General features: G+C 46.5%; 186 protein-coding genes and 1 tRNA gene (2 of these 187 running past the window's edge). 46 read left to right on the forward strand and 141 right to left on the reverse strand.

The window, feature by feature from the left end:
• From ZMTM_RS09155 to ZMTM_RS09250, 20 genes are all read right to left on the reverse strand, one after another.
• Nucleotides 1-179 carry the 5' portion of a DUF2818 family protein gene (locus ZMTM_RS09155; protein WP_221763588.1) on the reverse strand. 160 nt of this gene lie to the left of the window's left edge, so 179 of the gene's 339 nt are visible here — the first part of the coding sequence; its start codon is at nt 177-179; the stop codon falls past the left edge of the window.
• 30 nt (nt 180-209) lie between these two features.
• Nucleotides 210-1658, reverse strand: a complete 1449-nt coding sequence (gene nuoN / locus ZMTM_RS09160) for an NADH-quinone oxidoreductase subunit NuoN (protein WP_221763589.1) — start codon at nt 1656-1658, stop codon at nt 210-212.
• A 51-nt stretch (nt 1659-1709) separates the two neighbouring features.
• A complete protein-coding gene (locus ZMTM_RS09165) occupies nt 1710-3191 on the reverse strand; it encodes an NADH-quinone oxidoreductase subunit M (RefSeq protein WP_221763590.1) in 1482 nt (493 codons plus the stop codon).
• Nucleotides 3192-5303, reverse strand: a complete 2112-nt coding sequence (nuoL, locus tag ZMTM_RS09170; protein WP_221763591.1) for an NADH-quinone oxidoreductase subunit L — start codon at nt 5301-5303, stop codon at nt 3192-3194.
• A gap of 59 nt (nt 5304-5362) precedes the next feature.
• A complete protein-coding gene (gene nuoK, locus ZMTM_RS09175; RefSeq protein WP_221763592.1) occupies nt 5363-5668 on the reverse strand; it encodes an NADH-quinone oxidoreductase subunit NuoK in 306 nt (101 codons plus the stop codon).
• A complete protein-coding gene (locus ZMTM_RS09180) occupies nt 5668-6315 on the reverse strand; it encodes an NADH-quinone oxidoreductase subunit J (RefSeq protein WP_221763593.1) in 648 nt (215 codons plus the stop codon). Before ZMTM_RS09180 ends, nuoK begins: the two co-directional genes overlap by 1 nt.
• Before the next feature lie 115 nt (nt 6316-6430).
• Nucleotides 6431-6922: an NADH-quinone oxidoreductase subunit NuoI gene (gene nuoI, locus ZMTM_RS09185; protein ID WP_221763594.1), complete on the reverse strand. Its 492-nt coding sequence runs from the start codon at nt 6920-6922 to the stop codon at nt 6431-6433.
• Between the two features lie 29 nt (nt 6923-6951).
• On the reverse strand, nt 6952-7998 hold the full coding sequence (gene nuoH / locus ZMTM_RS09190) for an NADH-quinone oxidoreductase subunit NuoH (RefSeq protein WP_221763595.1): 1047 nt from the start codon (nt 7996-7998) through the stop codon (nt 6952-6954).
• Nucleotides 7998-10418, reverse strand: a complete 2421-nt coding sequence (nuoG, locus tag ZMTM_RS09195) for an NADH-quinone oxidoreductase subunit NuoG (RefSeq protein ID WP_221763596.1) — start codon at nt 10416-10418, stop codon at nt 7998-8000. Before nuoG ends, nuoH begins: the two co-directional genes overlap by 1 nt.
• On the reverse strand, nt 10411-11775 hold the full coding sequence (gene nuoF / locus ZMTM_RS09200) for an NADH-quinone oxidoreductase subunit NuoF (protein WP_221765665.1): 1365 nt from the start codon (nt 11773-11775) through the stop codon (nt 10411-10413). Before nuoF ends, nuoG begins: the two co-directional genes overlap by 8 nt.
• Nucleotides 11775-12248, reverse strand: coding sequence for an NADH-quinone oxidoreductase subunit NuoE (gene nuoE, locus ZMTM_RS09205; protein ID WP_221763597.1), 474 nt, complete (start codon nt 12246-12248; stop codon nt 11775-11777). The genes nuoF and nuoE overlap by 1 nt, the downstream gene beginning before the upstream one ends.
• Nucleotides 12248-13501, reverse strand: a complete 1254-nt coding sequence (locus ZMTM_RS09210) for an NADH-quinone oxidoreductase subunit D (RefSeq protein ID WP_221763598.1) — start codon at nt 13499-13501, stop codon at nt 12248-12250. The genes nuoE and ZMTM_RS09210 overlap by 1 nt, the downstream gene beginning before the upstream one ends.
• Nucleotides 13494-14090 (reverse strand): NADH-quinone oxidoreductase subunit C, encoded by a 597-nt coding sequence (locus ZMTM_RS09215; RefSeq protein ID WP_221763599.1) that lies wholly within the window; start codon nt 14088-14090, stop codon nt 13494-13496. Before ZMTM_RS09215 ends, ZMTM_RS09210 begins: the two co-directional genes overlap by 8 nt.
• Nucleotides 14091-14567: a NuoB/complex I 20 kDa subunit family protein gene (locus ZMTM_RS09220; RefSeq protein WP_221763600.1), complete on the reverse strand. Its 477-nt coding sequence runs from the start codon at nt 14565-14567 to the stop codon at nt 14091-14093. It abuts the gene before it with no gap.
• A 21-nt stretch (nt 14568-14588) separates the two neighbouring features.
• Nucleotides 14589-14945, reverse strand: a complete 357-nt coding sequence (locus ZMTM_RS09225; protein ID WP_221763601.1) for an NADH-quinone oxidoreductase subunit A — start codon at nt 14943-14945, stop codon at nt 14589-14591.
• A 48-nt stretch (nt 14946-14993) separates the two neighbouring features.
• A tRNA-Leu gene (locus ZMTM_RS09230) sits at nt 14994-15078 on the reverse strand.
• A gap of 66 nt (nt 15079-15144) precedes the next feature.
• Nucleotides 15145-15510: a preprotein translocase subunit SecG gene (gene secG, locus ZMTM_RS09235; RefSeq protein WP_221763602.1), complete on the reverse strand. Its 366-nt coding sequence runs from the start codon at nt 15508-15510 to the stop codon at nt 15145-15147.
• Nucleotides 15511-15625: 115 nt separating this feature from the next.
• Nucleotides 15626-16381, reverse strand: coding sequence for a triose-phosphate isomerase (gene tpiA / locus ZMTM_RS09240; protein WP_221763603.1), 756 nt, complete (start codon nt 16379-16381; stop codon nt 15626-15628).
• A 67-nt stretch (nt 16382-16448) separates the two neighbouring features.
• Nucleotides 16449-18143: a single-stranded-DNA-specific exonuclease RecJ gene (recJ, locus tag ZMTM_RS09245; RefSeq protein WP_221763604.1), complete on the reverse strand. Its 1695-nt coding sequence runs from the start codon at nt 18141-18143 to the stop codon at nt 16449-16451.
• Complete coding sequence (locus ZMTM_RS09250; protein WP_221763605.1) at nt 18143-19120, reverse strand: hypothetical protein; 978 nt, start codon at nt 19118-19120, stop codon at nt 18143-18145. The genes recJ and ZMTM_RS09250 overlap by 1 nt, the downstream gene beginning before the upstream one ends.
• Before the next feature lie 87 nt (nt 19121-19207).
• Between ZMTM_RS09250 and sixA the strand changes: the two genes are divergently transcribed.
• Nucleotides 19208-19660: a phosphohistidine phosphatase SixA gene (gene sixA / locus ZMTM_RS09255; RefSeq protein WP_221763606.1), complete on the forward strand. Its 453-nt coding sequence runs from the start codon at nt 19208-19210 to the stop codon at nt 19658-19660.
• A 70-nt stretch (nt 19661-19730) separates the two neighbouring features.
• On the opposite strand, the gene ZMTM_RS09260 is transcribed toward sixA, so the two are convergent.
• Nucleotides 19731-20924 carry a glycosyltransferase gene (locus tag ZMTM_RS09260; RefSeq protein WP_221763607.1) on the reverse strand — a complete coding sequence of 398 codons (1194 nt, stop codon included), beginning with the start codon at nt 20922-20924 and terminating at the stop codon, nt 19731-19733.
• Nucleotides 20925-21068: 144 nt separating this feature from the next.
• Complete coding sequence (locus ZMTM_RS09265) at nt 21069-21455, reverse strand: diacylglycerol kinase (RefSeq protein ID WP_221763608.1); 387 nt, start codon at nt 21453-21455, stop codon at nt 21069-21071.
• A gap of 100 nt (nt 21456-21555) precedes the next feature.
• Here ZMTM_RS09265 and ZMTM_RS09270 point away from each other — a divergent pair, with 100 nt between their 5' ends.
• Both ZMTM_RS09270 and ZMTM_RS09275 read left to right on the forward strand, forming a co-directional pair.
• On the forward strand, nt 21556-22440 hold the full coding sequence (locus ZMTM_RS09270) for a zinc dependent phospholipase C family protein (protein WP_225907000.1): 885 nt from the start codon (nt 21556-21558) through the stop codon (nt 22438-22440).
• 121 nt (nt 22441-22561) lie between these two features.
• Nucleotides 22562-23044 (forward strand): hypothetical protein, encoded by a 483-nt coding sequence (locus tag ZMTM_RS09275; protein WP_221763609.1) that lies wholly within the window; start codon nt 22562-22564, stop codon nt 23042-23044.
• A 36-nt stretch (nt 23045-23080) separates the two neighbouring features.
• On the opposite strand, the gene ZMTM_RS09280 is transcribed toward ZMTM_RS09275, so the two are convergent.
• The 5 genes from ZMTM_RS09280 to ZMTM_RS09300 all read right to left on the reverse strand — a co-directional run bounded on the left by ZMTM_RS09280 (nt 23081) and on the right by ZMTM_RS09300 (nt 28663).
• Nucleotides 23081-23617, reverse strand: a complete 537-nt coding sequence (locus ZMTM_RS09280; protein WP_225907001.1) for a phosphatase PAP2 family protein — start codon at nt 23615-23617, stop codon at nt 23081-23083.
• A 151-nt stretch (nt 23618-23768) separates the two neighbouring features.
• Complete coding sequence (gene glmM, locus ZMTM_RS09285) at nt 23769-25139, reverse strand: phosphoglucosamine mutase (protein WP_221763610.1); 1371 nt, start codon at nt 25137-25139, stop codon at nt 23769-23771.
• Between the two features lie 9 nt (nt 25140-25148).
• Nucleotides 25149-25973, reverse strand: coding sequence for a dihydropteroate synthase (folP, locus tag ZMTM_RS09290; RefSeq protein ID WP_221765668.1), 825 nt, complete (start codon nt 25971-25973; stop codon nt 25149-25151).
• Between the two features lie 80 nt (nt 25974-26053).
• Nucleotides 26054-27937, reverse strand: a complete 1884-nt coding sequence (gene ftsH, locus ZMTM_RS09295; RefSeq protein WP_221763611.1) for an ATP-dependent zinc metalloprotease FtsH — start codon at nt 27935-27937, stop codon at nt 26054-26056.
• 108 nt (nt 27938-28045) lie between these two features.
• Entirely contained in the window at nt 28046-28663 is a 618-nt protein-coding gene (locus ZMTM_RS09300; protein WP_221763612.1) for an RlmE family RNA methyltransferase, read from the reverse strand.
• A 138-nt stretch (nt 28664-28801) separates the two neighbouring features.
• On the opposite strand from ZMTM_RS09300, the gene yhbY reads away from it, so the two are divergent.
• Entirely contained in the window at nt 28802-29116 is a 315-nt protein-coding gene (gene yhbY, locus ZMTM_RS09305; RefSeq protein WP_221763613.1) for a ribosome assembly RNA-binding protein YhbY, read from the forward strand.
• Between the two features lie 29 nt (nt 29117-29145).
• Here the strand turns inward: yhbY and ZMTM_RS09310 are convergent, their stop codons facing one another.
• The 6 genes from ZMTM_RS09310 to bamE all read right to left on the reverse strand — a co-directional run bounded on the left by ZMTM_RS09310 (nt 29146) and on the right by bamE (nt 36472).
• The gene (locus ZMTM_RS09310; RefSeq protein WP_221763614.1) at nt 29146-29598 is read right to left on the reverse strand and encodes a DUF4149 domain-containing protein; all 453 of its coding nucleotides are present in this window, start codon (nt 29596-29598) and stop codon (nt 29146-29148) included.
• A complete protein-coding gene (greA, locus tag ZMTM_RS09315; RefSeq protein ID WP_221763615.1) occupies nt 29598-30074 on the reverse strand; it encodes a transcription elongation factor GreA in 477 nt (158 codons plus the stop codon). The genes ZMTM_RS09310 and greA overlap by 1 nt, the downstream gene beginning before the upstream one ends.
• Before the next feature lie 93 nt (nt 30075-30167).
• Nucleotides 30168-33374 carry a carbamoyl-phosphate synthase large subunit gene (carB, locus tag ZMTM_RS09320; RefSeq protein ID WP_221763616.1) on the reverse strand — a complete coding sequence of 1069 codons (3207 nt, stop codon included), beginning with the start codon at nt 33372-33374 and terminating at the stop codon, nt 30168-30170.
• 19 nt (nt 33375-33393) lie between these two features.
• Nucleotides 33394-34506, reverse strand: a complete 1113-nt coding sequence (carA, locus tag ZMTM_RS09325) for a glutamine-hydrolyzing carbamoyl-phosphate synthase small subunit (protein WP_404804708.1) — start codon at nt 34504-34506, stop codon at nt 33394-33396.
• 214 nt (nt 34507-34720) lie between these two features.
• Nucleotides 34721-35521: a 4-hydroxy-tetrahydrodipicolinate reductase gene (gene dapB, locus ZMTM_RS09330; RefSeq protein ID WP_221763618.1), complete on the reverse strand. Its 801-nt coding sequence runs from the start codon at nt 35519-35521 to the stop codon at nt 34721-34723.
• Nucleotides 35522-35632: 111 nt separating this feature from the next.
• Complete coding sequence (bamE, locus tag ZMTM_RS09335; RefSeq protein WP_225907002.1) at nt 35633-36472, reverse strand: outer membrane protein assembly factor BamE; 840 nt, start codon at nt 36470-36472, stop codon at nt 35633-35635.
• A gap of 134 nt (nt 36473-36606) precedes the next feature.
• Here bamE and fur point away from each other — a divergent pair, with 134 nt between their 5' ends.
• Nucleotides 36607-37032 (forward strand): ferric iron uptake transcriptional regulator, encoded by a 426-nt coding sequence (gene fur / locus ZMTM_RS09340; RefSeq protein ID WP_221765669.1) that lies wholly within the window; start codon nt 36607-36609, stop codon nt 37030-37032.
• A 22-nt stretch (nt 37033-37054) separates the two neighbouring features.
• Here fur and recN read toward each other — a convergent pair whose 3' ends face one another.
• A complete protein-coding gene (gene recN, locus ZMTM_RS09345; protein ID WP_221763620.1) occupies nt 37055-38722 on the reverse strand; it encodes a DNA repair protein RecN in 1668 nt (555 codons plus the stop codon).
• Nucleotides 38723-38795: 73 nt separating this feature from the next.
• Complete coding sequence (locus tag ZMTM_RS09350; RefSeq protein WP_318840492.1) at nt 38796-39659, reverse strand: NAD kinase; 864 nt, start codon at nt 39657-39659, stop codon at nt 38796-38798.
• 213 nt (nt 39660-39872) lie between these two features.
• Between ZMTM_RS09350 and hrcA the strand changes: the two genes are divergently transcribed.
• Genes hrcA through waaF form a run of 7 tightly spaced genes read left to right on the forward strand, consistent with a single transcriptional unit; the run spans nt 39873 to nt 47117 of the window.
• Nucleotides 39873-40892 carry a heat-inducible transcriptional repressor HrcA gene (gene hrcA, locus ZMTM_RS09355; RefSeq protein ID WP_221763622.1) on the forward strand — a complete coding sequence of 340 codons (1020 nt, stop codon included), beginning with the start codon at nt 39873-39875 and terminating at the stop codon, nt 40890-40892.
• A gap of 11 nt (nt 40893-40903) precedes the next feature.
• Nucleotides 40904-41851 (forward strand): flagellar brake protein, encoded by a 948-nt coding sequence (locus ZMTM_RS09360; RefSeq protein WP_221763623.1) that lies wholly within the window; start codon nt 40904-40906, stop codon nt 41849-41851.
• A 56-nt stretch (nt 41852-41907) separates the two neighbouring features.
• On the forward strand, nt 41908-43005 hold the full coding sequence (hemH, locus tag ZMTM_RS09365) for a ferrochelatase (RefSeq protein WP_221763624.1): 1098 nt from the start codon (nt 41908-41910) through the stop codon (nt 43003-43005).
• A 45-nt stretch (nt 43006-43050) separates the two neighbouring features.
• Nucleotides 43051-44031 (forward strand): ADP-glyceromanno-heptose 6-epimerase, encoded by a 981-nt coding sequence (gene rfaD / locus ZMTM_RS09370; RefSeq protein WP_221763625.1) that lies wholly within the window; start codon nt 43051-43053, stop codon nt 44029-44031.
• 30 nt (nt 44032-44061) lie between these two features.
• Nucleotides 44062-44625, forward strand: a complete 564-nt coding sequence (locus ZMTM_RS09375; protein WP_221763626.1) for a D-sedoheptulose 7-phosphate isomerase — start codon at nt 44062-44064, stop codon at nt 44623-44625.
• 2 nt (nt 44626-44627) lie between these two features.
• Entirely contained in the window at nt 44628-46094 is a 1467-nt protein-coding gene (rfaE1, locus tag ZMTM_RS09380; protein ID WP_221763627.1) for a D-glycero-beta-D-manno-heptose-7-phosphate kinase, read from the forward strand.
• A gap of 15 nt (nt 46095-46109) precedes the next feature.
• A complete protein-coding gene (waaF, locus tag ZMTM_RS09385; RefSeq protein ID WP_221763628.1) occupies nt 46110-47117 on the forward strand; it encodes a lipopolysaccharide heptosyltransferase II in 1008 nt (335 codons plus the stop codon).
• 158 nt (nt 47118-47275) lie between these two features.
• Here waaF and ZMTM_RS09390 read toward each other — a convergent pair whose 3' ends face one another.
• Nucleotides 47276-47599: a hypothetical protein gene (locus ZMTM_RS09390; RefSeq protein ID WP_221763629.1), complete on the reverse strand. Its 324-nt coding sequence runs from the start codon at nt 47597-47599 to the stop codon at nt 47276-47278.
• A 98-nt stretch (nt 47600-47697) separates the two neighbouring features.
• Here ZMTM_RS09390 and ZMTM_RS09395 point away from each other — a divergent pair, with 98 nt between their 5' ends.
• The 3 genes from ZMTM_RS09395 to feoB all read left to right on the forward strand — a co-directional run bounded on the left by ZMTM_RS09395 (nt 47698) and on the right by feoB (nt 50708).
• Nucleotides 47698-48507: a hypothetical protein gene (locus ZMTM_RS09395; protein ID WP_221763630.1), complete on the forward strand. Its 810-nt coding sequence runs from the start codon at nt 47698-47700 to the stop codon at nt 48505-48507.
• A 186-nt stretch (nt 48508-48693) separates the two neighbouring features.
• Entirely contained in the window at nt 48694-48918 is a 225-nt protein-coding gene (locus ZMTM_RS09400; protein ID WP_221763631.1) for a FeoA family protein, read from the forward strand.
• Nucleotides 48918-50708, forward strand: coding sequence for a ferrous iron transport protein B (gene feoB / locus ZMTM_RS09405; RefSeq protein WP_221763632.1), 1791 nt, complete (start codon nt 48918-48920; stop codon nt 50706-50708). The genes ZMTM_RS09400 and feoB overlap by 1 nt, the downstream gene beginning before the upstream one ends.
• A gap of 31 nt (nt 50709-50739) precedes the next feature.
• On the opposite strand, the gene ZMTM_RS09410 is transcribed toward feoB, so the two are convergent.
• The 6 genes from ZMTM_RS09410 to sucC are packed head-to-tail and all read right to left on the reverse strand — an operon-like array spanning nt 50740 to nt 56161.
• Nucleotides 50740-51084 (reverse strand): DMT family protein, encoded by a 345-nt coding sequence (locus tag ZMTM_RS09410; RefSeq protein WP_221763633.1) that lies wholly within the window; start codon nt 51082-51084, stop codon nt 50740-50742.
• Between the two features lie 18 nt (nt 51085-51102).
• Nucleotides 51103-51441 carry a P-II family nitrogen regulator gene (locus tag ZMTM_RS09415; protein ID WP_221763634.1) on the reverse strand — a complete coding sequence of 113 codons (339 nt, stop codon included), beginning with the start codon at nt 51439-51441 and terminating at the stop codon, nt 51103-51105.
• Nucleotides 51442-51471: 30 nt separating this feature from the next.
• A complete protein-coding gene (locus tag ZMTM_RS09420) occupies nt 51472-53091 on the reverse strand; it encodes an NAD+ synthase (protein WP_221765670.1) in 1620 nt (539 codons plus the stop codon).
• A gap of 38 nt (nt 53092-53129) precedes the next feature.
• Nucleotides 53130-54074 carry an ankyrin repeat domain-containing protein gene (locus ZMTM_RS09425; RefSeq protein WP_221763635.1) on the reverse strand — a complete coding sequence of 315 codons (945 nt, stop codon included), beginning with the start codon at nt 54072-54074 and terminating at the stop codon, nt 53130-53132.
• Nucleotides 54075-54090: 16 nt separating this feature from the next.
• Nucleotides 54091-54981 carry a succinate--CoA ligase subunit alpha gene (sucD, locus tag ZMTM_RS09430; protein ID WP_221763636.1) on the reverse strand — a complete coding sequence of 297 codons (891 nt, stop codon included), beginning with the start codon at nt 54979-54981 and terminating at the stop codon, nt 54091-54093.
• A 1-nt stretch (nt 54982) separates the two neighbouring features.
• A complete protein-coding gene (sucC, locus tag ZMTM_RS09435) occupies nt 54983-56161 on the reverse strand; it encodes an ADP-forming succinate--CoA ligase subunit beta (RefSeq protein ID WP_221763637.1) in 1179 nt (392 codons plus the stop codon).
• 125 nt (nt 56162-56286) lie between these two features.
• Between sucC and serB the strand changes: the two genes are divergently transcribed.
• Entirely contained in the window at nt 56287-57150 is an 864-nt protein-coding gene (gene serB, locus ZMTM_RS09440) for a phosphoserine phosphatase SerB (RefSeq protein ID WP_221763638.1), read from the forward strand.
• A 9-nt stretch (nt 57151-57159) separates the two neighbouring features.
• Nucleotides 57160-57750, forward strand: a complete 591-nt coding sequence (locus ZMTM_RS09445; protein ID WP_221763639.1) for a peptidylprolyl isomerase — start codon at nt 57160-57162, stop codon at nt 57748-57750.
• Nucleotides 57751-57759: 9 nt separating this feature from the next.
• Here ZMTM_RS09445 and ZMTM_RS09450 read toward each other — a convergent pair whose 3' ends face one another.
• From ZMTM_RS09450 to ZMTM_RS09535, 18 genes are all read right to left on the reverse strand, one after another.
• Entirely contained in the window at nt 57760-58575 is an 816-nt protein-coding gene (locus ZMTM_RS09450) for a ferritin-like domain-containing protein (RefSeq protein WP_221763640.1), read from the reverse strand.
• A 19-nt stretch (nt 58576-58594) separates the two neighbouring features.
• On the reverse strand, nt 58595-59194 hold the full coding sequence (locus ZMTM_RS09455; protein ID WP_225907003.1) for a hypothetical protein: 600 nt from the start codon (nt 59192-59194) through the stop codon (nt 58595-58597).
• Nucleotides 59195-59210: 16 nt separating this feature from the next.
• Nucleotides 59211-60413, reverse strand: a complete 1203-nt coding sequence (locus ZMTM_RS09460; protein WP_221765672.1) for a PQQ-dependent sugar dehydrogenase — start codon at nt 60411-60413, stop codon at nt 59211-59213.
• Nucleotides 60414-60442: 29 nt separating this feature from the next.
• Entirely contained in the window at nt 60443-61726 is a 1284-nt protein-coding gene (locus ZMTM_RS09465; protein WP_221763641.1) for an NAD(P)/FAD-dependent oxidoreductase, read from the reverse strand.
• Complete coding sequence (locus tag ZMTM_RS09470; protein WP_225907004.1) at nt 61716-62330, reverse strand: c-type cytochrome; 615 nt, start codon at nt 62328-62330, stop codon at nt 61716-61718. The genes ZMTM_RS09465 and ZMTM_RS09470 overlap by 11 nt, the downstream gene beginning before the upstream one ends.
• Nucleotides 62302-62820, reverse strand: coding sequence for an ankyrin repeat domain-containing protein (locus ZMTM_RS09475; RefSeq protein WP_221763642.1), 519 nt, complete (start codon nt 62818-62820; stop codon nt 62302-62304). The genes ZMTM_RS09470 and ZMTM_RS09475 overlap by 29 nt, the downstream gene beginning before the upstream one ends.
• 98 nt (nt 62821-62918) lie before the next feature.
• Entirely contained in the window at nt 62919-66875 is a 3957-nt protein-coding gene (gene purL / locus ZMTM_RS09480; protein ID WP_221763643.1) for a phosphoribosylformylglycinamidine synthase, read from the reverse strand.
• A gap of 107 nt (nt 66876-66982) precedes the next feature.
• Nucleotides 66983-67663, reverse strand: a complete 681-nt coding sequence (locus ZMTM_RS09485) for a DUF4197 domain-containing protein (protein ID WP_221763644.1) — start codon at nt 67661-67663, stop codon at nt 66983-66985.
• Nucleotides 67664-67823: 160 nt separating this feature from the next.
• Nucleotides 67824-70310: a glycogen/starch/alpha-glucan phosphorylase gene (locus ZMTM_RS09490; RefSeq protein ID WP_221763645.1), complete on the reverse strand. Its 2487-nt coding sequence runs from the start codon at nt 70308-70310 to the stop codon at nt 67824-67826.
• A gap of 261 nt (nt 70311-70571) precedes the next feature.
• The gene (locus ZMTM_RS09495; protein WP_221763646.1) at nt 70572-71009 is read right to left on the reverse strand and encodes an ExbD/TolR family protein; all 438 of its coding nucleotides are present in this window, start codon (nt 71007-71009) and stop codon (nt 70572-70574) included.
• Nucleotides 71006-71758 carry a MotA/TolQ/ExbB proton channel family protein gene (locus tag ZMTM_RS09500; protein WP_221763647.1) on the reverse strand — a complete coding sequence of 251 codons (753 nt, stop codon included), beginning with the start codon at nt 71756-71758 and terminating at the stop codon, nt 71006-71008. Before ZMTM_RS09500 ends, ZMTM_RS09495 begins: the two co-directional genes overlap by 4 nt.
• A gap of 49 nt (nt 71759-71807) precedes the next feature.
• Nucleotides 71808-72566, reverse strand: coding sequence for an energy transducer TonB (locus ZMTM_RS09505; RefSeq protein ID WP_225907005.1), 759 nt, complete (start codon nt 72564-72566; stop codon nt 71808-71810).
• Between the two features lie 38 nt (nt 72567-72604).
• Entirely contained in the window at nt 72605-72883 is a 279-nt protein-coding gene (hemP, locus tag ZMTM_RS09510) for a hemin uptake protein HemP (RefSeq protein WP_225907006.1), read from the reverse strand.
• Nucleotides 72884-72939: 56 nt separating this feature from the next.
• The gene (locus ZMTM_RS09515; RefSeq protein WP_221763649.1) at nt 72940-74463 is read right to left on the reverse strand and encodes a sulfite reductase subunit alpha; all 1524 of its coding nucleotides are present in this window, start codon (nt 74461-74463) and stop codon (nt 72940-72942) included.
• Nucleotides 74460-75476, reverse strand: a complete 1017-nt coding sequence (locus ZMTM_RS09520) for an FAD:protein FMN transferase (RefSeq protein WP_221763650.1) — start codon at nt 75474-75476, stop codon at nt 74460-74462. Before ZMTM_RS09520 ends, ZMTM_RS09515 begins: the two co-directional genes overlap by 4 nt.
• A gap of 5 nt (nt 75477-75481) precedes the next feature.
• Nucleotides 75482-76294 carry a DUF4198 domain-containing protein gene (locus ZMTM_RS09525; protein ID WP_225907007.1) on the reverse strand — a complete coding sequence of 271 codons (813 nt, stop codon included), beginning with the start codon at nt 76292-76294 and terminating at the stop codon, nt 75482-75484.
• Nucleotides 76295-76322: 28 nt separating this feature from the next.
• Nucleotides 76323-76847, reverse strand: coding sequence for a DUF2271 domain-containing protein (locus ZMTM_RS09530; RefSeq protein ID WP_221763651.1), 525 nt, complete (start codon nt 76845-76847; stop codon nt 76323-76325).
• Between the two features lie 46 nt (nt 76848-76893).
• Nucleotides 76894-77520: a PepSY-associated TM helix domain-containing protein gene (locus ZMTM_RS09535; protein WP_221763652.1), complete on the reverse strand. Its 627-nt coding sequence runs from the start codon at nt 77518-77520 to the stop codon at nt 76894-76896.
• Between the two features lie 94 nt (nt 77521-77614).
• On the opposite strand from ZMTM_RS09535, the gene ZMTM_RS09540 reads away from it, so the two are divergent.
• Complete coding sequence (locus ZMTM_RS09540; RefSeq protein WP_221763653.1) at nt 77615-78520, forward strand: tetratricopeptide repeat protein; 906 nt, start codon at nt 77615-77617, stop codon at nt 78518-78520.
• A gap of 32 nt (nt 78521-78552) precedes the next feature.
• Here ZMTM_RS09540 and ZMTM_RS09545 read toward each other — a convergent pair whose 3' ends face one another.
• From ZMTM_RS09545 to ZMTM_RS09730, 15 genes are all read right to left on the reverse strand, one after another.
• Nucleotides 78553-79236 (reverse strand): Fe2+-dependent dioxygenase, encoded by a 684-nt coding sequence (locus ZMTM_RS09545; RefSeq protein WP_221763654.1) that lies wholly within the window; start codon nt 79234-79236, stop codon nt 78553-78555.
• A gap of 125 nt (nt 79237-79361) precedes the next feature.
• Nucleotides 79362-81722: a TonB-dependent receptor gene (locus ZMTM_RS09550; protein ID WP_221763655.1), complete on the reverse strand. Its 2361-nt coding sequence runs from the start codon at nt 81720-81722 to the stop codon at nt 79362-79364.
• Nucleotides 81723-82024: 302 nt separating this feature from the next.
• On the reverse strand, nt 82025-83212 hold the full coding sequence (locus tag ZMTM_RS09555) for a DUF6607 family protein (RefSeq protein WP_221763656.1): 1188 nt from the start codon (nt 83210-83212) through the stop codon (nt 82025-82027).
• A 12-nt stretch (nt 83213-83224) separates the two neighbouring features.
• Entirely contained in the window at nt 83225-85585 is a 2361-nt protein-coding gene (locus ZMTM_RS09560) for a TonB-dependent hemoglobin/transferrin/lactoferrin family receptor (protein WP_221763657.1), read from the reverse strand.
• 133 nt (nt 85586-85718) lie between these two features.
• Nucleotides 85719-85916, reverse strand: a complete 198-nt coding sequence (hemP, locus tag ZMTM_RS09565; protein WP_221763658.1) for a hemin uptake protein HemP — start codon at nt 85914-85916, stop codon at nt 85719-85721.
• Nucleotides 85917-85962: 46 nt separating this feature from the next.
• Nucleotides 85963-86205 (reverse strand): hypothetical protein, encoded by a 243-nt coding sequence (locus ZMTM_RS09570; protein WP_221763659.1) that lies wholly within the window; start codon nt 86203-86205, stop codon nt 85963-85965.
• A 192-nt stretch (nt 86206-86397) separates the two neighbouring features.
• Nucleotides 86398-87807, reverse strand: coding sequence for an HlyD family type I secretion periplasmic adaptor subunit (locus ZMTM_RS09575; protein WP_221763660.1), 1410 nt, complete (start codon nt 87805-87807; stop codon nt 86398-86400).
• 2 nt (nt 87808-87809) lie between these two features.
• Nucleotides 87810-89990: a type I secretion system permease/ATPase gene (locus tag ZMTM_RS09580; RefSeq protein WP_221763661.1), complete on the reverse strand. Its 2181-nt coding sequence runs from the start codon at nt 89988-89990 to the stop codon at nt 87810-87812.
• A gap of 98 nt (nt 89991-90088) precedes the next feature.
• The gene (locus tag ZMTM_RS13520; protein ID WP_318840493.1) at nt 90089-104998 is read right to left on the reverse strand and encodes a calcium-binding protein; all 14910 of its coding nucleotides are present in this window, start codon (nt 104996-104998) and stop codon (nt 90089-90091) included.
• 30 nt (nt 104999-105028) lie between these two features.
• Nucleotides 105029-105616, reverse strand: coding sequence for a hypothetical protein (locus tag ZMTM_RS09705; RefSeq protein WP_221763662.1), 588 nt, complete (start codon nt 105614-105616; stop codon nt 105029-105031).
• Between the two features lie 106 nt (nt 105617-105722).
• Entirely contained in the window at nt 105723-108122 is a 2400-nt protein-coding gene (locus ZMTM_RS09710; RefSeq protein WP_221763663.1) for a hypothetical protein, read from the reverse strand.
• A 21-nt stretch (nt 108123-108143) separates the two neighbouring features.
• Nucleotides 108144-108635 carry a hypothetical protein gene (locus ZMTM_RS09715; RefSeq protein ID WP_221763664.1) on the reverse strand — a complete coding sequence of 164 codons (492 nt, stop codon included), beginning with the start codon at nt 108633-108635 and terminating at the stop codon, nt 108144-108146.
• 29 nt (nt 108636-108664) lie between these two features.
• Nucleotides 108665-109066: a hypothetical protein gene (locus tag ZMTM_RS09720; protein WP_221763665.1), complete on the reverse strand. Its 402-nt coding sequence runs from the start codon at nt 109064-109066 to the stop codon at nt 108665-108667.
• Nucleotides 109067-109483: 417 nt separating this feature from the next.
• Nucleotides 109484-110803 carry a TolC family outer membrane protein gene (locus ZMTM_RS09725; protein ID WP_225907008.1) on the reverse strand — a complete coding sequence of 440 codons (1320 nt, stop codon included), beginning with the start codon at nt 110801-110803 and terminating at the stop codon, nt 109484-109486.
• A gap of 151 nt (nt 110804-110954) precedes the next feature.
• Nucleotides 110955-118199: a calcium-binding protein gene (locus tag ZMTM_RS09730; RefSeq protein WP_221763666.1), complete on the reverse strand. Its 7245-nt coding sequence runs from the start codon at nt 118197-118199 to the stop codon at nt 110955-110957.
• 883 nt (nt 118200-119082) lie between these two features.
• Here ZMTM_RS09730 and ZMTM_RS09735 point away from each other — a divergent pair.
• Nucleotides 119083-119418 carry a hypothetical protein gene (locus ZMTM_RS09735; protein WP_221763667.1) on the forward strand — a complete coding sequence of 112 codons (336 nt, stop codon included), beginning with the start codon at nt 119083-119085 and terminating at the stop codon, nt 119416-119418.
• A gap of 60 nt (nt 119419-119478) precedes the next feature.
• Nucleotides 119479-119721, forward strand: coding sequence for an AbrB/MazE/SpoVT family DNA-binding domain-containing protein (locus tag ZMTM_RS09740; RefSeq protein ID WP_221763668.1), 243 nt, complete (start codon nt 119479-119481; stop codon nt 119719-119721).
• Nucleotides 119722-119858: 137 nt separating this feature from the next.
• On the opposite strand, the gene ZMTM_RS09745 is transcribed toward ZMTM_RS09740, so the two are convergent.
• From ZMTM_RS09745 to rpoE, 25 genes are all read right to left on the reverse strand, one after another.
• Entirely contained in the window at nt 119859-121190 is a 1332-nt protein-coding gene (locus ZMTM_RS09745) for a TolC family outer membrane protein (RefSeq protein ID WP_225907145.1), read from the reverse strand.
• Nucleotides 121191-121192: 2 nt separating this feature from the next.
• Nucleotides 121193-122569, reverse strand: a complete 1377-nt coding sequence (locus ZMTM_RS09750) for an HlyD family type I secretion periplasmic adaptor subunit (protein WP_221763670.1) — start codon at nt 122567-122569, stop codon at nt 121193-121195.
• 54 nt (nt 122570-122623) lie between these two features.
• Nucleotides 122624-136372 (reverse strand): beta strand repeat-containing protein, encoded by a 13749-nt coding sequence (locus ZMTM_RS09755; RefSeq protein WP_221763671.1) that lies wholly within the window; start codon nt 136370-136372, stop codon nt 122624-122626.
• A gap of 66 nt (nt 136373-136438) precedes the next feature.
• Nucleotides 136439-137602, reverse strand: a complete 1164-nt coding sequence (locus tag ZMTM_RS09760) for an NHL domain-containing protein (protein WP_221763672.1) — start codon at nt 137600-137602, stop codon at nt 136439-136441.
• Between the two features lie 99 nt (nt 137603-137701).
• Nucleotides 137702-139930, reverse strand: coding sequence for a peptidase domain-containing ABC transporter (locus ZMTM_RS09765; RefSeq protein WP_221763673.1), 2229 nt, complete (start codon nt 139928-139930; stop codon nt 137702-137704).
• A gap of 524 nt (nt 139931-140454) precedes the next feature.
• Complete coding sequence (gene rpsD, locus ZMTM_RS09770; protein WP_221763674.1) at nt 140455-141072, reverse strand: 30S ribosomal protein S4; 618 nt, start codon at nt 141070-141072, stop codon at nt 140455-140457.
• Nucleotides 141073-141357: 285 nt separating this feature from the next.
• Nucleotides 141358-143244 (reverse strand): molecular chaperone HtpG, encoded by a 1887-nt coding sequence (gene htpG / locus ZMTM_RS09775; protein WP_221763675.1) that lies wholly within the window; start codon nt 143242-143244, stop codon nt 141358-141360.
• Nucleotides 143245-143347: 103 nt separating this feature from the next.
• On the reverse strand, nt 143348-144004 hold the full coding sequence (locus tag ZMTM_RS09780; RefSeq protein WP_221763676.1) for a DNA-3-methyladenine glycosylase family protein: 657 nt from the start codon (nt 144002-144004) through the stop codon (nt 143348-143350).
• A gap of 19 nt (nt 144005-144023) precedes the next feature.
• Complete coding sequence (alkB, locus tag ZMTM_RS09785; protein ID WP_221763677.1) at nt 144024-144686, reverse strand: DNA oxidative demethylase AlkB; 663 nt, start codon at nt 144684-144686, stop codon at nt 144024-144026.
• A gap of 9 nt (nt 144687-144695) precedes the next feature.
• The gene (locus ZMTM_RS09790; RefSeq protein WP_221763678.1) at nt 144696-146252 is read right to left on the reverse strand and encodes a cryptochrome/photolyase family protein; all 1557 of its coding nucleotides are present in this window, start codon (nt 146250-146252) and stop codon (nt 144696-144698) included.
• 2 nt (nt 146253-146254) lie between these two features.
• A complete protein-coding gene (locus ZMTM_RS13580; protein ID WP_221763679.1) occupies nt 146255-146428 on the reverse strand; it encodes a DUF2256 domain-containing protein in 174 nt (57 codons plus the stop codon).
• A gap of 28 nt (nt 146429-146456) precedes the next feature.
• Complete coding sequence (locus tag ZMTM_RS09800) at nt 146457-147251, reverse strand: tRNA threonylcarbamoyladenosine dehydratase (RefSeq protein WP_225907009.1); 795 nt, start codon at nt 147249-147251, stop codon at nt 146457-146459.
• Nucleotides 147242-148345: a hypothetical protein gene (locus tag ZMTM_RS09805; RefSeq protein WP_221763680.1), complete on the reverse strand. Its 1104-nt coding sequence runs from the start codon at nt 148343-148345 to the stop codon at nt 147242-147244. The genes ZMTM_RS09800 and ZMTM_RS09805 overlap by 10 nt, the downstream gene beginning before the upstream one ends.
• A 26-nt stretch (nt 148346-148371) precedes the next feature.
• Nucleotides 148372-148752, reverse strand: a complete 381-nt coding sequence (acpS, locus tag ZMTM_RS09810) for a holo-ACP synthase (protein ID WP_221763681.1) — start codon at nt 148750-148752, stop codon at nt 148372-148374.
• Between the two features lie 21 nt (nt 148753-148773).
• Complete coding sequence (gene pdxJ, locus ZMTM_RS09815; protein ID WP_221763682.1) at nt 148774-149514, reverse strand: pyridoxine 5'-phosphate synthase; 741 nt, start codon at nt 149512-149514, stop codon at nt 148774-148776.
• A complete protein-coding gene (gene recO, locus ZMTM_RS09820) occupies nt 149511-150257 on the reverse strand; it encodes a DNA repair protein RecO (RefSeq protein WP_221763683.1) in 747 nt (248 codons plus the stop codon). The genes pdxJ and recO overlap by 4 nt, the downstream gene beginning before the upstream one ends.
• Nucleotides 150258-150399: 142 nt before the next feature.
• On the reverse strand, nt 150400-151290 hold the full coding sequence (era, locus tag ZMTM_RS09825; RefSeq protein ID WP_221763684.1) for a GTPase Era: 891 nt from the start codon (nt 151288-151290) through the stop codon (nt 150400-150402).
• Between the two features lie 16 nt (nt 151291-151306).
• Nucleotides 151307-152008 carry a ribonuclease III gene (rnc, locus tag ZMTM_RS09830; RefSeq protein ID WP_221763685.1) on the reverse strand — a complete coding sequence of 234 codons (702 nt, stop codon included), beginning with the start codon at nt 152006-152008 and terminating at the stop codon, nt 151307-151309.
• Nucleotides 152009-152013: 5 nt separating this feature from the next.
• On the reverse strand, nt 152014-152406 hold the full coding sequence (locus ZMTM_RS09835) for a DUF4845 domain-containing protein (RefSeq protein ID WP_221763686.1): 393 nt from the start codon (nt 152404-152406) through the stop codon (nt 152014-152016).
• A 45-nt stretch (nt 152407-152451) separates the two neighbouring features.
• Nucleotides 152452-153201 (reverse strand): signal peptidase I, encoded by a 750-nt coding sequence (lepB, locus tag ZMTM_RS09840; RefSeq protein WP_221763687.1) that lies wholly within the window; start codon nt 153199-153201, stop codon nt 152452-152454.
• On the reverse strand, nt 153198-154991 hold the full coding sequence (gene lepA / locus ZMTM_RS09845) for a translation elongation factor 4 (protein ID WP_221763688.1): 1794 nt from the start codon (nt 154989-154991) through the stop codon (nt 153198-153200). The genes lepB and lepA overlap by 4 nt, the downstream gene beginning before the upstream one ends.
• A 259-nt stretch (nt 154992-155250) precedes the next feature.
• Nucleotides 155251-156684, reverse strand: coding sequence for a DegQ family serine endoprotease (locus tag ZMTM_RS09850; RefSeq protein ID WP_221763689.1), 1434 nt, complete (start codon nt 156682-156684; stop codon nt 155251-155253).
• 139 nt (nt 156685-156823) lie between these two features.
• Nucleotides 156824-157831, reverse strand: a complete 1008-nt coding sequence (locus tag ZMTM_RS09855; RefSeq protein ID WP_221763690.1) for a MucB/RseB C-terminal domain-containing protein — start codon at nt 157829-157831, stop codon at nt 156824-156826.
• On the reverse strand, nt 157831-158301 hold the full coding sequence (locus ZMTM_RS09860; protein ID WP_318840496.1) for a sigma-E factor negative regulatory protein: 471 nt from the start codon (nt 158299-158301) through the stop codon (nt 157831-157833). The genes ZMTM_RS09855 and ZMTM_RS09860 overlap by 1 nt, the downstream gene beginning before the upstream one ends.
• A gap of 90 nt (nt 158302-158391) precedes the next feature.
• The gene (rpoE, locus tag ZMTM_RS09865; protein WP_221765679.1) at nt 158392-158994 is read right to left on the reverse strand and encodes an RNA polymerase sigma factor RpoE; all 603 of its coding nucleotides are present in this window, start codon (nt 158992-158994) and stop codon (nt 158392-158394) included.
• Between the two features lie 315 nt (nt 158995-159309).
• On the opposite strand from rpoE, the gene nadB reads away from it, so the two are divergent.
• The gene (nadB, locus tag ZMTM_RS09870; protein WP_221763691.1) at nt 159310-160983 is read left to right on the forward strand and encodes an L-aspartate oxidase; all 1674 of its coding nucleotides are present in this window, start codon (nt 159310-159312) and stop codon (nt 160981-160983) included.
• A gap of 3 nt (nt 160984-160986) precedes the next feature.
• On the opposite strand, the gene ZMTM_RS09875 is transcribed toward nadB, so the two are convergent.
• The 8 genes from ZMTM_RS09875 to rsxB form a co-directional block, all read right to left on the reverse strand.
• Entirely contained in the window at nt 160987-161973 is a 987-nt protein-coding gene (locus ZMTM_RS09875; protein ID WP_264081910.1) for a type II secretion system F family protein, read from the reverse strand.
• Nucleotides 161974-162028: 55 nt separating this feature from the next.
• Nucleotides 162029-162775 (reverse strand): TfpX/TfpZ family type IV pilin accessory protein, encoded by a 747-nt coding sequence (gene tfpZ / locus ZMTM_RS09880; RefSeq protein WP_221763693.1) that lies wholly within the window; start codon nt 162773-162775, stop codon nt 162029-162031.
• A 69-nt stretch (nt 162776-162844) separates the two neighbouring features.
• Entirely contained in the window at nt 162845-163090 is a 246-nt protein-coding gene (locus ZMTM_RS09885) for a zf-HC2 domain-containing protein (RefSeq protein ID WP_221763694.1), read from the reverse strand.
• Nucleotides 163091-163137: 47 nt separating this feature from the next.
• Nucleotides 163138-163692 (reverse strand): sigma-70 family RNA polymerase sigma factor, encoded by a 555-nt coding sequence (locus ZMTM_RS09890; RefSeq protein ID WP_221763695.1) that lies wholly within the window; start codon nt 163690-163692, stop codon nt 163138-163140.
• A gap of 37 nt (nt 163693-163729) precedes the next feature.
• Nucleotides 163730-164164, reverse strand: a complete 435-nt coding sequence (locus ZMTM_RS09895) for a DUF1841 family protein (RefSeq protein ID WP_221763696.1) — start codon at nt 164162-164164, stop codon at nt 163730-163732.
• Nucleotides 164165-164180: 16 nt separating this feature from the next.
• Entirely contained in the window at nt 164181-165278 is a 1098-nt protein-coding gene (locus ZMTM_RS09900) for an FIST C-terminal domain-containing protein (protein ID WP_221763697.1), read from the reverse strand.
• A complete protein-coding gene (gene nth / locus ZMTM_RS09905; protein WP_221763698.1) occupies nt 165275-165910 on the reverse strand; it encodes an endonuclease III in 636 nt (211 codons plus the stop codon). Before nth ends, ZMTM_RS09900 begins: the two co-directional genes overlap by 4 nt.
• A complete protein-coding gene (gene rsxB, locus ZMTM_RS09910; protein ID WP_221763699.1) occupies nt 165903-166532 on the reverse strand; it encodes an electron transport complex subunit RsxB in 630 nt (209 codons plus the stop codon). The genes nth and rsxB overlap by 8 nt, the downstream gene beginning before the upstream one ends.
• Before the next feature lie 169 nt (nt 166533-166701).
• Between rsxB and dapA the strand changes: the two genes are divergently transcribed.
• The 3 genes from dapA (at nt 166702) to ZMTM_RS09925 (ending at nt 169816) form a co-directional block, all read left to right on the forward strand.
• On the forward strand, nt 166702-167574 hold the full coding sequence (gene dapA, locus ZMTM_RS09915) for a 4-hydroxy-tetrahydrodipicolinate synthase (protein ID WP_221763700.1): 873 nt from the start codon (nt 166702-166704) through the stop codon (nt 167572-167574).
• Nucleotides 167575-167756: 182 nt separating this feature from the next.
• Nucleotides 167757-169043 (forward strand): outer membrane protein assembly factor BamC, encoded by a 1287-nt coding sequence (gene bamC / locus ZMTM_RS09920; protein WP_221765680.1) that lies wholly within the window; start codon nt 167757-167759, stop codon nt 169041-169043.
• Nucleotides 169043-169816, forward strand: a complete 774-nt coding sequence (locus tag ZMTM_RS09925; RefSeq protein ID WP_221763701.1) for an MBL fold metallo-hydrolase — start codon at nt 169043-169045, stop codon at nt 169814-169816. Before bamC ends, ZMTM_RS09925 begins: the two co-directional genes overlap by 1 nt.
• 110 nt (nt 169817-169926) lie before the next feature.
• Here the strand turns inward: ZMTM_RS09925 and ZMTM_RS09930 are convergent, their stop codons facing one another.
• The 4 genes from ZMTM_RS09930 to ZMTM_RS09945 form a co-directional block, all read right to left on the reverse strand.
• Nucleotides 169927-170145 (reverse strand): hypothetical protein, encoded by a 219-nt coding sequence (locus ZMTM_RS09930; RefSeq protein WP_221763702.1) that lies wholly within the window; start codon nt 170143-170145, stop codon nt 169927-169929.
• A gap of 215 nt (nt 170146-170360) precedes the next feature.
• On the reverse strand, nt 170361-171182 hold the full coding sequence (locus ZMTM_RS09935) for a secretin N-terminal domain-containing protein (RefSeq protein WP_404804662.1): 822 nt from the start codon (nt 171180-171182) through the stop codon (nt 170361-170363).
• Nucleotides 171183-171191: 9 nt separating this feature from the next.
• Nucleotides 171192-171692: a DUF7931 domain-containing protein gene (locus ZMTM_RS09940; RefSeq protein WP_221763703.1), complete on the reverse strand. Its 501-nt coding sequence runs from the start codon at nt 171690-171692 to the stop codon at nt 171192-171194.
• Nucleotides 171693-171700: 8 nt separating this feature from the next.
• Nucleotides 171701-172867: a cupin domain-containing protein gene (locus ZMTM_RS09945; protein WP_221763704.1), complete on the reverse strand. Its 1167-nt coding sequence runs from the start codon at nt 172865-172867 to the stop codon at nt 171701-171703.
• Between the two features lie 77 nt (nt 172868-172944).
• Here ZMTM_RS09945 and ZMTM_RS09950 point away from each other — a divergent pair, with 77 nt between their 5' ends.
• Nucleotides 172945-173406, forward strand: a complete 462-nt coding sequence (locus ZMTM_RS09950; RefSeq protein WP_221763705.1) for a peroxiredoxin — start codon at nt 172945-172947, stop codon at nt 173404-173406.
• Between the two features lie 18 nt (nt 173407-173424).
• The gene (locus tag ZMTM_RS09955; RefSeq protein WP_221763706.1) at nt 173425-173904 is read left to right on the forward strand and encodes an FKBP-type peptidyl-prolyl cis-trans isomerase; all 480 of its coding nucleotides are present in this window, start codon (nt 173425-173427) and stop codon (nt 173902-173904) included.
• 87 nt (nt 173905-173991) lie between these two features.
• Here the strand turns inward: ZMTM_RS09955 and ZMTM_RS09960 are convergent, their stop codons facing one another.
• The 19 genes from ZMTM_RS09960 to ZMTM_RS10050 form a co-directional block, all read right to left on the reverse strand.
• Nucleotides 173992-174477: a GNAT family N-acetyltransferase gene (locus ZMTM_RS09960; protein WP_221763707.1), complete on the reverse strand. Its 486-nt coding sequence runs from the start codon at nt 174475-174477 to the stop codon at nt 173992-173994.
• A 251-nt stretch (nt 174478-174728) separates the two neighbouring features.
• A complete protein-coding gene (mutS, locus tag ZMTM_RS09965; RefSeq protein WP_221765682.1) occupies nt 174729-177254 on the reverse strand; it encodes a DNA mismatch repair protein MutS in 2526 nt (841 codons plus the stop codon).
• A gap of 342 nt (nt 177255-177596) precedes the next feature.
• A complete protein-coding gene (locus ZMTM_RS09970) occupies nt 177597-178097 on the reverse strand; it encodes a type II secretion system protein (RefSeq protein WP_221763708.1) in 501 nt (166 codons plus the stop codon).
• The gene (locus ZMTM_RS09975; RefSeq protein ID WP_221763709.1) at nt 178084-178482 is read right to left on the reverse strand and encodes a type II secretion system protein; all 399 of its coding nucleotides are present in this window, start codon (nt 178480-178482) and stop codon (nt 178084-178086) included. Before ZMTM_RS09975 ends, ZMTM_RS09970 begins: the two co-directional genes overlap by 14 nt.
• The gene (locus ZMTM_RS09980; RefSeq protein ID WP_221763710.1) at nt 178482-178967 is read right to left on the reverse strand and encodes a type II secretion system protein; all 486 of its coding nucleotides are present in this window, start codon (nt 178965-178967) and stop codon (nt 178482-178484) included. The genes ZMTM_RS09975 and ZMTM_RS09980 overlap by 1 nt, the downstream gene beginning before the upstream one ends.
• 1 nt (nt 178968) lies before the next feature.
• The gene (locus ZMTM_RS09985; RefSeq protein ID WP_225907010.1) at nt 178969-180939 is read right to left on the reverse strand and encodes a secretin N-terminal domain-containing protein; all 1971 of its coding nucleotides are present in this window, start codon (nt 180937-180939) and stop codon (nt 178969-178971) included.
• The gene (locus ZMTM_RS09990; protein ID WP_221763711.1) at nt 180936-181463 is read right to left on the reverse strand and encodes a hypothetical protein; all 528 of its coding nucleotides are present in this window, start codon (nt 181461-181463) and stop codon (nt 180936-180938) included. The genes ZMTM_RS09985 and ZMTM_RS09990 overlap by 4 nt, the downstream gene beginning before the upstream one ends.
• 6 nt (nt 181464-181469) lie before the next feature.
• A complete protein-coding gene (gene pilO / locus ZMTM_RS09995) occupies nt 181470-182042 on the reverse strand; it encodes a type 4a pilus biogenesis protein PilO (protein ID WP_221763712.1) in 573 nt (190 codons plus the stop codon).
• A complete protein-coding gene (locus tag ZMTM_RS10000) occupies nt 182030-182569 on the reverse strand; it encodes a hypothetical protein (RefSeq protein ID WP_221763713.1) in 540 nt (179 codons plus the stop codon). The genes pilO and ZMTM_RS10000 overlap by 13 nt, the downstream gene beginning before the upstream one ends.
• A 7-nt stretch (nt 182570-182576) precedes the next feature.
• Complete coding sequence (locus ZMTM_RS10005; protein WP_221763714.1) at nt 182577-183428, reverse strand: hypothetical protein; 852 nt, start codon at nt 183426-183428, stop codon at nt 182577-182579.
• Between the two features lie 7 nt (nt 183429-183435).
• A complete protein-coding gene (locus ZMTM_RS10010) occupies nt 183436-185130 on the reverse strand; it encodes a GspE/PulE family protein (protein WP_221765684.1) in 1695 nt (564 codons plus the stop codon).
• Nucleotides 185131-185153: 23 nt separating this feature from the next.
• Complete coding sequence (locus ZMTM_RS10015) at nt 185154-186341, reverse strand: type II secretion system F family protein (protein WP_221763715.1); 1188 nt, start codon at nt 186339-186341, stop codon at nt 185154-185156.
• 84 nt (nt 186342-186425) lie between these two features.
• Nucleotides 186426-186851, reverse strand: a complete 426-nt coding sequence (gene gspG / locus ZMTM_RS10020; protein WP_221763716.1) for a type II secretion system major pseudopilin GspG — start codon at nt 186849-186851, stop codon at nt 186426-186428.
• On the reverse strand, nt 186838-189030 hold the full coding sequence (locus ZMTM_RS10025; protein ID WP_221763717.1) for a tetratricopeptide repeat protein: 2193 nt from the start codon (nt 189028-189030) through the stop codon (nt 186838-186840). The genes gspG and ZMTM_RS10025 overlap by 14 nt, the downstream gene beginning before the upstream one ends.
• Before the next feature lie 94 nt (nt 189031-189124).
• On the reverse strand, nt 189125-190159 hold the full coding sequence (locus tag ZMTM_RS10030) for a hypothetical protein (protein WP_221763718.1): 1035 nt from the start codon (nt 190157-190159) through the stop codon (nt 189125-189127).
• Between the two features lie 158 nt (nt 190160-190317).
• Nucleotides 190318-193830 carry a TonB-dependent receptor domain-containing protein gene (locus ZMTM_RS10035; RefSeq protein ID WP_221763719.1) on the reverse strand — a complete coding sequence of 1171 codons (3513 nt, stop codon included), beginning with the start codon at nt 193828-193830 and terminating at the stop codon, nt 190318-190320.
• 122 nt (nt 193831-193952) lie between these two features.
• Entirely contained in the window at nt 193953-194723 is a 771-nt protein-coding gene (locus ZMTM_RS10040; protein WP_221763720.1) for an energy transducer TonB, read from the reverse strand.
• A 169-nt stretch (nt 194724-194892) separates the two neighbouring features.
• Nucleotides 194893-195921 (reverse strand): FecR family protein, encoded by a 1029-nt coding sequence (locus tag ZMTM_RS10045; RefSeq protein WP_221763721.1) that lies wholly within the window; start codon nt 195919-195921, stop codon nt 194893-194895.
• 10 nt (nt 195922-195931) lie between these two features.
• Entirely contained in the window at nt 195932-196507 is a 576-nt protein-coding gene (locus tag ZMTM_RS10050; RefSeq protein ID WP_225907011.1) for an RNA polymerase sigma factor, read from the reverse strand.
• 549 nt (nt 196508-197056) lie between these two features.
• On the opposite strand from ZMTM_RS10050, the gene ZMTM_RS10055 reads away from it, so the two are divergent.
• A complete protein-coding gene (locus ZMTM_RS10055; RefSeq protein ID WP_221763722.1) occupies nt 197057-198124 on the forward strand; it encodes a beta-propeller fold lactonase family protein in 1068 nt (355 codons plus the stop codon).
• Between the two features lie 15 nt (nt 198125-198139).
• On the opposite strand, the gene ZMTM_RS10060 is transcribed toward ZMTM_RS10055, so the two are convergent.
• The 3 genes from ZMTM_RS10060 to ZMTM_RS10070 form a co-directional block, all read right to left on the reverse strand.
• Complete coding sequence (locus ZMTM_RS10060; RefSeq protein WP_221763723.1) at nt 198140-198781, reverse strand: response regulator; 642 nt, start codon at nt 198779-198781, stop codon at nt 198140-198142.
• On the reverse strand, nt 198781-200148 hold the full coding sequence (locus ZMTM_RS10065; protein ID WP_221763724.1) for a histidine kinase: 1368 nt from the start codon (nt 200146-200148) through the stop codon (nt 198781-198783). The genes ZMTM_RS10060 and ZMTM_RS10065 overlap by 1 nt, the downstream gene beginning before the upstream one ends.
• Nucleotides 200149-200594: 446 nt before the next feature.
• Nucleotides 200595-201428 carry an inositol monophosphatase family protein gene (locus ZMTM_RS10070; protein WP_221763725.1) on the reverse strand — a complete coding sequence of 278 codons (834 nt, stop codon included), beginning with the start codon at nt 201426-201428 and terminating at the stop codon, nt 200595-200597.
• Between the two features lie 147 nt (nt 201429-201575).
• On the opposite strand from ZMTM_RS10070, the gene ZMTM_RS10075 reads away from it, so the two are divergent.
• The 10 genes from ZMTM_RS10075 to fdx all read left to right on the forward strand — a co-directional run bounded on the left by ZMTM_RS10075 (nt 201576) and on the right by fdx (nt 210015).
• Nucleotides 201576-202361, forward strand: coding sequence for an RNA methyltransferase (locus tag ZMTM_RS10075; RefSeq protein ID WP_221763726.1), 786 nt, complete (start codon nt 201576-201578; stop codon nt 202359-202361).
• A 3-nt stretch (nt 202362-202364) separates the two neighbouring features.
• Nucleotides 202365-203111, forward strand: a complete 747-nt coding sequence (gene cysE / locus ZMTM_RS10080) for a serine O-acetyltransferase (RefSeq protein WP_221763727.1) — start codon at nt 202365-202367, stop codon at nt 203109-203111.
• Nucleotides 203112-203389: 278 nt separating this feature from the next.
• Nucleotides 203390-203881: a Fe-S cluster assembly transcriptional regulator IscR gene (gene iscR / locus ZMTM_RS10085; protein WP_221763728.1), complete on the forward strand. Its 492-nt coding sequence runs from the start codon at nt 203390-203392 to the stop codon at nt 203879-203881.
• Between the two features lie 10 nt (nt 203882-203891).
• Nucleotides 203892-205055, forward strand: coding sequence for a cysteine desulfurase family protein (locus tag ZMTM_RS10090; RefSeq protein WP_221763729.1), 1164 nt, complete (start codon nt 203892-203894; stop codon nt 205053-205055).
• Nucleotides 205056-205065: 10 nt separating this feature from the next.
• Complete coding sequence (locus ZMTM_RS10095; RefSeq protein WP_221763730.1) at nt 205066-206280, forward strand: IscS subfamily cysteine desulfurase; 1215 nt, start codon at nt 205066-205068, stop codon at nt 206278-206280.
• A gap of 166 nt (nt 206281-206446) precedes the next feature.
• Nucleotides 206447-206848: a Fe-S cluster assembly scaffold IscU gene (gene iscU / locus ZMTM_RS10100; RefSeq protein ID WP_221763731.1), complete on the forward strand. Its 402-nt coding sequence runs from the start codon at nt 206447-206449 to the stop codon at nt 206846-206848.
• 18 nt (nt 206849-206866) lie between these two features.
• Entirely contained in the window at nt 206867-207190 is a 324-nt protein-coding gene (iscA, locus tag ZMTM_RS10105) for an iron-sulfur cluster assembly protein IscA (protein WP_221763732.1), read from the forward strand.
• A gap of 41 nt (nt 207191-207231) precedes the next feature.
• On the forward strand, nt 207232-207774 hold the full coding sequence (hscB, locus tag ZMTM_RS10110) for a Fe-S protein assembly co-chaperone HscB (RefSeq protein WP_221763733.1): 543 nt from the start codon (nt 207232-207234) through the stop codon (nt 207772-207774).
• A gap of 2 nt (nt 207775-207776) precedes the next feature.
• The gene (gene hscA, locus ZMTM_RS10115) at nt 207777-209642 is read left to right on the forward strand and encodes a Fe-S protein assembly chaperone HscA (RefSeq protein ID WP_221763734.1); all 1866 of its coding nucleotides are present in this window, start codon (nt 207777-207779) and stop codon (nt 209640-209642) included.
• Between the two features lie 31 nt (nt 209643-209673).
• Nucleotides 209674-210015, forward strand: coding sequence for an ISC system 2Fe-2S type ferredoxin (gene fdx, locus ZMTM_RS10120; protein ID WP_221763735.1), 342 nt, complete (start codon nt 209674-209676; stop codon nt 210013-210015).
• A gap of 2 nt (nt 210016-210017) precedes the next feature.
• Here fdx and ZMTM_RS10125 read toward each other — a convergent pair whose 3' ends face one another.
• From ZMTM_RS10125 to prfB, 4 genes are all read right to left on the reverse strand, one after another.
• Nucleotides 210018-213479, reverse strand: a complete 3462-nt coding sequence (locus tag ZMTM_RS10125; protein ID WP_221763736.1) for a bifunctional diguanylate cyclase/phosphodiesterase — start codon at nt 213477-213479, stop codon at nt 210018-210020.
• Nucleotides 213480-213591: 112 nt separating this feature from the next.
• Complete coding sequence (locus ZMTM_RS10130; protein WP_221763737.1) at nt 213592-215058, reverse strand: putative porin; 1467 nt, start codon at nt 215056-215058, stop codon at nt 213592-213594.
• A 315-nt stretch (nt 215059-215373) separates the two neighbouring features.
• The gene (gene lysS, locus ZMTM_RS10135; protein ID WP_221765686.1) at nt 215374-216876 is read right to left on the reverse strand and encodes a lysine--tRNA ligase; all 1503 of its coding nucleotides are present in this window, start codon (nt 216874-216876) and stop codon (nt 215374-215376) included.
• 33 nt (nt 216877-216909) lie between these two features.
• Nucleotides 216910-218014 (reverse strand): peptide chain release factor 2 gene (prfB, locus tag ZMTM_RS10140; RefSeq protein ID WP_221763738.1). Its coding sequence is split into 2 segments (ribosomal slippage): nt 216910-217932 and nt 217934-218014, totalling 1104 coding nucleotides; the frame shifts between segments, so codons are not numbered across the junction.
• A 265-nt stretch (nt 218015-218279) separates the two neighbouring features.
• Between prfB and pstS the strand changes: the two genes are divergently transcribed.
• From pstS to ZMTM_RS10180, 8 genes are all read left to right on the forward strand, one after another.
• Nucleotides 218280-219329, forward strand: a complete 1050-nt coding sequence (pstS, locus tag ZMTM_RS10145) for a phosphate ABC transporter substrate-binding protein PstS (protein ID WP_221763739.1) — start codon at nt 218280-218282, stop codon at nt 219327-219329.
• A 118-nt stretch (nt 219330-219447) separates the two neighbouring features.
• On the forward strand, nt 219448-220404 hold the full coding sequence (pstC, locus tag ZMTM_RS10150; RefSeq protein WP_221763740.1) for a phosphate ABC transporter permease subunit PstC: 957 nt from the start codon (nt 219448-219450) through the stop codon (nt 220402-220404).
• Nucleotides 220401-221258, forward strand: a complete 858-nt coding sequence (pstA, locus tag ZMTM_RS10155) for a phosphate ABC transporter permease PstA (RefSeq protein WP_221763741.1) — start codon at nt 220401-220403, stop codon at nt 221256-221258. The genes pstC and pstA overlap by 4 nt, the downstream gene beginning before the upstream one ends.
• A 13-nt stretch (nt 221259-221271) precedes the next feature.
• Nucleotides 221272-222042: a phosphate ABC transporter ATP-binding protein PstB gene (gene pstB / locus ZMTM_RS10160; protein WP_221763742.1), complete on the forward strand. Its 771-nt coding sequence runs from the start codon at nt 221272-221274 to the stop codon at nt 222040-222042.
• Nucleotides 222043-222231: 189 nt separating this feature from the next.
• On the forward strand, nt 222232-222816 hold the full coding sequence (locus ZMTM_RS10165) for a YceI family protein (protein WP_221763743.1): 585 nt from the start codon (nt 222232-222234) through the stop codon (nt 222814-222816).
• Between the two features lie 25 nt (nt 222817-222841).
• On the forward strand, nt 222842-223477 hold the full coding sequence (locus ZMTM_RS10170) for a ParA family protein (RefSeq protein ID WP_221763744.1): 636 nt from the start codon (nt 222842-222844) through the stop codon (nt 223475-223477).
• Nucleotides 223467-224438 carry a CYTH domain-containing protein gene (locus tag ZMTM_RS10175; protein ID WP_221763745.1) on the forward strand — a complete coding sequence of 324 codons (972 nt, stop codon included), beginning with the start codon at nt 223467-223469 and terminating at the stop codon, nt 224436-224438. The genes ZMTM_RS10170 and ZMTM_RS10175 overlap by 11 nt, the downstream gene beginning before the upstream one ends.
• Nucleotides 224439-224578: 140 nt before the next feature.
• Nucleotides 224579-225694: a pentapeptide repeat-containing protein gene (locus ZMTM_RS10180; protein ID WP_221763746.1), complete on the forward strand. Its 1116-nt coding sequence runs from the start codon at nt 224579-224581 to the stop codon at nt 225692-225694.
• On the opposite strand, the gene ZMTM_RS10185 is transcribed toward ZMTM_RS10180, so the two are convergent.
• From ZMTM_RS10185 to ZMTM_RS10195, 3 genes are all read right to left on the reverse strand, one after another.
• The gene (locus ZMTM_RS10185) at nt 225644-226327 is read right to left on the reverse strand and encodes a Crp/Fnr family transcriptional regulator (protein ID WP_221763747.1); all 684 of its coding nucleotides are present in this window, start codon (nt 226325-226327) and stop codon (nt 225644-225646) included. The genes ZMTM_RS10180 and ZMTM_RS10185 overlap by 51 nt on opposite strands.
• A 65-nt stretch (nt 226328-226392) precedes the next feature.
• Complete coding sequence (gene arfB, locus ZMTM_RS10190; protein WP_221763748.1) at nt 226393-226788, reverse strand: alternative ribosome rescue aminoacyl-tRNA hydrolase ArfB; 396 nt, start codon at nt 226786-226788, stop codon at nt 226393-226395.
• Between the two features lie 7 nt (nt 226789-226795).
• Nucleotides 226796-228256 (reverse strand): M17 family metallopeptidase, encoded by a 1461-nt coding sequence (locus ZMTM_RS10195; protein WP_221763749.1) that lies wholly within the window; start codon nt 228254-228256, stop codon nt 226796-226798.
• A 273-nt stretch (nt 228257-228529) separates the two neighbouring features.
• On the opposite strand from ZMTM_RS10195, the gene aceE reads away from it, so the two are divergent.
• Nucleotides 228530-230686, forward strand: partial view of a pyruvate dehydrogenase (acetyl-transferring), homodimeric type gene (gene aceE / locus ZMTM_RS10200; protein ID WP_221763750.1) — the 5' portion only. 498 nt of this gene lie beyond the right edge of the window; the window shows 2157 of its 2655 coding nt (coding positions 1-2157); the start codon lies at nt 228530-228532; the stop codon falls past the right edge of the window.

A 230686-nucleotide genomic window follows, 5' to 3' on the forward strand; every position in this document is an offset into this window, starting at 1 on the left:
ATTTTTTCTGCATACATCGCAATTGCCCCAAAGACAAAATACAGGACAATTATTTCGAGTAAGCACCAGAATATATTTTTAGGCTGCGACTTAATCGGCACTACATAGAACAGGCGCTCAGAGAACCAGGGAGCGTTTGCAAATAGCAATGCCAATAACAATAAAACGAGGTTGGTCATGTGGGATTCTTAAAAATATCTGCTTAGATGTTACTGCAAGCTCAATAAAATTGCTTTTGAGCATAAATCCATTAATGTCTGCGGCATCAAGCCAAAGTAGAGCAGAGCCAGCCCGTTTAGACTCAGGATGACCTTCATATCAAATGAAGCGACGATAGGTGAATGATCTTGTGGCTCGTCAAAATAAACCAGTTTGACGATACGGAGATAATAATAAGCACCGACCGTAGCCATTAATACACCGAAGACTACGACCCATAAATAACCAGCCTGTAATGCGGCCTGCAATACCGCAAATTTCGCATAGAAGCCCAGTGTTGGTGGTATGCCTGCCATTGAGAACATCATGATCAACATTAAGAATGCATACCATGGGTTACGCTGGTTCAGGCCTTTCAAATCATCCAAGTTCTCTGCCTCGAAACCTTTGCGCGATAGCAGTAAAATCATCCCGAAACCACCGAGTGACATAAGGGCATAAGCGGCAATATATAGCATTGCAGAAGCATAGCCATTAATGCTGGCGCTCATGAGGCCGTAAAGCAGGTAGCCAATATGGGCGATAGTGGAATATGCAAACATACGCTTGAGATTGGTTTGGGCAATGGCAGTCACACTACCAATTGAAATAGAAAGTACGGCCATAATCACGAGCATGCCTTGCCAATCGTGCGCCAATACATAGAGGCCTTGTACCAGAAGTCGAATCACAAAGGCAAAAGCTGCAATCTTGGTAGCTGAGCCTATCAATATAGTCACCGCAGTTGGCGCGCCCTGATAAACATCAGGTAACCACATCTGGAATGGCACGGCACCGAGCTTGAATGCCAAGCCAGCAACAATGAATACCAAGCCCAACACTAATATCGCATGATAATGGGCGCCACCGAGTAATGCATTGCTGACTTCAGCCAGATTGAGACTACCTGTTGCGCCGTAAATCATGGACATGCCGTAGAGCAACATACCTGATGCCAAGGCACCTAATACAAAATATTTGATAGCCGCTTCTGTTGCAGTCGGGTTGTCACGGTCCAGCGCAACGAGCGCATACAGGCTTAGTGAAAGTAGCTCAAGGCCCATATAAAGCGTCAGGAAGTGTTGGCCTGACACCAATATCATCATACCCAGCAGGCTGAATAATACGAGCGCGTAGAACTCACCACGGAACATGCCGCGCAAGGCAATGTAGCTGCGGGTGTAAACCAGCGTGGCTGATATGCTGATGTAGATCATGAGCTTCGTCAGGTCCGAGAACGTATCGCTAACGAACATGCCATTGAATGAATAGCCGACACCTGGCGTGTGATTAAAGTAGGTAATGGCAGCAGCGCCTAATAGCGTGGCTTGCGAAAAGATATAGATTAGGTTGCGGTTGGCTGGCTTGAGAAATAAGTCCAGCAGCAGAATAAGCATAGCCATCGAGAGTACGAATATCTCGGGGAGCGCAGCACCTAAATCGTAATAAATGGCATCCATGCTATTTCTCTGTATTTTCTTTTTGTGTTGCTTGTATAGACATTTGCATCATCATGGCAGCTTACTTTGTGCGAGATGGCCAAGCAGGTTTTCAACGGTAGCGTGCGTCATCTCGGTAATCGGGTATGGGTATAAGCCAAAGCCCAAAATCAAGAGCGCGAGCACACCCAATATCAACATTTCACGTTGATTAATGTCTTTCAAGACTGCGACATGATGGTTGGCAATCTCGCCGTAAAACACGCGTTTCACCATCCACAAGGTATAAGCAGCACCAAAAATCAGTGTGGTTGAAGCTAAAAATGCATACCAGAAGTTGGTCTGCAGTGCTGCCAGTATCACCATAAACTCACCTACAAAACCGGATGTGCCCGGCAAACCACTGTTAGCCATAGCAAACAGCACAGCAAAAGCTGCAAAGGTTGGCATAGTGTTCGCTACGCCACCGTAATCGGCAATCTGGCGTGAATGCATGCGGTCATACAGCACACCTACACTCAAGAACATGGCGGAAGAAATAAAGCCATGCGAAATCATCTGCACAATCGCGCCATCCATACCTAATGGATTAAATATAAAAAAGCCGAGTGTGACAAAACCCATGTGTGAAATGGATGAGTAGGCAATCAGCTTTTTCATATCTTGCTGCACTAAGGCGACCAAGGCGATATAGACCACAGCAATCAGTGAAAGCGTGATCATGAAGCCGGAAAGATAATTTGCTGCATCTGGCGCTATCGGCATGGCGAACCGCAAGAAGCTATAGCCACCCAGTTTCAATGCAATAGCCGCCAAGACTACCGAGCCTCCAGTTGGCGCTTCAACGTGGGCATCAGGCAACCAAGTGTGCAATGGCCACATTGGGATCTTCACTGCAAACGCCATAAAGAACGCAAGGAAGATCAATATCTGCGCATTCATCGGCAATGGCATGGTGTAGTAATCAACCAGTTCAAAACTATTGGTTTGATGGTAAAGGTAGATGAACACCACAAGCATCAATAATGAGCCCAGCAATGTATAGAGGAAGAATTTGATCGTGGCATACACACGATTAGGTCCGCCCCATATACCGATGACTAGGAACATCGGGATAAGCATAGCTTCCCAAAACACGTAGTAGAGAATTGCATCTAACGCGCTGAATACACCAATCATGATGCCTGACATGATGAGGAACGCCGCCATGTATTGGGCAACGCGCTTCTGGATCACTTCCCACGCCGCAATCACCACAAGAATAGTAGTGAAACTAGTCAGCAATATCAGAGGAACAGCAATACCATCTACACCCAAATGGTAATTAATATTGAAAGCGGGAATCCAGCGTAGACCTTCTTGAAACTGAAAACCACCATCATTGAAATCAAAACCCGTATACAGGGGCAACGTAACGGCAAAACCAATAATACTGCCTACTAATGCTACCCAACGGGCAGTAGGTGCATTTTGGTCGCCGCCTGTAAATAGAACGAGAATACCCGCAATAATTGGTACCCAGATCGCAAGACTAAGAATAGGTAAATCTGCCATTTAGATCTTCGTAAAAAAAGTGAGTAGCAAGAATACGCCAATAATCATGGCGAACGCATAGTGGTAGATCAAACCTGATTGTAGCTTGCGGATAATGCCTGCCAAGCGACCTATCAGTTTAGCTGTACCATTGACCATCACCCCATCAATCAACTGGATATCGCCGATTTTCCAAAGCTTGCTGCCAATAAGCCGTGCGCCGCCTGCAAAGAGGATTTCGTTAAAACGGTCGAAACCATATTTGTTATCAAGAATCCGATAAACAAGAGAAAAACGCTGCTGAATAGCAGCAGGAATATCAGGGCGCTTCATGTAGAAATACCATGACAGCAACACGCCTGATAGTGCCAATAGAAACGGTGCAGAAGTCAGCGCATGCAAGGCCATAGCCCATGGCCCATGGAAGTCTTCAGCCAGTTCATGCATAACGGGGTGTGCTTCATTATCAACAAAAATCACACCTGAGAAGAAATCACCATAAAGCATAGGCTCAATCGCAATGTAGCCAATGACTACTGAAGGTATAGCCAATGCGATCAATGGCAATGTCACCACCCAAGGCAATGGGTGTGGATTATCATCTGGTCCTAAGCCATGGTGTTCTTCATGATGATCATGCTCATCATGCGCAGCGTGTTCGTCGTGAGATGCATCATGGCTAACATGGTCATCACTATGTGACGCCATAGCTGGGGCATGGGCTTGGCGTACTTGAGCATGAGCGTGCTCTTCAACTTTCTGTTCACGCCACCGCTCTTTGCCATGAAACACAAGGAAATAAAGCCGGAATGAATAGAATGCTGTCACAAATACACCTGTAAGCACGGCGAAGTAGGCAAATCCACTACCTGGAATATGTGAGAACTTGACGGCTTCGATAATCGAATCTTTCGAGTAAAAACCAGAAAATAAAGGTGTGCCAATTAATGCAAGTGAACCAATCAAAGAAGTAATCCACACGATAGGCATATGTTTACGCAAGCCCCCCATGTTACGAATGTCCTGATCATGATGCATGGCCATGATCACTGCGCCAGCCGCAAGGAATAGCAGCGCTTTGAAGAATGCATGTGTCATCAAGTGAAATATCGCAACGGAGTAGGCTGAGGCACCAAGGGCAACTGTCATATAACCCAGCTGTGAAAGCGTTGAGTAGGCAATCACGCGTTTAATGTCATTTTGGATAATGCCCAGAAAACCCATGAACAGCGCAGTAATTGAACCAATCACCATTACGGTTGAAAGCGCCGTAGTAGAAAGCTCAAACAGCGGTGACATACGTGCCACCATAAAAATACCGGCTGTCACCATGGTTGCTGCATGAATCAATGCAGAAATCGGAGTTGGCCCTTCCATAGAATCAGGTAGCCATACGTGTAATGGCACTTGTGCAGACTTACCCATTGCACCTATAAAAAGAAGAATGCAGGTGAGCGTCATCAGTGACCACTCGTGACCTGGAATAATACTGACTGTGGTGTCAGCAAACTTCGGGGCGACTGAAAACACTGCGAGATAATCCAGTGTGCCGAAGAAATACAACACCATACCTATACCTAGTAAAAAGCCAAAATCGCCTACACGATTCACCAAGAACGCCTTGAGATTGGCATAGATTGCTGTTGGACGCTTGTACCAGAAACCAATTAAGAGGTATGAGACCAGGCCCACTGCCTCCCAGCCAAAGAACAACTGCATGAAGTTGTTGGCCATTACCAGCATCAGCATGGCGAAAGTGAACAATGAAATGTAGCTGAAGAAACGGCTATAGCCAGGGTCATCCTTCATGTAACCGATGGTATAGATATGCACCATCAGCGAAACAAAGGTGACGACGACCATCATGGTGGCGGTCAGCCTGTCAATCATAAAGCCGACTTCAAAGCTGGTGTTGCCACTGACCAGCCAGGTATAAACGGTGCCGTAGTAGGTATTACCAATCAGCGCATCATTAAACACATAAAGTGACAAAGCACAGGATGCGCCCACGCCAGCAATCGTCAGGATATGTGCGGCGGCCCTTGGCAACTGGCGGCCAAACAATCCAATCACCACGGCAGCGAATAAAGGCAGCAGAGGGATCAGCAGGTAGATTTTTTGCATTGCAATCATGTTTATTTTTCTTGCAGCTTTCTTTTCATTAGCTTCTTAGTGGCGATTAGTGTTCACATTTAGCCTTTGAGGCTATCGATATCGTCTACATTAATCGTCTTCAGGTTTCTGAATAACACAACCAAAATTGCCAAGCCAATTGCAGACTCTGCCGCCGCCACAGTCAATATAAAGAATACAAAAACCTGGCCAGCAATGTCGTTGAGGTAATGGGAGAAAGCAATAAAATTGAGATTAACAGCAAGCAACATCAACTCAATGGCCATCAAAAGAATAATGACGTTTTTTCGATTGAGGAAGATGCCGATGATGCTAATGGCGAACAAGATAGCGCCCAAAACAAGGTAATGCGAGAGACTGACCATTACGCTTTACCTTTCTTGGTATCAGGTTCAACTGCAGGCTCTTTAATTTCAACATCTGCAGCCATGCTGACCATACGAATACGATCCGCACGTTTTACTTTGACTTGGGCAGCAGGATCCATAAACTTGGAATCCTTACGATCACGCAATGTGAGGGCAATGGCAGCAATAATGGCAACCAGCAACACCACCGAGGCCAATTCAAACGGCAACAGGTAGTCGGTATATAGCTGGCGGCCAAGCTCTGCTGTATTGCTGTAGCCGTTGAGATGGGTAATTGGTGGGGTAATTTTGTCGACGCCAAAATGTTTTACGCCGAGAATCATGCTCATTTCAACAGCCATTAGAATGCCCACTGGTAGCGCAATTGGTAGGGCTGACCAAAAGCCTTCTCGCAAGCGGTCGAGATTGATGTCGAGCATCATCACCACAAACAGGAATAACACCATGACTGCACCTACATAGACCAGCACCAGTACAATCGCGAGAAATTCGGCTTCTAGCAACAGCCAGATACCTGCCGCAGTAAAGAATGCGAGGACGAGATACAAAGCAGCATGCACTGGATTACGGGCCGTAATGACACGTAAGCCCGCAATCAGCAAGATCGCCGCAAGTACATAAAAAACGTAGTCTTGGAATGTCATATTATCTTGGGAAAAAGAAAGAAAAAGAGAAAGACTGAGTCCTGAATAAAGACTTATCTTTTAATTCTCATATTTGCTTTGCTCTCCCCTTCACTCTTTTCTTATCGAAACTTCGTTACCTAAATTTTGCATCTGTGGCACGATCTGCCGCAATTTGTTCTTCATATTTATCACCAATCGCCAGCAACATTGGTTTGGTGTATAGAAGATCACCACGTTTTTCACCGTGATAATCAAAAATACGGGTCTCAACTATCGAATCAACTGGGCAGGACTCTTCACAAAAACCGCAGAAAATGCACTTGGTTAAATCAATATCGTAACGTGTGGTACGGCGCGTATTATCTTCGCGCTGCTCAGATTCAATGGTGATTGCCATAGCCGGGCAAACTGCTTCACACAGTTTGCAGGCGATACAACGCTCTTCACCATTTGGATAACGACGCAATGCATGCAAGCCCCTGAAACGTGGGCTCATAGGTGTGCGTTCTTCAGGGAACTGTACGGTAATCTTGCGCGCAAAGAAGTAGCGGCCAGTTAAAGCCATGCCTTTCAGCAACTCCACCAGCATGAGGCTGGAAAGTACAGTTTTGATTTTATCGATCATATTTACTAGCCATGTCTAAATATACTGGATCAATGAAATAAGTAGGCCAAAGGCGTCTGCATAAAAGCGCCCACTACTACTATCCATACCAAGGTAATAGGAATGAAAACTTTCCAACCCAGACGCATAATCTGGTCATAGCGATAACGTGGAAATGTCGCCCTGAACCATAAGAATATGAAGAGTAAAGCAGCCACTTTGGCTAATAACCATAAAAAACTATCTGGCAAAAATGGCACTGGTGAGAGCCAACCGCCAAGGAACATGAGCGCAGCCAGCATACAGACCAATATCATATTGGCATATTCGGCCAAGAAGAAAATAGCGAACGCCATACCTGAATATTCAACGTGGAAACCTGCGACGATTTCAGATTCACCTTCTGCCACATCAAACGGTGCGCGATTTGTTTCAGCAACGGCACTAATAAAATAAACAATAAATAACGGGAATAATGGCAACCAGTACCATTGCCAGAATCCACCCGATTGAGCTAATACAATCTTGCCGAGATTCAGGCTACCTGCCGCCATCAGCACACCAACCAGTGAAAATCCCATGGCGATTTCGTATGAAACAATTTGAGCCGCTGAGCGCAAGCTGCCTAGGAACGCATATTTGGAATTGGATGCCCAGCCCGCAATGATGACGCCATATACAGCAACTGATGTCATGGCGAGTATATACAGCAGGCCAGCATCAATATCGGCCAGCATCATGTTTAAATCAAAAGGTACCACCGCCCACGCTGCAAAAGCAGGCGCAATGGCTAACACGGGACCTAATAAGAACAAGGTTTTGTTTGATTCTGCTGGGAGGATAATCTCCTTCATCAGCAATTTAAGGCCATCAGCCACTGGCTGTAGCAGGCCAAAATAGCCAACGCGATTTGGCCCAATCCGCACTTGCATGAAGCCAATGACCTTACGTTCAGCCAATGTGAGATAAGCTACAGCGCCCATCAATGGCAGCACGATGGCTACTATTTTGATTAACGTCCAACCTGTAATCTGCACAGCTGGCCACCAGCCACCAAACAGGTGTTGCAAGGGTTGGAGTATAAAGTCAGCTGACATTATGCAGTCGCTTCCATTGCAGGCGCAGTGACCTGTATTTTTTCAACCGTGATTTCACCCATTAAATCACCCAAGCCCAAGGTGGCCTGACTTGCGCCCGCAATTCTGACGCAAGCCGAATGCACTCTACTATCAGCTTTCGCCTTCAATATCGCTTCGCCATGCGCTTGTTTCACTAAAACGGTATCGCCATCTTCAATACCCAATTTAGCCAATAACTTGGGATGCATAGCAGCGACTGGCTTGGCTAGATACTTGGTTTTTTGTAATGGTGGTGACCGACGCACAATGGCATCTGACTGATATTGTGGAATCTCACCTATGCGCTGCAACTCACCTTCCAGCTTGACTTTGACTACCACATCAATCAATTCACGGAGGTTGTTGTTCAAAGTACGCCATACGACTGACGATGGTTTCTCACCGCCAAAAATCTCATCTTTCACTTCTTCGCTGCTATCAAACTCAAAACCTTGTAGTCCCAGTGTATTACCTAAAACGCGCAACACTTTCCATGCAGGACGGCACTCGCCCAATGGCTTGGTCACAGCCTTGAAGCTCTGCACACGGCCTTCCATACTCATGAAAGTGCCTGAAGTTTCAGTGAATGGTGCAATCGGCAGCAACACATGTGCATTTCGCAGTGCATCTGACTTATAGGCAGTCAATGCGACAACACAATCAGCTTGTGCAATCGCCTGATTGGCAAGCGCTGGGTTATGACAATCGAGCTCTGGCTCAACATTCACAAGCACATAGGCTTTGCGAGGTGACTCCAGCATAGCCTTGGCATTCAAGCCCTTTACCTGTGGCATAGCGCCAACAAGATTAGCGCCAACACTATTGGCACCAGCAGAAAGCACACCAAATGTCGCACCACAGAGTGATGCGATGGCTTCAGCCAAGCTGTAAATTTCAGTATAGCGAGGATGGTGTTGCGAAATATTGCCAAGAAATACGGCTGAACGTGGGCTGACTAAATCAACCAGATCGCCATGCCCAGCTAGGCTGTTCGCCATAGCCTTACTGTTATCCCAGACCTTTATATTTTCCAACAGCTCATTCAGAGACTTAGGTAGACATAAGGAAAGTCTTTCCAAACCTGAAATGGCTTTGAGAATTTGTGCTAACACATTAACCATGTCATTCGGCGAGCAGATGGCTTTGTGCATCACTGGGATGAGCGGATCATCATCTAAGGGGTTAACCAATGATAATTCAGCGCCATTCGCAACAGCTTTACGTATGCGCTGAGCGAGCAAAGGATGTTCATTACGTAAGTTACTGCCAATGACCAGAATACGATCCATCTGTTCCACATCAGGGATGTTGCAACCCATCCACACAACGCCCAGACGTTTGCCATCATGGCGGAAATCGGTATGGCGCAAGCGGTAATCCACATTATCTGAGCCCAGGCCATGCGCCAATTTCTTGGCGAGATGTGCTTCTTCCATGGTGCTGTTAGGGGAAACCAAGACACCAATCTGGTCGCCACCTCTTGTATCCGCAATCTCTTTCAAATGCCCTGCAGCAAACTCGAGTGCGGTCTTCCAGTCAGTTTCATGCCATTCACCATGATGCTTAATCATTGGAATCGTTAATCGATCTGAACTATTCAGGCCTTCGTATGAAAAGCGGTCGCGGTCTGACAACCAGCATTCGTTGATGCTTTCTTTTTCGCGCGGCAATACGCGCATGACTTTGCCGTCTTTAATCTGCACTTCAATCTGAGACCCTAGGCCATCATGTGGGGCAATTGATGGTCTGCGTGTCAGCTCCCAAGTGCGGGCAGAGTAACGGAACGGCTTGCTGGTCAGTGCGCCAACTGGGCACAAATCAATGATATTGCCAGACAGCTCGGAATCTACGCTCTTATCAACATAAGCCGTAATCTCAGCATGTTCGCCACGATTAATCAGGCCTAACTCCATCATGCCGCCAACTTCTTTTAGAAAGCGTACGCAGCGTGTACATTGGATACAACGCGTCATATCGGTAGATACCAATGGGCCAATGTTCTTGTTCAGTACTACACGCTTTTCTTCGGTATAGCGTGAACCACTTGCGCCATAAGCCACAGCAATATCTTGCAAATCACACTCGCCGCCTTGGTCACAGATTGGACAATCTAGCGGGTGATTAATTAGCAAAAACTCCATCACGCTCTTTTGTGCCTCAACTGCGGCTTTAGAACGGGTAAAAATCTTCATGCCATCAGCCACTGGTGTTGCACATGCTGGCAGTGGCTTATTAAATTTTTCAACTTGCACCAAGCACATGCGGCAATTGGCAGCTACTGAAAGTTTTTTGTGATAACAGAATCGTGGGATTGCTATCCCCAGCTTATCGGCTGCATCAATAATAGTAGTACCGTGATCGACTTCAACTGGCTTGCCATCAATCTCAATATTAAGCATGTGCCACCTCTAAATTCGCCTGCTTATATTTACCAGGGTTTTGCTGAGCATCCACCATGCTATGGCCGTTCTGGATGTAATACTCGAATTCAGGCCTGAAATGCTTGATGAAACTTAATACAGGGGTAGCTGCAGCGTCGCCCAACGCACAGATCGTGCGTCCTGAAATATTGCTGCTCACATCGGTCAGCAAATCGAGATCTTCCATCTTGCCTTGGCCATTGACGATGCGACTGATCACGCGATAGAGCCAGCCCGTGCCTTCACGACAAGGAGTGCATTGGCCGCAGGATTCTTCAAAAAAGAAATAAGACAAACGCTTGAGGGTTTTGACCATGCAAGTGGTTTCATCCATCACAATCATAGAACCAGCACCAAGGCTGGAACCCGCTTTGGATAAGCCATCGTAGTCCATAGTAGCACCCAGAATAGCTGCTGCAGGCATAACGGCAGTTGATGGTCCCCCAGGAATGACGGCTTTTAATTGCCGGCCTTTCCATACCCCGCCGGCAATCTCAAGCAATTCAGCAAATGGCATGCCCATTTTCACTTCGTAATTGCCGGGCCGCTCAACATGGCCGGAGACTGAAAATAACTTGGTACCGCCAGAGTTAGGCACGCCTAAATCCTGAAATGCCTGACCACCATGCTGCAATATCCATGGGATAGAAGCATAGGACTCAGTGTTGTTCACATTGGTCGGCTTGCCAAACACGCCATAACTGGCAGGGAAAGGCGGCTTGAAGCGAGGCTGGCCTTTTTTACCTTCGATCGACTCAATCAAGGCAGTTTCTTCACCGCAGATATAAGCGCCGTAGCCATGCACAGCATATAAATCAAAACTAAAATTTGTACCGAATAGATTTTCGCCGATAAAACCAGCAGCGCGTGCTTCCGCCAGTGCGTTCTCAAAGATTTCGTAGTCTTCCCAGATCTCACCGTGGATATAGTTATAACCTACGCGCGCACCTAACGTGTAGGCGGCTATCGCCATGCCTTCTATTAGTTGGTGCGGGTTGTAGCGAATAATGTCGCGGTCTTTGAATGTACCTGGCTCGCCTTCATCCGTATTACAAACGAGATATTTAGTGCCGTCATAATAGCGCGGCATGAAGCTCCATTTAAGGCCTGTTGGGAAGCCCGCACCACCGCGACCACGTAGACCTGATAATTTCACCTGCGTAATAATTTCAGTAGCTTTTACTTTTTCAGAAACAATACGTTTCAGCTGGGCATAGCCGCCAGTTTTCAAATAAGTGTCAAGTGAGTTGGGGTGATCAGACAGCATGGTGCGCAGACACACCAGCGTCTCTTTATCTGACCGATACTGCGTAGGGGTTGTGTCCAGATAACTCATCATTCCAGCCCTTCAAGAATCTCGTCAACTTTTTCTGGCGTTAAAAACTCATGCATCTTGTGATTATTGATGTGAAATAAAGGAGCGCCAGCACAAGTACCCATGCATTCGCCCTCTTTCAGCGTAAATTTACCATCGGCAGTCGTTTCATTAAAACCAATAGCCAGCTTGTGATTAAGATGCTGCACAATCCCATCAGCATCACGCAACATACAAGAAATATTGGTGCAGACCGTGATTTTATATTTACCAACAGGCTCAAGCTCGTACATATTGTAGAAGCTTGCAACTTCAAGTGCGGCGATGGCTGGGATTCGCAGGTAGTCGGCGACAAAGGTGATGGTTTCTTTTGACAACCAGCCTTTTTCCGTTTGTGCGATACGCAAAGCGGACATCACTGCCGCCTGACGATTCTCAGGTGGATATTTCTTAAGTTCGTATTCGATTTTATCAATGGACTCTTGAGATAACATCAGCGGTCAATCTCCCCAAATACAATATCTTGCGTGCCTATAATCGCAACCAGATCAGCAATCATATGACCACGCGTCATTTCATCTAGCGCTGCCAAGTGTGGGAAACCAGGCGCGCGAATCTTGAGGCGATATGGTTTATTTGCGCCATCTGAAATCAGATAGATACCAAACTCACCTTTAGGATGCTCAACCGCAGCATAAGCTTCGCCAGCTGGTACATGGAAGCCTTCGGTGAATAATTTAAAGTGGTGGATAAGGTCTTCCATATCCATCTTCATACCTTCACGGGCTGGCGGCGCAACCTTGTTATTGCTGGTAATGACAGGGCCAGGGTTTTTACGCAACCAATCTATACATTGCTTAACGATGCGATTGGACTGACGGAATTCCTCGATACGCACCAAGTAACGATCATAACAATCGCCATTAACGCCGACAGGAATATCGAAATCCATCTTATCGTAGACTTCATAAGGCTGTTTCTTGCGCAAATCCCAGGCAATACCTGAGCCGCGCAGCATAGGGCCTGTCATCCCTAATGACAGCGCACGTTCCGGCGTAACTACGCCGATACCTACGGTACGCTGTTTCCAGATACGGTTATCAGTCAGCAAGGTTTCGTATTCATCTACATAGGTAGGAAAGCGATTGGTAAAGTCTTCAATGAAATCGAGCAAGGAGCCTTGCCGATTGTCGTTCATGCGATTGATGGCTTTTTGATTATGGATTTTGGATGCTTCATATTGCGGCATGCGGTTAGGCAAATCGCGATAAACGCCGCCTGGGCGGTAATAAGCCGCGTGCATGCGAGCACCAGAAACCGCTTCGTAGCAATCAAACAAATCTTCACGCTCTCGGAAAGCGTACAAGAATACAGTCATCGCACCAACATCCAGCGCATGAGCGCCCAGCCATAACAGGTGATTCAAGATGCGGGTAATCTCATCGAACATGACACGAATGTATTGCGCGCGAATCGGCACTTCAATGCCCATCAACTTTTCAATCGCCATCACGTAGGCATGCTCGTTGGACATCATGGATACATAATCCAGACGATCCATATAAGGCACAGACTGCAGATAAGTACGGTTCTCGGCAAGTTTTTCAGTGGCCCTATGCAACAAACCAATATGCGGGTCAGCGCGCTGGATCACTTCGCCATCCAACTCTAGCACCAAGCGCAAAACGCCATGCGCTGCTGGGTGCTGCGGGCCAAAGTTCATGGTGTAATTACGAATCTCAGCCATTGTGGAAACCTTCGTCACGTATCATCCGTGGCACTACATTGCGAAGTTCGATAGAAACAGGTTGGTAAATCACACGCTGCTGCTCAGGATCGTAGCGCATTTCTACATTGCCTATCATCGGGAAATCTTTACGGAATGGATGACCGATAAACCCATAGTCCGTCAGCAAACGGCGTAAGTCTGGATGGCCTTCAAACATCAAGCCATACAAATCAAAAGCTTCACGCTCAAACCAGTTGGCGGCAGACCAAATATCAACCAGCGTTGGGATAACGGGGAAATCATCATCTTTAGCAAACACCTTTAATCGCAGGCGGTGATTCAGGCTAATAGACAAAAAGTGGTAAACCACAGCAAAGCGCTGGCCTTCCCATGTGCCTTCGCCGTGATCGATATAGTCAACACCACACAGATCAATCAGTTGCTCAAACTTTAATGCGGTATCATCACGCAATACTGTACAGACATCGAGCAAATCAGCGGGCTTACATTCAACCGTAATCTCACCAACATGCGTGGTAGTGCGAGTCAACTTAGTGCCAAGTACCGCTTGAAGATTTTCAGTTAGTTTTTCTAAACGCGTTGTCATCTATCTGGCAATCGTATTCGTGCGTTTAATTTTGGTTTGAAGCTGGATGATGCCGTAGAGCAAAGCTTCAGCAGTAGGTGGGCAACCTGGCACATACACATCAACAGGCACAATACGGTCACAACCTCGCACAACGGCATAAGAGTAATGATAGTAACCACCACCATTAGCGCAGGAACCCATGGAAATCACCCAGCGCGGTTCAGCCATCTGGTCATACACTTTACGCAATGCAGGTGCCATTTTGTTGACTAATGTACCAGCGACGATCATCACGTCAGACTGGCGTGGGCTTGGGCGAAACACGATACCGAATCTATCCAGATCATAACGTGCCGCACCTGCATGCATCATCTCAACCGCACAGCAGGCCAAACCAAATGTCATCGGCCACAATGAACCTGTACGGGTGTAATTAATCACCGTATCAAGCGTTGTGGTGACAAAGCCTTTTTCCAAGACGCCTTCAATGCTCATTGACAGCCCTCAGTTGAATATTCACTCCCATTCCAATGCACCCTTCATCCACTCGTAGACGAATCCAACAACTAATATGCCCAGAAAGACCATCATAGCCAAAAAGCCAAACAAACCTATTTCCTTAAGTACGACAGCCCAAGGGAAAAGAAATGCGATTTCGAGATCAAAAAGAATAAACAGAATGGCAACCAAATAGTAGCGCACATCGAACTTCATGCGCGCATCTTCAAAGGCTTCAAAGCCACATTCATAAGGAGAGTTTTTTTCAGCATCAGGACGATGCGGAGATACCAGCTTACCTAGCACAAGGGGGCCGACACCAACGGCTAAGCCGACGATGATGAACAGCAATATAGGAAAGTAATTTTCCAACATGTCCAGCCCCTGTTACTCCATTTTATGGAGTGATTACGAGTATTGATATGGTGCCGACGGTGAGACTCGAACTCACACGACTTTCGTCACTACCCCCTCAAGATAGCGTGTCTACCAATTCCACCACGACGGCATTTTTATTTTAGGTCTATTAACCTTAATTACTATTCACCAACCAACACGACTAACATTTTGAAACTTAGTTAGGGACGTCTTTGGCTGGTGTATCTTTAACTGAGGTTTCACTTGATTTACTTGGTACATCGGCATCGCCCGCTTTAGCAGGAGTAACCGAAGTAGTATCTTGTAATTTGATGACACTGGTGTGTTCAGGTCTGTGGCTTGATAGATAAGCCAAAGTCAAACTGGTCGCAAAAAATACAGCCACAGAAACTGAAGTGGCACGGCTCATGAAGTTGGATGAGCCACTTACGCCGAACAAACTGCCAGATGCGCCACTACCGAATGCAGCGCCCATATCAGCGCCTTTTCCGTGTTGCAAAAGTACCAAGCCAATCACGCTCGAAGCTGCACATACGTGCACAATCATTACTATAGTTTCCATATTTTCTCTAATTTACTATCTTGGTTGTCTGAAGCAAAAATTAACTTCTTCAGGCATTATCTTCAGTGTGAAATCGAGTAGATTGCGCAACTCGACTTAATATCTAAATGCATATTCAATTGTTTGCAGCGCGGCAAATTCCTTCAAAATCATTGGCATTCAATGAACCCCTGCCAATTAAACCGCCATCAATATCTTGCATAGCAAATAATTGTGACGCATTTGAGGGTTTTACGCTACCCCCATATAGAATTCTTACCTTATCTGCAGCCTCAGAATGCAAGGCACCAATACGTGCGCGAATGAACTCGTGAGCGCTTTGCGCTTGATCCGGGGTAGCCGAAAAACCTGTTCCAATTGCCCAAACTGGCTCATAAGCAACAACAGCCTTGGTAAACACTTCCGCACCCACACTATTCAATATCGCATCCAGTTGCGCAGCCAACACACGCTCTCTTAAACCTGACTCACGCTCCTGCAGAGTTTCGCCCACGCAAAGCACGGGTGTAATACCAACCCGCTGGGCTGAAACAAACTTGGCAGCGATATTCGCATCGCTCTCACAGTAGGCAGTGCTACGCTCAGAGTGGCCAACAATCACGTAACTAGCGCCGAACTCCTTGAGCATATCGGCACTTACTTCACCGGTATAAGCCCCTATTTCGTGCTTGGCAAGATTTTGTGCGCCCCAACTGATATTGGTTCCCTGCAAAAGGCTTTGAGCTTGAAAAAGATAAGGATAAGGAACACAGACGGCATAATCTGCCTGTTTGAGTACTGCCAAATTGGGGATGAGTGCTTCCAGCAAGGCTTTGTTTTGTGCAAGCGAGCCATGCATCTTCCAATTTCCAACCACTAGCTTGCGACGCATATTGATACCTAGAATTTTGTTGAATTTTACCCTGTCTAGCCAGGCAGGGTCAACGCGAGAATCAGCCTTAGATAGCTGGCTGCCAATGTTTTAGCGCCAACTGAACTGATTGTTTTCCATTGTATTGATTAGTTTGCAACTGATATACAGCGCTAATGTTCTCAGGCAAAAAATCTTGCTGCTGAAAAAAAATAGCATCAAACCGCTGGCGATTTTTGCCCAAAGTTAGCTTTAAATGCTTTTCACCAACAATACGCTGTTCAAGCACCTTGAATTCATCTTGAAACATCGGCTGTGGAAAGCCTTGCCCCCAGACTTGGCGCTCTATAGCAGCGGCCATATCCCAACCCATATCAATGGCATCCAGTGCGCCGTCCACCTCTACCACAGACTCTAAATCAGCAGGGGTTAACAGGCCTGCAACTACGGCCTCAAAACTTGAGTTGAATACATTGAAATCAGCCTCACGTATGCTCAAACCAGCCGCCATCGCATGCCCACCAAAACGGAGTAGCAGGTCAGGCTGTTTTTTAGAGAGCAAATCCAGCGCATCGCGCAAATGCAGGCCCGCAATAGAACGGGCCGAGCCTTTCAATATGCCATCACCTGCATTGGCAAAAGCAACGACTGGGCGATGATGCAGCTCTTTGATGCGCGAGGCTAGAATGCCAATCACCCCTTGATGCCAGTTGGTATCGTAAAGCGAAATAGTAAAACGCTCGCTTGCATCAATATCATCCAGCGCAATCATGGCGGCATCTTGCATGTCAGACTGAATATCGCGGCGCGTGGCGTTCATCTCGTGTAGTTTTTGCGCCATTTGTTGCGCTTCGTCTTCATTATCTGTGAGCAGACAATGGATACCTATCGACATATCATCCAACCTGCCAGCCGCATTCAGCCTTGGACCTACGCTAAAGCCCAGGTCTTGTGCAGTTACCAATGCTGGATTTCGTCCCGCAACTTTTAGCAATGCACGTATGGCTGGGCAGCCTTTAGCAGCGCGTATTCTGCGCAAACCCTGATCGACCAGAATACGGTTATTTTCATCCAGCTTGACCAAGTCAGCCACTGTGCCAAGAGCAACAATATCCAGCAGTTCTGTAAGATTAGGTTCGGGCTTATCAACATATGCGCCTCTGGTACGGAGCTCTGCGCGCAAAGCTAGCATTACGTAGAAAATAACGCCGACACCTGCTAAATTTTTACTTGGGAAATCACAACCATGCTGGTTAGGGTTCACAATGCAGGCGGCATCTGGCTTGGTATCTGCGGGTAAATGGTGGTCCGTCACCAGCACGGCAATGCCTAGTTTGTTGGCTGCGTCTACACCTTCAACACTGGCAATACCGTTATCCACAGTAATAATGATGTCAGGCTTGCGAGTCGCTGCGAGCGCGACAATTTCTGGCGTTAAACCATAGCCATATTCAAAGCGGTTGGGCACTAAAAAATCAACCTTAGCGCCCATGCTGCGCAGGCCACGCATCGCTACTGCAGTCGCGGTTGCGCCATCGGCATCGTAATCGCCAATCACTAGTAGTGATTTATTTTGGGCAATTGCATCGGCCAGTAACTTGGCCACCTCTACTGCATTTGTCAGCTTTTCAGGTGCAATCAGACCTGTAAGCGAAGATTCAAGCTGGGAAGCCTGCGCAATGCCGCGTGCCGCCAATACGCGGGCTAATGCAGGGTGTATACCGCTGGCGACAAGATTGGCTTGAAACTCAGGCTCGTAGCTCCGTTCAACAACTTTTACCATCAGAACTCTGATTCCTTGAAATAGCTATTAATAGGCTTGATTTTGCGCCAAAACTTTAAGGTATCGATTCGTTTAATGTTCGCTTGCAACACTTGCCCCTGATGTTCGATATATAGATTAATTTTCTTCAAATTGCCCAGCCTGAGTGCTTTCATCAGACTATTAAAATCAAAGTTCTGTATATCCAAGGCCTCATTAATTTCCAGCAAAATATCAGCTTCTTTGCTCAACAATTGACCAGCGCTCTCTGGTATAGCCATCGCTTCCAAGCCATTCATTAAGGCCAATCCACGCAATAACGCGCTTTTTGCAAAAATGGTTTTTTTGATTGATTGTTCTGGCGCTTGGTAAAAGCCACCGCCTGATAACCAAATGCTATTGATAGGCACCAAGCTATTTTGTTCACGTAATTGATTGATTGCATGGTCATGCAACAACATCTGTATTTCGTTAAGAATTCCATGCCACTTTGCCATGCCCTTACCTTGCGGCATATGCTGGCGAATATCACGCCCTGCCGCTAACTCGGGTAATGTTGTACTAATCTCGGGGTTTTCAGATAGCTTTAAATAAAACCCATTAATGCCATCTTTAGCAGAACTACTAGTAATGAACTGCAAGCCATCACGAATAAAGTGCTGGTTCAAAAGTGCAATCAACGCCTGCAGCTCAGCCTCGGAAACCACGGTTAACGCCAGAGGATAAAGCGAAAAATAATCGCGCTGCAATACCAAATGCACTGGGTGCGCCATCAACCAATAATCTTGATCTGGCACTTGAGAACCTAGTGTTTGAGATTGACCAATCAACGAAACCGCCGCAATCGGCCAATCGGCCTGCTTGGCAACACCCATTAACTTGCACATCAGGGCATCCACTGATGCAGTCACCAGCTCATTGCTAGAGACCGCCAATAGACGCTCTAAATGGATGTTATTAAGCAACGCCCCTTCTCTGATGACAATATCAATTAACATGTTTGGGCATTCATGGAGATGTCATTTTGTAATCGGTGGCGTGGCGCATAAAATACAGGTGTCTTTAATGAATAATACCACCATCCTATGGAACTGATTTTATGGCGTCACGCCGAAGCGGAAGATAGTTTTCCTGATATGAGCCGCGTATTAACGGCCAAAGGTGAACAACAGGCGAAAAAGATGGCGACTTGGCTAAAACGTCATTTACCGCCAGATACAAAAATTCTGGTAAGCCCCGCAAGGCGCACTCAGCAGACCGCAAGTACTCTGGGTATGGAATTCACTACACTGGATTCACTTGCGCCCGGTACTCCACCAACCGCTATTCTCGAGGCAGCAGACTGGCCGCGTGGCAACGGCACGGTGCTGGTAGTTGGGCATCAACCAACTTTGGGAATGGCTGCCGCCTATGCTCTAAGTGGAAAACCGCAATACTGGAGTGTAAAGAAAGGGGCGATTTGGTGGATTTCTAGCCGAGTACGCGTGCACGAAGATCAAGCAGTATTGCGGGTCACCATATCGCCTGATTTTTTATAGATAGAGGCAATTGCTGATTTCTCAGTTTCGTCATTCCCGTGCAAACGGGAATGACGAATAAATAAGTTTGTCAGGCAATTTTCAGTTTGGTATTGGTTTCAGTCTCCCCAGTTTGGCTTAACAACTGCTCATAAAACTGAGCCATGCGCTCAGCCTGCGCACGTGATGTCCAGCGCTTTTCAGCGTATTTTTTCGCCGCTACGCTCAACTGCTGACGCTTGCTATCGTCATTAATCAAACTGAATACTCTGTCAGCAAATACGGTTGCATCTTCAGGTGCAATCAAAGCACCCTCGCCTTCAATCAATATCGATTTGGTGCCCAGCTCCGCAATTGCGACCACAGGTACGGCTTGCGCCATTGCCTCTAGCAATACCAGGCCTTGCGTTTCAGATTTTGAAGAGAATACGAATACATCCGCCGCTTTGTAGCAGGCATTCAGCTCGGTATTACGGTCAAGATAGCCAATGAATTTGATGTTATTTTGCAACTGTAACTCTTGCGCTTTTTTGTGCAGGCTTGCCTCGGCAGGGCCTTCGCCGGCGATCATTAACAATACGCCTGGCTTCTGCTTACGTAACTCAACCACCATATCAAGCAAAAAGCTGATGTTCTTTTCAAACGCAACACGGCCTACATACAGCAGCACATGGCGCTTAAGTGCAATGCCGTGTTTAGTACGAAACGCATCACCATCGGCTGGCGCAAAACTATGCGCTTGTAGGCCCGTGGGGATAACTTCGGCTTTGACTTTAACGCCGTATTCTCGCAGCACATCCAGCATAGGCTGGGATGGCGCAACGATCGCATTGACGGCGTTACATTGACGGCGTGAGATACCCCTAGCCATACTGCGTGCCAAGCCTGTAGGTATCCAAGGCAGGTAGTGATGCAGATAATCTTCAAAAAAGGTGTGGTAGGTTTCAACGCATGGCACGTTGAGAAGGTGTCCTAGCTTAAGGCCGAGGTAATGCGCCACAAATGGGGTATGGATATGAATGAGGTCATATCCCTCTTTGCGTAGCTCACTCAACCTATCGAGCGCCACGCCATACTTCATCAGTTTGTCTTCAGGGTCGAAATAGATACCACGCGCTGGTATACGTTTGATCCAGGCTTCATCTTCAGTCTTTACGCCATACTCAGGTGCAATCAAATGGACGGTATGTCCCATTTCCTGCAGCTGGCCGACAAAGGTACGGATAGACGTTGAGACACCATTCACACGTGGGAAATAGACATCAGAGATAAACAGGATTTTCACGGGCGCGCCCCTTTGAGTTGGGTTAAGTGAGATTGTTTAAGCTGCGCCGCAATTGCAGTCGCCAGCTTTGAATGCCTCAAATGCTAGCGACTGATTGTGATGGTTTAATGTGAAATTTGTGTCAGGGAGATGACGGTATGAAGATTAGCCGAAAATCAGGAAGCCCCAGACCACTGCTAGGTTGATTAAACTCAGCAATACAGCAGCACTACCAATATCCTTGGCCTGCTTGGCCAATTGGTGGTTTTCCAGAGAAATGCGGTCAACCGTGGCTTCAATTGATGAATTTAGCAACTCAACAATAATCACCAACAATACACTGGCAATCATGATGGCACGCTCCATACCCGTATGCCCAAGATAGATGGCTAGGGGAATCAACACAATTGCCAGCCGAACCTCCTGACGGAACGCGTCCTCATTCTTGTGCGCGGCTTTAAGTCCAGCCATAGAGTAGCCGAATGCATTAACCAACCGGGTTAATCCGGTTTTACCTTTAAACGGGCTAGTCTCGTGTGTTGTATTTTCCATAATTATTCCGTGATGTATTTGATTAGTCTTATATTCGGGAAGGAGTATATCAAACAAGCACTTGCTTCTATGTTTGTCACAATAAAATCATGATTCTGTCATGTTACATTCACGCTGCGAACTCACATTACGCAACATGAAAGTAAAGGCTCATTTATCAAAGCTCGTGTGGTTATTACCATTCGCTTTGTATTCAGCAGAGGCCAACGCATGGGGCTTGGTTACCCACCTTTATTTCGCTCAATCTTTATTGTGGGCCATGCCACTGCTTGACCCACGCCTGCAAAAAGCCATCAAGCAATTCCCCGAACTGGTGATGGCAGGTGCCTGTTTGCCAGACCTGGCAATAGTCTCCAACGCGTTTCGCCATACACATCACTGGGAAAATGCACACCATCTACTTGCCAGTGCAGATACTGATGAAGAACTGGCCATTGCCATCGGCTATGCCAGCCATTTATATGTGGATGTCATCGCGCATAACCACTTTGTCCCCGCCCACGAAGCCATGTGGCTACAAAACAGCATGATCACGCATATTGCCTCAGAGTGGGCGATGGATGCGCATTTATCGCCATTGATGGATACGTCCCCAGGCAAAGTATTGAACAAACACCGCAAGACCTTAATCAAGTTTATTGCACCAAGATTCAGGTGCTCCGAGACCCGCGCCAATATTGGCCTGCAGCGGCTGGCTTTTTGGGATAATGTGCTGCGCTTTGTACGTTTACCACATGTTATTTATGGCTGCGTACGATTAGCAGATAGCCGCACATTTAAACATTTCACCTACTACATCGCCAAAACTCAAACCGCCATTAGCAACATAGGCTTGGTGTTGAATGGCTACCGTCCTGATTTTGAACCAGAACTTAAACATCTGAGTATTGATGAAATGATTGAATGGCGTAAAGAATGCCTATCACACCTGAAGCTGCAACACCCATCACCTATTAAATACTTTAATGAGCTATTACGTTCTTAATTAGTCTTTTCCACTCGCTAAATATCTCAGGCCTATAAACAAATCACACTGACTGTCTTTGCTTGAACGGTGCCAAATACAATACAATTATTCAAATTGATAGTATTTAGAGAAGCCAACATTGAGTAGTAACGATAAAAAAATTGTTGGGGTTATATTTTTAATACTGTTTTTATGTATTGCATACGATTCTATTGCTATTTATCAAGGCGAAATTCCTTACCCAGAAGAATGTCATGCTGGTAAAGGCTCAATTATTTGCCACTTTAAAAATCTGGTGTTTGAAGAAGGCGGATACTATGGTGTAGCAATGCTTAACGTTGCATTTAGCCTGATATTCTTGGTGCTTGCATTCCTTATGTTCTTTGATGAATCGTACAATCAAAAGAACAATGTTATAGGCAAATCAAGGGCAGATGAACAAGAGTTTAGTATCTTAAATAATGAGAAGAAACCACAGACATTTGAAGATATCTTGCATGGGGAAGAACCTACTGAGGAGTTCTTGGAAGACTTCATAGAACGCAGTAACGCGCCTAAAATAAGTGACGATGAGCTGGAACGACAAGCTTTAGAATTCAAACCTGATGCGGAACAAAAGTAATAACACGAAAACTTCCTGATACTAATAATTACTTCTCTAGATCAGGAAAGACAATCCAGCAATCAGGCCACCGATAGCAGCACCAGCCAGCACATCACTCGGGTAATGCAAGCCCAATATCACACGTGACATACCAACCATCAATGTAAACGGCAGGAGCAGCCAATCCAACATCGGGTAGTAAGCCAAAGCTACCGTACAGAAAGCCACAGCATGCAAGGTATGGCCTGATGGAAAGCTGAATCGATCAAGTGGGCGGCCTGTTAGCCAGATATCTGTATGCACTTCATAAGGACGTGGACGAAGTGTTTTACCTTTTAACCATTTGTAAACCAGTGTGCCTGTTAATCCAGCCAGCGCCATGTGGATGGTAGGAGTCAGGCCAGCTGAACCTTGTGTCAGCATGATGCCTGCCATAATGGTGTACCAGAAAATACCGTCACCCAGCCGACTGATAAGCCTGAACCACATACGTACCAGCTTGTTGTGGCTAGTGCGGTTTACACGGACGCACAGCGCGCTGTCGTAAGCCATGATGCGATTCACATATAAAGCCATTTTATGCGTTGTCATACACACCTCCACACAAGCTGTTGGACTTCTAAGTTACATGCCTGAATTGATTGGTTTTTCATGCATGCAGAATTGCATGCGTGTGTGACAAAAACATGAAGCTATGAGGAATATATGATGACGGGCGGTTTAGCTACCGCCCGTCGAGAATTTAAGCGGCTGACTTTCGGACGACTTCGGCAATGCTTTCGGCGAGTGCTTGAACCTGTGCATGATCTTGCCCTTCTACCATCACACGAATTTTAGGCTCGGTGCCTGACGGACGCAGCAATACGCGACCATGACCATTCAGCGCTTGCTCAGCAGACTTCACTGAATCCTGAATAGCTTGGTTGCTATCCAGCTCAATACGCTCCGCAACTTTAACGTTGATGAGTATTTGTGGGTATAGCACCAAACCTGAACCAAGTTCGGCAAGGCTGGTATTACTAGTTCGCATTGCATGTAGCACTTGTAGGGCAGCGATAATGCCGTCGCCACTACTATGTTTATCCATACACAAGATATGCCCTGAGTTTTCACCACCGAGCTGCCAGTCTTGCTGATTTAGTAGCTCTAGCACGTAGCGATCACCTACTTTGGCGCGCAAGAATGGAATGTCAGCTTTTGCCAAGGCATGCTCTAAAGCAAGATTAGTCATCAAAGTACCGACCACACCACCAGAGAGCTGGTCTTGCTGCTGGCGATGCATGGCAATGATATAAAGCAACTGGTCGCCATCAAGCAAGGTGCCATGCTGATCCACCATCACCAAACGGTCGCCATCACCATCAAACGCAATGCCCAGATCAGCGCCGTGTTCAACCACTGCTTTCATCAAGGCTTGTGGGTGGGTAGAGCCCGCTTCATGGTTGATGTTCAAGCCATTTGGCTGGTTACCGATATTGATGATTTCGGCGCCAAGCTCATGAAATACAGGCGGAGCTACGTGATAGGTTGCGCCATGCGCGCAATCGAGCACGATTTTTAAGCCGCGTAAATCCAGGTCGGTAGGAAATGTGCTTTTGCAAAACTCGATATAACGCCCACCTGCATCAGTAATACGCCGTACCTTGCCTAGCTTGTCCGATGGCTTGATCTGCATTGGGCGTTCCAGTTCTGCCTCAATTGCAAACTCAATGTCATCATCCAGCTTAGTGCCTAAAGATGAAAAAAACTTGATGCCGTTATCTTCAAACGGATTATGCGAAGCAGAGATTACGATGCCAGCCTGCGCGCGCAATGCTCGGGTGAGGTAAGCAATCGCCGGCGTAGGCATAGGGCCAGTTAGTAGAACGTCGACGCCAGCAGCAGATAGGCCTGCCTGCAAAGCGGGCTCAAGCATGTAGCCAGATATACGGGTATCTTTACCAATCAACACCGTTGGGCGTGCACCTGCAGCCAAATGTGAATCCAAACCGGTGAGCACTAAACCAGCGGCATAGCCAAGACGCATCACGAAGTCTGGAGTGATGGGGTATTCACCGACGCGACCACGAATGCCATCAGTACCAAAGTATTTTTTTGTAAGTTTTTTTGTCATAAATTCAATTTAATTAAGTAGCGCTGCCACAACTTTCAGGGCATCTACTGTGGCTTTTACATCGTGAACCCTGACTATTCTAGCGCCTTTCATCACAGATATCACGGATGCAGCCAAGCTGGCATGCAGCCGCTGATCAACATCTGCGCCAACTAGCTGGCCAAGTATGGATTTACGCGATAACCCAACCAGCAGCGGGCGGCCTAATTCCAGTATCTGCGGCAATGCCTGTAGCAGGGCAATATTGTGCGTTGTACGCTTACCAAAGCCAAAACCAGGGTCAAGCAATATGCGCTCTGAGGCTATACCCGCTTCATTGGCTGCAGTTAATCGCTGCTTCAGAAATTCAATCACTTCAGTAACAACATCTTGGTATTGCGGATCCTGTTGCATCGTTTGTGGCGTGCCTTGCATGTGCATTAAGCATACGCCAGCTTTGCTGTTAGCAACGATTTCCAGAGCACCAGGCGCTTGCAATGCGGATATGTCATTGATGATGTCAGCACCTGCGGCAATCGCATGGCGCATTACCTCAGGCTTGTAGGTATCAATTGAAATAGGCACGCCGACTTTGTTCACGAGTTCTTCAATCACTGGGATTACCCGACTCAATTCTTCACCAAGCTCAACAGGGGTGGCACCAGGACGTGTGGACTCGCCACCGATATCCAGAATATCAGCACCCTCTTCTATCAGTTTGAGCGCATGTTCTACGGCTTTTTGTGTGGATGCGAATTTGCCACCATCCGAGAATGAATCAGGCGTGACATTCACAATGCCCATCACATGCGGGCGGGATAAATCGAGTTGATATTGATTACAGATGAACTTCATTTGAGATGACATAAGAATTAAGCCATATTCATTACAGGATGTTATCCAAAATGAATATGGCTTTTATAGACAAAAACTAATTACGATTTAGCAGCAGGCTGTGGTGTAGGCGTTGCAGCTGGACCTGAACTACCTGAATCACGCGGTGGAAGCGTCACTTGCGGTGGCTTAGGCACACGTGGCGGCAAGCCAGCCATGATGTCATTGATTTGCTCGGCATCAATGGTTTCCCACTCAAGCAAGGCCACGACCATCGCTTCAACCTTGTCACGATTACCTTCAAGCAACTTACGCGCTACGGCATATTGCTCATCCAGAATACGGCGGATTTCAGCATCCACTTTCTGTTGCGTAGCTTCAGATACGGTTTTGGCAGACATGCTACCCATAAACGAATCCTGCTCGCTACCTGCGTAGACCATAGTACCAAGGCTGTCAGACATACCGTATTTGGTCACCATATCACGCGCCAACTTAGTCGCACGTTCAAAGTCATTCGATGCGCCAGTCGACATCTGGTTCATAAAAATCTCTTCGGCAATACGGCCGCCAAACAATATCGAGATTTCTTCAAGCATCTTGTCGCGATAGTTACTGATGCGATCAAACTCAGGCAATTGCCATGTCAAACCCAATGCCCAGCCACGCGGCATGATGGTGACTTTATGCACTGGGTCAGCCTTAGGCAACAACTTGGCAACCACTGCATGACCCGACTCATGATATGCAGTATTGCGGCGTTCGTCTTCACGCATCACCATGGATTTACGCTCTGGGCCCATATAAATCTTGTCTTTGGCATCTTCAAAGTCAGCCATATCCACGGTGCGCTTGTTACGGCGTGCAGCAAACAACGCAGCTTCGTTCACCAAATTAGCGAGGTCAGCACCAGAGAAACCAGGCGTACCACGAGCGATGATGTCAGCTTTAACATCTGTATCAATCGGCACCTTACGCATATGCACTAGCAGAATCTGCTCGCGACCACGGATGTCAGGCAAGCCAACCATCACTTGACGGTCAAAACGGCCTGGACGAAGCAAAGCTTTATCCAATACGTCAGCACGATTAGTTGCAGCAATTACAATGACGCCAGAGTTGGCTTCAAAGCCATCCATCTCAACCAGCATCTGGTTCAAAGTCTGCTCACGTTCGTCATTGCCGCCGCCAGTTCCTGCACCACGATGACGGCCAACGGCATCGATTTCATCAATAAAGATAATGCAAGGTGCGGCTTTTTTTGCTTGCTCGAACATGTCACGAACGCGCGCTGCACCGACACCTACAAACATCTCTACGAAGTCTGAACCAGAAATAGTGAAAAATGGTACTTTGGCTTCGCCAGCAATCGCTTTGGCTAACAAAGTTTTACCAGTACCTGGAGGGCCAACCATCAAGACACCACTAGGGATACGTCCACCAAGTTTCTGGAATTTGGTTGGGTCGCGCAAAAATTCAACTAGCTCAGCCACTTCTTCTTTCGCTTCATCGCAACCGGCAACGTCAGCAAAAGTGGTGTGGTTAGAGCTTTCATCAAGCTGACGTGCCTTGCTCTTGCCAAATGAGAATGCGCCGCCCTTGCCGCCACCTTGCATCTGGCGCATGACATAAATCCATACGGCCAACAACAACAACATAGGGCCGAATGAATAGAGAAGATTAGACAATACTGAAGGCTGGTCTTCTGGTTTAGCTTCAACCGTGACGTTGTTCTTCAACAAGTCAGACACCATCCATGGGTCAGATGGTGCATAACTATTGAGCTTCTTGTGGTCAATAGTTTCAAAACGCAACACACGTCCATCAATCTGTACGCGGGAAACTTGGCCATCTTTCACCATATCCAGAAATTGTGAATAGACCACAGGGCTATCAGTATCTGACTTGGAGAATTGGTTAAAAACGGTCATCAGCACCAAGGCAACGATGATCCAGATGGCTATATTTTTTACGATGTTATTCAAAATCACATCCTTATTTAACAAGGAAAATTATCAGGTTTAATTCTAAACCCATTTTTGATGCAGTTGCGGGTTTGTACAAAATCTATGTAGTGACTAATGCTTTCGCCGCTATTTGCGATGCGACCCTAATAGAAAAACTTCACTACTACGATCACGCGAGGCTTTGGGTTTGCGCGTTGCGACTTTTTCAAAGCCAGTACGCATGTTTTGCACGATTTCTTCAAAACCAGACCCAATGAAAACTTTGACCAGTAAGTTGCCGCCCGGTTTCAGCCATTTCAAACTAAAATCCAATGCTAGCTCAGTCAGGTAGGCTGCATTCGCCTGATCAACCGAACTAATACCGCTTATATTGGGCGCCATATCTGCAATTACAAGGTCTATTGGCTTGTTATTTAATTTTTCTTCAAGCTGTTTCAGTACTGACTCTTCACGAAAATCACCCTGAATAAAATCAACACCTGGAATAGGTGACATTTCTAATATATCCAGCGCGATGATGCGCCCATGCTCTTTTAAACGCTGCCGCGCAACTTGGGACCAACTGCCTGGCGTAGCGCCCAGATCAACAATCGTCATGCCTGGCTTGATCAGATGATCCTTATCATCAATCTCCATCAGTTTATAGGCAGCACGTGCGCGATAGCCATCACGATGTGCACGTTTTACGTACTCATCATTCAAATGTTCTTGCATCCAGCCTTTGCTGGTTCGGGTTCTTTTCATTTGCCAGTTTTGCGCTATCTAATGACTGCTCTATCTATTTAATAGACGTATGTGATAGACTGCGAGCCCTTTTTGAATCAATGAGATAAGATAGTTATTCATTTTAATTAACAGAATAAATAACGACCATTAAACGCCATGTCAGATACTAAACCAACACCAGCATACAGCACCAAACAAATCAGCCATCTACGTGGATTAGCCCAAAGTCTTAGTCCAGTGGTCATGGTGGGCAACAATGGCTTGACCGAAAAGGTGTTGAACGAGATTGAAGTGAGCCTGAAAGCGCATGAATTGATCAAGATCAAAATATTTGGTGATGACCGCACTGCACGCATTCAAATGCTGGAAGAAATTTGTGAGAAAACTAATGCAACCGCAGTTCACCATATCGGCAAGCAGCTAGTCATTTACCGCGCCACCGAAAAATCTAAAATCGTATTGCCAAAATAAAACGGTTACTTAATGCGGCCGTTAAAGACTTAGCGGTTAGCCTTAAGTATCAGGACTACACCCAACAAGCTTTGTACCAAATAAGCAATACTAGCAACGCCATGCCAAGTTTTAAACCTGCTGGCAAACACACTATTCATAACGTCCGCTGGCAAAGCCTGTGCTTTTAGCTGGGCAATAATGGGCTGAATACCAAAATGGCCTATCAACGCTAGTACCAACATCAAGAACACCGCCCAAAAGAATGACTGCTTAAGCGCGGAAGTGCCCGCCCGTGCCAAGCGCTGTATCAGCAAATAAAAGCCACTGCCGATTCCCACATACGCCACCAGAGTGAACATCTTGCCGGCCAACATACCTGCTAGCTGTTTATCATCCAGCGCATAAAATAATACAGGCGCAGCCAAATAACCTATCGCCCACAGCGCGCCCACCCACAGCGTGATGATTAACAGCGAAAGCTTGTCTGACCAGTGCTGCATTAGATGTACTTCACATCCAGAATTTCATATTCACGCAAACCTGCTGGGGCCATCACTTCAGCCACATCACCTACAGACTTTCCTATCAAGCCACGGGCAATCGGTGAACTGATTGAGATTTTTCCGCTTTTAATATCGGCTTCATCATCGCCCACGATCTGGTAGGTAGAAACATCGCCGCTATCCAAATCCTCAACTTCAATCGTTGCGCCAAATACGCAACGACCCTCAGCATTCAAAGTGCGAGGGTCAATAATATGGGCATTAGAAAGCTTGGCTTCAATCTCAGAAATACGGCCCTCGATAAAGCTTTGGCGCTCTTTTGCAGCATCATATTCTGCATTTTCTGACAAATCGCCTTGCGCACGAGCTTCGGCAATCGCCTGGATAATATAAGGCCTGTCTGTGCTGCGCAGACGTTGTAGTTCAGCCTTTAAAAGTTCGGCGCCTATTACTGTTACTGGAATCTGGTTCATATTCTTTCGACCTTAAAGCAAAAACATATAAAACAAAAACCACACCCTCAGTGCCGTTTGGCTTAAAGGCGTGGTTTTGATGAACGTATCTTATTACTGGGGGAGCTGTTTATGCAAGCTTTGCAGCGATTGGACCTCTAGCTCCTGCATATGCGCCATGCCGATACAAGCTGCTTTTGAGCCAGCTAGCGTAGTGTAATAGGTCACTTTTTGCTGCAATGCACTACGGCGAATCGCATAGGAATCATGCACTGCACGCTTGTCATCCACCACATTGACAATAAAACTGATCTCACCATTCTTGATCATATCAACAATATGCGGACGACCTTCTGTCACTTTATTCACCGGGCTGACTTTCAGGCCAGCAGCAGCGAGTGCACCAGCCGTACCGCGAGTAGCGGATAACTGAAACCCTAAATCGACCAATGCCTGTGCAATCTCAACCACGCGCTCACGATCTTCACGGCGCACACTGATGAACGCCTTGCCGCCTTTAGGTAATTTATCGCCCGAACCTAATTGGGCCTTAACAAAGGCCTCGGCGAAGGTACGGCCTACACCCATCACTTCACCCGTGGACTTCATCTCAGGGCCTAAGATGGTATCCACGCCAGGGAATTTAATGAACGGGAACACCGCTTCTTTCACAGAATAAAACGGCGGGATAATCTCTTTAGTCACGCCTTGATCTCTAAGCTTGACGCCCGTCATGCAACGCGCGGCAATCTTGGCCAACTGTAATCCGCAAGCTTTTGATACAAAAGGCACTGTACGAGATGCTCTAGGATTCACTTCAAGCACGAATACCGTGTCGCCCTGAATCGCGAACTGCACGTTCATCAGGCCTACTACACCCAAGGCTTTAGCCATTTGCACGGTCTGTACGCGCAACTCATCCTGAATTTCTTTAGAAAGACTATAAGGTGGCAATGAGCAAGCAGAGTCGCCAGAGTGAACACCAGCCTGCTCAATATGTTCCATGATACCGCCGATGATGACTTCTTCACCGTCGCACAAGGCGTCGACATCGACTTCTAGCGCGTCATTGAGGAATCGATCCAGCAACACTGGCGACTCATTTGAGACTTTTACCGCCTCACGCATATAGCGCTCGAGTTGTGCCTGTTCATGGACGATTTCCATAGCACGGCCGCCCAACACATAGGATGGACGTACAACCAGCGGATAGCCGATCTCCAATGCTAAGCGTATTGCCTCTTCTGGCGTCCTTGCTGTGCGGTTTGGTGGCTGTTTAAGACCAAGCTCCTGCAACATTTGCTGGAAACGCTCACGGTCTTCAGCGCGGTCAATCGCGTCTGGTGAAGTACCAATAATAGGCACCCCAGCTTTTTCCAGGTCACGCGCGAGCTTCAATGGGGTTTGACCACCATATTGCACAATCACGCCAACTGGCTTTTCAATCGCAACGATTTCCAGCACATCTTCAAGCGTTACTGGCTCAAAATACAGGCGGTCTGAAGTGTCGTAATCGGTAGAAACCGTCTCAGGGTTACAGTTGACCATGATGGTTTCATAACCATCTTCGCGCATGGCAAAGGCAGCATGCACGCAGCAATAATCGAACTCAATCCCTTGACCGATTCTGTTTGGGCCACCGCCAAGTACCATGATTTTTTTACGGTTACTAGGCAGTGATTCGCACTCTTCTTCGTAGGTGGAATACATGTAAGCGGTATTCGTTGCGAATTCAGCCGCGCAAGTATCAACACGTTTATACACAGGTCGTACATTCAACGCTTGGCGATAAGCACGCACTGCATGCTGGTCTGTAGCTAACAATTTAGCTAGTCGCCTATCCGAAAAACCACGGCGTTTAAGCTGATAGACCGCGTGCTTATCCAAATCAGCCAATTGGCGACCTTTAAGGGCTTGTTCACGCTGAATAATATCGGAGATCTGCACCAAGAACCATTTATCGATCTTGGAGTGATCATGTACCTGATCAACCGTCAAACCATTACGGAAAGCATCACCCACGTACCAGATGCGCTCCGGGCCAGGCTCGCCAAGTTCTTTCTGGATTAAATCAATATCAGTCGTTTTTTCATCAAGACCATCTACGCCAACCTCAAGGCCGCGCAGAGCTTTCTGGAAAGATTCCTGGAAAGTACGACCAATGGCCATGACTTCGCCCACTGACTTCATCTGCGTAGTCAGGCGTGAGTCTGCTTGCGGGAATTTTTCAAAGGCAAAACGTGGAATCTTGGTCACTACATAATCGATTGATGGCTCAAACGAAACTGGAGTTGCGCCACCAGTAATTTCATTCCTGAGTTCATCTAATGTAAAGCCCACAGCTAGCTTGGCTGCCACTTTAGCAATAGGGAAACCAGTGGCTTTTGAAGCCAAGGCTGATGAACGAGATACACGCGGATTCATCTCAATCACAATCATGCGACCATCATCAGGATTGATGGCAAACTGCACGTTAGAACCACCAGTATCCACGCCGATCTCACGCAATACCGCCAGCGAGGCATTACGCATGACCTGGTATTCTTTATCAGTCAGCGTCTGTGCAGGGGCGACGGTAATCGAGTCGCCAGTATGCACGCCCATCGGGTCCAGATTCTCAATAGAGCAGATGATGATGCAGTTATCTTTGCTATCACGCACTACCTCCATCTCGTATTCTTTCCAGCCGAGTAGAGACTCTTCAATCAGCAACTCATGAGTAGGCGAAGCCTCAAGACCACGTTCACAAATGGCAAGAAACTCTTCACGGTTGTAGGCAATACCGCCGCCGCTACCGCCCATGGTGAATGAAGGACGAATAATCGCTGGGTAGCCGATAGAGGCTTGCACCTGCAAGGCCTCTTCAAGGCTATGCGCCACAGAAGAACGTGCTGAACCCAGACCAATCTTGGTCATCGCGTGCTTGAATTTTTCACGATCTTCGGCTTTGTCGATAGCCTCTTTACTAGCGCCAATCAGCTCTACATTGTATTTTTCCAGCACGCCGTGCTTGGCCAAATCCAGTGCGCAGTTTAGCGCAGTCTGCCCGCCCATGGTTGGCAACAAAGCATCTGGCTTTTCAATCGCGATGATTTTTTCAACCATTTGCCAGGTTACTGGCTCAATGTAGGTTGCGTCTGCCATTTCCGGGTCGGTCATGATAGTCGCTGGATTAGAGTTAACCAGAATCACACGGTACCCTTCTTCACGCAAGGCTTTACAGGCCTGCGCGCCTGAATAGTCGAACTCGCAAGCTTGCCCGATGACAATAGGCCCTGCGCCGATAATCAGAATACTTTTAATGTCTGTGCGTTTAGCCATGGTGTTTAATTCAAAGCCTTTATTGCTTATGCTGTTTCATTAAATCGATGAATCGATCAAACAGGTAACTCATTTCGGTAGGGCCAGGACTGGCCTCAGGGTGCCCCTGAAAGCTGAATGCGGGCTTATCAGTACGTGCAATGCCCTGCAAGCTGCCATCGAATAGAGAGACATGCGTGGTTTTGACATTCGCTGGCAAGGTCGCTGGATCAACCGCAAAGCCGTGGTTCTGGCTAGTGATGAATACGCGTTTGTCTTCAGTATCTTGTACTGGATGGTTTGCACCGTGATGGCCGAATTTCATCTTGATTGTTTTAGCGCCACTGGCAAGACCCAATAGTTGGTGGCCAAGGCAAATACCAAAAGTAGGAATCCCTGTATCCACCAACGTTGCAATTGCCTTGATTGCATAATCACATGGCTCAGGATCGCCAGGGCCATTGCTTAAAAAGATGCCATCAGGATTAAGCGCCAAAGCCTCTTCAGCAGTGGCTTGCGCTGGCAACACGGTCACCTTGCAACCGCGTGTGACCAACATGCGCAAAATGTTACGTTTAACACCGTAATCAAAAGCAACGACATGGTGCTGACGGCTTGTAGATTGGGTATAACCCTTACCAAGAACCCATTCACCTTGCTCAAACTCGTATGATATTTCACAGCTAACGACTTTAGCCAAATCCATTCCCGCCAAACCTGGGAAGCCACGAGCTAACTCTAGCGCCTTCTGCTCATTATCTTCACCAGCGAGAATACAGCCAGCCTGCGCGCCTTTTTCACGAAGAATACGCGTCAGTTTGCGTGTATCAATGTCGGAAATAGCGACAATATTATTGGCGACGAGATAATCGGAAAGGGTTTGCTGACTGCGCCAGTTGCTTTCGGTTAAAGGTAGGTTACGAATAATCAGGCCACTGGCATACACGCTGCCAGACTCTACATCTTCATCATTGACACCGGTATTACCGATATGGGGATAAGTTAAGGTAACAATCTGTTTGGTGTAGGAGGGATCAGTGAGAATTTCTTGATAGCCGGTCATTGAGGTGTTGAATACCACCTCACCAACTGTACTGCCTTGGGCACCAATAGAAATACCACGAAACACAGTTCCATCAGCAAGAACTAACATGGCTGGCGTGTGTTGCGGCACGTTCTAACCCCTTGTTTTCAGTTATATTTTAAGTACGAGACCCGTGCGATGACGGGTTAGTAGCAGATACGCAAAGCGGGGCTGGCTCATCACCTGTACCCCGCTTTAATATATTGCCATTATAGCCCAAAAGAGGCCGCTCATCAAACGTGAATAGCAGCTTTTGACTTGAAATCTGACGCCAGCGAATTGTTTATTTGAGAGCCAGCACGTCTCGCATATCGTAGAGACCAGTATTTTTACTCTGTAAAAACTTGGCTGCACGTAAAGCGCCTAGAGCAAAAGTAGCACGGCTGGAAGCTTTGTGCGTGAGCTCCACACGTTCGCCGATGCCTGCAAACAATACTGTGTGATCACCCACCACATCACCACCACGCACCGTGGCAAAGCCGATGGTATTGGCATCACGCTCACCTGTAACGCCTTCACGGCCATAAACAGCACATTCAGCCAAATCACGACCCAAGGCAGAAGCAGCAGCTTCACCGAGCCTGAGCGCTGTACCTGACGGCGCATCAACTTTATGCCGGTGATGCGCTTCAATGATTTCAATATCGTAACCATCAGCCAGCACCTTGGCTGCGGCCTGAACAAGATTAATTAGGAGGGTGACTCCCACACTCATATTTGGTGCAAACACAATCGCAATATCTTGCGCGGCTGATTCAATCACCTGCTTTTGTTCAGCGGAAAACCCAGTGGTACCAATTACCAGCTTGACCTTGGCTTCCCGACATGCCGCAATATACTCAAGGCTGGCGTCTGGCCGGGTGAAGTCCACCATAACATCTGCGCCTTGCAGCGCAGCATGAACGTCATGACTGATTTTAACGCCAGTAGTTTTTCCAAACTGCTCGCCTGCATCATGGCCGATTTGCACGCTATCGGCACGATCCAGTGCGCCGTGCAGAGTGAGACCCTCATCGGCGAACACGCCTTCGAGCAGGGCATGGCCCATACGGCCAGAACATCCAGCGATAACGACTTTTAACATATGAATAGAACTTAATTTAAGATGATTAAGCCTGTTTATACAGGCCATGAGAAACGGGTTTCTTAGTGACAGCTAACTTTAAAAACCACAAAAACTAGCTGCCACTGAAAATTAAAAACCGATCTTTTCCAGCATGCGCTCAAAGTAGCCTGGCTCACCTTCTGGTGGCAAATCCTGCTCAGGTTTAGCTGGGGCAGCGGCTGGTTTGCTTTGCGTTGCAACTGGCTTAGATTCAGCCTCAACTGCCGCAGCAGGCTTAGGCTCAACCGCAGGCAGAGATTTACTTTCTACTGGCGCAACAATAGGGGCTGCTGATTTAGCAGATGGCGCAACTGGCTTCGGCACTTCAACAGGCGCGGCAAGTGGTGCTGTACTAACTGCAGCAGAACCAGACTCCACTGGAGGCACTACAACTGGCGCAACCTCAGCTTTAGGCTGTTGCGCTTTAGCTGTTGCAGCTGCTGGAGGATTCACCAGGTCAGGGTTCACCAACTCTTTAGGCGCAGCTTGTGGCGCAGTCTCTGGTTGCTGATTTTTTTCCCAGAACTTGAGTTTATCAAGGCCTTTTTTCTCTTCCACTTTTGCTGGCGCTTCTGGTGTTGGGGTTGCAGCGACCGCTTCTCCTCTATCGGCAGGCACAACATCACCACGCACACGTTTCAGGGCATCACCATCAAACTCTAGAATAACGCGACGCTGCTCAACGATTCTTCCATCTTTCCGCAATTGATAGAAATAATCCCAGCGGTCTTTGTGGAAACTGTCTTGAATTAGCGGCGTGCCCATTACGAATTTCACTTGCGACTTGTTCATACCTGGGCGCAATTGCAGCATCATTTTGGAGGTGACAACATTGCCCTGCTGAATCTCCATGCGGTAAGGCCTGATAGACGGCAGTGATGAACTGCAAGCAGTGCAAATGAGTGCGAGTAGAATAATTGTATGACGCATTACCATGACTTTAGCGATAAATGGCGTTAATATAACACGACAGCAATCAACCCAACACCAGTCCCCATAAATAGTGGCAGTAAATGATGTTGAAAAGAATAGCCACTCAAGAATTGAATGATGCGAGATAAATGATGCGTGATCCCGACGAATTAAAGAATGCTGGCCTCAAAGCCACCCTGCCTCGACTCAAAGTATTGAGCCTGTTTGAAAACAGTAAAGACCGCCACCTGTCGGCAGAAGATGTTTATAAAATACTACTGACGACAGGCGAAGATGTTGGGCTTGCAACCGTCTATCGTGTACTAACCCAGTTTGAACAGGCCGGCTTACTAGTGCGCCATCACTTTGAAAGCGGCAAAGCTGTTTTTGAATTGAATCAAGGCGGTCATCACGACCATATCGTATGTATCAAGTGTGGTAGGGTAGAAGAATTCTGCGATGAAGAAATTGAAAAACGCCAAAAGCTAGCCGCCAGCGAGCGTGGATTCACTATTCAGGAGCACTCACTCTATATCTACGGCATTTGCACCAAACAACCCTGCCCACATAAGGCTTAAATTCTTACTTGCGGATATCGAGTTAGCGCTTGAGATGCAACATCTCTTGCGCATGTTGGCGTGTAGTTTCAGTGATTTCCACACCACCCAGCATCCGCGCGATTTCTTCGATACGTTCCGAATCATCCAAGGGCGCAATACTGCTCAAAGTAGCACCATCTTTTAGCGCCTTACTCACTCTCAAATGCTGCAAGCCTTGTGCTGCGACTTGCGGCAAATGGGTAATCACTAATATCTGACGTTTCTGGCCCAGCTGATTAAGTAGCTGCCCCACAATTTCTGCCACACCGCCGCCAATACCAACGTCGACTTCATCAAAAATCATGGTAGGAATATCGCCTTGCTGAGCCGTGACCACGCGAATCGCTAGGCTGATACGCGAAAGCTCGCCGCCAGAAGCCACTTTTGATAGCGGCCTTGGCGCTACGCCTGCGTGGCCAGCAACTAGAAACTCTACTTCTTCCAAGCCAGTTGCAGTAGCTGGCTGCGGTACGAGGTTCACGGAAAAAATACCGCCAGCTAATGCAAGGCGTTGCATTTCTACAGTGATTTTCTGGCTGAGACTCTCTGCAGCTGATTTGCGCGCTTCACTCAGCTTTTTTGCCAAACTCAAGAACTCAGCGTTTGCAGCAGCTTCTTTTTTGGCAAGCTCGCCATCCATCACGCTTTCTTCCAGTTCAGCCATGCGCGCCTGCTTTTCAGCAAACAAAACAGACAACTCTTCAGGGCGAATCCGGTATTTACGGGCAGCATCGTATATCGTATGAATACGTGTTTCCACCTCGGAAAGCCGCTCTGGGTCTAGCTCAGTGCGTTGCAGATAACGATTTAAAAAACGGTCTGTTTCTTCAAGTTGGATAATCGCAGAATCTAGTGTGTCGAGGGCTTCTCGCAAGCTGGCATCATGCTCGACCATATTCTGCAATTTATGTTGTGCCGTATTCAGTTGATGTAGCGCTGAAACCTCTGATTCATTCAATAAATCACGCACTAACTCGGCGCCTGCCAGCAAGCTTGCGCCATTTGATAAGCGGCTATGCTCTTGTTGCAAAGCGTCCCATTCATCCGCGACAAAATTGAGATTTGCGAGCTCACGCACTTGGTCGCGCAGTTCCGCCAACTCATCAGCATAGGCCGCAGCGTTTTTTTCCATTTCTGTGCGTCGTTGATGCAAGATAAACCAGGCGCGATAAAGCGCTGAAACTTGGTTAGCCGTTTCAGTCAAGCCAGCAAACTGATCCAGCGTCTGTCGTTGATAACTGGTTTTGAGCAAAGAGTGATGAGCGTGCTGGCTGTATATATCAACGAGGAATTCGCCTGCTTCACGTAATTGTTGGATAGTTGCAGCAGAACCGTTGATGAATGCACGTGAGCGGCCATCGGCGTAGATAATGCGCCTTGCCATCAATTGGTTAGACTGACCATCCTCGCCGTGCAATTCATTTTCGCGTAGCCATGCTTGCAGTTCTGGCAGCGATTGAATATCAAACTCCGCCGTGATTTCGGCGCGCTCACAACCTGCACGCGTAATCCCGCCTTCGCCACGGCTACCCAAGGCCAGTGACAAGGCATCAATCAGGATGGATTTTCCCGCACCAGTCTCGCCAGTAAGTACAGTGAAGCCTGAACTAAAGTCCAGGTTCAACTGATCAACGATGACAAAATCACGAATAGAAAGCGTTTGCAGCATTGCTTAAATTTTACTCAAAATGATAATTCAGGAATATTAAACACAACCAATAGCACTTGAAACACCAGAAAAACTAGCCCCAGTGCAATTTCTCACGCAGCATATCGTAGTGACTATGGCCTAGCGGGTGTAACAGTGAGACGGTTTTCTCTGCGCGCTGCACCAGCACTCTATCACCCTGCTTGAGCGCTTTATGTAACTGGCCATCGAAATGCACAGCCGCATCTTCTGTATGCACCAAGACGATATCTATCTTACTTGATGCATTGATGGCGATTGGGCGATTGCTCAGGGTATGGGGGCAAATAGGCACTATCGCGATTGCATCTAGTGCCGGGTGGAGTATCGGACCACCTGCAGAAAGTGAATAGGCTGTGGTACCTGTAGGCGTTGAAATAATCAAGCCATCCGAGCGCTGTCTATGTACGAACTGCTCATCGATATTGACCTCCAGCTCGATCAGGCGCGACATGCCCATCTTGTTGACCACCACGTCATTTAGCGCATAGCCGTGGCTAACAATCTCGTTGTCACATTGAATACTCGCGCTTAACAGCATGCGCTGCTCAATGTTGTATTCGCCCGCCAATATTTTAGCCATGCCTTCCAGCATGGATTCAGAGCTTAAATCTGTGAGAAAACCAAAGCGACCACGATTGACGCCTACCAGCGGAATATCATGGTCAAGTAGCGCACGGGCGGCGGTGAGCATGGTGCCATCACCACCCAGCACTATCGCCAAATCAGCACAGGCACCAATCGCATCAATATGGACAATCTCGTGCCCCAAAATATCAGATTGCGCCGCCGTGCTTTCTTCAATCACCACTTTGATATTTTGCTTAAGTAGAAAACCTGCAAGCGCGAGTATTTGCTCACGCATTTCAGGGTTCATATATTTGCCGACGAGCGCGACTTTTTGAAAAGCACTTTTCATGGCTGGCATTAAATCATAGTTAATTGGGTCGGGATAGAGAGACTGACGATATTGGCCTGATAGACTAAGGTTTCAGGCTAAAGTTGTCGTAATATCTATTACCACAAGCCTATGGACATGTGATAATTGTTTGCAGTCAGTTTTTACAATCATTTTATGATGTAACATATTAAATCATCAGGGAATTTCAATTTAATATCCCACATAAAGCCTATGTTAGATAAACGCGCACAAATCTTACTTAAAACACTCGTTGAACATTACATCAGTGATGGTCAACCCGTTGGCTCGCGCACGCTTTCGCAATCATCTGGCCTGGATTTAAGCCCAGCTACCATCCGCAATGTGATGTCGGACCTCGAAGATCAAGGGTTCATTGTGAGCCCACACACCTCTGCAGGCCGCATACCTACTCAGCGCGGCTACCGCTTCTTTGTTGACACACTGCTCACGGTAAAGCCGCTGCAATTGCAGGAAATAAAACGCTTGGAACATGAGTTATCTTCGCCCGATCCACAAGAATTGATTTCTTCTGCGGCAGGGTTACTTTCAAGCCTGACGCAGTTTGCTGGCGTGGTGATGATTCCCAAACGCAAGAGCATTGCGTTTCGCCACCTAGAGTTTTTACCGCTTTCTGAAAAACGCATTCTGGTGATTATCGTCACCTCAGATGGCAGTGTGCAGAACCGCATCATCATCACCGAAAAATCCTACTCAGCCAGTGAGCTGACACAAGCCACTAATTTCTTTAACCAGCACTATTCTGGTAGCACCTTCGAGCAAGTGCAGAAAAAACTGCACGAAGAACTCAAGGAGATGCAATCCGACATCACACGCTTGATGGCTGCTGCGTTAGAAGCGAGTGGCAAGGTGCTAGAAGACGACAAAGATAATGTCGTGATCTCAGGTGAACGCAATTTATTGCAAGTGGATGATTTATCCACCAATGTCACTTCCCTGCGTAAATTGTTTGAGATTTTTGAGCGGCGCACCTCGCTCATGCAATTGCTCGACAATAGCCAGCGCGCCGAGGGCATACAGATTTTCATAGGTGGCGAGTCTGGCTATCTGCCATTGGATGAGTGCAGCATGGTTACAGCGCCCTATGAAGTGGATGGCTCAGTAGTTGGCACAGTGGGCGTGATTGGCCCAACACGTATGGCGTACGAGCGAGTGATTCCAATTGTGGATATCACGGCAAAATTGTTATCCAGCGCGTTGTCTTCTCATTAGTCATTATCAATATGTCTAAACCCATCGAAATGAGCCCTTTACCCAAAGACAGCATACGTCTCGGCGTGCCTGTGGCCCATGCGATTTATGATGTTCAAGGCAATTTATTGGTACAAGCTGGCGTCACCCTGAAAAACCAAAGCCAAGTAGATAAGCTGCAAGCAATCATATTATTTCAAGATAAAAGGTATGTGCAGGGTTCAGTCAAGGCTGGCTCTGCACCGACAGCTAAAACGGACGTCACGGCGGAGTCAGAAAAAACGGCTGCAAAAGAAGTAGCGACACAACTGGCATACCGCGACCTCAAATTAGGCGAAACCCTGCAATTAAAGCCGCTAGCCGATGAATCTGGCTCAGTACAGTATTTTGTGAAATATATCGGCGGCATAGAAAAAGGTAGTCTGATTTGCACCTTGCCTATGATTGATGAAAAAGTGATGTTCATCAAAGAAAATACAGGCTTCTCAGTAAGACTTTTCAGCGGAAAAAATGTTTACACATTTAACAGCTTGGTAGAGGTTGTTTATAGCCGCCCCTACCCTCATATGCATTTGAAATATCCACGAGAAGCTTACACCAACAAAATACGAAATAATCAACGGGTCACTTGCAGCATTATTGCAATGGTTTCAAATATGTCTGCTGAGCAAACTGATAGCGGTAAAACTTCTGGCCGCATTTTAGATATGAGCATGGGTGGCATGATGTTTGAGGCTACTAAAGTCGCTGGTGATGCCAACAGCAAAACTGAAACGTCTTTCAAGGTAAGCATGGAAGGCGGCGAAGCACTTTTTGCAATCCCAGGTGTCTTGCGTAATGTGGTTGAAAAAACACAGGAAGATGGCAAAACCATTTATCAACACGGCATTCAATTTGGCGAAATCCCGTTTCAACAAAGAGTCATGTTACAAAACTATATTTTTCAGACATTAACAGGCGAGAAACTGGATAACTTCTGATCCGCTTATATTTCAACGCTGCTATTCGCCTCACCAACAATCAATAAGTTAACCGAATGAAAAAAACTGTTACGTTTGACCACCATCACCAACCTAAAGTCGGCATTTTGCTGGCTAATCTTGGTACGCCTGATGCGCCTACTGGGCCCGCCTTGCGCCGCTATCTGAAACAGTTCTTGAGTGACAGGCGTGTGGTTGAGATTCCACGTGCCATTTGGTGGCTAATCTTAAATGGCATCATTTTAAATCTGCGCCCGAAAAAATCCGCCGAAAAGTACGCCCAAGTTTGGACGAAAGAAGGCTCGCCATTACTCGTTCACGCACAAAAACAAGCTAAATTGCTGCAAGGCTTTTTAAGCCAGCGCGTTGCTTCACCTTATGCAGTTGAGCTTGGCATGAGCTATGGCAACCCATCGATGGAATCCGCGATTGAAAAACTGGCAGCACAACAATGCAATCGTATTCTGGTGTTCCCGCTCTATCCGCAATATGCTGCGAGTAGCACCGCCTCTGCATTTGATGCTGTCTGGCGTGTGCTGCTCAAAACACGCAACATGCCCGCAGTGCGTACTATTCGTAATTATCACGACCACCCCGCCTACATTGCGGCACTTGCTAAAAGCGTACATGACTATTGGTTTGTGAATGGACGCCCAGAAAAACTGATCATGAGTTTTCACGGTGTGCCCCGTTACACGCTAGATAAAGGCGACCCCTATCATTGCGAGTGCCACAAAACTGGACGCTTGCTGGCGGAGGCTTTAGGCCTGACCAAAGACCAATACATGGTATGCTTTCAATCCCGCTTTGGTAAAGCTGAATGGCTCAAACCTTACCTCGCACCTACGTTGGACGAATTAGGCAAACAGAAAGTGAAACGTATCGATGTGATTTGCCCCGGTTTTTCCAGCGACTGCCTTGAAACACTAGAAGAAATCGCCATGGAAGGCAAAGCCAGCTTTCTGCAAAACGGTGGTGGTGAGTTCCATTACATCCCGGCCTTGAATGAGCGTGAAGACTGGATCCATGCCATGTGTGATATAGCGCTGGAAAACCTGCAAGGATGGATAAGCAAGGATTGGGATGCAAATGCTGCAAAACTGACAGCGGAACAGACTAAAGCACGCGCAATCTCTCTAGGCGCGAAAAGCTAGGCAGTTTGTTATACTAGACGGCTCAATTATCAAGCATAAAAACACATGATTGTTATCACTGGCGGCGCAGGCATGATAGGTAGCATCATCGCCTGGCACCTCAATACTATCCTTGGACGTGAAGACATTGTGATTGTCGATCGCTTCACCCATACCGAACAATGGCAGAACCTGTGCCACCGTCGTTACGCCAACTATCTGGATAAAGACGAATTGCTGCCTTGGCTTGCCACCGCCAAAGATGTAGAAGCGGTCATTCATATGGGCGCTATCAGCGCGACTACTGAACGCGACTTTAATAAATTGGTGCAGGAAAATATCCGCTACAGCCAGCATTTATGGGCTTGGTGCGCAGAAAACAAGGTGCCCTTTATTTACGCCAGTTCAGCCGCTACCTATGGCGGCGGCGAACATGGCTATGAAGATGACGAAACCAAAACCTATACCCTGCGTCCATTGAATGGCTACGGCTATTCCAAGCAGTTTTTTGATCAATGGGCACTGACCCAGGTCAAAGCTGGCTTCGCATCGCCACCGCAATGGCAAGGCTTCAAGTTCTTCAATGTCTACGGCCCTAACGAATACCACAAAGAACGCATGGCCAGTGTGGCCTTGCATAGTTTTAAGCAGTTTACGGAACATGGGACGGTCAAACTGTTCAAGAGCAACCGTGCAGACTACGCTGACGGCATGCAACTACGCGACTTTGTCTATGTGAAAGATGCCGCGGCGATTGTCGTGCATTTCCTCATCAACAAAGCCGCTTCTGGCATCTACAACATTGGCACAGGCAAGGCACGCGCTTTCAAGGATCTAGCCACAGCCGTGATGTCCAGCATGAGCAAAACACCATCCATCACCTATATCGACATGCCGCAAGATCTGGATGGCAAATACCAATACTTCACCGAAGCCAGCATGCAAAAACTACGCGCAGCTGGTTATACCCAGCCCTTCCACAGCTTGGAAGACGGCGTGTGTGATTATGTGCAAAATTACCTGATGCAAGCCGACCCTTATTGCTAATCGGCCAGACAACACAAAGGCACTATTACTATGACTAATATCGAAAACCTATCCTCTGCCCTGGCAGAACATCAAAACGTGATGAGCAAGCTCACTGCCCTGCTGCCGCAAATCGCAGCCGTGGCTAATGAAATGCGTGCCTGCCTCAAACGTGGCGGCAAGATTCTGCTGATGGGTAATGGCGGCAGCGCAGCCGATTCACAGCATATCGCCGCCGAGATTGTAGGCCGCTACAAGAAAGAACGCCGTGGCCTGCCTTCTATTGCGTTAACCACAGATACTTCTATCATTACCTCAGTTGGTAATGATTTTGGGTTTGAGTTTATTTTCTCGCGCCAGGTTGAAGCACTTTGCACGCCATTAGACTTAGTCATAGGCCTCACCACTTCAGGCAATAGCCCCAACGTGGTTCGTGCGATTGAGACTGCTAAAGAAATTGGCGCTACAACCGTCGGCATGACTGGTGGCACAGGTGGCAAGCTAGCAGTTTTATGTGATTTCTGTCTGATCATGCCATCCAGTGATACCCCCCGGATTCAAGAAGCGCATATCTTCGTCGGCCATAGCTTGTGTGAATTACTGGAGGCAGATTAAGCATGACGCAGTCGCTACTGGAAGTCGTTCGTAACGAATTCCCAAGAAAAGACAAATGGGCGTTGGTGATCGGCGACCTCATGCTAGACCGCTACCTGATAGGCGAAGTTGAGCGTATTTCGCCCGAAGCGCCAGTGCCTATCGTGCTGCTGAATAACCAGAATGAACGTGCTGGCGGCGCTGCAAATGTCGCGGCCAATCTGTCCAAACTTGGCATCCCTACCCGCATTGCAGGCTGTGTTGGGCAGGATAATGACGGCAAAACTCTGAACAGTATGCTGGCCGATATTGGGATTGCGACTACCGGGGTGTTAAGTTCTGTCTATCGCCCTACCATCACCAAAACCCGTATTCTCGGCGGTCATCAGCAAATGATGCGGCTAGACCAGGAAAGCCGTAGTGCTTTTAGTGCTGAAGAATCCCAAGCGCTGTCCAAACTCATTACCGCGCAAATCAATGACCGACCTGCCATGGTGATTCTGTCTGACTATGCAAAAGGCGTATTAAGTGTATCCATTTGCCAAGCCGCAATTGAGCTATGCAAATCACTGAATATCCCCGTCTTGGTTGATCCCAAAGGTCGCGACTTCAGCAAATATAAAGGCGCAACCGCGCTCACACCAAACAAGAAAGAGACCGCTGAAGCATGCGGTGTCAGCGCTAAAGACAACACAGCACTACTGGCAGAAGCGGCAAAACTGCGCATTGAACTAGGGCTGGAGTTTTTAGCTGTCACGCGCGGTGAAGAAGGTATCAGCCTGATAGATGCTGAACAAATACGCCATGTTGCTGCGACAGCGCGGCAGGTATTTGATGTCTCTGGTGCTGGCGATACAGTCATCTCCACCTTGGCAGCAGGTCTCATACATGGCTTGAGCCACCATGAGGCTTTGGAGTTAGCGAACATCGCAGCTGGCATTGTGGTTGGCAAAGTTGGCACCGTACCGATTACCCGTGAAGAATTGCTTAACGAACTTGTCATTCAAAGCTCTGCGGTGCAAGCAGACAAGGTATGTGACCTTGAGAACCTGAAAATACGCGTGAATGTCTGGCGGGCCAATGGTCAAACGATTGCATTCACCAACGGCTGTTTTGATTTGCTGCACGCAGGCCACGTAACTTATCTTGAAGCTGCCCGTAAAACTGCTGATCGCCTTGTGCTGGGCTTGAACACCGATCGCTCAGTGAGCGCGCTCAAAGGACCTACACGCCCAGTGGTACAGGAGAAAGACCGAGCTCGTGTACTGGCAGCGCTTGAGGCGGTTGATGCCGTGGTACTGTTTGATGAAGATACGCCATTAGACCTGATCAAGGCCATCCACCCTGATGTGATTATCAAAGGTAGTGATTACACTGAAGAACAAGTGGTCGGCGGCGCAGAAGTGAAATCATGGGGCGGAAAAGTTGCTTTGATCCCTATCGTGCCAGGACGCAGCACCAGTAGCATCATCGAAAAACTAGCGTCCTAGTCCGTTTAATCTCATATGTCCGCGCCAAAAATCCTGATCTTCGGCCCAGCATGGGTAGGCGACATGGTGCTGGCGCAAAGCCTGTTCAAGGTTTTGAAAGCCAAACACCCTGACTGCATTATTGATGTAGCAGCCCCTGCTTGGACGATGCCCTTACTCGAGCGCATGCCAGAGGTTAATCAAGGTATCGTACTATCCTTTAAGCATGGCGAATTGGCATTGTGGCAACGCATACAGTTTGGTCGTACCCTGAAAAATCAGGGTTATAGCCAAGCCATCCTTCTTACCAATTCATTCAAATCTGGCATCATCCCTTTTGCGGCTGGCATCCCTCGGCGCACCAGCTTCCTCGGTGAAATGCGCTATGGGCTAATCAATGACATACGCCCTTTGGATAAAACCAGGCTGGTACGCACGGTTGACCGCTTTGTGGCTCTGGGACTGGATAAAGGTGTAACAATCGCTGAGATTCCCAACCCAACGCTGATTGCCGATAAAACCAAAGCACTACAGGCACTGGAAAAGCTGAATGCGCCTGCGCAAGGTAAAATTCTTGGTCTGTGTCCGGGTGCTGAATATGGCGAAGCCAAACGCTGGCCAGCCGAATATTATGCCGAAGTAGCGAACGAAGCCCTCAACAAGGGCTGGCAAGTCTGGCTATTCGGCTCTGAAAAAGACATGCCAGTCACTGCGCAAATCAATCAACTAACTCAAAATAAGTGTCTCGATCTTGGCGGCAAAACAAAGCTAGGCGAGGCCATAGACCTGATGTCTTTATGCCATACTGTCATCAGCAATGACTCTGGCCTGATGCACATTGCCGCCGCACTTAATAAGCCTTTAGTAGCCATCTATGGCTCATCTGACCCCCACCATACCCCACCGATGAGTGCGAAAACCACTGTGTTTTATCTTGGTCTGAAATGCAGTCCGTGCTTTGAGAGAGTTTGCCCGCTAGGTCATCTAAACTGCTTGCGAGAAATAAAGCCCGAGCAGTTAAGCAATGTACTGTCCCGCAATTAAGTCTTTCCAGAACAAAATGTGTGGGCGCAGTCATAAGCTGCAAGTGTCAAGATATGAGAATCAACAACTTACAAATCCTCGCTCCGCTATAACTTGCAAGTAGAGCATGGAATCTACGCATATGTTGCAAGCAGCTGAAAGCCGCGTCCAGACTAGCTCTAATCGATTGATATATTAGTAGATAGAGCAGAATGTGAATAGTCTATGCACTGAAGGATATTCGTGGATAGATTTTTAGTAGCAGGTAACCAACGAGCGACATCTCTCGTAAGAGCAAATTTTCCACGGCGATTCTCAATTGCAAAAACTTTCACTGGCAATAACCCACGTGAATTTGCCTGACGAAAAGCTTGACCATTGGTAAACCCCATCACTTTAAATAAATCTCCCCCACCTATTAAGCTGCCATATCGACGTTCTAAATCTTGGAAAAGAGACTCCTCTAAATCTTTCAATTCTGAATTTTGTAGATTTACGGTCATTCCTAATTGCTCCTAGTCAACTCTAGTCACAATATGAAATATTTCCTTTATTGGCAATATGGCGTAATAATTGGATTATTTCGACCCATCTGACTGCTATGGAAAATATAAATCGTGGGAGGCCAAAACGCACAGATTTGGATAGGTTTCAAGTTCTTGCTTGGTATAAAGCAATAGATATAAGAAGTGGTGGACTGAAACCGCCAACTTTGGAGCGCATGTTTCTAAGTGAAAGGGTAAAGATCAATCAGGGAATTATCACAAGGCCTAATCTATTCGATTGCTATAGGGCAGGAACCATGAATCCGAGAAACAGTGATAAACGAAAAAATAGTTTCAATTTAATTAAAAGAGTGGAATCTAAATTCAACGGAACAGAAATTTGGCTTTTTCACCCCATATGGCGTTTTATGGATTCAAAACCTATTTCTTTACAATCTATCCATGAAATATTGGTAGACCATCAAATTAACAGTTTTGATAAGTTCTTTATCAATACAGATGCCGAAAACGCACAATACAAACGAATTGCTTGGACATCGGTAGAAGACATTAAGGAAATCTCGACAGAAAACTCTATTGACGCATTTATATTTCTTCTTGGATTAATGCGAGAGGCAGAAATTAGGTTACAAATGATAGAACATAGCCACGCTTGCCATGGACTCAGAAAATTGGCACCTGTAATTGCTATATGCCCAGAACTAAAAGATATTGCTGGAGAAATACTAGATTACCTTGAGTTAAATCATTTTTCAGTCACCTACACTACTTTTCTTGGTTCTGAGTTATTTCTATCTAAAACTTGGAGAGATATCCATCCGCTATTATCAAATTTGTACACCAAATCGAACAACCTTTCTTTTAAAAGAAAACCTTTACTAGACAGCCATAAATCCAATATCTAGCCTTAATAGTAAGTGACTTGCAACTTATGAGGTGCTAACTTGCAGCTTATGGGGGCAAACTTGAAGCTTATGGTCTCCGCAACAAAATGCCAGAAAACAGACTCATGTTTCAGACTCAATAAATGATTCCTTTTTATGCAGTTTATGTATAATTAAGAACTATTATCATTTACATACGTAACCCATATGATTCATCTCTCAAGTTTACGACCTGGCGAATTTGCCACTATCCAAGCCATAGATGCTGAAGATACTTTGTCGCAGCGTTTAGCTGCACTTGGCTTTCGTATCGGCAAAAAAATTGAGTTGATTCGCCGTGCGAGCTTTAACGGTCCCATGCATGTACGTATCGGCACTACAGACGTTATCCTGCGCAGTTCTGAAGCCGCACTGATCCACATTTCCCAGTAATGAAACGCATCGCACTTCTGGGTATGCCCAATACGGGCAAATCCACCTTGTTCAATCGCCTCAGCGGCGCCTCTGCTCGCGTTGGCAATTGGCCTGGCATCACTGTAGACCTAATGAGCGTGAAGATTTTGCTCGGCGGCCACATAGTAGAGCTGGTTGATTTACCCGGCATCTATGACCTTGCGGGTTACTCTGAAGATGAAGAAGTCGTCCGCCAGTTCCTCACCACCACGCACGTTGATTTGGTGATGATCGTACTGAATAGTTCACAGATCGACCGTCAGCTATCACTTGCCCTGCAACTTGCCGAACTCGGGCTACCATCTTTGTTACTACTCAACATGAGTGATGAATCGAAACGTGCTGGTATCACGATCAACACCGAAAAAATGGCCGAAAAACTGCTGATGCCTGTCATGCAGATTAGTGCGAAATATGGCAACAGCTGCAACGAAGCCCTGCAAACTGCAGCAAAGCTAATCGCAAAAACAGAACAACATGACTTGCCAAAAATGTCTGCACTCCAACTGAAAACAGACGAAAAACTGGCTGAAGAGATGGACAGTATCGTTAAGTCTTGTGTTGAAATGCCTTTGCAACTGACTAATCAAGTCACGAACAGGATAGACAAGGTACTGCTACATCACTGGTTTGGCTTGCCACTGTTCTTCGTCGCGATGTTTTTACTATTTCAGGTGATTTTCACGGTAGGCACACCTTTGCAAGAAGCTGTTGCTTGGGTACTTGATTTAGTACGCGCCGATATACTGGAGCCCATATTAGCCCATGCACCAGTATGGCTACATGGACTATTGCTAGATGGCGTGTATAGCGGCGTCAGCACGGTTGCTGCCTTCATCCCGATTATCATCCTGTTCTTTCTCATCATGACCATGGTAGAAGACAGTGGCTATCTCTCCCGCGCTGCATTCCTGATGGATGCACTCATGGCAAAAATCGGCCTTGATGGCCGTGGTTTTGTGATGATGCTGATGGGGTTTGGCTGTAACGTACCAGCGCTGATGGGCACACGCGTCATGCGTTCACGCGGCATGCGCCTGCTTACCATGCTGGTGATCCCCTTATCTCTCTGCTCTGCCCGCCTGCAAGTCTTTTTATTCATGACAGCTACCCTGTTCACCGCCAAACAAGCGCCTGTTGTATTGTTCGCGCTGTATATGGTGAGCTTTGCCACAATATTCCTCACTGCCATCATCTACAAAGGTCACTATAAAACCTCTGAGCCCTTTGTACTGGAGTTGCCGCCATATCGCTTTCCTACCCCCAACCAGATATTGTTGCGTGGTTGGAATGAAGCGCGCCACTTTTTAAACCGTGCCAGCAAATTCATCATCATCGGCGTGGTCTTGGTCTGGGCGCTGACTAACTTCCCAAGCGGAGTGCCTACTGCTAGTGATGCCACTTATGCAGGTATGATCGGCCAGTTCTTTGCACCTGTATTAAACCCTATAGGTATTGATACCCAACTCGCTATCGCGCTGATTTTTGGTTTTGTCGCCAAAGAGATTGTAGTAGGGTCGCTAGCTGTGATTTATGGACTACAGGGCGATGCCTTGATGCACATGATGGCACAGCATCTTGACTGGGTGCAGGGCATGAGTTTCATGCTATTCACCCTGATTTATACACCCTGTCTGTCAACTATTGCTACCCTACGTACTGAGTCAAAAAGCACGGGGTTCATGTTTCTATCGATTGCTTGGTCGTTAGTGCTTGCTTGGGTGGTGAGTTTTATTTTCTACCAGAGTGCGCGGGCGCTTGGGTTTTAATACCAGCGTTTTAATATATTAGTAGGTTAAATCAAACGCCTCTAAACATAAAATAAACCGCACCCATCAGGCATAAGCCAGCCCAGAGAAAATCAAGCTTAAGTGGCTGATGCATGTAGAAAACAGCGAATGGAAGAAATACCGAGAGCGTGATCACTTCTTGCAATATCTTCAATTGCGCCAGCGATAAAACGGTAAATCCCATACGGTTTGCAGGCACCTGAAACATATACTCTGCCAAGGCAATCACCCAACTCAACAGCGCTGCAATATACCAAGGTTTGTCGTTAAGATTTCTTAAATGCGCATACCAGGCGAATGTCATAAAGACATTAGAGATTGCCAGCAGAATGACGGTTTTGAGGACGACTGGCATGCGATTATTTACCTCGATTTAAACTGCTTCTTCGCCCGTTTCACCAGTACGAATACGTACGACTTGCTCGACAGGGAATACAAAAATCTTACCATCGCCAATCTTGCCTGTACGCGCTGAACGGATTATTGCGTCCATCGCGGTTTCAAGCAGGCTATCGGCCACAATCAGTTCAATCTTGATCTTTGGCAAGAAATCAACGATGTATTCTGAACCACGGTAAAGTTCTGTATGGCCTTTTTGGCGACCAAAACCTTTTACTTCAGTGACGGTTAAACCATTCACACCAATTTCGGACAATGCTTCGCGCACTTCATCCAGCTTAAATGGTTTGATGATTGTTTCAATTTTTTTCATGGTGCACTCTTCCTCAAATTTTTTAATTATTTAGTATTTAAACGCAAACTTTGACGTAATCGGGTGACGTCTATCCTTACCAAAACCGCGCTGTGTAATTCTAACCCCAACTGGCGCTTGCCGCCGCTTGTATTCATTGCGATCTATCAATGTCGTTACCCTGATGACATCTTGCAAGCGATAACCCAGCGCGACAATATCCGCATGGCTACTATCATGCTCAACATACGCCTCCATAATAGCATCGAGCACTTCATACGGCGGTAGACTATCCTGATCGGTTTGCCCGTGACGCAATTCGGCAGTAGGTGCCCGCAAGATAATACGTTCAGGAATCACAGCCGAAATATTATTACGATATTTCGCCAAACGATAGACCAGTGTTTTCGGTACATCTTTCAGCAATGAAAAACCGCCAGCCATGTCACCATAAAGTGTAGAGTAACCCACTGCCATTTCGCTTTTATTACCAGTAGTCAGCACTATGCTTCCAAATTTGTTGGATAGTGCCATGAGCAACATGCCACGTATGCGTGCCTGCAGGTTTTCTTCCGCGGTATCAAATGGCAGGCCTGCAAACTCATCTGCCAAGGTAGCCCTGAAACCATCAAATAATGGCTTGATCGGCAGTTCAGTATATTCAACGCCCAAGCCATGCGCCATTTGGGCGGCATCGGTAATACTAATATCCGCAGTAAATTCAGATGGCATCATTACTGCACGTACTTTATCTGCGCCCAGCGCATCGACCGCAATCGCCATGGTCAGTGCTGAATCTATGCCGCCAGATAATCCCAGTACGACACTGGGGAAGCCATTTTTATGGATGTAGTCTCGCAGGCCTACACTCAGGGCTTGATAAACCGAGGCATCGATGGAGAGTTCTGGAACTATATTAGCTGGCTGAGGATTGACCCGATTCTTTTGGCTGGTATCAATCTCAACCAAGGCAAACGCTTCATCAAATGCGGGCAGTTGCTGTACCAACACACCATCTCTATCCAGCACAAATGAGCCACCATCGAATACGAGTTCATCTTGCCCGCCCACCAGATTGGCATAGACAATAGGCAATCCTGTTTCAGCTACACGGCTGGCAGCCACCTCGTGGCGCGAAGCCTGTTTATCCATGTGATAAGGCGAGGCATTGAGCACCAGAAGTGCTTCAGCACCAGCTTGCTTGGAGAGTTTGGCAGGGGCAGCCTCCCAAACATCGGCACAAATCAACACACCAAATTTCACACCTTGATGCTCAATCACTAAGGCATCGTTACCCGTCGCAAAATAACGCACTTCATCAAATACGCTGTGATTGGGCAAAATATGTTTGTGGTAAGTCGCCACCACTTTTCCGGCTTGCAATACCGAAGCAGCGTTGTAGCAGTTACCGTGTTCTTTATGTGGATGCCCAACCAGAACGGTAATATCAGGCAATGCGGCAGCGAGTCTCTGTAGCTCGATTTCACATACTTGCAAGAAATCGTCGCGTAGCAGTAAGTCTTCAGGAGGGTAGCCACACAGGCTGAGTTCGGGAGTGATTAGCAGGCTAGCATTTGATTTTGCAGCCTGCATGGCACTGGCCAGTATTTTTGCGCTGTTGCCAGACATATCACCAACTGTGCAGTTGATTTGGGCAATTGCCAGTCGAATCGACTCACTCATAATATTCGTAAGCCCTGTGCCATTATTTAATAGCTACCACCAGCATCTTTAATCAATTTAACGATGTCGGCATTGCCCGCTTTTAAGGCATAGACCAAAGCGGTTAGGCCATACTGATCTTTTGCTTTCACATTAGCACCGTGGTCGAGCAGATACTTCACCAAATCGCTATCTGTATTGCTCACAGCCAGTTGAAGGATGGGCGTACCTTCAGAATCTTTGTGATTCACATCAGCGCCTTTTTCAATCAGGGCTTTAGTTGCCTTACTCGCAGATTTTTTAACTGCCCAAGTCAAAGCAGTCCATTCAGATTTATCTTGGTCTTCTAGCTTAGCGCCTCTGTCCAGCAAAGCATAGATGGCAGGGACTTGATCAGACCTTGCGGCATACATTAACGCTGTAAGGCCAAATCGGTCACGGGTTGATATGTCTGCGCCATTGGATATCAAGGTATTAATAGTGGAGACATCTCCATTTTTAGCCGCATACATCAGCACGCTTTTGCCATCATCACTTTTCACGTTGGCATCTATACCGTGTTTAAGTAGCAAGTCCACGACCTCTGAATAGCCAGAAGTAGAAGCCATGCCTAATGCGCTCCATCCTGATTCATCGCGAACTTTAGGGTCTGCACCTTTATCCAGTAGCACCCTCACCGTGGCGATGTAATTCTTCTTGGCGGCAAACATCAATGCAGTCCAGCCACCGCTGTCTTTGGCATTGATATCAGCACCTTTGTTGATGAGCGCCAATGCAACATCGGCTTTATCTTTGCGCGCTGCATACATGAGGGCAGTAATGCCGTCGGCATCCTTTGTATTCGGATTAGTACCACTGTTCAATAAGGCGTTGACTGTAGATAGATCACCTTTTGCTGCCGCTGTCAGCAGGTAAGGAATATCGGCGGCCTGTGCGACAGGCAACATAGTCGCCAACATTAACAAACTTACTAGATAAAATTTACGCAACATGTTGTTCCTGTCTTGATTATTTGTGGCTAACAATAGCCGCTTTTATTGCTGCCTGCACTGCTTCACCCAAGCCAGCTGGGGAACTTGCAACGATCACGCCTGCATTTTCCAGCGCACGGATTTTGTCTTCTGCCTTGCCGCTACCACCAGAGATGATAGCACCCGCATGGCCCATGCGCTTGCCTGCTGGCGCAGTCTGGCCTGCAATATAACCAGCCACAGGCTTAGTGACATGATGGCGGATGTAATCAGCGGCCGCTTCTTCATCGCTACCGCCAATTTCGCCCACCATGATAATGGCTTCCGTTTCGCTATCAGCCTCAAACATCTGCAGACATTCAATAAAGTTAAGACCTTTGATTGGGTCGCCACCAATGCCCACACAGGTGGACTGACCCAGCCCCAGCGCCGTTGTCTGGTGCACTGCCTCATAGGTGAGGGTGCCCGAGCGAGAAACAATACCAATCTTCCCGCGCAGATGAATATTGCCAGGCATGATGCCAATTTTGCATTCATCTGGGGTAATCACACCAGGGCAATTGGGACCAACCATATTGACGCCATTCACTTTTAAAGCCGCTTTCACATTGAGCATATCCAGTACGGGGATGCCTTCGGTGATGCAGACAATCAAGGCAATCCCTGCATCGCATGCTTCGAGTATCGAATCCGCTGCAAATGCGGGTGGTACATAAATCACAGTAGCATTAGCAGCAGTTTCTCGCACTGCCTCACGTACAGTATTAAAAACGGGCAGATCCAGATGCCGTTGACCGCCTTTGCCCGGTGTTACACCACCCACCATTTTGGTGCCGTAAGCAATCGCCTGCTCGGAGTGAAATGTGCCCTGCTTGCCGGTAAATCCCTGGCAAATCACTTTTGTATTCTTATCAACCAATATACTCATACTAAACTTTCACTGCCGTATTCTTCACTGAGTTAACAGCCTGCTTTGCTGCATCGGTCAGGCCATCTGCCGAGATGATTGATAACCCGCTTTCGCTGAGCATTTTTCTACCAAGCTCAACATTGGTGCCCTCAAGACGTACGATAACGGGGATCTTGATTCCGACTTCTTTCACAGCTGTGATGATGCCTTCGGCAATAATGTCGCAGCGCATGATGCCGCCAAAGATATTGACCAGAATAGCTTTAACGTTATTGTCAGCCAGAATAATCTTGAAAGCTTTAGCCACTGTTTCTGCTGTTGCGCCACCACCCACATCAAGAAAGTTTGCAGGCATGCCGCCGTGCAGCTTGATCAGGTCCATGGTCGCCATCGCCAAGCCTGCGCCATTGACCATACAGCCGATGTTACCGTTCAATGCAATATAGTTAAGCCCTGCAGCATGTGCCACGGCCTCTTTTGCGTCGTCCTGACTCCAGTCACGCTGCTCGGCAAGGGCTTTCTGGCGATAGAGTGCGTTGTCGTCCACACTCATCTTGCAATCCAACGCAACCAAAGTGCCAGTGGTTGTAACAACCAAAGGATTGATTTCAAGCAGCGCAAGGTCATTCTCTTTAAACAGGCGGTATAGCCCTTTAGCCAACTTGGTAAAGGCACCTATCTGCTCGCCCGCAAGACCTAATGCAAAGGCAATATTGCGTGCCTGGAAATCCACCAAACCATTTAATGGATCACAGATTTCTCTCAGGATTTTCTCAGGGCTAACCTGGGCAATTTCTTCAATATCCATGCCGCCAGCAGCAGAAGCAACAAACACAACGCGCTCTAGGCTGCGATCAACCAGTAATGAAATATATAGCTCGCGCGCAATCGGTAAAGTCTCTTCCACCAATACCTGATTCACCATCTGGCCATCTGGCGCATTTTGGTAAGTGACGAGTGGTTTACCCAGTAAATTCTCTGCAATTGTTTTTGCATCAATCGCAGACTTAACGACCTTAACGCCGCCTGCCTTGCCACGACCACCCGCATGGATTTGCGCCTTGACCACCCAGGCATCGCCACCAATCAAACTGGTAGCATCGCTGGCTAACTCTGGCGTATTGGCGACTTGGCCTTTAGGGACGACCAAACCATAGTGTTGCAGCAATTGTTTGGCTTGAAACTCGTGCAAATTCATTGGTGTGCTTTAATCAGTAGCTAATCGCTCATTTTCGCTGAAATAGCCTAATTACGCCAGCTTTGGTGACATTTGGCCCTGCTATCAGCGTGTATAATGCTCGTTTTGTGCTTAACTCATCCACTATGCGTCTTGTCATCCAAGAGTCGTCACTTTCAGCGCCATCATTTTCAGGCACAGCACTCAGCGAAATACAGCAATTGAGCCAAAGTAGCGCCTCATTTGTTAAGTTGGCTGGTCATGCTTATTATTTGCCGCTGCAAAGCCAACCAGATACAACGCAGATCAGCCAGTATTGCCAAAGCCATGCGCTTGATTACGCGGTGGTTGCAGACAATCACACGCTGCAGAACATAGGATTGGCAGTGATGGACATGGATTCCACACTGATCAATATTGAATGCATTGATGAGATCGCCGACATGATGGGCATCAAGCCGCAAGTCGCTGAGATCACCGAAAGCGCCATGCGTGGTGAGATTCAATTTGAAGAAAGCCTGCGCCGCCGAGTTAGTTTACTAAAAGGCCTGAATGCATCTGCTTTACAGCGTGTGATTGATGAGCGCCTGCAACTCAACCCAGGTGCAGAAGCATGGATTACCTCCTGCAAACAACACAACATCAAAACTATGCTGGTCTCTGGCGGCTTTGATTTTTTCGCGGATTACCTTAAAAACCTGCTCGGGCTGGATTACGCTCACTCAAATTCGCTAGAAATCATTGATGGCAAGCTCACAGGGCAAGTTTTAGGTAAAGTGGTGGATGCGCAAGCGAAAGCGGATTTTTTAATCCAGGCTAGAAACCAACTAGGCTTGAATCAGTCGCAAGTGATAGCTATTGGTGATGGCGCAAATGACCTAAAAATGATGGCAGAAGCCGCTGCGGGTATCGCCTACCACGCCAAGCCAGTAGTGCAACAACAGGCCACTTATGCGCTCAACCATAGCGGCCTAGATGGTATTATTCACTTATTTAGCATCCACAGTTAAAGGAAAACCATGTCTCTGAATTCGATTAAACACCTCTTACTATCAGCAGTTGCGGCGTTAAGCCTCTCACTCAGCATCAGCGCCATGTCTGCGCCACTGCCAGTGGTGGAAATCAAAACGAATATGGGCACTATCCTTGTTGAGCTCAACAGCCAGCGCGCACCAGTCACCGTCGCAAATTTCTTGCAGTATGTTAAAGACAAGCAATACGACAACACGATTTTTCACCGTGTGATTTCAGGGTTCATGATTCAGGGTGGTGGTTTTACCAAAGACTTGGTCGAAAAACCAACACGCTCCCCAATCAAAAATGAAGCTGACAATGGCCTGACCAACTCAATCGGTGCTATCGCAATGGCTCGCACGGGTGACCCGCAATCAGCCACGGCACAGTTTTACATCAACGTTGCCAACAATGTTTCATTGGATTACACAGAAGCTTCTGACCGTGGTTGGGGTTATGCAGTGTTTGGCAAGGTAGTACAGGGCATGGATGTAGTGCTGAAGATTTCTAAATTACCTACCGACCCAAGCGACACGCCATTGCAAACAGTCGTCATTCAGTCGATTACCTTGAAAGACACGCCAGAAAAGAAATAGCTTGAAACGCTAAACCAGAGCTGCAAGTTCAGGTTCACTAAAGCCCGCTGCACGCCGCGCTTCAAGATTAAAAGGGCCGCGCAGTTTCGGCGCTTCATATTGAACGGTCAAACTGGCATAAGTGCTCACTGGTTCAAGCCCACGCTGCTCACACAGCCAGTTATACCAATGATTACCGATTGCTACATGGCCGATTTCATCGCGCAAAATAATATCCAGAATACTGGCTGCGGCCATGTCGCCAGCTTGTGCCAGTTTGGCGCGTAAAGGCGGTGAGGCATCCAGTCCTCGCGCTTCCATAGTTCTAGGAACAAGTGCCATACGCGCCAGTACGTCATCTTCGGTTTTTTGCACCATTTCCCATAGGCTGTTGTGGCCAGGGAAATCACCATATTCATATCCCTGGCTTTGCAAGTGCTGGTTGAGCAATGTGAAGTGTAGTGCCTCTTCTTGCGCAACTTTTAGCCAGTCAACGTAATACTGTGCTGGCATCTCGGTGAAGCGCCATATTGCATCCAGCGCAAGGTTGATCGCATTGAATTCAATATGTGCGAGAGCGTGAATCAAAATAGCGCGGCCAGCAGGCGTATTCATGGCGCGGCGCTTTACTGATAATGGTGGCACAAGCTCTGGCTTATCAGGTCGGCCTGGAACTGAACCATACATACTTGCCTGTAATTGGGCGTGAGACTCAAGCTGGAATTCACCTGTTGCCCAAGCATTGGCCAAGGCTGCAACAGCTTCTGCTTTTTCAGTCGCAGGCTGCATACTCAGGCAAAAAAGGGCAGCCTGTCGGAGCTCCATTACATCATCAGGCAAACTCATATGAACCCAAGAGATTCTTTTATTTTGTTGATGGCAACATAGTCACCATGGTACATGGCGATCTTGTTTCAGTATCAGGGATACCCTGTTTTACCAACTGCTGAAAAGCCGGGTTTGCATTCATTTTAGCTGCCAAGTCTTGCATAGCGAGTTTGTAAGTGGCTTTAATCTGGTCGTTGGTTGCGACATCCAGAAATCCATTCTTCTGTGATTCACCCACAAAAGTGCCTAGCGGTTTGCCACTGCCTGAGTACACACTGGCTGTGACCGTGCCGTAGTAAGTAGTCATATGTGGGTTATAAAACATACTTGGCTTGAGCCAGACTAAAGTATTGCCCGCCTCATTACTAGTACACATAGCGACATGGCCGTATTCACTGCCAAATACATCTTCTGCCACCACTTCGGCTACAGGCCCTTGCTCAAACCAATAGCTATAGTAAAAATGCCAGAGTTTGATTGGATGTTCGTATTGCGCTGGCGCAATATACACCACCATATTTGCTGGGGCAGAGGCTTGTTCAACTGCAGCAACCGCGGGCGATGCAAGTGTACCCAACATCAGTGTAGGTAATGCCACTGATTTAAATAAAGTTTTAATGACAGTTTGTATATTCATGGTCTAGTCCTCTTTTTTACTTAATATTCTTCTGCACTTGATCTGCAGTATAGGTAATACGATAAATCAGTCCAGCGCGGTCATCCGACACATAGAATGCGCCATCTGGCCCAACAATCACATCCACTGGGCGCCCCCAGGCACTATTGTTGTTGAGCCAACCTGTTGCGAAATCGACAACTTCTGTTGGTTTATCTGGGTTTGAAGCATCATCAAATTTAACACGTACCAACTTATAGCCAGATAAAGCTTTACGATTCCATGAGCCATGCAAAGCCACTATCGCATCATTTTTATATTCCGTGGGGAATTTGGCCTGATCCAGAAACGTAATACCAATCGGTGTGGAATGTGCTGCAAACGTAATATCTGGCGCTTGGGTAGTCGCACAATAGCCCTCATCAGAAATAAAATTGGGATCTGGCACATGATTGCCCCAACAATACGGCCAACTGTAATTTTTGCCAGGCTCAATGCGGTTAAGGTGCTCAGGCGGGACTTCATCATTGGCCGCCCCACCTTTGCTATCGGAACGGTTATCAGCGCCATTGTTCGTGGCAAACATCGCCCCAGTTTTATGATGCCATGCAAACCCCTGCGAATTGCGTAATCCACTTGCCCACACAGCAGTCGGCGCGTGCCAGCCTAAGGTGGTCAATGCGCCAGCAGGTTTGCCATCTAGCGTATAACGTAAAATCGTGGCGCGTTGCGGATCAGTCTCCGCACAAACGTTACAGCTTGAGCCTATATTGATATACAGATAGCCATCGGGCCCAATTTTAATAGTTTTAAGCGTGTGTCCGCCTGTCGCCAGGCCGCTGATAATTGGCGTAACTTTACCAGCTGGCCATTGCCCATTTTGCTTTTGTAGCCTGACAACTCCATCTTGATTCGCCACTAACAAGTTGCCATTGCTAAAAGCCAAGCCATTGGGTGAGTTCAGATTATCCGCAACTATAGCAATTCCATCAGCTAAGCCATCGTGGTTCGCGTCTGACAACATGATGACTTTGTTATCACGCCCAAGCGACACGTAAAGATTGCCTTCATTATCAAAAGCCATCATGCGCGGACCACGGAAATAATCCGTGCTCCCTGAATCAAGTTTGGCAAATACCTGGGCTTTGAATCCAGTTGGTAGTTTTATCAAGCTAGCAGGATCACCTTCTGCATTGACTGGGCTTGTGACTAAAAACATCAGCAAGAAAACCCCGCGCATGGCAATCAATATCCTTGATAGAGCGCTACTCACGTCAGCACATCTGCCCAGATATTTTCAGCCCAATATTCAGCGTAGTGCCCTTCAAGTTCTGAAGGCGCATCCGAAACCCCACCACCATCGGCTGGCAACATGACTTTTTTGACAGGGTCATAACGATAGACATTTGCCACATGCATCGCCAACTTATCACTCACATAGCTGTAGCAAGTGTTGGCAAACACAGGCGCTGCATCTGGCGCTTGGTCACTAAGCAAAGCAACGATTGCACTAGCGCATACTCTTGCCTGCGAAGTCGCCATATGCGCTGATTTGGGTAAGGCCGCAGAAACTGAATCACCAATGACATATATATTAGGCACAACTTTTGACTCATAGCTAAGAAAATCTACTTCGCACCAGCGTTTATCGATGTTATTCAAGCTGGCCATTTGGGCTGGTTTGCCCGCACGTTGTGGCGGAATGATATTGAGCACATCTGCTTGTACGGTTTCAAATTCGGTTTTGACTGTGCGCTGTTTAACATCAACATCCACCACACTGCTATTGGGTCGATAGTCGATCATTCCCGCATATAGATCTGCCCACGCTTTGGTGAATAGGCCTTTCTTGGAGACTATATCGGGGTTAGCATCCAACACAATAATCTTAGCCGACGGCTTGCGATTCTTTAAATAAAACGCCACCTGGCTTACCCGCTCATAAGGGCCTGGCGGGCATCTGTATGGCGCTTTAGGGATGCTGATGACAAACACGCCATCGCTGCGCATAGATTCAAGCTGTTTACGCAAGTTGACTGTTTGCCAACCTGCTTTCCAGGCATGCGGGATTTGTGTTTGCGCGTCTTTGCTTTGCAGCATGGGTAACTGGTCGTAATTAAAATCTACGCCCGGCGCCACAATCAATTTATCGTAGTGGAGTTCACCACGTGCCATGTTGATTTTGTTATTGGCGACATCAATATCCAGCACTTCATCTTGCACCCACTGTATGCCGTGGTGTGCTCTCAGGGCATCGTAGCCAAAGGTCAGTTGATTGATGTTTCGGCTACCACCGAGCACCAGATTGCTCAGCGGACATGAAACAAACTGGCTACTGCGCTCAATGACAATGACTTCAATACCGCCTTGGCTTAGCATACGCAAGTATTTGGCCGCAGTGGCGCCAGCATACCCAGCCCCAATAATCACTACCCGACCTCTGGCGTTTGAATTCGGCAAAATCACGCCTGTATCGGCCATTGAGATACCAGCGGGTATTGTTGCCGCCATAGCTGCCGCAAGCTTGATGAAATGACGACGATCAATCGTCATGGCGAGTATCCAGTTTCTGGTTTGCAGGTGCAGCAACCTGCACGCGTTTTTGCGCAGCGAAATATCTTGAAAGCTGCTCGATTTCTTCGGGCGTGAGGCCCTTGGCGTGATGATGCATCACTGAAGATGCACGCTCACCAGACCGAAAAGCCTGAATTTGCACGACAAATCGCGTTGGGTCTAGCCCGGCTAATACGGGCATACCGCCAACGCTATTGCCATTAGTGCCATGACAAGCAGCACAAGAGGCCGCAAGTGTTCTGATATGGGATGAAAAAACGGGAGAATTTTCAGCAATGTTCACTGTATTCGGAATTATCGAAATCTCATTATCGGCGCTTGCCAACTTGATTTCAGCAGCTGTTGCAGGTGAACCCGAAAACAAAAAGCCAACAACACTCGCTGATACAAGCAGTGTTGTTGGCTTTAATAACAAAAGATAATGCTTGAAAGGCTGACAGAAGAGCGCAACTATCTCAAGCATCATCACACGTCCTGAATCACATACCCATTTAACAAAACCTGGTTTAACAAAGTCAGACCTGGTTGATAATTCATCAGACGCACTTAGCAGATTAGAGGCAATCTTCCTGACAGCCATCATCTTTGGCGCCTGCTGCTTCTAGCAATTCAACCATTTTCGGGTCACCTTGATCACGAACTGCGCGCACGATAGAAACACCGCCACGCATTTTAATATTAACGTCAGCGCCACGAGAAATCAGGTATTTCACTAACGCGGTATCGTGGTTCAACGCAGCTAACTGTAGCGCAGTCATTTTGGTCGCTGGGTGTTGATAGTTGATATCAGCACCTTTATCCAGCAATAGCTTGGCGATTGCCAGATGTGGCTTCTCAGGCACTGGGGCATCTTTTTGTGCATTCGCACAGATTTGCAATGCAGACCAGGCAAAAAACTTCTCGTTAACATCCAAGCCTTTATCGAGATATTTCTTCACTACTTTTACTTTGCCGCTTTGCAAGGCTTCGCTGTATTCAACCTGCGAATCACCATCTAGCGCGTATGCGTGTAATGAGAGCCCCATCCATAAACCCAATGTTGCTGTCATTAAAAGTACCTTAATTGCTTTCATGCTTATCTCCCCGCCAAATGGCGATTAATTACTTTTTTCTAGTTAAATAAATATTAGTTAAAACAAATTTCAATCAATAAAATTAATACACTTTAAAACTAGCCAACAAACTTTCTTGCATTACGGAACATACGTATCCACGGTGAATCTTCACCCCAACCTTCAGGGTGCCAAGAGTGCTGCACTGTCCTGAAAACACGCTCAGGATGCGGCATCATAATGCTAAAACGCCCATCAGCAGTGGTTAATCCAGTAATCCCTTGTGGCGAACCGTTCGGGTTAAAAGGATAAGACTCTGTTGGCTCACCTCGGTTATCTACAAAACGCACACTCACGAGTTTCGCTGACAGCGCTTCTGTGACAGCCGATTGTGAAGAAAATTCCGCAAAACCTTCACCATGCGCAACGGCAATAGGCATGCGGCTCCCAGCCATATGGCTAAAAAAGAGGGATGGTGACTCCATGACTTCAACCATGGCAAAACGCGCTTCAAACTGTTCAGATTTATTACGGATAAAGTGTGGCCAGTATTCCGCACCTGGAATAATGCTGCGCAAGTTGCTCATCATCTGGCAACCATTACACACGCCTAATGCAAATGAATCCTGACGCTCAAAGAATGCTGAGAACTCTTCCCGAGCACGTGAATTGAACAGGATTGATTTTGCCCAGCCTTCGCCAGCACCAAGCACATCACCGTATGAGAACCCCCCGCAGGCTACCAGCCCTGCAAAGTCGGTCAGCTTGGTACGGCCACTGATGATGTCACTCATATGTACGTCATGCGATTGAAAACCAGCGCGGTCAAATGCTGCCGCCATTTCAACCTGGCCATTCACGCCCTGCTCACGCAAAATCGCCATTTTTGGACGAGCGCCAGTAGCGACATAAGGCGCTTCAATATGATTAGCCAAATCGAAAGTCAGATATTGATGCAAGCCTGGGTCATTCACATCCAAGATGCGGTCGTATTCTTGCTGAGCACACTCAGGGTTGTCGCGCAACTTTTGCATCTGGTAAGTCGTTTCAGACCATAAGCGGTGTAGATCGCTACGCAGCTCTGCATAAGCAATATCGCCAAATCTGCGCACGATGAAACCATGGTTGTTCGCCACCGGCATGCCGATAAGATGCACACAGCCTTGCAGCGTGAGATTAAGTTGCTCAATAATTTCATCGGCCTCTGAGGCAAGTACCTGTATGACAGCACCCAACTCTTCGTTAAATAATATGCTGGCAATATCACCCGTGAGATTAGTGATATCTATATCCAGGCCACAATGGCCTGCAAACCCCATTTCAGCCAGCGTGACGAACAAACCACCGTCAGAACGATCATGGTAAGCAAGCAACTTATCTTCAGAATTCAGCGTTTGAATCGCCTCGAAGAACGCTTTCAGGCGGCTGGCATCTTCAATATCTGGCGCAGTGTCATCGGTAGCACCATACACCTGAGCCAGTGCAGATGCGCCCATGCGGTTTTTGCCTGCGCCTAGATCCAGTAGAATCAGTACAGTATCGCCCAATTCTTCACGCATCTGTATTTGTGGCGTGAGGGTTTTTCGGGCATCCCAGGTTGGCGCAAAAGCCGTCACGACCAAGGAGATTGGCGCGGTAACAGCTTTTTTCTCGCCCTTTTCTTCCCAGACCGTTTTCATGCTCATCGAGTCTTTGCCAACGGGGATGCTGATGCCTAGTTGCGGGCAGAACTCCATGCCAACGGCCGCTACAGTATCAAACAATGCTGCATCTTCGCCCGCATGGCCTGCAGGTGCCATCCAGTTGGCGGACAGCTTGAGGTCACTTAATCTTTCAATAGAACTGGCTGCGATATTGGTAATGGCCTCGCCTATCGCCATGCGGCCAGAAGCTGGGCCATCAATCAGCGCGATGGGCGCTCTTTCGCCAATGGCAAAGGCTTCACCGCGATAGGTTTCATAGCCAGCCAGCGTCACTGCGACGTCTGCCACGGGGATTTGCCAAGGACCCACCATCTGGTCACGCGCTACCAGGCCCGTCACCGTACGGTCGCCAATCGTGATGAGGAAAGTTTTATCAGCCACGCCTGGCAAGCGCAATACGCGCTCGGCAGCTTCTTTCAGGTTAATCTTGTTGGTATCAAACGCCTTGAGCTCGCGATAAACGTGCGTCACATCGCGCGTCATTTTTGGCGGCTTGCCTAACAACACCGACAAATCCATATCCACTGGTTTGTTATGGAAATGGCTATCTTCAACTGTGAGATGGCGTTCTTCGGTGGCTTCACCGACCACTGCAAACGGGCAGCGCTCACGCTCGCAAATCGCAGCAAATCGGGCTAGGTCTTTTCTGGCAATTGCCATTACATAACGCTCTTGCGCTTCATTGCTCCAAAGCTCGCGTGGCGACATGCCCGGCTCTTCGTTATGTACGGAACGCAGGCTGAATAGAGCACCTACGCCAGCATCGTTCACCAGTTCAGGAAAAGCATTAGAGATACCGCCAGCGCCTACGTCATGAATACTCAAGATAGGATTCTGGTCACCCAATTGCCAGCAACGATCGATCACTTCCTGCGCACGGCGTTCCAACTCTGGGTTACCACGCTGTACGGAATCAAAATCAAGGTTCTCGGTGTTGGTGCCTGTATCCATACTGGATGCTGCACCTCCGCCCAAACCAATCAGCATGGCTGATCCACCAAGTTGAATCAGGTAAGCACCAGGCGGAATCGGGTTCTTTTTTGAATGTTGTGCGGAAATATTACCGACACCACCCGCCAGCATGATTGGCTTATGGTAGCCGCGCATCTCACCCGCAGCTTCGATTTCCAGCGTACGGAAATAACCCGCGATATTCGGGCGACCAAACTCATTGTTATATGCTGCGCCACCTAATGGGCCATCAACCATGATCTGCAAGGCAGACGCGATACGTGATGGCTTGCCGTAAGAAAGCTCCATGGTAGACGGATTAGGTGTATAGAACTCCCACGGTTGCTTGAAGCCTGGAATATTCAGATTGGATACTGAAAACCCTGTCAAACCTGCTTTTGGTTTAGACCCTGAACCAGTTGCACCTTCGTCGCGAATCTCGCCGCCAGCACCAGTAGCCGCACCTGCAAAAGGTGAGATGGCGGTTGGATGGTTATGCGTTTCGACTTTCATCAGAAAATGCATCTCTTCTTCCACAAAGCCATAGCTGCCATCAGCTTGCGGATAAAAACGTCTGGTAGTTTCGCCCGCCACAATCGAGGCATTGTCTGAATAAGCCACTACCGTATTGCCCGGATTCAACTTGTGCGTGTTGCGGATCATACCGAACAGTGAATGTGCCTGTGGCACGCCATCGACTACCCAGTCTGCATTGAATATCTTGTGGCGACAGTGTTCAGAGTTCGCCTGTGCAAACATCATTAACTCAACATCGGTCGGGTTGCGACCTATGCGTACAAAATTCTCTACCAAATAATCTACTTCGTCTGGTGATAGCGCCAAACCCATATCTGAATTGGCCTGATTAAGTGCCGCTTTGCCCCCAGCCAGCACATCAACACTAGCCATGGGCGCAGGGTCTGCATGGTGATAAAGTTTTGCGGCATCGCCCAGCGTATTGAATACCATCTCGGTCATACGATCATGGATCAACGCCTTGAGCGCGAGCTTTTCAGCATCGGTCAGCGGCATGCCATCTTTGGTCTCCGCATAATAGGCAATGCCGCGCTCAACGCGCTGTACAGATTGCAAACCACAGTGTTTCACGATATCGGTAGCACGCGATGCCCAGGGAGAAATCGTCCCTATACGCGGAATAACGAGAAACAGCTCGCCTTGTGCCACATTTATCAACTGTGCGGATTTCGAGCCGTAAGTCAAAATCTGCTTCAAGGTATCTTGCTGCCAAGGGCCTAACTCACCATCAGTCCAAACAAAATGCCAGAACTCAGCTGTGAGCTTGTTCACATTTGGCGCTGTGCCCTTTAACGAATACAGTATTTTTTCAATGCGAAACGCTGAAAGCGCGGCACTACCACGCAAACTCAACAGGACTGGGAGGGATGTTTGTTGACTAGACATGAATGGATTCAGGCTGCAAGCAATGGGTGAGCCTGAATTTTACCAGAAAGTTGGGGTATTACCTTGTGTCGATAATCCCCAAATAGATTGGGTATGCTATGCAGCCCTTACTTAACAGCACCAAATACTTTTTTTAGTAAACCACTGGCCTGCCCCATTGGGTCTTGGCGTATGGCTTTTTCTTCTTCTGCCATCATCAGGTATACGCCATCCAGAGTTTTCTGCGTGACGTATTGCTCAAGGTTGGTCTGGTCTTTTTTCACTAAACCATACTGGCTGCCCATCTCGGCAAATTTATTGTATTGCTGGGCAAGTGCTACGTTTTCCGTAGCCTTTTTCACAATCGGCAAGAACTTCTCGGCCATGGGGCCTGATGTGGTTTTCTTGAAATATTGCGTAGCGGCATCGTCACCACCAGTGAGGATATCTTTGGCATCTTGTACGCTCATTTTTTTCACAGAATTGACTAGCAAAGTCTTGGCCTCTGGCACTGCAGCTTCAGCAGCGCGATTCATTTTAAGTACCAGCTCATCAGCCTGCTTGCCCATGCCAAACATGCGCATGGCTTTTTCTGCTTTTTTCATGGAGTCAGGTAAAGGAATTTTTACTTGGGGATTGTTGAAGAAACCATCCACAGCCCCAAGTTGACCTACGGCCTTGCCCGCGCTTTGGATCAAGGCAGCTTTTAGCCCACTACTTGCATCTGCATTACTTAAGTCGTTGATATCGAGTGCATTGGCCTGAATTGAAAAGCTGATTAGTGCGAGAGTCGTAAGAAGGCGGCGCATATTAAATCTCCAGTTAGATAAGCATGGCTAAAACTTCAGGCCACAATAACGAAAATCATACCCCGAGATAGTTGAAAGTAGCACAGTCATTAGAAATTAATTGGGCGCTAATACAATCGCGTATTAGCGCCCAATTTTGGTTTACATGAACAGCTAGGATTTACTCTTTGGTCGATTTCACTTTCCAGATGTTTTTTGCATACTCGCCAATGGTACGGTCGCTGGAGAATTTACCCACGCGTGCCACGTTCAAGATAGCGCGGCGAGACCACTCTTCTTGATCTTGATACAGTTTGGATACGGCGTCTTGCGCCGCGATATAGCTCGCATAATCAGCCAGCAGCAGATAATGATCACCCTTGTGTAACAGCGTATCAAAGATGGCCTGGTAACGACCTGGCTCATCTACTGAGAAATATCCGCCTGCGATCATATCCAGCACCTGGCGCAACTCTGGGTTGCCAAAGTAATAATCCCAAGGGTTATAGCCAGCTGCTTTTTTCTGCGCGACTTCGGGGGTAGTGAGGCCGAAAATAAAGATATTTTCATCGCCTACTTCTTCCTTGATCTCCACATTGGCACCGTCCAATGTACCGATGGTGAGCGCGCCGTTGAGCGCCATCTTCATATTGCCCGTGCCAGATGCCTCAGTACCTGCAGTCGAAATCTGCTCAGATAAATCACTGCCGGGGAATAGTAATTCAGCGGCTGAAACTTCATAATTTGGGTAGAACACCACTTTAAGTCTATCGCCTACAGCAGGGTCTTCATTGACAATGACTGCCACATCATTGATCAGGCGAATAATCTGCTTGGCCATCCAGTAACCAGGAGCAGCCTTACCACCAAAAATGACGGTGCGGGGGGCAGCATCATTAGCTTGACCTGACCGAATACGGTTATACAGCGTGATGACATGCAACAGGTTTAGTAACTGGCGTTTGTATTCGTGAATGCGCTTGATTTGCACATCAAACAGGCTATCTGGGTTCAACCTGACACTCGTGAGCTTTTCGATACGCTCGGCCAAACGGACTTTATTGGCGTGCTTGATGTCCCTGAATGCTTTACGGAACACGGCATTTTCTGCCAACGGAGTCAGGGCGCTAAGTTTGGACAAATCACTGTGGAAATCACTGCCTATCTTGCTAGTCATCAATTTAACCAGGCCAGGATTACATTGGTTCAGCCAGCGGCGAGGCGTAATGCCATTAGTAATGTTGATGAACTTGCCTGGATAAATTCGGTTGAAGTCATCAAACAATATGGTTTTCAGTAACTCACTGTGCAACGCTGCAACGCCGTTCACGGTATGACTACCAACAATCGCCAGATGTGCCATGCGCACGCGGCGGCCATGGGTTTCATCAATAATGGAAACGCGTGTGAGTAAATCAGTATCGCCAGGGAATTTATGGTTCACCATCTGCAAGAACTCATAATTGATCTTGTAGATAATATCCAGATGGCGTGGCAATAAACTACCAAACAGCTCTACAGACCAGGTTTCAAGAGCTTCTGGCATCAAGGTATGGTTGGTATATCCAAATATCTTGACGCCCAACTTCCATGCATAATCCCACTCTAGATGGTGAATATCTACCAATTGGTGCATCAGCTCAGCGACCGCGATGGCTGGGTGTGTATCGTTCAGTTGAATCGCGACTTTGTCAGGTAATTTATCCCAGTCGCTATTTTTCAGCAGGAATAAATGAATAATGTCTTGAATGGCCGCAGACACAAAGAAATACTGCTGCTTGAGTCTTAACTCACGGCCTGAGGCTGAAGTATCGTTAGGGTAAAGTACCTTGGAGATGCTTTCCGTATCATTACGCCCTTCAACCGCTTTTTCATAATTGCCATCATTAAACTGGCGCAGATCGAATTCTTTGGTTGCCTTTGCTGACCACAGGCGCAAATTGTTCACGGTTTGCGTGTTATAGCCGGGAATTGGTACATCGTAGGCCATCGCCACCACAGACTCATAATCTACCCAGTGGTACTTAGTTGCACCCTGCTTGTCGTGCACCTCAACCACTTTGCCGAAGAACTTGATGGTATGGGTATGCTCAGGGCGCTGGAACTCCCATATATTGCCGTAGCGCAGCCAGTTATCTGGGTTCTCAACCTGCTGGCCTTTTTCAATTGACTGCCGAAACATGCCGTACTCATAGCGAATGCCATGACCAGTACCTGGGATATTCATTGTCGCCATTGAATCCAGGAAACAGGCGGCCAAACGGCCTAAACCACCGTTACCAAGCGCAGCATCGGTTTCCATTTCAACAACGTTTTCAAGGTTATGCCCAAGGTCGGTCAAACCCTCGCTAACTTTGCCATCAATGCCCAAATTCAGTGCGGCATTTGAGAGCATGCGCCCGATTAAGAACTCCAGTGAGAGATAAAACACACGTTTAGGGTCACGCGCGCGATTCTCGTCACGGGTTTTTACCCAGCGCTCCATCACGTGATCACGCACTGTATGTGCTGCTGCAGAGTACCAGTCACGCCGCGTAGCATTGTCACTGGTTTTACCAGATGAAAATACCAAGTGATTCTGCAAGGCCTGCACAATAGGCGTTTGCTCTGATGTAATTACGGTATTGGCTGATTTTTTGGAAGTAGCTTTTGCTTTTGGAGTGGTCATAAGCCGATTCTTTCGATATCAATTCACAGAACGAAAATGACACCAGACCCGTCATGGCCAGCGCTGTATGGCAGGCTAGGACAAGTTTGTGATCACGCAGAAAATCACTGAAACAGATGCTTTGAATAAAGATAGCTTATTCAGCAGTCGTTGTCAGCTAATCTAGCAAAAAGCAGGCCGTAGAATGGAGAAGTATTGGGGATGTACTGAGTTAAGAACTGAAAGTTAGGCCAGCCAGTAAATCTAGCCTGACCTAACTTGTTATTGCGAATTGCCTGATGCGTTAGGCTGGCTAACAAACCCTAGTTTTTTAATGCCTGCATTTTGTGCATCTGCCATGATTTCGGCCAGCGCCTGATAACGCGTGTCTTTATCTGCACGGATATGCAGCTCTGGTTGAGGCTCTTGCTTAGCGGCCTGTTTTAAGCGCACTGTTAATTCACCTTGCACCAGCGGCGAATCATTCCAGTAAGTCTTGCCATCTTGATCAATCGAGATTGAAACCACGTCTGGCTTTTCAGGCAAAGGCTGGCTACTTGCCTGTGGCAAATCTATCTTTACCGCATGTGTGAGCAAAGGTGCCGTGATAATAAAAATCACTAAAAGCACCAGCATGACATCGACTAATGGCGTGGTATTGATTTCCGCCATTGGCGCTTGCTGTTTGCCCGCGCTAAAACCATTACCTGACCCTATCATGCATTCACCTCTTTAAGATGTGCAGCGCTTTGCTTGCTTGCTTGATTTCCTGAGCTTGTATTAGGCGCAACAGTAAGTGCAGTGCCCATAATAAGTAAGGTGTGTAAATCATGAGCAAAGCTTTCCAGCTGACCCAGCAGCACGCGATTGCTACGCACTAACGCGTTGTAGGCAAGCACTGCCGGAATAGCAACCGCTAAACCCATTGCAGTCATAATCAATGCTTCACCCACTGGACCAGCGACTTTATCAAGTGTTGCCTGACCGCTCAGACTAATACTGGCAAGTGCATGGTAAATACCCCACACAGTACCAAATAAACCAATAAATGGAGACACACTACCAACAGAAGCCAATACTGTAAGGCCTGATTCAAGCGCTGCACTTTCATCCGCAATATTACGGCGCATGGCACGGGCAACAAACTCATCCTGATTGCAAGCATCGGCCAGCCGTTTTGCAGCATGTTTCTGATGATGCTCTGCGGCCTCAATTGATTGAGTGGCAAGCCTTGATACAGGAGTTGTACCTGCTGTCTGGTTTAAAGCAGATGCCAAAGTAGGTGCATCCCAAAATCTCTTGGTGAACGCGTTAGAGTTGTTGCGTAGTGTCACAGCCTGGTAGCTTTTTACAATAATCAAATACCAGCTTGCCACTGACATCGTCACCAATAGCAATGCAACCATCATTGAAACGGGGCCGCCGTCCGTAATAAATGTCAGTGAGTTAAATTGATAGCCGCTTTCCATGAAATTTCCTTGTATAAATGCTGAATAAATATTGCTTGAATATGGTGAATTACTTATCGATTGAGAATCTGACGGGCACCAGCACATAAGCACTCAAGGCCTGATTGTTCTTTTTTGCTGGCACAAAACGCCATTTTTTTACAGCTGTAATCGCTGCTTGATCCAAGCGTTCATATTGGCTACTTTTTTCAAGTTCAACGCTAGTGGCTTCACCTGTAGCGCTAACCAGAACCCGCAACATCACTTGCCCCTGCTCACTCAGACGATGTGATACTGGTGGATAACTGGGTGCAGGGTTATTTAGATAAGCAACCCCAAATTTAGGGGGCTCTACGACCTCTTCTTTTTGGGGCGATTTTTCCGTAGATTCACTTGATTTACTTTCGGCGACCTGCTGATCTTGCGGGGTGCTTGGCTTACTTTCCGTAACGGGGATTTCTTGCTTGATTGGATTAATGTTCTCTTGAGCTAACGGCACTGAGGAAGGCACATTTGTATGCGGAACAATTACCCTTTTCTCGACCACAGGCTTTTGCTTAACTATCTCCACTTTTGGTGTTTGTGCAGGCTGCTCATTCTGCAGTTGTGGGGCATCAAGCAGGCTTACCATCATGGGCGCTGCCGCAGGCATATCAATCTTATCTTTCTGCTGCGCGTGTATGACAAACATCAATATGCTCACATGCAGAACTGCAACTAACACCAAGCTTGACCATGAAAATTTCTGTGGTTGGCTTTCCGATAGAATTGCACTTGGCTTTAGCGCTTTGATATCGAAAGTAGGTAATTCACTTACCAATTTTGGCATGAGATGTAATTGGGGTTGACCCAGCATAATATTCATCATTATTTGGTTAGTATGAGCTTGCCCTGCTTGGTGATTCTTAATAAATACTCATCCTCGCCATGCACGATGGCGACTTCTTTACTGTCCGCGAATAACAATTGGGTACTGAGTTGGCGCTTTTGATTTAAAACAACCCTCTTGGTTCTGTCTAACTCAGATTGTGCTAGAGACGAGTTGACCAATTCTGTATCTAGCTGTTTTGCATCTAGTTGCTTTACTTGTTGAGTTGAAGTTTTTAATGGATTTATCATCTTAATGAAGATGATAATAATTCTCATTTGTAATGTCAACCAAAAAATATAGTGTATGCATATAGCTATATGCCGTTACTTAGCTAATATATATCCCGTCTATATCTGCCAGTATTAGTTAAGTTTGCTAAAATATGATCCCCAACAATATCCAAAAGCACACGGTGCACTTCAGGCGCCATGCCTTTTGCGCTACCGCAGATAAAGATAGCCGCACCATCATCAAGCCATACTCTTAATTCATCCGCTGCCTGTTGTATTAAATCCTGCACATAGATCGGTATCGCCTGATCACGGGAATAAGCAATATCAAGTCTCGTCAGCACACCCTCTTCTTGCAATGCCTGGAGTTCATCGCTGAAATAGGCATCGTAAGCTGCATTGCGCTCCCCGAAAATCAACCAGTGACGACGCTGACCTGCGGCAATACTGGCTTTTAGATGTGCTCGTAGCCCTGCGATACCCGTGCCGTTGCCAATCAGAATCAGCGGTATCGGCTCGGCAGGCGGATGAAACATCGGGCTTGGTCGCACTCTAAGCGCGATTTTATCGCCTATGCTGGCATATTCAGTTAACCACCCTGAACCGTGTCCAAGTTCACCGTTGGTATTACGTACCTGACGCACAACAAGCTCAAGCCCTTCGGCGGGCAAGGAGGCAATAGAATATTCGCGGTGAGATAATAGCTTCAGGCTCGAGGAGAGTTCAGACGTAGGGAGCTGTTTTAAAGCTTCAATTTCAGCAGCGCTGTGCGGTAGAAAACGTTCAGCCAACCATTCGCCCCAGGGCGTTCCAGACTCATTAGCCGGGGCATCGTGTTTTAGGCCCAGGGCATTCAGCAATGCTGCAACTGATCGCTCAGAATTGCGCGGACCAACTTCAACAATATCTCCCGCTTGCCATCCCTCATGAACTTCCAAAGCTTCAAGCTTGAGATGATAAACAGGCCCTCCCACGCTGCCTGGATTAAGAAGATGACGTTCTATCAAACGCCAGGATTGATAGGCAGGAGCACTCCAATCAGCAGCTTCTATCGTGTCCGCAAGCAGGCTGAGCTGCGATTGCCAGTGACGTAATGCCCCTGCATCGCCATTATCCACTTCCACCATATCGAACAGAGGCAAGGCATGACTTTGCTGTAGCCAATGATCAAGCGTATGCCCAAAGCCGCAAAAATAGGTATAGCGCCGATCGCCTAATGCCAGCAAACCATATTCAAGGGACTGTAGATTGGCGTCCCCAGACATCGTCTTTAACACAAAGTCTGTTGCATTATCAGGCGAGTCACCTTCGCCAGTCGTACTGACAATAAAAAGCGCGCGGCGATAATTAGCTAATTCAGATGAAGATACTTGATCCAGCGCCTTAACCTGTAAGCGTAAACCAGCAGCAGCCAAGATTTCAGCGGTTAGCGATGCCAGTTGCTGTGCATTTCCAGTCTGGCTGGCAAAAGCCACCAGCGTATCCGCTGTTTGCAATGTGGCCGAGTTTTCATTGGTTATCTCAGGTGTGCTAGATGCCAGCGCAAGACGGCGGCGGCGAATAAACCATATCGTCAGCACGAAATAGCTAACAACGATTAACAATGCAAGGAGTTGTCGGTTCAAGCTGCCCCCTCTGCCATTGCTAACAAAGCGGGAGAGGCATATTGCACGGGCTTAGCATCCTCAAGTTGCGTGACCTCAAGTTGAGTGAATAGTACGGCAATGCCACGGCGCGCGGCATAATCAAGCCCTGCACTAACACCCATCACCATGAGCGCTGTCGCTATTGCATCGGCGCGCATACAGGAACTGTGCAACACGGTTACCACGCAAGATGCAAGCACAGGCGAGCCAGTGCGCGGGTCTATGGTATGCGAATAGCGAGTACCTTCGTAATCGAAATATCGACGGTAATCACCAGAGGTCGCTATCGCCAAACCATGAAGTGCGGCAATAGTCTGTACACCATCTAGTGACGACATGGGATTTTCCAGTGCAACCCACCAAGGCTGCCCGTCTGGTTTGATACCAAAACCAGACAATTCACCACCCACCTCTACCAGAAAATTATTTACGCCTGCGTCACGCAAGTCAGCCGCAATCAAATCAACGCTATAGCCTTTGGCTATCCCCGAAAAATCCAGGTAGAAGCCACCAGGCTGCTTGATCTTGTTGTCTTTTAATTCAAGTCGGTGCCAGCCACATAAAGCCTTGGCCGCAAAAATAAGCGCCTGTGGAGGCAAGTTAGCTCTAACTGCGTCAGGCCCAAAACCCCAGAGATTGACCAAGGGACCTATCGTTGGGTCGAATGCGCCATCAGTATCTGAAGCTATTTCAAGTGCGCATTCAAGCACGTGGGAGAAATGGGCTGGCAAGTGATGCGAACTGCCAGCCAATCCGCTATTAAAACGGCTGATGCATGAATCAGCCTGCCAAGTGCTCATTTCAGTGACTACAGCCTCAATCGCATGAGCTACCAATGTAGTCACTTTCTGAGGGTTAACGCTGCCTTCATCAACCCATTTCACCGCCCAACTGGTGCCCATGGCATTGCCTGTCACTTCCAGCAGCTTTCCCACTGGCAGACGCGCAGGTAGCCCCGCCAATTGTGGCGGTATAAGAATACGGCGATCCAAGACTACTACTGCGGCATTACTTCAAGCGTCACGCTGTAAGAAAGGCTGCGTTCCTTGGCTTGCTTGAAGCTCACATTTTTATCCTTGAGCTCGGCATCCAGGTAATACATACCAGGTTGTGACCAATTCACTTTAACCTTACCTTGCTTGTCAGACTTGTAACGTGTTTCACCTAATGCATTACGGTAACGGCTTTGTCCACTGACCACTTCAATATCAACATCAGCCGTTGCCTTACCATCAACCAACACCTGAAACTCTGCTGGCTCGCCCATCACAAGATCATTTGGGTGCGTAATTGGCAGTATTTCAAGACCAATACCGCTAGACTTTACCGCTGTCGGCGCACCCATGGTCACAAACGTCATGACATGCATGATTGATTCACCCACTTGCAAATCATCGGCATTCGCGGGCACTTCACGTGCAAATGCCTCCGCATTACCCATGAAGCGCTTAGGCTGCCCGCCAACCTTCCAGTTAGCACGCAGGCCGCTACGCAAGATATCCAACATATAAGTACCGCTTTGTTCCAATTTCAGGTCAAACGTTGTGCGCAGTTCACCTTTCCCCACATTGGCTGGATCTAGATGGCTGCCGTCAGGCGCGGTAATCACCAAGGTATCGACTGCCAAGGGGCGATGGTTAAAGTAAAAAATATCATTGGAAACAGCAGCGTCAAATGTAATGAATTGCGGTGACGAAAGCACAGTGCTTGAAGGCAGCAACCAGACGCTATGCGCCTGTGCAGGTAATGTAATAAGCATGGCCGAAGCCAAACCTATGGATAACAAAGCATGGTTAATACGTGAAATCATGGAAATTCTCCGTAAGTTAAATGGTGGTTCAAGGCTTGATGTCTAAACTAATGGCGCCGAGTTCCTGCTGACCATCAACTTTTTGTGTATCGGCTTTTGTAGCTGGCCAATTGAAAGGAATGCGCACCAGTTCATGGCCGCCTTTTTCGCGCGCAGCCTCCACCACTAGGCGATACTCTCCCTTAGGCAGCGCAGCAAGCGCTTTGCCATCGTTAAAGCTCAGGCTATATTCGCCAACAGGGCGCGTTGCGCCAGAGATACCATCCAAAGGCAATTGTGCATCTCGACCACCTTTACGCCACCATTGGCGCAAGTCTGCCAGCCACTTGGTGCCAGAGCCTTCAGGCCCAGATTTCTGGCTATACCAGAGCGCCAAATTTTGCGCCACACTCTGATCAACACGCTCAATCCATACCGCCACATAAGGGCGATGATATTCAGATGCATTGATCTGTGGAATATTGACTTTAATATTAAGGTCTGCCGCCATGCCCTGATGGGCAAACAACCCAGCAATCAATGATGGTAGTAATACAGGAACCCAATTACGCATAGATCGACTCCATTAAAAAGTAATAATTAATTGCGAGAATTTTAAGTTAGTGAATAAATAATATGGCCAGCACCAGCGGTATCACTACACCCAATCCAACCAGCGGCCATGTTGAAGGCCTGTTAGCAGAATGCATGTAAAGCAGGCATAAACCCGTAAGACTGAATACCAGTGCGGCTACCGAAAACACATCCAGGAACCAACTCCAGGCAGCGCCTGTATTGCGGCCTTTGTGTAAATCATTCAAATAGGAAATCCATCCCCGTTTAGTCAACTCATAATTCAGCTCGCCACTTTGGGTGTCTATGCTCAGCCAGGCATCACCACCTGGGCGCGGCAATGAAAGGTAAATCTCGTCCGCTGACCATTCGGCGGGTTTGCCAGCAACATACACATTCATTTCAGTGGCTATCCAATCACCAACCGATAGCGGCAATGGTGCTTTATTGTTGCTGGCCTCTACTCGCAAATCCGCTAAAAGAGCAGGCGGTAAAATCACGGTCTGCTTACTGACTATTGGCTTGGCTTCAATATGATCTGCATTATTAAGTGTTAATCCAGTCATCGCGAATAACAGCATTCCAACCAGACACATAGCAGAACTTATCCAATGCCATAAATATAGTTGGCGCAGCCAGAATGCGCGCTTTTGCTGAGTAGAAGGATTTTGCATTTGTAATCAGGGCGCGATAATATCTGGATGTTTATGTGATAATGAGAACCAATCTCATTATAGCAAATAGATTTAATAAGAACCAAGAATACTTATGGCTATCACTCACATTTCTCCATATCAGCTCCAGAATACCAGCCCTGAAGAGCTATCCAGACATCTGGCAGGCGACCCCGCAGAGGCTGCGCTATGGATTAAAGCTGCCGCCGAACAAGGCATGCCAGATGCACAAGCGTTGCTAGGCCAAATATTGCTGGACGGCAGAGGAATAAGCTTGGACATGGTATTGGCACGTTACTGGTTTGCCAAAGCCGCAGATCAGGGACACCCCATGGGCCTGAATATGCTGGGGCGGTGTCATGAATTAGGATGGGGCGGTGGCATCGATTTTGCATTGGCCGCACTTCACTTCAAGCAATCAGCCGAGCTCGGCCTAGATTGGGGAATGTACAACTATGCCAATCTACTGCTACACGGCAATGGAGTAGAAAAGGATGAAGCATTAGCACTGGAGTGGTATTGCAAAGCAGCCGCACTAGGTAATGCAAAATCACTGAACGTAGTCGGCAGGTTTTATGAAGAAGGCTGGCTGGTCAGCGCAGACCGCGCTATCGCCGCGGATTATTATCGACAAGCCGCAGAGGGTGATGATTTTCGTGGACAATACAATTACGCATTACTACTGGCCGAACAAGGCTTAATGAAAGATGCCATATATTGGATGGAACACGCACTAGCCGCTGCTCATCTCAAGTTCACACGTGTCATGGCCGAAAACCTGCTTACATTTCCTAACCCCGAGTTTCATCGCATTGGCATGCTGGCCCATGAAAAATGCTGTGAACTGGGCAGTGCCAACGATTACTACAACTATGCATTAGTACTGCAAAAAGATAAAAGAAAAGCAGCCAATACGATTCTTGCTGAGACATGGCTAATGCGAGCTGCTGCGCAAGGCCATGACAAAGCCAAACGGCATCTAAAAGCTAGTCGCAGCTAAAAACTAAAGTCGTCGTTTACACAAGTAACAGGTTAACTATCCGCCCAGCGGCGCAATAAGTTGTGGTAAACCCCAGTCAGACTGATCACTTCAGCATCCTGATGCCCACGATCAATACCTAACTGCTGGATTGAGCGATCAAGCTGATACAGCAACGTTCTTTGTCCATCATCACGAACCATGCTCTGCAACCAAAAAAAAGAACAAACACGTGCGCCACGCGTTACTGGGGTGACATGATGCAAACTGGTAGAAGGGTAAAGCACCATATGGCCTGCTGGGAGCTTAACCTTTTGTTCACCGTAAACATCTTCAATCGTTAGTTCACCACCGTCATAATCATCCGGCTCTGACAAAAACAAGGTAGCCGAAAGGTCACTACGAATACGAAAGTTAGTGCCCCGCAGATGCCGTATCGCATTATCAACGTGCTTACCAAAACCCTGCCCGCCCAGATAACGATTAAATAAAGGTGGAAATACCTTGAGTGGCAAAGCTGCTGAAATAAATAAGAGATTTTGACCCAATGCATCCTGAATCAGGTCACCAATCTGGCGCGCTACTGGTGAGCTTTCTGGCAACTGCATATTATTTTTGGCAAGTGCGGACTGGTGCCCAGAAGTAACATTTCCATCTACCCATTCTGCAACATCCATCAACTGGCGGCATTCCGCTACCTGAGCTTTACTAAGCACATTTGGAATTGAGATCAACATGTACTTATCCCAGATAAAAAAGAAGATTATGCATGAATATTATTTGTGATTGCTTAAGCTAGAGCAGCAAAAAATCCCTACAGGAATTTACCCTGTGGGGATTATAAGCTGACTAAATATAGAAATTAATATTTAAAATTCAAAGTCAGGAAAGCTAAACGGCCTGCTGCTACTTGAGCATAGTGCGATGTGTATGCAGCATTGAAATAACGCTCATCAGTCAGGTTCTGCACATTAAGTTGCAAACTTAGATTCTTATCGATTTTATAATTTGCCATTGCATCGATTCGAACATATGAAGGGATGACCACCGAGTTAGCTGCATTGCCGAATTGCTTATCCACATAATATGCACCACCACCTACTGTTAAGTTGGGCATCACCGCATAGGTATTCCAGAGACTTACACTATTTTTAGGGGTGTTAGGAAACTGGTTACCATTATTAACGCTATTTGGCACATTGTTTGTAAGACCAGCGCTCGGTGCATTGTTAAAGACACCAGAGCCATTATCTACAAGCTTGCCATCCAGATATGTATAACCACCAAACGCCTGCCACTTATCGGTAATCCGTCCTGCGAAACCGAGTTCCAAGCCTTTTAATTCCTGATTCCCAACCAGCGCCGTCGTGCCGTCCGCAAGTGTCGCTCTTGCATTGGTCTTTTCTGTATAGAAAGTCGCAGCGGTTAAAGCAAGACCTTCAAGAACGTCCCACTTGGTACCGATTTCATAATTCTTTGAACGTTCTGGATCCAGATTGGCATTTGTTGCAACCCCTCCAGAAAGGTTATCCGAACCAGTACCAAGCGTAGTACCTGATGGCGTAGATGAAGTGCCAAATGAAGCATACACACTCGCATTAGGCTTCAACTTATAAACTACACCAGCCTGATAGTTGAAGAAAGCGCTGTCATTTTGCAAATAAAGCTCAGGCACCGTTGCACCGATTGCATTAGCCCCAAGGCCATTGCCAGTTGGCACTCTACGTTGATAAGAAGGAACATCTGACTCAGTAGAGTAGCTGTCATAGCGTATGCCTAAGTTAAGTATCCACTTCTTGGATAATTCCATAGAGTCAAAAGCATAAGCTGACCTGGTCGTTGCGGTTGAAGTTGTGTGCACACGACTTGCTTCAATGGTACCGCTCCAAGGATCATTGGGATTGGGGGTATATAGACTTGTACAGTCGTAATTACTTTGTAATGCTGCTCCTACGCCGCCACCCGCGCTACAAGTACGTAGGTTACCCCCCGTAGCGCTGAAGCCCAAACCATTTTGGATGATCTGATAAGGATCATTTTTGGTTTCTTCATGGCTTAATTCCAAGCCTATATTTGCACTATGCTTTACCTTCCAAGCATCAAACTTGATACTTAAATCAGTGACGTTAGCAAGGGTGTCCGTCTTTGAATTTCGGGATTTTGCTGAACGATAAACATTGCCATTAGCTACGTTGCCAGCACTATCGTCAGCCACTGTAACAATATAATCATTTGTTGAAACACCATAACGTGTGGTGTTCTTTAGAACAGTGGTTTCACTAAATGCATGTTTGATAGTAGCTGTACCAATATCAGACTGTGTCTTACGGAAATCACGGTTAGTTAAACCATAAAAATTATCCATATCGACATTCGCTGGCTGGCTAGGAGTGGCTTTACTTCTGCCTACAAACGTGTAGGGAATGCCATAGTCAGGCATGTCATCCGTCTGCAGGTGGTAATAGCTTAAAGTAGCGCTGGTTGGTGAATTCATACCCAAGGTAATGGATGGCGCAAAGCCCCAGCGACTTACATCAACCTCATCACGACCTGGAGTATCGGCAGAATGTGCCATTACATTGACACGAACGGCTACATCATCGCTCAGCATGTAATTAACATCACCAGTGGCACGGCGATATTTGTCGGTACCCAGACCAACACTACCTGACACAAAGTTTTCTGCTTTAGGCAGTTTGCTGACCAAGTTGATACTGCCGCCAGCAGAACCACGACCATCAAAAGCGCCACTTGGACCCTTGAGCACTTCAACACTTTCGATAGCGAAAATTTCACGGCTCTGGCCGCCCACATCACGAATACCATCTACATACATTGAAGCCTGAGAGTCGAAACCACGAATGAATGGTCGGTCACCAATAGAGCCACCACCTTCAGCTGAGCCAAACGTGATACCTGGCACTGTGCGCAGTGCATCTTCCAGAGTTACAGAACCACTATCCTGAATAACGCTTTGTGGAATGACAGTAATGGATTTAGGTGTATCTATCAGCGGCGCAGTGAATTTAGATGAAGACGCTTTTTCAGTCTTATATTCAGTTTCAGGTGCATTCTTAACCTCTGGGGCTGACACTTTGACTTCAGGCAAAGTAGTCGCCTCCTCTGGAGCAGCATATGCAGACCCTGTGCCGGTAAAAACAAGCGCAACTGCGGTTGCTACTGGATTTAATTTTCCGTTGTATTTTTGTTGCGATTTTTTCATTACCATTCCCCTAACTAGCCACCTTAAAAATAACTCCTTTGGCTTGCCTTCATCCGAAGGCTGGCTAATCACGAGTTCACTTAATCAAAATATCGCGATAATGATAACTATTATCATTAAGAATTACAAACACTTTATGACAAATGCTTACTCTTTCTTACAAAAAGCCTTACCTGCTCGAGTAATTTCGCTGCACGCAGATAACTTATGTTTGTATGGTTATCTTGTGTGATGTCGATAGTTAAACTACGCAAAGTACGCGTGTTGAGCTATACACAAAAAACACTACATTTCTACGGATATTAATAGCTAGGCTTTGCAGAAGCCCCACCCTTTTCTGCTAAATAATCTTGCACAGCCTTTTTTGCATAGCCAGATATTTCTTTAGCAGACCTCTGTTTGCCTTCACTCATGCCATCAGCATAGGTCACCACGGGTAAATAAAGCATGCCTTTATCTGGTGCACTGCGTAGCTGGATTGGCTTGCCTTGGCTGGTGAGCTCAGCCCATTGCTTACGTATCTCACTCCAGAACGGTTCAGTATTTTTAACGTAAGCATCAGCCAAGCTGAAATCAAACCCGGTAATCCGCTCATAACGATTAAATCCAAACTCCCTTGCGATGACCGCATTTAAAACTTGTGGCTGTGCATTGCTGTCTAGCACCACCTTATTGTTTTGCTGTTCATGCACCCAACCTGTGGGCAGAATGATCTGGCGATTATTTCCCATCAACAGTTGGTAGTCATCACGCACGGTGTATTCGCGGCGCGGCAATGGACGCCAGGTATCTGGTGAATTCCAGCTTGAGAAATTACTCAAATGTTGCCACACCGCCACGCCACCATAGCGTGGCGAATCATCTACCTGGTAAACAGTTTGCGACCATGCGCCCTTGCGCTCAGACTCAGGAACTGCCCGCGATTGCCAGGCATTGTGCCCACGATAGACCAGCACCTGCTTGGGTTCGTATTGCCAATCTTGCCGCCAGTGCTTGGTCAGCACTGGCTTTTCAACTGTGCCATCAGCGGCGATGCTCTGCGAGAGCAGCACATGTTGCAACACGATATGTTTGCCGCTGTCTTCCAGCACATAGACTTTTTCAGTGGCCCAGTTACGGTAAGGCACGGCTGGTTTGTAGTTGTCGGTAAATCCAGCGACTTCAACAAAATCAAAGCTGACCCTGAATTCCCCCACCATTGCCAGAATCGCACGGCGGTCACGTTCATAGCTGCCGATGCAAAGCTGTTGCAGTTTTAACCATGCATCGCTCGGTTTAGTGTCTAGCGTCACAGGCACGCCTTTACTATCGCCACCACGCGGCTTCATAGCGTCACTATCAGCAAACTGCCAGGCAAAAACATAAGGTTGGCTCTTTGGCTGATTTTCTAATATGTTACTGCTATCAGCGGCATAGGCGCTGGAGCAGACTATTAGCATGGCCGTGAATCCAGCCGCAGCAATTCCATAGATAAGTCGTTTGATATTCATTGTGATGCCTTTTTAAAATTGGTAGCTAAAACTGGCCGAAACGGTACGCCCTGATTGCGAGTAGAAATCGACACCGACTGGATTACGGCTATCGGCCTGACGGATATCGCTCCACAAAAAGTACTTTTTATCAAACAGGTTATTGACTGCGATATTGAACTGACCAGCCTTGATTGGGCGCCACCAAGCTGCCAGATTAGCCACGCTGTAACCTGCGGGGCGGAACCATGTGCCAGCAGTATCATCCGTACGTGTCACCGCTGCGGCTGATCGAACGCGGGCTTCAGCACCCCAGTCAGCGGCCTCACGCACCAAACCTAGAGACAGTCGTGCAGGCTCAACGCTATTCAAAGGCTGATTGGTTGATCTGTTCTCACCACGTGTCCAGGCCAACGCACCATCAACACTCCATCCAGGCGTGAAATCCCAGGTGCTTCGCAGCTCTGCCCCATAAATACGGACACTGGATATATTGCTGTTAATGAAAGTAGTGGCAACGCCAGAGATACAACGCGCATCGCCCGGGCAAACCAATTGCACATTCTCGATAAAGTCTTTGTAGTGGGTATCGTAGAGTGATAATTGACCACGTACTTTTTGCGCATACCACTTAATACCGCCTTCCACTCCCACGCTGGTTTCAGCTTTAAGGTCAGCATTCGGACTGATTGCATAACCTGGAGGTTGACCAGTGTTTCGGAAGGAGCCGTTCACTTCGTTATAATTTGGGGCTCGGAAGCCAGTGACAGCCTGGCCATACAGCGACATGGCCTGGTTAAGTTTCCAGCTTGCCGCCAGCTTGGGTGAAAATGCTGAGTCAGTTTGCTCTACCGCGCTACGGTTATTCGCTGACAGGGCAACTTGTGTTAGAGCATCGACCTCTGGCTTCAGCCTATTCCAGTCATAACGCAGGCCTGGGATGATTGATAGTGGGCCGCCAGCCAGACCACTGATTTCATCCTGTACGAATATGCCAGCCTTGTCATTAATGCCTTTAGGAAAATCTCGCACAGGGAAAGTATCACCCGCAAGAGTTTTGCTCACAGTGCCAGTTGTCAGGTTATATCTGGTGGCATCACGTAACTCTTCGGTTTCAACCCTGGAAATATCGATGCCATAGGTAAAGAAATGGTTCTGATCCCATATCTTGGTATCGCTATCTAATATCAAACCAAGGCCTGTAGACGTCTGGTTCAGGGAAAAACTCTGGTTCAGTAGGCAGTTATTACCAAAATTAGTGGGGGAATTAGCTCCTGAGCATGTCGCGCCAGTATTGGTGCGCGTTTGCACATTCTTATTATTGGTATCAGTCTCTTGGCGATAAAACTTCACTGCCAAGCGGTCATAAAAAGCGGACTGCGGTTTGTATTCCCAATCGATGCTGGCACGTATGCGCTGCGTATTATCTTCGCCCGATGTTGCAGTAACTTTGGGAAGCGTTGCCGATAAGCGCCTGACGTTAACATCGGCATCCTGCTCGCGCCCTTCCAGCATGACTGAAACTGTGTGTCCTTCTGCAGGCCGCAAGACGAATTTGGCAATGGCACCCTGGTCTTCAATGCTTTGTGGGTTAGGCTTAGTACGGCTGACACTCACCGTATCAGCGCTACCTTTATTGCGGAATTCACTGGCGTCAGTGTGTGAATAACCCAGCAATACATCCAGCATGTCGCTATGCCATGCACCCAGCACACTATTGCTAAAACCCTTGTTCTCACCGCTATACCCCATGCGGTAGCGCGCGCCGTAATCATTTCCAGGCGTCAGTACATCCGCTGGATCCAGCGTGATATAGCCGACCACACCACCAATCGCATCTGACCCATACAAACTAGATGCTGGGCCGCGCAATATCTCAACACGCTTGAGAAAATCGCGCGAAACACCCAAAGGCGCATTCATGGTGAAATTGGTTGGGCCGCCACTATCGTAATAGTCAGAGAGGCGCACGCCATCGACCATCTGCATCACACGGTTATCTTCAATGCCGCGAATATTGACGCGGGTAGCGCCAAAGCGACGAATGTCGCGTGCCATGCTGACATCGGGCTCATCACGAAAATAATCTGCTTCATCGGCTGCAATCTTGCGATCCAGCTTTTCACGGTTGATCACAGTAATGGTCGCTGGCACTTCATCAACCGCGGTTTCGCTGCGCGTTGCAGTCGTGGTTACTTCAGGCAATGTATCGAGTGAAGCTACTACATTAGCCAATGGTTTGCTTGCTTCTGCTGCTGGGCTAGATATGGAATAAGCACTGAGGCCTAGACCAAGCAATAAATTAATTAACAATAAGTTAATCGGTAATGATTGGATTGAATTAGCGCGTTGCCCAATAGGTTGGGCGCGCAATTTGCGTACGCATGACTTCATTGTATTACTCCCCTGAATGATAAAAATCACTGGCGGGCTAATAGCAATCAAGTTGCGTTGGCTGGCTGGATAAACTGCCTAGATATAAAAAACCAAATAAAAATTAAATACTGCCAAGAATTAAGTTTGTAGGCTATTTAGTAAGAATCAACTTCCCCTTACTGGTTAAACGTAAATAATATTGCTCCCCTGCATGATGAATCACTAGCTCTCTCAAGCCAGAAAACAACTCCTGGCTATTAAACTGCCTGATATTAACTGGCACTGCGACTGGCTTGGTCAGATATTGATTAATTTGTTCAAGATTGATAATTGATGATGATTTCTTCATTTTATAAAAAATCGCTCAATGCCGATTAATATAAAAGTCAGCGCCATCATGAGATTTTTCTAAGCTGACTGATCAACTGCTCTTGCGTAACCTTTGCCTGTTGCACCATTGATATCTTCTGCAATGACTCGCAAATAAGCTCATGTAAGGATTGGAATGCATTCACTTCGAGCCTCAAACTTAAAGCCCCAATTTCAAGCTCAGCAACATTGCATGATTCGCAATAGAGAACCCGGCAACCTTCGTTCCCCGCAAGTAATATGCGGTCACATGCTTTTTCTGATTTCATTGAGATTCCTTTACAAGAATGAGTAACGTATATAAATGATAATCATTCTCATTTAAGAAGTCAACATTATTACCAAGCTTTCTTAAAAACTGATCTGAAAGAATTAAGTCTGTCGGGATGTAATAAAGTCTGTCGGAATTATGAGAGGATTTGGTACTTGAAAGTACAAGTCTTGATGTAGTAACGCAATTTCTAACGCTCCCTCAAACTCTCATTTGCATACTGAAGCAATGGACTCAGGAAGTACTCAATCACACGCCGTTTCCCAATTTTAACCTCTACAGTCGCAGCCATCCCTGGGCTCAGATTCACCATCTTGTTATCTATGCGCATCTGGGATTTCTCTAGAAGAATACGTACTGGATAAATCAGCCCTTTTTTCTCATCGTTTGCCGCATCATTGGATACAAAGGTGACCTTGCCTGCAACGGTACCGTATTTGGTATAAGGGAAGGTCTCGAGTTTAACGGTAGCATTCTGGCCATCAACTACAAAGCCAATATCTTTGTTTTCAACATTGGCTTCAATTTCTGCCGCATTTTCGCGAGGCACTATTGCTAGCAATGCTTGCGCTGGGGTGACTACTCCGCCAATCGTATGAATGACTAACTGTTGTACCACGCCATCTACGGGAGCGGTCAGTCGCATCAATCTGTTACGTTGGTCATTCTTGCGTTTTTCCTGGGTCAATTGACCAATCTTGACCTGCGCATCACTCAGTGCATCGAAATGTGCTCTTGCTGATTCTGCGACGAACGACGTGCGTTCTCTTTTAGCAGTTTCAATTGCTGAATTGATTTCTTTCAGACGTGATTGTTGGGCAGCCAGGTCACCTTGTTGTTCAAGCATGGCTTGTTCTTTTTCAAGGTAGCCATGCTTGGAGACATAATTGTTATCCAGCAAACTTTGATAATCACCCGCCTGCTGTTTGGCAATCGGCAGTGTTTGCTCTAGTTTAGCTATCAATGCCTGCGTGGTTTGTATCTCAGATTGATGTTGCAAGATTTCGGCATCCAGTTTCGAGAGTTTTGCATGGTACTCAGCAAGGTCACTTTCTAGCCTGAGACGTATTTGCTGTAGGTGTTCTGCATCAGCTCCTACAACAGAAAGACTGGCGGCTTTACGCCTTTGAACTATATCCAGAAATGCTTGGGCACGTGCTGCTTCAAGTCTTGCAGTCAGTAAATCTTCCGTAACGCGGGAAAGATCCGCTGCCGATTGAGTCGCATCTAAATCAATCAATGGGTCTCCAGCCTTGACTGCCTGGCCATCAATAACATAAATGGCCTTAACAGTTGAAGTCTCTAAGGGCTGAATGACTTTGGTATGACCAGTGGCAATGATCTTGCCCTGAGCGACAGCCACAATCTCGATCTGACCAAAGATAGACCAAATTAATGCAATCAGCGCAAACGATATCAATAGGTAGGCAAGGATACGCGGCAACGGTGAGACTGGTGTTTCTTGTAACGCAAGGGCGGCAGGGAGAAATGCCGATTCATGTGTCATCCGCTTAGGACTGTCTAATGAAAAACGTTGTTTCCATACCGCTTTAAACACAGAGACATAACGGCTAAATAAGGCAAACCAGCGATTATTCATAATCAGCCCTGCTGTAACTTGTAAAGACGGGTATAGATACCTGCCTGATGTTGTAATAACTCATCATGAGAACCTGATTCAACAATCTGACCACGCTCAACCACCACGATACGATTGGCATGTCGTACAGCAGATAGACGATGCGCGATGATAAACACAGTGCGACCTTTACAGATTTCGCGCATATTGTTCTGGATGATGCTTTCAGATTCATAATCCAAGGCACTGGTCGCTTCATCGAAGATCAGGATACGTGGATTGGTGATTAAGGCTCTGGCAATGGCAATGCGCTGGCGCTGACCTCCAGAAAGTGAGGCGCCATGTTCCCCGACTGGCGTGTCGTAGCCATTAGGGAGTTCCAGGATGAAATCATGTGCGCCAGCAAGCTTGGCTGCCGCCATTACCCTATCGAGAGAAGTACCAGGATCGCTCAATGCAATATTGTCGCGAACAGAACGATTGAACAGCATATTCTCCTGAAGCACCACACCTACTTGGCGACGCAGCCAAACTGGGTCTGCCAATGCAAGGTCAACACCATCAACCATTACCCTGCCTCTCTCTGGCGAGTACAAACGCTGCATGAGTTTAGTGAGCGTGCTTTTACCAGAGCCTGAGCGGCCAACAATACCGATGATCTGCCCTGGATCAACTATCAGGGAAATATCCCGCAATATCTCCGCCCCGTCTGGGCGGTAACGAAAACTCACGCGCTCAAACTCAACTCGGCCTACAATCGCCGGCAAACTCATGCGACTCGCTTGGCCAGCTTCCATAGGGGTATTGAGAATATCACCCAGACGCTGCATGGAAATACCTACCTGTTGGAAGTCTGTCCAGAGTTGTGCAAGACGCATGATAGGTTGAGCCACTCTGCCGGCGAGCATATTAAATGCAATCAACTGACCTACGCTTAAATCACCTTGTATTACCAGGCGAGCACCCATCCATAAGGTCACTACTGTAACTATTTTACCAATCAGGTTCACCCCTTCGTGCGCTAGGCTGCCTACTACATTCGACTTGAAAGCTGCTGAGACATAGCCAGCTAACTGATTATCCCAATGACGTGTAAATTGGGGTTCAACAGCCATGGCTTTCACTGTATCCATCGCTGTCACAGTCTCAACCAAGAAAGCCTGATTCTCAGCGCCGCGATTGAATTTCTCATGCAATCGCGCTCGTAACAACGGCGTAGCTACAAGTGAAAGAATGAAGTAACAAGGTAGGGAAAGGACCACGACCAAAGTTAACCAACCACTGTAAAACAACATCACGGCAATGAATACCACTGAGAACAGCACATCCAGAATGACAGTAATGACATTGCCCGTTAGGAATGAGCGGATGTTTTCTAACTCTCGTACACGGGCAACTGCATCACCCACTCGACGCGCTCCGAACCATGCAACAGGTAGAGCTAGTAGATGCCGGAATAGCTTGGCACCTAATTCCACGTCGATACGGCTGGCCGTGTGGGAGAAAACATAACTCCGTAATGCTGAGAGCCCAATCTCAAATATCGATACAATCAGCAAGCCAAAACAGATCACATCCAGCGTACTTAGGCCGTGGTGTACCAACACCTTATCCATCACCACCTGAAAGAATAATGGTGTCACCAATGCAAATAGCTGCAAGGCAAACGAGGCTATCAGTACATCACGCAATAAATGACGATATTTGATGACTGCCGGAATAAACCATGTGAAGTCAAAATGCGAAAGTTGTGCAGCAAGAGATGCGCGCGAAGTGATAAGAATAAGTTCGCCAGACCATCTGGCCTGTAATGCATCAAGCGAGATTAACTGTGGCCGCTCTTCAACTGGGTCATGGATCAGTATTTGTTCATCTTGCAACCTTGCAATCACAAAAAACTCTCCATGCTGATCGATAGCAATCGCAGGCATGGGATTGCGCTCTAAGCGTTCTGGACTGATTCTGACTTGCTTGGCGGTCAGTTTATATTTCTTTGCAGCCAGCAGGATTTCTGTAATGCCAAATGGTTTTGCCTCAGATCCGAATTCATGACGAAGATGATCTCCTTCAACTGCCACACCATGATAACGTGCGAGCAATAGCAGGCATGAGAGACCTGTATCAATAGCTACACGTGATTGCGGTTCAGACGATGAAGCTGCAGGACCTTCTAGTCTTGGTTGTGATTGTTCTTGTTCTGACATCGATACAAAGCGAGGCCGACATCATGTGTGAGATGATATCGGCCTGCCATTTCCCCTTTATTAGTAGTGAGTTGCTGCTTGTTACTTTTTATTGCTTACTAAGCCCAATTCGCTGCAAGCACAGGAGCCAGTTGCGTTTGGTACGCTGCTGGTAATGTGGTCTGTCCAGCCGCAGGCGGTGTTAGGCTCGCCATGGCGTTAACCAGGTTCTGCACCTGCGTATCCAGCAATGTATGGCTGCCATCCACGGTCGTGATTTGTTCTACGTGGTTGGCGGTCGCTGTATACCAGTCTTTGATCACAGTCTTATCCGCAGTACCGATGATGCTGATCTCCAGGTTATTACCTGTGTGGACAAACCAGAGTTGATCGTAACTGGTACCTGATGTGAATTTGAGCACGTCTGTATTACCAACGGTGGCATCGTTTTCAACGACAGTATCGATCCCATCTCCTCGGGTGAACTGATAGGTGTCATTGCCTGTGCCGCCAGTCAGGGTATCAGCACCTAGACCGCCAATCAGGGTGTCGTTACCTGCATCACCTGTGAGTTGGTTATTGCCCGTATTACCAGTCAAGATATTGGCTAATGTATTACCGATACCGTTGATATTGCCAGTACCTGTCAGGGTGATGTTTTCCAGGTTGGTACCTAGCGTGTAGGTCACACTGGATAGCACGCTGTCAGTACCTTCTGATGCATTCTCAGTGATGACATCACCTATGTTGTCGATGACGTATGTATCATTGCCTGAGCCACCTAGCAGAGAGTCTGCACCTGCACCGCCATCCAGCGTATCGTTACCTGCGCCGCCAGTGAGTGTGTTGATGGCACTGTTGCCAGTTAATACGTTATCTAGGGTATTACCAGTGCCATTAATTGCTGTTGTACCAGTCAATGTGAGATTCTCTACATTACTGCCTAAGGTGTATGTGATAGCGCTCTTGACTGTGTCAGTTCCAGAGCTGGCTGCTTCTGTCACCACATCGCCAATATCATCCACGATATAGGTGTCGTTGCCTGTACCACCAATCATGGTATCAGCACCAGTTCCGCCATCAAGGATGTTATCTGCTGTATTGCCCGTGAGTTGATTTGCAAGGGTGTTGCCTGTTGCATTGATTGCAGCGGTACCTGTGAGCGTGATGTTCTCAACGTTGGCAGCAATGGTGTAGCTCACGCTGGCCTGTACAAGGTCTGTACCTTCAGCCGCATTTTCTGTGATCAGATCGGTAGCACTGTCCACCACATAAGTATCGTTGCCAGCACCGCCAATCAGGTTGTCGTTCCCTGTACCGCCATCCAGGATGTTGTTACCTGCATTGCCAGTGATGGTGTTATTAAGCGCATTGCCAGTGCCGTTGATATTCGCGGTACCCGTTAGCATCAGGTTTTCTAGGTTAGGGCCCAGGATATAAGTGATGCTAGATTGCACCGTGTCAGTACCTTCAGCGGCATTCTCAGTGACAAGATCGCCTACATTATCGACGACATAAGTGTCATTACCTGCACCACCTGTCAGCGTATCTGCGCCAGTGCCACCATCCAGAATGTTGGCGCCTGTGTTACCTATCAAAGTATTAGCCAGGGTATTACCAGCCGCGTTGATGGCTGCCGTACCTGTGAGCGTTAGATTCTCAATATTCGCTGCCAATGTGTAAGTAACACTAGATTGAACTAGATCGGTACCTGCATTTGCTGCTTCTGTGACGACATCACCTATGTCATCGACGACATAGGTATCGTTGCCCGCTCCGCCAATCATCGTGTCTGCGCCTGTACCACCACTCAGAACGTTATCTGCGCTATTACCGGTCAACACGTTAGCCAGAGTGTTACCTGTGCCATTGATTGCGGTTGTTCCTGTTAAGGTCAGGTTCTCCACATTGGTGGTCAAGGTGTACGTGATACTGGACTGAACTGTGTCAGTACCTTCAGCAGCATTCTCAGTCACAACATCACCGGCATCATCTACAACATAGATATCATCTCCCAATCCGCCTTTGAGAGTGTCTGCACCTGTACCACCGTTCAAGGTGTTATTGGCTGCATTACCGATGAGGGTGTTGGCCAGTGTGTTACCTGTGCCGTTAATGGCATTGGTCCCTGTGAGTGTCAGATTCTCTAGGTTTGCAGCCAGGGTATAGGTCACGCTTGCCTGTACAAGATCTGTACCTTCTGATGCATTCTCGGTAATGAGGTCACTGACGCTATCTACGATGTACGTATCGTTGCCAGCACCACCAATCAGGTTGTCATTGCCTGCGCCACCATCCAAGATGTTATTGCCAGCATTACCTGTAATGGTATTGGCATCAACACTGCCTGTACCATTGATATTGCCTGTTCCCGTCAGGGTGAGTTGTTCAACGTTGGCTGAGAGTGTATAGCTCACGCTGGACTGAACAAGATCGGTACCACCACCAGTCAATTCTGTAATGACATCACCTACGTTATCCACGATATAGGTATCGTTGCCACCACCACCAATCAAGGTGTCGGCGCCAGTGCCGCCATCCAGGATGTTGGCGCCACTGTTGCCAGTGATCGTATTAGCCAGCGTGTTGCCAGTGCCATTAAGGGCTGTGGTGCCAGTGAGGATAAGGTTCTCAACATTGCTGCCTAGTGTGTAGGTGATTGAGCTTTGTACAGTATCGTTGCCTGCACTTGAACCTTCAGTGACGACATCGCCAGTATTATCTACCATGTAGGTATCATCACCTGCACCACCTATCAGGGTGTCTGCGCCTGTACCGCCGTTCAGAACATTGTTGCTAGTATTGCCGGTAATCGTATTGGCGAGTGTATTGCCAGTACCGTTAATGGCATCCGTGCCTGTCAGGGTGAGGTTCTCCAGATTAGCACCCAAGGTATAGGTGACGCTGGCTTTGACCAAGTCAATTTCGGTAGTCACTGTTGAGGTTTCCGTGACAACATCAGCTACGTTATCCACGAGGTACGTATCGTTGCCAGTACCACCAATCAGGGTATCTGCACCGAGGCCACCATCCAGGATGTTATTCCCAGTATTCCCAGTGAGTGTATTGGCATCGGCGTTACCTGTACCGTTGATGTTACCAGTGCCTGTGAGGGTGAGTTTTTCTACATTGGCAGTGAGGGTGTAAGTGATGCTTGATTGGACAAGGTCAGTGCCTTCAGCAGCATACTCAGTGACGATGTCCCCTGCGTTATCGACCGTATAAGTATCGTTACCAGTGCCACCAATCAGGGTATCGGCACCTGTACCACCGTCTAATGAGTTATTACCAGCATTACCAGTAATGACGTTAGCGGCTGTATTCCCTGTACCGTTAATTGCGGCAGTGCCAGTCAAGGTAAGGTTCTCGACATTGGTGGCGAGGGTATAGCTCACGCTGGATTGGACTGTATCTGTGCCAGCGTTCGCTGCTTCGGTCACGGCATCACCTGTATTGTCGACGATGTAGGTGTCATTACCTGCACCACCGACTAATGAGTCAGCGCCTGCGCCGCCATCCAGAATATTGTCGGCAGCATTGCCAGTGATGGTATTTACTGCCGTATTACCCGTTCCGTTGATCGCTGATGTGCCTGTGAGCGTGAGGTTTTCCACATTGGCAGAAAGCGTATAGGTCACGCTAGCCTGGACCAAATCGGTACCGGCACTCGCCGCTTCTGTCACGACATCACCGATATCATCGACGACATAAGTGTCATTGCCAGCACCCCCATTCAGGGCATCGACACCAAGACCACCGTCCAGGATGTTATTACCGCTGTTACCAGTTAGAGTGTTGGCCAGTGCATTACCTGTGCCATTGATGGCTGTGGTACCAGTTAACAGCAAGTTCTCAAGATTGGCGCCAAGCGTATACGTGATGCTGGATTGAACGGTATCTGTTCCCTCATCTGCATTCTCGGTGACGACATCGCCAGCGACATCAACGACATAAGTATCATCGCCAAGCCCACCTGCCATGGTATCTGAACCAGTGCCGCCATTCAGGGTGTTAGCGGCGCCATTACCTGTCAGTACATTGTTCAATGTGTTACCAGTACCGTTAATCGCCGCATTTCCTGTCAGCAATAGGTTCTCGACATATGAAGTTAAGGTATATGTAACGCTTGATTGAACGGTATCGGTCCCTCCGGAAGCACTCTCACTGACAAAATCGCCAGTGCTGTCCACGATATAGGTATCGTTACCAGTTCCACCATAAAGACTGTCATTACCAAGGCCACCATCAAGTATGTTGTTGCCATTTGTACCAAAGATAGTGTTATTGAGAGAATTACCTGTGCCATTGATATCCGAGATGCCAGATAGATAAAGGTTTTCAACGTTTTCTGATAATGCGTATGAAACGCTGCTGTTAACAGAATCAGTACCTTCGTTTAGATTTTCTTCAACAACGTCAAGCGCATCATCTACATAATATGCATCATTACCAGCGCCTCCAAGCATTGTGTCAGTACCCGAGCCTCCATCGATCCAATCGTCTCCATTTCCACCATCGAGTAGATCACTCCCTGAGCCACCAGCTAAAGAGTCAGCACCAGCATCACCATATAACTGATCATTACCTACAGTACCGTTTATCCCGTCATTTCCATCTCCCCCATGTACGGTATCTGACGTATCACCCAGGATGACAGAATCATTACCAGAGGTCAGAGTCAAACTGTAAAGTGCAAATAGCTGCTCAACTGGAATTAATATGTCTGTAAATTGGATCTGGGTAATTCGATAATCAGACCCTATGAAATAATTCATCAAGGTAACTGAGTCACTTGCTCCATAATTCATAACCAGATTATTATCCAGTTTCTGAATGCTAGTTAACCCATTTGAAGCAACATCACTAAACTGGAGAGTGTCGACATGACCGATTGTTGTGTCGTATTGATAAATATTATCAATACCGTCGCCCTGTGAAACTATGAAAGTATCACTACCATCACCTCCGCTCATATAGTCTGAGCCCGTAGAGCCTATTAACGTATCGTTTCCTGCTTGACCAAACAAGGAGTCATCGCCAGCGCCGCCAACCAAACTATCACTGCCATCGCCTCCATCTAAGTAATCACTTCCTTCTTCGCCAAACAATTTGTCATCACCGCCATTACCATATACGTAATCGTCCCCTGCATCGGCGTAAGCAGTGTTTGAAGTATCATCAAGACCAATGGCATCATTCCCGGAACTAAGATGCAGTGGATAAATTGCTAAAAGTTGCGCTACAGTGAGTGTTGTATCAGAGAATTGAAACTGATCAACTCTATAATCCTGTACAGAGTATGGATTATAATAATTTAGCAAGGTCAGGGAATCGCTGGTTCCATACTCGATGACCAAATCATATCCAGAGTAACGCAAAGCTCTGAGTTCTGTGGAAGCAACATCTGTAAACTTGACTGTGTCTACTCGACCAATTGTTGTATCGTGCTGAGCAAGGGCATCTATTCCATCCCCCTTCGAAAACACAAAAATATCACTGCCATCGCCACCATTTATTGTGTCTGAACCAATACCACCGATAAGAATATCATTACCTGCGCCTCCGTCCAGATAGTCATTTCCAGTTCCGCCATACAGGACATCATTGCCGTCATCTCCAGACAAACTATCATCGCCAATCCCTGCATTTAATTGATCATTACCAGCCCCTCCATAAAGAGAATCGTTTCCGTCGCCCCCATCTAGCAGATCATTATCGTCCTCACCCAGCAGGATATCGTTACCAGTATCTCCATTTAAGTAGTCATTGCCAGTTCCACCGTAGAGAACATCATCCCCAGCTTGGCCGTATAGTCTATCGTCCCCGCCATAACCAAAGACAGTATCATTCCCTAGCCCCGCTAATACATTTTCTCCATTGTCAGTGAAGCCTGTTGAGTCGTCTCCATCTGTCAGGCTAATGGCATTAAGGGTTAGTAATTGATCAACTGTTAATGTTGTATCAGTAAATTGTATCTGGCTAATTCGGAAATCTGTAGACAGGAAATGATTTTGTAATACGATTGAATCACTGACTCCGTAATCAAGAATCAGGTCATTACCGCTATATCTAATTGCCCTAAGTTGAGTTGATGCCACATCAAGAAACTGCACTTTGTCAGCATGGCCAGCAGACACATCATAATTATAGATAGTGTCAATGCCATCACCCTGGGAGAAAATGTAGGTATCACTATCATCGCCACCGATTAGGCTATCGTTACCTATTCCACCCTTTAGAGTATCTGAACCTTGCCCACCCGTAAGATAATCGTCATTCGCTGCTCCAGCCAAACTATCATTACCAATACCACCATCCAATGTATCGTTATCGGCACCACCATCCAAGGTGTCGTTACCGGCGCCGCCACTTAGGCTGTCGAACCCAGTTTCTCCATATAATTTATCATCACCACCATTGCCAAGTAATGTGTCATTCCCTGCACCTGCCAGGACAAAATCTGCATTCTCTCCGAAACTCTGATTGTCATCGCCAGAAGTTAGAACTGTTGCATTGGCATTCAGGACTTGGTCCACAGTAAGTGTCACGTCACTAAACTGGATCAAATTAACTCGATAATCGGCACTCACCATGTAATTCTGTAAAATTACAGAATCGGTCGTTCCATAATCAAGTACCAGGTCACTCCCTACGGTACGCACACTTCTGAGCTGATTTGAGGCAACGTTGGTGAAGCGAACGGTGTCAGAGCGTCCTGCTGAAGTATCAAGATTATTGATAACATCTATTCCATCACCCTGAGTAAAGACATAGATGTCATTACCATCACCACCATTTAAGGTATCGTTACCAGTAGAACCCTGAAGAATATTATTGCCGCTATTCCCAGTAAGTTTGTTGCCTAGTGTATTACCTGTAGCATTTATCGCCGACGTACCCGTCAGAATAAGATTTTCAATGTTGCTGATCAACGTATACGTTACGCTTGATTGAACAGTGTCTGTTCCAGCAGATGCAGCTTCAGTGACGACATCAGCGGTATTGTCCACGATATAAGTATCATCACCTGCACCACCTACTAAGACATCGGCACCAGCACCTCCATCTAGAATATTGTTACCACTATTACCGTTAATGGTATTGGCTAATGTATTACCTGTGCCATTTAGCGCAGAGGTTCCAGTCAGTGTCAGATTTTCTACGCTAGCAGATAAGGCATAGTTGACGCTTGATTGAACAGTATCTGTGCCTGCGCTCGCTGCCTCAACAATAGTGTCCCCAGCATTGTCGACGTAATAAGTGTCGTTACCAGCGCCACCAGTTAAGGTATCTGCACCCAGTCCGCCATCAAGAATATTATTGCCGCTATTCCCTGTGATACTGTTGGCTAACTCATTGCCAGTACCGTTGATGGCAGCTGTTCCGGTAAGTGTAAGATTCTCAAGATTTGCACCTAGTGTGTAGGTAATCCCTGATTTAACAGTGTCTGTACCCTCATTGAAGTTCTCAATGATCACATCAGATAGGGTATCGATAACATAGGTGTCATTACCCGTGCCGCCAGTCATGGTGTCTATACCAGCCCCACCATCAAGAGTATTGTTTCCACCGTTTCCAGTTAACTGGTTTGCAAGTGCATTACCCGTGCCGTTAATAGATGCAGATCCGATTAATGTCAGATTCTCTATGTTGGCACCGAGAGTAAAGCTCACACTGGATTGGACTATATCGGTGCCTTCCGAGGCACTCTCTGTCACCGTGTCCCCTGCACCAACAATATAGGTATCATCACCTAGTCCGCCAGCCAAGGCATTAGCTGCTGTGTTCTGTGAACCGTCTAGGAGATTGTTTAGAACGTTACCAGTACCATTAATGGCAGCAGTGCCAGTAAGTACTAGATTCTCAATGTTATTACCAAGGGTGTATGTAACTGAGCTACGGACAGTATCTATCCCCTGATCGGCACTGCTAAAATCGTAAGGACCTATAACTTCAACAACAACATCCCCAATATTGTCTACAACATACGTATCACTGCCATATCCTCCAATCATGGTGTCTGCACCAGCTGCACCATCAAGAATATTATTGCCATAATTCCCAGTGATTACGTTATTTAGGTTATTTCCTGTAGCGTTGTAGCTTTCGTTATAGTTACCTGACGTTAACCCCATGAAAGTTAAATTCTCAATATTTGCGCCTAGGGTATAGCTACCGGTTGTAATAATGACGGTATCTGTTCCTTCATTTGCATTCTCTACAACCACATCATTTGTATCAATCGCATAGGTATCATCACCAGCCATTCCCGTTAATACATTGGAGGCTGAATTGCCAGACCCATCTAGATAATTGTTATTTGCGTTTCCAGTACCGTTAATTGTCGCAGTTCCTGTAAGCGTCAGATTTTCCAGATTCGCACTAAGTACATAGGTTGCAGAAGTAATCACAGTATCGGTACCCTGGTTTGCAGACTCGACAACCGTATCTCCGGCACCTAAGATATAAGTGTCATCTCCTGCACCGCCGGTCAATACGTTAGCGGCACCGTTTTGTGATCCATCAAGTATATTGTTGGCGCTATTCCCTGTGCCGTAGTCAGCAGAAGTTCCGTTTAGTATTAGATTTTCCAGATCGCTGGAAAGCGTATAAGAAACTTTGCTGTATACCGTATCAATACCACCAGTATCAGTAACGACATCTCCGACTTGGTCAACATAAAAAGTATCATTACCTAGGCCGCCATTCATTGTGTCTGCACCAGCGCCACCGTCTAAAGTGTCATTACTAACATCGCCAGTGATTACATTGTTTAGTGCGTTGCCAGTAACGGTAACATCATTCATATAGAATTTTGTCACTGAAAATGGAGGGTAATAATATTGGGTATCAATAACAGCGTTTTCAATGTTATTGCCCATTACATAACTGCGGCTAACGTGGACAGTATCTATACCTTCATTGTCTAGCTCAACTACGTTGTCTATAACATACGTACCAGAAGTGTTCTGGTTTAAACCATCATGCAAATAGTAAACATCATCGCCCTTCCCCCCAACCAACAAATCCAGGTATCCGTCATACTCAGTATCAATATTTGACCCTCCGTAGAGGGTGTCATTACCATCTCCACCATATAAGGTGTCAGTTCCTGAGTTACCCATCAGTAAATCGTTACCTGCAAGGCCGTAAATTATATTGGAGGCTTTATTACCTTTGATGAAATTGTCTAACTCGTTGCCCGTCCCATTGAGGGGGTCACTGATCGAATTATGATTGACTGAATAGGTGTCAGATAACAACTCAAGATTATCGATGTCAGCGGTGAGTGTCCAGTTGATCGAACTCATCACCTTATCAACGCCACCTCCCGATATAGTTTTATCACCAATATTGTCTACATAAAAGATCATGCCGCCAGAACTACGGCTGATCATTGTATCTGCACCAAGCCCACCGTTAATAAAGCGGGAACTGCTAACTAGATCATCGCTCCAACCAAGAATTACATTATCTAAAGCATTGCCAGTAGCTGAAGCAAGAGTCATGTAACTGCCGCTTAATGTCAGATTTTCTATGCCATCCTGTAAAGTATAGTATTGCTTATTAGTTACGATAGTATCTATACCTTCATTAGCCTGCTCAACGACAATGCTTTGCGAATTAGAATCTTGAACATAGGTATCGTTTCCAAGACCACCCATCAGAGTACTTCCTGGACCTCCATCCAAATAGTCATCCCCATCATCCCCATAAGCAATGGCATTTGCCGATGCGTAAATTGTATCGTTACCAACACCTCCATGAATGAGACTGCCGCCATTCAACACGTCATTGCCAGCACCACCATTTAAGGTATCCCCAACGCCTCCATTTAGTGTGTTATTGCTGGCATTACCGACGATATTGTTACTAAGGGCATTGCCTGTAAGTGTTATATTTAAGTAACCTGTAGCAGTGATATTTTCAATATTGCTAGGTAAGGTGTAAGAAACTGATGTGTGAACATTATCAATGCCTTGATTAGCAGCTTCAGTAATTACATCATTAATATTATCAACTATGAAAGTATCGTCACCTGATGTACCGACGAATGAATCCGCACTTCCATAAACGGTATTCGTAGATATATAGGACTTATTCCATACAGTTCCATCGGCGAACTCTATACGATCATTGTGGCTATTCGCTGTCGTGGCGTTGAAATAATTGGCCCAACGCATCTGATTATTACTGGCATCAACCACGACATAAAGATCATCGCCCATTCTGAACAAAGTAACATCTGTGGTTAAAATTCCACTGCCAAAGAGAATTCTATTATTTCCTTTTAAGTCATTTATGTAGTCAAAACCATCACCCCGTTTATAAATATAAGTTTCGTTGCCGACAGGCACATACGACGCATAATCTGAATAATCATCACCTACAAGTTGGTCATCTCCTGAACCACCCTCTAAGGTGTCATCTCCCCTACCTCCAATAAGGACATCTACATCAGACTGACCTGACAGGAAATCATTGCCTCCGCCGCCCCAAATGACATCGTTGTATTGACCACCGTAGATGACATCAGCAGTATCCTGGGCATATATGGTGGAAGCGCCTAATTTGGCAGCCATGAGCGCTTGTTGGCTGATACTTGTGCCGTCTGCGAATGCATAGGTTTTAATGGTTGAGCTGACTCCGTTTTCTATAAAAATAGAGTCTGTAGGACTGTAAGAAAGAATAATATCTTTCGAGCCATTATATGAGTAGAGAGATAGGTGGATGGAATCCAAGGTAATGCCGGCACCAAATACAATTTTATTATTGCCTGTATTAGTATCAATGATTCCTTCATATGCTTGGCCTAAATATCTCGGACTATCACCCAGATTGATTTGATAAGTGTCATCACCATCGCCGCCGTCCATGCGGTCAGTTCCCGCACCGCCTATCATGGTGTCGTTACCTGCCATGCCATACATGGAGTCAGTGCCATCGTCACCATAGATAGTGTCATCGGTGGCATAGCCAATAATAGTGTCATCGCCCGCAGTGGGTGTAATGAGCTTGGTTTTGATAGTGGGAATGTCCCATATGGTGCCATTAGCAAACTGTATCTGGTCTAATGCGTAACCTTCAGTTGCGAGACCATCCTTGTAAAAATATTTCTGGATAGTTACCTGGTCAGTTGTATTTTTAATTTTTACAATCAGGTCATCACCTGTTCTACTCAAGGCAATATCTGTCGGCAAAATATCAGTGCCAAATTTCAGAATATCAAGGGCAGTCCCTGATGGATTGAGTTCATAGTTCTGAATAACGTCAATTCCACTGCCTCGATTAAAGATGTAGGTGTCACCGCCATCACCACCATATAACGTATCGTTACCAGCACCTCCATCCAAGGTGTCATTGCCTGCGTAACTGGTAATGACGTCATTCCCAGCCAGACCATTGAGATTGTCATTACCAACATAGCCAAATATCTTGTCATCGCCTGTGGTGACAACCATCACCATGGCATTCACTGTGGCGGCTGTCCATGTAGTTCCATCCGAAAACTTGATCGATTCAACGGCATAAGGCGATGTACCATCATCAGTGAAATAGCCAGATACAGTAATACTGTCAGAAGTACCATTGACAGTAATAATCAACTCACTATTATCGCGCCTGACACTGATATTCGCAGGGGTAATACTGCTATCGAATACAATGCTATCAACATGACTGCCAAAGGTGTCATTATCGAAATTAACAATCGTGTCCTGCCCAAAACCTACCCCAAACTGGTAGGTGTCTGCGCCATTGCCACCGCTTAAAAAGTCGTTACCTGTACCGCCATTCAATATGTCATCACCATCGGCTCCGATAATGCTGTCGTTCCCATCTCCACCCAACAGAATATCCGCTTGGTCAGCTCCTTGAATGGTGTCATTACCGCCATAGCCGTTAATGTAATTACTACTCCCAAAAATCCCATTGAGTTTGCTAGAGCTATTAATGTCGTTAATAGTGGTACTCAAACTCGCCACCAGTGCCTGTCTAATCGGCGTACCAATCGGGTTAGCTTTACTAGCAAGTTCGTTGAGAATGCCAGTACCGCCATCCACCCCTAGTATGCGCAGGTTACTTATCAGCGCATTGAGACGGCTCAGTGCGCCTGCTGAATCGGTGGCGTAGGCTGATTCGAGTGTGGTAATAAGTGTGTCAACGTTGAAATTGACGGGGTTGCCACTACTGTCATTAGTGAACTGTACCTTGTTGAGTAGATCACCCAGTTGGCCGCGTAAAGTGAGTTCAGCACCAAAGTAGGCTTTTACCTGCTCATAGTTCTTAAGCAAAATGGCAGCAGCAGGCCCATGCGGATTAGGGTCACGCACGCCCCAGCACCATGTACCAAGATAGCTTTCTCCATACAGGGTTTCCAGAAACTCCAGCTTACGGGCATCGCCAATGGCATTGCCGTAGATCATGGAGGCACTTCGGCTGGCAGGGTCTACATCCTGCACACCTGCCCAGTAGTAGAGAATGCTGTTCAGGGTGGCATCACGTGCTGCGGGGTCGGTCTGGATGCCGTATTGGGTGACGAGGGTTTTGAGTTGGCCTGTGGTATCTCGTGCCATGGCTTGTTGCAGGCTGGTGAGGTTGCCCCAGCCATCTAGGTCAGGCATGGCGGCGATCTCGGCACTGACAGCAACGGAGGTGGTGCTGACGGTATTCATGGTGTTTTGTTTGAACCAGATGTCGTTGATGCTGCGGGTCTGGTTGGTAGTGGTGGTGTAGGTACCCAGCTCTCGTTGTTCATTGCCATTGGCGTCTAGCTGGTAGCCGATATTGCTCTGGCCGATGCCAGGGTTGCTAATGGTATAGGCGGTGCTGGTGTAGCCTAGGTTGATGCTTTGGACATTGGCCTGGGTGAGTGTCTTGAGTTCACTAATTTGACTGACGCCATCCTGGTTGGTGTCTTGCCATATCTGGAGGGTGCTGAAGGCAGTGTCTGTGCTGTCTATCTTGCCATCCTGGTTGCTATCTAAGTCGGCGAGTGCGGCAAAGCCGTTGGCGGCATTGGTGCCTGTGCTGAGTGCGGTGTTGTTGCCGAAGAGTTCACTGCCGTTGTCGATGATGCCGTTGCCATCGATATCGCGGACGAGCATGCCGTCATCGGCACTGGCCCAGGCAGTCTTCTGGGCAAAGCTGTTGCCGTCGTGGTCAAAGTAGACGCCATTGTCGAGGGTGGTGGTTTCTACACCGTCGCCATCGAGATCAAGGATGAGGGGGCTGGTAGTGCGCTCGGCCTGAGCGTAGGTTACTTGACCATTTTCGAGTGCTTTTGGAAGAGAGTTTTTAGGCTTATCAAGCGGGTCAGTGTCTTTGAGCGTAATGCCGAGGTCACCGTTCTTGAAGTTGTTGACGGTGATGGTGCCGCCGACCAGATTGGTAATGGTGAGGGTTACTGGGCCTGCATTCGGGTCACTATTGGCGCTATAGGTGAAGGCTTTAGTGTTAGGGTCGTTGTACCAAGTAAGAGCACCGTGACTTTGATTCTTACCTCCCTTGAGCACAATATCCTGTATCTTTACCTGACCTTTAGTGTCTGAATCCAGAATAGTGTCATTACCTTGCCTGTATGAGAACTGGTAGAGGTCTTCACCTGCACCGCCTTGTAACTGGTCATCGCCTTCTCCACCAAAGAGGGTATCGTTACCACTACCGCCATTCAGGGTGTCATTGCCGGCATTACCGATCAATAAATCGGCCTTGTCTCCGCCAGTGAGGTTGTCTCCCGCATCTCCGCCCAGCATGAATGAGGCACGACTCTGGTTACCACTAGCGACCATTCCGCCAGTACCGGCCTGCACATACCAATCCTGCATGTTAGGCAAGTTAGTATTAATTAACTTATTTGCTTGTGCGCCAAATGCCTGCGACTGATGATTTAAATATTGTTTGAAATAAAGGTTATAGCCTTTGGCATCACTGAGACTGCTGGCTACATCAGCTATGTCAAACTTGATACCACCAGTCAATTCGGAGAAAAGCTCTTTCGTTGAATTAGTGGCGTTGGGGTTTTCGTAGTACATCTGCATGGCAAAAGCCATCAACATCTTGCTGACATTAGCCTCTCCGCTTGCCCAAGGGCCATTGGGATCTTTCATGGTCAGGCCGCCGTCTTTGGCGAGTTTGGTCATGTCTGAGGCAAAACGTGTAAGCATGTTGTCTGCGGTGACGCTACCTGCAACACCAAATTCGTGACTCAATAATCGGCGCAATAAATCAGGCTTACTGGTTTCGGGCTTAGCGGCGTATAAGTTTTTATCATCTGCTAGTAGCGACACCAAATCGGGCAGCTTATTTACGGCATTATGAAACGCAGAGGAATACTGTATGGCTGTCATCAATCCCATGGAATGAAGTTCAACTGGCGCAGCGTTGGTGTTTCCGGTAGGAATCACATATTCTGGCCCGACTAATGTATCGCCAGGGAACCTTGGATAGTTAAGAATTTCCCCTTGGAGGTAATAGTGGGTGATGTTCTGTTCTCTGCTCGCAATCAAAGTCTGTGTTGATTGAATGGTTTGGGATTGAAGTACGTAGTTTGAGAAGTTGCTATCGGTATAGCCTTTGCTCTGCATGTAGTTATTAACAAGATTGGTGATTGCGTTATCTTGTGCTGCCATTTGGAATGGCGCTTCGTCAAATACGGTAGCTTGTTTGTTGAAATAGACCGACATGAGTGATGCCAGACCGCCGCCTAAGGAATGCCCAGTAAAAGTAATAGTGGCGTTAGGATGAACAGCTTTTTGAGTAAAATAATAATCGATGGCATCAAAGAGTTGAGTACTGGGTACCGCAATGCCAATAGCCCAGTTCAACATGTCCAGCTTATCGTTGGTGCCAGTATATGAAATCACCATCTCATTGGTTTGGCTGTTATAGAAAGCCCCTGCGGAAAACCCGGAGGCCTTGTCTGGTTGCCAACTGAAACGATCCCATCCCAAAGGGACGCCTATCAGATTCACGTCTGAAGCAGCGTAAACGTTTAATGAAAACTTCATATATTCTAATACTGAGACCATTTTTTAATTCTCCGTTATGTTGTCTTGTACTTATCTATGACTGCAATCAGGATTAGTAGGGCCAACCTGGGCAAAATGTTTGCTCCCACTATCAGAAATGTTTTCGCGTTTTTTATTCAAATTGATATAGCTCAATCCCTCGTTCTGAAAAATATATAAATTAGTTGCATGGGCTTCAAAAGTAGAAGGGAGTTTCTCTTCAATCCAGATACCATTTTGGTAAATATATTTGGTATAAATATTGCAACCTCCAAGTGCAAATACACTAGCAAATACGGTTATTTTATTTGAGGTTATATCCAAAATTAATGGGACTTCTGGCCATCGTTGTGGCGATATTTTCATAGAGTGCCATTCAATTATTTCTCCTGGTTTATCTGGGTTAGTAAACTTGAGACGATCTTCTTTCGGCTTTGAACCGCTACTATTAGACGCCCATTCATCGCCCCCAGATTCAAGCACTAATTCACGTTCTATGACGATTACTCGACCATTACTTAATTTCACTTCCTCTTTCCACTTATCAGTCCCAGGAATACAACTAGAAACAATAAAAATGACGATCGCAAGCAGGCCTATCAACTTGAGTGTTGTTGAAGTTTTTATTTTGTAGGTCATTACTGTCTCCCTGCTTGAATAAAACAACTAGAAGAAAAACCTACTTGCAAATTCCACTGAGAATTAAAGCAATGCCAGTCGGAAGAATTATCTCTCAGGTTGGCAATCATGCAGCCACCCTCTCTAGGAGACTCATATCATTTGGGTCATTCGCAGCAGGCCCATGCGGATTAGGGTCACGCACGCCCCAGCACCATGTACCAAGATAGCTTTCTCCATACAGGGTTTCCAGAAACTCCAGCTTACGGGCATCGCCAATGGCATTGCCGTAGATCATGGAGGCACTTCGGCTGGCAGGGTCTACATCCTGCACACCTGCCCAGTAGTAGAGAATGCTGTTCAGGGTGGCATCACGTGCTGCGGGGTCGGTCTGGATGCCGTATTGGGTGACGAGGGTTTTGAGTTGGCCTGTGGTATCTCGTGCCATGGCTTGTTGCAGGCTGGTGAGGTTGCCCCAGCCATCTAGGTCAGGCATGGCGGCGATCTCGGCACTGACAGCAACGGAGGTGGTGCTGACGGTATTCATGGTGTTTTGTTTGAACCAGATGTCGTTGATGCTGCGGGTCTGGTTGGTAGTGGTGGTGTAGGTACCCAGCTCTCGTTGTTCATTGCCATTGGCGTCTAGCTGGTAGCCGATATTGCTCTGGCCGATGCCAGGGTTGCTAATGGTATAGGCGGTGCTGGTGTAGCCTAGGTTGATGCTTTGGACATTGGCCTGGGTGAGTGTCTTGAGTTCACTAATTTGACTGACGCCATCCTGGTTGGTGTCTTGCCATATCTGGAGGGTGCTGAAGGCAGTGTCTGTGCTGTCTATCTTGCCATCCTGGTTGCTATCTAAGTCGGCGAGTGCGGCAAAGCCGTTGGCGGCATTGGTGCCTGTGCTGAGTGCGGTGTTGTTGCCGAAGAGTTCACTGCCGTTGTCGATGATGCCGTTGCCATCGATATCGCGGACGAGCATGCCGTCATCGGCACTGGCCCAGGCAGTCTTCTGGGCAAAGCTGTTGCCGTCGTGGTCAAAGTAGACGCCATTGTCGAGGGTGGTGGTTTCTACACCGTCGCCATCGAGATCAAGGATGAGGGGGCTGGTAGTGCGCTCGGCCTGAGCGTAGGTACTTTGCCCGTTCTGTAATACTCTCGGGGCGACATTTTTGGGTTTATCGAGGGGGTCGGTATCCTTAAGATTGATACCGAGGTCGCCGTTCTTGAAGTTGTTGACGGTGATGGTGTTACCAAATTTACTAGTAATTGTTAGAGTTACAGGCCCTGCATTAGGGTCACTTCCCGCAGTGTATGTATAAGTATGTGAGTTTGGATCACTGAACCAGGTCAAAGAACCATGACTTTGGTTTTTACCTCCTGTAAGTGGATCCGTGTAAAACGAAATATCACCCTGACTACTTCCAGTACCATTATCTTCATCAGTTATATTATCAACGCCATCACCTGGCTTAAACCAGTAATGATCCTTGCCATGCCCTCCAAACAAACTATCATTACCATGCCCCCCAGTTAGATCATCGTCGCCATCTCCACCATATAAAGTATCGTTTTCACTTCCCCCATATATAGTATCGTTCCCTATACCACCATAAGCTTTATAGGTCTTATGATCCATCATTATCATGTCATTACCCTTACCACCAAAAAACACTATGCCGTTAGTTGATGCATAGCTAGCAAGAGTTGGCATGTCTATTGTTGCTTCATCTAAGGTTTCATTGGCATCACTGCCATAAATAACTGCTCTATTTTCACTATCAAGAAATTTTATAGCCCCAGAGTTCCACAACTCATTGATTAAAGATTCCCTTTGATTAAACAAAGCAGCCACCCCATCTAATGGATGTGCTACTGGAGAGTTTTGGACGGCAGTTAAATAATCTGCATTTGTAAATGGTGAGGAGGAGTTAATGCTTACCGATCCTGCTGTAGTCACTTGAACCTCGCGGCCAATACCTGAAGGGTCGATTCTTGGTTCTAAATATAGATTTCCTAAACCAGATATAGGGTTGCTAGATTTAAAGTCAAAACCTTCGTATCCTAGACCTCCAAAATCAGGCTCTATACCGTAATTGATGATAGATCGAGTGCCATTCTCAGCCACGATAAATCTAGTCGAATCACTTAGCTTAAATGCTGTTGACTCCCATATATATGAACGTGCAAGAAAATCTGCATCTCCTTGACCATAGTCTGATTGAGTGATTTTCAACCCGTAATAATCCATACCATAAAAAGCTGCTAAATCAGCTTTAGTATAGACTCCAGCAGGAAGTACCTGACCTAATAAAGGATTGCTATTTGGATTGAAAAAATTCTGAACGATTTCGAATTTATCAATGGTCGCAAATCTACCAGGGCCAGCCATATATTCATTGATATCAACCGTAAATGGTTTTGTCACACCGCTCGCACGAATAAGACTATCACTTAGTATGTCTTGAGGCTTGGTTGTAGATCCATATAAATAAAGGTTGGTCATTTCAACGATTGTTGGAAGGCTCATAATCTATGTCTCGCTTTTATATTAATCAAATAATGAATAAAGGGTTCCACAGCTACTTATGTAGTATGAGAATTCGCTATATCCTGCTTTAATTTCATCACCAACCTTTATTTTTAATGCAATCTTTCCGGTAACAAAATATGGGGAAAGTCCAGTTAAGCAGCCCCAAGCATTTACAGTAAGCTTACCTTCAGAAACTTTTGCAACTCTAGAAACTTCACAGCAATTTGGATTTTTTTCAAAAACTTCTTCTAAGCTTGAATAGGGAACCTGGTCATAAATTTTCTTATGATCTGAATCGTTAATAATATAAACAGGAGAATTAACAGTTCCTGATATTTCGCTGCCTTCATAAAAATTGAGTAAACGACTGACGGCTATTTCTATTCGCTCGTGGTCAGATAAAAATCTGAGTTTCTGGTAACAAAACCCAAAACAATTTAGGGTTAGAAATAATAAAATCAATAATTTAATTGGATTGTTTTTTATAAAAGTCATTATTTTTCTTCTCATACAACTCTATCCGCTTGGTTAGTTTATTTTTACGGAATGGCAGCGGCTGGCCCATGCGGATTAGGGTCACGCACGCCCCAGCACCAGGTACCAAGGTAGCTTTCTCCATAGAGGGTTTCCAGAAACTCTAGCTTACGGGCATCGCCAATAGCATTGCCGTAGATCATGGAGGCAGTTCGGCTGCCGGGGTCTACATCTTGTACGCCTGCCCAGTAGTAGAGAATGCTGTTGAGGGTGGCATCGCGGGTATCGGGGTCGGTCTGGGTGCCGTATTGGGTGACGAGGGTTTTGAGTTGGCCTGTGGTATCTCGTGCCATGGCTTGTTGCAGGCTGGTGAGATTGCCCCATCCATCGAGATCAGGCATGGCGGCAATCTCGGCACTGACAGCAACGGAGGTGGTGCTGACGGTAAGCAAAGTAATTTTACTCATGAAGCATCCCTGGTTTTATCGTTATTATTTCTTATGTCAGATTTTTATCTGATCATGGCAATTAAGGTCTGCTGACTTAACTTAACCGTTTTTTTATCTAGTTATTATGCTTTTGCTTGGATGGCTAACTGCAATTGTCATGCCATGTTTCAGAATTATCAGACTTTCCAAATCCCCAATCTAATTTGACATTTATTTTGACTCTCTGCTTTTAAACTTAAGTGTATGAAACCACACCAAGTTTCTTTACATTACCTTACATTTATTAACATATCAGATAAGTGTGACAAACCCAATATTTATTTCATCATTTAAATGTTTGTTTACTATAGGTTAATCTTTTTAACCTATATGCAACTTTTGATTTTTGGCTTGCCCAGAATTGAGCATTAGGCGGCTGTTTTAGTGCAGAGGTGGCTATTTTATGAGTAGTTGATTGATGCTGATGAGGTCAGCTTCACTAAGAGTACCGACAGCAGCTTTGAGTTTTAAGCCCTGGATTAAGGTGTCGTATCTGGCTTTGATGAGGTCGCGCTTTGCACTGTACAGTTGACGTTGAGCATTTAGGATATCAATGTTGATATGGATGCCATATTTATAACCTTGCTTGTTACCCTCAACTGCAATAGCACTTGAATCTACAGCGGATTCCAATGCTTCTATCTGGGCTAATCCATTGATGATCCCTGAATAAGCTTGGCGTGCATCGGTGGCGGCTTGGCGTTTGGCTGTCTCCAATTGAGCTTGGGCTTTGTTTTTGTTGGCGATAGCTTCTATGACTTTTGAATTGGTCGCGCCGCCAGCAAATAAAGGGACAGTCACTTGCACCCCTGCACTGCTGGTAGTGGCATTGGTGGAGTAATCGCTGGGGAGTGTGAGGTTGTTAGAGGTGTAGTTCTGACCATAAGATGCAACGATATCTACGGTGGGCAAATACTCGGCACGGTTGCGATTCACTTCTGACTCTGCTGCTTTAACAACAGCTTCTGGTGCAAGCACGGCTGGGTTATTAATTCGGGCCTGCTCTATCCAAGCACCAACATCTTCTGGCTGTGGTTTGGGGATAATCTCGGTTTCTTTGAGTGAGGCTAAAGCCTCGGGAGCTTCGCCTACAATCTTCTCCAGTTCGGCCCGTTTGGCTTCTAAATCATTGAGGGCGGCAAGTTTTTGCGCACGCGCCAGATCAATACGGGCTTTCGCTTCATGCACATCGGTGATGGCATTAGTACCATGCTCAAAACCTGCCTGGGCCTGCCCCATTTGTTCCGTAGCCGCATTCATTTGTGATTCAGCGACTGCTATTGTTTCATTAGCGACCAGTACATCAAAATAGGCTTGAGTCAGCCTTAATATGAGGTCTTGTTCTGCTTGGGTATAAAGAGCATGTGCCTGAGCCACGAGATATTCAGATTGCTGGTAGGCTACATAGTTTTGCAAGCGGAATAGTGGTTGCGTAAGTTGTAGATTCCAAGCCCAAGACTGTGTGGAACGTTTGACCTGAGTGGTGCTTGTAGCAGCACTGTATTCGGTAGATGCATGATTGGCATTGTCGTTACCGTTGAGGTTAATCACTGGTAACAAGCCTGCCCTGGCTTGGGGTATCTTTTGTTCGGCAGCCTGTAAAGCATAGCGTGCTGAGTCAAAGGTGGGGTCATTGGCTTGGGCTGAGTGATAGACCTCCAGAAGATCGGCGGCCTGTAGCGTTGGACTAATCATTGCCACGATAACAATAGACAAACCATACCTTATATTTCTTCTTTTATTCACTTAAATACAAAGCGAGGCCGACATCATGATCAGATGATATCGGCCTGCCGTTTCCCCTTTAGTAATGATTTGTTACTGGTTACTTTTGTATCTTTTATATATTACTTACTAATGTTTCAGTTTACGACCAGTTTGCTGCCAGCACAGGCGCCAATTGAGCCTGATATGCAGGTGGCAATGAGGTCTGGCCCGCTGCTGGCGGAGTTAAGCCAGCCATCGCATTAACCAGGTTCTGTACCTGCGTATCAATCAGGGTGTGATTACCATCTGCTGTAGCAATCTCTTCTACATGATAGGAAGAACCGCTATACCAATCCTGAATGATCGTTTTATCGGTAGTACCAATAACACTGATCTCAAGATTGTTGTCTGACTGGGTAAACCATAGCTGGTCATAACCAATGCCAGCACCAAATTTCAGCGTATCTACATTACTAGGATCAGAATTCTGGTCCCAGTCATATACCGTATCCTGACCATCACCAGCGTTGAAAATATATGTATCATTACCTAGTTGGCCAGCAAGGAAATCATTCCCTGTACCGCCTGCCAAGGTATCGTTTCCATCAAAGGACCATATCGTATCATTGCCAGCAAACCCTCTGAGCAGGGCATCCTGATTATCTGGAGGAGTGAGGTAATCATCGCCAGATAAAGAGGATTTAAGATACTCAGTGTTCAAGTAATCAGCATCCCAGACTGTACCGTTATTAAACTGTACAGTCTCAATGCGATAATCTGAACCATAGCTCCAGTTGAGTAGAGTCACCTGATCACTGGTTCCTGATATTCCAAGAATCAGATCGCTGCCTTGCGTGCTAAAGATAATATCGGATGAAGAGATGTTTTCCCCAAAACTTAGGGTATCAGTATTGCCCGGGGTTGAGTCATACTCTCCGATAGTGTCTTGGCCATCACCGATATTAAATCGGTACAAATCATTACCAACCTGTCCAGCCAGATAGTCGTTGCCCGTACCACCTTCCAAGGTATCGTTACCAGCAAAGCCCCATAGAGTATCATTACCTGCAAAGCCCCTGACCAAAGCATCTTGGTCGTCAGGGGCAGTCAAATAGTCATCACCAGATAACAGGGCCTGGAGATACTGGGTATTCAAATAACCATTATCCCAAACAGTCCCATCAGCAAACTGGACATTCTCAATATAGTGATCCTGACCATAACCCCAGTCTGCGATTTTTACCTGGTCATCTGTTCCGCTGATTCCCAGAACCAGATCCACCCCTTGTAATGTAAAGCTTATATCTGAGGCATTAATCCCTGCACCGAAATGCAAGGTGTCAATATTTCCAGGGGTAGCATCGTAATCACCAATGATGTCTTGGCCATCCCCCAGATTAAACTTGTAGGTATCGTTACCTGTTTGACCCATAAGGAAGTCGTTGCCTGCTCCGCCTTCAAGAGTATCGTTACCGGTATAACCTATGATGGTATCGTCGCCACCCAGGCCTTTCAGGTAGGCAGGATTGTCGTCAATGGCTGTGAAGTAATCACTGTCTTCAGTACCGTTAATGACGTTGCCGTTACCTGCTCCGCCCCCGTCTCCACCATTGCCACCATCTCCAGGGTCACCTCCACCGCCATCACCACCTCCGGCTACAAGACCTTCAATAGCTACCGCGTCCCAGATACTCCCATTTGCAAACTCAATCTGCTGAAGCTTGTAACTCTGGCTAACTGTCCAGTTTTGGATCGTGATCTGATCAGTCGTGTTGGCTATACTTAGAATAAGATCGCTGCCATTGATAGTGAAACTGATATCGCTGGTTGAAATGCCTGCACCAAATTTCAATGTATCAACTGACGTAGTTGCGGTACTTGAATCGTCATAATTGTTGATAGTGTCCTGGCCATCTCCAAGGCCGAACAGATAAGTATCGCTACCACCTTGTCCGCCCAGATAATCATTACCTATTCCACCTTCCAAGGTGTCATTGCCTAGTGAACCGTAGATGGTGTCATTTCCAGTAAAACCTTTGAGCAGCTGATCATCCGTTGTATCTAAAGATAAATAGTCATCACCAGATAATTTGACTCTTAGGTATTGGTCATTCAAATATGCACTGTCCCATGAAGTTCCATCTGCAAATTCGACCTGATCAAGACGATAGTCTTGTCCATAACCCCAGTTCTGGATTGTAATCTGATCAGTTGTGTTAGCTATACTCAAGATCAAATCACTGCCGCTAAGACCAATAGTGATATCACTTTCCGATATACCTGTACCAAACTTCAATGAGTCAGTAGCTGAATCATCATAGTTGTTAATAATGTCCTGGCCATCGCCTAGATTGAATATGTATGTGTCACTACCAGTTTGCCCATTCAGATAATCGTTGCCGATCCCCCCTTCCAGAGTATCGTTACCTAAAGATCCGAAAATGGTGTCATTTCCGGCAAAGCCTTTAAGTATCTGATCATCCGTTGAATATGGAGATAAGTAATCGTCACCAGATAACTTGGCTATCAGATATTCATTACTCAGATATGTGCTGTCCCATGTCGTCCCATCAGCAAACACGACTTGCTGATGACGATATTTTTGGTCAATATTCCAGCTCTGTAATATGACCTGATCGGTTGAAGCTCCTATACTCAATATAAGATCATCACCACTAACGCCGACAGTTACATCACTAGCTGCAATGCCTGTGCCGAATTTTAATGTGTCTATTGATGTAGTAGCTAAGTCATCATAATTACTGATAGTATCCTGACCGTCACCTAGATTGAATAGGTATGTATCGCTGGCGCCGCCACCTGAAAGGTAGTCATTCCCTGCATTCCCTTCCAAGGTATCTTGACCCAGAGACCCGAATATTGTGTCATTACCTGCAAGGCCACTGATTAATTGGGCATCGGTTGTAAAAGCAGAAATATAATCATCGCCTTCAGTACCATTAACCACTGTGGTACTGCCTGAACCACCGCCAGTACCACCATCGCCTCCTCCGGAATCACCAATGTTAGCCACGAAATCTTCAATTGCAGCTGCATCCCAAATACTGCCATTCGCAAACTCTATCTGCTGAATATGATAACTCTGGCTCACAGTCCAGTTCTGGATCGTGATCTGATCGGTCGTGTTGGCTATACTCAGGACAAGGTCAGTGCCATTGATACTGAAACTGATATCGCTGGTTGAAATACCTGCAGCAAACTTCAATGTATCAACTGACGTGGATGCTGTTGCTGAATCGTCATAATTGTTGATAGTGTCCTGGCCATCTCCAAGGCCGAACAGATAAGTATCGCTACCACCTTTGCCGCTCAGATAATCATTACCTATTCCACCTTCTAAGGTGTCGTTGCCGCCCTGTCCGTAAAGAGCATCATCCCCAGCATAACCATTAATATAATCAGAAGGACTGTAAGAACTGGATGTTAAGGTATCATTCCCTGCATGAATCATTGAATTGATGTATTCAGCATTCCAGTTCGTACCGTCATCAAATTGAATTTCTCTGATCTGGAATAAACTGCCTGCCGTCCACCCCATAATGGTGACTTGGTCAGAGGTACCGTCTATTGCAAATGTTAAATCATAATTGCTGACACTCAACGATATCTGGGAAGATAAAATACCTGAACCGAACTTCAGGATGCCACGAGTCGTAGATGCAACATCCCCTGAATTATTGATGCTGTCTTGTCCATCTCCGAGATTGAACACATAGGTATCATCTCCACCGCCGCCCCATAACTCATCGTTTCCAATTCCACCAACTAAAGTATCGTTGAACTTTACTCCATTATAGGATCCACCGCTAAGCGTATCATTACCTCCAAGGCCTCTTATCTCGGCAGCATAATAAGCCCCACCCAAATAGTCATCATTCGATGTTCCCAGTATTGGGCCCGTGTTGGTTCCTCCATCTGTCAGCAGAAATGTAGCTCGCAGATCGCTGAGAGTTGGTGGCTGACTAAAACGCAAAGCCTGATCAGAAAACCAGAAACTCATAATTGAATTATCTGGAGAAGAAAAATATGACTGGATAGTGAGAACGTCGCTATCCCCGTACTTTATGACCAAATCATTACCAATTTGGTCAAGACTTGTCAGTTCGTTAACACCGACATCAAGAAACGAAATTTTATCTGAGGAGTCAGAACTGGAAATCACATCGACACCATCTCCCTTAGAGAAGACGTAGGTGTCGCTACCAGTTCCGCCATCGAGAAAGTCGTCACCAGCACCACCAATCAAGGTGTCATTCCCGCCATTTCCCAAAATAATATTATTAGCGGCATTTCCCTGAATGATATTGCTCAGCGCGTTACCAGTAGCATTTATAGCAGTGCTGCCAGTCAAGGTAAGGTTCTCTACGTAATCACCGAGGGTATAGCTGACACTCGTTTTGATAATATCGATGCCTTCATAGGCATTCTCAATTACGACATCGCCAAGGTCATCTACGATATAAGTGTCGTCACCAGCACCACCAATCAAGGTGTCATTCCCGCCATTTCCCAGAATAATATTATTAGCGGCATTTCCCTGAATGATATTGCTCAGCGCGTTGCCGGTAGCATTATTAGCAGTGCTGCCAGTCAAGGTAAGGTTCTCTACGTAATCACCGAGGGTATAGCTGATACTCGCTTTTATAGTATCGATGCCTTCATTAACATTCTCAATCACCACATCGCCAAGGTCATCTACGATATAAGTGTCGTCACCAGCACCACCAGTCAGAGTATCTGCACCAGCCTGACCATCAAGCAGATTATTGCCAGCATTTCCTGTCAATACATCACTATTGCTGGAACCAATCAGATTCTCTATGCCAACAAGGTAATCGCCCTCGGCATCCCCACCATGACTAGCTCCTGTTAGGAGATTTACCTGAACTCCAGCAGTTGAAGTTAGATAACTTGCCGTGTCTATGCCTATCCCACCGTTTAAAGTATCAGCACCAGCACCTCCGACTAATAGATCGTTGCCATTGCCGCTAGTCAGACTGTCGTTACCATCCCCACCTTCTAACGTATCGTTACCTACACCACTCGAGACAGTATCATTACCCGCCCCAGCCAGAATATGCATGTTGGCGGTGTAGGTGAAATGAGGCTCTACTGCAAAGGTATCGAAACTTACATTATCAGAATCAGAGGTCAAATTGATTGCATATGCGCCGTACAACTGCGGCAATGTAAAATATGCGCCATCACTAAAGATGAATTGATCAAAGCTTGCACCTACATTTGATACGTAAAAGCGGTTCCACAAAGTGATACTGTCACTCGTACCATAATTGATTATTAAGTTATTTCCTGAGCGTGTTAATGAGGTCAAGCTTGCCGAGTCCACATTAGTGAACTGGATGGTATCCTGATGTACGATACTATTAACAGTATTGTCTATATAATCTTGCCCATCGCCGAGACTAAACCGATAGGTATCATTGCCATTACCACCGACTAAATAATCATTACCAACGCCACCAATAAGTGTGTCATCGCCGTCACCTCCATTTAGATTGTCGTTATAACCACCGCCAGAAATAATATCATTACCATCACCACCATCTAAAGAGTCATATCCGTTTCCACCTATGATCGTATCGTTACCTGAGGCACCAGAAATTGTATTGGGCTGATCATTACCCCTAATATAATCATCACCTGTACTTCCATTGCCATCGTTCCATGCGGTATAGCCTCTTAAGAAAAGTCCAGCATTTGAGGCAGCGATACCAATTTCTGAAGTAAGTGTGTGAGTTGTTAAAAAGTCCAATATCATCTGCTGACCCTGCCAACCACTCCCACGCAAATCGGACTTTGTTGCACTGTAAAAATCTATCAAATCAAGGATTCCATCACTAGGATTTAATGCAATGCGAGCATTGAAATCGGCATTTAATTCGCTGAAATCTAATGAAAAACCTGTATCGGAGATTACTAGACCAATTTTATCTAGCATAGGCTTAACTAAAGTGTCATAGACACCCGATATATGGAGGCTATTAAAGACTGAATTCTTTAACTCATCGTAACTCTGATTCAATAAGTATTGTGCGTTATGCCAAAGAGTTAATGTGACATCATCCGTGCCTGTCGGAATTGGTTGGTAAGTTCTACCATTAAAATGTTCCATGATGGTGAGCTTGTCAACCATGGCCTGATAATCTGCACTACCAGTAATAATTCCGGTGTACCAAGTTTGCATATCGACAGTAAGGTTATGTCCAGCATATGCGCCAGTGAAAGTAGTGGCCATGGTGCTGGTATCTGACCAAGCCTTGAGAATAGCATCGATGAGTATATGCTGTTCTGCTCTGGTGGCGCTAGCAAATTGGGTCAATAAGGCTGCAAGGCTAGGTGAGAGGCTTGCGGCTTCTCGTAGATCGCGTACTTGCCCACTGCCTTGCAGGTCGGGCAAGGTTGCTGCCTGTGTTGTGAGAGGGATATGGTCCGTAAATTCCGAATTAAATGTATCTTGCACAAGATTAACGTCAGCCAAGTTGGCAGCGGTGCCTGCGGTACCGCTAGTACCGTCGCTGTAAGTAAAGGTGCCAAGGTCGGCGAGCACGTTGCCATTATTTAGCAGGGTGTTATGTTCCACACTAGTGACATTGATGCTGGCAATACCAAGAGTATTTAGGCTAGTGAGTTCGTTCGCCTGGCTGATGCCGTCCTGATTGAGGTCTCGCCAGACTAGGAGGTTATCCCAGTTATCATCGAGACTGCTGACTATTCCATCTTGGTTGGTATCCTGGTCGGCGATAGCATCAAAGCCGTCCGCAGCAAGTTGACCGTTGCTTTTAAGGGTTGCATCACCAAAAAGTTCACGTCCATTGTCTATGTAACCGTTTCCGTTTCTGTCCATCACTAACAGCCCATCACTAGGTGCGACCCAACCAGTACTAGTTTTTATACCGTCTGCATCTACATCAAAGAGAATCGGATTGGTATTAGAGATGCCTGTCGTTTCTACACCGTTGCCATTGAGATCTAAAGTAAAGGGGTCACTGCGCTGAGGAAAATTGCTAAATTTTTTGAAAGCGGTTGATACACCAGCATTAATTCCATAATTACCAAGCCTTAAATTTCTATTCATTTGCCACTCGGCCCAAAACTCTTCATCTGTCATGGTCCTTGGTGTTGGTAAATGGTCAATAACATACTCCGCCCCATACCCAAGAATAAGGCCAATACCTATTGCGGGAATTAAAGGTGCGCCTGCAAGACCTGCCAATCCCGTAGCGGCGGCACCCATAAAAGCCTTTAATGCGTCAATCGCCTGCTCTTGGCCAGCAGAGTCGGTTACCGTTTTTAGAAAATCATCGAGGCTTTTTGCCTGATCTGCTGCCTCAACAACTTCTTCAGCCAATTTTAGATAGCTCATTTTTAAAGCCTTTCTTAATTGAGATTTTATAAATCCAAACTATATAACAATAGATAATGGAATCTGAGCCTGCAAAATTTTTTTAGTCTATATCGTAATAATCAAATAATCACAACTTTCGACCTAAAGTTCCCTAAATGCCATACTCGGAATTCTCTTATGAATAGCATTGTGTTATTGCATTAAGAAAAAATAATGCCAATGTTCTAACTGATACCACCAGCATGGATATGCCTAACAACGGAATAAAGCAAGATAACCAATTTACTTACAATTTCTTACAAAAGATAATGTACCGTAATAATATGACAAAACCAATTTGCATTTGAATAACTAGGATGGATCAGTTTTGATACTGAAACAATCCGTTTAGCCTTTGGCTATCGCTGTTAAGATAAATCTACAATAAAATGATTGCGCTTAATAATGTAAATAGCGAGAGCTTGAGTTTAGTAGAGATAAAACCTTATTGCTGTTTGTCTATCATTCTAAGATGCCGTATCTATATGTGGCTACACTACTGATTTTCGGCTAGATATTTCCTGAAATATACTAAACCACTAGCAAATCTATTTAAGTCGATTATCTACCGACATACTTTATTCTTTCAAGAAGAAACAGAAAGATGAGCTCGAAGATATTCGACGGACTTTAAAAATTTTCACATATAGACATGATGTAATACAAATTATAGATTTACAGAAAACGTACCCGACAGACTGAATTCTTTCAGATCAAAAGTGATCCAAAAGAATTCAGTCTGTCGAGGGGTAATAAAGTCTGTCGGAGAAAGTTGAAGTGTATGACTAGAGTTCAGGAATACCTCTGATTGGTGTGACTTGATTGCCAGTGTTAATGCATCGTAGGTCAGACTGGCTTTGTAGTGATTCGTCAATACCCAACCTATATTGCTCTTGATATCAAGGATGACAGCCAGATCATTGAAGGTGAACCTGCGAGGTCAGACTTATGGTCACCGATCGACCTTGCCAACCCATTTCAAATGCAACATAAACAGAGTCTTTTGCAAAAGAAATCCGATGAAGAATATTCCCGAAAAATGGAATTGACTTACTCAAAAAGAGAACAAGACCAGATTAAGGCAGTGTCAAAGGAAACAGCACCAAAAACCAAAGTTGTGTCTATCCGCAAAGGCCCCTTAGATGCGAAAAAATTGCATGAAGATGCTAAATGGTTCAATGATAATTTTGACCTGTAATGCATTCTGAATACCAGAAAATTTAATATAATTTTTCGGGGGGGGGTATTGGAGTGAAAGATGAAACTGAAGTTAAAAAAATGGGGTAACTCAGCAGCCGTTCGATTGCCGAAAAAATTTCTTGAAGAGCTGAATTTAAAGATTGGTGACTCAATAGACCTGAAGATAAATGATGCATCTGTTCCTCATCCAGAATCAAAGCCGAAGTATAAACTGGCATATCTACTATCTGAATCCGCCGATGGCTTGCCCGTCATTGAGGAGTGGGAAACCATGCCACCAGTTGGTAAGGAAATCATTTAATACCAGTTGTCAGGCAGTCTCTAACGCTCTCTCAAACTTTCATTCGCATACTGTAGCAATGGGCTCAGGAAATACTCCTAACTGGTTTCAAGACAATTTTGACAAATAATTATGTGTGGATGAGTAGTACTGAGGGTTTATTTAACTAACAATTGATTGATGCCAGCAACATCAGCCTCGGTTAGTGTTCCAACAGAGGCCTTAAGCTTCAATCCCTGAATCAGGGTGTCATATCTGGCTTTGATGAGGTCACGCTTAGCGGTATACAGCTGGCGCTCAGCATTCAGGATGTCGATATTGATGTGAATACCGAATTTGTACCCCTGCTTATTGCCTTCCACAGCACTCTCGCTGGAATCCACTGCAGATTCAAGTGCTTCTATCTGCGCCAGTCCGTTAATGATGCCCGAATAAGCCTGTCTGGCATCGGTTGCAGCCTGACGCTTGGCAATTTCCAGTTGAGCCTGGGCTTTGCTCTTGTTAGCGATGGCTTCCGTGACTTTGGAGTTAGTAGAACCACCCGCGTATAGGGGTACAGTGACTTGAACTCCAGCAACACCAGTCGTTGCCTGCGTTGAATAGTCACTGGGAAGTGTCAGGTTGTTAGAGGTGTAGTTCTGGCCATACGAAGCAACAATGTCCACGGTAGGCAGATATTCAGCCCGATTCCTGTTAATCTCGGATTCAGCTGCCTGCACGATGGCTTGCGGTGCCACTACATTCGGATTATTGATTCTAGCCTGCTCAATCCAGATATTGACGTCTTCTGGTTGCGGCTTGGGGATGATCTCGGCTTCATTGAGCGATGCCAGTATCTCGGGTGCTTGTCCCACGATCTTTTCAAGTTCAGCGCGCTTGGCTTCGAGGTCATTGATAGCGGCCAGTTTCTGCGCCCGTGCTAGGTCGATTCGGGCCTTGGCTTCATGCACATCTGTGATGGCATTCGTCCCATGGTCAAATCCAGCCTGAGCTTGTCCCATTTGCTCAGTTGCAGCACTCATCTGCGATTCAGCCACCTCAATGGTTTCCTTGGCTACCAATACATCGAAATAAGCTTGAGTGAGTCTGAGAATAATATCCTGCTCTGCTTGGCTATATTGAGCCTGCCCCTGCGCCACCAGGTATTCTGATTGCTTGTATGCAAGAATGTTCTGTAACCTGAATAAAGGTTGGGTCAGCTGTAGATTCCACGCCCAGGACTGTACAGAACGTTTTACTTGAGTGCTGTTGGTCGCTGCACTGTATTCAGTAGTTGCATGATTAGCGTTGTCGTTGCCATTGATGTTCACAACTGGTAGCAGGCCTGCACGTGCTTGCGGGACTTTTTCATAAGCGGCTTGCAGGGCATATCTGGCAGCATCAAAGGTCGGATCGTTGGCTTGTGCCAGATGATAGACTTCCAGTAAATCTTCAGCCCGGGCGCTAATAGCAAACGTGAGCAACATCGCTGTTGCCAATGCGAGTCGCACTCTCAACGTTCATGCCCACTTTCATCAAGGGTCTTGGTGACTGGGGATAGCAGGAACTTGATGACACTCCGGCTACCCTGATTGATCTCAGCGATGACCTGCATACCAGGAACCAGCTTGAAGTTCTGTGCATCAGACTTAAGAACTTGGGTATCCAAAGTGATGATGGCTTTATAGATGGAAGCAGGAGGTGGCTGTTTGCCATCCTTCGAAGAGTCTTTGGATTGCTGCTGGGCATCATTATCACTATCCGCCTCAATGCGTGTGACTTCACCGTCCAGCATGCCATATTGCTCGAAGGGGTAAGGCGCTAACTTCACTTTCACATGCTGATGCGGATAGACAAAACCGACATCATCATTCTTGACCATTACTTCTGCAACCAGGGGTTCATCAAGAGGAACAATGGATAGCAATACTGTCCCTGGAGACACTACGGTACCGATAGTGTGAGTGGCCAGATCCTTGACAATACCAGCCTCTGGCGCCCGTAACTCCAGCAGGTCGTTCTTGTGCACCTGCTTGGTCCATTCCTGTTGCAGTTTCTGGTATTGTTCTTCAGCATCGACACGTTCATTCTGCAGATCACTGCGGTATTTTGAGGTGATCTGGTCAATCTGTTTCTGGGACTGACTGACTGCTGCTGCAAGACTAGCCAGTGTGGATTGCTGGGCGCGAAGGTCCTGTGCCTTCTCTAGGTAATCACGTTGCTTGTCACGAACATCGGTCTGTGGGGCATATCCTTTTTTACCCATGTCGGCATAAGCATCCGCCTGCTCTTTGGCCAAGGGGGTCACCTGCTCAAGTTTAGTCAGGACCTCCTGGGCAGAGTCATATTCACGGCGGGATTTTTCCAAGGCTTGTTGAGCTTGTGCCAGGGAGTCGATATAGGATTGCCGACGATCGTGATATTGCGCATCTACTTCGCGGTAACGGTCAATCGCGTCATCTGATTTTTTTACTAACGGCTTGCCATTGAGTTCGGCATCTATACGTCGTAATTGCAGCGCGCGAATAGCGAGATCATTGCCTATGGTCTTTGAATCTGCTTCGGCGACCTTGGTATCCATGCGCATGAGTACCTGGCCAGCCTTGACGCTTTCTCCTTCATTCACCAGTATCTCCTGCACGATACCGGCGTCTGATGGCTGGACGATTTTGACGTAATCCTTTGGAACGAGCTTGCCTTCGGCACTGGCGATGATGTTGAGCTTACCAACAAAGGCCCAGATCAATAGGATGACGAACAGCAGGCTGACACTGTACATAACTGCGCGCGGCAGACGTGCTGGCGGACTCTCCTGTATCGCAAGCAGGCTGGGCGCAAAGTCCAGCGCCTCCGGGGATAGCCCCGAAGGTTTTGTTACCTCGTTGACCATAGCCTACCTAACTCAAAGTAATCAACACAGACTTTTTAATACCCGTGTATCTAATCATCGTATTTGAGCCGTTCCGGTGCTAAGGGTTGCCCATGGGCTGATGGTCTGGGCTGCGCTGGTGAACTGTGCATTGGCAATCTCAGTTTGTGCAGTGACAACATTCATCCCAGTCAGACTACCTCGCGTACCGTAACTGTAAGCGATATCGCCACCAAGAGCTGCGGAGTCGCTACTGTTCAAATGATCGTTCAACAGAGCATTTGTAAGTGCCCAAGTCGTCATACTTGGATTGGCTACAAGAGCCTGGTTAAAGGCCGTTGCCAAAGCCTGGAAATCAAAGTTCTCCACAGCACTGTTGCTAATGACATTGCTTGACCCAGGGGCATAATCAGACATTGCAGCTGCAATGACTTGAAGATCAACGATTTTACTATTGCCTGCATACCAGTTTTGCAAAGTGATGCTATCCGTTGAACTTACATTCAGAATCAGGTTGTTTCCGCTTTTCTGTAAGGTCAGATCACTGTAGGCAAAATTGCCACCTAGAGATAAAGTATTATTAGTTCCAGATGATGCTGTCACTTTATCAAGACCATCACCTTTATTGAAGGCAATGATATTGCTCCCATTACCGGTTGTGATAGTGTCTGCTCCAATCCCGCCAATCATAAAGTTATTGCCAGAGCCTCCTGCCAATACATCGACACCGCCACCACCTATCAATATGCCATTGCCACTAGTCTTGGTGAGATGGTCATTGTTAGTGTTGCCATCCAGGATGTCGTTACCCGTACCGCCCACTAAGTTATCAGCGCCTGTATTGGCATTAATGACGTTATTTAAAGTATTGCCAGTCAGGGTGATAGCACCTGTGCCTGTACCAGTTAGATTTTTAACATTTGCAGCAGCGGTATAACTCACTGAGGTATTGATTGTATTGACATTGTTGCCAGTCGACTGTGCCTGCACCACATCAGCAATGTTGTTTACAACAAAGGTATCGTTACCCATACCACCTACCAACGTCGCAATACCAGAGCCAGCAACCAGCGTATCGTTGCCGCTGTTAGCTGTAATGGTATTCTTAAGGGTGTTGCCAGTCAGTGTCAGGTCACCTGTGCCCGTACCAGTAAGATTCAATACATTGGTAGATCCTGTATAACTGACCGAACTGTTTATGGTATTGACGTTAGTACCAGCCTTGGCTTGAACCACATCGGCTGTATTATTCACCACAAACGTATCATTGCCTGTGCCACCAACCAGCGTCGCAATACCAGAACCAGCAACAAGCGTATCGTTGCCTGTATTGGCGGTGATCGTGTCGGCCAGATCATTACCCGTCAAGGTGATGTCAGCCGTGCCAGTACCGGTCAGTTTCTTCACATTGGCAGCAGCGGTAAAACTGACGGATGTATTAATGGTATTGGTATTCGTCCCAGTAGACTGAGCCTGCAATACATCAGCCACGTTATTCACTACAAAGGTGTCGCTACCTGTACCGCCAACCAAGGTCGCAATACCAGAACCTGCGATCAATGTATCGTTGCCCGTGTTAGCGGTGATCGTATTCGCTAGATCATTACCTGTTAAGGTGATATTGCCTGTACCTGTACCTGTGAGGTTCTGCACGTTCGTAGCTGCGGTATAGTTCACTGAGGTATTGATCGTATTGGTATTAGTACCAGTGGATTGTGCCTGCACTACATCGGCGATGTTGTTCACTACAAAGGTGTCGCTACCTGTACCACCAACCAGCGTCGCAATTCCAGACCCAGCGATTAAAGTATCGTTGCCGCTGTTAGCAGTAATGGTGTTTTTAAGCGTGTTGCCGGTTAGTGTTAGGTCACCAGTGCCTGTACCAATTAAGTTTAGTACATTGGCTGGAGTCACATAATTTACCGAGGTCAGTAAGGTATTAATTCCGCCGACTTTGGCCTGGACTACATCGGCTGTATTGTTCACAACAAAGGTGTCGCTACCTGTACCGCCAACCAGCGTCGCAACTCCAGACCCAGCAATTAAAGTATCGTTGCCTGTGTTAGCAGTGATCGTGTTGGTCAGACCGTTACCCGTTAAGGTGAGGTCAGCCGTACCAGTGCCAGTCAGTTTCTGCACATTTGCAGCAGCTGTATAACTCACTGAAGTGTTGATCGTATTGGTATTAGTCCCAGTGGATTGGGCCTGTACTACATCCGCTACGTTATTTACCACAAAGGTGTCGTTGCCTGTGCCGCCCACCAGTGTCGCAATACCAGAACCGGCAACCAGCGTGTCATTGCCCGTATTGGCTGTAATGGTGTTTGTCAGAGCGTTGCCCGTTAAGGTGATATTGCCGGTACCCGTACCTGTCAGATTCAGCACGTTCGCAGCAGCGGTATAGCTCACTGAGGTATTGATCGCATTGGTATTAGTCCCAGTAGATTGGGCCTGTACTACATCCGCCACGTTATTTACCACAAAGGTGTCATTGCCTGTGCCGCCAACCAACGTCGCAATACCAGAACCAGCTACCAGCGTATCGTTGCCGTTGTTAGCGGTGATCGTATTCTTAAGGGTATTACCAGTCAGCGTCAGGTCACCTGTGCCCGTACCAATTAAGTTTAGTACATTGGCTGGAGCCACATAGTTGGTGGCTGAAAGCACGGTCAATGTGTTACCAGTTCCGTGCAGGGTATATGTGCTATTGCTACCAACAATTGTGATCTGCTCGCTGGTAGCATTAATGACCTCCCCCGTTCCACTGATATTGATCGTGTTACCACTACCACCATTGATCGTATCGTTGTTACCAGTAATAGTAATGGCACCGCTATTGTTAGCAAAATTAATGGTTTCGCCTGTACCAACTACTGTGTTGCCAGTCCCTGATATAGCGTAAGTTTGTCCAATTATCTCGCCAGTAATACTATTGTTATTCCCTGCTATCGAGATGGTGCCACTCACATAGTCTTGTATGGTGTTGCCATTACCTTGAGCAGAAAACCCGCTGCCGACATTGGTACCGTTACCTATGTTCTCGGTGTTATTACTGCCGATGACCGTAGTGCTAGTACCAGCGTCAGTAATAAAGCTATTTGAGGTATTCAGGATATTGTTTGTATCGGGGTACTGCAGACCAATATTACTTCCATCGCCCAAATTATAAGTCGTGCCACTTGTTAAAACTCCAACGACACTACCTACACCGCCATTATATGTACCACCTGAACCAAACAGAATAATGATGCTTTCCGACAATGATGCATAGTTTGAGGTATCCGTTAAAACGCTTCCACTGTGCATGGTCACACCTGTTGCAGAATTACTTGTTTGTGATAGCGTGACTGTGTTTCCAGCTGAAAGATTCATCAAATTATCACCACTGAGCGTGAGCTGATCGTTGATGCCAATATTAACCGTATTAGCTAGCTCGTCATCAGACTGCACGATCGTCGCTACTGCATTATCCCCTAAGTTAATCGTGCCACTGGCAGTAATGATTGTCGCGTCAGTACCCACCAGCGTGACTGTTCCACCCTTGCCCAAAGTGATGTTATCTCCATTACCAGCCACAGTCAGAGTATCGCTATCGCCGCCCGTGATGGTGTTATTTGCGCCAGCAATAGTAGTAATCGAACCGGCAAGTAAATTAATGATGTCGCCAGATGCATTAATTTGGGTGGTCTGTGCCCCCGCAGTTAAGCTAAGGCCACCACTTCCCACATCGTTTAAGGTTTGTACATTTGCAGAGGCGGTATAACTCACTGAAGTGTTAATGGTATTGGTATTCGTCCCTGTGGATTGGGCCTGCACTACATCAGCCACGTTATTCACTACAAAGGTGTCGCTACCTGTGCCGCCAACCAGCGTTGCAATACCAGAACCAGCAACAAGCGTGTCATTGCCAGTATTGGCTGTGATCGTATTGACCAGATCATTACCTGTTAAGGTGATATTGCCAGTGCCTGTACCTGTCAGTTTCTGCACGTTCGCAGCAGCAATATAGTTCACTGAGGTATTGATCGTATTGACGTTGGCACCTGTAGACTGCGCCTGTACTACATCAGCTACGCTGTTCACGACAAAGGTATCGCTACCTGTGCCGCCAACCAGCGTCGCAATCCCAGATCCAGCAACTAGCGTGTCGTTACCGCTGTTAGCTGTGATCGTATTGGCTAAATCATTCCCCGTTAAGGTGATATTGCTAGTGCCAGCGCCAGTCAAATTCTCGATATTGGCGCTAAGCGTATAACTTACAGTGGAGTTAACGGTGTCAACGCCTTCACCTGCGTTCTCAACCACAACATCACCTACATTCTCTACCACGTAAGTGTCGTTCCCTAATCCACCAATCATGGAATTGGCACCTAATCCTCCATCGATGGTGTCATTACCACTGCCACCAGCTAATTGTTCATTGGACGACATGCCAACCAGATTTTTACCAAGCATGGCTAATACTGGTAGTTGGAAGGATGTGCTTACTGATGCACCTGAATTATCAGTGGCTGTCAGATTAAGGCTAAGCAGGTCGCCGATATTAGAACTGTTAGGAGTGCCAGAGAGCGTCTGGGTTTGTGTATTAAAACTTAACCATGTAGGTAGAGGTGTGCCATCTGCAAGGGTAAAGGAATAGTTAAGCACATCACCTTGGTCTTCATCATTGAACAATGTTGTTGGCACGGTAAAGCTATATAAGTCACCATCTCTGGCTTGCTGACTGTCAACTGTACCAACAAGGGTCGGTGCATGATTCAAGCTGGCAATGGCATAGGCTTGCAGCGTTTCTTGATTCCAGAGAGTTCCATCTGCAAACTGAACCTGGTCAATCCGCACTGGCTGCTCTGCATTCCAATCAAGAAGCGTGATTTGATCTGTTGTACCTTTAATACTCAACAAAAGGTCGTTGCCACTAATCTTGAATCGTATGTCACTAGCTGTGATGCCAGCACCAAACATTAAGGTATCAATAGTGCCGGACTGTACGTCTGAACTTGCATTATTAATACTGTCCTGACCGTCACCAGCGTTGAACACATAAGTATCGCTACCTGCACCGCCTTCTAGGTAGTCATTTCCTGTACCACCTTCAAGCGTATCGTTACCATTATTACCGCTAAGGGTGTCATCTCCAGCTAGGCCTTGCAGTATGATACCCGTGCCGTTATAGCTAGCTGTAATCGCATTATCAGCGCTTGTACCAACAATGGTATCTGTGGAAACTGATGTGCCGTTATCGTAGTAATCGGTAGTTTTAGTCTCAACTACACCGTTTCCAAGTTGGATGTTGTCGAAACTATGTGAGTAACCATCCGATACCATTCTGGATGCCCCAGTTACCTCACCGGTCAGCTCATAGGTCGTGCTGCCCGTATAGTCGCCAAGTCCATCATAAGCAAAAGTATCAAGCTGGATTAGTGTGCCGTCAGGTGTATAGCTTGACGAATCAGCATGATTACTCAAACCATCTGCAGTCGTGTAATTACTGAAATCGGTATAACTTAACTCATTCCCACTGGCATCAAAGTAGGTGGTGACATTGAGCCCTGGACCTGGCTGAGTGTAACTGCTATAGCTTCCATCTGGATTATAACTGGTGCCGCTTGTAAATCCGCCTGACTCGTTCGTCACGAAGCCATGTGAGCCATCTACATTGATATAGCTATATCCTGGGCTATTACCATCCAGAGTAAAATTAGTAATAGTGACATTACCTTGGTCATCCAGGACAATGTCGTCGTATCCTAACTCATTACCACTCGCATCGAAGTTGGTCTTGGTATAACTACCAACGCCATTATTTGTAGCAGAGGTATATCCAGTTTCGTTACCAGCAGCATCGAAGTTGGTCGTAATTAGATTACCGTTGCCATCCTCTGCTGCCTGGCTGGAGCCTAAAATATTGCTATTGGCACCGTAATTGATGGTGACCAGAACACCAGACTCATTGGTAGCAGAATTTGAATGGGCGCCATTTGATTGATAACTTGTAGCGCTGAATACCGTGCCATCGGGATTAAAGATGTCAGTACCATGAGAACCGTTAGCATGGGTATAGCTGTCACTGATCTTGACCCCATTAACATCGTAATCAGTCGTACTCTTAGAAGCTCCATTAACAATGATTAAGCTTGAACCTAATAAATTGCCTGATGCGTCGTAATTGCTGACAGTCATACTATAATTGACACTGCCTGGGCTATTGAAGACGCCTGTGCTATATCCAAGCTCGGTTCCATTTGCATCGTAGTTAGTGGTAGTGAAGTTACCTTGCGCATCGGTATCAACCACATTGTAACTACCGTCAGCTAAGTAGTTAGTTGCATTGATAGTGCCATCGCTATTGAATACTTTATTACCATGTGAACCATCAGCATGTGTATAACTTTCGCTGATCTTGGTCCCGTAGATGTCATCAGTAGTCAAGGAGACGTTACCTTGCCCATCATTTGTTCCAGTGGCATAGCTTAGTTCTTGACCTGATGCATCGAAATCGGTCTCTGTCTCGTTGCCTTGACTATCTATTGAGATTTGTTTGCTTGATCCATCAACGTTTACGACATATTGACTGATAGTTCCTTGACTATCTTTTCCATAAGAAGTGTACCCGCCACCTGCATGGAAATCTGTACCAGAATAGGTTCCATCTGTATTGAATGTTTCCCAGCCATTGTTACCATCTGAATATCCATAGCTATACTCAAGCTTCACACCATTAGCATCATAGTCCGTTCTAGTTTGATAACCTTGGCCGTCATCCGTAGCAATGCTATAGCCTAATTCATTTCCGCTGGCATCGAACTTGATTGTAGTGGTAGTCCCATAACCATCACTAGTTGAAGTGGAATACCCAAGTTCATTGCCGCTCGCATCAAAGTTAGTTTGAGTGCTGTCTCCATGACCATCGTTGGTATAAATGATGTAGCTGCCATCAACATTATAATTCGTCTGTGTTGTGTTGCCCTGGCCATCATTAGTGAATGTGGAATAACTACCATCTGCATTATATGAAGTCTCGTCATAGCTACCGTTTACATAGTCATGGACTAGTTCAGTCACATTCCCATTCGCATCATAGTCTGTTCTGGTCTGATTTCCCTGGCTATCCGTAAATGTTGCACTGTGTGCAATCTCATTTCCGTTGCCGTCAAAGGTAGCAGAGGTTGAATTCCCCAATCCATCGTTCGTATATATATACTGATTTTGTTGATTTCCATTTTGGTCAAAATAAGTCGTTGTGCTATTACCTGGGCTGGTCTGAACCGTCGTTGAATAACGCCCATCTGCTTGGTAAGTTTCGTTAGTAAAACTTCCGTCACTGTTGTAGTTCGCTTCACCATGACTACCATCAACGTTGGTGTATACAAACTGAGTCTCAAAATTATTAGTGTCATAACTTGATACAGAGATATCGCTTTGAGCATCGATGCTGGTATGGGAATAACTGCCGTCAGCGTAATAGTTCATTGCATATGAACTACCGTCACTGTTGAAGTTCTGGCTTCCATGCGTACCATCAACATTGGTATAAGTCGAACTTAGTTCAAAACCGTAAGCATCAAAATTAGTAGTAACAACATTACCTGCCACATCAGTAGCAATCGTCGTATAACTGCCATCCTCATTGTATTGATAAGCAGCCGTAGTTGAGCTCAGCTCGTTACCACTTGCATCGTAGGTTGTTGTGGTGACATTACCTAGGCCATCGGGAGTTGCAATGGTGTAGCCCAGCTCGGCATTGTCAGCGCCATAATTGGTCGTCGTGATGACGCCTTGAGTATCGGTATAAATCTCACTGTAAGTGCCGTTCGCACGATGCAAGGTTGCGTTCACACTGCCATCTGAATTATAGATATCACTTCTGGATAACCCACTTGCATAAACAAGCAAATCACTTAATTTGACGCCATTAGCATCATAGTTTTCTGTAATCACATTACCATTGGAATTGGTGGATACATAAACGTAGCTACCGTCGGCAGCATAGCTGTAGGCCTCGCTACTACCATCTTGATAGAATGTCTTGGTGCCATTGGTGCCGTCAACATTAGTATAACTTTGGCTTGCTTTAAAACCAGTGTTATCAAAATTGGTTGTTGTAGTATTGCCCTGGGCATCCGTGGTTCTATAATTCGAACCACTCTCAGACCCATTAGCGTCATAAAAAGTAGTGGTAATACCACCAGATCCGTCATCAGAGATGACGGCAGAAGTGCCATCGTAGTAATTGATGGTATCACTCAGCTTGATACCATTCGCATCATAACCAAGAGTCTCCTTATTGCCCCAATGATCGGTGGTGCCGATAGTATAGGAACCATCTGGATAATGATCAGTTTCAACACTAGTACCATCAGTGTTGAAAACTTTATCTCCATATGATCCATCAGAATGTGTGAAAGTCTCTGTCAACAGAACACTATTTACATCATAGTTAGCTGTATCAACATTCCCATGACCATCGTCCGTTACATTGCTGTATGTACCATCAAGATGATGTATGAGTTCATTCAAGTTACCTGTAGCATCACGATTGTAAGACGTATAACTTCCATCAGCCTGATAATCCACACCAAATGAACCGCCATCAATATAAAAATCTTCATTGCCGTAACTACCATCAGCATGATGATAAGAAGCGCTTAGTTCTGAGCCATTGGCATCGAAAGTTGTAGAAGTGCTATTGCCATTGCCATCATCAGTCGCAACAATGTACTGTAATTCAGTACCACTAGGATCATAAAAGGTTCGAGTAGAGTTGCCTTGACCATCTCGCGTCGTTAATGAATAGTCCACTTCGATCCCATTGCTATCGAACCTGGTCGATGTGGAGTTAAGACCATTATCTGTGTAATAAACATAACCACCATCAGCGTCATAGTCGGTATGGTCAGAACTACCATCAGCGTAATTATGAAGAACAGATTGAATATTTCCTAAACTGTCAGAGGTCGTGGTAGTGGAGTTGCCTGCGCCATCATTGACGATCTCCACGTGATTAACCTCATTACCCGCAGCATCAAAATTAGTCGAACTAGAATTTAAACCATTTTCGGTGAAGGTTCTGTAACGTCCTAGCAAGTAATAATCAGTTCCAGAGATAGTGCCATCTACGTTGAAATATTCAATGCCGTGTGTCTCATCAGCTTTGGCATATGTTTGGTATAACTTAATGTTATTAGCATCGAAATAGGTTTTCGTAAGGGTGCCTAGTGCATCTTTGGTATAGCTACTATGGGTGCCATCATAAAGATGGTTGCTTCCGCTACTGGTTCCATCATAGTTAAAGGTATCACTGCCATAAGACCCATCTATATACGTATAGCTGTCACCGATTTTTGTGTCGCCTGGATCGTAATCAATCGTAGTGGTGTTCCCTATGGAATCAACGCTACTGATTGTATGATGAGTCTCGTAGCCGCCTGGGGCATAGTAAGTAGTTCTAGTAGTATTTTGTCCAGCAAGCGTAAGACTTTTACTAACTAAAGTGCCGTAGCCGTTATAGCCAGGATAATAAATGCTTGTGCCGGGAGCTCCTGGGGGGAGATATTCTACAGTTTGCACTGTAATATCGCCTTGAGCATTGGAAGTCGTCACGACCTCTTTTTGTATGTTGATACCAATTTCATAAAAATTTGGAAGTTCCAAGGGATAAAACTCTTTCGTTACAACTGATGAAATAACGGTATTACCTGTGTACCTTGCTCGAACAACATCTTCAGTGTTGTTCACTTCAAAAGTAGAGTTGCCACCATAGCCAGACATATTGGTTATACCAGCCCCAGCAATAAGAGTGCTTTTGCTACCAGCGGAATAAAGGCTATCATTGCCAGCTCCTCCAACTAAAGTATCATTATTGCCAAATGAATAAATGCTGTCATTACCAGAACCTCCAGTTATGGTAATGTTAGATCTTGTATCAAATATAAAATTGCCTGAACTGGTTGCTACAGTTGATGGAATTGTTGCGGCTTGCTGAATTAATTGAGCTAAGCTTAGTGTAGTACCATCCGCAAATTGAAATGAATTAACATTTCCAGCAGATGCATAATTATCAGCAAATGCATTATCAATCGTAATAGACTTTCCGCCCGCCATTGAGATAAGCAAGGCTGGGTTCCCATCACTTCCCAGCACCGCTGTTACTGTCAGACTAGCAAGTGTCACATCAGGTGTTAGGACCAGATTGGAATCTGTTATGAGAAACTGGGAGTACTGGCCAAGCTGTGGTGTAGTATGTGGAACCTCAATATTATTTACCCCGTTTAAAGCATAATATAAGTTCAGAGTGTATTTTTCATCAAATGTATAGGTTAAGTTACTACCATTAGCGAAGTTATAAACACCCTTCACTGCATAACCATTATTAAATACATCCGCCCCGTAAGATCCATCTGCTTTGGTCCATGAATCATTAAGTTGTATGGGATCCTCAAATTGATAATGGTTGAGTTGTGAGTCATAAGTCTGATGAGTTGTATTTCCGTGACCATCATTAGTGTAGTCTGTAGAAACACCGTTAGAATAATATGTGTGGCCATAACTTGAACCATTCGCATTAAACGTATCACTGCCGGTTATTAGCCCGTTGACATAGGTATCACTTAATTTAGTACCGTTAGCACTGTAATTAGTAATTGTTTTAACTGTGCCATTACCATTGCTAACCGTCACAATATAACTTCCATTCGCACTGGTATTCGTATCCTGATAGCTACCATCTACTTTACGGGAATATATATCAGAAGAACCATCGGCCTGATGTGTTCTACTACTTGAAATTGTGCCGTTCAGATAATGATTTTCTGTATGCCAATAACCGCTGGAGTCAGAAGCGGTAAATGAAGAAATAATACCATCCGAATAATATGTAAAAACCTGTGTGCTACCATTCTGGAAATTGACAGATCGACCAGTGACTTCCCCCTCCGAGTCATAATCAAGTGAAGAGGATGTTTCTCCAGCATATAAAGCCTGTTGATATGCACTATAGTTAAATTCAGGGCTATTAAAGGGAGCGAAAGTCCCAGAATATCCACCAGGCCCTGTAACAACTTCCGTTCCTGACCCATCGAAATTTGTTTTAATAGTGATGGCAGGTCTGTCATTTTGGTCAAACTCGACCAACAATCCAGAACCATCACTAAAAGTAGTTTTACGATAGCCAATATGACCATTAGAAAGATAGCCAGTGCTAATGGTGGATCCATCTGAGTTATTGACAGTTTTGACTGTCTCATTGGTGGGAGTGATTGGGACAGTGCCATATTCTAGCGTCGTAGATTCCCCATTAAGATCAACGGTAGTTACGCTATACGAACTGTCATCGTTATAGGTTGTACTAATACTTGTCCCATCCGCATATATCTCAGTATCAGACGCCACATTATTATTAATATCGTAGGTTTTATATGAATATTTATCTGCGCCATCGGTAGCAATTGATGTAATACGGCCTGATCCATCGTCGGCATATTCAATATTGCTAGTCGAGCCGTCAGCATTCTCGGTGAACTTAGACAGTATATTTTTATTACCATCTTGGGTAATGAGAACAGCGCTTCCATTTTGATTAACTGTTGTCGATGTACTTACACCAGAGCTAGCTTTCGTATCAACCACAGAAAAATCAGTATATACATAGCCTTCAACACCGGTATCCAGGTCAGTATATTCGCCTTCAAGGTCACCATAACTGTTTTTGGATTGAGTGCCAAGTTGAGTAATCAGGCCATTGCTGTCTGTAGTTGTAATTGTCTGATTACCGTAGTCATTACTAATTGCAACAAGCTGACTATTATCAGATTCATTTTCAACGAACTCACTATCGTCGTTTAATGCGTAGGTATTATTATCTCCAGTGACCTCTACATGTGCGCCATCATCAATAACGAGAACATTACCTCCGCCAGCAAGAGATACTTCACTTCCCTCGCCAAAATCAAAAGTGTCATTGGAGCCATCGATAAAATATCCGGAACCATCTACAGAAAGGTTATCTCCTTCACCCAGATAGACTGAATTATCGTCACCGGTAAGATTAATGCTACTGTCATCTCCAAATGAGAGATTGTTATTACTGCCATAGAAAATTGTAGAATCATTCGTACCACCCACAACCGTTTCATCGCTACCATTCAATGACAACGTTGCATCATCGCCCAGAGTTAGGTCGTTGCTATCACCCCAGATTTGAGCATTAACATCATCGCCAAGATCAATGGAGCTATTGGTCCCATAAATTGAAGCATTACTACCATTATTTAATGTAATGTCGCCGTCGCTAACATTAGCAACATCATCGTTGCCACCAATAAATAAGTTACCGTTGCTCAGGTTTGTGCTGATCGAATTTCCATAGACTGAAACATCACTTCCATCCGCACCGTTAAATGTGCCACCGTCTCCATACAAATTGACGCTGGAGTTTTCTGTTAGGTCATTAACGGTAGAACCGGATGCCAGGGAGTCCGTAATGTGTGAACCAGTTTGAGTTACATTGTCCCCAGACGATATATTCACGGTGAGATTATCGCCATCAACTACGAAATCTTGATTCGATGCGCCAAAGTTGATTGTGCTGGTATTAGAATCGGCAGAGTCACTAGCCACATTGATTTGCAAGCCACCACTGCTAGGATTGTTTGAGGTTAAACTGCTATCAATTGTAATGTTGCTGCCAGCTGCCGCATTAAAAATTGCACCGCTTGAATCACCTGTAAGTTCAATATTTGCATCTTGTGACGTACTGATAACGCTAGAACCAGCTGCCAAGTTATCTGTAAGATCAGTTCCCGACTGCGTAACAGTATCCCCAAATGACATATTCAATATGTCATTATTTCCAATAATTGTTGCTGTGGTATTAGCATCACAATCAATCGAAGAATTATCAGCATTAACAACTTCTCCAACACCACCAAGAACTTGATGATAGACATCACCATTTGGATCAAAAAAGCTAGTATTTTGACCCAAACCATCCGAGGTTGAAGAAAACACAGACCCGCTCAAATCGCTTTCTAATTGCACTATTGCGCCATCATCACCAAGTAAAATCAGTTTTCCGTCTACCGTCAATGGCGAAAATCCTTGATCAAGATTAGATGCTTTGTCTTGGATTATCTGCGCAAGCGCATTTCTGGCATCATAGTTGACATCGGGCTGATCGGGACCTGCAAGTTGCTCAAAGGGATAGACTGTTGAGGCTAAAGCTTGAGAACCATCATATGTACTGGGATCTATGCTAGAAGATTTATCTAGGTCATCTAGCTGCTGTTTTTCTGAGGCATTACCAATTCCACCAGTAACTGTCGAGCATGCAAGCGATGCTAGGCCAGAGAGCATAAGGTCGCAAGGATTCTGGACTGTTGGATTAAAATTAACTGTTTGATTGAGATGTTCATCTAGGTATTCATTTATTGCAGCACTCCCAGGAATGTGTGATGACACTTCGTATCCTGCAGACGCTGTCCCTAGATATGTTCCATTAGAAGTTCTATCTAAATCAACTCTTGCAAATAAGCCACCTTTATCAAACTCTAAACTTGCGTCAGATATTTGATTTCCGTTTTGTACACTAAAACCTACTTTAGCGTAACCGGCATCTAGTACGAATCCACCAGTACCATCGCTGCTGACAGTTAAACTAGATCCCGCCAATTTGAAAGTACCAGCTAAAGTTTGAGATGATGCATTATATGTAAATGTGGATCCATCATCAGCAGTGTAAGAGACAGTGGAGGTCTCTGTATTAATAGAAACTTTTTGCCCGCCAAGAGAAACATTAATCTGATTACCTGAAATAACTGGATCTGCCATATACCCCCCAAATTTGTGTATATAAATTTCTGAAAATATCTTTTAATACAATCTACTTATCTCTTGTTAATTTACATTTCGAACTAATATTTTTACCTCACCAGAATCTAATACCTGAAATAACCCTAAATCATTTACGCCATATAAATTCCCGTAACTGTCCGCTTTTAATATAGATACAATTCCTAAATCTTTATTATTTTTTCGTCGTTCTTTTGTGTTGCAATCTACATGCTCATTAACGAGGCTCCGCAGTTCAATTCCAGAGTGGTCAAATACGCGAATTGATCCAAAACTTCCCAGATACAAAAGATTATTTTTGCCCAATGCCATACTTAAGGGTTTGCAAAAATCAACGTTACTATCCCTCACTGGTAAAGTTATTACCTGATTCTTATCATTCACTTTTCTAACTACTCCGGCATCTAATAAGTAAATATTATTTACAGAGTCGGGTTGAACAGAATTGATGGATATGAACTTGGCATCTCGGCCTACACCATCAAGTATTTCGTTGCTATTGATGTTGCCTACCAATGTTAAAACGTCTCCTTGCGGTGATACACGTCTCAATGTATTTTGGTCTGCAACATACAAATTTCCATCAAGTCCCATAGTAATTTTGACCTGATAACCCCAGAAGCTTGCTTGTTTGCCAACACCATCTAGATGACCCATTACATTTGAAGAACCAGCTAGGGTTGAAACACTGCCATCCGCCTCAATTTTGCGGATCATGTGATGATCGTAAAAATATATATTGTTATTTTTATCAACCTCAATTCCATATGGATTGAAAAGATGAGCCGTTTCTATCTTTCCGTCATTGCATCCATACTCCCCTGATTGACCAGCAACTTTCATAACCTGCCCATCAACACTCAGCACTCTAATGGTGTGATATTTCTCGTCAGTAAAGAACAAATTCCCATCTCTATCAAAAGCTATATCTCCAATTGAACCAATTCTTGCAACATCTCTGGGACCATCAATTTCTTTTAGGTTTTCATTAAACAAACCACTATCCCCACACGATGAGCCTGACGTATCTTTTGCAGTAGGGCTAGATTGGTAAATCGGTAGTTTACTAATAGCGTAAAGTTTATTTAATCTTGAGGAAGGTGAGCTCGTTAAATTGGAACTGTCGGCTGCAATTGCAAATGAAATCACTCCAATTGATAAAAAGCCAGCAATAGTAAATATGTAAGATAAACGCCTAATACAGAACATCTACATCCCCTAAATGTCAGAATAGATATAATTCACCTGACGTAAAAAATTTATTGAGCCTATTGTCATATAAACAATTTAAAGACTAAAAGCCTGTACTTAAGCATGCTCCCGTTGCAAATCTGTAGTCTCTGTCAGGGTCTTTTGTCCTATTCTAACCACCTCATCCACCATCAGATTCCTGGGTAAGGCATGCGTAATAAAGAGCATGGATACCTTGCCTTTGAGCTGGTTGATTGTGTCGGCAAAATGCTCTGCAGTAACACTGTCTAGGCTGCTGGTCGCCTCATCAAAAATCAGTATCTTGGGTTGCTTGAGTAGCGCTCTTGCAATCGCGAGCCGCTGCTTTTGTCCGCCAGACAAACCAGCGCCACGTTCACCAATTTCTGTTTGGTACCCCTGTGGGAGTGCTTCAATAGTGAGGTGAATTTCCGCCATCTTGCAGGCATGCACCACTTGGTCGAATACTGCATGCGGATTGGCCATCAACAGGTTTTCATAGATGGTGCCGGAGAACAGCACTGTCTCTTGGGGTACAACTCCGAAGTAATGACGGAGCTCATTGGCAGACAAATAGCGGATGTCGTTGCCGTCGACTTTGATGATGCCACCTGCAGGCTGGTAGAAGCCTTGCAGTAATTTGGTCAATGTACTCTTGCCAGAACCGGAAGGACCCATGATGGCCACTACCTTTCCGGAGCCTACTGTTAGGTTAAAACCTTGGTAAAGATATGGCAGGTTATCGGCATATCTAAAACTCAAATCCTGGATATCGATCTGGCCTTTGCCTTCACGCACGCGGGTAGGAAGAATGGAGTAGGGTTCGGTAGGCGCATTCATGATGTCGCCAAGGCGTTGCACAGAGAGATTTGCCTGCTGGAATTGTTGCCACAAGCCAACCAGACGGAGCATCGGTTGAGAGACTTTGCTGGAGAACATCTGAAAGGCGATCAACATACCGATAGTGAAGTCAGTATTGTTCATCACGGTATATGCGCCAATGACCAGAATGAGTAAGGTCATCAATTGCTCTAGGCCATTGGATACTACGTTATATGTATTACCGATTTGGCGAACAGAGAACCCAGCTCGCATGTATTCAGCCAGGTAATCGCTATAACGGGATTTGAGTTGCGGTTCCATCTGTAAGCTCTTCACAGTTTCAAGACCACTGACATACTCAGTCGTAAATGCTTGGTTACGCGCACCGAGCAAAAACTGTTCATTGAGTTTGGCTCTGAAGATTGGTGCCACAATAAAACTCATGACAGCAATGACGCTGATAATCCCAAGTGCAATACAAGTAAGCATTACGTTGTAGTAAAACATAATGCCCAGAAAAATCAGCAGGAATGGCAAGTCTAAAATCAAGGTCACCGCAGCGCTGGCAACAAACTCCCGTATGGTTTCTACCCCATGCAATCTGGCAGCAATGACGCCCGTCGGGCGATGCTCAAAGTAGCGCGGCGGGAGTTTGAACAGGTGCTCAAAGACGGAGGCGCCCAATACGGCATCTACACGATTACCAGTATGCAGAATCAGGTATTGGCGTACCCAAGAGAGCAATGCCGAAAACATCATGAAAATGGCAAGCCCGACACCTATGACAATCAAAGTACTTTGTGTGCGGTGAACAACTACTTTATCAATGATGACTTGAGTAAATAAAGGGGTGCCTAAAGCTAGCAGTTGAATGATTAGGGAAGCGATCAAGACATCGCGCCACACCCGCTTGTGCTTCATCAATTCAGGGATAAACCAATTGAACCCAAATTTGGTTTTACCAGCATTCGCTCCATCAGGATCCTGAATCTCTTTGGATTCGAGTGCTAATTGGAAAGCAGCACCCGCATACCGTCCAGCAAACTCTACTTGAGTGAGTGTCTTAGGTTGGTTCGTTCCAACTTCGAACAGGACGATACTCTCGTGATTTGCTTGAATCACAATCGCTGGATGTGTTGTTTTAGTTGGAAGCAAAACAATCCCAGGCATATCAGCCGAGGAATCCACGTGTTGAGGGATATCAGGAGTAGCTGTTGCCAATACAACGAGGCAAGGAAAATTGAAATGACTAACTTGGTCAGCATTAGTATCGTGCCGTTTTATTCTGAAACCTAACGCACGAGCTGCATGAATGATGGAATCAGATGTATATGGGGGAGGAAATTGCTTAATCAGTAATTCTGCATCGAACGGCTTTCGATTTAGTGCGCAGAAACTCCCCATCACCCAGCATATGTCTTCAACACTGAATTGAAATATTGGTGATCTCACTTTAGAAGGCCAGCCCACGAATCCTTTAGCGAATTTGTATAGCTTAGCCTGCATGAGACTAATGCTTTCCCGAATCGATAAGTGAGAATAGAGAATTATTAATTTTCATTATTATTCTTACAATTAAGAATCAGCCTGAAAGATTTATATATTCCTCAGGCAAAATCATCTAGTCGATTCAGAAAATGCATCAACAATTCAGTCCTAAACGCATCAAAATGACAATGGTTTACATAAGCTAAAAATTAATAGAGCTTTAATGATTCACTTAAACTAACGGATGCTCAGTCAAACAAGATGTCTCGACGAACTTTATTCTTTTGAGATGAGTTATAACGATGAATTCTTGAATGCTCGACAGACTTTAGTAATTCTCATATAAAAATATGAATTAATATAAATCATGTACTTAGCAAAAATGCTTCCGACAGACTTAATTCTTGAAGATCAAAAACGAATTACTTGTAGAAAATTATACGAATAGCAGGCAAAAAGAAGCCGCATAAATGCGGCTAAGAGAGGAGAACTTATTATTTGGAGATTTATATAAGCTATAAACTTATAAAGCTTTAGCTAACTTACAAACGGTTGGCGTAATACTCAACAACCTGTTGTACGTCGATTGGGAACGGTACATCTTCAGGTGCAGGCATGTGCGCAACTTTTACAGAAAGCGCTTGCTCATTCCATGACAGCCACTCTGGGCGGGTCAATGGCAAGTTACCCAATGTCTCAACAACGATAGGCAATTTTGCGCTTACATCTTTAATGCTGATTTCATCACCAGCGCGCAAGCGAATTGAAGGAATGTTCACCAACTTGCCGTTTAACTTAATATGGCGATGTGAAACTAATTGACGTGCTGCAGCGATGGTTGGTGCAAAGCCAGCGCGGAATACAACGTTATCTAAACGACGCTCAAGCAATTGCAACAAGGTATCGCCAGTAGGCTCTTTACCTTTACGTGCATCAACAACCAGGCGACGCATTTGTTTTTCTGACAGGCCGTAGTTGAAACGCAGCTTTTGCTTTTCCATCAACTTAACGCCGAAGTCAGACTTCTTGCGACGGGTATTCTTCGCGCCATGCTGACCCGGTGGGGTTGGGCGTGATTCGATTGTTTTGCGTGACAGGCCAGGCAAATCAATACCAAGTGCGCGCATTTTTTTAAGACGTGGTCCAGTGAATCTTGACATATTAAAACTCCTTCAATTGTTTACATTTGGTTGATTAGCAGGCTGACCTGACTAAAATTCTCCTGCATCGCAACAACGCTTTACAGCAATTCTGCGATGGATGGCTTGACGCCATCACCATGCTTAACATGGCATACCTAGAGCTACTTGATTACATTTAGCCTAAACATTGGGCATAAATTTAATCAAGCCAAAGATTATATAACAAAAAGCCTGTATTCACCAAGCTAGAAAACACTGCTAACTTGATGAATACAGGCTTTAAGTACTGCCTTTAACTAAAAATTAAGCAAGCAAGCTATTCATCCTGCGTACAAAACTTGCTGGGTCTTCAAGTTGACCGCCCTCAGCCAGCAACGCTTGATCAAATAACAAGTGCGCCCAATCTGTAAACCTTGCTTCATCTGAGACGTCATTCAAACGTTGCACAATCGCATGTTGCGGGTTGATTTCCAGCGTAGGTTTGCTGGCTGGCGTCTTCTGTCCAGCGGCTTTTAGCATACGCTCAAGATTGCCCGACAAATCATTCTCGCCGCTGACCAAGCAAGCTGGTGAATCAGTCAAACGATGCGTCACACGGACTTCATTCACTGTTTCGCCCAATGCTGTCTTGATTTTCTCAATGAGAGATTTTGATTCATCTTCGATTTTCTTTTGCTGCTCTTTCTCAGCTTCATCTTCCAGCGTACCTAAATCAAGGTCACCTTTGGCAACTGATTGCAGTTTTTTACCATCAAATTCAGTCAGGCTGCCGAGCATCCATTCATCCACGCGGTCTGACATCAACAAGACTTCAATGCCTTTTTTGCGGAAGATTTCCAGATGTGGGCTGTGTTGCGCTGCAGCAAAACTATCTGCAGTGATGTAGTAAATCTTGTCTTGCCCCTCTTTCATGCGGCTAATGTAGTCTTTAAGCGAGACCACTTGTGCCTCAGTATCAGCCAGGGTGCTAGCAAAGCGAAACAGCCCTGCGATTTTCTCTTTATTAGAGAAATCTTCGCCAACGCCTTCTTTTAAGACTTTGCCAAACTCATTCCAGAAAGCGCTGTATTGCTCAGGTTTGTTTTCAGCCAAGTCTTCCAGCAGGCCCAGCACTTTTTTCACAGAGCCAGCCTTAATGCCATCAATATCCTTGGAATGCTGCAAAATCTCACGGGAAACATTCAGCGGCAAATCTGAAGTATCAATCACACCGCGCACAAAACGCAGGTATTGCGGCATCAGTTGTTCAGCATCATCCATGATGAACACACGTTTTACATAGAGCTTGATGCCATGCTTACGCTCGCGGTCATATAAATCAAACGGGGCTTTGCTTGGCACATAAAGCAGTGAAATGTATTCCTGCTTGCCTTCTACGCGGTTATGGCTCCAAGCCAATGGGTCTTGGAAATCATGGGATACATGCTTGTAAAACTCGACATACTCTTCGTCTGTAATATCGTTTTTAGCACGCGCCCACAATGCTGAGGCTTTATTGACGGTTTCATCTTCATCAGTTTCAACTTGTTCTCCATCTTTCCATTCGGATTTTTTCATCACAATTGGCATGGTGATATGGTCAGAATACTTGCGGATAATGGATTTCAGTTTCCAGTCATTGAGAAACTCATCTTCACCTTCACGCAGATGCATCTGAATCTCTGTGCCGCGCGTCGCTTTCTCGGCAGTTTCTAGGGTGTAATCACCCTCGCCTGCTGATTCCCAGCGCACAGCTTGCGTATCGCCAGCGCGGCGTGTTGTCAGCGTTACTTTGTCGGCGATGATAAAAGCCGAGTAGAAACCAACACCAAACTGGCCAATTAGATTCGCGTCTTTTGCTTGGTCACCACTGAGTGACTGAAAGAATTCGCGCGTGCCTGATTTGGCAATCGTACCAATGTTATCAATCACCTCTTCGCGGCTCATGCCGATACCGTTATCAGAAATAGTTAAGGTACGAGCTTCTTTATCAAAGCTGATGCGGATTTTAAGTTCGCTGTCATTTTCATACAGACTGCCATTGGCTAAGGCTTCAAAACGCAGCTTGTCAGCGGCATCGGAAGCATTGGAAATCAGCTCCCGCAGCACGATTTCCTTGTTGCTGTAGAGCGAGTGAATCATCAGTTGTAATAGCTGTTTTACTTCGGCCTGAAAACCTAAGGTCTCTTTTTGTGCAGTAGCTGTGGACATGGTTTAAATCCCCTGGTGTTGATTAAATACAATATTTGGTTAAAAACGATAGAGTGTTTGATCACTCGATATAGTTATACAAATTGGGATGCCTGCAGAAATTTCAAGAGCTTTTATTCTTGGCTACCTTTTCAGGCTTCAGTTTATACAGGCTAGCTGCTTGCCATAAATACCAACTGGCAATTGAGCGATATGGCGACCAAGCTAGGCCTATCTCATTAAACGCTTTAGGCGTTGGCTGTTCAGCAAGTGATTTGAGTAATCGATACCCTTCACGCAAGCCAAAATCGCCCACTGGCAATACATCCCAACGCTCTAGGGTAAAAATCAGCAGCATCTCTACAGTCCAGCGCCCCACTCCCTTTAACTTCACCAGACGTTCGATTAATTCTTCATTACTCATCAATTGGCCATCGGCCAGGGTAGGTACCAGGCCATCTTGAGTTTTCTGGGCAATCTCCCGAATAGTCGCCACCTTGGTCGCAGAAAATCCGCAAGCGCGCATCAATGCAGGGTCTGTTGCCAGTATGCTGGCAGGAGCAGGAAATGCCTGATCCGGATACATCGCCAGCAGCCGACTCAATATGGCTTCTGCTGCCCGACCATGCAATTGCTGGTAAGAAATGGATCGCACTAGTGCCTCGTAAGGCTCACGGTTAGGCGTAGTCTTTAAGCCACAATCGCCGACCTCGGCAATGAGCCGTGTCCAATCGTCATCGACGGCAGCAAGATGCTGCATAGCTGAATTAAAAGTTTGCATCGCGTTATTGTGGCCGAGTTTAAGGCGAATCCGCCAGCGCTTTTCTGAACGTCAGATTAATGCGCTGCTCACCGAGCAGTGGATGCATGCTAGTTTTTAGCGGCGCAATACCATGAAAATTAAATCTGGAAGTACCGCCCCATACAACGACATCGCCGTGCTCTAGTTTAAAGCGTTTGGCTTTATCAGTGCGCTGCAGGCCCCCAAACATAAAGGTTGCAGTCAGCCCCAGCGACACTGAAACAATTGGCGCGGTTGCATCCTGCTCATCTTTGTCTTGATGCAAGGCCATGCGTGCGCCAGGCTCATAGCGATTAATCAGGCAGGCATCTGGCACAAAATCCTGATAGCCCGCAGCCAGCGCCGCAGATTGGGCGATTTGTAAAAATACCTCAGGCATTGCTGGCCAAGGCAGGCCAGTTGTAGGATCTATTTCAGAATATCGATAACCTTTGCGGTCTGTTACCCAGCCAGCTCTGCCGCAATTAGCCATGGCCACTGACATTGTGTAACCGCCAGGGGTGACCATATGACGAAAAGGCGCTTGTAGTCTCACTGCCTCAATCGCATCTAGTAATCGCTGATCGAAGCCTGATTCGAACCTAGAGACAAAGCCCTGAAGCAAGTATGCGCCGTCGGCTATTTTTATGGGTTCTGATTCAATGTAGAGCGCTGCTTGCATTGCAATTCTTTAAATACTTTCTAACCTGCCCAGCAATGAGGCTGCCGATGATTCAATATCACCAATCTGCGCCTGACTGAATCGGGCTACATTTTTAGCCATGAGCGCGGTTCTTGGATTGCGGGCAAACGTCTCATAATGCTTGATCAAAAAATGCCAGTAGAGCGTGGTGTAAGGGCAAGCATCTTCGCCAGTCTTGACCTCTGGTTTGTAACGGCAGCCACTACAATAATTACTCATGCGTTTGATATAAGCCCCAGACGCCACATAAGGCTTGCTCGTGAATCGACCGCCATTAGCATACAGCGCCATGCCCGCCACGTTGGGCAGTTCAACCCACTCGACCGCATCTACATACACCGCCAGATACCAAGCCTCGACTTCTCGCGGATTGATTTCCGCCAGCAAGCCGAATAGACCAGTCACCATCAAGCGCTGAATATGATGCGCATAGCCATACTGCATAGTCTGGCGGATGGTCTGCGCCAAACAATTCATTTTTGTCTCGCCAGTCCAATACCAAGATGGCAATGCCCGCTGATGCTGATAATGATTAGCTTCGGCCATCTCAGGCATATCCAGCCAATAGACTCCACGGATGAACTCGCGCCAGCCCAGTATCTGCCGTACAAAGCCTTCCACACTGGCCAGTGGCAGGCCTCTGGAGTGATACGCCGCTATGCTCGCCGAGATCACTTCACGCGGATTTAACAATTTAAGATTAAGCGACGAAGCCAGCAACGAATGCCAGAGAAACGGACTAGAAATCAGGTCACCCTGCCACATGGCATCTTGATGAGGGCCAAATTCAGCGAGCCGGTATTGGATAAAATCATCCAGAAGTTTCAGCGCCTGTTGATGGTTTACTGGCCAGCAGAAATTAGCCAGGCTACCTGGATGCTTTGGGAAATATTGGGCAGTATCGGTAAATACTGCACGGGTAATGTCATCATGCTGCCAGACTGGATTTGCAGGCAGGTTTTGTGGGCCATGACGGCCAAATGACTGGCGATTTTCATCATCGTAGTTCCAGCTGCCGCCCTCGGGCTCACCATTTTTCATGAGCACATCATGCTGTTTACGCATATAGCGATAAAAGAACTCCATGCGCAGGCTTTTGTTTTTGTCAGTGCCTGCCCAACGTCTGAAATCAGCGCGACTAATCATGAAGTGGCTGTCATCGCGAACGGCTAATGGGGTCTCAGCCGCCAGTGCGCATTGTTCAATCATTTGCAAAACGCGATATTCACCAGGTTCGCAAATGATGACTTTTTCAGGCTTCAACTCATTTAGCTTTGCACGCCAGGCATCCTGCAAGCTGGCAAAATCATGCTGCCCCAGCTTGAGATAAATAGGCTGCATACTTTTTTCAATTAGGAGCTCGGCAAAATGGCGCATAGCCGCCAGGAATAAGGCAATGCGCGCCTGATGGCTCCAGACATGGGTCGCTTCACCAACTGTCTCGACCATCAGTATGCGGTCACGTGTCGCATCAAAACCATCGAGTGCAGGGTTATCAAGGGTAAGCTGGTCACCCAGAATGATGATTAGGTGGCGTATAGACATATTTAGCTTTGAATGGGTTTTGATTTCGCACTACGTCTGCAAGACTCAGAGCAGTATTTCACCGCTTCCCAGTTACTCGCCCAAGCTTTGCGCCAACTCATCTCACGCCCACAACCCAAGCAGGGTTTGGCTAGCAGGTAAGATTTATTGCCTTTGAAAGTGCGAGCAGAGGTCATAGCTTGAGATGACCTCTATTTGCATGTACTAGTTCAGCAATTGCTTTAGCACAAGTGCGGCAGCGGCCATGCCAAACGGCGCAGTGACGCAAACCGATGAGCCATAACCAGCACAATTGAGGCCGTTCAATGCTACATCCGTCTCGCAGGCAGCTTCAGGCTTTTGCACTTGCTCATCCGAATAGACTGCCTGGATATTGAATTTTGTTTTTTCACCACGCGGAAACCCGTGGTCGCGCCGTAACGAATTGCGCACCTTCGCCAGCAGCCTGTCGCCAGTGACTTTCGCCAGATCAGCGCTTTGAATGCGGGTTGGGTCTAGCCTGCCACCTGCGCCACCTACGATAATCAGTGGAATGTTTTGCTGGCGGCAATAAGCGGCAATGGCAACCTTGGCGCGGGCATCATCAATCGCATCCAGCACCACATCAAAACCACTACCCAGCATAGTGGCTACATTCTCTGCCGTCACGAAGTCTTCTACCTGCTGGACTTTGCAATCTGGATTGATGCTGAGGATACGCTCGGCCATGGCCGTCACCTTGGCTTTGCCAAAGGAGCCGTCAACGGCATGCAGCTGGCGATTGACGTTCGATTCCGCAATATTATCCAGATCAATCAGGGTCATGTTGCCAATCGCATTGCGCGCCAGCGCCTCGACTGCCCAAGAACCAACGCCACCAATGCCGATGACACAGACGTTGGCCGCTTGAAACCTTGCCAAGCCTTGTTCGCCATATAGTCGGCTGACACCGCCAAAACGTCGGGCTACATCGACGGTATCTATATCAACTTGGTTCTGGTGAGCATCCATCAATGACATGCCTCACTTTTAACGTCTTCTACAAAGCTATCCAGCCCATCAATCGCACAATCATCACGCTTCACGGCCTTGGTTAGCTGCTGGATCTGTTTAACATAGCTTTTCACTTGCTTGCAGAGCAGACCGCCATCATCAATATCCTTCTGTATCTTGTTCTGCAATTGCTCAACTTGCGAGAGGGTATTGGCGCAACGCGTATCTTTCTTTAGCTGCTCTGGTGTTTTGGGAATGGAAGGCTCATCCGAGGCTTTGCAGAATTTGTTAGCCAGGGTCTGGATGGTTGCAATCTTGTCAGTATTTGCTGGCGGCTGCGGCGTATCAAATACGCTGACCAGTTGATCATCTTTAAGCTTGCTCATCCTCACCACCATAAAGCTGTGGTCATTACAGTCAAACGACAAGGTGCTGAGGGTAATATCACCAGCTTCAGCATCATTAGTATTGCTGGTAAACGGCACGACCTTGGTATGCGCGATAAAACGGCTACCATCCTGACTGCGCCTGATAGATTTACGGTCATAGAAAACTTCGGCAATTGCACTCTTGCCGATGGATTGCCATTCTATTTTTCCTGATGGAGGCTCATCTAATGTAGTTTCAGAGGCAGAATCAATTGGCGTAGACTCTGCAAGCAATGGAACAGCAAGCAGAGATGACGGTTCATTTGCTGCATCCTGCGCAGGCTCATCAACTGGGCAATACGCTTGTTTCAGCTGGTCTGGCATACTCCCAACACCGATAGCTTCAGCTGGTCGCGCTTTACTGAAACCGCCGACCAGTTTGCCCTGATCGTACTTACGGCCATTGGTATAGCTGAAGATATTGGCTTTGCAGTCTATCGTCATAGTAGTCACCCATTCAACCTGGCCATCTGGCGGGAGCTTGTCCTTGCCAGCCTCTGTTTTTGCCTGCGCCTGACTTTTCTCAATGACTTTGGTAGTGATATTAAAAATACTGTCAGGGCTAATCCACTGCAAAGAATTGGTATCCACCTCATGCTGCCCGATATCGCTGACGCCTAGCGACACCCATTTCTCGGCATCCTCTGCATAGCCACTCAGGCTGTAACTTAAAATCAGGAATAAGACGGACAAAAATCGAGGCACGCCCAGCTTCCGATTCAGGCTTTTTCGAGCACAACAAAAGCCGCGGCTAAGGCTTTTTCATCGCTAATCGATAAATGTTGGAAAGCGATACCTTTTGCATCCAGAAATTCTTGTAACGCTGGCGCTAAATCCAGCACTGGTTTACCAAGATCATCGTGGCCTACACCGATGTTCTCAAAAGTCGCTGGTGAGCGTATGCCTGTGCCAAGCGCCTTGGCAAAGGCTTCTTTTGCAGCAAACCGCTTGGCAAGAAAACGTGCTTTGGTAGTAGAGAGGCTGTAATCCTGCCACTCTTGTTCATTCAACAAGCGCTGGGCAAATGCATCGCCAAAACGTGCCAATGAATCCTCTATGCGCGAGACTTCAACAATATCAGTACCGATACCGTAAATCATGCGCAGGTGCTTTGATATTGATTAACCATGTGCTGCCTGTACCATCAATTGCTTCATTTCGCGTATCGAATATTCCCACCCCACAAACAAGGCATGGGCGACGAGAGCGTGGCCTATATTCAGCTCTTCAATATGCGGAATGGCGGCAATTTCATGCACGTTATGGATATTGAGGCCGTGGCCAGCGTTAACAATCAAGCCAAGCTTGAGCGCATGCTCAACCCCTTGTTGAATGCGGGTTAACTCATGGCGCTGTACGCTACCCGTGCTATCGGCAAACTTCCCAGTGTGCAACTCAATCACAGGCGCACCTGCGGCTTTTGCGGCGTCAATCTGTGCAATATCTGGCGCAATAAAGAGCGATACACGAATGCCTGCATCGGCCAGTTGATCGCAAACGTCCGTGATTTTATCCAGGTTGCCAATGACATCAAGGCCGCCCTCAGTCGTGCGCTCTTCGCGCCTTTCAGGTACCAGACAGACATCTTGTGGTTTCACTTTTAGCGCGATTTCCACCATTTCGTCGGTGACCGCCATTTCGAGATTCATCTTGGTTTGCAACAGCGGACGCAAGGCAAATACATCTTCATCACGGATATGGCGACGATCTTCGCGCAGATGGATGGTAATGCTATCGGCACCAGCCTCTTCGGCACGCAAGGCAGCCTGCACAACGCTGGGATACTGCGTACCACGCGCATTGCGCAAAGTTGCCACATGGTCAATATTCACGCCCAATTTGATGAATCTAGGTTTTATCATAATTCTTGTAAATCGATTAAGAGTTGTCGGGTATAGAGCGGCTTATCACCTAAATAATGCGCCAATAACACGCGCATCAATTGTTTGCTTTGCTGCTGTGTCTGGGCATCTGAATAATCGTCATTCGCCATATCCAGCAGGGTTTTACCCAATAATTGTACGCCGTTTTGCTGATTAAATTGTGCATGCTGGTGTGATGCCCCAACTTCAGCAATATAAAAATAAGCTTTATCGGCAAGGACTAACTGATCATTGGCATCTTGATTGAGCGGAACCGCGTAACCCATCTCCTGCAGCATCTTCAGCTCAAAGCGCCTGAGCGTAGCCGCATAATTTTTATCAGTGGCTAATATTTTAAGCGTCTGGGCATAGTAATCAAACAACAGATCATGGCTATCTTCACGCGGCAACAATCGCAACAAAAGCTCGTTCAGGTAAAAGCCGCACATCAGGGCTTCGCCATTTAATAAAAGCAAACCTGAACCCCATTCCAGCGAATGCAGAGTTTTCAACTCAAGCTTACCTGACCAGGTAGCTGTTAATGGCTGGAATGACTGCAACATGCCACGCATCGCTGAACGGGGACGACGGGCCCCTTTTGCAACGGCGGCTACCCGTCCGAACTCACGGCTGAATAGCTCGACCACCAAGCTAGTTTCTTTGAACGGATAAGTGTGCAGCACATAGACTGGCTGGTTATCTTGACGATTATTGCTGGTCGTGCGAATGGTAGCAACGGCCATGATTCAAATTGGGATTGAATACGGGATTGCGGAAACTGGAGTTAAGTCAGATTGAGTCGAAGACAAGGCATAAAACCGAAGACAGTACAATGAGTACGGCAAGGTTTTATAACGCAGTATTCGGCGCAATCTGACTTAACTCCTAGTAGCCAAGGCTTTTTAGGGCGCGTTCATCATCCGCCCAACCACCCTTAACTTTTACCCAAGTCTCCAACCAAACCTTACCGTCAAACAACTTCTCCATGTCTTGACGTGCTTCAGTTGAAATCTGCTTGAGCTTCTCGCCGCCCTTGCCGATCAACATGGGCTTCTGGCTTTCTTTATCGACGATAAATGCGGCATGGATGCGGCGCAGCTTGCCCTCCATCTCGAACTTTTCAATTTCCACCGCGATGCCATACGGTACTTCATCGCCCAAAAAGCGGAATGCTTTCTCACGTAATAACTCAGCGGCGAGAAAACGCTCATTACGATCTGTCAGTTCATCTGCACCGTAAATCGCAGCTTGCTCAGGCAAGTGCTGGCGTATGCTTTTTAGCAATTCATCAATATTGAGATTTTTCTTGGCGCTGACTGGCACAATCTCAATGAAGGGGAATTCAAGATCAAAATCCTGAATCAGCGGCAAAATATTGCCTTTGTCACCCATCAGGTCAAGCTTGTTCACCACCAGCAAAACTGGTTTATCTTTTGGCAATAGCGCCAGTACCTTGCGGTCTGCATCGCCAAGATGCATAGGTTCGATCACAAACAAAACAACATCAACTTCAGTCAGTACCTGTGTGACCGTTTTGTTGAGTGATTTATTGAGCGCATTGATATGCTTTTGCTGAAAACCTGGCGTATCTACAAACAGAAACTGAGTATCTTCTGTGGTGTGAATACCGAGCAAACGATGTCGGGTAGTTTGCGCTTTGCGCGAGGTTATGCTGAGTTTTAAACCCAGAATATGGTTGAGCAAAGTTGATTTGCCAACGTTTGGTCGCCCGACAATGGCAACCGTGCCACAACGAAAATCGGTTGGCGTATTCATACTTAATGCTCCTTAACTACTCATGTTGCTGCGACTTTTTTGTGGATGGCGTATTGATGAGTTGCACATAGGCCAATTCTGCTGCTTTTTGCTCGGCGATACGACGGCTCGCACCCTCTCCACAAGTGATCAGATCAAGCATGGGAATATGACACTCAACCTTAAATAATTGCTCGTGCGGATCACCTTCTACATTGACCACTTCATAGCTAGGTAATGCCATTTTTCGACCCTGCAAATACTCTTGCAGCAAGGATTTAGGATCTTTATCAATAGACTTGGGATCAATTTTTTCAAACAAATCGCTATAAATTCTGACCACGAACTGCTCTGCCGCTTCAAAACCGCCATCAAGAAACACCGCACCAATCGTGGCTTCCAGAGCATCGGCCAACACTGAAGGACGACGCCAACCCGCGCTTTTGAGCTCACCTTCACCGAGCTTGAGCGATTCCCCAATATTGAGCTTGAGCGCAATTTCACCCAGCGTCGCTTCTTTCACCAGTTGCGCACGCAAGCGACTCAAGTCGCCTTCATCTAGCCTTGGATAACGCTGATATAGTTGATGGGCGATGATGCAGTTGAGCATACCATCACCCAAAAACTCCAGCCGCTCATTGTTAATGCCGCTGAAACTGCGGTGCGTTAGCGCCTGCGTTAACAATGCTGGATGATGAAAGTCATGGCCAATAAGCCGAGCTAGGCCCGTTTGTGACATAACAATTATTGGGTCGGCTGCGATGGATTGACCAAGTGTGATTTACCAGTTGAGGCACTGAAGTCAAGCAAAACACTAATATTGGCAACTATCGGTACGACTTTTTGATACTCAATACTAACAATTTGTTTGCCTGAATCATCTTTAGTCACTTCCAAATCGCGACCTTGAACCACCTCAATACTATCTATCGTGGCAGATCGATCAAATTCATCAGCTATATCTTTCTTGGTCATATCAGCAAAACTAGCGTCGTTGCCAATTTTAGTCACAGCATTTTTGACGTTGAAATACTCTAAATATGCTGGAGCAAGTTTCATCGCGATGATCGCAATAAACAACCCAGCAGCAATCATGAAAACTAAACCAATAAATGTAATACCACGCTGTTTGTGCATGCTACGTCTCCAGTAAATAGTGCATCAATGTCAGTGAATCAGTGCTTAGTGAATGACTGTACCAACTCTGCTGAAACTATCAAAATTCCACCAGATGAAAAACGCCCTGCCGACCAGATTATGCTCTGGCACAAAGCCCCAGTAGCGACTGTCTTTGCTGTTATCTCGGTTATCACCCATCGCAAAATAGCTATTGGGCGGTACTTCTGCTTCAAAGTCTGTGATAATGCTGTTGTCATCAATCAAAATATTGTGTTTTACATCGCCTAGTTGTTCAAGATAACGCTTGGCATACACCATATTAAGCCCTGCAGACGTATATTCATAATCATCCACATAGTTTACATCCAGCTTCTGTCCATTGATGTAAAGCTGTTTGTCGTGATAACTGATTTTGTCGCCTGGCAAGCCTACTACGCGCTTGATGTAATCAATAGATGGGTCTGGCGGATAGTGAAACACAAACACGTCGCCGCGCTTAGGGTGTGACACATCAATAAACGTATTATTGAGGATAGGCACACGTAATCCATAGTTGAATTTATTCACCAAGATGAAATCACCTGCCAGCAAGGTTGGCATCATGGAGCCAGATGGAATCTTGAATGGTTCGACAATAAATGAGCGAATCAGAAAAACAACCAGAATCACCGGGAAAAAGCTTTTAGAGTACTCGACCCAGATTGGGTCAGCTTTACCAACAGCGACCCGTTTTTTGCGAAAAAACAGGCTATCTGCAAGCCAGATAAGGCCAGTCACGGCAAGCACTACTAGCATGAATAATGCGAACATCATTTGTCTTCTACCCTTAATATGGCCAAAAATGCCTCTTGTGGAATCTCTACGTTACCTACCTGTTTCATGCGTTTCTTGCCTTCTTTTTGCTTTTCCAGCAATTTCTTCTTGCGTGAAATATCACCACCGTAGCATTTTGCCAATACATTCTTACGCATGGCTTTCACTGTCTCGCGCGAGATGATATTGGCGCCGATGGATGCCTGAATCGCCACATCGAACATCTGGCGCGGAATCAATTCACGCATCTTAGAACAAAGCTGTCGCCCACGATACAAACTGTTGGCACGGTGCACAATGAGTGATAACGCATCCACCCGCTCACCGTTTACCATGATGTCTAATTTGACCAAATCTGCTGCACGAAACTCCAGGAATTCATAATCCATGGATGCATAACCGCGCGAAACAGATTTGAGCTTATCAAAGAAATCCAGCACCACTTCATTCAGTGGCATTTCATAAGTCAGCATGACCTGCCGCCCCATATACTGCATGTTCTTTTGCACACCGCGCTTGCCATTACACAAGGTCATCACTGGGCCAACATAATCCTGTGGCATGAGCAGATTGGTCGTGATCATCGGCTCCCGGATTTCTTCAATGCGTGAAGGCTCAGGCAGGCGCGATGGGTTTTCTATCTGCACCGTTTCGCCATTTTTGAGCAATAACTCATAGACTACCGTAGGCGCAGTGGTAATCAAATCCATATCGTATTCGCGCTCTAGGCGCTCTTGCACGATTTCCATGTGCAATAAACCCAGGAAACCGCAACGGAAACCAAACCCAAGCGCAGTCGAGTTTTCTGGCTCGTACTGCAATGAAGCATCGTTCAGCTGCAATTTCTCTAGTGCAGTACGCAACGCCTCAAACTGATTGGACTCGACTGGGTAAAGGCCTGCGAATACTTGTGGCTGCACCTCCTTAAATCCTGGTAAAGCTTCTATAGCCTGATTGTCCGCTAACGTCACGGTATCACCCACTTTTGCGCTGGTCAGCTCTTTAATGCCAGCGATAATGAAACCTACTTCACCCGCAGATAGCGCTTCTTTTTGCAAGGATTTGGGCGTAAATACACCGACTTGCTCACAAAGATGCACAGCCTTGGTAGCCATCATCTTGATCTTGTCTTTTGGCTTCAATACGCCATCCACCACACGCACCAGCATGACTACGCCCACATAGTTATCAAACCAAGAGTCGATAATCAGCGCCTTAAGTGGCTTGTTAACATCTCCTTTGGGAGGAGGTACATGAACCACTACCGCCTCAAGTACGTCGCGCACGCCTTCACCAGTTTTGGCTGAACAGCGCACCGCATCAGACGCATCAATGCCAATCACGTCTTCAATTTCTTGAATCACACGGTCAGGGTCGGCAGATGGTAAATCAATTTTATTCAACACTGCCGTGACTTCAACACCCAAATCAATCGCGGTGTAGCAGTTGGCCACGCTTTGTGCCTCAACGCCCTGCGATGCATCAACCACCAGCAAAGCGCCCTCGCAAGCTGACAATGAACGGCTGACTTCGTATGAGAAATCCACGTGCCCTGGGGTATCAATCAGATTCAGTTGATAAATCTCACCACTCAACGATTTGTAGTGCAAGGCGGCTGTTTGCGCTTTGATGGTAATGCCGCGCTCACGCTCCAAATCCATAGAATCAAGCACTTGCGACTCCATCTCGCGATCAGACAATCCACCGCAGAGCTGAATAATGCGGTCCGCAAGGGTAGATTTACCGTGATCGATATGGGCAATGATGGAGAAGTTACGAATATTTTTCATGACAATCTATTTTGGTTGCTGGCTTGGCTAACTTAAAGTAGCCAAGCTTAAATATTAAGACTATTTTGAATTCACTTTATACGTATATAGCCTAAGTAAAATTCACAACAACAAGGGCGCCGAAGCGCCCTGAAGTCAATAGCAATCGAGTCGGATTTTACAGTAAACAGGCAACCCACGCATCTTTATCATTGCCGCCAAGCTTGATACGAAGTTACCTGTTTAAAGTCAGTTAAATGATCGGAACACCATGCTAGATTTATTTTGCATCCGCAATTTTGATTGGCACATACAAGGTATCACCTTCACGCATGATCAATAAAGCCACTGTCTTACCATTAGCAACGGCAGCCAATTGCTTATTAAACTGATCTAGGCCCTGAATATCGTTATTGTTAATACCCAGCACCACATCTCCCTTGCGAATACCAGCTGTTGCTGCAGGGCCTTGTGAATTAACAACTAGCAAGCCATTTTTGTCATTCAGCTTTTTCTTCTGTTGCGGTGTCAGCTCTTTCAATGTCAGACCAATACGGTTGATTTCAGGCTTGGTAACACCTTTAGGAGATGAGTCAGCCACTTCATCTTTATCTGCAGGCATCTCGCCAACCGTAACCGTTAAAGTCTTCACTGCGCCTTTACGTAAAACTTCAACTGGCACAGCTTTACCTGGCTTGGTAGCGCCTACTGCACGTGGTAAATCAGATGAAGTGATGATGGGTTTACCATCAAACTTGGTAATCACATCACCTGCCTGCAAATCTGATTTCTCGGCAGGGCTACCTTTTTCTACACCAGCCACCAGCGCACCATTGGTGCTTTTAAGGCCGAATGAATCCGCGATATCTTTATTGATTTCCTGAATCGCAATGCCTAACCAGCCGCGCGTTATTTTACCTGTGGCTTTCAACTGGTTTGAAACATCAATCGCTACATCAATCGGTATGGCGAAAGACAGCCCCATATAACCGCCAGTACGACTATAAATCTGGGAGTTGATACCGACTACTTCGCCCTTCATGTTGAACAATGGGCCACCTGAATTACCAGGATTGATTGCCACGTCAGTCTGGATGAACGGCACAAAATTCTCTTGCGGCAAGGCGCGCCCTTTAGCACTGACGATACCTGCAGTCACGGTGTTTTCAAGCCCAAATGGGGAACCGATCGCAATCACCCATTCGCCAACGCGCAATGCGGTAGGGTCGGCAGCGGTAGTGACTTTGGGCAAGCCTGTTGCTTCAATTTTGATCAAGGCAACATCAGTCCTGCGGTCTGCACCGATGATTTTGGCTTTGAACTCACGTTTATCTGCTAGCTTGACCAGCACTTCATCAGCGTCTTTCACCACATGTGCATTGGTCAATATATAACCATCGTTGCTGATGATAAAACCTGAACCTAACGACTGAGACTTGTAATCCTGCTGTGGCTCTTCCTGTCCACTAGGCATGCCTGGCATTCCAGGAATACCAAAACGCTTGAAGAATTCATTGATTGCGGGATCGTCTGGCAAATTACCAAATGGAGAACCTGCGTTGGGATTGGCGTGCACTACCTGAGTAATACTGATATTGACCACTGATGGGCCAAGCTTCTCTGCCAGATCAGTAAAATCAGGCAAATCTTTTGAAAATGCTGAGCTTGCAAAAAGCATCAAAAAAGCACTCGCTGCAATGATTTTTTTTACCATTCCATTCACCTTACTAAAGTTTGATTGAAAAACTACTACCCAATTGATTAACGCTAAAAACTAAAAAACGTATACAAGGATTTTAAATACTAGCAACTGAATATGACTGATGAGAGCCTAAATATATCTCTATTGAAAATTACTTTTTGAATGTCACTGCGCCAGCTATTTGGGTCACAGTGGCTTCTGGGACTTCACCCACAACCACAATCTGGTGACCGTTATTCGTGTTTGCATAAAAATTGGTAGCGCCCATGGCTGTGTGACCTACTTTGGGCTCAACACCCTTGACCAAAGGTTCAATAAATAGAGACACTGAAGCCAGTCCATCTGAAAAAATCAGCTGGGTTACTGGATATGATTTTCCGGGCACCATACGGGTGACTTGATCGACTTTGCGATAGCCGTCTGGCAAATTAGTAACTGCCCAGGTGTTATCGTCAGGAGTGATATTTTTAGCTGGACTATCTTCCATCACATATTTTTTGTCATGGTCAATATTTGGCTGAAACCAATCCATATTCTGTGAATTAAGCAAGGTCAACTGACTAAATGCGATTTGCTCTGTTGGCTCATGGCGTTCATTGAGGGTTTGCGATTTGATCAGCAAGCCGTATTCACGATCAGTCCATAGCTTATAGCCGTAGCGATATTGGTCACGAGGCTCCAAGATAATCAATTGGCCATCACGGCCACCCACGCGCTCTATCCCAGCAAGCTTGACTGTATAGCTGGTCTTGATTAAATCCATATTGGATGGCAACAATGCAGGGAAAAGATTTTGGCCACGCCGTTTTTCAATCACGACTTTTTCATTGCGTGGACTAAATATCACCACATCTTTGCCTTGGCTTAATACTTCACGCGGCATGCCATCCAGCACCACAATACGTGCGTACTCGCCTTGACCATAATTCATATGGGTGATTTGTACTGACCTGCCAGAAGCACCAGACTGATAAACAAAAATACCTTCATAGCTAAGCTCACGTGCAGCTTGTGAGGCTTTTTGCAAAATCAACCAAGGGTTTTGAGTAGCATTAGTGTTGGGTAAAACAGGGGTTTCTTGACCAGCAAGCGTTGCTAAAGGGTAGGTAATTGCTAGATACTTGGCTGCAAGCAAGCAGCCTAGCAAAAAACGTTTCATTAATTACCGCTCTCAGAGTAAGAGGCTGGCTGGATGTAATACGCAGTGCTGCTCGGTGCCATCGATTGATGCGCCAACAGATATTCTGAAGCTACGTTTTGTGCAATCTCAGCAGGCGCAACATCTACATGATTGTGTACTTGCTGTTGCAATACGACCCATCCAACGAACATAACCGCAGCCACTGAAGCCGCCAGTGACCAAGCGGTTGAGGTTTTGGTAAACCCTTTATTAGCAGGAGCATGGTTGCTTGGGGATAAAACACTGGGTTCCTGGTCTAGCCTTTGCATGAAACGCTCATTAAAGTCTGCCTTGAATACGGCGTTGCCGCGCATCACATCACCAATCAAATGGTAAGTTGCCCAACTTTCGGAGGTTTCATTTTTTGCTTTGAGCGCAATGAATAAATGGTCTGCACTTTCTACAGGCAGTTCACCATCTATCAAAGCTGAAATTTGGTCTTTCATCATCACTCCTATACATATTTCTAACTCACTCAAGCAGGCATCAAGCTGACAAAAATCTAGCAAATGCTGTGCCTAAATACTTACAATTTAAATTTACCAGCGCTTATTGTCTGGTGTATCAAGCAAAGGCCTTAATTTAAGCGCAATCGTTTCGCGCGCACGGAAAATTCTTGATCGCACTGTGCCAATTGGGCAGTTCATCAAGGTAGCAATTTCTTCGTAGCTCAAACCTTCGATTTCTCGCAGGGTAATAGCTGTGCGCAATTCTTCTGGCAGAGCAGCAACGGTCTCATTAACCGTTCTGGCGATTTCCTTGGTCATCAACTCTGTTTCTGGTGTATCCATAGTGCGCAGCTCATTGCCATCTTCAAAATTTTCGGCATCTTCAATTTCAATGTCGTTAGACACGGTAGGCCTGCGACCCATTGCAACCAGATAGTTTTTAGCGGTGTTAATGCCGATACGATAAAGCCATGTGTAGAAAGCGCTATCACCACGGAAATTAGGGAGTGCGCGATAAGCTTTAATGAAAGATTCTTGCACGACGTCTTCGACTTCAGCCTGATCACGAATCAGACGAGAGAGTAAGCGACCCAGTTTGCGCTGATATTTTTCCACCAGCATGCCGAAAGCACGCTTATCGCCACGCTGTGCACGCTCTACCAGCGCTTGATCTATTTCACGATTGCCCAACATATTGCTGCCTGCTACCGCTTGGTCCGCGGCAGAAGATTTAATCTCCGTCTGCATATGATTCGTTTTCGGAGTATAACCCTGCAATGTTGTGTCAACGAAATTAAAGCGTGAAAATTCGCTTATATTCTCACCGATATTTTTAGCATTTATCACTGCACATCCTCCATTTACCTATTGAACTAGCACTGATTAACTCGGCTCGATCTTAGGGCTAAATTAATCGCTATGTTGGCTAGTAATTTTTATTGACTGGCTTACTTTTTCTGACAGTTATACACTCACAAAAGTTCATCGCTTCGGATTAATAGGCAGCATATGCAGCAATATGACGTACTGATTATTGGTAGTGGTTTGGCTGGGCTGACAACAGCCTTAAAAGTAGCAGAACATAAGAAAGTTTGCCTGGTAAGCAAACGTACGATTACCGATAGTGCCAGTAGCTGGGCGCAAGGCGGCATTGCGGCGGTATTAACCGATGACGATTCAATCGAAGCCCACATCCAAGACACCTTAATCGCGGGCGCAGGCCTGTGCGATGCCGCTGTCACCCGCATGGTGGTTGAACATGCCCGTGAAACAGTAGAATGGTTGATTGAGCAAGGTGTTCCGTTCACCAGGGAAGACGACGATAGCGGTTACCACTTGACGCGAGAAGGCGGCCACAGCCACAGGCGCATCATCCACGCTGCAGATGCAACAGGCCAGGCGGTACAGAAAACACTGGCGCAGAAAGTGCGAGAGCACAAGAATATTACGTTGCTTGAAGACCATATTGCAGTTGACCTTATTACGGCAGGCAAAGTCGGCATGGAAGGCAGCGAATGCCTTGGTGCATATGTCTTGGATAACACTTCTGGCAAGGTACTCACGATTGCCGCACAGCAGACTATTCTCGCCACTGGTGGCGCTGGCAAAGTCTATCTTTACACCACCAATCCAGATGTCAGCACAGGCGATGGTGTTGCCATGGCATGGCGCGCGGGCTGTCGTGTTGCCAATATGGAATTCATCCAGTTTCACCCAACCTGTTTATTTCATCCACAAGCAAAATCATTTTTAATTACCGAAGCCGTGCGTGGCGAAGGCGGCATACTCAAACTGCCTGATGGGAATGCATTTATGCTGGCGCATGATCCGCGCGGCGAGCTGGCACCACGCGATGTAGTGGCCCGTGCCATCGACTTTGAAATGAAAAAACGCGGGATCGATTGCGTCTATCTCGACATCTCGCATCAGCCTGCTGACTTCATTATTTCGCACTTCCCCACCATTTATCGTCGCTGCATGGAGCTCGGCATAGATATCACCAAACAGCCTATCCCTGTAGTGCCAGCTGTGCATTTCAGCTGCGGTGGCGTCATGACTGATCATCAAGCACATACCGATATACCAAATTTATATGCCGTAGGCGAAGTCGCCTGCACGGGCTTGCACGGCGCTAACCGCCTAGCCAGTAACTCACTATTGGAATGCATGGTGTTCGGCCAAGCCGCCGCGCGCGATATTCTGGCACAGACATCTAGGCCATTTGTAAAGCTACCATCGTGGGACGAAAGCCGTGTGACGGATGCTGACGAAGAAGTCATCATCACCCATAACTGGAATGAACTCAGGCGCTTTATGTGGAATTACGTGGGCATTGTGCGTACCAACAAGCGGCTAACGCGCGCCATGCACAGGCTAAATTTGCTACGCGACGAAGTACATGAGTTCTATAGCAATTTCCGCATCAGCAACAACCTGATTGAGCTACGTAATTTATTGCAAGTGGCCGAATTGATTGTCAAAAGCGCAATGGAACGCAAAGAAAGTCGCGGCTTGCATTACAGCAAAGATTATCCTGACATGCTGCCAGAGGCGATTCCCACTGTGCTTGAGCCGTCAAACTATTACAGTTTGCTCGATAGCCATCATGGTCATGGTGATTTATTCGATGAGCCAGAGCATCAAGAACCAAAATTTGAAAAGAAAATCGCCCTTGCCAGCTAGGTTTTACATCAACTCAGGTGGCATTTCAATCGGCTTTAATCCATCTGAGATCAAGCTATAAGCTACCCAGAGGGCAATCAGCGCATAGATAATTTTAGGTAACCAATCAGCCAGCAATTTTTCTCTTTGCAGCAAAAATGCTGATTCCTGTTGGGTATAGCGCATTAGCATCTCAGGTAATTTGCCCGCGGCTTCACCCGTTTCAATAAAATGCATTGCAGTTGCAGACTTGAGAAAAACAAGTTTTTGCATTGCTTGGCTAAATGTTGCCCCTGCCTTTAAACGCAAAGCAGCCTTACTTAATTCCGCCTTGATGGCTGAGTCTGCGACTGTGGTAGTAGCCATCGCATGGGCTTGTCGCATCGGCATACCCGCTTCTAACAACAATGCCAAACTTTCAAAATAATCTCGCAAATTGCGTTTGATATGCAGGCTGCCAAATACAGGTAACCGCCTGACTAACTGGTGAGTTGCATCCTTGATGGGTAATAAGGAAATCACATGCAGCCAGTATCTTGCATAAAAAATAAGTGAAGCAGCCAAAGTGATAGTAAGCAAAGGCACAAACACCTGGCCAATATATCCACCCAATGCGCCATTGATCAGCTCGGGGATGGGTTGTATCAAGATTGAAAGCACCAGCATCAACACTGGCAATGCCAACTTTGATCTTAGCTGCCGGGATTGAATCGCGCGAATCGCATAATAATCGGCCAGTTTTTGATAGGTGCTAGCAGGGCTACCCGCCGCCATGGCGACTCTGATCAAGGTAGCTTCAAACGGCGTAAATACGCTAGCCTCTTCACCAGCTTCAGCAAAATCAATAGAAGCTTTGATATATTTACGCATCACACTCAAGCGCTGATTCGTTGTACCTGGCAAACGTAACAAACCCAGCGCCTGTGTGAAAGGCAAACCTGCCTTTTCCATAGTGGCCAGCTTTGTAAAAAGCTCTGCACGAGTTTGAAAAGATAAAGTCAGGTGAGGCACGGCTATAAACCTCTCAGCCCAGCCATGCTTATCACCTTAAACGTGCAAGCCAATGTTAACGCCAAGGTACAACATCAATAATTTTGATCTGGTCACCAGTGTGTGCATCAATCACAAACGCCATTTCGGCTTGCGAAGTACGTATAGGTAAAAATGCAAAGTCAGATTCTGGCCGCGCCTGCGATTTGAGAAAACTATCAACTACCGGGATATTGTTTTTATTAATGGCACGTAAATCAGAGAGTGGCTTAGCTTTGGCCAATATGTTTTGCCACTGTGAATCATAGCTCACATATAACCTAGGGAACTGCTGCCAGTCTGCGCCAACCAAAGCTCCTGCCAGAACATCATCTTTGTCTTTTTGTGTAGTCGGCGCCGTTGCCGCAACGACAACTGGCCCTGTTAGTGGAAAACTACGCCATTCTGGATTTTTCGCCAGTGACAGCTCTTTGGGCTGTATATCGACGACTGAGGCAACCTGAAACTGATCATTGGTAAATACCGTGAAAACGGGACGTGCCTCAAACATTACATACAAACCATAACTCAACGCCGCAGCTTGGAACAAACCAATGACGGTTAAATCAAATTTCAGGCTTTTTTTGCCCGCCTTGAATACACACAAAGTCAGCAAAGGACCTAGACATACATCCACACCAGACATGATGAACAGTAAACCGCCCCCGCCCATCAACTTGAAATACATGCCTGGATACCATAAGCCGAGCATGAGCGTTAATATAGAAATTACAATAGTCAGGCTAATCAGCAAATGTATGCCAGCGGCGCGAAATCTAGTCATTGAGGCCTCGTCACACTAAACGTTAGGGCAAATATTTTATCCAAAGAGGCGATGATTTTTCAATATCTCTTAATCAATTTTTATACTGTTTGAGATACGAAGTTTGGCATCTTCAGAAAGCCGAATACTTTCATTGTTTTCAATCTGCGTTTTATATCGCCGAACTGCCACTCTGATGAGGCTAAGTTGCCTTCTGAAAGTCGTACACATATCGCATAAGAGCAAATGAAAGCGCAGGCTCAATCGCTCACGCACCGTCAATTGACGGTCTAGTGATTGCGAGATTAGTCGGCTTGCTTCTTTACAACTCAACATGTCATTAACCTGATTTTATTCATCATTCGATTGGCTGCTGGCGATTGCTAGCTCAGCCAGTTCAACTCCATACATTTACGCAAACTCATGCGGGCACGGTATAACATGACCCAAGCATTGGTCGCCGTAATATCGAGCGCCTTACAGATTTCTTCGTTGTCTTCTTCTTGCACTTCACGCAGCATAAAGAGGCTGGCCAGTTTTTTCGGCAGGCGATCCATACACGCTTGTAAGGTAATAAAAAACTGCTTTTGCTCCAGATCATTTTCTGGCACATCCCACTTTTGCGGAGCTTCGTCCCAATGACGCTTATCGCCCGAAAAGAATTCATCCATGCCTGGCTCATCAGGCAAGTCTTCGCCTATATCTTCCATGGGTTGCTCGCGCACTTGTTTGCGCATGAGGTCAATAATCTTGTGTTTGAGTATGCCTGTGAGCCAAGTACGGGGTGCAGACTTACCTTCAAAAGACTGATTCTGGATGGCAGCCAGCAAGGTTTCTTGCACCACATCTTCAGCTTGATGCGGATCACGCAAGCGTGCCAAGGCAAAGCGGTAAAGGTAGTCACCGTGCTCAGTCAGCCATGCGTGTTGTTCACTCATACTTCACCTTTAATTTTGTGCTGATAATACCCATCGATTAACGGGCCTTTGCTTGCATGCAAGCCAGATAAGCCTCAGCATCTGGCTGCGAGCCTTTGCGCTGGGCTTGCCAGATGGTTTCTGCGAGGCAATCCATTAAATCATGCTGAGCAGCAGCCGTGTCGTCATATTTCTTTACGAGCGCCTGATATGCGGCAGATATTCCTGGAGGCTGATTAATGGCAATCTGCTCAAGAATCGAGAGATGCAAGCTCATATGCAAAAAAGGATTGGTTTCGCCCATTTCAGGAAAATACTCCTGCTGCAAATAATGATCGGGAGCATCTAGCGCCTTGTGATATTCAGGGTGCATTTGCATGACTTGTAAGGCCAATGATTCAAGGTCAGATAATGCCTGATGATGCTTGAATTTCGCCCATGTATCAAAAAAGAATTGTCGCACTTGGTCACGACTGGGGTTAAACAAAGCCATTATCTAATTAACCTCTTCATCTTTGGACTGCAAATAAAGCGAGCACTGCAGAATATTGCAACAACTCGTTAACGCCGTTGATGGGCGCAATTTCGCCATTGCCGTAGAAGCCAATCAAAGGCATGTCGGGAAACCGCTGCTTAAGCACAGCCAAATCACGGTCTATACCATCATAAAAATAAGGGCCGCGGCCAAGACAAGAAAATAACATGCCGAAATCTGGCTCACTATTCAAATCTCTTACCAGATTTTCTGCCGTCAGTTTGAGGTCAACTTGTGCTGCCTCGACTTCACGCAAACCCCAGCTTAAATATTGGCCTGTTTGCGGCATTTTTGCCAAAGTCACTGAAGCATCTTCTTCATTACCACTCACAATCGTGCTTAATTGATAATGACCTGCCTCAATATCGGCCACTGTATCGGCGGTCACTGCCATCAGCAAGTGTAAGGGCAAAGTCTCTTCTGGTTGGTTTGTATATTGTTGATATACGTCTTCTAAAACGCTTAATGCAGGCTGATCGGCAAGCTGAATAAGATCATGCTCATTCGTCTCAGTAATAAGTTGTGGCTCACTCAAGATATGCAAACCATGGCTGGTGCCAACCTCAATTCTCACCCCATTGATGAGGGTTTGTGTGTGCCCCTCAGCAACGCCTTTAGCATTTTGCCATACAGAAAAAGGGCCTTGACCAATCACATCGCCGGAAACTCCACCAAACCTCTGGCCCGCGGCAGTAATCCAGTTGGCATTGATGGCGTTCGGCGCAGTAAGTGCGAGGATGAAAATGTTGGCCTCATTATTGGTGTTAGCCAAAGCTTGCAAACTAATATTTCTGGAAAACACCATCGCCGCAACGGCTGGCGCATCAAGTACCCAGTCTTCTTGCGTAAAAATACCAGGGGCAGAACAACCAATCACTTGCGTACAACTGGCGGCTTTTGCTGCTGCACGAATTGCTGGGAGTGGGTCGCTGGCAAATTCAGAGGTAAGAAACAGAATAACCGCATTAGCAGTAGTAATCTCTAATTGTTGCATGGCCTTGCCCACCGCTTCAGTGGCTAATGCAGGGTCAAGCACATGGCCGATGGCAAGACCTGTAGCGACTTGTTTCATGCAACGACCTTGCCTTTGAATTCACATAAATCAAGAATCACGCATTCATCGCATTTAGGTTTACGCGCCACACAGGTATAGCGACCATGCAAAATCAGTAAATGATGGGCATCTTTCATATAGGCTTTAGGTACGATTTTCATGAGTTTGTTCTCAACTGCCAATGGCGTTTTTCCGCGCCCTAATCCTGTCCTATTTCCAACCCGAAAGATATGGGTATCTACTGCGATAGTAGGTTCCCCAAACGCTGTATTCAAAATCACATTGGCGGTTTTTCGGCCTACGCCAGGGAGGCTTTCTAGCGCCTCGCGAGTGCGTGGCACTTCGCCACCATAAACCTCAATCAGGCGTTCACAGGTCGCCAATACATTTTTGGCCTTGCTGTGATATAGCCCTATGGTTTTGATGTATCTTTCCAGCCCTTCAATACCTAATGCCAATATTGCGGATGGTGTATTCGCCACAGGGTATAACTTGGCCGTGGCGATATTCACCCCTTTATCTGTCGCCTGTGCAGATAGGATCACCGCGATTAAAAGTTCAAACACGCTATTGTGATTGAGTTCGGTTTTGGGTGCAGGAATCGCAATGCTTAGCCTGCGAAAAATCTCTTCACTTTTCTCTTTATTCATTTGCTGTTACTTTTTTGTGATTAAGTGAACGCTGTTTGCGCTCTTGCAACTCACGTCTTGCCCGAAAAAGTTTGAATTCATATCGGCTTCTGGCAATCGCCGCCGGATTTTTCTCAGGTGAAATTTTGGGCAAAAATATAGCAGAATGCTCAGCATTAAAACTTGAGTTACATTGATAATCAAGACTAGATGAATTCTCCACTGCTTGCATGCTGATGCAATCCACAGGGCATGGCGGCAGGCATAATTCACAACCCGTACACTCTTGCGCAATCACTGTATGCATCTGCTGCGCAGCACCGAGTATGGCATCTACAGGGCAAGCTTGGATGCACAAGGTACAGCCGATGCAAACTGCGTCATCAATCACCGCCAGCATCTTAGGCCTATGGGTTCCATGCTCAGCGTTAAGCGGTTTATATTCCACATGCAACAATGCCGCCAAAGCACGAATGCCAGCTTTGCCACCTGGCGGACACTGATTGATACTGGCTGCGCCTGCAGCAATGGCTTCTGCATAGGGTTTGCAGCCAGCATAATGGCACTGTCCGCATTGCGTTTGCGGCAAAATGCCATCAATCATTTTCACCAGTAAAGGTGTTGCAGGCTTAAAAGTGATCATCGCTATCGTTGTTTGCGTAATGCGCTAGATTATATCCGCTTAAATCTTATCTTCTTAAACCATATATTCTCAAATAGTCTGATTGTTGACGATGGTTTCGGCATCAGCCAGTTTCGGTTAAAATGTTTTGATTTAATTCACGGGTCAGGTTACTCGGGTCAGGTTACTCATGCTGCAAGGCAGTCTTGTTGCCATCGTCACTCCTATGCATGCGGATGGCGGCTTGGATATCAACAGTTTACGCAAGCTGATCGACTTTCATGTCGATGCTGGCACCGATGGTATTGTGATTGTCGGCACCACTGGTGAATCACCAACAGTAGATGTTGAAGAACATTGCCTGCTGATCAAAACCACCATTGAGCAAGTAGCTGGCCGTGTGCCTGTAATCGCTGGCACTGGCGCGAACTCAACACGTGAAGCCATAGAACTTACGCAAAAAGCCAAAACATTGGGCGCAGACGCCTGCCTGCTGGTTGCCCCTTATTACAACAAGCCTACGCAAGAAGGCTTGTACCAACACTATCGCGCAGTAGCTGAAGCCGTTGATATTCCGCAAATACTGTATAACGTACCTGGTCGCACTGGCTGCGACATCCTGAATGACACTGCAATCAGGCTCGCTGCAATTCCAAATATTATTGGTATTAAAGACGCCACTGGTAGCATTGAACGCGGTACTGATTTACTACTGCGTGCACCAAAAGATTTCCTAATTTACAGTGGCGATGATGCCAGTGGTTTGGCACTGCTGTTACTTGGCGCGCATGGGGTTATTTCTGTCACGGCAAACGTTGCGCCAAAGCTCATGCATGAGATGTTTGTCACTGCGATGACTGGCAAGGTGCAAGAAGCACGAGTGATCAACGCAAAATTATTTGCGTTGCACCAAAAACTATTCATAGAAGCCAACCCGATTCCCGTGAAATGGGTGTTGCAAGAAATGGGCTTGATCGGCGCTGGTATTCGTTTGCCGCTGGTCACATTGTCTTCACAACATCATGATACTTTGCGCAAGGCAATGGCTGCTGCTGGCCTCTGACAATACTTTACATATTGAGTCATCGCCAAAACAAGTAATTACAGTTTAAAATCAAGCTCTAAATCCAGACTTAATCAATTAACACATATTAAATACTATATAAAAGTGAAGAGAATCGTAAAGTGAAGAGAATCGTAGAGTTGAAAGAACGCATGCCAAGAATTACTCCGCATTCCACAGTGATGAGAAACATTGCACTCGCCTCGCTCTTCGCATTTGGCCTCTCGGCTTGTGACTCTATTCCATTCATTGATACATCTTCTGATTACAAAGCGGCTGGGCGTGCCCGTCCACTTGAAGTGCCACCTGACCTGACCTCAATCTCAAGCAGCGACACCTACACAGTGCCTGGTGGCTCCACCACTTACTCTAGCTACAGCCAAAATCAAGCGGATCAAGTTGTCGGCGAGCCAAAGATTCTTCAAAACCCAGACAACGTAAAACTAGAGCGTGCAGGTTCGCAACGCTGGTTGGTAGTTCAGGCTGCGCCAGAAAAAGTGTGGCCAGTAATTCGCGAGTTCTGGTCTGAGCTTGGCTTTGCTGTACGTGTTGAAAACCCTGAAACTGGGGTGATGGAAACAGAATGGGTAGATCCATCCAGCCTGACCAAAGACGACAACGGCAATTATCTGGACAAGTTCCAAGGCTGGTTAGATAAGCTGAATACCCTACAAACGAGACAAAAATTCCGCACACGTCTTGACCGCGGTAAAGACGACAACACCACTGAAATTTATCTTAGCCATCGTTCAGTCAGTGATGCTCAAGATGATGGCAAGGAACGCACTGTGACTACCCTCGGGACAGTAGAGGGTGGCTATAAAAACCCATTGGCTCGCAGCAAAAAAGAAGAAGCCCGCGCCGACGCTGAAGATATTGATGCAGAGTTGATGCGTCGCCTGATGGTTAGACTTGGCGTGGAAGAACAAAAATCACGTTCAATCCTCACCACAGCAAGCACTGAAATGCGCGCAAAACTGACTAAAGATAGCGATGGCACACTTAACCTGATCGCGAATGACCCATTTGACCGTGCATGGCGTCGTGTAGGCTTGGCACTCGATAGAATCGGCTTTGTGGTAGAAGACAAAGACCGTTCTAACGGTTTGTTCTACGTACGCTATTCAGATGTGGATATAGACGATACGCCACCACCAAAAGAAAAAAAGGGCCTACTCGATAAGCTGAAGTTCTGGGGCGACGATGATAAAAAGCCTGCTGAGGACAATACTGACACCGCGGAACCAGTAGTCGCTAAAAAAGATGAGAAAAGCCTTGCTGACAAGCTTAAATTCTGGGGTGGTGATACCAAAGACAAAACCAATCCAGAAAAACAATATCGCATCAGTATCGATGAAAATGATGGCGGCACTTCTTCAACGATTAGCGTAGTTAACAAGGAAGGCAAGCGCGTGAAATCAGCCACCGCCAATCGCATCATTAGTTTGCTTTATGACCAGTTGAAATAATGCGATTCGCTTCCCTCGGTAGCGGTAGTGCTGGCAATGGCTTGTTAGTTGAACACCAGCAAACTACGCTACTGATGGATTGCGGCTTTGGTATACGTGATTCGGTAAATCGCTTAGAACGTCTTGGGGTTACGCCAGAGTCGCTCACTGGCATTCTGGTCACACATGAGCATGATGACCATGCTGGCGGTGTATTCAAATTAGCGAATAAATATCGCATTCCCGTCTGGCTGACCCATGGTACTTACAAAATGGTCGAACGGCTTTTGCCTGACAACCACCAAATTGCCATTCATGTGATTGATAGCCATCAGCTATTTTCAATAGGCGATATTCAAGTCCAACCTTTCCCCGTGCCACATGATGCGCGCGAACCAGTGCAATATGTATTCAGCAATGGTGACAAAAAGCTAGGTGTACTCACCGACACTGGCACTTCTACACCTCACATCGAAGCAATGCTGAATGCATGCGATGCTCTCTTACTTGAGTGTAATCATGATTTGGATATGCTAATGAATGGCCCTTATACATGGACATTAAAACAGCGAGTCAGCAGCCGACTAGGGCATTTAGATAATCAAAGTTCTGCGGGCATTCTGGATAAAATAGATACAAGCAAATTACAGCACCTGATTGCTGCGCATTTAAGTGCTAAAAATAATTCGCAGGCATTAGTTAAAAAAGTACTGTCTGAGGTATTAAATTGCGAAGAGGATTGGATAGGGATTGCAGATCAGGATGTTGGATTTACATGGCGACAAATTGCCTAGCAAAAGAACCTAAAACTAGCTGAAAATTAAGCGTTACAAAAACAAAAAGCCGACTAAAAGTCGGCTTTTTGTTTAAGCATTACACAAGCGCCAGTAAATGGCGCTTAGTATTACTTAGCGTCAGTTGCTGGAGCAGCTGGAGCGTCAGCAGCAGGTGCAGCTGGAGCGTCAGCGGCTGGAGCTTCAGCAGGAGCTGGAGTAGCTTCAGGAGCTGGTGCTGGAGCAGCAGGAGCTTCCATTGCTGGAGCTTCAGCAGGAGCTTCTTCTTTAGGACCACAAGCGGTAAGACCAAGAGCTAGCAGAGCAGCGAACAGTACGGAACGTGTCATTTTTGTTTCCCTTAACAATGAAGTCGATAAATTTTAAAGTTCTTTACGACAACGCCCTTTGGCGCTACCGATTGCAGAAAATTCTACCATCTCCGAGAAAAAAAACCAGCCTTTTTCTGCAAGTTAGTTTAGTTTTCTTGAAATTGTCTTAATTCTGCCTATTTTGCAGCCCAAACAAACAAGAATCTGGCGTTTAAAGCCACTTCCAAGCGCTTTCATTCTTCCACTTTGATCATGAGTCTGGATTGTTGGCTAGCACTGCTGCCTTGGCCACTTAAAATAGCGCGGCTGACATTATCGCGTGTTTGCATAGTGCCACCAAGATCGAACCATTGCCCAAGCGTCACGCGCACAACGGTCGACAAGGCCTGAAAATCAATAACATCACCGCTGCTTATGCTTGAAATCCGTGGGCTGACCTCTAATTCAACTTGCCCGCCAATCATACGAGGCCTGACTGCAAACCCTGTCGTAATGTCTTGGTAGACTGTAGCTTGTTGAACATGCGCATATTGCTGAGTCCATACAACCCACTGTTGCGTAAATGGTACAGATTGCCCTACACGAATAAATGCACTGCCGCCATCGCTTACCGTAATAAATTCACTGCCTGATTGGCTGATAGCATTTTGCTGTTGCCCAATATCAATCTCTAGGTTGTCTTGACCATATCCTCTGCTAGGGCGGCCAAGATTGATATCTGTGTTACCAATTCGCGCATTACCACTTACCCCAGCCTGATTGCTATTGCTCTGACGCATATCTTCATGGCTGATGGTAATACGCAGGTTTTTTCTAACACTATCGAGCGTTGCAACGATCTGCTCGATCATCGCCATACGCTCTGGCGAGGCACGCACTAGCAACTGGTTATCAATGCCACTCACATTACCGTCATCGCCCACCATAGGCTGGATAGTAGGGATCACATCTGACGCAAATCGATGTTGTAGGGTAATAATATTGAATTCTAAGGCCTGCGCGCAAAGGCAGTATAGAAAAAGGCAAAGAAAAATACTCACTCTTTTAAGCATCATGCGGCCTTTTTACAAACCCAAACTGGTGGGCGAAATTGTGTGGCTAGTCGCTTGTAGCAATTCTTCGAATCGCATATTCAGCATGGCCGACGTATCAATATCATTCAACGCATATTTAAACCGCGCCTGATCAATGTGAAACCTGCGGATGTAGTGCGCCTGATCAGCAATCACAAAACAATCCTTAGCCACTTTAGCCTCTTCATTAGTTTGATACACCGTCATGCTATGGCCGTAGATTTCAAGCAAGCCGAAAAGGCGCGGACAAGACTGCATAAAGTAGGATGCATCATGCACAATCACTGTCAGCTTGTTAGTTCGACTCTTTGCCAAAAAAGTGCGGATCAACTCCGTACGCTTGATGCTTGCATAATCGCCGCGGGCTAAGTCCTGATCAAATATCAGCAACTCACGCTCAGCCTGCGCAATCACAATATCAATCGCTGCTTGGTAATCACGCTCTCCTAACAATATGGCGTTCTGGGAAAGTTGATCATTGCTTTCATCCATAGCAACTCCTATCTCTTTTTGCTCTCTACATAGCCAGCCAAGTACCAGTGATAAAGTATTTGAATCAGTGTGTCATCCTCAATATTAGCCAATTCAGTGGATGAAATAAAACGCTGGTCAGCCAGTTTCTTCAAAACATCTGAAGAATCCTTTGAAAGCTGGCAATGCTCTCCATTCATAAAAAAACTTTCATCATGAAACAACATCTGGCTTTTAAGACTTAATTGCAGACCATATTTTCTTAATCGATCAATAAAGGTTTTTTCGCTAATTTTAGCGGATGGCTCAAATACCACGTCTGGCTTGGGCTCCGATAAATAACGCCCCAAAAACTGAGCGACATCTGATTCATCCCATTTAATCTGCTGCAATATCGCACTGACTTTTTGCGTCATGGATGGGCTGATTTCTGCGGGGTGCGTTTGCAACCCCAAATCATCGTCAGCATACATACCTTCGAACTTCTTAGTCTCCTGTAAATAAGCCAAAAACTCACTCGCCAATTCGGCCGCAGAAGGCGCACGGAAACCGATTGAATAGGTCATGCAATCACCCATGGCAATGCCCCAATGGGCAAGCTTGGGTGGCAAATACAACATATCTCCAGGCTCTAGCAGCCATTCCTGCTGGGTTTCAAAGTTTTGCAGTATGCGCAAAGGCGCATCTGGCACTAATGTATGGTCATCCTGCTCACTAATGCGCCACAAACGCTGCCCCTGCCCTTGCAGCAAAAATACATCATACGAGTCCAGATGCGGGCCAACACCGCCACCATCAGGTGCATAGCTCACCATCAGGTCATCCAGCCGAGCATGGGGAATAAAATTAAACAGGCTCAACAATTCAGCCGCTTCTGGCAGATGATGATTCACACCTTGCACCAGCAAGGTCCAATTCTTTTTGGGTAATTTCAGGAAATCATCTTCATCAAAAACACCATGTTTCACCTGCCATTTTTTAGGCTGTTGAATGACCAAGCGCGATTGCACATCATCCTCGCAAGCCAATCCAGCAAGCTCCTCTGGGCCTAATAGACCTGTAAATTCAGATATAGCGCCACGAATCAGCAAAGGCTTTTTCTGCCAGTATTCTGCCAAAAATTGCTCAGCGCTGATATTGCCGAGTAAGGCCAATGGCTGAGCGTTAAATGCTTGGGTTTCAGGTGTTTTTTTCATGTCAGTATCATAGCGCATTGCGAATTATGGATAGAAATAGGTTAGAATTTAACCCAATTCATTGCCACAAGAAACATATGCTGCAGCTTGGTTCACATGCCCCGGATTTTTCATTACCAGATGCTGACATGGAAATGTTCAAGCTCTCCAAACTGCGCGGAAAGAATGTTGTCCTCTATTTTTACCCCAAAGATGACACCCCTGGCTGCACCTTGGAAGCCATTGAATTCAGCGACCTTGAGGATGAATTCATCAAGGCCAATGCATTGGTAGTAGGCGTCAGCAAAGATGATTGCATTAGCCACGCCGCATTTCGTGATAAACACGGTTTGGCTGTGAGCTTACTGGCCGATAGCGAAGGTAAAATCTGTGAGAAATACGGCGTTTGGCAGGAAAAAGAAAAAGATGGTATTCGCAAAATGGGCATCGTCCGCTCTACTTTTGTGATTGATAGCACGGGTACACTGCGCCAGATGCAATATGGTGTTGTTGCCAAAGGCCATGCGGCCGAAATACTCAATTTTGTTAAAACACTCTAAATTTAAGGTACTTAGACCATGCAAATCTCTATGAACACCGTTGTCTCCATGACATATGAACTACGCAACTCTGATGGCGAAGTGCTCGAATCAAGCCAGGAGCCTGTGACTTACCTGCATGGCGGCTACGACAATATTTTCCCGCGTGTAGAAGAAGAACTACACGGCAAGTCAGTCGGTGATGTGGTTGAAATCACGCTTGAGCCAGCCGATGCATTCGGTGAATACGATGAAGAACTGGTGCAAATCGAACCAGCTACCGCATTCCCTAGCAAAGACATCAAAGTTGGCCAGCAGTTTGAAGGTGAAGACGATACTGGCGAAGTGATTCTCTACACCATCACCAATATCGAAGACGGCAAAGTAGTCGTTGATGGCAACCACCCATGGGCTGGTGAGCGCGTATTATTCAAAGCAAGCATTACTGCGGTGCGCTCAGCCAGCAAAGAAGAAGTAGAGCACGAACATGTCCATGGCGCTGGTGGGCATCATCACTAATTTGTAGCTCAGGCTCCAATGTAAAAAAGCACTCTGATGGGTGCTTTTTTATTAGCTGCAATCTGCAGGATATTTCTCAGGAACTCACTAATCTAACTCTTTGAACATCACCAACGCATCTATATAGCCAAGAGCTGGGTGATTGAATGCCCGAGGTAATATTCCTATAGTATTAAAACCAATAGATTTCCATAGTGCTACCGCACGAACATTCGAACTCACCACAAAATTAAACTGCATGGCTAAGTATCCCTTGGACTTTGCATACTCCAATGAGTGTTCACACATCTTGCGTGCTATCCCACGGCCAGATGCATGTGCTGCGGTGATATATCCACAATTGCATACGTGACTACCGCCACCTGCCTGATTAGTTCGGATGTAATACGTACCAAGGATATCGCCATCTTGTTCCAAGACAAATATTGTTTTGTCAGGGCCAAACCAGTAGTCGATGGCAGCGCCTCTACCTATATTTGAATCTATAGCATAGGTTTCACCTGCTCGAAATACGGGTTCGATGATGGACCAGATTAAGGGTTTATCTTTTTCAGTAGCAATTCTGATGTTCATTTTGACTCTTCATTGCACGTTAGAAACCCACAGCGCACTCTATTCAGATAGCAATATCTGCTTTATAAACCAGAATAAAATAAAGGCCACATCTGGGCAGATTAACAAACCTTGCCTGATGCAGCCTTAGAACTACCAACGGGGAGATGAGTAGTTATGGTTACTTTAAGGCCACTTTGTAAGTGGTTTATGTCGCTGACGTAACAATCCGTATATTTGTGTAAAAGAGTATTGCTGGAGAATACTTGCTACTACAGCAATGTTTTGAGCTTATATAGCATCTCCAACGCCTGTTTAGGCGTCAGTTCATCAGGCTCTATCGTTTCCAGTTCGCTGATTACAGGGTGCGATACTAGCTCTGGTACTTGTTCAGCAGAGACGAACATATCGCCTTGTGCGCTTGGGCTTTGCTGGGCAATCTGGTTGAGTTCGAGTTGCGCCAGTTTGCGCTTGGCAGAGGTGACCACAGATTTGGGAATACCCGCCAGCTGGGCGACTTGCAGGCCGTAGCTTTGGCTGGCTGGGCCTTCTTCCACACTGTGCAAAAATACAATATTGCTGGCGTGTTCAACCGCATCCAGATGCACATTGGCGGCCTGTTTGTAGTCTTCGGTGATTCTGGTCAGCTCAAAATAATGGGTGGCAAATAGCGTGTAGCTACGGTTTTTCTCTAGTAGTTGTTTCGCTACCGCCCAGGCCAGTGCCAAACCATCAAAAGTAGAAGTGCCGCGACCGATTTCATCCAGCAATACCAAACTATGTTCTGTGGCGTTGTGCAGAATATTGGCGGTTTCGGTCATTTCCACCATGAAGGTGGAGCGACCACCAGCGAGGTCATCCGATGCGCCGATGCGGGTAAAGATGCGATCTATATTACCGATTTTGGCAGTAGCTGCAGGTACAAAACAGCCGCAGTGCGCCAGTAACACAATCAGCGCCGTTTGCCGCATGTAGGTGGATTTACCGCCCATATTGGGCCCGGTAATCAGCAGCAACTGGCGATAAGGCGTAAGCGTGACATCGTTGGCGATAAATGGCTGCGCAATCTGCTCAACTACGGGGTGACGACCAGCAGTGATGGCAATGCCAGCCTCGCTGGTAAACTCTGGCTGCACATAATTCAAGGCATTTGCACGTTCGGCGAATGTGTTGAGCACATCCAGCGCGGCAACACCGAGGGCATTTTTTTGCAAGGCGGCGATGTAAGGCGCGAGTTGATCAAGTAGCAAGTCGTAAAGATATTTCTCACGAGCCAGCGCACGATCATTGGCAGAGAGCACTTTGTCTTCAAACACTTTGAGCTCTGGCGTAATAAAACGCTCGGCATTTTTAAGTGTTTGGCGGCGGCGATATTCAGCGGGAGCAGACTCCGCCTGCGCGCGGCTGATCTCGATGTAAAAGCCATGCACGCTGTTGTATTCGACCTTGAGATTATTGAGGCCAGTACGCGCTTTTTCTTCAGCCTCAAACTTTAGCAAAAACTCACCACAATTGGTTTGTATGCTACGCAGCTCATCCAGTTCAGCATCAAAGCCATCGACGATCACCCCGCCTTCACGCAATACGGATGAGGGTTCTGGCTTGATGGCGCCTTGGATAAGCCCGATTAATACTTGTGGCGTTTCAATCTCTTCTGCCAGTCGCTTGAGTAATGGAGATGTCGTATTTGCGAGCGCGGCCTGCAACAAAGGTAGCTGACTCAAGCTCTCGCGCAAACCAGATAAATCGCGTGGCCTTGCGGTTTTTAATGCAATACGCGCGGTGATGCGCTCGATATCGCCTATTGGTCGCAATAGACTTCTTAGCGATGCATCATCGCCAAGCAAGATGCGCACAGCTTCATGACGGGCAGTAATATTGGCGTGATCGCGCATTGGGTGATGCAACCAATGTCGCAGAAGGCGCGCACCCATCGCAGTTTGCGTGTTGTCTAGCAGTGAATATAAAGTCGGTGAAGATTCACCGCGTAAAGTCTGGTCAATTTCCAGATTACGTCGAGTGGCGGCATCCAGCTGAACATAGCTGCTAGATTGCTCCACCGAAAGGCCGTTGATATGTGGCAAGGTCGTGCGCTGGGTGTGCTTGATGTAGTCCAACAAAGCACCCGCTGCGCTGATGGCAGGGCTTAAATCGGCACAACCGTAGCCGTCAAGATCATAGGTGTTGAATTGTTTGGTTAGGCTTTGCTTGGCGGAATCGAGATCAAATTGCCACGGTGCTAGGCGCTTTTTAGGGCATTTAACAGCATCCAACGCGGCATGCGAAAAATCATCCGCATGCAGAATCTCCGCTGGGCTAATCCGTTCCAACTCTTGTAAAAGCAAGCCTGGTGCGATTTCATTCAGCACAAACTGACCAGATGCGAGGTTGATGCGTGCCAGCCCCAGCAAGCCTTCAACCGCATAAATCGCGAGCAATAAATTATCGCGCCGCTCATCAAGTAAGGCGCTATCAGTGAGTGTTCCCGGAGTTAATATGCGGGCGACTTGCCGCTCTACAGGGCCCTTGCTGGTAGCAGGATCGCCAATCTGCTCGCAAATCGCGACCGCTTCACCCAGCTTGGTCAGCTTGGCTAGATACTGCTCTGCAGCGTGATATGGCACACCCGCCATCTTGATCGGCTCGCCATTCGAGGCGCCGCGCTTGGTGAGCGTAATGCCCAGAAGGCGCGAGGCCTTTTCGGCATCTTCATGGAACAACTCATAAAAATCGCCCATGCGATAAAACAGCAGCATATCTGGGTACTGCGCCTTGATGCCTAAATACTGGCGCATCATCGGTGTGTGCTGTTCACCACTCCCTGATTTATCGTTTATTTCTTTGTTTTTACTCAATGATTTACTTTTCACTATTGTCAGAGACGAGCTCATCTGAACCCATGTAAACCCAACATTTTGTAGCCCATGAGTAACCCAGAAAGTTTTTAGGTTTCCCGTAGCAAAATTGGGCTACAAAATAAATTATCTGAGAAATTAATTCGAAAGATTGAAATTGTAGTGAATTTTACTTTAACCTGGCATTTATGAGTGGACTATTACAGTCGATGTAGCCATCAGCTCAGATTGAGTTAGCTCTAGGTAGCTACTTTCGCGGTGGACATTACTTAATTCTGCTGAAACTTAAATATCAAGTTCCGGGGAATACGCAAAGATCCAATCCCCATAACTTTTTTTGTTCTCGAATAACTTATAAATCGGGCGGAAATTTGCCACTTTATAGGGGATTCCACCGCTAAGGCTATAAATGCCCATAATGCCGCCACTGGGGCTTTCTAGCACGCCCCAGTTTTTTTGGCCTGTCATTGGGTCACTGTAAATTTGCCTTAAATATCGCTTGGGGATAGGGAAACGGTCATCTTTTAGCAAAGCTGCTAATGACCGTGGATATTGTTTGATTGGGCCAGGGGTCTGCTTGTAATACTGACCTATTGCTAATCGCATCTTGCTACCTACTTTTAGTAACTCTTGCTCACGATCATGTTTACGCGCTTCGCTCCAGAGTGCGCCAGCCTCTCCAAGCATAATTCCCACGATTAACAACATCACCAAAACTCCAAGCAATATGGCGCCAGACTGTGCATGCGGGTTCTTTCTGCTTGCTGCAAACTTACCAATCAGCATAGTTGCTACCATCCTGGGCTATAGCTGGAGAACCGCTGTGAATGTCATAAATAGAACCATTAACTTCAAGGCTAACTGGCGGCGTAACCACCCAGGTACTGTTGCTGCCAGTGATAGGGTCTTCTGGTATCGTACGTAAATATTTCTTGTTGACCAGATCATCCAAAGTATCCGGATAATTACCAGTATCACTGTAGTACTTATCTATGGCATCCCGCATTCCTATCAGGTCATGCTTCAGCGTGGTTTCTTTTGAGCGTTCCACGGTTTCAAAATACCTGGGCGCGACCATACTCAGCAGCGTAGCGATGATCGCCAACACCACCAGGACTTCTATCAAGGTGAAACCCTCGGCAGTATTAAAGCCAGCATGTTTGTTTTGCATCACCATGCGCTGTATGGCCGATTATCTAGGCCCATCTCTTTAGAATAAGAATGCACGTCATACACGTCATTGCCTTCTTTGGGTTCCTCAAAAGAACTGGCATAGCTGCGCTTCATCCAGGTTTGTTCTGCAGATAATTCGCTGTCACGAGCAAAAGGGTCACGGGGAATTTGCCGCAAGAAATAGAGTTTTTTCTTCTTTGGGTCTTTGGTATTTTCAACGCCTTGCACCAGTATCTTTAGTGATGGTGGATAGCCAGTGATATTGGCGTTGCGACGAATCAGGCCATCATCGTAAGCCTGTTTGTAGGCATCAATCGCATCACGTATCTGCCATAAATAGCGCTTCAACTCCTGTTCTTTGCTGCGTTTTACAGTGAGTTGCACCACAGGCGCGGCGGCAGTGACTATGAGGCCAAGAATCACCAACGCCACTAATAGTTCGATGATTGTAAAGCCTGAGACTTTGCTTTTAACTGCTTGCATATCAAGGCTTGGTGCCGCGATTATTGGGGTCTGCAACCTCTTGAACTGGTTGCATGACTGAATCAGCAAATGCTTTATCGGCCTGTGCACGGTCAGCCTGAATTTCCTGCGAGGTTTGCACAGGCACCACTTGCAGACTCACTGGCGCTGCCACATCTTGCTGCTTGCCCGATTTATTTACTCCGCGGTTGGCATCAATGCCTGATGGAAAGGTGGTATAGACCGAACCCACTGGACTGATATTGCTGAGAATGCGTGGCGTAATGAGCAGTACGATTTCCTTTTTCTGCTTGGTGCTGTTTTTATCGGCAAATAGGCCACCGATCAATGGCAAACCAGCCAAACCTGGAACCCTATTAGAGATGTATTGCTTGTCATCCCTGAACAAGCCAGCCAGCACTTGGGTTTCACCATCTTTAAGGCGTAGTACGGTATCAGCATTGCGGGTGCCTATGGTATAGGTCACAGTGCCAGAGCTTGTCCGTACTTGCCCTGTTTGATTACTGACTTCGAGGCCCACCTTGATGGAGACTTCATTATTGAGCAATATAGTCGGCTCAACATCCAGTTTGATCCCCACCTCAATATAGCTGACCGATTCAGAAACAAAACCAGTGGCATTGGCAATACTGGTAATAACGGGGATTCTGTCTCCAATATGAATCTTGGCTTTTTCACGATTTTTTACCCGGATATGTGGATTGGCCAAAAGATCAGTATCGGTATATTGATTCAACAGATTAAGCGCCAGCACAGGGTCGCTAATACTGAATACGCCAAAGCCGGAATTGAAATGTTGTAACTCGGTAAAGGTCAATTGCCCTGGTGTAGCGGCACCAGTCCCTGTGCTGGTAGTTGATTGACCTTTGACGCCGACGCTGACCTGATTGGGGTAAGTCATGCCCAAGGCTTCCAGGTTTTGGCGATTGATTTCCAGCACCTCTACTTCCAGCATCACTTCTGGGTCGGCCAAGTCTTGTGAGGTGATCAGCTTTTCTGCCGTCTTGATTGCGTCAGCAGTATCGCGCATCACTAGGGTGTTTAATTTCTCATCAATATAAATGTCCTTGGTTTTCACCACGGCCTTGACCATATTCATGGCGCGCTTAGCATCAATATTACCCAGGTAAAAGCTGCGCACGAATAACTCCTGATACTCCTGGCTACGGCTATTCGGGTAGATCAGCAAGGTGTTATCGTTCAGCACTTTTTTCTGTAATTGATTGGTGGTGAGGATTACTTGAATAGCATCTTCAATGGTGGTGTTTCTCACATAAATACTGATACGCTGGTCAGAGCGTAACTCCTGATCAAACGTAAAATTAATATTCGAAGCGCGGGAAATGAACTCAAAAACAGATTTGATTGGTATATCTTTAAATTCCAGCGTGATCGGTTTTTTGAATGCGGATTTGATTTCAGGTGTAGCTAGCTGCTTATCTATGCGCTGCTGTTCAATACTTTCGTACAAAGCACGCGCAGCCTGATTATTACTATTTTCGGCCAACACATCGCGAACGATATTTTGTGCGCCATCCAGGTCATTTTTGATGAATAAAGCTTGCGCTGAGGCCACCATTTTTTCATGCTTCATCCCTATGCCTAGCAGGCGTTCGCCTTCGAGTGCCCGCTGGTTTTGCGGGTTCTTCTCAAGCACTTGCTGATAAAGGATATCCGCATCGGCCCAGCGACGTTGCAGACGCAATTGATCGGCATTACTCAGTCGTTGCGCCTGCTGGTTATCCTGCTGATGCTGCAGATAGCTACGATATTCAATATTGTCAGGGTTATCCGCCACCAGCTGCTCTAGCTTGGTGATGCCTTCATTTGCCCGACCCGTATTGATCATGGTCTTTGCCTGCTCAAATAGCGGATCATCTTTTTTAGTGGGGACTGGTTGCGTAGCACAGGCTGTCAGCGTCAGCAGTAATAAAGACGTTCGTACCAGATTTAATCCACGGGCTTTGCTCAATTACTTTCTCCAATATCTAATGTGGCATCCATTTTTAATGGCAGGTAGCTCAGCAGCATCTGCGGTGGGTGGATGCTCTTAATACGCCATACCTGATCGATGACATCACCAATATGTACCGCCAGATTTCGTTCGCCTTCGGTCAAAAACACCATGTACTGGTCTCCCTCCATGAGTTTGCCTGCATACAGAAATGGCAAGGGCGGCATTTGTGGAATAGAGGCAGCAGAAGCCTGGGCCTGCATTTGCTCTCTGGCAGAGTGATCTAGGCTAAACAGGTCGCGTGGCTCAGTTGTGATTTGTGGTCGCTCTAATCCGCTAAATGCAGAGCTAGCGGCCTGTTCAGTGACAACTGGCTCAAGCTGTGCAGCTCTCGGGGCTTTTATCTCTGTGGAATGAGCGTGACTAGGCACTAATAAAGCCTCAGCTGGCTGGCCATCACTGCTTGCAACCCAGGCTGTCGCAGCGAGCGTGCAAACAAGTGCTATCCATATCCAATTCTTTTTAGCTGATTGAATGTTCATAGACTTTTACATAGCCCCACGAACGTTATCAGCAGTGGTATAAATAGAAAAACGCAATCTCGCTTCAACTTGTTCAGGGTTAGCTTCATCCCGCTTGAAACTGATTTCGCTCAATGCCACATTGGGCAGTGTATTCAGTACCTGAATGACGAATTTACGAATATCCAGATAGCGCCCGTGCATGGGCAAGGTCATTTGGTAACGTGTAAAAATAGCAGATGGGTTGCGCGCTGATTGGTATTCTGATTTCTCAGGTTCCACGCCCTGATCATTCGCCATAACCAGAATCTGTTGAAAGGCTTTTGGTGCTTGGTCTTCTGCGGGGAGTAACTTGTAGAAAGCATTTATGGAGGTTTGTGGTGAATTATCTGCTACATAATTAACCTGCTTTGGGCTTGCTTCACGTAGTGCTGCCTCGTGCTTGAGCTGCTCAAGCTGACCTTGTTTGGGTAATAGCATTGCCAGGATCAGAACAGCGCTGACTAATAAGAGAACCACACCCAGCAAGGATTGCCAGCCTACTAAACGTGTCCGATACACTACCTCAGCCCAAATGGCGGCGACCTTCAATGCTGCCATGTCGCCTCAATCACAAAACTAATCGGCAGCTCACGTCCGTCTTCGCTACGTTCATGTGTTAATAAAAACACATGACTGAGCAGTGACTGTTTTGTGAGCGCTGCAACGTAGTCAAACATGTCTTCAGTGCTGGCTGATTCAGCGGTAAGACGCAGTTTGTGTTGCTTGGGGTTGGGCTCAACCGTGAGCAACCTGACTTGCGGCATTTTCAGGCTTTCCAACATGCTAAATAGCTCATCCCATGGCAGCTTTAATTCGGCAATTGCGCCTTGCACCGCAATGAACTCATCACGTTTAGTTGAGTTCTCCTTACCTTGTAAACTCAACATATCACTGGTGATGCGCGGATGCTGGGCTTGATTCATCTCCAATTGCAGCTTGCTAATCTGTGTACCAATCTGTTGCAAGCTCACAATCACGATTGCGGTAACAACCACTCCAGTGATTAACAAAAGTAGCGTCCAAGGGCTTTGTTTAATCGCTGGCTGGCCGTGATCCAACTGGATATTTTTAAGCGATTTCATCATGTGATACTCAGGTGCGAATGGCTTGCTGGCTAATTGAATTGGGAGCTGAGCTAGCTTCCCAGCTGTCATTTTCAACACGGATCATCGGATGATCGAAGTTTTGAATAAGCGCTAGATTTTCGCTAGCTGAACCATGAAAACCGCGCGATACAAATACTGGCAGATCAGTGCTATCCAATCCACAGATGACAGATTCGCGCTTGATCAATGCACTGATTTGTTGAGCCATATCTGGTTCGGCCGCATAAGTTTTAACCGATACGAATGCACCTCCGCTAATCAGCGCAATACATAAACGCCCTGTTTCAAGTAGCACGAACCAGGTGGAATTTTGTGCGGCGGGAATTACGTCTTGCTTGGTTAGCTGATTGATGGCGATCATCAAGTGCGGTTGAATGTGCTGGCAATCCAGATTCACCTGCGTCATGACATCGCGTATAGCCGATAACAATCCCTGATCAATACCGCTCGCCAAGGCAGGCATATTCAACCCTGCGTCACTCATACGTAAATCCCACGACTTTGTAGATTCGCCATAGGCCAAAGTAAAGCAATGTTTTAGATAAGCCTGCTTTTCAACAGCGTTATTCAGCAGGCTATTCCAGGGAATCACCGCATAACGCACAAAATGATTCGATAACACAATCGTTGGTTTTACATCTCGCCATTGCGCGCCTTGCAATGCCAAACCAAGCGCAGCAATTGTTGATGTCCACTGATTGCCATCGTGGATTGGCGCGCATGGAATCACTGCTTGATGCAACACGCGCTTCTTGAATCTTCCAGTCAACCTCACCAAGGTAAGTTGTTGCGGATGGAGGAAAATCTGCACTTGGTCTTTTATGAGAAATTTGGACATAAGCAATTTAAGCGAGCGAAGTAACACGGTTGATCTCCTGTAGCGTAGTCTCACCGCGTTTTACCAATGCCAGTGCGCCTTCACGCATCATGCGCGTACCGTTAGCGCGAGCGGCTTCTTTTACTTTGCGGATGGGTTCTCTGCTCACGATAAGCTCACGGATTTCATCGTTAAAGCAGAGCAATTCAGCCACCGCTTTACGGCCTTTATAGCCAGTGCCGTGGCACTGCCCGCAGCCTTGCCCTTTGCGAAAACGGTATTCTTTAGAGGTTTCTGGCGTCAAACCTGATTTGAGAATTAGCTCTGCGTCCGGCTGATCATCCACCGCACAATGCGGGCAAATAATACGCACAAGGCGCTGAGCCAAAATGCCGTTGATGGCCGAAACAAAGCTATAGGGATCAACCTGCATATTGGTGAAACGGCCAATCACGTCAAACACATTATTGGCATGTACCGTGGTAAAGACCAGATGCCCAGTGAGTGCCGATTGCACGGCAATCTGTGCCGTCTCGGCATCGCGAATTTCGCCGACCATGATTTTGTCTGGGTCATGGCGCAGAATTGAGCGCAACCCGCGCGCAAAGGTCAGGCCTTTTTTCTCATTAACGGGAATCTGCATGACACCTGGTAACTGATATTCCACCGGGTCTTCAATCGTGACGATCTTGTCCTGGCCATTATTGATCTCGGAGATGATGCCGTAGAGCGTGGTAGTTTTACCGCTACCAGTCGGACCAGTCACCAGCAACATGCCGTAAGGCTCTTCTGCCAATAACCTGAAGCGCGCCATGATGGCTTCATCAAACCCGAGTACGTCCAAACTCAAACCACTGGCTTGGTCACTAATCGCTTTGCGGTCGAGAATACGCAGCACAGCATCTTCACCGAATACGGTAGGTATGATGGAGACCCGCAAATCCACTTCGCGACCCTGCACAATTACTTTAAAGCGGCCGTCTTGCGGCACGCGGCGTTCGGCAATATCAAGTTCGGACATAACCTTGATACGTGAGATGGTCTGTTCAGCCTGCACAATGCCCGCCACACTGCCCACCATATTGAGCACGCCATCAATGCGGTAACGAATCATCAAGCCGAGTGCATCAGTCTCCATGTGAATATCGCTAGCACCCGCTTTCAGGGCATCGTACAAAGTTGATCTCACCAGCTTTACCACTGCACTGGTATCTTCACTTATGGACTTCAGCGAAATATCTTCGATACCGATTGTGCTGGTTTGCGTAGATTGATGTTCTGGCAAAATGCCATCCATCGCCCGCATGCCCTCCTCAAAACGTGAGAGATAGGCTGCCAAGTCTTTACGGTGGGTAATCCCCCAGATCATGGGCTCCGTGATCAGTAAATCCATTTTCCCCTGCAAATAGCTGTCGAAGGGATTACCACACACCATGTGCAACAGGCCATCTTTATTGCGTAACGCAACACACTCAAGCTTACTTGCCTCGCTAAAAGACAACAGCTCAAAATCAGCCGCCATCGCATACAGTTGCAGCGCGCCAAACACGCGGTAATGCATCAGTTCGCCAAGCGCATTGATAAAGTGGTCAGCACTCAGGCCCGACATGTCTTCCAGCACATCCAGCAAAGGTTGGCCACTCTGACTGGCAAGACGTCTGGCCGATTCAACCTGGGCGACAGATAGCGTCTTGCCCATGTCAGCATCCATCTCTGTAACCATCAGGTCCGCTGAAGGGGTAACTATCACTGTATGCTCCCGGCAAGATCAAAAATCGGCATATACATCAGCACCACGACTACTCCGACCACCAAGCCGATAATCACCATAAGTAAAGGCTCAAGTAAGCGCGTCAACCAATCAACCGCGCGCGATATTTCTTCATCATAAAAAGCACCGATGCGTTCCATCATCTCGCCCATGCTGCCAGTGCCTTCGCCCACCCTCAGCATGCGTAATGCCACTGAAGTCGTCATGCCATGTTCTTCCATCGCAGATGAAAGCGACTGACCTTCACGCACTTGTTGCTCAACACTTGCGAGGCTGACACGCAGCGAAGGTTGTAATAAGGAAGAGACCATCTGCATGCCCGTAACCAGAGGAATACCACCACGCAATAACATACCCAGCGTGCGGTAAAAACGTGCCAGTTGATAAATACGCCAGGTCTCGCCAAATACCGGGATTCTAAGAATTTGCACCATCGCTGCCCGTCGCATGCTTTGCCTGCTGAGTAGGAAAGCAACAGACGCAGCAATCAAAATAGCGCCAAGCAAAACGCTGCTTCCGTGGTTTTGCAACAACTGCCCCCAGGCCAGCAAAACTTGCGACATGAAAGGCAAAGTAGTACCCGCGCTCTCGTAAATGGCACTGAATTTAGGGATCACGTAAGTCAGCAAAAACAAGATGACCAGCCCGCCAACCGCGAGCAATAAAACTGGATATATGGATGCCGTCACAATTTTCTTGCGCACTGCATCCACCTGCGACTGGTAGGTAACATGTCGGCTAAGGGCTTGTACCATATCGCCCGTGCGCTCGCTAGAGCGAATCAAGGCCACATACAGAGCGGGGAAAACCGCAGGAAATCGCTCCAGTGCGCCAGACAAAGGCAAGCCTTCAAACAAGGATTTCATGACTTGTTCCAACACTGTTCGCGATTCGGCTTGGTGCTCTTTTTCTGCGAGTGCTTCTATGGATTCAACCAAACTCAAACCAGAGTCCAGTAAGGCCAGCAATTCCTGACTGAACAACATCAAATTGAAATGCGAACGCGCAAACGGTTTAAATACAGAGACCTGGCCTAAAGCTTTGGCTGCCAGAACGCTATAGCCCTGTGCTTCGGCCAATAGCTGGGCCTGCAAAGAGTCGGTCGCATCCAGCGTCAAAGAAGCGATCTCTGCGCCACGCGCTACTTTCAGTTCAAATTTCATCGTCCACTACCTCCTCTCCATTCAGGGAGAGGGCTGGGGTGAGGATGGGAATGTGCCCATAAAAAGCCATGAGTGGAAAAGCCATCACTGCCAATTCACCACGTCAGCCGACTCATCGCTGCCGCCTGGCTGGCCATCTTTACCCCAAGACCATAGGTCATATTCACTGTGCTCACCTGGATATTTATATTGATAAGCCTTGCCCCAAGGGTCGTTTGGTACTGCCTTCTGTAAATAGGGGCCTTGCCATTTAGCCTCGTCAGAGGGCGCTGCATTTAAAGCAGCCATGCCTTGCTCTGTATTCGGATAGTGACCAGTATCGAGCCGATATTGATCTAGCGCCTTGCCCAGTGCATCAATCTGCGCGCGTGCTGTCTTAACTTCAGACTTACCAATTTGCGCAAAGTACTTAGGGCCAACGTAGCCAGCCAGTAACCCGATAATCACCATCACAACTAATAGCTCTAGCAGGGTAAAACCATACTGTTCAGCGTTTCTAAGCTTGTTCATTAACAACTTCTCCTAATCTTGCAAGTTCGTGATTCACTTGAGTAATGACTTCGGTCCAGTTACCTCGATTGCTCTGCCTGAATAAAGTGGCGCTTGGATACCAGGGAGAGTCCGTTCTCTCATGCAACCAGCGCCATTCCCCAGCAAAACACAGCAATATCCAGGTAGGTTTGCCTAGTGCACCAGCGAGATGAGCTGGTGCGGAATCTACAGTGATGACCAAATCAAGGGCGCTCATTACTGCAGAGGTTTCATCGAAATCAATCAACTCTTTATCCAATATGCGAACATTGTTGTGTGGCTTAAGCTGGTCACGCTCCTGTGCTGCCAGGTCTTGCTGTAACGTGACAAACTGGATCAAAGGGTTCGCCAAAATCAGTGGTATATATTCGGCTAGTGCAATTGAACGATTGCGATCATTTTTATGGCTTGAATTACCGCGCCAAACTAGGCCCACAGTAGCCACTGATGCTGAACTCAGTTGTTTCTTCCAATAACCAATACGCGCTGAATCAGCAATCAGATATGGCGTGGAATTAGGGATAGCTGCCTCAGAGAACGTCTTCATGGCTAAAGGCAGGCTCATGACTGGAATACGGTAGTCAAGATGCTCAGAAAAAACATTGCCTTCAAGTACATGAGCGCCTTGAAAGCTTCGGCTGACTAATTTACTTAATTGCGGCGGTGATTGAATCCAGCATTCCACGCCCTGCGCTTCCAGTAAATTAACGTAACGCAACATCTGGATAGCATCGCCAAAGCCTTGCTCAAACTGAATGAGCAGTTTCTTGCCTGCGATGGATTGATCTCCAAGCCATTGCGGATAGGATGTAACGGGAAGCTGTGTTGCGCCCTTTAATTGCCAGCGCATTTTGTAATCATGCCAACCATTTAGCCACTGACCATGCAACAGATAGATCAGACCACGATTCCATTGTGCTTCAGTAAAATCTGGCTGAATTGAAAGCGCTGATTCATATTGCTCCAAGGCCTCATCAAACTTCCTGAGTCTTGCCAATACAACACCAAAATTGTAAATCGCCCTTACATAGTCAGGCTTGATTGCTAATGCTTGCTGGTAGCAAACAATCGCATCTTCAACCTGTTCAAGTTCGTTGAGTGCATTTCCCCAACCGTTGTAAGCATCAGCAAAATCGTGATTAATGGATAACAGGCGTTTAAAGCAATCAATAGCCCGATCATACTGACCGACATCAATCAATGTATTACCCAGGTTGTTGAGCGCAATGAAATGATCTGGCTCTATAACTAGCGCTTTATTGTAAGCAGCAAAAGCCTCTTCAAAACGCTCCACTTCACTAAGTGCAACCCCCAGAGAATTATGGGCATCTGCAAAATCGGGGTTAATTGATAATGCCAACTCATAGTAAGGTAAAGCTTCATCAAAACGGTTAAGCGCATTCAGTGCATTGCCAAGTTTGAAGGCAGCTTCCACGTCTTGTCTTATTGCAAGCGCATCTTTATATGAAGAAATTGCTTCGTCAAATCGCCCCTGTTCGTTGAGGATATTGCCCAAGGCAATGTGCGCATCTGCATAATCCGGCCTAAAAGTAATCGCATTTTTAAACGATTCAATAGCCAGTTCTGTCAGCCCGAGTTCTTTACGCGCGACAGCAAGATTGTTGTGCGCATCTGCAAAATTCGGTTTAAGCCGAATCGCATGCTGATAAGCATCCACCGCCGCCTCAAAGTTCTTTTGTTCACCAAACGCAATCCCCAAGCCGTTATATGCCTGGGAGAAATCTGGGTGCAACAATAATGCTTGTTGGTAGCATGCAATTGCTTCATCTGTACGCTTCGATACATTAAAAACATTGCCCAAATTATTATAGGCATTCGCATAGTCTGGTTTGATGGATATCGCCTGTTGATATTCTGTAATCGCCTCATCAGAGTGGCCTAATTCTGAATAAACGTTACCTAAGTTGTAATGAGCTTCTGCATGATCAGGTTTAATTAAGATTGCCCGCTTGATTGAAGCCAGACCTTCTTGATAATTCTGCGTACGAATATAGGTCAATCCCACAAAATGCAAAGCGTCAGCATGATTAGGTATTTTCTTTAGAATTTTTCTGTACCCAGATCGTGCTTCCAGCATTCTTCCAGCATGAAAAAGCTGTAAAGATTGATCAAACAGGTTTTCTAAGGATTTAGACATGGTTAGATAAGTTTCAATAAATACACTTGGTTTAGAAACCTAGCGCTCAAGCAACCAGCGCTAGGTTTCCTTATGGCAATTACATCAGGTGAGATTAGTAATTGGCATTTGAAGAACTGCTTGGTACAAAACCAGTTGCAGTGATTTCAACCAGATCCGCTGTTTCTTGCCCAGACTGACGGAAACGCAAAGCACCAGCTAAGGTCAAACCATGTTCTGTACCAAGGCCATCAGTATAGAACCCTGTACTATCACAAGTAGCCTGTACATAGTATTCAGCAGATGAAGCTCTGGATGATCCGTCAGCATCGGCATAATTGACATCCGATGCGAACTCAACCCAATTGGTTCTGACTTGCGCAGATTGTTGTGAGGCTGTTGGTGTACCCATTGAAGTATTCCAAGCCGTAGTCAAACCATTGATAGTACCGCCAGGAATACCTGCACTTGTTGGTGCAGACATAGTTAAAGGTAAATCAATATAGCCCGCTGCCACTGTGACACCAGTGGCATCACTAGGATCAGCACGATGCTGTACTGAGGTAAATGACCGGCTAATGCGGAAAGCCACATCATCACCACTAGACGAAGTTGAATAGTAACCAGCAGAAAGTGCATTCGCATTATCTAGCGCTGCAAAACCACCACGTGCAATACCGTTCACCTCGAAAGTATCGACACCAGCATGACTATTCGTCCAATAATCAGTATTAGTCAAACTGATACGGGTACCATAAATACAACTAGTCTTGGCAGCATTACGCCAAACGTAATCCTTGACAGTACCAATCTGAATGGTTGAGCCGCTAGTATGTGTGGTATCACTAATCTTAAGGGCGCTAGTGCTGGAATCTACTAATGTATAGCCAGCGACTGGAGTAGCTGTAGAACTTGTTGGGAATACTGCGCATGTGTTATTTGCAAGGGTTGTAGGCCTGACAGTTGGATTGGTACTTGTATCTTCAGCTGAACCAAAGTTCCCCGTCGTGTTACAAAGAGTAGAAGCCGTGGTGCCGCCTGAGACCGTGAAACCAGCGGCAGGCAATGACACAAAACCTGTCGCCATCGCTTGTGCTGAGGCTAAGCCCAATGCCGCCATTACTGCTGCTTGAATTAAAGAGTTTCTCATTACATTCTCCTAAGTATTACAATAAGCAGGCATTTGTGGCTGCCCGCAACACCAATTTGACCGTATCGCTCGTAGTGACCTGCAAGTTCTATTGATTGATAACCGCCAAATTCGTCAACCCGGGTAGCCGCAATGCCCACCTAGGGTAATGAACACACTTATTTCCTATCTGGTTCAAACTCATACCGCACACTTATCCAGGCTGCCCTCGGAGCGCCTGGAGCCACAAAATTAGTGCTCTGCCAGTCATTTGAGTTGTAGTTATAGCCGCTCACACCAATAGCCCCGTTAATGGATGGAGAGAATGGGTTAATACCAAGACGTGAAGCGCTGTAATAGGTTTTATCAAAGACGTTGTTGAGTAATAAAGTGGCTGACCAACCATGGCCGATGTCATAACTGGTACTGAAGTTAAACACAGCATAGCCGCCATTTTTGCCGCTGGTGGTGTAGTTCTTAACTACAGTGACAGGAGTAGGCGTACCTGAACTATTATCAATATAGGTATAAGACTTTGTCCCTATTTGATGCTCGTTATTCTCGTTACCGCGAGCGTAAGATTCTCCATGAGCTACCATATTCATGCCCACACGCCATTTATCGGTGACTGAATAACCTACGCTGGCATTTATGTTGTTCAGTGCAATCCCTGGCATGCGGTCACCAGGATGTATGCTTTCCATACCATAGTCGCCATGCGTTGGATTCTGATCAACGGAACTGTTATCCGCACTTGCTAGCGTGGTATTGGTTTCAAAGGTAGCGTCAGTCAATGAATAGTTCAGCTTGAAATCAAATTTATCGTATTTGCCACTAATACCCGTTTCAATACCTCGGCGACGCGTTCTTCCTATGGTGTCAAAAAAGTTTTTAGTGGCGGTATAGCTGACAAAGTAGATATCATCGGTCAGGTTGGTGTTATACATACTGGCGTTCCATGACAGGTTTTCATTAATCTTGCCGCGAGCACCCATTTCAAAAGTACGAGCAACGACTTGAGGCAAGTAAGGATCACCAGACAGTGAATTTGGCAATGTGCATGAAGTATTACCAGCCAAGCTAGCAGGTTGTATCGCTCCATTACTGCCAAGCGTTGGTGTACGGTCAAAAGCGCAACCTAACTCAATCGCAGAAGGCGTGCGGGTGCCTTGGTTCCAATTGGCATAGACATTCAGATTATCTGTTGGGGACCAAGTGGCACCTAGAGAAGGATTAATCTTGTGGTAATTGAATCGCTCCTTGATATATGGACCAAAAAAAGCATCAGGATTTGTGGCTAGTTGATTTAATGCTGGATTATTCAATAAATATTGGTCACACGAATCCAGTCCTGAGCCAGTGCATACTAGGTAGTCAAGGTAACTACTCGTCACATCTGTTACATTAGTTCCTGCAGTGTCTTTTCTTGTCCGCATATTGGTCATAACGGTACTGTAGTTATAACGAGCGGCTACATTGAAGTGAAGGTTGTCTTTAGGTGAATAAGTCTCGCTGAAGTAAAGACTGCGAGTATCACTGCTACCATTGAAATCATTATTGCGGATGGGCGCTGAAGCGGCGGTGTACTCTGCCCCAATATTAGCTGGGTCTAGATAGGCATTGCGGGTGGAATCCAGCAGGCCTAGTCTTTGTGAATTGGTATACGTGTCAGTAGCGTGATCAAGAGAGCTACCAATCATGAACTTATGCTGATCGGTGTTCCAGTTTAGCTGAACCGCACCGCCTTTCACTAGCTGGCTGATGCCGATGTCGGAAATAATAGCCGTAGGTGTGCCATCAATATAGCCAGTGCCAGTGCCGCCAGCGGCGTATTTGCCATCTCTTGGTATGGTACTACCATTGGCATCAAGCTGCTGAATCTGGCCACCAACAAATTGAGTTGAGGCAGAGTTTATGCTATTGGCTCCACACGTACCTGTGAGTGGATCAACATTTATTGGATCGGCTGGAATAATGTAAAGCTGGATAGGATTGCCATTTAAGGTTGCGGTATAAAAATTACCATTACCAACCAGTTGATTCCATGTAGCCCCACCTGAATAAAAATTTGTAGCGTAATACTGCGTAAAATCTGCGTTGTTGTATGTACCAGCCGCCCCGCCATTTGCACCATGAATATAGTTAGCATTAATTTGCTCTATGGCTGCTAAATAATCAGCGGGCACGGTTAAGTCAGTGCCATTGCCAATAGATTGACTCAAGGTTGCAAGCCCGGCCCCATTTAATCCTCCAAGCAATTGACCAGCAGATATGGTGCCATTATCAATGGCTCTGGCTAAGCTAAGATCGCCATTACCTGCAATCGCATTGATTGCCCCGCTAGTTACAACATAATAATTGGGTACGCCATTCGTACTGCCGTAAGCACAAACTGCATTTTCCCCTGGGAGGGGCCGACGCGTGGCAACATCTTTGTTACTGAAATCGGTATTTACGTCACCTGTAGAAGACTTGCGATCACTTTTTCGGTTATAGATTTGCCCTGTGATATTGAAGGTATCGGATACCTGGAATGCACTAGCGATCTGGAATTGCAATAGTTTGTTCTTGGTATCATCTGGTGAGGTATAAACACTGCTATTGCTTTGGTTATACATCTCAATTGGTATCAGGCCATTGCCTACCAGATCATTCCATGCATATAACATGCTGCCATCGAGGCTTAACTTGTCATTCCTGTAACTGAGTTTGCTGAATATCTGGTTGACCTTGGATGGTGAGTTCTGGCGCCAGCCATCTTCATTAAACAAGTTCAATGCCACAAAACCAGCAACATCTCCATGACTGCCACCAGCAGAAAGTTGGAATTGTTTACGGCCAAATGCACCAGTGAGCATATCTGCCTGTACACCAGGATCATCAAAACCATTCTTGGTGCGCATGGACAGCGCACCACCCAAGGTACCCAGACCAAAGATAGGATTGGAACCAGGGAAAACATCTATACCCGCTAAAGCATTCATGGGAATCATGTCCCAATTCACTACATCACCAAATGGTTCGTTGACGCGAATGCCATCCAGAAACACTGATAAACCTTGTGGCGTGCCTAATTGCGGACTGGCAGTAAAGCCACGGTAAGTAACATCCATTTGAAATGGATTACCTTGATAGTCATTGACGTTCACCGACTGCAACTGGGAGTTCATCAAATCAGAGAGACTAATGGAGTGTGCATCCTTAATTTGTTTTGCAGTGATGCTTTGTACATTGCCAGGGATTTCATCCTTGGTTAATGCCAGACCAGGCATGGGGCCGATCTCGGTATAGCGTTTGGCGCGGATATTGATGTCGTCCAGATGCAGATCAATAGCGCTGGTGTCTTTAGTTGGCTCAAACGCACGCTTAATAAGGGTAGTTGTGCCTTCTGTACTTGCCTCCAAGCCAGTGCCTGCCAATAGCTTGCGTATGGCCTCAAAGCTTTCCATACGACCTTTAATCGCTGGAGCGGTAATACCTTCAGTGACTTTGCTATCAAAGGCAACACTAGCTCCTGTAGCCTTGGCAACCAATTTGAGGGAGTTGGATAATGGCTGTGCGGGTAGATCTAAATCAACTGGTGCTGCTATTGCTTTAATAGAAATAAAGCAAATTAATAAACCAGTAATTACGAAAATACTGACTACGATAGCTTTATATAAGGCGCTTAGCCTGCGCATTGATAAGTGCATTGTTAGGTATCCCAACCATTTTTATAGTGACTGATACCTACATGACTGCCTAGAAAGCCAAACCCTGATGTCTATTTGAAAAATATTTTGATGATTTCTGTCTGGGCATTGCGGGAAGCGAACTATCCTTCGAGCTTGAAATTGAGAGGGATCACCACAGTGAAAGATTTGTTTTCCAGCTTGCCTTTCACAGGCAATGCGTTGGCTGCCTTTCTAAGAGTCTCCAGTGCTGCATCATCCAGCACCTGATGGCCACTCCCTGATTCCATAATGGAAACGCTGATCAGTTTTCCTTGGTCAAATCTGGCAATCACCTTTGCTCGCCCCTCCCAATGGCGGCGAATCGCTAGTTCTGGATAATTCTTATTCTTGGATATCCACTCATAAAGCATTTGCCCATAACCATTCCATGCTTCTGTCGGGTCGGCTTCTTCACTATGTGTGCTTTGGGATTTATTAGCGGAAGTGACTGATGTTTCGCTAACGTCAGCTTTTGCTTCTGCGGGGCTTGCCGCTGGAGAGTCTGTTGTTATAGATGGTTGCTGGCTCTGAGAGCTATTGCTGGGCACAACAAAATCTTGCTCATGAGCAGGCATCTCTTTAGCCATAAGTGGCTGAGAAGGTTTTACCTGTGCAGTTTTAACCGGGACTGGTTTAGCTTTACTGATTTGAGGCTCTTGCTTAGTTGGAATAGGTTCTGGAGGCGATATAGATGACGCTTCTGATTTTGCTGCAACTTGGGTGAGTTCTATCTCAAACAAGATAGGAGGTTTTACGGGCACATGATCCAAATGAGACCAGAGAAGTAGAACAGCAATATGCATGGATAGCGCGATACCAAATGCAGGCAGCCGCCGATCTGGCTCTACATATTGCGCCCTTCTGTAGCTCATTCAGTTTGCATTCTGAATAAGTGCGAAGGATATAGATGTGAGGTTTGCTCACATAGGTTTAGAAATGCAGGTAATTCCATAGCAGGTAATTCACACCAATATTCTGGCTGTTGATACCTGTATGACGCATAAAGTGAAAAAATCCTGATGTCTGGTCTAGATTATTTAATCATTTTTTACCGATAAGCAGCGTTTGGTTATCGGTTTGCTCAATCTTGATGGGTGAAATTTCAGGTAATAGCGCTAAAAATCTTTCTGTATCTCTTACCTTCATCACTGCAGTCACATGGGGATCGCTGTGCCGAGTGGTAATAGATTTAATAGGTATTTTGCGATAACGCGATAATGTTTCGGAAATCTCTTCCAGGCTGGCTTCATCAAAAACCAAGGTGCCATTCTGGAAGGTAAACGCATCAGCCGCATTACGTTCAACACGTTGCGGCATTTCACCTGGTTTCACTTCGGCAACCTCTCCATTATGCAAAACAATTGGCGTCAGGATATTGGCCCCTGTAGAGTCTTGTGCTTCCACCCTTACGCTGCCATGGTCAACGCTGACACGAACCAAACCATTTAATCGATTAACGACGAAGTGGGTGCCTAGCACCGTGATTCTTGCATGCCCGCTATCAATAACAAATGGCCGTGATGGGTCTTTTGCCACGTCAAAAATGACCTCACCCTGGCTAATTTTTGCAGTTCGCCTATCGCGGTAATAAGTCACTTCAATATTGGTATTGGCATTGATAATCAGCTTACTGCCATCGGCCAGCACTTGTTCCTGCATCTGGCCTACAGGAGTAATATTGGCCACCTGAAAAACTGGCCTTGCAGCCCAATCCTGCCAAAAATGGTATCCAAACAAACTCACACCGAGCACGACCATAAAATGTACAGCGCGATTAGCTAGCTGCTTAAGTTTCTTGCTGCGCTCATCACGCAATTCATTAGTTTTGCGCTCCATGATGTCCGCAAGTGACTGGATTTTGGCGGTTGAATCAAAATCCTCCCACACCGAAGAAACAGCCAAATACTCTTGGGCATGCACAGGATTAGCCATCAACCACGCTTCAAACTGACCACGATCTGGGTGATCCGGCTCTGTATTTTTAATGCGGAAAAACCAGCGCGCAGCCGTCTCCCTTAAGCTTTTAATATGCTTAGGGCTGATGTTTATTTGCTGTACCGTCTGTGACATTTTTATTCGACTAATTGAGAAGCAAATCGCGGGCACTGCGTAAATCGACCAAGGCTCTTATTACATGCCGCTCAACCATATTCACACTAATGCCCAATTTATCTGCAATCTCTGTTTGATGGATGCCTTCGATGCGGAACAGCCAGAAAACTTCTCTACATTTGGGTGGCAAACAATCAATGATGCGCTGTAATGCCTGCAGTCGTTGCTGTAAATCAGCTAAATGTTCTGGTGACGGGGAAAAGGCATCTTCTATCTGGTGTGTAGTGATTTGATCGTTCGAGTCACTTGAGGTCTCAGGTGTTTCCATCAGAAAGGGAACAAAGCGCGCCATCTCTCGATAGTTATCTGCGAGGATATTCTTAACCACTGTACGCAAATAGGCATGGGGTTGAGTAATACGTTCTGGATTTTTGGTTAATGCAAACCGTAGAAGTGCATCATGCAGAACATCATAAGCAAGTTGCACACAAGAAGTTTGCCTGCGTATACCAGGGAGCAAATCTGCATAGGCCCAACTGAGATCCAAACCATACCAGAGCATATTGTTAGTTCGAGAAGAAGGTAACTCTATAGTCGTTAACATAGAGTTAATTATTCGGCGACCAGAAATTTTGTTACATAGGTATTCATCTTTGGAGAGCCCCCTTAATTTGTAATTTCTTTATTAAATGCAATATGCATACCCAGATATTTATTTAATACAAGCCATTGTTTTATTATGATTATTTATAAATTTGCATTGGGCCGAAGAATCTAAGCTGGGTACTTACAACCACCAGATGGCTACCAGCAACCATATCTAAAAACCCCAAATAAGCTCTTGAACTACAGCATGTACTTTCGATGTCTTTTAAATTTTGAGCTACCTGACTATAAGGTTGCAGATAGCCTGATGCATGGGAATAACTCCATAAAACAACAATGAGTTTTTCCTAACTTGATTGGGGCTAGTGAGGTATGTGCGATCGCTATTAATTGCGATCATGTAAACGTTGGGAGATTTTCGTGCTGGGAATATTCGGGAGTTATTCCTAGATGAAATTACGTTTAATTCACATGCCAGAAACATGATTGAGCAATAAGGTGATGTACTCGAATAACCTATCCGACATATTCCTCTGGAGACTTTCACATGCAGCAACCTCTTATCAAACTTGGTCTGACTAAAATTCTAATCTTAAGTATGGGGATGATATTGACCCCCTATGCAATGGCGGACGGCAAGGGGATTGCTTATGTTTCCAACCAAGATGGTGGTGTGCAAGTGATTGATCTTGAAACCATGGAATTCACAGGCAATGTTGATATTGGTGCAAAAGGGCCGCGAGGCATTGGTGTGACTGATAATGGCAAATGGCTGGTGACCGCAAATAAAGATGATAGCAATATCTCAATTGTGGACACTTCTGGTGCTACCCCACCTAAACTTGTCGTTGTCGGCAAAAATCCTGAGTTTGTTCGCATCAAGGGTGATCGTGCTTACGTCACATATGAACCCAGCTCTAAATCGGGGCCGCCAAAGACAGGGCCAGACGCAGCTAAAGACGATGATGACGATGACAATATCCCTGGGCATATTGCGATTGTTGACCTGAAAAAAGGTAAAGTGGTCATGGATATCGTCGGTAAGCCTGAGACTGAAGGCTTGGAATTTACCAAAGATGGCAAGAAGATGGTGGTGGCTAACGAGTCCGATAACTCACTCACAGTGCATGATCTTAAGACTGGCAAATTGCTAAAAAACATCGCCGTAGGTAAATACGGTAACCGTCCGCGTGGTATCAAGAACTCCCCCGATGGGAAGATATATGCGACCACGCTGGAGCTATCCAACAAGTTACTAATCTTGAATGATAAGTTTGAAGTGATTAAGGAAATCCCTACTGGTAAATTTCCTTATGGACTAAGTTTCAACCGTGCAGGAACAAGAATCTTTGTTGCGACAAACAAGGAAAAAGCATTACAGGTTTTTGACGCACAAACCTACGAGAAAATTAAGGATATTCCAGTTGGAGACCGCTGCTGGCATTTCAGTTTTACACCAGATGACCAGCAAATACTGCTGGCTTGTGGCAAATCGAATGAAATATTGGTAATTGATGCCAACAAACTGGAAGTGACCAAACGCCTTGCTGACACACAAACACCCTGGGGAATCGTGACTTATCCAAAATCCATGGGCAGTATTGACCGCCCTTGATTTATTTGGCGTGAGTCACCCTTGAATCACGCCATAACGGATAGCAAGACGCACTAACTCAACTGGGCTATTGATGCCCAGTTTTTGTTTGAGCATGGTCTGGTAATTGGCGACTGTTTTTTGGCTGATATTAAGGGTATCCGCAATTACTTCTATTGCACCGCCTTCAGCGAGTAGCCTGAAAACTTCGAACTCACGGGCAGATAATCGCTTAATAGGGTCTTCCTCTCCAGAGAGGGATTGCAATGCAATTTTCTGAGCGATAGAAGCGCTAAGATAGCTGCGGCCTGCATTTACCTCACGGATACCACGCACCAGATCATCAGCCGCGCCTGATTTTGCAACATAGCCTCGGGCACCAGCGGTGAGTGCCTGAGTAGCAAAGGTGGCATTTTCATGCATGGAGAAAATGACAATCCGTGCAGCCGGATAACGTGCCAGGATACGGCGAACAGCCTCTAAACCACCCATGCCAGGCATGGACATATCCATGACCAGCACATCGGGCAGATGTTCACCAAATATCTGATAGGCCTGCTCTCCACTATCGGCTTCAGCAATGACTTCCAAATCATCACTCTGCTCAAGCAAGCGGCGCAAACCTGAGCGCACTACGAGATGGTCATCAACCAAAATAATGCGAATGGGCACACTCATTAAACAACCTCTGTGGTTAATGGAAGGATCACTGCGACAATTACACCTAAGCCTGGGCCGCTGGTTAAATTAAAAATACCGCCCAGGCCTTCAACTCGCTCACGCATGCCTGCGAGGCCAAAGCCCGTTGCAGTAGTCTCAGCTCCGAATCCGCGCCCATCATCGTTCACAATCAACGTAATCTGGTCATTGGCATTTTCTACCTTGATATCAACACGGCTTGCTTCTGAGTGACGGCTAATATTGGTCAAACATTCCTGCACGATGCGATATACGGTGATGCTTGCTGTTTCGTCCAACATTTCAAGCGGACCTGAGATATTCACATTAGTTTTAATATGATGATTCCGATGTCGCCAGGTATCGATCAGATCGCGTAACGCGGCATCCAAACCCAATTCATCAAGAACGCCAGGACGTAAGCGCTGCAACATATCACGCACGATATCCATCATCTGCCTTGCCACCGAATCGATGGCACTGGCACTCTCGCGCACTGCATCTAGCTGTTTGGCATTGAGGATTGCTGATGCATCTACGTGAATTGCGGTGAGGTATTGACCGATCTCATCGTGAAGATCACGGGCAAGATTTTTTCGTTCATCTTCTTGCAAACTAATGATCTGCTGAGTTAGACGATGGTTATTCTGAATGCTGCTTTGCAGTGTTTGCGCCATGGCGTTGAATTTTGTACTGATACCAGTCAGCTCTCGCAAGCTGAACGTAGGTAGGCGTGCTTGCAGATTTCCTTGTTCCAGCTCAGAAAGTGCGGTCATGATGGCATCAACGGGACGAAGTGCGCGCCCTACTGCCCAATAAATCATGGCATTCACTGCTACGAAAAAGATAGCCACCAGAAAAAGTAAGCCCAGAGTGTCGTGCCAGATTTCTGCAATTTCATACGACGGATCAGGCGTGATTACTAACTCACCAAGCACACGACCATTGATCGTCACCTTTCTATGCGTCGGCTTCATGATAGGTGCCACCATATCTACGGCACGAACAAACCACAACGGCGTGACCTCTTCCTGAGGTGTAAGTGGTGCACTATTGCTGTCACTCAACTTACCGAAGGCATCGAAAAACTCAATGTGTAAGTGACGAACGTTATCCAAACTCTGCAAACGGAAAATGGACGTTTTGTTCCCATACGGGTCTTTTAGCGTAACGCCATTCGCCCAGTCGTAATCAGACGTGTAATACAGAATCTCTGCATCCAGTAAATGCAGGGCTAACAGGGTTGTAGATTCCACTTCTGCACGTACATCATCACGGGCATTGCGAATCATCAGAACAACGCCAATCAGCAGGATCAGGCCCAGTAATATGGTAATGATTAGATTAAGACGGAGTTTAAGGCTCATTGAGCTAAAGCCTGCAGAACAAAGAATCGTTTTAGTGGTAAATCAGCAAGTCCGATTATTTTAATGGTTTCCTACTAAACCGACATGGGAGAAAATCCCGAGTAGTGAATTTACTGAGATAAGTTGTGAGATATTCCCATTGATAGAGGTGATGGGCTCCCTCACTACATCAGCAGATAAAAATTAAACTAGTTCCTGCAATTCAAGCTCTCTCCAATTTATTTGAATCGCTTATTCATGATCTCCCTCCAACGGCGCAGCAATGCGCCGTTTTTTTAATATAAACATATCGTGTGACCACATTCTAGTAGCCCATACGTAGCCCAATTAATAATTTATATATACAAACTATTGATTTTATTACATAAAATCACACACCACCGATACTGGCGCATCATCGGCGTGTGTTGCTGGGTATTATCGGTAGCCATTTAGACTATAACTAACTACAGTTCGACTGAATCAGCTTTAGCGGCTGGTTTTGTTTTGAGTCCGTCAGTTAAATGTGGTGCCAATGTCTGCAGAATCTGCGCAAACACTTTTGGATTGCCTGCAACAATATTGCCGCTATTGATCCATTCTTCGTTGCCTTCAAAATCGCCAACAATACCGCCAGCTTCCTGAATCAGCAAAGCACCTGCGGCGATATCCCATTTTGAAAGGCCAATTTCCCAAAAGCCATCGAACCAGCCTGCGGCTACGTAAGCCAAGTCTAGTGCGGCAGAGCCGGGACGACGCACACCAGAGCTCTTTTTTACCATATCCTTGAACATGGCAAGATAGGTATCAAGATGCGCAAAATCACGGAATGGGAAGCCAGTGCCTATCATGGATTCTTGCAACTTGGCGCGATTGCTCACGCGAATACGTTTATCGTTTAGGTAAGCACCGCGGCCACGGGTGGCGGTGAATAGGTCATTGCGGTTTGGGTCGTAAACAACGGCTTGGGTCAGTACGCCTTGCTGCATTAAGGCGATTGAAATTGAGTATTGTGGAAAACCATGCAGGAAATTGGTGGTGCCATCAAGCGGATCGATAATCCAGACATTTTCAGCATCGGTGCGGTCATGTCCGCTTTCTTCACCTAAAAAGCCGTGGTCTGGGTAGGCATCTTGCAAGGTCTCAATAATGGCCCGCTCTGCGGCTTGATCCACTTCAGTAACAAAATCGTTATAGGTTTTACTGCGCACCTTGAGTGCGCCTACATCTTGTGAGGCGCGCGTGATAATACTGCCTGCGCGGCGCGCGGCTTTTACTGCATTGGTCAAAATAGGATGCATAGATGGTTTTCCACGTTGGCTAACTTGCGTTGATTTTCGGCATTTGACTGCGCACACGAATCAGCAAGAAGCGCTTTTAAAGAACTGTTAAAATAGCATTTTAAAGCTTTATGCCAATACAACCAAATAGACAATTCACTTAATAAAATGCCCAGCCAATTGCAATCCTTAAATAATATTCGCATCGTGCTTTGCCAGACTAGCCACCCAGGCAATATCGGCGCGGCTGCGCGGGCGATGAAAACCATGGGCATTACCAATCTGGTATTGGTTTCGCCTGACAGATTTCCTCATGCCGAATCCAATGCGCTGGCTTGTGGGGCGGTTGATTTATTGGAAAATGCAACGGTATGCAGCACACTTGAAGAAGCATTAGTCGGCTGTGCTGTTGCCATTGGGTTAAGCGCGCGTAAACGTAATTTGTCGCATGAACTGCTTTCTGTGCGCGAAGCGGCAAAACAGACCGCAGTGATTGCGCAGAACCAGCCTGTAGCTTTGGTGTTCGGCACAGAAATGAGTGGGCTATCTAACGCAGAGCTGGATTTATGCCAGCTACTGGCGATGATTCCAACTAACCCAGATTTTTCATCGCTGAATGTCGCAGCAGCTGTGCAAGTAGTCTGTTATGAATTGCGAATGGCAGTATTAGAGAGTGAGTCAGCCAGTGTATTATCAGTCACAACGCCTGAGCAGCCACTGGCAACTAGCGACGATGTTGAAGGTTTTTATACGCACCTTGAAGAAACCTTGATCAAAATCGGCTTTCTTAATCCCAATGAGCCGAAAAAATTGATGCAGCGTGTGCGACGAATATACGCACGCGCACGGCTTGAGAAAGAAGAAGTGAATATCTTGCGCGGTATTTTAAAGCACACGCAAGCGCCCCGCAAAGAACAAGCCCTACAAGCGAAAAACAAAATAGAAAGCGTTTAAGCAATGTTTAAACAGATTAAAGAAGATATTGTAGTCGTATTTGAACGTGACCCTGCGGCACGCACTGAATGGGAAATACTCACCACTTACCCTGGCGTGCATGCGCTAATTATCCACCGCTTATCGCACTGGATTTGGACGCATCGTTTCTATTGGCTAGCTAGACTTAGCTCACATATCGCTCGCTTTCTCACTGGCATCGAGATTCACCCAGGTGCAACCATAGGCAGGCGTGTATTTATCGATCATGGCATGGGCGTTGTCATCGGTGAAACCGCTGAAATTGGCGATGATTGCACGCTTTACCACGGCGTTACACTAGGCGGCACATCATGGAACAAAGGCAAGCGCCACCCTACTCTCGCTAATGGCGTGGTGGTCGGCGCTGGCGCGAAAATCCTGGGGCCTATCATCATTGGTGCTGAAGCCAAGATTGGCTCCAATGCGGTTGTGGTCAAAGATGTGCCTGCTGGCGCTACCGCAGTTGGCATCCCTGCCCGTATTATTGATAGCGAGAAGCCACAAGCCATCGATCATCTACCAGATAGCACCAACTTTGTTGCCTATGCAGTATGCGAAAGCATGAACGACCCGATTGTTAAAATTGTCTACAGCCTGCTAGACCGAGTTGCCAAGCAAGATCTGCAATTGCAGCAAGCATTACTCGAGCTAAAACAGCTGGGCGTTGATGTGGAAACTGACGCCGAAGTGGGCAAAGCTTTCGATGTCAACTCACTGAAGAACTCCTAAGCGCAAGGCTTAGAGGTCATTTCAAAACACTATTAAACACTTGTTTAATTAAGATTGAACTCGCAGTTTAAATAGTTGACTAAAGTGTTAAGGTATTATAAGATTATCGCCTGAAATGAGCCGTCAAATATAGCTTTGAAAGACTAAAAGCTAAGGTTACAAAGCAATTCGACGGCTTACATAATCGAGTTAATGTTTTCAAGCAGTTAAATCGAAAAATACTCCCGAATACTCAAGCTTTAATTTTGTAATGACTTCGTTCAGGAAAATAGACTGAAATGCGATTAACGACCAAAGGTAGATTTGCCGTCACAGCCATGCTCGACCTCGCACTCAATGAGGTAGATAAGCCTGTCACGCTCGCTGGCATCAGCGAGCGCCAAGGCATCTCATTGTCTTATCTTGAACAGTTATTTAGCCGCTTACGTCGTGGTGGCCTAGTTAAAAGTGTACGCGGTCCTGGTGGCGGTTATCGCATTGCAAAAAAACATAATGAAATCTCGGTATCGCAAATCATCAGTGCTGTAGATGAGTTGATTGATGCCACCAGTTGCGGTGGCGAAGAGAATTGCCATGATGACCGTCGTTGTATGACCCATGATTTGTGGTCTAGCCTGAATATAAAGATATTAGAGTATCTCTCAGGTGTGAGCCTCGCAGACTTAGTAAAGTCACAGCTTGAAGGTAGCAAGAACATTTTCGCTGCACGCCCTGAATTACAAATACAGTGCGTAAAAGTGCAGAAACAAGTTGAGCCAGCAACGGCTTAACTAGCTGAATATGACTGAAGCAGTTTATTTTGATAACAATGGCACCACGGCACTTGATAGCCGTGTACTAGAAGCCATGTTGCCTTATATGACTGCCCAGCCTGGTAATGCAACCAGCCGCCATGTATTTGGCCGCACGGCAAGGCAAGCGATTGAACGAGCAAGAGAACAAGTGGCTGATGCTACAGGTGCGCACCCTTCGCAAGTGATATTCACGGGTAGCGGCACTGAATCAGACAACATGGCGATTTATGGCATTACCGCTAAAAATGGCCATCAGAAAATTGCCATTAGTGCCATAGAACATCCTGCCGTTACTCGGGCAGCGCAGGCATTGAAGTGTGCTGGCGTTAAAACAGAAACAATTGCTGTTGATGCAAACAGTTTTGTTGAACAGAGCGCATTAGAAGAATTGTTGGCAAAAAACAAACTTGCCGATGCAATTGGCCTGATATCTGTAATGTTGGCCAACAATGAAACTGGCGTGATTCAGGATATTGCCAAACTGGCAGAAATCGCCAAAAGCCAAAAGGCGTTCATCCATACCGACGCCGTACAGGCACTCGGCAAAATGAAAGTCGATTTTGCAGACCTGAATGTGCATGCCATGAGTGTGTCATCACACAAGATCAATGGCCCACAAGGTGCTGGCGCTTTGATACTGGATAAGCGAGTAGATATACAACCACTGCTTTACGGCGGTGGGCAAGAAAAAGGTTTGCGTAGTGGTAGCGAGAATCTGGCTGCGATTGTGGGTTTTGGCGCAGCATGTGAACTGGTTAGCCGCGAATTAATCCAACGCGTTGGCAATGTACGACAACTGCGCGATAAATTAGAAGTTGGCCTGAAGCAGTTAGGCGCTGTGATATTCGGCAATCAGGCTGAGCGTTTGGCGAATACGAGTTTTTTTGCGTTCCCAAATATTGAGGGCGAAACGCTGGTGATGGCGCTTGATCGTAAGGGTTTTGCAGTAGCGAGTGGGTCAGCCTGCTCCAGCGACAGTACTGAACCCAGCCATGTATTAATGGCAATGGGCATAGATGAGGATTTAGCACGCGGTTCAGTCCGTGTGAGCCTGGCGAATAACAACACCAGCCAGCAAATTGAAGATTTTTTACTCGTACTTGAAAACGAGTTATCACGTTTGAGAAGATTAACTGCAATTGCAGTGTGAGGAAGTAAAGATGAGCGTACATACCCCGATTTACCTGGACTATTCAGCCACAACGCCAGTGGATAAGCGTGTTGCTGAAAAGATGATCCCGTTCCTGACCGAAGATTTCGGCAATCCGGCATCGCGAAGCCATCCGTTTGGCTGGACAGCAGAAAAAGCCGTTGAAAACGCCCGTGATGAAGTGGCGAAACTGGTGAATGCTGACCCACGCGAAATCGTGTGGACCTCAGGCGCAACAGAATCAAATAACCTTGCGATCAAGGGCGCCGCAAACTTTTATAGCGCTAAAGGCAAACACGTCATTACCATCCAGACTGAACACAAGGCCGTGATTGATGCTGTACGCGAACTTGAGCGCGTTGGTTTTGAAGCGACCTATTTAGCCCCTGAACCCAATGGCTTGGTTGATTTAGATAAATTCCGCGCAGCGATTCGTCCAGATACAGTTTTAGCATCCGTCATGCTGGTCAACAATGAAATTGGCGTGATTCAGGATATAGAAGCCATCGGCAATATCTGCCGTGAGAACAATGTGATTTTTCACGTAGATGCAGCGCAAGCGACTGGCAAAGTAGCCATTGACCTGGAAAAACTGCCAGTCGATTTGATGAGCTTTTCAGCCCACAAAACTTACGGCCCTAAAGGCATAGGTGCATTATATGTGCGCCGTAAACCACGCATCCGCATTGAAGCGCAGATGCATGGTGGCGGCCATGAGCGCGGCATGCGTTCAGGTACGCTGGCCACCCACCAAATCGTCGGTATGGGCGAAGCTTTCCGCATCGCTCGTGAAGAAATGGAACTGGAAAATGCCCGTATTCGTCGCCTGCGTGACAGATTGCTCAGCGGCTTGGAAGAGATAGATGAGGTGTATGTGAATGGTGATATGAAACACCGCGTGCCGCATAACCTCAATATCAGCTTTAACTTTGTTGAAGGTGAATCACTGATTATGGCTGTGAAAGACATTGCGGTTTCAAGCGGTTCAGCTTGTACTTCTGCCAGCCTGGAACCATCTTACGTGCTACGTGCATTGGGGCGTTCTGATGAGTTGGCGCATAGCTCGATTCGCTTCTCAATTGGTCGTTTTACGACTGAAGAAGATATTGATTACACCGTAGCACTGATGAAAAGCAAGATTGGTAAATTAAGAGAATTATCACCTTTGTGGGAAATGCATCTTGAAGGCATCGATCTAAGTAAGGTTGAATGGGCAGCACATTAAAAGTTGGCTTTTGCTGGCATCAGCAATTTTTTAATATTTTAAGTTTTTAATAAAAATTAATAGGCAAAGCAAAATCTAGGCGGCAAGGCAAAGACAGTACGAATAGTACGGCGAGCCGAAGCCAACAACGAGTTTGCAAAGCATATTAATTTTAAGGAGTACTAAAATGGCTTATTCAGATAAAGTTTTGGACCACTACGAAAACCCACGGAATGTGGGCACTTTGGACAAAAATGACCCGCAGGTCGGTACTGGCATGGTTGGCGCACCAGCTTGCGGCGACGTCATGAAACTGCAAATCAGGGTGAATGATGCTGGCATTATTGAAGATGCAAAATTCAAAACCTATGGTTGCGGCTCTGCGATTGCATCAAGCTCACTCGTAACAGAATGGCTTAAAGGCAAATCGCTTGATCAGGCTGCTCAAATCAAGAACTCTGCGATTGCGGAAGAGCTTGCTTTACCGCCAGTGAAAATCCATTGCTCAGTGTTGGCTGAAGACGCTATCAAGGCAGCAGTAGCTGACTTGAAATCAAAGCAAACGGCTCCAGAAACCACCACAGTTTAAGCAATTATTGAGGTCAATATGGCAATCACAATGACAGAAACTGCCGCAGAGCGCGTGCACAAATTCCTGGCCAATCGCGGCAAAGGCATTGGTTTGCGCTTGGGCGTTAAAACCACGGGTTGCTCTGGCATGGCTTACACGCTTGAGTTCGTGGATGACCTGTTGCCTGAAGATGTAGCTTTTGACAGCCATGGCGTTAAAGTGATTGTTGACCCAAAAAGCTTGGTCTATATCGACGGCACAGAGCTGGATTTCACCAAAGAAGGCCTGAACGAAGGCTTCAAGTTTAACAACCCTAACGTTAAAGACGAGTGCGGCTGCGGCGAAAGCTTTACGGTTTAAGTGCTGGTGCGGGCGCTGTGCAGAATTTGTAAGTAATGACTATGCAAGAAACTAGGCAAGACAGCGACCTTAACTATTTTGAACTGTTCAATTTACCTGCCACATTCAGCGTTGACTCCCAGCTACTAGATATCAACTATCGCAAGTTACAGAGCGAAGTGCATCCTGATCGCTTTGTAACTGCCAGCTCAGCTGAGCGCATGAAGTCGATGCAAATGGCCACGCTTGCAAATGATGCCTACCAGACGCTAAAACAGCCGCTGTCCAAGGCGCGCTATCTTCTCAAACTGGCAGGCATAGCTACTGACGAAGAAAACAATACAGCCATGCCAGCAGATTTCTTGATGCTGCAAATGGAGTGGCGCGAAACCATAGAAGATGCGCGTAATGCCAAAGATATTGATGCGCTGGATAACCTGCTGAACGAAATTGCGCAAAATGCCAATACCCTGCAGCAAACCCTAAAAATCGCTTTAGATGAAACTAACGATTTGGAACTAGCTGCGGACACTGTGCGCAAACTGAGCTTTATAGAAAAACTGCGTGAAGATGTCTCGCAAAGTATAGAAAAACTAGAAAACTAAATATGGCTTTATTGCAAATCGCCGAGCCCGGCATGAGCACCGCCCCCCACCAGCACAGGCTGGCTGTGGGCATTGATCTTGGCACGACCAATTCGCTAGTCGCTAGCATCATCAGCGGCTTGAATACTGTACTGGAAGATGAATCTGGCCGCAGCCTGCTGCCTTCTGTCGTGCATTATCAGTCGAATAAACAAATAGATGTCGGTTATGACGCGCTTGCCCAACAAAGCCAAGACCCTACCAACACCATATCCTCAGTCAAGCGTTTCATGGGCCGTGGCCTTGAAGATATTGCCGACAAGGCACACATGCCGTACCGCTTTATCAATACGCCAGGTATGGTGCAAATTGAAACACGCGAAGGGATCAAAAGCCCAGTAGAAATCTCTGCTGAAATCCTCAAAGTATTAAAAGAGCGTGCTGAAAAATCTTTAGGTGGTGAACTCACGGGGGCCGTGATTACTGTCCCAGCCTATTTTGATGACGCACAGCGCCAAGCCACAAAAGACGCCGCACAACTAGCAGGTATCAATGTACTCCGTCTGCTTAACGAACCAACAGCAGCAGCGGTGGCCTACGGCCTGAATAACGCTGCTGAGGGCACTTATGTCATATATGACTTGGGTGGAGGCACGTTTGATATCTCTATATTGCGCCTGACCAAAGGGATATTTGAAGTATTAGCCACCAATGGCGATTCCGCTCTAGGCGGCGATGATTTTGACCGTGCGATTTTTGATTGGGCCTTGCAAGAAAGCAAGCTCAGCCAATTAAATGCGGAAGACAGTCGCTCACTACTTACCCAAGCACGCGCCGCCAAAGAATGGTTAACCGATCATGACGAAGCGCATATCAAGCTAACGCTTACTAATGGCGAAACGATTAGCCTAGCACTTAGTCGTAGCACTTTTATTGCGGTTACACATCCGTTGGTAAGTAAAACGCTGGCACCAACACGCAAGGCTTTGCGTGACGCAAGCCTCAGTATTGAAGATGTCACAGGTATTGTCATGGTGGGCGGCGCTACACGCATGCCGCATGTACGCGAAGCAGTTGCCGATTACTTTAAACAGCAACCACTGGTGAATCTCGACCCAGACAAAGTGGTGGCACTTGGCGCCGCTATTCAAGCAAATACGCTAGTCGGTAACCGTAATGAAGATGATTTACTGTTACTTGATGTTGTTCCCTTGTCATTAGGTCTGGAAACCATGGGTGGCTTGGTGGAAAAAATCATCCCGCGCAACTCCACCCTGCCAGTGGCGCGCGCGCAGGATTTCACTACATTCAAAGATGGCCAAACCGCCATGAGCATTCACGTGTTGCAGGGTGAACGTGATTTGGTGACCGATTGTCGCTCCCTCGCCAAGTTTGAATTACGTGGCATACCGCCGATGGCGGCTGGCGCAGCGCGCATTCGTGTGACCTTACAAGTTGATGCGGATGGCTTGCTCTCAGTCACCGCGCGTGAACAAACCACGGGGGTTGAAGCTAACGTTGTAGTTAAACCGTCTTATGGGTTAAGTGAAGAGCAGATCACGCACATGCTGCAAACCTCATTTGGCACAGCAAAACAGGACAAGGAAGCACGGGCGTTGCGCGAGGCACAAGTAGATGCGCAACGCTTGATTGAAGCCATTACTGCAGCCTTGGAACAAGATGGCAATTTGCTGGATGCGCAAGAACTTGCTGAAATTAACCAGCCGCTGGAAGCATTGAAAACACTGGTGCAAGCACAAGATGCTGATGCAATTGTAAAAGCCATTGATATACTTAACGAAGCCACTCAAAACTTTGCAGCACGCCGCATGGACGCATCAATCAAGCAGGCATTTGCTGGGCAAGACTTAAACAGCCTGCAGCTGTAATATCAACCAAACACTAGAATAGATAATAGAAATGCCAACAATCACCGTACTGCCTCATCCTGAACTCTGCCCTGAAGGCGCCAGCTTTGAGGCGAAGACTGATCGCTCAATCTGCGAGAACCTGCTTGAACAGCATATTGATATTGACCACGCCTGTGACCGGGTTTGCGCGTGTACCACTTGCCATATCGTCGTCACACAAGGCTATAACTCACTGAACCCAGCAGAAGAAAATGAAGAAGACTTGCTGGACCAGGCATGGGGATTAAAACCAACTTCGCGCTTATCTTGCCAGGCCAAAGTAGAAAAAGAAGATGTCGTGATCGAGATACCGCGCTACTCAATCAACATGGCCAAGGAAGGCCATCGTTAAGCCTATTGCGCGTCTTGAATCATCTTGCTATTGAGCCGCCTTGCGACATTCACGCTCTTTAACAGATCGTAAAAATCATCAGATGATATCGGCTCACTGAAAATAAAACCCTGCATCTGGTCACAACCCTTGCTAGCGAGAAATTTCAACTGGGATGCAGTTTCCACCCCTTCCGCCACCACGCGCATATTCAAGCTCTTGGCCATCGCAATCACTGCACTGGTAATCGCCATATCATCAGCATCGTGTGGAATATCCCGCACAAATGAGCGGTCAATCTTGAGAGCATCAATCGGGAACTGCTTGAGGTAACTTAACGAAGAATAACCCGTACCAAAATCATCAATCAGCACATGCGCACCCAAATCACGGAAATGCTGTAGAACATCACTGGCACGCTCTGCATTCTGCATAATCATACTTTCTGTAATCTCCAGCTCCAGGCAACCCGCACTTAAGCCACTATCTTCCAGCGCATCCGCAATGACATCTTTTAGGCCATCCTCACGGAATTGCCGAGCTGACAGGTTGACTGCAACACGAATAATATCGGCACTCACCGTCTGCCATCTACGCGCTTGTTTGCAGGATTCCTGCATGACCCAAGCCCCAATATCAATAATCAGACCAGTCTCTTCTGCCAGCGAAATAAAGTGGATAGGCGAGAGCAATCCCAACTCAGGATGCTGCCAGCGCAATAACGCTTCAGCACCTATGATTTGCTGCGTTTGCAAATCAACTTTGGCTTGATAATGCACAACGAATTCATTGCGTTCCAATGCACGCCTCAGCGAGTTTTCCAGGGCTAACAGTTCTACACTGTGTGAGTTATTCTCGGCCGCATAAAAATGGAAGGTATTTTTTCCGTTTTCTTTAGCGCGATACATGGCCACATCAGCGTTTTTTAGCAATGAATACATATCGGTACCATCTTCAGGATAGACGGTAATGCCAATACTGGCGCTGATATGCAACTCTTGATTAAGCAAAATAAAAGGCTGCCCAAGCACGCTCATAATTTTGCGGGCGATTGAGGTCAGGTATTGGGTATCTGCAAAATCTTCCAGTAATATCACAAATTCATCACCGCCCTGCCGCGCGACCGTATCTGATTCGCGCAGACACCCTTGTAAACGCCGCGCCGCCTCTTGCAGTAATAAATCACCAGCGTGGTGACCCAAGGTATCGTTAATGACCTTGAAGCGGTCAAGATCAATAAACAGTACGGCAATCTTGCTCTGGTTACGTTGAGCTCTAAGTAAAGCCTGCTCCAGGCGCTGCTGCAATAAAGCGCGATTAGGTAAGTGCGTTAACGCATCGTGATTTGCCAAAAACTGCAAGCGCTCTTCTGAAAGTTTGCGCTGTGTAATATCGGTAAAAACAGCCACATAATTCTGTATGACGCCTTGGGTATCAACGATTTTGCTAACCGATAACCACTCAGGATAACTCTCGCCACTCTTGCGTCGATTCCAGATTTCACCTACCCATTGCCCTGTATTTTCTATGGTTTGCCAGATAGATTCGTAAAAGTGGGGCTCGTGTAGATCACTACTTAACTGTATTGGCTTTTTCCCAGCCATTTCTTCACTGCTGAATCCTGTAATGTTTTCATAAGCCTGATTCACTTCCAACACATTGAAGTCGGCATCCGTAATCACAATGCCTTCTGCCGTGTGCTCAAATACCTGATGTGAGAGGCGCAGCGCTGCTTCAGCCTGCTTGCGAGAGGTAATATCCATCATCACCCCAACTAACTCTAGCGGCCTGATTCCGTGTTTATCAGGGATGACTTTGACCATATCGTGTATCCAGACTACACGACCATCCGCAGCAATCATTCGATAATCAAAAGAATGAGCATTCAGCAGGGATGACTCACTTATACAATAATCAACGACCCAATCCTGGTCGTCTGGATGTATTTTTTGCACCCAAAAATTGGGGTTGGTCGTCCACTCGTCAATCGGGTACCCGAGTATGGATTCAGCTTCCTGGCTCACAAAAGTGAACGCCCCGCCTGGCTTGGCGCGCCAGACAATTGCGCTAACTGACTCTATCAGCTCACGGTAATCCTGCTGGCTTTGCATCAAGGCTGCCATGGCTTTTTTGCGCTCGCTAATATCAATCACCAGCACCACAATTCTGTTGCTACCATCACGCAACGATGCAGCGGCGATTTCAATCGGGATTGAATCACCATTTTTTGCAAGCCCTATTGATTCGTAACGCTCGGGTACATCTTCACCACGCATTCGTTTCTGGTGTATGTCCATGAGCTTATTGCGCTCTGACGGATGTATCACAATAAAACAGCTTGAGCCGATGGGAATATCACCTGGCTCAAACCCACCGATACGCCACAAAGCATCGTTGATGTAGACGATTTTGGCATCTTGTACGATCATCAAGCCCTCGTTGACATCGGCCTGCGCCTGCATCAATGCATCGTAAATATCACGCTGCTCCTTGAGTGTTTCATCTGCCCTAACCCGTGCAGCATTGATGCCAGAGAGCACATAGCCCAAACTTGAAAATACCAGCGTAAATATCCAGAAACCCACCATGCGTGTTTCTGCATAATCATTCGCAAAAAATCCAGAATGATGCGCAACGCCCCACAAGCCAGCCAAAATCACCAGCACACTGACCAAAGCCACACCGCGCTGATTAAAACTCAGTGCAGCCCACACCATCAGAGGAAATAAGAGAAATACTTTAGGTTGTAACATCAGCCATTCTGGCATTTGAATCGCGCCCATCATCACCCATATGCATCCCAATGCCAGCAAACTCGCCAGTATGATGGCCTCAATGACCTTGGAAATATTCCAGCGTATAGGCTCAAAGCGATAAACGGCTAATACTGCAGGGGTAAATAAGAGATAACTGAGGGCATCTGTCATCCACACACAGCTAAATTGCGTGTAAAGCTCAAATGAATCTTTAACGCCTGATTGTGACAACAAAAGCGCACTTACAGCGGCATGCAAAGGAGATACGATAAACACTGTGACAGTGACCAACAGTGCCAGATCACGCACCCTTGAAAACGCTTGGTCAAACCTGGCGAAGCGTTGCAATAAATAATAAGCGAATAATGTTTGCAAGCCCTGAGCTAAAGCCATGCCTGTAGTAGAAAGTAACGCAAGCCCTATCCCCTGGGTTTGAGCTGTATCAGTAAGATGGGAAGCACCCGCTTGCACTGCCCAAGCACCAATCAAAACGCCAGGCCAAATGCGAAAGCCAAAAACCAGAAGTGCCGCCAGAGCAATGCCTGTGGCAGGATTAAAAAAAGTAGCCCAACTGGTTGGATTAATTAAAGTGGAACTGCTTAATACCTCAGCGCTCGCAAATAAACTGTTGCCGTGCGCTGCAAGCCAATAGATAAAAGCCAGAGAGAATACGTGCAAAAGATAAGGAAATGATAAAAAGCCAGGCTTTTCAGGGGGGGCGATATACATGGTTATTTTTGTTCTTAGCCAAATATGCACATACTGCATTAAACCATAAAAAAAGCCCCTAACTCACGCTAGGGGCTTTTCAATCAAACTTTTAAATCACTAACAATTTTGCTTAGAACTTGTATGTCAAATCCAATTGCAGCAATTGGTATTTATTTAAATCAAGACCAATATCACTTGCCGTACCTGATGTTGCTAAGGCACTATTTTTACGTGTAGCAGAAGCACCTGTAACATCAACAAATACGTTGCTACGCAAGTTATAGGTGGCTTTGGCAACAACACCCTTCATGTTGACGCGTGAGTCCATCAAGTCTGAATCCACCGCATTTTGGTCAACTGCATAAGTACCCACATCTTGCCACCAGAATTTTGCTTGCCAATCACCCTTGGATGGTTTTTTGTCTTTAGCTGATGTAATGCCTGCACCCAACAACCAAGCGGTGTCATCATTTCCTGCAGCGGCAAGTTTTTTTCCTGTAGTCGTGTTGGCACCAACAGAATTAATAGCTGCATTAAAGCGGTCACTGCCTGCAGTGTTATATACATAGTCGCCAAAAACCTTATAACTTAAGTCACCTGCAGTCTTAAATTCAATTTCCGCAGGAATTTCAATAGTCTGCAAATTGTTAGTGCCACTGTTAGCGGCTACAATTCCCGTACTAGCGCCAGTTAAAGAAGGCACAAAGATATTTTGGTTACTATTGTTACCGTTATTTTTATTGTTGCTATAAGTCGTGTAAGTAATTGCAGCCTTAGCAGAAACCATATCGGTGATAGGAAACTTCAAGCCACCTTGGAAAGCCAAAATGTTGTTGGTGTATCGATCTCCAGAAGTCGACAATGATGGATTACCCACATTAGAAAAGTTCTTGTAGTCACCAACGTATTGTGATTGCACAAAATTACCGAAGAAGTTGATTTTGTTGTAATCGTAGCTTACTTTTTCAGCAGCACCCTCAAACGTTAAATCACCGTCCCATACCATACTGGTAGTGTAAAGCGGATTCTTGATACGACCCGCCTCAACAGCTAGCCAGTCAGTCATCTTCCAACCAACCATAGCGCGCTTAACGTACAAAGTCTCTTTGTTATTTGCGCCATTAGTTCCATTACCACCATTACCAAACGTAGCATTGTCAGAGCGACCACCTGGACCCATCGCAAAGGCCAAATCAGTATAAAAATCGTCTGCTTTGGTCTCTACACCAAAAGTCAGCTTATAACGACCTCTAGATCTCTCTTCCTCACCAAAAATACCAGCACCCGCACCAGCCGTACCAAAACCACCGCCCTTGCGATATTCTTCACGCACACGTACATCACCATAAACTGTTGCATTATCAATTGCGTCACTAATCGTTACACGTGCTGCTTTTTTCACTTTCTTATCGGCTGCTGCAATATCGTTTTCACGACCTTTTAGCAAAGGCAATGCCTCTTCTTCAGTCAGTACGCCCTTTTTAACTAAAGCATCAACAAGGTCAAATGTTGAATCTGCCATTGCGCCCGCGCTAAAGCTCAATGCTAGCGCGCCTGTTACGGCAATGAATACGCCGCGTAGTTTCATACTCTTCATGTGGTCCACCCCTAGTTAATAAATAAATTGGTAAAGTTGCTTTCAACCCGAGTGGATTTTGCGGATTCAATGTGACAAATTGATGACGAAGATTGAGATATGGCTATTTTGTTGCAGAAATACAACAGGCCAATAATGGATTTGTAGACCTAAATATTCGTTGTGAAATCACGATATTTAGATGAGTGATTTTATAGACCGAGTATTAAAAAAATGTGTTGTGACTTCTTGATTCAGCAACATCCACCAACGCTAGACAATAATAAAAAAGCCCCTTTCGGGGCTTTTTTATTCAATCGCGTTTCTTAAAGAAATCTAGTTCTCAGCCCGCATATGTGGAAACAAGATCACATCACGGATACTTGGACTATCAGTCAGCAACATCACCAAACGGTCTATACCAATGCCACAGCCGCCTGTAGGTGGCATGCCGTATTCAAGCGCGCGAATAAAGTCAGCATCGTAATACATAGCCTCATCATCACCCGCCTCTTTTGCAGCTACTTGCGCTAAGAAACGGGCAGATTGATCTTCTGCATCGTTCAATTCAGAAAAACCGTTTGCGATTTCACGGCCTGTAACAAACAGTTCGAATCGCTCGGTAATTTCAGGGTTTGCATCTGATGCACGTGCCAAAGGTGAAGTTTCCACTGGGTAGTCAATAATATAAGTCGGCTTCCACAATTGGCTTTCAGCGGTTTCTTCAAATAGGCTTAATTGCAATGCGCCCAAGCCAACATGATCAAACGCTTTTACACCAAACTTTTTAAGTTCTGCACGCAAGAAAGCAGCATCGCCAAGCTGCTCTAATGTGTATTGCGGCGCATATTTTTGAATTGCGCCAGCAATTGTCAGGCGTTGAAAAGGCTTGCTTAAATCCAGCTCACGGCCTTGATATTGCAGCACCGCTGAACCACATGCTGCAATCGCAGCGGCACGAATACAATTTTCTGTGTAATCCATCAACCACTGGTAGTCGGTGTAGGCTGCGTAAAACTCCATCATGGTGAATTCGGGGTTGTGGCGAACGCTCAAGCCTTCATTGCGGAAATTACGGTTGATCTCAAACACACGCTCAAAACCACCAACAACCAATCGCTTGAGATAAAGCTCAGGTGCAATGCGCAATGTCATTTCCATATCCAGCGCATTGTGATGTGTCTTGAAAGGCTTGGCCGATGCGCCACCTGGAATTGGGTGCAACATTGGCGTTTCTACTTCAAGGAATTCATTCTGTAACATGAAGCCACGAATAGCCGAAACGATCTTGCTACGCGTGATGAAAGTCTTGCGCGTTTCTTCAGACACAATCAAATCAACATAGCGCTGGCGATATTTGGTTTCCTGATCAGCCAGGCCATGAAATTTCTCAGGGAGTGGGCGCAGTGATTTGGTCAGCAAGCGCAGTTCAGAAACCTTGATAGACAGCTCACCCGTCTTGGTTTTGAACAGCACGCCTGATGCCGCAACAATGTCGCCTAAATCCCAATGCTTGAAATCTTCGTAAATAGTTCCTGGCTGGCCTGCTGCAGCAAGATTATCTTTGGAAATAAACAATTGAATACGGCCAGAACCATCTTGTACGGTAGCAAAACTGGCTTTACCCATTACACGTTTCAGCACCATGCGGCCAGCAAGGCTCACAATCACTGGTGTGGCATCAAATGCTTCATTCTCTTTATCGCCATGTGCAGCATGTAAATTGGCTGCATGGTCTGCAGGTTTGAAATTATTAGGGAAAGCAACGCCATTAGCCCGTATGGTTTTAAGTTTTTCACGGCGCTCGGCAATCACATGATTTTCATCTTGTACTGGCATTTGCTCAGATGGATTTTGCTGTTCACTCAATTGCTATACTCCCTGCTTCAAACTCTCGGTAATAAATGGGTCAAGGTCGCCATCTAGCACGCCTTGAGTGTTGCCAATTTCTACATTGGTACGTAAATCTTTAATACGTGATTGATCCAGTACATAGCTACGAATCTGGTGACCCCAACCAATGTCGGTTTTGGAGTCTTCCAGCGCCTGCTTTTCTTCGTTACGTTTACGCAACTCTAGCGCGTATAACTGCGCTTTTAGCATATTCATCGCCTCGGCACGGTTGCGATGCTGAGATCTATCGTTCTGACACTGCACAACCGTATTCGTTGGAATATGCGTAATGCGCACAGCGGAATCTGTCTTGTTAATATGCTGCCCACCAGCGCCACTGGCTCGGTAAGTATCTACACGCAAATCTGCAGGATTGATTTCAATCTCGATGGAATCGTCTACTTCTGGAAATATCTGCACACTGGCAAATGAGGTATGGCGCTTGGCGTTTGAGTCGAATGGAGATTTGCGCACTAGGCGATGCACGCCATTCTCAGTGCGCAAAGTGCCGTAAGCGTAATCACCAGTGATTTTAATCGAAGCGCCTTTGATACCAGCGATATCGCCTTCAGACTCTTCAAGTACTTCAACCTTAAAGCCTTTGCGCTCGCAATAGCGTAGGTACATACGAAACAGCATACCTGCCCAATCCTGGGCTTCTGTACCACCACTGCCAGATTGAAATTCGATGAAACAATTGTTGGGATCCATCTGGCCGGAGAACATACGGCGGAATTCCATTTCAGCCACACGCTTTTCCAACGCTTCGCTGTCGGCCTGAACGCCAAGTAAGGTATCGTCGTCGTTTTCTTCACGTGCCATTTCAAAGAGCTCGCGACCATCACGTAAACCAATCTCGACTTCGGTGAGCGCTTTAACCACTTGCTCTAGCTCGCGTTTTTCTTTGCCTAGCTTTTGCGAGCGCTCATTGTCATTCCATACCTTGGGGTCTTCTAATAACTGACTGACTTCTTCCAGGCGTTGTTGCTTGGTTTCAAAGTCAAAGATACCCCCGAAGTGCATTGTTACGCTCAACAAGGTCAGTTAAACGATTTGAAATAAGATTGATGTGTTCCGGTTCCATTGATGCAACAGCCTTCTTGCCTAGACTAAATCTAAGCTTAATAAAGATTAGTTTTTAAGTAGCAAGATTATACATCAAAGCGTTACACATACCTCTCAGTGCTAACGCACAGCGCGGTGTAAATATCGGGCATAGCGTGATTAAAGAATTCGTCACAATAGTGTCATAATTAGCGATTATGCTTCAGGCTGGTTTTACAGGTCGAATTTGGGTTGTTTTAACTCTAGCTAGACACATTTTTTTGCAAAACAATCGGGAGAAATCAATGCAACTTTTAAACCGTACGCTGAAATGCACACTAGCTGCAGTCAGCTTCACAGTGGCCACCAGTGCTTTCGCAGTCGATATTACTGGCGCTGGCGCAACATTTCCATACCCTATTTACGCTAAATGGGCTGAATCTTACAACGTTAAAACTGGCGTTAAATTAAACTACCAATCAATTGGTTCTGGCGGTGGTATCAAGCAAATCACTAATAAGACTGTTGATTTCGGCGCATCAGACAAGCCTTTGAAGCAAGATGAGTTAGATAAAGCAGGCCTTATGCAGTTCCCAACAGTAGTTGGTGGCGTTGTTCCAGTAGTAAACATTCCAGGTATTGAAGATGGCGTCTTGAAATTAAATGGCGAAGTATTAGCTAATATTTTCCTGAAAAAAGTGACCAAGTGGAGCGATGCTTCAATCAAAGCATTGAATCCAGGTGTTGATCTACCTGATTCAGCGATTACTGTAGTTCACCGTTCAGACGGTTCTGGTACCACATTCGTGTTCGCTAACTACTTAACAAAAGTTAGTCCAGAATGGAATGATAAAGTAGGTGCTGACACTTCTATCCAATGGCCTACCGGTATTGGTGGTAAAGGTAATGAAGGCGTAGCTTCATACGTTCAACGCGTTAAAGGCTCTATTGGTTATGTTGAGTTTGCCTATGCAAAACAAAATGCACTGCCTTTTGTTACATTGCAAAATAAAGAAGGTGAATTTGTTAAGCCTAGCATCCAGAGCTTTCAATCAGCAGCTCAATACGCTGACTGGAAAAATGCTCCTGGCTTCTACGAAATTCTGACCAACGAGCCAGGTAAAGCAACATGGCCAATTGCAGGTGCTACCTTCATCTTGCTGCAAAAATCACAAGATAAGCCAGAAAATGGTAAAGAAGTGCTTAAGTTCTTTAACTGGGCTTACGCCAACGGTGGCTTGATGGCTAAGGGCTTGGACTATGTTCCTATGCCTGCTGATGTAGTAAAGCTGATTCAGGCGCATTGGAAAGCAAATCTCAAAGCGGCTGATGGTTCAGTAATCGCTGCTGAGTGATGCATAAATAAGCATGTCCTCCTATAATGACAATCAAGAGGAAAAGTACGTAGGGGGAGATGCACTCTCCTCCTCCGCACATTTTTCATTACAATCAAAATCTAACGAGTCAAATGTGATGTCGAACTCAAACCATAAATTCAATTCAGGTGCTTTCTTCGATAAGATTTTTAGAAATAGCACCATGTTTTTTGCATTTGTGGTGTTCAGTGTGATATTTGCCATTATGGCTACGCTAGTGGTTTCCAGCCTGCCAGCACTTAAAGCGTTTGGTGCTGGTTTCTTCTTTAGCGATACATGGAACCCAGTCACTATACAATTTGGCGGTCTGGTTCCAATTTACGGCACATTAGTCACTGCAGCTATTGCAATGGTCATTGGCATACCAGTGAGTTTTGGTATTGCCATGTTTATTACCGAGCTTTGCCCTAACTGGTTAAAGCGTCCGCTTGGTGTCGCAATCGAATTACTAGCAGGCATCCCAAGTATTATTTATGGTATGTGGGGCTTATTTGTGTTTGCACCTTTATTTGCAGATTATGGTCAGCCATGGATTAATGATCACCTTGGGAGCTTGCCATTCATCGGTGTCATTTTTGCAGGCCCAACCATGGGTATTGGCATGCTGACGGCAGGCATTATTCTGGCGATTATGGTGATTCCATTTACATCCTCTGTAATGCGAGACGTGTTTGAAGTGGTGCCACCATTGTTGAAAGAATCGGCATATGGTCTTGGTGCAACCACTTGGGAAGTTCTAAAGAACATCGTGTTGCCATACACCAAAATCGGTGTAGTGGGCGGCATTATGTTGGGCTTAGGGCGTGCATTGGGTGAAACCATGGCAGTCACTTTTGTGATTGGTAATGCGCATGAGCTCTCAGCTTCGTTACTGATGCCAGGCAATACTATTTCATCCGCGCTAGCTAATGAGTTTACTGAGGCGGTTGGTGATGTATACACCTCATCACTGATTACTTTGGGTCTAACGCTATTCATCATTACATTCATCGTGCTGGCATGCGCAAAACTTCTACTGATCAAGCTTGCAGCGCAAGAAGGTAAACAATCATGAGTTCATTTAATAATACACTTTACTTCCAGCGTAGGATTACTAACGTAATTACAACTGCACTTTCAGTCTGTACCGTGGCGTTTGCACTGACATTTTTAGTGTGGATATTATGGACGTTATTTAGCAACGGTTTCAGCTACATAAGCTTGGATGTATTTACCAAAAATACGCCTCCTCCTGGTAGCGCAGGTGGCTTGCTGAATGCGATTTTTGGTAGCTTGTACATGGTGCTTGTTGCAACTTTAATTGGCACACCAATAGGCGTGCTTGCTGGAACTTATCTGGCTGAATACGGTAAAGCTGGCTGGTTAGCGCCTGCTACTAGATTCATCAACGACATTCTGCTTTCAGCACCTTCAATCGTAATCGGTCTATTTGTTTATGAAGTCGTAGTGCACCGGATCGGCCACTTCTCTGGATGGGCGGGCGCGATTGCATTATCGCTGATCGTACTGCCAGTGATTGTGCGTACCACAGAAAACATGCTGCAGCTTGTCCCTGGGAGTTTACGTGAAGCAGCTTCAGCCTTGGGTTCACCACAATGGAAAGTCACCACATTTATTGTGTATCGTTCAGCTCGTGCAGGCATGTTGACGGGCTTGCTGTTAGCCGTAGCTCGTATCAGTGGCGAAACTGCGCCACTGTTGTTCACTGCGCTGAATAACCAGTTCTGGAGTTCAGACATGAACGGCGCAATGTCCAGTGTCGCCGTGGTGATATTCCAGTTCGCCATGAGCCCATATGAAGACTGGCAACATCTGGCTTGGGCTGGCGCATTGCTGATTACTTTATTCGTACTTGGCTTGAATATTCTTGCCCGTACCATTTTCCGTCCTGGCCCTATTTCGAGCTAATTTAGGAATTAATATGTCTACTACTATTGAAGTACCAAAAATTGTCACGAACAACCTGAATTTTTATTATGGCAAATTTCATGCGTTGAAAAACATCAATCTCAACATTGCCTCAGGCAAGGTCACTGCATTCATTGGCCCTTCTGGCTGTGGCAAATCAACTTTGTTGCGCACGTTTAACCGCATGTATGAGCTATATCCAAAACTGCGCGCAGAGGGTGAGATTCTACTAGATGGTCAAAACATTCTTGATGCTAAACAAGACTTAAATCGACTAAGAGCCCGTGTTGGCATGGTATTCCAGAAACCTACGCCATTCCCCATGTCGATTTATGACAACGTTGCTTACGGTATCAAGCTGTATGAAAGGCTTTCTCGCGTAGAGATGGACCAGCGTGTTGAATGGGCATTGAAAAAAGCTGCATTGTGGAATGAAGTGAAAGACAAGCTAAACCAGAACGGCGCGAGTCTTTCAGGCGGCCAGCAACAACGCCTGTGCATTGCACGCGGCATTGCGGTAAAGCCAGATGTCTTATTGCTGGATGAACCTTGCTCTGCACTTGACCCAATCTCTACAGCGCGTATCGAAGAGTTGATCAACGAACTGAAGTCTGAATACACGATTGTGATCGTGACCCACAACATGCAACAAGCTGCCCGTGTGTCTGATTCAACCGCCTATATGTACTTGGGCGAACTGATTGAGTTTGGCGATACTGACAAGATATTCACCAACCCAACCCGTAAAGAAACTGAAGATTACATTACAGGTAAATTCGGTTAATCAATCAGTATGGTTAATAGCTCCGAGTATTAGCAACATAATAAAAAGCCAGACTTGTTCTGGCTTTTTATTTTTATAAAGTCTAGCGAAACCTGGCTGAGTCCAATATCTTTCATCTGTGATATTCTGGCGCAGTTAATTCAACACCAACTCACAAACCACCATGACCAATGCCAGAGGGTTAACCAGATGAATTTAAAAGTAGCGTTTAGCGCATTCGCGCTGGTTTTAATCGCAAGCCACAGCAGCTTAGGCTTGGCAGCGGACACCTATAAAATAGACCCGAACCATACTTACCCCAGTTTTGAGGCAGATCACTTTGGCGGCCTTTCTGTCTGGCGTGGCAAGTTCGACAAAACCAGCGGCAACATTACCCTTGACCGCGATGCCAAGACAGGCACAGTGGATATTGTGATTGATACCACCAGCATAGACTTTGGCCATGACAAGATGAATGAGCATGCCAAGTCTGAAGATATGTTCAATGTTGAAAAATTCCCAACAGCTAATTACAAAAGCAAATCTATTACTTTTAAAGATGGCGTACCAGCTTCAGTAGAGGGTGAGCTGACCTTGCTGGGCGTGACCAAACCTGTGACTTTGACCATTAATAAATTCAAATGCATAGACCACCCGATGCTCAAACGTGAAGTGTGTGGCGCTGATGCATCTACCACATTTAATCGTGCTGATTTCGGCCTGACATTTGGCCTGCCGAGATTTTTGCCTGAAGTGAAGCTTTCCATACAAGTAGAAGCCATCAAACAGAATTAAAACGAATATCGTTGGAGAAACCAGTTTGAGAAGTATTCTAATCGCCAACCCGAAAGGGGGCAGCGGTAAAACCACCATCGCTACTAATCTGGCAGGCTATTTTGCAACGCGTGGCAAGCACGTGGTGCTGTCGGACATGGATAGGCAGCGCTCTGCCCTGGATTGGCTGGAGCGACGCCCAGACAATGTTGCGCTAATTCACGGCTTGAATGGCAGGGGCAAGCATACTGATAGCCTAAGCGCTGACTGGACCATTATTGACTCAGGCGCAGGCTTGCATGGCGATAAATTAAGCGATGCAGTGAAGCTTGCTGACTGGGTCATTGTGCCGATTCAGCCCTCTGCTTTTGATATCGGTGCCGCTGAAGATTTTTTGCAAATACTGCGGGATGAAAAAGCCGTGCGTAAGGCGCGTACATTTGTGGCTGTCGTTGGTATGCGTATTGATAGCCGCACCCGCTCGGCACTCAAGCTACAAACCTATCTAGAAAAAAGCGGATTCCCCATTCTGGGCAATTTACGTGACGCGCAAATTTACCCATTGGTGGCCGAGCATGGCCTCAGTATTTTTGATATGCGCCCCGCGCAAGTTGCACGTGATTTGCAACAATGGGCACCGCTGCTACATTGGCTCATTAACGCTGACAGCCATGCAAAATGAGGCGCAGCATCAGCCTGGCCTGAATGAAATAGAACTAAAGCTACGGATTGCAGAAGTTGATGCACCCACTTTATTCAAGCACCCCAGCATTCAAAAAAGTTTATTTAGCCCGCCACAGACCAGAAGACTAATCAGCGTCTATTACGACACACCGATGCTGCAATTACTTGACGCTGGCATCAGCCTGCGCGTGCGCAGCATGTCTGGCGGCTGGTTTCAGGCGGTAAAAAGCACGGGCAGCTCTGTAGCCGGCCTGCACCAGCGTATGGAGTGGGAAGATATTATCTCAGGCCCAGAACCTGATTTTTCTAAAATCACCGAACCAAGTCTCGCCGCAATATTTGCTGACCTTGAACTACGCCAAGCACTTAAACCGATTTTCACTACCGATGTCAATCGTACAGAGTGGCAACTTGCCTATGAAACCAGCCAGATAGAACTGGCACTTGATATCGGCAAACTGATTATTCACTCCCAATCTGATAAAGCAATTGCCACCGAGTCAGATATTTCCGAGATTGAGCTTGAATTAAAACAGGGCAATCCAAGTGATGTGTTTACGCTGGCCATCGCCTTACAACAAGATATTCCATTAACGATAGAAAACACCAGCAAGGCAGAATATGGCTACGCGTATTTCCGCTCAATACCTTTTAAATCAGCTGCATCTGTGCCACCCAACAACCATTTAGAAATCCCTTGGGATTGTCTGCAAGCGTTACAAGATGGGCTCAAAAATTCAAATGACGATACGCCAATCCTTATAAAATCAGCGGCCAATCGATTAAGTCATTTGATTACTTCAAGTGCTAAAAACGAGCAGAAATTGTTATTATCAGAGTTGGAATGGCTACAAGAGCTGTGCGAAAAGACCTCTGAAAACGAGCAACTGCAAGCCGCCATTAACAGCCAGCGCTATCAAGGCTTGCTACTCAAGTTAGCTGCGTGCTTACTAAAATAAATAATTGATCCAACTAAATTTACGCTTATGTAACTTCGGTTACTGAAGATTGTCATAAGGGCGAAGATACTTGAGTTTGGCATACCTAAAAGTATCTCTTAATTAAAATAATACTTATACAAATTCGGTGGAGAACAATCATGAAGCGCTTTAATTTATCGGCATTATTAGTTGCAATTACACTTAGCTTATCTGGTAACCTTTTTGCAGCAGAATTTAACAAGAACTGCACCACCAGCTTGGGCAATAAATTAGTCGTACCAACAGATTGTTCAATCAAAACCGAATACCAAGGCAAGACTTATTGCTTCGGCAGCGAAGGCTCAAAAGCAGCTTTTCTAGCTGACCCCAAAGCCACCATCATGAAAGCAGAAGCGTTCTACGATAAAAAGCCAGAAATGGCCATGCCGATGGCACAGCCAGCTGAAGAAGCCAGCCGCGACAAAATCACACAAGAACAAGCATTGGTCATCATCAATAGCAAAACCTGCGATCTATCCAATAAAGATTTAGGTTACCTCGAGTTCGACAAGATGGATTTGCGCCATTGCAAAATGGTGAATACCAGCTTTTTTGGGGCTTATTTACGAGGCGCTGATCTTAGCGGCACCAATATGCAAGGCGCTTACCTCAATCTGGCCCGATTGGAAAACACCAATTTAAGCGGTGCAGACTTAACCAACGCGATTATCTTTCAGGCGATTTTTGATAAAACCAATTTCAAAGGCGCCAACCTCACCAATGCTCGCATGATAGGTACGCTGGGCGCTGTCGATATTAGCGATGCTAACGTTAAAAATGGCAAATTCGGCTTGGATGTAGGTAATCAACCAATGGGGCAAATGAAGTTTGATTCTGTAGGCGGCAAGTTTGCTAATACCAACTTTGCAGGCGCTGACCTCAATATCGCCAACTTCAGCTTTGCTGATTTACGCAATGCCAACTTGAGTAATACCAACCTTTACCGTGCCGATTTAAGCCAAGCGGATTTAACTGGGGCAGACCTCACAGGCGCTAACTTAACGGATGCCATTGTGGATAGCGCTACATTCAAAGATGTAAAAGGCTTATCTAGTGTTAAGGGCTGGGCGACTGTTAAAGGTAAGTGCCATGACTGCCAGTCAGCCCTGAATAACAACCCTAATAAAGAAGCTGAATATACTGATGCCGAATTAATCATCCACGCCAAAGCAGAAAAGCAGGCTTTAATGTGTGCCAATCTGGCACAGATGAAGCAAAGCGCTGCGGTTCACTAGCTCAAGATGGCCGCGGCCTAGCGATACCCAGCCTTTTTGTTCAAAGCGCTTAAGTTGGCGGCTCACTACTTCACGCGCAGTACCAAGCTCATCAGCAAGCTGCTGGTGAGTGCGAGTAATGTTGCCGCCTTCAGAATCCAACAATAACTTAGCAAGGCGAATCTCAAGATTCTGGAAAGCGACTTCATCAAGCAATACAATTAAGTCGCTGATGAGCGCGCCATAGTTATTCATCACAAATTGGCGAAACACTGCGGACTCAACCATCAATTGATGAAAGCTTGCCGCTGGAATCACCACATCACGGATGTCTTTCTCGACCACGCTTTCGGCAGGATAATCGCTGCGGCCAAGTAAGCAGGTAGTGGTTAACACACAGGTTTCACCAGCACCAACGCGATACAACAGAATTTCTCGGCCGCCAGCGGAGATTTTATAAACCCGAGACTGCCCCGCAAGCCGCATAACATAAGCGTTGCAGGGCACGCCCTCTCGATACCCAATCGTACCCACTAGCGCCTCAACCATGCGCGCCGATTTACTCAACAGCTCACGCGCTGAAGTTTCCAGCCCAGCGAGATCAGGGAAAATATCTAGCCAGGATAGATCCTGACCTTGTGATAAAGATTGCATCACTGCTCCTCAGTAAACAACACGTTGATCGTGTTTTATTTTTTTCTTTCAGTTAGCCGATAGGTTTAATCAAACACTCGGCCACGCAATGATTTAACGGCTGCGCGATGCGCCTTGCCTTCAAGCCGTTTACGAATGTGGCTTCGGCTTGGCCTGCTGGGCAATCGCAACTTTGGCAATACTGCCACACTATTCACCAGTTCATGCAGGCGGCGAAACGCATCTTGATAATTCATCTCGCGGCTGCGATAAACTTGGGCTTTGATGACGATAACACCCTCACGCGTAATCCGCTGATCTCGTAATTCCAATAAACGCTGCTTAATCTCATCGTCTAATGATGAAGCCGTAATATCAAAACGCAAATGAATTGCGCTAGATACTTTATTGACGTTCTGGCCGCCGGCACCCTGCGCTCGAATGGCGGTGATTTCAACTTCAGCATCTGAAATGGTGACCACGGCCAATTTAGATGAATTCGCGCTTCAGCAAATCAAACCCGAAAGCGACACCAAAACCGTTTGTCTCTGTAGTCACCGCACCCAAGCCGCCTTTACAGCTATAAGAGGATAAATCAACGTGTACCCATGGAATATCACCTTCAATAAATTTGGCTAAAAATCTTGCGGCGAGGGTGTGGTCTGCGCCACCTTCAAGGGTGCATTGTTTGATATCAGCGATATCGCTTTCCAGATCATCTTCATAATCTTCGTCAAACGGCAAAACATATACGCGCTCACCGGCCTGTATGCCAATATCCACGGCCTTGGTAAGTAGTTCTGGACGGTTACCGATAATGCCACTGGCGCGATTGCCTAGCGCCACGTACATACTGCCAGTGAGGGTTGCGAAATCCATGATGAATTCAGGTTTCTCGCGTGAAGCCAAGGTGAGCGTATCCGCCAACACCATGCGCCCTTCAGCATCGGTATGCACAATTTCTATGGTGGTGCCGTTTAATGCGGTGACTACATCATTCTGTTTATATGCCAAAGGGCCAATATGATTTTGCGTGATAGCCAGCCAGCAATCTATTTTGATGGGTAGCTTTGCCTCTGTAGCAGCTTGCAGAATACCCAGCGCAACGGCTGAGCCATTCATGTCTTCATGCATACCATGCATATATTTTGCTGGCTTGAGATTGTGCCCGCCTGTATCAAAACAGATGCCCTTGCCTACCAAAGCAATATGTTTTTTTGCACCCTTGGGTGAGTAGGTCAGATGAACAATAGCGGCATCTTGCGGATCAGACCCTTGCGCTACCGCAACAAAGGCACCTGCACCTAATTTACGCAGCTTCTTAAAATCGAATTCTTCATGTTGCCAGCCATTGGTTTTTGCCAGCTTGGCGATTTTTTCACGGTAAATAGTGGGCGTCAGTTGGTTGGGCGGCAAGATGCTGAGTTGTCGGGTTAATAAGTTGCCTGCAGCTTTTGCCTGAATGTCAGAAAATGCTTTAGCGTCAGCGTAGCCAAACACACTGATACTTTTCAGTTCACGTGCCTTCTTAGCAGATTTTTTCTTGCTATTCGTTAACGCAGTCGCATTGACTGCCGCAACATAGAAGGCGTCTTGTGCTGTATGCCGGCGAACTGACTCATCACCAAACACAGCAATGGCCAATGCCTGCGGCTTTTCGTCCAGCAAAGGTTTAATAGCTTTACGTAATTGTGTGTGACGCTGAAATGGTGAGAGCTTTTCTTCAAGCACTACCCAACTTGCCATGGTGCCCTCTGGCAAATCAAATGTGATCGGAGTCTTAGCCAAGTCAGAATATTTTGTATTGCTGCGCTTGAGTCTGGCGTCTAATAAATCACTGAAGGGCAGGCCCTGTGGGCGACCAGCTGGCAAGACCAGCACGATATGTTTAAACTCAGATAGAGATTTTTCATCTGCTGGCAAGGCAGATTGTTTCAGTTGTAACGACATAACATCCCTTTAGCAATCATTAAGTAACTCAAAAGTGCGACAAAAGCGCATCAAGAACATTCAGTAAACTTGACCAAAATAGGCAAAAAAGCCAAACTACAACCTTTGCCAGCTACCAAAAGTGAGCGGCGCAAAGAGATTGACTAATCAACCAGACTGAACACAAAGTTTTAGCAAGCAGATTTGAGGTTGATTATACCCATAGCCCCGAATCTTAAATATCCTGTCTAGGATTTCCTAGCAAATAGACGACAGCTTCCCGGAGACTCACACATGGCATTAACCCCCGATATTGATCCTCAAGAAACCCACGAATGGCTCGATGCTATCGCAGCGGTACTTGAGAACGAGGGACCTGAACGCGCGCATTTCTTACTTGAAACCCTGATTGACAAGGCAAGACGCTCTGGCGCCTACCTGCCTTACAACGCAACGACTGCTTACGTAAATAGCATCCCCACCAATCTGCAGGCGCCATTAGCTGGCAACCCTGAGATGGAACGCCGCATCCGTGCGCTGGTGCGCTGGAACGCAATCATGACGGTATTGCGCGCCAATGAGAAATCGCCTGGTGTTGGTGGTCATATTGCAAGTTTCCAGTCTGCTGCTACTTTATATGACGTAGGCTTTAACCACTTTTTCCGCGCTGCCAATGAAAGTTTTGGCGGCGACTGTATTTATTTCCAGGGTCATTCCTCCCCTGGTGTTTACGCACGTGCTTTCCTTGAAGGCCGCATCAGCGAAGAACAGCTTGATAACTTCCGCCAGGAAACTGGTGGCAAGGGCATTTCCAGCTACCCGCATCCATGGCTGATGCCAGACTTCTGGCAGTTCCCAACCGTATCCATGGGTCTAGGTCCTTTGGCTGGTATTTATCAGGCACGCTTCCTCAAGTACATTCATGATCGCGGCATTGCGGATACTTCAGACCGTAAAGTCTGGGTATTCTGCGGTGATGGTGAAATGGACGAGCCTGAGTCACAAGGCGCTATTTCACTAGCTTCACGTGAGAAACTGGATAACTTGATTTTTGTCATCAACTGTAATTTACAACGCCTAGACGGCCCAGTGCGCGGCAATGGCAAGATCATCCAGGAACTGGAATCCAATTTCCGCGGTTCTGGCTGGAATGTGTTGAAAGTGATCTGGGGCTCTTACTGGGATCCATTGTTGGCGATGGACAAAGACGGTCTGCTCAAAAAACGCATGGAAGAATGCGTGGACGGCGAGTACCAGAACTTCAAGGCCAAGGGTGGCGCTTACACACGTGAACACTTCTTCGGCAAGTACCCTGAATTGAAGGAAATGGTAGCCGCCATGAGCGACCAGGATATCTGGCGCCTGAACCGTGGTGGCCATGATCCGCATAAAGTGTATGCAGCTTATGCCGCAGCGACTAAACATAAAGGTCAGCCTACCGTTATCCTAGCCAAGACCGTCAAGGGCTACGGCATGGGCGATGCAGGCGAAGGCCAGAACATTACCCACCAGCAGAAGAGCATGGATATCGACTCACTGAAGAAATTCCGTGATCGTTTCGACCTGCCATTAACTGATGAGCAAGTCGAAAGCCTCTCGTACTACAAACCTGCGGCAGATTCACCAGAGTTGCAATACCTGGCTGAGCGCAGCACCGCGATGGGGGGCCATGTGCCCAAGCGTCGCCGTAAAGGTAATGAACTGACCGTGCCTGAGCTATCAGCATTCGAGAACATGCTGGGTGCAACGGGTGACCGTGAAATCTCTACCACCATGGCGTTCGTGCGCATCCTCTCCACATTGGTACGCGATAAGCAGATCGGCAAATATGTGGTGCCTATCGTGCCGGATGAAGCACGTACTTTCGGTATGGAAGGCATGTTCCGTCAGCTAGGCATCTACTCTTCAGTAGGCCAGTTGTACGAACCTATGGACTCTGACCAGGTGATGTACTACAAGGAGTCTAAAGACGGCCAGATTCTGGAAGAAGGCATCAACGAAGCTGGCTCATTCGCTAGCTGGTTAGCCGCAGCAACCTCGTACAGCGTGACCGGCGTGCAGATGATTCCGTTCTACATCTACTACTCCATGTTCGGCTTCCAGCGAATTGGCGACTTTGCCTGGGCAGCCGGTGACTCACGTGCGCGCGGCTTCTTGCTAGGTGCTACCGCTGGTCGTACAACGCTAAATGGCGAAGGCTTGCAGCACGAAGATGGCCATAGCCACCTAATGTCTGCCACCATCCCCAACTGCGTGTCTTACGACCCGACATTTGCTTATGAACTGGCCGTGATTATCCAGGAAGGCCTGCGCCGCATGGTGCAGAACCAGGAAGATGTTTACTACTACATCACCCTGATGAACGAGAACTACAGCCATCCAGAAATGCCTAAAGATAGCGCTGAAGGCATACTCAAAGGTATGTATTCTTTCAGCAAATCAAAAGCCAAA

The organism is Methyloradius palustris (genome assembly GCF_019703875.1).
In the GTDB taxonomy this organism is placed as follows: Bacteria; Pseudomonadota; Gammaproteobacteria; order Burkholderiales; family Methylophilaceae; genus Methyloradius; species Methyloradius palustris.

Bases quoted from the DNA above. Each gene is read 5' to 3' on its own strand.
- nuoN (WP_221763589.1), bottom strand. From the start codon at position 1,658: ATGGATGCCATTTATTACGATTTAGGTGCTGCGCTCCCCGAGATATTC.
- ZMTM_RS09165 (WP_221763590.1), bottom strand. From the start codon at position 3,191: ATGGCAGATTTACCTATTCTTAGTCTTGCGATCTGGGTACCAATTATT.
- nuoL (WP_221763591.1), bottom strand. From the start codon at position 5,303: ATGATTGCAATGCAAAAAATCTACCTGCTGATCCCTCTGCTGCCTTTA.
- nuoK (WP_221763592.1), bottom strand. From the start codon at position 5,668: ATGGTCAGTCTCTCGCATTACCTTGTTTTGGGCGCTATCTTGTTCGCC.
- ZMTM_RS09180 (WP_221763593.1), bottom strand. From the start codon at position 6,315: ATGACATTCCAAGACTACGTTTTTTATGTACTTGCGGCGATCTTGCTG.
- nuoI (WP_221763594.1), bottom strand. From the start codon at position 6,922: ATGATCGATAAAATCAAAACTGTACTTTCCAGCCTCATGCTGGTGGAG.
- nuoH (WP_221763595.1), bottom strand. From the start codon at position 7,998: ATGTCAGCTGACTTTATACTCCAACCCTTGCAACACCTGTTTGGTGGC.
- nuoG (WP_221763596.1), bottom strand. From the start codon at position 10,418: ATGCTTAATATTGAGATTGATGGCAAGCCAGTTGAAGTCGATCACGGT.
- nuoF (WP_221765665.1), bottom strand. From the start codon at position 11,775: ATGAGTTATCTGGACACAACCCCTACGCAGTATCGGTCAGATAAAGAG.
- nuoE (WP_221763597.1), bottom strand. From the start codon at position 12,248: ATGTTATCTCAAGAGTCCATTGATAAAATCGAATACGAACTTAAGAAA.
- ZMTM_RS09210 (WP_221763598.1), bottom strand. From the start codon at position 13,501: ATGGCTGAGATTCGTAATTACACCATGAACTTTGGCCCGCAGCACCCA.
- ZMTM_RS09215 (WP_221763599.1), bottom strand. From the start codon at position 14,090: ATGACAACGCGTTTAGAAAAACTAACTGAAAATCTTCAAGCGGTACTT.
- ZMTM_RS09220 (WP_221763600.1), bottom strand. From the start codon at position 14,567: ATGAGCATTGAAGGCGTCTTGGAAAAAGGCTTTGTCACCACAACGCTT.
- ZMTM_RS09225 (WP_221763601.1), bottom strand. From the start codon at position 14,945: ATGTTGGAAAATTACTTTCCTATATTGCTGTTCATCATCGTCGGCTTA.
- secG (WP_221763602.1), bottom strand. From the start codon at position 15,510: ATGGAAACTATAGTAATGATTGTGCACGTATGTGCAGCTTCGAGCGTG.
- tpiA (WP_221763603.1), bottom strand. From the start codon at position 16,381: ATGCGTCGCAAGCTAGTGGTTGGAAATTGGAAGATGCATGGCTCGCTT.
- recJ (WP_221763604.1), bottom strand. From the start codon at position 18,143: ATGGTAAAAGTTGTTGAACGGAGCTACGAGCCTGAGTTTCAAGCCAAT.
- ZMTM_RS09250 (WP_221763605.1), bottom strand. From the start codon at position 19,120: ATGTTAATTGATATTGTCATCAGAGAAGGGGCGTTGCTTAATAACATC.
- sixA (WP_221763606.1), top strand. From the start codon at position 19,208: ATGGAACTGATTTTATGGCGTCACGCCGAAGCGGAAGATAGTTTTCCT.
- ZMTM_RS09265 (WP_221763608.1), bottom strand. From the start codon at position 21,455: ATGGAAAATACAACACACGAGACTAGCCCGTTTAAAGGTAAAACCGGA.
- ZMTM_RS09270 (WP_225907000.1), top strand. From the start codon at position 21,556: ATGTTACATTCACGCTGCGAACTCACATTACGCAACATGAAAGTAAAG.
- ZMTM_RS09280 (WP_225907001.1), bottom strand. From the start codon at position 23,617: ATGACAACGCATAAAATGGCTTTATATGTGAATCGCATCATGGCTTAC.
- glmM (WP_221763610.1), bottom strand. From the start codon at position 25,139: ATGACAAAAAAACTTACAAAAAAATACTTTGGTACTGATGGCATTCGT.
- folP (WP_221765668.1), bottom strand. From the start codon at position 25,973: ATGAAGTTCATCTGTAATCAATATCAACTCGATTTATCCCGCCCGCAT.
- ZMTM_RS09300 (WP_221763612.1), bottom strand. From the start codon at position 28,663: ATGAAAAGAACCCGAACCAGCAAAGGCTGGATGCAAGAACATTTGAAT.
- yhbY (WP_221763613.1), top strand. From the start codon at position 28,802: ATGTCAGATACTAAACCAACACCAGCATACAGCACCAAACAAATCAGC.
- ZMTM_RS09310 (WP_221763614.1), bottom strand. From the start codon at position 29,598: ATGCAGCACTGGTCAGACAAGCTTTCGCTGTTAATCATCACGCTGTGG.
- greA (WP_221763615.1), bottom strand. From the start codon at position 30,074: ATGAACCAGATTCCAGTAACAGTAATAGGCGCCGAACTTTTAAAGGCT.
- carB (WP_221763616.1), bottom strand. From the start codon at position 33,374: ATGGCTAAACGCACAGACATTAAAAGTATTCTGATTATCGGCGCAGGG.
- carA (WP_404804708.1), bottom strand. From the start codon at position 34,506: ATGTTAGTTCTTGCTGATGGAACTGTGTTTCGTGGTATTTCTATTGGT.
- dapB (WP_221763618.1), bottom strand. From the start codon at position 35,521: ATGTTAAAAGTCGTTATCGCTGGATGTTCTGGCCGTATGGGCCATGCC.
- bamE (WP_225907002.1), bottom strand. From the start codon at position 36,472: ATGCGTCATACAATTATTCTACTCGCACTCATTTGCACTGCTTGCAGT.
- fur (WP_221765669.1), top strand. From the start codon at position 36,607: ATGCGTGATCCCGACGAATTAAAGAATGCTGGCCTCAAAGCCACCCTG.
- recN (WP_221763620.1), bottom strand. From the start codon at position 38,722: ATGCTGCAAACGCTTTCTATTCGTGATTTTGTCATCGTTGATCAGTTG.
- ZMTM_RS09350 (WP_318840492.1), bottom strand. From the start codon at position 39,659: ATGAAAAGTGCTTTTCAAAAAGTCGCGCTCGTCGGCAAATATATGAAC.
- hrcA (WP_221763622.1), top strand. From the start codon at position 39,873: ATGTTAGATAAACGCGCACAAATCTTACTTAAAACACTCGTTGAACAT.
- ZMTM_RS09360 (WP_221763623.1), top strand. From the start codon at position 40,904: ATGTCTAAACCCATCGAAATGAGCCCTTTACCCAAAGACAGCATACGT.
- hemH (WP_221763624.1), top strand. From the start codon at position 41,908: ATGAAAAAAACTGTTACGTTTGACCACCATCACCAACCTAAAGTCGGC.
- rfaD (WP_221763625.1), top strand. From the start codon at position 43,051: ATGATTGTTATCACTGGCGGCGCAGGCATGATAGGTAGCATCATCGCC.
- ZMTM_RS09375 (WP_221763626.1), top strand. From the start codon at position 44,062: ATGACTAATATCGAAAACCTATCCTCTGCCCTGGCAGAACATCAAAAC.
- rfaE1 (WP_221763627.1), top strand. From the start codon at position 44,628: ATGACGCAGTCGCTACTGGAAGTCGTTCGTAACGAATTCCCAAGAAAA.
- waaF (WP_221763628.1), top strand. From the start codon at position 46,110: ATGTCCGCGCCAAAAATCCTGATCTTCGGCCCAGCATGGGTAGGCGAC.
- ZMTM_RS09390 (WP_221763629.1), bottom strand. From the start codon at position 47,599: ATGACCGTAAATCTACAAAATTCAGAATTGAAAGATTTAGAGGAGTCT.
- ZMTM_RS09395 (WP_221763630.1), top strand. From the start codon at position 47,698: ATGGAAAATATAAATCGTGGGAGGCCAAAACGCACAGATTTGGATAGG.
- ZMTM_RS09400 (WP_221763631.1), top strand. From the start codon at position 48,694: ATGATTCATCTCTCAAGTTTACGACCTGGCGAATTTGCCACTATCCAA.
- feoB (WP_221763632.1), top strand. From the start codon at position 48,918: ATGAAACGCATCGCACTTCTGGGTATGCCCAATACGGGCAAATCCACC.
- ZMTM_RS09410 (WP_221763633.1), bottom strand. From the start codon at position 51,084: ATGCCAGTCGTCCTCAAAACCGTCATTCTGCTGGCAATCTCTAATGTC.
- ZMTM_RS09415 (WP_221763634.1), bottom strand. From the start codon at position 51,441: ATGAAAAAAATTGAAACAATCATCAAACCATTTAAGCTGGATGAAGTG.
- ZMTM_RS09425 (WP_221763635.1), bottom strand. From the start codon at position 54,074: ATGTTGCGTAAATTTTATCTAGTAAGTTTGTTAATGTTGGCGACTATG.
- sucD (WP_221763636.1), bottom strand. From the start codon at position 54,981: ATGAGTATATTGGTTGATAAGAATACAAAAGTGATTTGCCAGGGATTT.
- sucC (WP_221763637.1), bottom strand. From the start codon at position 56,161: ATGAATTTGCACGAGTTTCAAGCCAAACAATTGCTGCAACACTATGGT.
- serB (WP_221763638.1), top strand. From the start codon at position 56,287: ATGCGTCTTGTCATCCAAGAGTCGTCACTTTCAGCGCCATCATTTTCA.
- ZMTM_RS09445 (WP_221763639.1), top strand. From the start codon at position 57,160: ATGTCTCTGAATTCGATTAAACACCTCTTACTATCAGCAGTTGCGGCG.
- ZMTM_RS09450 (WP_221763640.1), bottom strand. From the start codon at position 58,575: ATGAGTTTGCCTGATGATGTAATGGAGCTCCGACAGGCTGCCCTTTTT.
- ZMTM_RS09455 (WP_225907003.1), bottom strand. From the start codon at position 59,194: ATGAATATACAAACTGTCATTAAAACTTTATTTAAATCAGTGGCATTA.
- ZMTM_RS09460 (WP_221765672.1), bottom strand. From the start codon at position 60,413: ATGCGCGGGGTTTTCTTGCTGATGTTTTTAGTCACAAGCCCAGTCAAT.
- ZMTM_RS09465 (WP_221763641.1), bottom strand. From the start codon at position 61,726: ATGACGATTGATCGTCGTCATTTCATCAAGCTTGCGGCAGCTATGGCG.
- ZMTM_RS09470 (WP_225907004.1), bottom strand. From the start codon at position 62,330: ATGATGGCTGTCAGGAAGATTGCCTCTAATCTGCTAAGTGCGTCTGAT.
- ZMTM_RS09475 (WP_221763642.1), bottom strand. From the start codon at position 62,820: ATGAAAGCAATTAAGGTACTTTTAATGACAGCAACATTGGGTTTATGG.
- purL (WP_221763643.1), bottom strand. From the start codon at position 66,875: ATGTCTAGTCAACAAACATCCCTCCCAGTCCTGTTGAGTTTGCGTGGT.
- ZMTM_RS09485 (WP_221763644.1), bottom strand. From the start codon at position 67,663: ATGCGCCGCCTTCTTACGACTCTCGCACTAATCAGCTTTTCAATTCAG.
- ZMTM_RS09490 (WP_221763645.1), bottom strand. From the start codon at position 70,310: ATGACCACTCCAAAAGCAAAAGCTACTTCCAAAAAATCAGCCAATACC.
- ZMTM_RS09495 (WP_221763646.1), bottom strand. From the start codon at position 71,009: ATGATAGGGTCAGGTAATGGTTTTAGCGCGGGCAAACAGCAAGCGCCA.
- ZMTM_RS09500 (WP_221763647.1), bottom strand. From the start codon at position 71,758: ATGGAAAGCGGCTATCAATTTAACTCACTGACATTTATTACGGACGGC.
- ZMTM_RS09505 (WP_225907005.1), bottom strand. From the start codon at position 72,566: ATGCCAAAATTGGTAAGTGAATTACCTACTTTCGATATCAAAGCGCTA.
- hemP (WP_225907006.1), bottom strand. From the start codon at position 72,883: ATGAGAATTATTATCATCTTCATTAAGATGATAAATCCATTAAAAACT.
- ZMTM_RS09525 (WP_225907007.1), bottom strand. From the start codon at position 76,294: ATGATTTCACGTATTAACCATGCTTTGTTATCCATAGGTTTGGCTTCG.
- ZMTM_RS09530 (WP_221763651.1), bottom strand. From the start codon at position 76,847: ATGCGTAATTGGGTTCCTGTATTACTACCATCATTGATTGCTGGGTTG.
- ZMTM_RS09535 (WP_221763652.1), bottom strand. From the start codon at position 77,520: ATGCAAAATCCTTCTACTCAGCAAAAGCGCGCATTCTGGCTGCGCCAA.
- ZMTM_RS09540 (WP_221763653.1), top strand. From the start codon at position 77,615: ATGGCTATCACTCACATTTCTCCATATCAGCTCCAGAATACCAGCCCT.
- ZMTM_RS09545 (WP_221763654.1), bottom strand. From the start codon at position 79,236: ATGTTGATCTCAATTCCAAATGTGCTTAGTAAAGCTCAGGTAGCGGAA.
- ZMTM_RS09550 (WP_221763655.1), bottom strand. From the start codon at position 81,722: ATGAAAAAATCGCAACAAAAATACAACGGAAAATTAAATCCAGTAGCA.
- ZMTM_RS09555 (WP_221763656.1), bottom strand. From the start codon at position 83,212: ATGAATATCAAACGACTTATCTATGGAATTGCTGCGGCTGGATTCACG.
- ZMTM_RS09560 (WP_221763657.1), bottom strand. From the start codon at position 85,585: ATGAAGTCATGCGTACGCAAATTGCGCGCCCAACCTATTGGGCAACGC.
- hemP (WP_221763658.1), bottom strand. From the start codon at position 85,916: ATGAAGAAATCATCATCAATTATCAATCTTGAACAAATTAATCAATAT.
- ZMTM_RS09570 (WP_221763659.1), bottom strand. From the start codon at position 86,205: ATGAAATCAGAAAAAGCATGTGACCGCATATTACTTGCGGGGAACGAA.
- ZMTM_RS09575 (WP_221763660.1), bottom strand. From the start codon at position 87,807: ATGAATAATCGCTGGTTTGCCTTATTTAGCCGTTATGTCTCTGTGTTT.
- ZMTM_RS09580 (WP_221763661.1), bottom strand. From the start codon at position 89,990: ATGTCAGAACAAGAACAATCACAACCAAGACTAGAAGGTCCTGCAGCT.
- ZMTM_RS13520 (WP_318840493.1), bottom strand. From the start codon at position 104,998: ATGGTCTCAGTATTAGAATATATGAAGTTTTCATTAAACGTTTACGCT.
- ZMTM_RS09705 (WP_221763662.1), bottom strand. From the start codon at position 105,616: ATGACCTACAAAATAAAAACTTCAACAACACTCAAGTTGATAGGCCTG.
- ZMTM_RS09710 (WP_221763663.1), bottom strand. From the start codon at position 108,122: ATGAGCCTTCCAACAATCGTTGAAATGACCAACCTTTATTTATATGGA.
- ZMTM_RS09715 (WP_221763664.1), bottom strand. From the start codon at position 108,635: ATGAGAAGAAAAATAATGACTTTTATAAAAAACAATCCAATTAAATTA.
- ZMTM_RS09720 (WP_221763665.1), bottom strand. From the start codon at position 109,066: ATGAGTAAAATTACTTTGCTTACCGTCAGCACCACCTCCGTTGCTGTC.
- ZMTM_RS09730 (WP_221763666.1), bottom strand. From the start codon at position 118,199: ATGAGCTATCTAAAATTGGCTGAAGAAGTTGTTGAGGCAGCAGATCAG.
- ZMTM_RS09740 (WP_221763668.1), top strand. From the start codon at position 119,479: ATGAAACTGAAGTTAAAAAAATGGGGTAACTCAGCAGCCGTTCGATTG.
- ZMTM_RS09750 (WP_221763670.1), bottom strand. From the start codon at position 122,569: ATGGTCAACGAGGTAACAAAACCTTCGGGGCTATCCCCGGAGGCGCTG.
- ZMTM_RS09755 (WP_221763671.1), bottom strand. From the start codon at position 136,372: ATGGCAGATCCAGTTATTTCAGGTAATCAGATTAATGTTTCTCTTGGC.
- ZMTM_RS09760 (WP_221763672.1), bottom strand. From the start codon at position 137,602: ATGTTCTGTATTAGGCGTTTATCTTACATATTTACTATTGCTGGCTTT.
- ZMTM_RS09765 (WP_221763673.1), bottom strand. From the start codon at position 139,930: ATGCAGGCTAAGCTATACAAATTCGCTAAAGGATTCGTGGGCTGGCCT.
- rpsD (WP_221763674.1), bottom strand. From the start codon at position 141,072: ATGTCAAGATTCACTGGACCACGTCTTAAAAAAATGCGCGCACTTGGT.
- htpG (WP_221763675.1), bottom strand. From the start codon at position 143,244: ATGTCCACAGCTACTGCACAAAAAGAGACCTTAGGTTTTCAGGCCGAA.
- ZMTM_RS09780 (WP_221763676.1), bottom strand. From the start codon at position 144,004: ATGCAAACTTTTAATTCAGCTATGCAGCATCTTGCTGCCGTCGATGAC.
- alkB (WP_221763677.1), bottom strand. From the start codon at position 144,686: ATGCAAGCAGCGCTCTACATTGAATCAGAACCCATAAAAATAGCCGAC.
- ZMTM_RS09790 (WP_221763678.1), bottom strand. From the start codon at position 146,252: ATGTCTATACGCCACCTAATCATCATTCTGGGTGACCAGCTTACCCTT.
- ZMTM_RS13580 (WP_221763679.1), bottom strand. From the start codon at position 146,428: ATGACCTCTGCTCGCACTTTCAAAGGCAATAAATCTTACCTGCTAGCC.
- ZMTM_RS09800 (WP_225907009.1), bottom strand. From the start codon at position 147,251: ATGTCATTGATGGATGCTCACCAGAACCAAGTTGATATAGATACCGTC.
- acpS (WP_221763681.1), bottom strand. From the start codon at position 148,752: ATGATTTACGGTATCGGTACTGATATTGTTGAAGTCTCGCGCATAGAG.
- pdxJ (WP_221763682.1), bottom strand. From the start codon at position 149,514: ATGATAAAACCTAGATTCATCAAATTGGGCGTGAATATTGACCATGTG.
- recO (WP_221763683.1), bottom strand. From the start codon at position 150,257: ATGGCCGTTGCTACCATTCGCACGACCAGCAATAATCGTCAAGATAAC.
- era (WP_221763684.1), bottom strand. From the start codon at position 151,290: ATGAATACGCCAACCGATTTTCGTTGTGGCACGGTTGCCATTGTCGGG.
- rnc (WP_221763685.1), bottom strand. From the start codon at position 152,008: ATGTCACAAACGGGCCTAGCTCGGCTTATTGGCCATGACTTTCATCAT.
- ZMTM_RS09835 (WP_221763686.1), bottom strand. From the start codon at position 152,406: ATGCACAAACAGCGTGGTATTACATTTATTGGTTTAGTTTTCATGATT.
- lepB (WP_221763687.1), bottom strand. From the start codon at position 153,201: ATGATGTTCGCATTATTCATGCTAGTAGTGCTTGCCGTGACTGGCCTT.
- lepA (WP_221763688.1), bottom strand. From the start codon at position 154,991: ATGAAAAATATTCGTAACTTCTCCATCATTGCCCATATCGATCACGGT.
- ZMTM_RS09850 (WP_221763689.1), bottom strand. From the start codon at position 156,684: ATGGTAAAAAAAATCATTGCAGCGAGTGCTTTTTTGATGCTTTTTGCA.
- ZMTM_RS09855 (WP_221763690.1), bottom strand. From the start codon at position 157,831: ATGAAACGTTTTTTGCTAGGCTGCTTGCTTGCAGCCAAGTATCTAGCA.
- ZMTM_RS09860 (WP_318840496.1), bottom strand. From the start codon at position 158,301: ATGATGAAAGACCAAATTTCAGCTTTGATAGATGGTGAACTGCCTGTA.
- rpoE (WP_221765679.1), bottom strand. From the start codon at position 158,994: ATGTTGGGCAATCGTGAAATAGATCAAGCGCTGGTAGAGCGTGCACAG.
- nadB (WP_221763691.1), top strand. From the start codon at position 159,310: ATGCAGCAATATGACGTACTGATTATTGGTAGTGGTTTGGCTGGGCTG.
- tfpZ (WP_221763693.1), bottom strand. From the start codon at position 162,775: ATGACTAGATTTCGCGCCGCTGGCATACATTTGCTGATTAGCCTGACT.
- ZMTM_RS09885 (WP_221763694.1), bottom strand. From the start codon at position 163,090: ATGTTGAGTTGTAAAGAAGCAAGCCGACTAATCTCGCAATCACTAGAC.
- ZMTM_RS09890 (WP_221763695.1), bottom strand. From the start codon at position 163,692: ATGAGTGAACAACACGCATGGCTGACTGAGCACGGTGACTACCTTTAC.
- ZMTM_RS09895 (WP_221763696.1), bottom strand. From the start codon at position 164,164: ATGGCTTTGTTTAACCCCAGTCGTGACCAAGTGCGACAATTCTTTTTT.
- ZMTM_RS09900 (WP_221763697.1), bottom strand. From the start codon at position 165,278: ATGAAACAAGTCGCTACAGGTCTTGCCATCGGCCATGTGCTTGACCCT.
- nth (WP_221763698.1), bottom strand. From the start codon at position 165,910: ATGAATAAAGAGAAAAGTGAAGAGATTTTTCGCAGGCTAAGCATTGCG.
- rsxB (WP_221763699.1), bottom strand. From the start codon at position 166,532: ATGATCACTTTTAAGCCTGCAACACCTTTACTGGTGAAAATGATTGAT.
- dapA (WP_221763700.1), top strand. From the start codon at position 166,702: ATGCTGCAAGGCAGTCTTGTTGCCATCGTCACTCCTATGCATGCGGAT.
- bamC (WP_221765680.1), top strand. From the start codon at position 167,757: ATGAGAAACATTGCACTCGCCTCGCTCTTCGCATTTGGCCTCTCGGCT.
- ZMTM_RS09925 (WP_221763701.1), top strand. From the start codon at position 169,043: ATGCGATTCGCTTCCCTCGGTAGCGGTAGTGCTGGCAATGGCTTGTTA.
- ZMTM_RS09930 (WP_221763702.1), bottom strand. From the start codon at position 170,145: ATGACACGTTCCGTACTGTTCGCTGCTCTGCTAGCTCTTGGTCTTACC.
- ZMTM_RS09935 (WP_404804662.1), bottom strand. From the start codon at position 171,182: ATGATGCTTAAAAGAGTGAGTATTTTTCTTTGCCTTTTTCTATACTGC.
- ZMTM_RS09940 (WP_221763703.1), bottom strand. From the start codon at position 171,692: ATGGATGAAAGCAATGATCAACTTTCCCAGAACGCCATATTGTTAGGA.
- ZMTM_RS09945 (WP_221763704.1), bottom strand. From the start codon at position 172,867: ATGAAAAAAACACCTGAAACCCAAGCATTTAACGCTCAGCCATTGGCC.
- ZMTM_RS09950 (WP_221763705.1), top strand. From the start codon at position 172,945: ATGCTGCAGCTTGGTTCACATGCCCCGGATTTTTCATTACCAGATGCT.
- ZMTM_RS09955 (WP_221763706.1), top strand. From the start codon at position 173,425: ATGCAAATCTCTATGAACACCGTTGTCTCCATGACATATGAACTACGC.
- ZMTM_RS09960 (WP_221763707.1), bottom strand. From the start codon at position 174,477: ATGAACATCAGAATTGCTACTGAAAAAGATAAACCCTTAATCTGGTCC.
- mutS (WP_221765682.1), bottom strand. From the start codon at position 177,254: ATGATGCGCCAGTATTTAGGCATCAAGGCGCAGTACCCAGATATGCTG.
- ZMTM_RS09970 (WP_221763708.1), bottom strand. From the start codon at position 178,097: ATGCTGATTGGTAAGTTTGCAGCAAGCAGAAAGAACCCGCATGCACAG.
- ZMTM_RS09975 (WP_221763709.1), bottom strand. From the start codon at position 178,482: ATGCAAAACAAACATGCTGGCTTTAATACTGCCGAGGGTTTCACCTTG.
- ZMTM_RS09980 (WP_221763710.1), bottom strand. From the start codon at position 178,967: ATGCAAGCAGTTAAAAGCAAAGTCTCAGGCTTTACAATCATCGAACTA.
- ZMTM_RS09990 (WP_221763711.1), bottom strand. From the start codon at position 181,463: ATGAACATTCAATCAGCTAAAAAGAATTGGATATGGATAGCACTTGTT.
- pilO (WP_221763712.1), bottom strand. From the start codon at position 182,042: ATGGCAGCATTGAAGGTCGCCGCCATTTGGGCTGAGGTAGTGTATCGG.
- ZMTM_RS10000 (WP_221763713.1), bottom strand. From the start codon at position 182,569: ATGATGAAATCGCTTAAAAATATCCAGTTGGATCACGGCCAGCCAGCG.
- ZMTM_RS10005 (WP_221763714.1), bottom strand. From the start codon at position 183,428: ATGTCCAAATTTCTCATAAAAGACCAAGTGCAGATTTTCCTCCATCCG.
- ZMTM_RS10010 (WP_221765684.1), bottom strand. From the start codon at position 185,130: ATGGTTACAGAGATGGATGCTGACATGGGCAAGACGCTATCTGTCGCC.
- ZMTM_RS10015 (WP_221763715.1), bottom strand. From the start codon at position 186,341: ATGAAATTTGAACTGAAAGTAGCGCGTGGCGCAGAGATCGCTTCTTTG.
- gspG (WP_221763716.1), bottom strand. From the start codon at position 186,851: ATGAACAAGCTTAGAAACGCTGAACAGTATGGTTTTACCCTGCTAGAG.
- ZMTM_RS10025 (WP_221763717.1), bottom strand. From the start codon at position 189,030: ATGTCTAAATCCTTAGAAAACCTGTTTGATCAATCTTTACAGCTTTTT.
- ZMTM_RS10030 (WP_221763718.1), bottom strand. From the start codon at position 190,159: ATGAGAAACTCTTTAATTCAAGCAGCAGTAATGGCGGCATTGGGCTTA.
- ZMTM_RS10035 (WP_221763719.1), bottom strand. From the start codon at position 193,830: ATGCACTTATCAATGCGCAGGCTAAGCGCCTTATATAAAGCTATCGTA.
- ZMTM_RS10040 (WP_221763720.1), bottom strand. From the start codon at position 194,723: ATGAGCTACAGAAGGGCGCAATATGTAGAGCCAGATCGGCGGCTGCCT.
- ZMTM_RS10045 (WP_221763721.1), bottom strand. From the start codon at position 195,921: ATGTCACAGACGGTACAGCAAATAAACATCAGCCCTAAGCATATTAAA.
- ZMTM_RS10050 (WP_225907011.1), bottom strand. From the start codon at position 196,507: ATGTTAACGACTATAGAGTTACCTTCTTCTCGAACTAACAATATGCTC.
- ZMTM_RS10055 (WP_221763722.1), top strand. From the start codon at position 197,057: ATGCAGCAACCTCTTATCAAACTTGGTCTGACTAAAATTCTAATCTTA.
- ZMTM_RS10060 (WP_221763723.1), bottom strand. From the start codon at position 198,781: ATGAGTGTGCCCATTCGCATTATTTTGGTTGATGACCATCTCGTAGTG.
- ZMTM_RS10065 (WP_221763724.1), bottom strand. From the start codon at position 200,148: ATGAGCCTTAAACTCCGTCTTAATCTAATCATTACCATATTACTGGGC.
- ZMTM_RS10070 (WP_221763725.1), bottom strand. From the start codon at position 201,428: ATGCATCCTATTTTGACCAATGCAGTAAAAGCCGCGCGCCGCGCAGGC.
- ZMTM_RS10075 (WP_221763726.1), top strand. From the start codon at position 201,576: ATGCCCAGCCAATTGCAATCCTTAAATAATATTCGCATCGTGCTTTGC.
- cysE (WP_221763727.1), top strand. From the start codon at position 202,365: ATGTTTAAACAGATTAAAGAAGATATTGTAGTCGTATTTGAACGTGAC.
- iscR (WP_221763728.1), top strand. From the start codon at position 203,390: ATGCGATTAACGACCAAAGGTAGATTTGCCGTCACAGCCATGCTCGAC.
- ZMTM_RS10090 (WP_221763729.1), top strand. From the start codon at position 203,892: ATGACTGAAGCAGTTTATTTTGATAACAATGGCACCACGGCACTTGAT.
- ZMTM_RS10095 (WP_221763730.1), top strand. From the start codon at position 205,066: ATGAGCGTACATACCCCGATTTACCTGGACTATTCAGCCACAACGCCA.
- iscU (WP_221763731.1), top strand. From the start codon at position 206,447: ATGGCTTATTCAGATAAAGTTTTGGACCACTACGAAAACCCACGGAAT.
- iscA (WP_221763732.1), top strand. From the start codon at position 206,867: ATGGCAATCACAATGACAGAAACTGCCGCAGAGCGCGTGCACAAATTC.
- hscB (WP_221763733.1), top strand. From the start codon at position 207,232: ATGCAAGAAACTAGGCAAGACAGCGACCTTAACTATTTTGAACTGTTC.
- hscA (WP_221763734.1), top strand. From the start codon at position 207,777: ATGGCTTTATTGCAAATCGCCGAGCCCGGCATGAGCACCGCCCCCCAC.
- fdx (WP_221763735.1), top strand. From the start codon at position 209,674: ATGCCAACAATCACCGTACTGCCTCATCCTGAACTCTGCCCTGAAGGC.
- ZMTM_RS10125 (WP_221763736.1), bottom strand. From the start codon at position 213,479: ATGTATATCGCCCCCCCTGAAAAGCCTGGCTTTTTATCATTTCCTTAT.
- ZMTM_RS10130 (WP_221763737.1), bottom strand. From the start codon at position 215,058: ATGAAGAGTATGAAACTACGCGGCGTATTCATTGCCGTAACAGGCGCG.
- lysS (WP_221765686.1), bottom strand. From the start codon at position 216,876: ATGCCAGTACAAGATGAAAATCATGTGATTGCCGAGCGCCGTGAAAAA.
- pstS (WP_221763739.1), top strand. From the start codon at position 218,280: ATGCAACTTTTAAACCGTACGCTGAAATGCACACTAGCTGCAGTCAGC.
- pstC (WP_221763740.1), top strand. From the start codon at position 219,448: ATGTCGAACTCAAACCATAAATTCAATTCAGGTGCTTTCTTCGATAAG.
- pstA (WP_221763741.1), top strand. From the start codon at position 220,401: ATGAGTTCATTTAATAATACACTTTACTTCCAGCGTAGGATTACTAAC.
- pstB (WP_221763742.1), top strand. From the start codon at position 221,272: ATGTCTACTACTATTGAAGTACCAAAAATTGTCACGAACAACCTGAAT.
- ZMTM_RS10165 (WP_221763743.1), top strand. From the start codon at position 222,232: ATGAATTTAAAAGTAGCGTTTAGCGCATTCGCGCTGGTTTTAATCGCA.
- ZMTM_RS10175 (WP_221763745.1), top strand. From the start codon at position 223,467: ATGCAAAATGAGGCGCAGCATCAGCCTGGCCTGAATGAAATAGAACTA.
- ZMTM_RS10180 (WP_221763746.1), top strand. From the start codon at position 224,579: ATGAAGCGCTTTAATTTATCGGCATTATTAGTTGCAATTACACTTAGC.
- ZMTM_RS10185 (WP_221763747.1), bottom strand. From the start codon at position 226,327: ATGCAATCTTTATCACAAGGTCAGGATCTATCCTGGCTAGATATTTTC.
- ZMTM_RS10195 (WP_221763749.1), bottom strand. From the start codon at position 228,256: ATGTCGTTACAACTGAAACAATCTGCCTTGCCAGCAGATGAAAAATCT.